General features: G+C 72.8%; 219 protein-coding genes, 2 tRNA genes and 5 pseudogenes (2 of these 226 running past the window's edge). 125 read left to right on the top strand and 101 right to left on the bottom strand.

The window, feature by feature from the left end:
* From EV384_RS02505 to EV384_RS02490, 5 genes are all read left to right on the top strand, one after another.
* Window positions 1-139 carry the end of an RNA polymerase sigma factor gene (locus EV384_RS02505; protein ID WP_130329748.1) on the top strand. The gene continues 1106 nt to the left of window position 1, outside the view, so the window shows 139 of its 1245 coding nt (coding positions 1107-1245); its start codon lies beyond the left edge, outside the window; the stop codon is at window positions 137-139.
* A 190-nt stretch (window positions 140-329) separates the two neighbouring features.
* Entirely contained in the window at window positions 330-755 is a 426-nt protein-coding gene (locus tag EV384_RS02500; protein WP_130329746.1) for a hypothetical protein, read from the top strand.
* A gap of 204 nt (window positions 756-959) precedes the next feature.
* A complete protein-coding gene (locus EV384_RS34620) occupies window positions 960-1106 on the top strand; it encodes a hypothetical protein (protein ID WP_165439856.1) in 147 nt (48 codons plus the stop codon).
* A 190-nt stretch (window positions 1107-1296) separates the two neighbouring features.
* Entirely contained in the window at window positions 1297-1677 is a 381-nt protein-coding gene (locus tag EV384_RS02495) for a YciI family protein (protein WP_130329744.1), read from the top strand.
* Window positions 1677-2891, top strand: a complete 1215-nt coding sequence (locus tag EV384_RS02490; protein ID WP_130329742.1) for an RNA polymerase sigma factor — start codon at window positions 1677-1679, stop codon at window positions 2889-2891. Before EV384_RS02495 ends, EV384_RS02490 begins: the two co-directional genes overlap by 1 nt.
* Before the next feature lie 261 nt (window positions 2892-3152).
* Here the strand turns inward: EV384_RS02490 and EV384_RS35715 are convergent, their stop codons facing one another.
* Window positions 3153-3296, bottom strand: coding sequence for an SDR family NAD(P)-dependent oxidoreductase (locus tag EV384_RS35715; RefSeq protein ID WP_242623906.1), 144 nt, complete (start codon window positions 3294-3296; stop codon window positions 3153-3155).
* 64 nt (window positions 3297-3360) lie between these two features.
* Between EV384_RS35715 and EV384_RS02480 the strand changes: the two genes are divergently transcribed.
* Window positions 3361-3552, top strand: coding sequence for a hypothetical protein (locus EV384_RS02480; RefSeq protein ID WP_130329740.1), 192 nt, complete (start codon window positions 3361-3363; stop codon window positions 3550-3552).
* An 88-nt stretch (window positions 3553-3640) separates the two neighbouring features.
* Window positions 3641-3844: a hypothetical protein gene (locus tag EV384_RS34615; RefSeq protein ID WP_165439855.1), complete on the top strand. Its 204-nt coding sequence runs from the start codon at window positions 3641-3643 to the stop codon at window positions 3842-3844.
* Here EV384_RS34615 and EV384_RS02470 read toward each other — a convergent pair.
* Window positions 3814-4482, bottom strand: coding sequence for an HIT family protein (locus tag EV384_RS02470; protein WP_130329736.1), 669 nt, complete (start codon window positions 4480-4482; stop codon window positions 3814-3816). The genes EV384_RS34615 and EV384_RS02470 overlap by 31 nt on opposite strands.
* Window positions 4483-4890: 408 nt before the next feature.
* On the opposite strand from EV384_RS02470, the gene EV384_RS02465 reads away from it, so the two are divergent.
* Complete coding sequence (locus EV384_RS02465; protein ID WP_130329734.1) at window positions 4891-6054, top strand: IS110 family RNA-guided transposase; 1164 nt, start codon at window positions 4891-4893, stop codon at window positions 6052-6054.
* A 155-nt stretch (window positions 6055-6209) separates the two neighbouring features.
* Here EV384_RS02465 and EV384_RS02460 read toward each other — a convergent pair whose 3' ends face one another.
* Window positions 6210-6497 (bottom strand): hypothetical protein, encoded by a 288-nt coding sequence (locus EV384_RS02460; RefSeq protein WP_074310625.1) that lies wholly within the window; start codon window positions 6495-6497, stop codon window positions 6210-6212.
* 107 nt (window positions 6498-6604) lie between these two features.
* On the opposite strand from EV384_RS02460, the pseudogene EV384_RS02455 reads away from it, so the two are divergent.
* Window positions 6605-6937, top strand: a pseudogene (locus EV384_RS02455) (tyrosine-type recombinase/integrase); the annotation flags it as partial.
* A gap of 102 nt (window positions 6938-7039) precedes the next feature.
* Here EV384_RS02455 and EV384_RS02450 read toward each other — a convergent pair.
* Together EV384_RS02450 and EV384_RS02445 are read right to left on the bottom strand one after the other, a co-directional pair.
* Window positions 7040-7116 (bottom strand) — tRNA-Pro (locus EV384_RS02450).
* A gap of 83 nt (window positions 7117-7199) precedes the next feature.
* Window positions 7200-8093 (bottom strand): metallophosphoesterase, encoded by an 894-nt coding sequence (locus EV384_RS02445; RefSeq protein WP_130329730.1) that lies wholly within the window; start codon window positions 8091-8093, stop codon window positions 7200-7202.
* Between the two features lie 25 nt (window positions 8094-8118).
* Between EV384_RS02445 and EV384_RS02440 the strand changes: the two genes are divergently transcribed.
* Complete coding sequence (locus EV384_RS02440; RefSeq protein ID WP_130329728.1) at window positions 8119-8574, top strand: GatB/YqeY domain-containing protein; 456 nt, start codon at window positions 8119-8121, stop codon at window positions 8572-8574.
* 77 nt (window positions 8575-8651) lie between these two features.
* Here EV384_RS02440 and EV384_RS02435 read toward each other — a convergent pair whose 3' ends face one another.
* On the bottom strand, window positions 8652-11078 hold the full coding sequence (locus EV384_RS02435) for a penicillin-binding protein (RefSeq protein WP_130329726.1): 2427 nt from the start codon (window positions 11076-11078) through the stop codon (window positions 8652-8654).
* A gap of 402 nt (window positions 11079-11480) precedes the next feature.
* Here EV384_RS02435 and EV384_RS02430 point away from each other — a divergent pair, with 402 nt between their 5' ends.
* A complete protein-coding gene (locus EV384_RS02430; protein WP_130329724.1) occupies window positions 11481-11801 on the top strand; it encodes a WhiB family transcriptional regulator in 321 nt (106 codons plus the stop codon).
* 10 nt (window positions 11802-11811) lie between these two features.
* Here EV384_RS02430 and bagB read toward each other — a convergent pair whose 3' ends face one another.
* The 3 genes from bagB to EV384_RS02415 are packed head-to-tail and all read right to left on the bottom strand — an operon-like array spanning window position 11812 to window position 14609.
* The gene (bagB, locus tag EV384_RS02425; protein WP_207232220.1) at window positions 11812-12963 is read right to left on the bottom strand and encodes an ArsA family ATPase; all 1152 of its coding nucleotides are present in this window, start codon (window positions 12961-12963) and stop codon (window positions 11812-11814) included.
* A 54-nt stretch (window positions 12964-13017) separates the two neighbouring features.
* Complete coding sequence (bagA, locus tag EV384_RS02420) at window positions 13018-13983, bottom strand: ATPase BagA (RefSeq protein ID WP_130329720.1); 966 nt, start codon at window positions 13981-13983, stop codon at window positions 13018-13020.
* Window positions 13984-14009: 26 nt separating this feature from the next.
* Window positions 14010-14609, bottom strand: a complete 600-nt coding sequence (locus EV384_RS02415) for an Rv0361 family membrane protein (protein WP_130329718.1) — start codon at window positions 14607-14609, stop codon at window positions 14010-14012.
* A 189-nt stretch (window positions 14610-14798) separates the two neighbouring features.
* Between EV384_RS02415 and EV384_RS02410 the strand changes: the two genes are divergently transcribed.
* The 7 genes from EV384_RS02410 to EV384_RS02380 all read left to right on the top strand — a co-directional run bounded on the left by EV384_RS02410 (window position 14799) and on the right by EV384_RS02380 (window position 22698).
* Window positions 14799-15266: a hypothetical protein gene (locus EV384_RS02410; RefSeq protein WP_130329716.1), complete on the top strand. Its 468-nt coding sequence runs from the start codon at window positions 14799-14801 to the stop codon at window positions 15264-15266.
* Between the two features lie 45 nt (window positions 15267-15311).
* A complete protein-coding gene (gene sp36 / locus EV384_RS02405; protein ID WP_013289021.1) occupies window positions 15312-15467 on the top strand; it encodes a Sp36 family protein in 156 nt (51 codons plus the stop codon).
* A 5-nt stretch (window positions 15468-15472) separates the two neighbouring features.
* Window positions 15473-15934: a RidA family protein gene (locus tag EV384_RS02400; RefSeq protein WP_130329714.1), complete on the top strand. Its 462-nt coding sequence runs from the start codon at window positions 15473-15475 to the stop codon at window positions 15932-15934.
* A 118-nt stretch (window positions 15935-16052) separates the two neighbouring features.
* Window positions 16053-16889 carry an MBL fold metallo-hydrolase gene (locus EV384_RS02395; RefSeq protein WP_130329712.1) on the top strand — a complete coding sequence of 279 codons (837 nt, stop codon included), beginning with the start codon at window positions 16053-16055 and terminating at the stop codon, window positions 16887-16889.
* Window positions 16886-20458 (top strand): adenylate/guanylate cyclase domain-containing protein, encoded by a 3573-nt coding sequence (locus EV384_RS02390; protein WP_130329710.1) that lies wholly within the window; start codon window positions 16886-16888, stop codon window positions 20456-20458. Before EV384_RS02395 ends, EV384_RS02390 begins: the two co-directional genes overlap by 4 nt.
* A gap of 158 nt (window positions 20459-20616) precedes the next feature.
* Window positions 20617-21141, top strand: a complete 525-nt coding sequence (locus EV384_RS02385) for a hypothetical protein (RefSeq protein WP_130329708.1) — start codon at window positions 20617-20619, stop codon at window positions 21139-21141.
* A gap of 30 nt (window positions 21142-21171) precedes the next feature.
* The gene (locus EV384_RS02380; protein WP_130329706.1) at window positions 21172-22698 is read left to right on the top strand and encodes a serine/threonine-protein kinase; all 1527 of its coding nucleotides are present in this window, start codon (window positions 21172-21174) and stop codon (window positions 22696-22698) included.
* Here the strand turns inward: EV384_RS02380 and EV384_RS02375 are convergent.
* Window positions 22685-23068, bottom strand: a complete 384-nt coding sequence (locus EV384_RS02375; RefSeq protein WP_130329704.1) for a hypothetical protein — start codon at window positions 23066-23068, stop codon at window positions 22685-22687. The genes EV384_RS02380 and EV384_RS02375 overlap by 14 nt on opposite strands.
* A 301-nt stretch (window positions 23069-23369) precedes the next feature.
* Here EV384_RS02375 and EV384_RS02365 point away from each other — a divergent pair, with 301 nt between their 5' ends.
* The gene (locus EV384_RS02365; protein WP_130329699.1) at window positions 23370-23618 is read left to right on the top strand and encodes a hypothetical protein; all 249 of its coding nucleotides are present in this window, start codon (window positions 23370-23372) and stop codon (window positions 23616-23618) included.
* 8 nt (window positions 23619-23626) lie between these two features.
* A complete protein-coding gene (locus tag EV384_RS02360) occupies window positions 23627-24397 on the top strand; it encodes a tetratricopeptide repeat protein (RefSeq protein ID WP_130329697.1) in 771 nt (256 codons plus the stop codon).
* A gap of 18 nt (window positions 24398-24415) precedes the next feature.
* Here the strand turns inward: EV384_RS02360 and EV384_RS02355 are convergent, their stop codons facing one another.
* Window positions 24416-25378, bottom strand: a complete 963-nt coding sequence (locus EV384_RS02355) for a hypothetical protein (protein ID WP_130329695.1) — start codon at window positions 25376-25378, stop codon at window positions 24416-24418.
* Entirely contained in the window at window positions 25375-25755 is a 381-nt protein-coding gene (locus EV384_RS02350; RefSeq protein ID WP_130329693.1) for a hypothetical protein, read from the bottom strand. Before EV384_RS02350 ends, EV384_RS02355 begins: the two co-directional genes overlap by 4 nt.
* Before the next feature lie 181 nt (window positions 25756-25936).
* Between EV384_RS02350 and EV384_RS02345 the strand changes: the two genes are divergently transcribed.
* Entirely contained in the window at window positions 25937-29704 is a 3768-nt protein-coding gene (locus tag EV384_RS02345) for a CHAT domain-containing protein (RefSeq protein ID WP_130329691.1), read from the top strand.
* A 6-nt stretch (window positions 29705-29710) separates the two neighbouring features.
* On the opposite strand, the gene EV384_RS02340 is transcribed toward EV384_RS02345, so the two are convergent.
* The 9 genes from EV384_RS02340 to EV384_RS02300 form a co-directional block, all read right to left on the bottom strand.
* The gene (locus EV384_RS02340) at window positions 29711-30901 is read right to left on the bottom strand and encodes an acyl-CoA dehydrogenase family protein (protein WP_130329689.1); all 1191 of its coding nucleotides are present in this window, start codon (window positions 30899-30901) and stop codon (window positions 29711-29713) included.
* On the bottom strand, window positions 30898-33003 hold the full coding sequence (locus tag EV384_RS02335; RefSeq protein WP_130329687.1) for an acetyl/propionyl/methylcrotonyl-CoA carboxylase subunit alpha: 2106 nt from the start codon (window positions 33001-33003) through the stop codon (window positions 30898-30900). The genes EV384_RS02340 and EV384_RS02335 overlap by 4 nt, the downstream gene beginning before the upstream one ends.
* A gap of 67 nt (window positions 33004-33070) precedes the next feature.
* Window positions 33071-34672 (bottom strand): acyl-CoA carboxylase subunit beta, encoded by a 1602-nt coding sequence (locus EV384_RS02330; protein ID WP_130329685.1) that lies wholly within the window; start codon window positions 34670-34672, stop codon window positions 33071-33073.
* A complete protein-coding gene (locus EV384_RS02325; protein WP_130329683.1) occupies window positions 34669-35808 on the bottom strand; it encodes an acyl-CoA dehydrogenase family protein in 1140 nt (379 codons plus the stop codon). Before EV384_RS02325 ends, EV384_RS02330 begins: the two co-directional genes overlap by 4 nt.
* Window positions 35805-37514 carry an acyclic terpene utilization AtuA family protein gene (locus EV384_RS02320; RefSeq protein ID WP_130329682.1) on the bottom strand — a complete coding sequence of 570 codons (1710 nt, stop codon included), beginning with the start codon at window positions 37512-37514 and terminating at the stop codon, window positions 35805-35807. Before EV384_RS02320 ends, EV384_RS02325 begins: the two co-directional genes overlap by 4 nt.
* A complete protein-coding gene (locus tag EV384_RS02315) occupies window positions 37511-38356 on the bottom strand; it encodes a TIGR03084 family metal-binding protein (RefSeq protein WP_130329680.1) in 846 nt (281 codons plus the stop codon). Before EV384_RS02315 ends, EV384_RS02320 begins: the two co-directional genes overlap by 4 nt.
* A 40-nt stretch (window positions 38357-38396) precedes the next feature.
* Window positions 38397-39062 carry a TetR/AcrR family transcriptional regulator gene (locus EV384_RS02310; protein ID WP_242623905.1) on the bottom strand — a complete coding sequence of 222 codons (666 nt, stop codon included), beginning with the start codon at window positions 39060-39062 and terminating at the stop codon, window positions 38397-38399.
* Window positions 39063-39442: 380 nt separating this feature from the next.
* Window positions 39443-40186, bottom strand: a complete 744-nt coding sequence (locus tag EV384_RS02305) for a metallophosphoesterase family protein (protein ID WP_130329678.1) — start codon at window positions 40184-40186, stop codon at window positions 39443-39445.
* 111 nt (window positions 40187-40297) lie between these two features.
* Window positions 40298-40975, bottom strand: coding sequence for a Crp/Fnr family transcriptional regulator (locus EV384_RS02300; RefSeq protein ID WP_007466162.1), 678 nt, complete (start codon window positions 40973-40975; stop codon window positions 40298-40300).
* Window positions 40976-41194: 219 nt separating this feature from the next.
* On the opposite strand from EV384_RS02300, the gene EV384_RS02295 reads away from it, so the two are divergent.
* The 6 genes from EV384_RS02295 (at window position 41195) to EV384_RS02270 (ending at window position 46570) form a co-directional block, all read left to right on the top strand.
* The gene (locus tag EV384_RS02295; protein WP_130329676.1) at window positions 41195-41857 is read left to right on the top strand and encodes an adenosylcobinamide amidohydrolase; all 663 of its coding nucleotides are present in this window, start codon (window positions 41195-41197) and stop codon (window positions 41855-41857) included.
* 89 nt (window positions 41858-41946) lie between these two features.
* A complete protein-coding gene (locus EV384_RS02290) occupies window positions 41947-43125 on the top strand; it encodes a CapA family protein (protein ID WP_130329674.1) in 1179 nt (392 codons plus the stop codon).
* A gap of 70 nt (window positions 43126-43195) precedes the next feature.
* Window positions 43196-43975, top strand: coding sequence for an endonuclease III (gene nth / locus EV384_RS02285; protein ID WP_130329672.1), 780 nt, complete (start codon window positions 43196-43198; stop codon window positions 43973-43975).
* Window positions 43972-44580 (top strand): TlpA family protein disulfide reductase, encoded by a 609-nt coding sequence (locus EV384_RS02280; protein WP_130329670.1) that lies wholly within the window; start codon window positions 43972-43974, stop codon window positions 44578-44580. Before nth ends, EV384_RS02280 begins: the two co-directional genes overlap by 4 nt.
* A 55-nt stretch (window positions 44581-44635) precedes the next feature.
* Window positions 44636-45328: an NUDIX hydrolase gene (locus EV384_RS02275; RefSeq protein ID WP_130329668.1), complete on the top strand. Its 693-nt coding sequence runs from the start codon at window positions 44636-44638 to the stop codon at window positions 45326-45328.
* A 63-nt stretch (window positions 45329-45391) separates the two neighbouring features.
* Window positions 45392-46570, top strand: a complete 1179-nt coding sequence (locus EV384_RS02270) for a MarP family serine protease (RefSeq protein ID WP_130329666.1) — start codon at window positions 45392-45394, stop codon at window positions 46568-46570.
* 36 nt (window positions 46571-46606) lie between these two features.
* Here EV384_RS02270 and EV384_RS02265 read toward each other — a convergent pair whose 3' ends face one another.
* From EV384_RS02265 to EV384_RS34610, 6 genes are all read right to left on the bottom strand, one after another.
* Window positions 46607-47332 carry a phosphatase PAP2 family protein gene (locus EV384_RS02265; protein ID WP_130329664.1) on the bottom strand — a complete coding sequence of 242 codons (726 nt, stop codon included), beginning with the start codon at window positions 47330-47332 and terminating at the stop codon, window positions 46607-46609.
* Between the two features lie 30 nt (window positions 47333-47362).
* Window positions 47363-48175 carry a phosphatase PAP2 family protein gene (locus EV384_RS02260; RefSeq protein WP_130329662.1) on the bottom strand — a complete coding sequence of 271 codons (813 nt, stop codon included), beginning with the start codon at window positions 48173-48175 and terminating at the stop codon, window positions 47363-47365.
* Window positions 48176-48224: 49 nt separating this feature from the next.
* Entirely contained in the window at window positions 48225-49592 is a 1368-nt protein-coding gene (gene mycP / locus EV384_RS02255; protein ID WP_423202880.1) for a type VII secretion-associated serine protease mycosin, read from the bottom strand.
* Between the two features lie 87 nt (window positions 49593-49679).
* Entirely contained in the window at window positions 49680-53642 is a 3963-nt protein-coding gene (gene eccCa, locus EV384_RS02250) for a type VII secretion protein EccCa (protein ID WP_130329658.1), read from the bottom strand.
* Window positions 53643-53654: 12 nt separating this feature from the next.
* On the bottom strand, window positions 53655-55073 hold the full coding sequence (locus EV384_RS02245) for an RNA-guided endonuclease TnpB family protein (protein ID WP_130329656.1): 1419 nt from the start codon (window positions 55071-55073) through the stop codon (window positions 53655-53657).
* Window positions 55070-55210, bottom strand: a complete 141-nt coding sequence (locus tag EV384_RS34610; RefSeq protein ID WP_165439854.1) for a hypothetical protein — start codon at window positions 55208-55210, stop codon at window positions 55070-55072. Before EV384_RS34610 ends, EV384_RS02245 begins: the two co-directional genes overlap by 4 nt.
* A gap of 135 nt (window positions 55211-55345) precedes the next feature.
* Between EV384_RS34610 and eccD the strand changes: the two genes are divergently transcribed.
* Window positions 55346-56749, top strand: coding sequence for a type VII secretion integral membrane protein EccD (eccD, locus tag EV384_RS02240; RefSeq protein WP_130329654.1), 1404 nt, complete (start codon window positions 55346-55348; stop codon window positions 56747-56749).
* 55 nt (window positions 56750-56804) lie between these two features.
* On the opposite strand, the gene EV384_RS02235 is transcribed toward eccD, so the two are convergent.
* Window positions 56805-57308 carry an inorganic diphosphatase gene (locus tag EV384_RS02235; RefSeq protein ID WP_130329652.1) on the bottom strand — a complete coding sequence of 168 codons (504 nt, stop codon included), beginning with the start codon at window positions 57306-57308 and terminating at the stop codon, window positions 56805-56807.
* A gap of 698 nt (window positions 57309-58006) precedes the next feature.
* Between EV384_RS02235 and dacB the strand changes: the two genes are divergently transcribed.
* The 4 genes from dacB to EV384_RS02215 all read left to right on the top strand — a co-directional run bounded on the left by dacB (window position 58007) and on the right by EV384_RS02215 (window position 63449).
* Window positions 58007-59431: a D-alanyl-D-alanine carboxypeptidase/D-alanyl-D-alanine endopeptidase gene (dacB, locus tag EV384_RS02230; RefSeq protein WP_130340163.1), complete on the top strand. Its 1425-nt coding sequence runs from the start codon at window positions 58007-58009 to the stop codon at window positions 59429-59431.
* 79 nt (window positions 59432-59510) lie between these two features.
* Complete coding sequence (locus EV384_RS02225; RefSeq protein WP_130329650.1) at window positions 59511-60578, top strand: zinc-dependent metalloprotease; 1068 nt, start codon at window positions 59511-59513, stop codon at window positions 60576-60578.
* 10 nt (window positions 60579-60588) lie between these two features.
* Window positions 60589-61581, top strand: coding sequence for a tRNA lysidine(34) synthetase TilS (gene tilS / locus EV384_RS02220; protein ID WP_130329648.1), 993 nt, complete (start codon window positions 60589-60591; stop codon window positions 61579-61581).
* Window positions 61582-61817: 236 nt separating this feature from the next.
* Window positions 61818-63449 (top strand): gamma-glutamyltransferase family protein, encoded by a 1632-nt coding sequence (locus EV384_RS02215; protein ID WP_130329646.1) that lies wholly within the window; start codon window positions 61818-61820, stop codon window positions 63447-63449.
* On the opposite strand, the gene EV384_RS02210 is transcribed toward EV384_RS02215, so the two are convergent.
* The gene (locus tag EV384_RS02210) at window positions 63450-64409 is read right to left on the bottom strand and encodes a GlxA family transcriptional regulator (RefSeq protein ID WP_130329644.1); all 960 of its coding nucleotides are present in this window, start codon (window positions 64407-64409) and stop codon (window positions 63450-63452) included.
* Window positions 64410-64559: 150 nt separating this feature from the next.
* On the opposite strand from EV384_RS02210, the gene EV384_RS34605 reads away from it, so the two are divergent.
* From EV384_RS34605 to folE, 4 genes are all read left to right on the top strand, one after another.
* Window positions 64560-64697 (top strand): hypothetical protein, encoded by a 138-nt coding sequence (locus EV384_RS34605; RefSeq protein ID WP_165439853.1) that lies wholly within the window; start codon window positions 64560-64562, stop codon window positions 64695-64697.
* A 99-nt stretch (window positions 64698-64796) separates the two neighbouring features.
* Entirely contained in the window at window positions 64797-65372 is a 576-nt protein-coding gene (gene hpt, locus EV384_RS02205) for a hypoxanthine phosphoribosyltransferase (RefSeq protein ID WP_130329642.1), read from the top strand.
* A 335-nt stretch (window positions 65373-65707) separates the two neighbouring features.
* On the top strand, window positions 65708-67714 hold the full coding sequence (gene ftsH, locus EV384_RS02200; RefSeq protein ID WP_130329640.1) for an ATP-dependent zinc metalloprotease FtsH: 2007 nt from the start codon (window positions 65708-65710) through the stop codon (window positions 67712-67714).
* A gap of 32 nt (window positions 67715-67746) precedes the next feature.
* A complete protein-coding gene (gene folE / locus EV384_RS02195; RefSeq protein WP_130329638.1) occupies window positions 67747-68412 on the top strand; it encodes a GTP cyclohydrolase I FolE in 666 nt (221 codons plus the stop codon).
* Window positions 68413-68437: 25 nt separating this feature from the next.
* Here folE and EV384_RS02190 read toward each other — a convergent pair whose 3' ends face one another.
* Window positions 68438-69142, bottom strand: coding sequence for a hypothetical protein (locus EV384_RS02190; RefSeq protein ID WP_130329636.1), 705 nt, complete (start codon window positions 69140-69142; stop codon window positions 68438-68440).
* A complete protein-coding gene (locus EV384_RS02185) occupies window positions 69139-71676 on the bottom strand; it encodes an FtsK/SpoIIIE domain-containing protein (RefSeq protein WP_165439852.1) in 2538 nt (845 codons plus the stop codon). The genes EV384_RS02190 and EV384_RS02185 overlap by 4 nt, the downstream gene beginning before the upstream one ends.
* A 208-nt stretch (window positions 71677-71884) precedes the next feature.
* Here EV384_RS02185 and EV384_RS02180 point away from each other — a divergent pair, with 208 nt between their 5' ends.
* On the top strand, window positions 71885-72445 hold the full coding sequence (locus tag EV384_RS02180; protein ID WP_423202878.1) for an Rv0361 family membrane protein: 561 nt from the start codon (window positions 71885-71887) through the stop codon (window positions 72443-72445).
* A 4-nt stretch (window positions 72446-72449) separates the two neighbouring features.
* Here EV384_RS02180 and EV384_RS02175 read toward each other — a convergent pair whose 3' ends face one another.
* Genes EV384_RS02175 through EV384_RS02145 form a run of 7 tightly spaced genes read right to left on the bottom strand, consistent with a single transcriptional unit; the run spans window position 72450 to window position 80889 of the window.
* Window positions 72450-73052, bottom strand: a complete 603-nt coding sequence (locus EV384_RS02175; protein WP_130329632.1) for a hypothetical protein — start codon at window positions 73050-73052, stop codon at window positions 72450-72452.
* Window positions 73053-73065: 13 nt separating this feature from the next.
* Window positions 73066-74253 carry a M23 family metallopeptidase gene (locus tag EV384_RS02170; RefSeq protein WP_130329630.1) on the bottom strand — a complete coding sequence of 396 codons (1188 nt, stop codon included), beginning with the start codon at window positions 74251-74253 and terminating at the stop codon, window positions 73066-73068.
* The gene (locus EV384_RS02165) at window positions 74250-74807 is read right to left on the bottom strand and encodes a hypothetical protein (protein ID WP_130329628.1); all 558 of its coding nucleotides are present in this window, start codon (window positions 74805-74807) and stop codon (window positions 74250-74252) included. The genes EV384_RS02170 and EV384_RS02165 overlap by 4 nt, the downstream gene beginning before the upstream one ends.
* Window positions 74804-76732 (bottom strand): MraY family glycosyltransferase, encoded by a 1929-nt coding sequence (locus EV384_RS02160; RefSeq protein WP_130329626.1) that lies wholly within the window; start codon window positions 76730-76732, stop codon window positions 74804-74806. Before EV384_RS02160 ends, EV384_RS02165 begins: the two co-directional genes overlap by 4 nt.
* A gap of 1 nt (window position 76733) precedes the next feature.
* Window positions 76734-80150: an ATP-binding protein gene (locus EV384_RS02155; RefSeq protein WP_130329624.1), complete on the bottom strand. Its 3417-nt coding sequence runs from the start codon at window positions 80148-80150 to the stop codon at window positions 76734-76736.
* A 49-nt stretch (window positions 80151-80199) separates the two neighbouring features.
* Window positions 80200-80562, bottom strand: coding sequence for a hypothetical protein (locus EV384_RS02150; protein WP_130329622.1), 363 nt, complete (start codon window positions 80560-80562; stop codon window positions 80200-80202).
* 12 nt (window positions 80563-80574) lie between these two features.
* The gene (locus EV384_RS02145) at window positions 80575-80889 is read right to left on the bottom strand and encodes a hypothetical protein (RefSeq protein WP_130329620.1); all 315 of its coding nucleotides are present in this window, start codon (window positions 80887-80889) and stop codon (window positions 80575-80577) included.
* A gap of 357 nt (window positions 80890-81246) precedes the next feature.
* On the opposite strand from EV384_RS02145, the gene folP reads away from it, so the two are divergent.
* The 7 genes from folP (at window position 81247) to EV384_RS02110 (ending at window position 85942) form a co-directional block, all read left to right on the top strand.
* Window positions 81247-82230, top strand: coding sequence for a dihydropteroate synthase (gene folP, locus EV384_RS02140; RefSeq protein WP_130329618.1), 984 nt, complete (start codon window positions 81247-81249; stop codon window positions 82228-82230).
* On the top strand, window positions 82227-82586 hold the full coding sequence (gene folB / locus EV384_RS02135) for a dihydroneopterin aldolase (protein WP_130329615.1): 360 nt from the start codon (window positions 82227-82229) through the stop codon (window positions 82584-82586). The genes folP and folB overlap by 4 nt, the downstream gene beginning before the upstream one ends.
* Window positions 82583-83110, top strand: a complete 528-nt coding sequence (gene folK, locus EV384_RS02130; RefSeq protein WP_130329613.1) for a 2-amino-4-hydroxy-6-hydroxymethyldihydropteridine diphosphokinase — start codon at window positions 82583-82585, stop codon at window positions 83108-83110. The genes folB and folK overlap by 4 nt, the downstream gene beginning before the upstream one ends.
* A 61-nt stretch (window positions 83111-83171) precedes the next feature.
* Window positions 83172-83663 carry a DUF3180 domain-containing protein gene (locus tag EV384_RS02125; RefSeq protein WP_423202941.1) on the top strand — a complete coding sequence of 164 codons (492 nt, stop codon included), beginning with the start codon at window positions 83172-83174 and terminating at the stop codon, window positions 83661-83663.
* 118 nt (window positions 83664-83781) lie between these two features.
* Window positions 83782-85002, top strand: a complete 1221-nt coding sequence (locus EV384_RS02120) for an ABC transporter permease (protein ID WP_130329609.1) — start codon at window positions 83782-83784, stop codon at window positions 85000-85002.
* 52 nt (window positions 85003-85054) lie between these two features.
* On the top strand, window positions 85055-85357 hold the full coding sequence (locus EV384_RS02115) for a hypothetical protein (protein WP_130329607.1): 303 nt from the start codon (window positions 85055-85057) through the stop codon (window positions 85355-85357).
* An 84-nt stretch (window positions 85358-85441) separates the two neighbouring features.
* Window positions 85442-85942 carry a hypothetical protein gene (locus EV384_RS02110; protein WP_130329605.1) on the top strand — a complete coding sequence of 167 codons (501 nt, stop codon included), beginning with the start codon at window positions 85442-85444 and terminating at the stop codon, window positions 85940-85942.
* Window positions 85943-85978: 36 nt separating this feature from the next.
* Here EV384_RS02110 and EV384_RS02105 read toward each other — a convergent pair whose 3' ends face one another.
* On the bottom strand, window positions 85979-86980 hold the full coding sequence (locus EV384_RS02105; protein WP_130329603.1) for an ABC transporter ATP-binding protein: 1002 nt from the start codon (window positions 86978-86980) through the stop codon (window positions 85979-85981).
* A 2-nt stretch (window positions 86981-86982) separates the two neighbouring features.
* Between EV384_RS02105 and EV384_RS02100 the strand changes: the two genes are divergently transcribed.
* From EV384_RS02100 to EV384_RS02085, 4 genes are all read left to right on the top strand, one after another.
* Window positions 86983-87669 carry an ABC transporter permease gene (locus tag EV384_RS02100; protein WP_130329601.1) on the top strand — a complete coding sequence of 229 codons (687 nt, stop codon included), beginning with the start codon at window positions 86983-86985 and terminating at the stop codon, window positions 87667-87669.
* A 115-nt stretch (window positions 87670-87784) separates the two neighbouring features.
* Window positions 87785-88510, top strand: a complete 726-nt coding sequence (locus EV384_RS02095; protein ID WP_130329599.1) for an ABC transporter permease — start codon at window positions 87785-87787, stop codon at window positions 88508-88510.
* Window positions 88511-88698: 188 nt separating this feature from the next.
* Entirely contained in the window at window positions 88699-89703 is a 1005-nt protein-coding gene (locus EV384_RS02090; protein ID WP_130329597.1) for a glycine betaine ABC transporter substrate-binding protein, read from the top strand.
* 135 nt (window positions 89704-89838) lie between these two features.
* The gene (locus EV384_RS02085) at window positions 89839-91605 is read left to right on the top strand and encodes a hypothetical protein (RefSeq protein ID WP_207232219.1); all 1767 of its coding nucleotides are present in this window, start codon (window positions 89839-89841) and stop codon (window positions 91603-91605) included.
* A 13-nt stretch (window positions 91606-91618) separates the two neighbouring features.
* Here the strand turns inward: EV384_RS02085 and EV384_RS02080 are convergent, their stop codons facing one another.
* Both EV384_RS02080 and EV384_RS02075 read right to left on the bottom strand, forming a co-directional pair.
* Window positions 91619-92788, bottom strand: a complete 1170-nt coding sequence (locus EV384_RS02080; RefSeq protein WP_207232218.1) for an NADH-quinone oxidoreductase subunit D — start codon at window positions 92786-92788, stop codon at window positions 91619-91621.
* Window positions 92785-93777, bottom strand: a complete 993-nt coding sequence (locus EV384_RS02075; RefSeq protein ID WP_130340159.1) for an SAM-dependent methyltransferase — start codon at window positions 93775-93777, stop codon at window positions 92785-92787. The genes EV384_RS02080 and EV384_RS02075 overlap by 4 nt, the downstream gene beginning before the upstream one ends.
* Window positions 93778-93955: 178 nt before the next feature.
* On the opposite strand from EV384_RS02075, the gene EV384_RS02070 reads away from it, so the two are divergent.
* From EV384_RS02070 to EV384_RS02040, 7 genes are all read left to right on the top strand, one after another.
* Complete coding sequence (locus EV384_RS02070; RefSeq protein WP_130329593.1) at window positions 93956-94936, top strand: Rossmann-like and DUF2520 domain-containing protein; 981 nt, start codon at window positions 93956-93958, stop codon at window positions 94934-94936.
* Between the two features lie 47 nt (window positions 94937-94983).
* The gene (gene panC / locus EV384_RS02065; protein ID WP_130329591.1) at window positions 94984-95835 is read left to right on the top strand and encodes a pantoate--beta-alanine ligase; all 852 of its coding nucleotides are present in this window, start codon (window positions 94984-94986) and stop codon (window positions 95833-95835) included.
* A gap of 32 nt (window positions 95836-95867) precedes the next feature.
* A complete protein-coding gene (gene panD / locus EV384_RS02060) occupies window positions 95868-96296 on the top strand; it encodes an aspartate 1-decarboxylase (protein ID WP_130329589.1) in 429 nt (142 codons plus the stop codon).
* 185 nt (window positions 96297-96481) lie between these two features.
* Entirely contained in the window at window positions 96482-97375 is an 894-nt protein-coding gene (locus EV384_RS02055; RefSeq protein ID WP_130329587.1) for a septum formation family protein, read from the top strand.
* A 62-nt stretch (window positions 97376-97437) separates the two neighbouring features.
* The gene (locus tag EV384_RS02050) at window positions 97438-99132 is read left to right on the top strand and encodes an L-aspartate oxidase (RefSeq protein ID WP_130329585.1); all 1695 of its coding nucleotides are present in this window, start codon (window positions 97438-97440) and stop codon (window positions 99130-99132) included.
* A 55-nt stretch (window positions 99133-99187) separates the two neighbouring features.
* Entirely contained in the window at window positions 99188-100084 is an 897-nt protein-coding gene (gene nadC / locus EV384_RS02045; protein ID WP_130329583.1) for a carboxylating nicotinate-nucleotide diphosphorylase, read from the top strand.
* 214 nt (window positions 100085-100298) lie between these two features.
* Complete coding sequence (locus EV384_RS02040; protein ID WP_130329581.1) at window positions 100299-101057, top strand: type III pantothenate kinase; 759 nt, start codon at window positions 100299-100301, stop codon at window positions 101055-101057.
* A gap of 38 nt (window positions 101058-101095) precedes the next feature.
* Here EV384_RS02040 and EV384_RS02035 read toward each other — a convergent pair whose 3' ends face one another.
* A complete protein-coding gene (locus EV384_RS02035; protein ID WP_130329579.1) occupies window positions 101096-101836 on the bottom strand; it encodes a class I SAM-dependent methyltransferase in 741 nt (246 codons plus the stop codon).
* A 91-nt stretch (window positions 101837-101927) separates the two neighbouring features.
* On the opposite strand from EV384_RS02035, the gene lysS reads away from it, so the two are divergent.
* The 3 genes from lysS (at window position 101928) to EV384_RS02020 (ending at window position 106936) form a co-directional block, all read left to right on the top strand.
* The gene (lysS, locus tag EV384_RS02030) at window positions 101928-103436 is read left to right on the top strand and encodes a lysine--tRNA ligase (RefSeq protein ID WP_130329577.1); all 1509 of its coding nucleotides are present in this window, start codon (window positions 101928-101930) and stop codon (window positions 103434-103436) included.
* Window positions 103437-103550: 114 nt separating this feature from the next.
* A complete protein-coding gene (locus tag EV384_RS02025) occupies window positions 103551-103901 on the top strand; it encodes a histone-like nucleoid-structuring protein Lsr2 (protein ID WP_165439851.1) in 351 nt (116 codons plus the stop codon).
* A 503-nt stretch (window positions 103902-104404) separates the two neighbouring features.
* The gene (locus EV384_RS02020) at window positions 104405-106936 is read left to right on the top strand and encodes an ATP-dependent Clp protease ATP-binding subunit (RefSeq protein ID WP_130329573.1); all 2532 of its coding nucleotides are present in this window, start codon (window positions 104405-104407) and stop codon (window positions 106934-106936) included.
* A gap of 168 nt (window positions 106937-107104) precedes the next feature.
* Here EV384_RS02020 and EV384_RS02015 read toward each other — a convergent pair whose 3' ends face one another.
* Window positions 107105-108007, bottom strand: a complete 903-nt coding sequence (locus EV384_RS02015) for an HhH-GPD family protein (protein WP_130329571.1) — start codon at window positions 108005-108007, stop codon at window positions 107105-107107.
* 96 nt (window positions 108008-108103) lie between these two features.
* Between EV384_RS02015 and EV384_RS02010 the strand changes: the two genes are divergently transcribed.
* The 3 genes from EV384_RS02010 (at window position 108104) to EV384_RS02000 (ending at window position 110165) form a co-directional block, all read left to right on the top strand.
* Window positions 108104-108616, top strand: a complete 513-nt coding sequence (locus tag EV384_RS02010; RefSeq protein ID WP_130329569.1) for a glycine cleavage system transcriptional repressor — start codon at window positions 108104-108106, stop codon at window positions 108614-108616.
* Window positions 108613-109173, top strand: a complete 561-nt coding sequence (locus EV384_RS02005) for a peptide deformylase (protein WP_130329567.1) — start codon at window positions 108613-108615, stop codon at window positions 109171-109173. The genes EV384_RS02010 and EV384_RS02005 overlap by 4 nt, the downstream gene beginning before the upstream one ends.
* A gap of 263 nt (window positions 109174-109436) precedes the next feature.
* A complete protein-coding gene (locus EV384_RS02000) occupies window positions 109437-110165 on the top strand; it encodes a hypothetical protein (RefSeq protein ID WP_130329565.1) in 729 nt (242 codons plus the stop codon).
* 15 nt (window positions 110166-110180) lie between these two features.
* Here EV384_RS02000 and disA read toward each other — a convergent pair whose 3' ends face one another.
* From disA to EV384_RS34600, 5 genes are all read right to left on the bottom strand, one after another.
* Window positions 110181-111365 (bottom strand): DNA integrity scanning diadenylate cyclase DisA, encoded by a 1185-nt coding sequence (gene disA / locus EV384_RS01995; protein WP_130329563.1) that lies wholly within the window; start codon window positions 111363-111365, stop codon window positions 110181-110183.
* 142 nt (window positions 111366-111507) lie between these two features.
* A complete protein-coding gene (radA, locus tag EV384_RS01990) occupies window positions 111508-112962 on the bottom strand; it encodes a DNA repair protein RadA (RefSeq protein WP_130329561.1) in 1455 nt (484 codons plus the stop codon).
* A 106-nt stretch (window positions 112963-113068) separates the two neighbouring features.
* Window positions 113069-113833 carry a hypothetical protein gene (locus EV384_RS01985; RefSeq protein ID WP_130329559.1) on the bottom strand — a complete coding sequence of 255 codons (765 nt, stop codon included), beginning with the start codon at window positions 113831-113833 and terminating at the stop codon, window positions 113069-113071.
* Window positions 113834-113972: 139 nt separating this feature from the next.
* Window positions 113973-114809: a UbiA family prenyltransferase gene (locus tag EV384_RS01980; protein ID WP_130329557.1), complete on the bottom strand. Its 837-nt coding sequence runs from the start codon at window positions 114807-114809 to the stop codon at window positions 113973-113975.
* A complete protein-coding gene (locus EV384_RS34600) occupies window positions 114809-114958 on the bottom strand; it encodes a hypothetical protein (protein WP_165439850.1) in 150 nt (49 codons plus the stop codon). Before EV384_RS34600 ends, EV384_RS01980 begins: the two co-directional genes overlap by 1 nt.
* 204 nt (window positions 114959-115162) lie before the next feature.
* Here EV384_RS34600 and EV384_RS01975 point away from each other — a divergent pair, with 204 nt between their 5' ends.
* The 4 genes from EV384_RS01975 to EV384_RS01960 all read left to right on the top strand — a co-directional run bounded on the left by EV384_RS01975 (window position 115163) and on the right by EV384_RS01960 (window position 119040).
* Window positions 115163-115936 (top strand): methyltransferase domain-containing protein, encoded by a 774-nt coding sequence (locus tag EV384_RS01975; protein ID WP_130329555.1) that lies wholly within the window; start codon window positions 115163-115165, stop codon window positions 115934-115936.
* Window positions 115937-115979: 43 nt separating this feature from the next.
* Entirely contained in the window at window positions 115980-117146 is a 1167-nt protein-coding gene (locus tag EV384_RS01970; protein WP_130329553.1) for an acyl-CoA dehydrogenase family protein, read from the top strand.
* Between the two features lie 207 nt (window positions 117147-117353).
* On the top strand, window positions 117354-118412 hold the full coding sequence (locus EV384_RS01965) for a type III polyketide synthase (protein WP_130329551.1): 1059 nt from the start codon (window positions 117354-117356) through the stop codon (window positions 118410-118412).
* A gap of 52 nt (window positions 118413-118464) precedes the next feature.
* A complete protein-coding gene (locus tag EV384_RS01960) occupies window positions 118465-119040 on the top strand; it encodes a hypothetical protein (protein WP_130329549.1) in 576 nt (191 codons plus the stop codon).
* A gap of 15 nt (window positions 119041-119055) precedes the next feature.
* Here the strand turns inward: EV384_RS01960 and EV384_RS01955 are convergent, their stop codons facing one another.
* Window positions 119056-119784: a hypothetical protein gene (locus tag EV384_RS01955; RefSeq protein WP_130329547.1), complete on the bottom strand. Its 729-nt coding sequence runs from the start codon at window positions 119782-119784 to the stop codon at window positions 119056-119058.
* Window positions 119785-120111: 327 nt separating this feature from the next.
* Here EV384_RS01955 and EV384_RS01950 point away from each other — a divergent pair, with 327 nt between their 5' ends.
* Genes EV384_RS01950 through ispF form a run of 3 tightly spaced genes read left to right on the top strand, consistent with a single transcriptional unit; the run spans window position 120112 to window position 121846 of the window.
* Window positions 120112-120597, top strand: coding sequence for a CarD family transcriptional regulator (locus EV384_RS01950; protein ID WP_089012187.1), 486 nt, complete (start codon window positions 120112-120114; stop codon window positions 120595-120597).
* Between the two features lie 54 nt (window positions 120598-120651).
* Window positions 120652-121347, top strand: a complete 696-nt coding sequence (gene ispD, locus EV384_RS01945) for a 2-C-methyl-D-erythritol 4-phosphate cytidylyltransferase (protein WP_130329545.1) — start codon at window positions 120652-120654, stop codon at window positions 121345-121347.
* Window positions 121348-121363: 16 nt separating this feature from the next.
* Window positions 121364-121846 carry a 2-C-methyl-D-erythritol 2,4-cyclodiphosphate synthase gene (ispF, locus tag EV384_RS01940; RefSeq protein WP_130329543.1) on the top strand — a complete coding sequence of 161 codons (483 nt, stop codon included), beginning with the start codon at window positions 121364-121366 and terminating at the stop codon, window positions 121844-121846.
* Window positions 121847-121887: 41 nt separating this feature from the next.
* On the opposite strand, the gene EV384_RS01935 is transcribed toward ispF, so the two are convergent.
* On the bottom strand, window positions 121888-122415 hold the full coding sequence (locus tag EV384_RS01935) for a hypothetical protein (RefSeq protein ID WP_130329541.1): 528 nt from the start codon (window positions 122413-122415) through the stop codon (window positions 121888-121890).
* Between the two features lie 186 nt (window positions 122416-122601).
* Between EV384_RS01935 and EV384_RS01930 the strand changes: the two genes are divergently transcribed.
* Window positions 122602-123957, top strand: a complete 1356-nt coding sequence (locus tag EV384_RS01930; RefSeq protein WP_130329539.1) for an AfsR/SARP family transcriptional regulator — start codon at window positions 122602-122604, stop codon at window positions 123955-123957.
* Between the two features lie 101 nt (window positions 123958-124058).
* Window positions 124059-125084 (top strand): tetratricopeptide repeat protein, encoded by a 1026-nt coding sequence (locus tag EV384_RS01925; RefSeq protein ID WP_130329537.1) that lies wholly within the window; start codon window positions 124059-124061, stop codon window positions 125082-125084.
* 33 nt (window positions 125085-125117) lie between these two features.
* Here the strand turns inward: EV384_RS01925 and EV384_RS01920 are convergent, their stop codons facing one another.
* Window positions 125118-126284, bottom strand: coding sequence for a homogentisate 1,2-dioxygenase (locus tag EV384_RS01920; RefSeq protein ID WP_130329535.1), 1167 nt, complete (start codon window positions 126282-126284; stop codon window positions 125118-125120).
* Window positions 126285-126378: 94 nt separating this feature from the next.
* On the opposite strand from EV384_RS01920, the gene EV384_RS01915 reads away from it, so the two are divergent.
* The 4 genes from EV384_RS01915 to EV384_RS01900 all read left to right on the top strand — a co-directional run bounded on the left by EV384_RS01915 (window position 126379) and on the right by EV384_RS01900 (window position 130440).
* Window positions 126379-127236: a hypothetical protein gene (locus EV384_RS01915; RefSeq protein ID WP_130329533.1), complete on the top strand. Its 858-nt coding sequence runs from the start codon at window positions 126379-126381 to the stop codon at window positions 127234-127236.
* Window positions 127233-128432, top strand: a complete 1200-nt coding sequence (fahA, locus tag EV384_RS01910) for a fumarylacetoacetase (protein WP_130329531.1) — start codon at window positions 127233-127235, stop codon at window positions 128430-128432. The genes EV384_RS01915 and fahA overlap by 4 nt, the downstream gene beginning before the upstream one ends.
* A gap of 150 nt (window positions 128433-128582) precedes the next feature.
* Window positions 128583-129065 carry an SRPBCC family protein gene (locus EV384_RS01905; RefSeq protein ID WP_130329529.1) on the top strand — a complete coding sequence of 161 codons (483 nt, stop codon included), beginning with the start codon at window positions 128583-128585 and terminating at the stop codon, window positions 129063-129065.
* A 121-nt stretch (window positions 129066-129186) separates the two neighbouring features.
* Complete coding sequence (locus EV384_RS01900; RefSeq protein ID WP_130329527.1) at window positions 129187-130440, top strand: outer membrane protein assembly factor BamB family protein; 1254 nt, start codon at window positions 129187-129189, stop codon at window positions 130438-130440.
* 28 nt (window positions 130441-130468) lie between these two features.
* On the opposite strand, the gene hisC is transcribed toward EV384_RS01900, so the two are convergent.
* The 4 genes from hisC to hppD are packed head-to-tail and all read right to left on the bottom strand — an operon-like array spanning window position 130469 to window position 134457.
* Window positions 130469-131572, bottom strand: coding sequence for a histidinol-phosphate transaminase (gene hisC, locus EV384_RS01895; RefSeq protein ID WP_130329525.1), 1104 nt, complete (start codon window positions 131570-131572; stop codon window positions 130469-130471).
* Entirely contained in the window at window positions 131569-132507 is a 939-nt protein-coding gene (locus tag EV384_RS01890; protein ID WP_130329523.1) for an RDD family protein, read from the bottom strand. Before EV384_RS01890 ends, hisC begins: the two co-directional genes overlap by 4 nt.
* Window positions 132504-133247, bottom strand: coding sequence for an RDD family protein (locus EV384_RS01885; RefSeq protein ID WP_130329521.1), 744 nt, complete (start codon window positions 133245-133247; stop codon window positions 132504-132506). Before EV384_RS01885 ends, EV384_RS01890 begins: the two co-directional genes overlap by 4 nt.
* A 10-nt stretch (window positions 133248-133257) precedes the next feature.
* Window positions 133258-134457 carry a 4-hydroxyphenylpyruvate dioxygenase gene (hppD, locus tag EV384_RS01880; protein WP_130329519.1) on the bottom strand — a complete coding sequence of 400 codons (1200 nt, stop codon included), beginning with the start codon at window positions 134455-134457 and terminating at the stop codon, window positions 133258-133260.
* Between the two features lie 139 nt (window positions 134458-134596).
* On the opposite strand from hppD, the gene EV384_RS01875 reads away from it, so the two are divergent.
* The 6 genes from EV384_RS01875 to EV384_RS01850 all read left to right on the top strand — a co-directional run bounded on the left by EV384_RS01875 (window position 134597) and on the right by EV384_RS01850 (window position 143746).
* On the top strand, window positions 134597-135082 hold the full coding sequence (locus EV384_RS01875; protein ID WP_130329517.1) for an Lrp/AsnC family transcriptional regulator: 486 nt from the start codon (window positions 134597-134599) through the stop codon (window positions 135080-135082).
* 150 nt (window positions 135083-135232) lie between these two features.
* Window positions 135233-136606, top strand: coding sequence for a PQQ-binding-like beta-propeller repeat protein (locus EV384_RS01870; protein ID WP_130340157.1), 1374 nt, complete (start codon window positions 135233-135235; stop codon window positions 136604-136606).
* An 85-nt stretch (window positions 136607-136691) separates the two neighbouring features.
* The gene (locus EV384_RS01865) at window positions 136692-138359 is read left to right on the top strand and encodes a fumarate hydratase (protein ID WP_130329515.1); all 1668 of its coding nucleotides are present in this window, start codon (window positions 136692-136694) and stop codon (window positions 138357-138359) included.
* A gap of 259 nt (window positions 138360-138618) precedes the next feature.
* Window positions 138619-141600, top strand: a complete 2982-nt coding sequence (locus EV384_RS01860) for an AfsR/SARP family transcriptional regulator (RefSeq protein WP_130329513.1) — start codon at window positions 138619-138621, stop codon at window positions 141598-141600.
* A gap of 35 nt (window positions 141601-141635) precedes the next feature.
* A complete protein-coding gene (locus EV384_RS01855) occupies window positions 141636-143045 on the top strand; it encodes a class II fumarate hydratase (RefSeq protein ID WP_207232217.1) in 1410 nt (469 codons plus the stop codon).
* A 104-nt stretch (window positions 143046-143149) separates the two neighbouring features.
* Entirely contained in the window at window positions 143150-143746 is a 597-nt protein-coding gene (locus tag EV384_RS01850; RefSeq protein ID WP_130329509.1) for a GNAT family N-acetyltransferase, read from the top strand.
* Here the strand turns inward: EV384_RS01850 and EV384_RS01845 are convergent.
* Window positions 143713-144258 (bottom strand): CGNR zinc finger domain-containing protein, encoded by a 546-nt coding sequence (locus EV384_RS01845; protein WP_130329507.1) that lies wholly within the window; start codon window positions 144256-144258, stop codon window positions 143713-143715. The two genes, EV384_RS01850 and EV384_RS01845, sit on opposite strands and share 34 nt — an antisense overlap.
* 86 nt (window positions 144259-144344) lie before the next feature.
* Between EV384_RS01845 and EV384_RS01840 the strand changes: the two genes are divergently transcribed.
* The 3 genes from EV384_RS01840 (at window position 144345) to EV384_RS01830 (ending at window position 147814) form a co-directional block, all read left to right on the top strand.
* Entirely contained in the window at window positions 144345-145310 is a 966-nt protein-coding gene (locus EV384_RS01840; RefSeq protein WP_130329505.1) for an EamA family transporter, read from the top strand.
* Window positions 145307-146047 (top strand): HAD family hydrolase, encoded by a 741-nt coding sequence (locus tag EV384_RS01835; protein WP_130329503.1) that lies wholly within the window; start codon window positions 145307-145309, stop codon window positions 146045-146047. Before EV384_RS01840 ends, EV384_RS01835 begins: the two co-directional genes overlap by 4 nt.
* 90 nt (window positions 146048-146137) lie before the next feature.
* Window positions 146138-147814 carry a S8 family serine peptidase gene (locus EV384_RS01830; protein WP_130329501.1) on the top strand — a complete coding sequence of 559 codons (1677 nt, stop codon included), beginning with the start codon at window positions 146138-146140 and terminating at the stop codon, window positions 147812-147814.
* 81 nt (window positions 147815-147895) lie between these two features.
* Here EV384_RS01830 and EV384_RS01825 read toward each other — a convergent pair whose 3' ends face one another.
* Window positions 147896-148567, bottom strand: a complete 672-nt coding sequence (locus tag EV384_RS01825; protein ID WP_130340155.1) for an IclR family transcriptional regulator — start codon at window positions 148565-148567, stop codon at window positions 147896-147898.
* Window positions 148568-148660: 93 nt separating this feature from the next.
* Here EV384_RS01825 and cysS point away from each other — a divergent pair, with 93 nt between their 5' ends.
* Together cysS and rlmB are read left to right on the top strand one after the other, a co-directional pair.
* A complete protein-coding gene (cysS, locus tag EV384_RS01820) occupies window positions 148661-150076 on the top strand; it encodes a cysteine--tRNA ligase (RefSeq protein ID WP_130329499.1) in 1416 nt (471 codons plus the stop codon).
* On the top strand, window positions 150076-151203 hold the full coding sequence (gene rlmB / locus EV384_RS01815) for a 23S rRNA (guanosine(2251)-2'-O)-methyltransferase RlmB (RefSeq protein ID WP_130329497.1): 1128 nt from the start codon (window positions 150076-150078) through the stop codon (window positions 151201-151203). Before cysS ends, rlmB begins: the two co-directional genes overlap by 1 nt.
* Before the next feature lie 62 nt (window positions 151204-151265).
* Here rlmB and EV384_RS01810 read toward each other — a convergent pair whose 3' ends face one another.
* Window positions 151266-151862: a hypothetical protein gene (locus tag EV384_RS01810; RefSeq protein ID WP_130329495.1), complete on the bottom strand. Its 597-nt coding sequence runs from the start codon at window positions 151860-151862 to the stop codon at window positions 151266-151268.
* Between the two features lie 178 nt (window positions 151863-152040).
* A complete protein-coding gene (locus EV384_RS01805) occupies window positions 152041-153132 on the bottom strand; it encodes an ABC transporter ATP-binding protein (protein ID WP_130329493.1) in 1092 nt (363 codons plus the stop codon).
* 365 nt (window positions 153133-153497) lie between these two features.
* On the opposite strand from EV384_RS01805, the gene EV384_RS01800 reads away from it, so the two are divergent.
* Window positions 153498-153574, top strand: a tRNA-Thr gene (locus EV384_RS01800).
* Between the two features lie 73 nt (window positions 153575-153647).
* Here the strand turns inward: EV384_RS01800 and EV384_RS01795 are convergent.
* The 13 genes from EV384_RS01795 to EV384_RS01735 form a co-directional block, all read right to left on the bottom strand.
* Window positions 153648-154889, bottom strand: coding sequence for a tyrosine-type recombinase/integrase (locus EV384_RS01795; protein ID WP_130329491.1), 1242 nt, complete (start codon window positions 154887-154889; stop codon window positions 153648-153650).
* The gene (locus EV384_RS01790; protein WP_242623904.1) at window positions 154889-155056 is read right to left on the bottom strand and encodes a helix-turn-helix domain-containing protein; all 168 of its coding nucleotides are present in this window, start codon (window positions 155054-155056) and stop codon (window positions 154889-154891) included. Before EV384_RS01790 ends, EV384_RS01795 begins: the two co-directional genes overlap by 1 nt.
* Before the next feature lie 61 nt (window positions 155057-155117).
* On the bottom strand, window positions 155118-156914 hold the full coding sequence (locus EV384_RS01785) for a replication initiator (protein ID WP_130329487.1): 1797 nt from the start codon (window positions 156912-156914) through the stop codon (window positions 155118-155120).
* Window positions 156914-157183 carry a hypothetical protein gene (locus EV384_RS01780; protein WP_130329485.1) on the bottom strand — a complete coding sequence of 90 codons (270 nt, stop codon included), beginning with the start codon at window positions 157181-157183 and terminating at the stop codon, window positions 156914-156916. Before EV384_RS01780 ends, EV384_RS01785 begins: the two co-directional genes overlap by 1 nt.
* Complete coding sequence (locus EV384_RS01775; protein WP_130329483.1) at window positions 157180-157866, bottom strand: hypothetical protein; 687 nt, start codon at window positions 157864-157866, stop codon at window positions 157180-157182. The genes EV384_RS01780 and EV384_RS01775 overlap by 4 nt, the downstream gene beginning before the upstream one ends.
* On the bottom strand, window positions 157853-158155 hold the full coding sequence (locus tag EV384_RS01770; RefSeq protein WP_130329481.1) for a hypothetical protein: 303 nt from the start codon (window positions 158153-158155) through the stop codon (window positions 157853-157855). The genes EV384_RS01775 and EV384_RS01770 overlap by 14 nt, the downstream gene beginning before the upstream one ends.
* Entirely contained in the window at window positions 158152-158562 is a 411-nt protein-coding gene (locus EV384_RS01765) for an RRQRL motif-containing zinc-binding protein (RefSeq protein ID WP_130329479.1), read from the bottom strand. The genes EV384_RS01770 and EV384_RS01765 overlap by 4 nt, the downstream gene beginning before the upstream one ends.
* Window positions 158559-158858, bottom strand: coding sequence for a hypothetical protein (locus EV384_RS01760; RefSeq protein WP_130329477.1), 300 nt, complete (start codon window positions 158856-158858; stop codon window positions 158559-158561). The genes EV384_RS01765 and EV384_RS01760 overlap by 4 nt, the downstream gene beginning before the upstream one ends.
* Window positions 158855-159301: a DUF6197 family protein gene (locus EV384_RS01755; protein ID WP_130329475.1), complete on the bottom strand. Its 447-nt coding sequence runs from the start codon at window positions 159299-159301 to the stop codon at window positions 158855-158857. Before EV384_RS01755 ends, EV384_RS01760 begins: the two co-directional genes overlap by 4 nt.
* Window positions 159302-159401: 100 nt before the next feature.
* Complete coding sequence (locus EV384_RS01750) at window positions 159402-159866, bottom strand: hypothetical protein (RefSeq protein WP_130329473.1); 465 nt, start codon at window positions 159864-159866, stop codon at window positions 159402-159404.
* Window positions 159863-160738, bottom strand: a complete 876-nt coding sequence (locus EV384_RS01745) for an FtsK/SpoIIIE domain-containing protein (RefSeq protein WP_130329471.1) — start codon at window positions 160736-160738, stop codon at window positions 159863-159865. The genes EV384_RS01750 and EV384_RS01745 overlap by 4 nt, the downstream gene beginning before the upstream one ends.
* An 85-nt stretch (window positions 160739-160823) precedes the next feature.
* Window positions 160824-161750 carry a hypothetical protein gene (locus tag EV384_RS01740; RefSeq protein ID WP_242623903.1) on the bottom strand — a complete coding sequence of 309 codons (927 nt, stop codon included), beginning with the start codon at window positions 161748-161750 and terminating at the stop codon, window positions 160824-160826.
* Window positions 161751-161995: 245 nt separating this feature from the next.
* Window positions 161996-162316 carry a hypothetical protein gene (locus EV384_RS01735; protein WP_130329469.1) on the bottom strand — a complete coding sequence of 107 codons (321 nt, stop codon included), beginning with the start codon at window positions 162314-162316 and terminating at the stop codon, window positions 161996-161998.
* A gap of 220 nt (window positions 162317-162536) precedes the next feature.
* Here EV384_RS01735 and EV384_RS01730 point away from each other — a divergent pair, with 220 nt between their 5' ends.
* Window positions 162537-163781, top strand: coding sequence for an NsdA family TPR-like regulatory protein (locus tag EV384_RS01730; RefSeq protein WP_242623902.1), 1245 nt, complete (start codon window positions 162537-162539; stop codon window positions 163779-163781).
* On the opposite strand, the gene EV384_RS37175 is transcribed toward EV384_RS01730, so the two are convergent.
* On the bottom strand, window positions 163768-164028 hold the full coding sequence (locus EV384_RS37175; RefSeq protein WP_130329467.1) for a helix-turn-helix transcriptional regulator: 261 nt from the start codon (window positions 164026-164028) through the stop codon (window positions 163768-163770). The two genes, EV384_RS01730 and EV384_RS37175, sit on opposite strands and share 14 nt — an antisense overlap.
* Before the next feature lie 201 nt (window positions 164029-164229).
* Between EV384_RS37175 and EV384_RS01720 the strand changes: the two genes are divergently transcribed.
* On the top strand, window positions 164230-164685 hold the full coding sequence (locus EV384_RS01720) for a hypothetical protein (protein ID WP_130329465.1): 456 nt from the start codon (window positions 164230-164232) through the stop codon (window positions 164683-164685).
* A 26-nt stretch (window positions 164686-164711) separates the two neighbouring features.
* On the opposite strand, the gene EV384_RS01715 is transcribed toward EV384_RS01720, so the two are convergent.
* Window positions 164712-165308 carry a hypothetical protein gene (locus tag EV384_RS01715; protein WP_130329463.1) on the bottom strand — a complete coding sequence of 199 codons (597 nt, stop codon included), beginning with the start codon at window positions 165306-165308 and terminating at the stop codon, window positions 164712-164714.
* Window positions 165309-166010: 702 nt separating this feature from the next.
* Between EV384_RS01715 and EV384_RS01710 the strand changes: the two genes are divergently transcribed.
* Entirely contained in the window at window positions 166011-167237 is a 1227-nt protein-coding gene (locus EV384_RS01710; protein ID WP_207232216.1) for an alpha/beta fold hydrolase, read from the top strand.
* Between the two features lie 908 nt (window positions 167238-168145).
* Here EV384_RS01710 and EV384_RS01705 read toward each other — a convergent pair.
* The 4 genes from EV384_RS01705 to EV384_RS01690 all read right to left on the bottom strand — a co-directional run bounded on the left by EV384_RS01705 (window position 168146) and on the right by EV384_RS01690 (window position 173884).
* Window positions 168146-168829, bottom strand: a complete 684-nt coding sequence (locus EV384_RS01705; protein ID WP_130329458.1) for an HNH endonuclease — start codon at window positions 168827-168829, stop codon at window positions 168146-168148.
* Window positions 168830-169001: 172 nt separating this feature from the next.
* Window positions 169002-170570, bottom strand: a complete 1569-nt coding sequence (locus EV384_RS01700; RefSeq protein WP_130329456.1) for an AAA family ATPase — start codon at window positions 170568-170570, stop codon at window positions 169002-169004.
* Between the two features lie 203 nt (window positions 170571-170773).
* Window positions 170774-171205: a hypothetical protein gene (locus EV384_RS01695; protein ID WP_130329454.1), complete on the bottom strand. Its 432-nt coding sequence runs from the start codon at window positions 171203-171205 to the stop codon at window positions 170774-170776.
* Between the two features lie 1155 nt (window positions 171206-172360).
* On the bottom strand, window positions 172361-173884 hold the full coding sequence (locus tag EV384_RS01690; protein ID WP_165439849.1) for an exonuclease domain-containing protein: 1524 nt from the start codon (window positions 173882-173884) through the stop codon (window positions 172361-172363).
* A gap of 491 nt (window positions 173885-174375) precedes the next feature.
* Here EV384_RS01690 and EV384_RS01685 point away from each other — a divergent pair, with 491 nt between their 5' ends.
* From EV384_RS01685 to EV384_RS01675, 3 genes are all read left to right on the top strand, one after another.
* Window positions 174376-175860, top strand: coding sequence for a restriction endonuclease (locus EV384_RS01685; RefSeq protein WP_207232215.1), 1485 nt, complete (start codon window positions 174376-174378; stop codon window positions 175858-175860).
* A gap of 408 nt (window positions 175861-176268) precedes the next feature.
* On the top strand, window positions 176269-176508 hold the full coding sequence (locus EV384_RS01680) for a hypothetical protein (protein WP_130329450.1): 240 nt from the start codon (window positions 176269-176271) through the stop codon (window positions 176506-176508).
* Window positions 176509-177940: 1432 nt separating this feature from the next.
* Window positions 177941-178324 (top strand): hypothetical protein, encoded by a 384-nt coding sequence (locus EV384_RS01675; RefSeq protein WP_130329448.1) that lies wholly within the window; start codon window positions 177941-177943, stop codon window positions 178322-178324.
* Window positions 178325-178482: 158 nt separating this feature from the next.
* Here the strand turns inward: EV384_RS01675 and EV384_RS01670 are convergent, their stop codons facing one another.
* The gene (locus EV384_RS01670; protein ID WP_242624421.1) at window positions 178483-178977 is read right to left on the bottom strand and encodes a RusA family crossover junction endodeoxyribonuclease; all 495 of its coding nucleotides are present in this window, start codon (window positions 178975-178977) and stop codon (window positions 178483-178485) included.
* Between the two features lie 364 nt (window positions 178978-179341).
* Here EV384_RS01670 and istA point away from each other — a divergent pair, with 364 nt between their 5' ends.
* Window positions 179342-180568, top strand: a complete 1227-nt coding sequence (gene istA / locus EV384_RS01665; RefSeq protein WP_130329446.1) for an IS21 family transposase — start codon at window positions 179342-179344, stop codon at window positions 180566-180568.
* Window positions 180568-181359 carry an IS21-like element helper ATPase IstB gene (gene istB / locus EV384_RS01660; protein WP_130329444.1) on the top strand — a complete coding sequence of 264 codons (792 nt, stop codon included), beginning with the start codon at window positions 180568-180570 and terminating at the stop codon, window positions 181357-181359. The genes istA and istB overlap by 1 nt, the downstream gene beginning before the upstream one ends.
* Window positions 181360-181511: 152 nt before the next feature.
* Here istB and EV384_RS01655 read toward each other — a convergent pair whose 3' ends face one another.
* The 4 genes from EV384_RS01655 to EV384_RS01640 all read right to left on the bottom strand — a co-directional run bounded on the left by EV384_RS01655 (window position 181512) and on the right by EV384_RS01640 (window position 185592).
* Window positions 181512-182507, bottom strand: coding sequence for a hypothetical protein (locus EV384_RS01655; protein WP_130329442.1), 996 nt, complete (start codon window positions 182505-182507; stop codon window positions 181512-181514).
* 430 nt (window positions 182508-182937) lie between these two features.
* On the bottom strand, window positions 182938-183480 hold the full coding sequence (locus EV384_RS01650; protein ID WP_165439848.1) for a DJ-1/PfpI family protein: 543 nt from the start codon (window positions 183478-183480) through the stop codon (window positions 182938-182940).
* A 414-nt stretch (window positions 183481-183894) separates the two neighbouring features.
* Window positions 183895-185124 carry an IS110 family RNA-guided transposase gene (locus tag EV384_RS01645; RefSeq protein WP_130329438.1) on the bottom strand — a complete coding sequence of 410 codons (1230 nt, stop codon included), beginning with the start codon at window positions 185122-185124 and terminating at the stop codon, window positions 183895-183897.
* A gap of 258 nt (window positions 185125-185382) precedes the next feature.
* Window positions 185383-185592, bottom strand: a complete 210-nt coding sequence (locus EV384_RS01640) for a tyrosine-type recombinase/integrase (RefSeq protein WP_242623901.1) — start codon at window positions 185590-185592, stop codon at window positions 185383-185385.
* A gap of 167 nt (window positions 185593-185759) precedes the next feature.
* Between EV384_RS01640 and EV384_RS01635 the strand changes: the two genes are divergently transcribed.
* Entirely contained in the window at window positions 185760-186206 is a 447-nt protein-coding gene (locus tag EV384_RS01635; RefSeq protein ID WP_130329436.1) for a PH domain-containing protein, read from the top strand.
* 182 nt (window positions 186207-186388) lie between these two features.
* Here the strand turns inward: EV384_RS01635 and EV384_RS37170 are convergent.
* Window positions 186389-186649: pseudogene (locus EV384_RS37170) on the bottom strand (immunity protein Imm33 domain-containing protein); the annotation flags it as partial.
* A 56-nt stretch (window positions 186650-186705) separates the two neighbouring features.
* Window positions 186706-187077 (bottom strand): annotated as a pseudogene (locus EV384_RS37165) (DUF4259 domain-containing protein); the annotation flags it as partial.
* A gap of 222 nt (window positions 187078-187299) precedes the next feature.
* On the opposite strand from EV384_RS37165, the gene EV384_RS01620 reads away from it, so the two are divergent.
* The 4 genes from EV384_RS01620 (at window position 187300) to EV384_RS01615 (ending at window position 188983) form a co-directional block, all read left to right on the top strand.
* Window positions 187300-187830, top strand: coding sequence for a GNAT family N-acetyltransferase (locus tag EV384_RS01620; RefSeq protein WP_130329434.1), 531 nt, complete (start codon window positions 187300-187302; stop codon window positions 187828-187830).
* A gap of 56 nt (window positions 187831-187886) precedes the next feature.
* Entirely contained in the window at window positions 187887-188189 is a 303-nt protein-coding gene (locus EV384_RS37520; protein ID WP_479724754.1) for an SRA domain-containing endonuclease, read from the top strand.
* 218 nt (window positions 188190-188407) lie between these two features.
* Entirely contained in the window at window positions 188408-188545 is a 138-nt protein-coding gene (locus tag EV384_RS34590; RefSeq protein WP_165439846.1) for a hypothetical protein, read from the top strand.
* A gap of 36 nt (window positions 188546-188581) precedes the next feature.
* Window positions 188582-188983, top strand: coding sequence for a helix-turn-helix domain-containing protein (locus tag EV384_RS01615; protein ID WP_207232214.1), 402 nt, complete (start codon window positions 188582-188584; stop codon window positions 188981-188983).
* Window positions 188984-188987: 4 nt separating this feature from the next.
* Here the strand turns inward: EV384_RS01615 and EV384_RS01610 are convergent, their stop codons facing one another.
* Entirely contained in the window at window positions 188988-190871 is a 1884-nt protein-coding gene (locus EV384_RS01610) for an asparagine synthetase B family protein (protein WP_130329430.1), read from the bottom strand.
* A gap of 194 nt (window positions 190872-191065) precedes the next feature.
* On the opposite strand from EV384_RS01610, the gene EV384_RS01605 reads away from it, so the two are divergent.
* From EV384_RS01605 to EV384_RS01580, 6 genes and pseudogenes are all read left to right on the top strand, one after another.
* Complete coding sequence (locus tag EV384_RS01605; protein WP_130329428.1) at window positions 191066-191485, top strand: VOC family protein; 420 nt, start codon at window positions 191066-191068, stop codon at window positions 191483-191485.
* A gap of 12 nt (window positions 191486-191497) precedes the next feature.
* A complete protein-coding gene (locus tag EV384_RS01600; protein WP_130329426.1) occupies window positions 191498-192157 on the top strand; it encodes a DUF998 domain-containing protein in 660 nt (219 codons plus the stop codon).
* 62 nt (window positions 192158-192219) lie between these two features.
* Window positions 192220-192384, top strand: a pseudogene (locus EV384_RS35710) (histidine phosphatase family protein); the annotation flags it as partial.
* A complete protein-coding gene (locus EV384_RS01595) occupies window positions 192371-192835 on the top strand; it encodes a histidine phosphatase family protein (protein WP_242623900.1) in 465 nt (154 codons plus the stop codon). The pseudogene EV384_RS35710 and the gene EV384_RS01595, both read left to right, overlap by 14 nt.
* A gap of 195 nt (window positions 192836-193030) precedes the next feature.
* Window positions 193031-193078, top strand: a pseudogene (locus EV384_RS37160) (hypothetical protein); the annotation flags it as partial.
* Between the two features lie 64 nt (window positions 193079-193142).
* Window positions 193143-193493, top strand: a complete 351-nt coding sequence (locus EV384_RS01580) for a LysR substrate-binding domain-containing protein (RefSeq protein ID WP_207232213.1) — start codon at window positions 193143-193145, stop codon at window positions 193491-193493.
* 24 nt (window positions 193494-193517) lie between these two features.
* On the opposite strand, the gene EV384_RS01575 is transcribed toward EV384_RS01580, so the two are convergent.
* Entirely contained in the window at window positions 193518-193988 is a 471-nt protein-coding gene (locus EV384_RS01575) for a protealysin inhibitor emfourin (RefSeq protein WP_130329422.1), read from the bottom strand.
* A 171-nt stretch (window positions 193989-194159) separates the two neighbouring features.
* Between EV384_RS01575 and EV384_RS01570 the strand changes: the two genes are divergently transcribed.
* Together EV384_RS01570 and EV384_RS01565 are read left to right on the top strand one after the other, a co-directional pair.
* Window positions 194160-196562, top strand: coding sequence for a M4 family metallopeptidase (locus EV384_RS01570; RefSeq protein WP_130329420.1), 2403 nt, complete (start codon window positions 194160-194162; stop codon window positions 196560-196562).
* A 131-nt stretch (window positions 196563-196693) separates the two neighbouring features.
* Window positions 196694-197461, top strand: coding sequence for an enoyl-CoA hydratase/isomerase family protein (locus EV384_RS01565; protein ID WP_130329418.1), 768 nt, complete (start codon window positions 196694-196696; stop codon window positions 197459-197461).
* 191 nt (window positions 197462-197652) lie between these two features.
* Here the strand turns inward: EV384_RS01565 and EV384_RS01560 are convergent, their stop codons facing one another.
* The 3 genes from EV384_RS01560 to EV384_RS01550 form a co-directional block, all read right to left on the bottom strand.
* Window positions 197653-198096: an HNH endonuclease gene (locus tag EV384_RS01560; protein WP_130329416.1), complete on the bottom strand. Its 444-nt coding sequence runs from the start codon at window positions 198094-198096 to the stop codon at window positions 197653-197655.
* Between the two features lie 302 nt (window positions 198097-198398).
* Window positions 198399-199928: an FAD-dependent oxidoreductase gene (locus EV384_RS01555; RefSeq protein ID WP_130329414.1), complete on the bottom strand. Its 1530-nt coding sequence runs from the start codon at window positions 199926-199928 to the stop codon at window positions 198399-198401.
* A gap of 37 nt (window positions 199929-199965) precedes the next feature.
* A complete protein-coding gene (locus EV384_RS01550; RefSeq protein WP_130329412.1) occupies window positions 199966-200457 on the bottom strand; it encodes an MSMEG_6728 family protein in 492 nt (163 codons plus the stop codon).
* 86 nt (window positions 200458-200543) lie between these two features.
* Between EV384_RS01550 and EV384_RS01545 the strand changes: the two genes are divergently transcribed.
* On the top strand, window positions 200544-202331 hold the full coding sequence (locus EV384_RS01545) for an NAD-binding protein (protein ID WP_423202877.1): 1788 nt from the start codon (window positions 200544-200546) through the stop codon (window positions 202329-202331).
* A 7-nt stretch (window positions 202332-202338) separates the two neighbouring features.
* Here the strand turns inward: EV384_RS01545 and EV384_RS01540 are convergent, their stop codons facing one another.
* Window positions 202339-203577, bottom strand: coding sequence for an APC family permease (locus EV384_RS01540; RefSeq protein WP_130329410.1), 1239 nt, complete (start codon window positions 203575-203577; stop codon window positions 202339-202341).
* A gap of 9 nt (window positions 203578-203586) precedes the next feature.
* Entirely contained in the window at window positions 203587-204348 is a 762-nt protein-coding gene (locus tag EV384_RS01535; RefSeq protein ID WP_130329408.1) for a phosphatase PAP2 family protein, read from the bottom strand.
* Between the two features lie 110 nt (window positions 204349-204458).
* On the opposite strand from EV384_RS01535, the gene EV384_RS01530 reads away from it, so the two are divergent.
* A complete protein-coding gene (locus EV384_RS01530; protein WP_130329406.1) occupies window positions 204459-205670 on the top strand; it encodes a DUF4032 domain-containing protein in 1212 nt (403 codons plus the stop codon).
* A 42-nt stretch (window positions 205671-205712) separates the two neighbouring features.
* Here the strand turns inward: EV384_RS01530 and nagA are convergent, their stop codons facing one another.
* Genes nagA through EV384_RS01515 form a run of 3 tightly spaced genes read right to left on the bottom strand, consistent with a single transcriptional unit; the run spans window position 205713 to window position 208702 of the window.
* On the bottom strand, window positions 205713-206822 hold the full coding sequence (gene nagA / locus EV384_RS01525) for an N-acetylglucosamine-6-phosphate deacetylase (protein ID WP_130329404.1): 1110 nt from the start codon (window positions 206820-206822) through the stop codon (window positions 205713-205715).
* 27 nt (window positions 206823-206849) lie between these two features.
* Window positions 206850-207776, bottom strand: a complete 927-nt coding sequence (locus EV384_RS01520; protein ID WP_130329402.1) for an ROK family protein — start codon at window positions 207774-207776, stop codon at window positions 206850-206852.
* Entirely contained in the window at window positions 207773-208702 is a 930-nt protein-coding gene (locus EV384_RS01515; protein ID WP_130329400.1) for an SIS domain-containing protein, read from the bottom strand. The genes EV384_RS01520 and EV384_RS01515 overlap by 4 nt, the downstream gene beginning before the upstream one ends.
* A 199-nt stretch (window positions 208703-208901) precedes the next feature.
* Between EV384_RS01515 and EV384_RS01510 the strand changes: the two genes are divergently transcribed.
* The 16 genes from EV384_RS01510 to EV384_RS01435 all read left to right on the top strand — a co-directional run bounded on the left by EV384_RS01510 (window position 208902) and on the right by EV384_RS01435 (window position 219693).
* Window positions 208902-209687 (top strand): DeoR/GlpR family DNA-binding transcription regulator, encoded by a 786-nt coding sequence (locus EV384_RS01510; RefSeq protein WP_130329398.1) that lies wholly within the window; start codon window positions 208902-208904, stop codon window positions 209685-209687.
* A gap of 99 nt (window positions 209688-209786) precedes the next feature.
* The gene (locus EV384_RS01505) at window positions 209787-210794 is read left to right on the top strand and encodes an ATP-binding cassette domain-containing protein (RefSeq protein WP_130329396.1); all 1008 of its coding nucleotides are present in this window, start codon (window positions 209787-209789) and stop codon (window positions 210792-210794) included.
* Entirely contained in the window at window positions 210791-211804 is a 1014-nt protein-coding gene (locus EV384_RS01500; protein ID WP_130329394.1) for an ABC transporter permease subunit, read from the top strand. Before EV384_RS01505 ends, EV384_RS01500 begins: the two co-directional genes overlap by 4 nt.
* 110 nt (window positions 211805-211914) lie before the next feature.
* A complete protein-coding gene (locus EV384_RS01495; RefSeq protein ID WP_130329392.1) occupies window positions 211915-212358 on the top strand; it encodes a DUF3263 domain-containing protein in 444 nt (147 codons plus the stop codon).
* A 134-nt stretch (window positions 212359-212492) separates the two neighbouring features.
* Entirely contained in the window at window positions 212493-213395 is a 903-nt protein-coding gene (locus EV384_RS01490; RefSeq protein WP_130329390.1) for a hypothetical protein, read from the top strand.
* Window positions 213396-213525: 130 nt separating this feature from the next.
* The gene (locus EV384_RS01485) at window positions 213526-214035 is read left to right on the top strand and encodes a GNAT family N-acetyltransferase (protein ID WP_130329388.1); all 510 of its coding nucleotides are present in this window, start codon (window positions 213526-213528) and stop codon (window positions 214033-214035) included.
* A 288-nt stretch (window positions 214036-214323) separates the two neighbouring features.
* Entirely contained in the window at window positions 214324-214779 is a 456-nt protein-coding gene (locus EV384_RS01480) for a hypothetical protein (protein WP_130329386.1), read from the top strand.
* Between the two features lie 2 nt (window positions 214780-214781).
* Window positions 214782-215975: an SRPBCC family protein gene (locus EV384_RS01475; RefSeq protein ID WP_130329384.1), complete on the top strand. Its 1194-nt coding sequence runs from the start codon at window positions 214782-214784 to the stop codon at window positions 215973-215975.
* Window positions 215972-216421, top strand: coding sequence for a gas vesicle protein GvpJ (gene gvpJ, locus EV384_RS37515; RefSeq protein WP_130329382.1), 450 nt, complete (start codon window positions 215972-215974; stop codon window positions 216419-216421). Before EV384_RS01475 ends, gvpJ begins: the two co-directional genes overlap by 4 nt.
* A gap of 1 nt (window position 216422) precedes the next feature.
* Window positions 216423-217178 (top strand): GvpL/GvpF family gas vesicle protein, encoded by a 756-nt coding sequence (locus EV384_RS01465; protein WP_130329380.1) that lies wholly within the window; start codon window positions 216423-216425, stop codon window positions 217176-217178.
* Window positions 217179-217182: 4 nt separating this feature from the next.
* Window positions 217183-217527, top strand: a complete 345-nt coding sequence (locus EV384_RS01460; protein ID WP_130329379.1) for a gas vesicle protein GvpG — start codon at window positions 217183-217185, stop codon at window positions 217525-217527.
* Window position 217528: 1 nt separating this feature from the next.
* A complete protein-coding gene (locus EV384_RS01455) occupies window positions 217529-217885 on the top strand; it encodes a gas vesicle protein GvpO (protein WP_130329377.1) in 357 nt (118 codons plus the stop codon).
* Between the two features lies 1 nt (window position 217886).
* Window positions 217887-218255, top strand: a complete 369-nt coding sequence (locus EV384_RS37510; RefSeq protein ID WP_242623899.1) for a gas vesicle protein — start codon at window positions 217887-217889, stop codon at window positions 218253-218255.
* Complete coding sequence (locus EV384_RS01445) at window positions 218239-219075, top strand: GvpL/GvpF family gas vesicle protein (RefSeq protein WP_130329375.1); 837 nt, start codon at window positions 218239-218241, stop codon at window positions 219073-219075. Before EV384_RS37510 ends, EV384_RS01445 begins: the two co-directional genes overlap by 17 nt.
* 19 nt (window positions 219076-219094) lie before the next feature.
* Window positions 219095-219343 (top strand): gas vesicle protein, encoded by a 249-nt coding sequence (locus EV384_RS01440; RefSeq protein ID WP_207232212.1) that lies wholly within the window; start codon window positions 219095-219097, stop codon window positions 219341-219343.
* Window positions 219340-219693: a gas vesicle protein K gene (locus tag EV384_RS01435; RefSeq protein WP_242623898.1), complete on the top strand. Its 354-nt coding sequence runs from the start codon at window positions 219340-219342 to the stop codon at window positions 219691-219693. The genes EV384_RS01440 and EV384_RS01435 overlap by 4 nt, the downstream gene beginning before the upstream one ends.
* A gap of 146 nt (window positions 219694-219839) precedes the next feature.
* Here the strand turns inward: EV384_RS01435 and EV384_RS01430 are convergent, their stop codons facing one another.
* The 6 genes in view from EV384_RS01430 to EV384_RS01405 are tightly spaced (at most 58 nt apart) and all read right to left on the bottom strand, a layout consistent with a single transcriptional unit that may run on beyond the window.
* Complete coding sequence (locus EV384_RS01430; RefSeq protein WP_130329373.1) at window positions 219840-222104, bottom strand: AAA family ATPase; 2265 nt, start codon at window positions 222102-222104, stop codon at window positions 219840-219842.
* A 58-nt stretch (window positions 222105-222162) separates the two neighbouring features.
* A complete protein-coding gene (locus EV384_RS01425) occupies window positions 222163-222636 on the bottom strand; it encodes a hypothetical protein (RefSeq protein ID WP_130329371.1) in 474 nt (157 codons plus the stop codon).
* A 44-nt stretch (window positions 222637-222680) separates the two neighbouring features.
* Window positions 222681-223442: a GTP-binding protein gene (locus EV384_RS01420; RefSeq protein WP_207232211.1), complete on the bottom strand. Its 762-nt coding sequence runs from the start codon at window positions 223440-223442 to the stop codon at window positions 222681-222683.
* Complete coding sequence (locus EV384_RS01415; RefSeq protein WP_130329369.1) at window positions 223420-223905, bottom strand: DUF742 domain-containing protein; 486 nt, start codon at window positions 223903-223905, stop codon at window positions 223420-223422. The genes EV384_RS01420 and EV384_RS01415 overlap by 23 nt, the downstream gene beginning before the upstream one ends.
* Entirely contained in the window at window positions 223902-224366 is a 465-nt protein-coding gene (locus tag EV384_RS01410; protein WP_130329367.1) for a roadblock/LC7 domain-containing protein, read from the bottom strand. The genes EV384_RS01415 and EV384_RS01410 overlap by 4 nt, the downstream gene beginning before the upstream one ends.
* A protein-coding gene (locus tag EV384_RS01405) for a sensor histidine kinase (protein WP_130329365.1) crosses the window boundary here: on the bottom strand, window positions 224363-226498 show its 3' portion. It continues 468 nt past the right edge of the window; only the last 2136 of its 2604 coding nucleotides appear in the window; its start codon lies off the right edge, out of view; the stop codon is at window positions 224363-224365. Before EV384_RS01405 ends, EV384_RS01410 begins: the two co-directional genes overlap by 4 nt.

The raw sequence follows: 226498 nt of genomic DNA, 5'->3' as shown, positions 1-226498 counted from the left end.
CGCCGCGCGCGCCGACCTGCTGCGGCGACTCGGGCGCGGCGGCGAGTCGCGGGCGGCGTACGACCGGGCCATCGGTCTCGCCGGCAACCCCGCGGAGCGGGCCTACCTCACCCGCCGCCGCGACCAGCTCGCCGGCTGACCGACACGTGGAACCGGCCCGTTCCAGCACCGTTCGCGGCAGATGAGTGCATCCGGTCGCTGCGGAAGTTCGGCCTGAAATCGCCGCCACGACCAACTTACGCCGCGTTCAGTCCGCAGCGGATTTCGGCTCGAAGACTAGGTAGCGGGTCGGCCAGAAGCTCGGCGGCGAGGACGACATCACCGACTGGTTGCGGCGCCGCCTGACGGACCATCTCGGTCGGGACCGCGTCATCCTCGCCCGGGAGCCCCAGGTCGAACGCATCGCGGTCAAGGGCTCCGGCACGCGCATCGACCTGACCGCAGGCACCCCGACCCACACCGCGCCCATCGGAGTCGCCGAAGCGATTATTGAGGCGAAGCTGGTCAACAACGACGAGGTGCCCACCGCACTGCGGGATCAGCTCGTGCAGCGATACCTCGCAGCGACCAACCAGCGGCACGGCATCTACCTCGTGTACTGGCTTCCGCCCGAACAACGGACCTCCAGCTCGCGGAAGTACGCCGACAAGCAGGAGCTCCTCGACGACATGCGGCGCTGGGCCACGGAGGTGGCACCGCAATTCGACGTGAGCGTCTACGTGCTCGACGTCAGTTGGCCGAAGCGTCAGAGATGACGAGGCACGGCGGACCTGGAGGTCCTGACAGCGGGCACGAGCACACCCTCGCCGTGCTCGCCGCGCTCCCGAGGCGAGACGGACAAGACCTGAGACCGAGCGACGACCCCACCTGCAAGGCATAGACCGCAGTGGACCAGATCAGTGCCGCCACGCGGATCGCGGCAGATCCGGATGCTGTGGGTCGTTGCCCATACTTGCATCGTGACCAACCAGAGCGATGCCCTCCCCGTGCTCGTCATCGACGGAGCCTCGTTCGCCGACTTCACGGGGTTCGTACGCGAGACGCGTACCGAATGGTTTCCGCAGATCCGTGTGAGCGTCGCCGCCTTTCTAAAGCTGCGACGATAAGCTTTTTGATCAGCAGGGCGTCCGCGTCAGCCATCGCTCAGGGCCAGGTCTGACGGGCGAAACGCGGGTCGGACGGATTCGGCTGCGTCGCGGCGAGAGATTTCTCCGGGGCCGTGTCGATCCGCGGGCCGCTCGTTCGACGTGTGGGTGCGAGGGCTGAGAGGCGGCCCCGCCGGATGAGGAGAACGCGATGCCGAAGTACATGCTGATCATGCGGGGCACCGATGAGTCGAACGCCGCCATGATGGCCTCGATCGAGGAGGGGATTGCCAGGACCCGCCTCTTCATCGAGGAGATGATGAAGGCCGGCGTTCTCCTCGGGGCCGAAGGGCTGGACGATCCGGGCCAGGGCGCCGTGGTCGACTTCAGCGGCGAGGCCCCGGTGGTCACGGACGGGCCGTACGGAGAGACCAAGGAACTGTTCGGGGGCTTCTTCCTGCTCGACGTCGCCTCGAAACAGGAGGCGGTCGAGTGGGCCAAGCGGGTCCCGGCGGCCCCCGGGTCCAAGATCGAAATCCGGCGGGTGCCCGAGGAGGACGAGGTCCCGCAGGACAGCACCGTCCAGCGCTGATGGGTACGGCCGACGTCGAGGCCGTCTGGCGGATCGAGTCGGCGCGGATCGTCGCCGCGCTGACCCGGTTCACCGGCGATTTCGGGCTGGCCGAGGACGCGGCCCAGGAGGCCGTGGCCGAGGCGCTGGTGTCGTGGCCGCTCGCCTCTCCGGCCAATCCGGCCGGCTGGCTGATGGCCACGGCCCGGCGGCGGGCGATCGACGCGATCCGCCGCCGGACCGCCCTGCAGGACCGATACGCCCTGCTGGCGACCGACCCGGCGGTCGACGAGGAAATCGACCCCGACAGGATCGACGACGACGTCCTGGCGCTGATGTTCGTCAGCTGCCACCCGGTGCTCTCCCCCGAGGCCCGGGTGGCGCTGACCCTGCGCGTGGTCGGCGGCCTGTCCAGCGAGGAGATCGCCCGCGCGTTCCTCGTACCCGTGCCGACCGTGCAGGCCCGCATCACCCGGGCCAAGAAGACGATCGCGGCGGCCGGGGTGCCGTTCGAGCTGCCGCCGGCCGGCGAGCGCCGGGGGCGGCTGGGCGGCGTGCTCAGCGTCCTCTACGTGATCTTCACCGAGGGGTCGACGGCCACGTCGGGCGACCGGCTACTGCGCCCCGACGTCGCGTACGAGGCGATCCGGCTGACCCGCACGCTGGCCGCGCTGCAGCCGGACGAGCCGGAGGTGCACGGCCTGCTCGCGCTGTGCGAGCTGACGGCCGCGCGCTTCCCGGCCCGGACCGGCCCGGACGGTTCGCCGGTCCTGCTCGAGGACCAGGACCGGCGGCGGTGGGACTTCTCGGCGATCCGCCGTGGGCGGGCCGCGCTGGCCAAGGCATCGACTCGCGGCCTCGGCCCCTACGGCCTGCAGGCCGCGATCGCCGCCGCCCACGCGTCGGCGCCCTCGGTCGAGGCGACCGACTGGGACCGGATCGTGGTGCTCTACGAGGCGCTCGGCCGGGTCGCGCCCTCGCCGGTGGTCGAGCTCAACCGGGCCGTCGCCGTGGCCATGGCCTCGGGGCCGGCGCAAGCCCTGGCCATCGTGGACGAGCTGATCGCCTTGGACCGGCTCCCCGGTTCGCATCTGGTGCCGACCGTACGCGGGGAGCTGCTGGCCCGCCTCGGCCGGCGACCGGAGGCACGCGCCGAGCTGGAGCTGGCGGCCCGGCTGTGCGCCAACCAGCGCGAACGCTCAGTGCTGCTGCGCAAGGCGGCCGCGCTGGGCTAACTTTCTCCGGCGCGGCCGGCCGGGATTCGAGTGCGGCCCGGATGCCGTCGATCGCGTCGGCCCCGTCGGCCAGGCGCAGCGGCGGCTCCGCCATGCCGGCGATCGCGACGATCGCGTCCGCCGAATCCCCGAACGCGGACGGCGGGAGCGCGGAGAACCCGGTGAGAAACTCGCCCACGGTCGGCGCGTAGACCTCGTCGGGCGTGACGACGTGGGCGGTGCTGGCGAAGTCGGTCGCGAACGTGCCGGGTTCGACGACCGTCACCCGCACGCCGGCCGGGCCACTTCCGCGGCGAGCGCCTCGCTGAGCAGCTCGACGGCCGCCTTCGAGGCCGAGTAGAGCCCGGACGACGCCCACGCGAACTGCCCGGTCAGCGAGCTGACCTGCACGATCCGGCCGTGCAAGGCCGCAGGGCGGGCAGGGTGGCCCGCAGTACCTCCTCGGCCTCGGGCGCGGTGAAAAGACCACGTGCATCGATCGCAGGCCTTGAGCGTCCTGGGCCAGACGCCCTGGCTCGGCCAGCAGCACGTCGAAACGCTGCCGTGGCCGGCCCCGACGGCCGGCAATAGGCGGGTAGCCGTCGAGCAGCTCGAGCAGGATCTGGTGGAGTTGGTCGAGCACGCCGGCATCAATCCAGCGGTTCAACCGCGGCACCCGTGAGCTGGTTACCTTACGTGACGAGCGCTACGCGGCATGAGCGTGCATTCGATCAACCTTCGAACCGAGTATGAGGCCCGTGTGATCACCAATGGGCGACGATCCGTGTGACGGGGCGGCCGAGAAGGACGGCCACGTCAGCGAGTTCCTGATCGTCGAGGTCGTACTTCGCGCGAGTCGCATTCATGGCGCTCACCTGTCGGCCGCGCGGGTCCACGACACCCCGCGGCTCTGGGTGCAGGACGCCGAGGTTGTCGGCATCGGTCACCTCGGCTCGTGGGTCATCGCCGTTTGATCCAGTCGCCCAGGATCGGCTGGCGATTCGCTGGTGGCCGACCGGCGGCCTCCGTAAGAGGCGACCAACGCGTCCGCCACGATCGCAGCGTCTGCCTCCGCCACGTCCGCCGGGTACTCCGGCAAGAGGTCGTCCCAGACGACCAGCCACGACCCGTACAGCTGGGCCTGTCCCTCGGGCCGGGCGAAGAACCAGATGTGCAGGTGTGCAGCACCGTCTCCGATGCGGTAGACGTGGGCCCGCGAGACGTGCGGCAGTGCCTGCATGTGGCGGACGATCCGTGTGCTTAACAGTCCCAGCTCGGCGGCCAGCTCATCGGGCAGGTCCGCCATGTCGTAGTGATCGCGCGGATATAGCATGAGCACCAGCGGCACGCCGACTCCCGTGATCTGGGCCAGCCGCCAGTGGTCGTCGAACCAGATTCCTTCGTCCCGGTTGCGACAGACGTTGCAGTCCGATGGGTCCTCGCCGTGCCGCGCTGCCTCGGGCAGAACCGGCGGGCGCAGCGGCGCGACGCGCAGCCCGTCCGGCTCGAACGGACTGATCTCCCACCCCGTCATACGTGCCAGCGGGAGCCGGCGCGCGCTATCCGCAGCGGCGACTGCGTGGTCATAGAACTCATCCGGTTGCAAGGCCATGATCCGCAGACTAGTACGACAGAGACTCTTCATATCTAGAAGCTCAGTGTGCCGGCCGGGCGCCGTCCGGAGCAGGCCCGGCACCCCACGCTCGGTGGCCCGGGTGAGCCCGAACATCCGCTCTTCGGCAGTCCCGGACACCGATCGGCAGTCTCCGACGTCACCTTATGTAACGCACGGATCGCGGCTACCTGTTGACTGGTGGTACGACCGCAGCCCGGCCAGGCTTGGTCGAGGTGACCGGTGGGGTCGCTCTCATCGCGGCTGCCCACCGCTGTTTGGTGTGGCTCTCATCTGGCGTGCGCCCCGCCGGTCACCGCGGCGGAGAGAGGCTCAAGAGGGGACTGCCCGGCTCAAGGTAGCGCTGCCCTCCCGTCGACGAACACCGTCGGATCGAGGGAGGACAGGATGGCTCAGGTCATCATCGGCGTGGACCCGCACAAGCGTTCCGCCACCATCGAAATCATCAACGCGCGGGAGAAGACGGTCGGGCAGGGCCGGTTCGGCACCGACCGCGACGGCTACCAGGCCATGCTCGCCGCCGGCCGCAAGCACAAAGACCGCCTTTGGGCGGTCGAGGGCTGCAACGGCATCGGGCGGCACGTCGCTCAACGCCTGGTCGCCGACGGCGAAACCGTCGTGGACGTTCCCGCGAAGCTGTCCGCCCGGGCCCGCGTGTTCGCCACCGGCCAGGGCCGCAAGACCGACCCGGTCGATGCCCGCAGCGTCGCCGTGGTCGCCCTGCGCACCGAAGGTCTGCGGCAGGTCGTCACCGACGACACCACGGTCGCGTTACGGCTGCTGGTCGACCGGCGTGACCAGCTCGGCCGGGCCCGCACCGAAGTGGTCTCCCGGCTGCATCACCTGCTACTCGAGTTGGTGCCCGGCGGCGCGAAGAAGGACCTGTCCGCCCAGCAGGCCCGCGCCCTGCTGGGCACTGTTCGCCCGCGCGACGTGGTCGGCAAGACCCGTCGCCGGCTGGCCTCCGAGCTGATCGGCGAGCTCGTCGTCATCGACAAGAAGATCAAAATCGCGAAACAGGAGCTCACCGACCTGGTCAACAGCACCGGAAGCCGGCTGATGGACCTGACCGGCATCGGACCGTCCGGCGCGGCCCGCCTGCTCGGCGACATCGCAGACATTGCCCGGTTCACCAGCCGCGCCCACTTTGCCTCGTGGAACGGCACCGCACCGATCGACGCCTCGTCCGGCGAGCAGAACCGGCACCGGCTCTCCAGAGCCGGGAACCGGCGCATCAACCGGGCGCTTCACATCATGGCCATCGTCCAGCTGCGCCGTGACACCGCAGGGCGCCGCTACCACCGGCGCAGACTGGCCGAGGGCAAGACCTCGATGGAGGCCCTACGGGCACTGAAGCGGCGCCTGTCCGACATCGTCTACCGGCAGATGGTCGCCGACACGAAGCTGGTCAGGACGGGCCCGGGAGGACACGCGGGGGCGACTCTGCAATCCAGCGCGGCCGATCTGAACCCCGAGATCGACACTTCGGAAAAGTCACTTCCCGGACCCGCCGAACCCCAGCCTAGAACACCCCTCTTGATCATCACTTGACACAGAGGGGTGCCAGATCAGTACACCTGACCTTCGTCGACGCCCAGCCACGGGTGAGGCAATGCGCCCGGCAGCTGTCCGAACGCATTGACATCGGCAGGGTCAAAATACCGGCCGTCTCCAGCCGGTGGCGTCGGCGGCGATCAGTTTCCTGATCAGAAGGGGGGTGCGTCCTCGCCCATCAACGCCAGCACGACGCCTCCCTTCCCGCTCTTGAGGCTCTGGACCACGACCTTGCCGGTGCTGCCGTCGGGCAGCTCCAACGTAAAGGTCTTCCCGACGGCGTTCTTGGGGCCATTGCCGGCGCTGTTGGCGGGTCGGAAGTCGCCTGCCCACGGCGGGGTCCCACCCTTGCGGGCGGGCTCGGCGAAGAGCGCGGCGGTGCCGGGGGTCCTGGTGCCGTCCGAGGAGAGAAGCACTGAGGCGCTGCGATAGGTAGCCATATACGCCAAGGCTATCCCGGACTGCGCTCGATCGCGCCACGACAACTGCCCCGTAACGCGAACGGCCACGAGGAGCGACCTTGATCTGCTCTCACCCCTTGGGTTGACCGTGCGTGGGCCGGGACGCCCAAGCGCGGGCGGATGCGTGCTGGGTGCCGGTCGCTCCGGGCCCGACGCCGCACGGGCTGCGGCATACCCACAAGAACCTCATGGAGGAGTTGGGCACGCCTCCCAAGCTGATGGATGAGCGGATGGGGCACGAGGACGGGTCGGTGCAGGCCCGATACTCGCACGTGACGGCGGAGATGCGCCGACGGCTGTTGGACGGGCTGACGGAGCTGTGGGCGGCGGCGTTGGACGGGCGGCGGGCGCTGGCTCCGGGGTCGCCGGTGGCGGCGCTGGATCAACTGCTGGCGGCGCGGGGAGAGGTGGGAGAGTGAAGGCTCAAGATCTTCTCCCAGATTTCTCCCCGAGTGGTCCCGAGATGCAAATCAGGGCCGGTCTCCCTCAATGGAAAACCGGCCCTGAACTGCTGTTACCTCTGGTCGGGGTGGCCGGATTCGAACCGACGACCTCTTCGTCCCGAACGAAGCGCGCTACCAAGCTGCGCCACACCCCGAGGCGTGCCGACAAATAGTAGCCCACCCGGTCCGATGGTCAAACTCGGTACCCCCCGCCCCTGGGCCGGACCGGCCCCGGACCTCAGCGGGGGATCAGGGTGAGGATGCTCGCCTCCGGCGGGCAGGCGAAGCGCACCGGCGCGGTCGGGTGCGTGCCGAGCCCGGCGGAGACGTGCAGCCACGAGTCCGAGCCGGGCCAGCGGTGCAGGCCGCGGGCCATCGAGCGGGGCAGCCCGCAGTTGGTCACCAGCGCGCCGTAGCCCGGCACGCAGACCTGGCCGCCGTGGGTGTGCCCGGCGAGCAGCAGCCCGAAGCCGTCCGCGGCCATCTGGTCGAGGACGGCCGGCTCGGGGGAGTGGGCCAGGGCGATCGCGAGCTCGGCCGAGCCGGACGCCGGGCCGGCCACCGCGGCGTAGTCGTCCCGCTCGATGTGCGGGTCGTCGACGCCGACCAGCTCGACCTCCCGGCCGCCGGCCTTCACCGTGGTCCGGGCGTTGTTCAGGTCGGCCCAGCCGGCGCCGGTGAAGACGTCCCGGAGCTCCTCGTACGGCAGCGCCGCGCCCTCGGTGTACTCCCGGTCGGGCAGGAAGTAGGTGAACGGGTTCTTCCAGACCGGCCCGGTGTAGTCGTTCGAGCCGAAGACGAACGCGCCCGGGAAGTCGAGCAGCGGTTGCAGGGCCCGCAGCACGCCGGGGACGGCGTCGGGGTGGGCCATGTTGTCCCCGGTCACCACGACCAGGTCGGGGTCGAGGGCGGCCAGCGAGGCCACCCAGTCCTGCTTGCGCCGCTGGCCGGGCATCATGTGCAGGTCCGACAGGTGCAGCACGCGCAGCGGCTCGGCGTCGGCCGGGAGCACCGGCACGTCGTACCGGCGGAGGGTGAACATGTTGCGTTCGACGAGCGACGCGTACGCCAGGGTGGCCACGCCCGCGGCGACGGTGCCGGCGGCAAGCCGGAATAGTGTGCGCTTTCGCATGGCGTTCAGGGTAGTTTGACCGTCCATGAGCACGCTGAAGGACCGCCTCACCGCAGACATGCGCGCCGCTCTCAAGGCGCGCGACGAGCTGACCACCTCCACGCTGCGGATGGCCCTCGCGGCCGTCGGCAACGCCGAGGTCGCCGGCAAGGCCAAGCGCGAGCTCACCGACGACGAGGTGCTCGCGGTGCTGACCAAGGAGGCGAAGAAGCGGCGCGAGGCCGCCACCGCCTTCGCCGACGCCGGCCGCGCCGAGCAGGCCACGAAGGAGACCTCCGAGGGTGAGGTGCTGGAGCGCTACCTGCCGAAGCAGCTCTCCGACGACGAGCTGGCCGAGCTGGTCGCGGGGGCGCTCGCCGCGGGCGGCTTCACCGGCAAGGCGCAGATGGGCCCGGCCATGAAGGCGGCCCAGACCGCGGTGGCCGGCCGGGCCGAGGGCGGTCGCGTCGCCGCCGAGGTACGCCGACAGCTCGGCCTCTGACCCGACCGGCTGCCGCCGGACGTACGCGAAACGGGCGGGCACCCCCTCGTGGGGTGCCCGCCCGTCCGTGTCACGGATCAGCCGCGTGGTCGCCCCGGGCGGGTCGGCGGTGTGCCGGGCGGAGTGGCGTCGCCGCCGGGGGTGGCCCCGCCACCGGCGCTCACCTCGATGGTGACCACGCCGCCCTTGATGGTGCGGCCGTCCGGGCTGGTGCCGGCGGCGGTGTCCTTCGGGCAGCTCGACGCGACCTTGCTGGTGGAGACGACGGGGTCGAACCCGGCGCCGCGCAGCCGCGACTTGGCGGCGTCGATCGGCTGGCACTTGACGTCGGGGATGGAGCGCTGGTCACCCAGGATGATCTTCCCGCTGGGCGGGGTGAACTCGATCCGCTCCTTGTTCTTCATCGCGTCGCGCAGCGTCTCGTACACCGCCGGGTTGATGCCGTTCGGGACGTCGTGGCCCATCTTCTGGTTGGTCTGCGGCCAGTCCGGGTCGGCCATGATGCCGGCGACCGCGTACTGCTTGGTCATCGCGACCAGGGCGGAGGTCTTGTCCGAGTCGGTGGTGCCGGACTTGCCGGCCACCGGCGCCTTGACGATGCCGCGGACGTTGCCGGCGGTGGCGCCGGTGCACTTCGAGGTCGACGACCTGTCACCGACCGGGCAGCGGGCCGCGTCCACGGCGGCCCGGGCCACCTCGGTGCTGATCCGCTGCTCGCAGTGCGGGTTGGCGATGTCCAGCTTGTCGCCGTCCGGGCCGCGGATCTCCTGGACCGGGATCGGCTCGCAGTACTTGCCGTCCGCGGCCAGCGTCGCGTACGCGTTGGCCAGCTCGAGCGGGGTGGTCTGGGAGACGCCGAGGCTGAACGCGCCCCACTGGTGCGCGTAGTCCTTGGTCGAGGCGAATCTGGCGTCCGAGGGTGCGCGGAAGGTGATGCCGAGCTTCTGGGCGACCTTCACCACGTTCTCCGCGCCGACCTGCTGCTGGAGCGGGATGAAGTAGGTGTTCACCGACTTGCCGAACGCGCTCCACATGTTGTGCACGCCGGTCATGCTGGCGCTGGCGTTCTTCGGGCAGTAGAAGTGCGTGCCCTTGCAGGCCGCCGGGTTGCTCGAATCGATGATGTATTCCGACTTGAACTGCGGCTGCGCGTTGATGGTGTAGCTGAGCGGGATGCCCTTCTCCAGCGCCGCCACCAGCGCGAACATCTTGAAGGTCGAGCCGGCCTGGTACCCGGTGATGCCGGGCCCGCCGGTGACCAGCGGGTTGACCGTGTTCGGGTAGTTGCCCAGGATCTTCTTCTTGGCCTTCTTCGGGTCGCTGGAGATCTTGTTCTTCGGGTTGTCCGGATTGTCGATCTCGAAGTTCCGGTTCACCGAGATCGCCCGCACCCGGCCGCTGCCCGGCTCGATGACCGCGACCATCCGGGCCGCCTTGCTGTTCTCGCCCAGGTGGTTGCGGACCGCCTTGTCGGCGCCCTTCTGCGCCTGCACGTCGAGCGTGGTGGTGATGGTGTAGCCGCCGCTCTTCAGCCGGCGCTCCCGGTCGTACGAGGTCGAGCCGAACGTCTCCTGCTGCAGCCACCAGCGGTAGAAGTAGTCGCAGAAGAAGCCCCAGGTCCGCTGGTTGGTGTCGACGCAGCCGTTCGGGGTGCGCTTGTTGTTGACCTTCAGTTTGATCTTCTTGGCCTGGTCGGCCTCCGCCTGGGTGATCGCCCCGATGTCGGCCATGTTCTGGATGACGTAGTCCCGCCGGGCCACCGCCTCCGGGTAACCGGCCCTGGTGGTCGGGTCGAACGCGGTCGGCGCCTTGACCATGCCGGCGAGCATGGCCGACTCCTGGATGTCGAGCTTGCTCGGCGGCTTGCCGAAGTAGACCTGGCTGGCCGCGAAGATGCCGTACGCGCCGTTGCCGAAGGCCGCGATGTTCAGGTAGCGCTCCAGGATCTCGTCCTTGGTGAGCTCCTTGTCGATCTGGAGCGCGTAGCGCATCTCGCGCAGCTTCCGGGCGCTGGTGTCCTCGGTCGCCGCGACCACGTCGGCCGGGTGCGTCGCCGAGTACGCGATGGCGAGCCGGACGTACTGCATGGTCAGCGTCGACGCGCCCTGGCGGGAGTTGGCACCGGACTGGTTGTTGACGAACGCCCGGGCGACACCGTTGAGGTCGACGCCGTTGTGCTTGTAGAAGTCGTGGTCCTCGGCCGCGATGATCGCCTTCTGCATCAAGGGTGAGATGTCCTTGAGCTTGACGTCCTTGCGGTTCTCGTCGTACATCGTGGCGAGCGGGGTCTTGCCGTCCGAGGCGAGCAGATAGGTGATCTGCGGCGCCCGGGCCACGGTCAACTCGTTGGGCAGCGCGCCGAAGGTTTCGGCGCCGGCCTTGGCGGCCAGCCCGGACATCGCCACCGCGGGGAAGGCCGCCGCCGCGACCACCACGCCGGCCAACAGGCCACAGATGAGTAGCGATGCGGCGTTGGTCAGCACATTGTGGTCACGTTTCCGCATCCAGGTCACCTCGACAGGGTACGCGAGTAGGGAACGAGGGGCGCTGGGGCGTTCTTTCCCCATTTCCTGCGCGCGCCGACCTCGTTGTGCTAAACGCACGAACCCCGGTGCGTGGTTGCGTGAACCCGCCGACGAGTCTCCTCCGAACGGGGGAGCCGCGCAGCGTTTTCACGGACCTCGGCCGGGTAGACGGCGGGTGAAGGCCCGGGAAGCCGGGAGTGTCCGGAATGATGGATTTCGCCGACAACGTTGCGTAATCAGGTGACTACAGAGCATGATGGTGGCGGCGACAGAGCCACACGTCGTCCGTGCCTCCTTGGGGAAGGACGGGCCGGACGACCGGGGGGAATCGACGGCTGGTCGCGCGAAGTCGGTAGGTACTGCAAGGGGGGACGTGTACACATGGGCATGATCACTGACTGGCCGTCGCTGGCGGCATGTCAGAACGGGGACCCGGACGCGTTGTTCGTACAGGGCGCCGAACAGAACGTGGCGAAGAGGATCTGCCGGAGCTGCCCAGTTCGGTACGAGTGCCTGGCCGATGCGCTCGACAACCGGATCGAGTTCGGGGTGTGGGGCGGCATGACCGAACGCGAACGCCGGGCGCTGCTGCGCCGTCACCCGCAGGTGACGAGCTGGCGCAAGATGTTCGAGGCCGCCATGAAGAAGAACGCCAAGGAGAAGGCCGGCAAGGACAAGGTCCTGGTGACCGCCGCGAACTGACCGCCGCGCCTCAGGCCCGGCTGATCGCCGCGCCGATCGTCCGCAGCCCGTCGACGTCGTGCACGTCGGCGGGCTGCGCCGCCACCGACACCGCCGGCACCGCCGGGAACGCCTCCGTGAACTGGGCCGCCACCCGCTGCTCGCGTACCGCCTGCTGGGCCAGCGCGGCGTGGGCCCGCAGCACGTCGGCGGTGCCCTCGTGGCCACTCAGCTCGGCCAGCCGCTCCGCGGCGGCCAGGCTCTCCGCCGCGTCGAGCGACGTGACGGCCGGACGGTGGACCCGGTTGAGCACCAGGCCGGCCAGCGGCATCCGCTCCTCCCGCAGCCGCCCGGCGAAGTAGGCGGCCTCCCGGACCGCGTCCGGCTCGGGCGCCGCCACCAGCAGGAACGCCGTCTCCCGCGCCTGCAGGATTCGGTACGTCTGCTCGGCCCGCTGCCGGAAGCCGCCGAACATGGAATCCAGCGCGGCGACGAAGCCGGACAGGTCGGTGAGCAGTTGCGCGCCGATCACCTTCTGCACGACCTTCGAGAACATCCCGAAGCTGGCGGTCACGAGGCTGAACATGCTCCGCCCCCCGCTGCGCGCCGGGGCCAGCAGCAGCCGCAGCATCCGCCCGTCCAAGAAGCGGGAGAGCCGGGCGGGGGCGTCGAGGAAGTCCAGCGCCGAGCGGGACGGCGGGGTGTCCACCACGATCAGGTCCCACTCGCCCCGGGCGTGCAGCTGCCCGAGCTTCTCCATCGCCATGTACTCCTGCGTGCCGGCGAAGGTCGAGCTCATCGCCTGGTAGAAGGGGTTGGCGAAGATCTCCGCCGCCTTCGCCGGGTCGGTGTGCTGGAGCACCACGTCGTCGAAGGTGCGCTTCATGTCCAGCATCATGGCGTGCAGCTCACCGCCGCTGACCTCGACGTCGATGCCCTTGACCTGGCGCGGGGTGTTGTCCAGCTCGGTCAGGCCGAGGGACTGGGCCAGCCGGCGGGCCGGGTCGATGGTGAGCACAACCGTCCGCCGGCCGTGCCGCTCGGCGGCGCGCAGCGCCAGCGCGGCGGCCGTGGTCGTCTTGCCCACTCCGCCCGCCCCGCAGCAGACCACTATCCGTACGCCGGGGTCGGCGAGGATCTGGTCGACGTCCAGCGGTGGCGCCGCGTCTTCGGAAGGCACCAATCGAGCGTATCGGGCTGAGGGGTGTCTCTGCTCCGTGCCGGCCGCAGGTGTGAGTCAATCCGCCCGGACGAGCACCCTGGCCAGCGTCTCCAGCCCGGCCCGGTCGACCCCGTCGGGCAGCAGCGGCAGCTCGGTCAACGGCACGCCCAGCTCCACCAGTTCGGCGCGGAGCGAATCCTCCAGCTCCCGGCGGACGAGCTGGTCCCGGGCCTCCCCGGCCAGCCCGGCCACGGTGTCGCGGTCGGCGGGCAGGCCGGCGGCGAGCAGGCCCCGCTTCAGCTCGGCCTGGCTCAACGCCCGCCCCGCCGGCACCGGTGGCCGGGCGCCGTTGACGATCACGCGACCGACCGGGAAGCCGAGCTGGGTCAGCTCGGTGATCGCGTCCACCGTCTCCTGGACCGGCATCTCCTCCAGCAACGTCACCACGTGCACCGCGGTCATCGGGGAGCGCAGCAGCGCGGAGACCCCGTCGCTCTGGGTCTTGATCGGACCCATCTTCGCCAGCCGGGCGGTCTCCGCGGTGACGTTGAGGAACCGGCCGATCCGCCCGGTCGGCGGCGCGTCCAGGACCACGGCGTCGTACGTCCGGCGCTGACCGCTGGTGCGGGTGGTCGCCTCCTTCACCTTGCCGGTGAGCAGCACGTCCCGCAGGCCCGGCGCGATGGTGGTGGCGAAGTCGATCGCGCCGAGCTTGCGCAGCGCCCGGCCGGCCGCGCCGAGCTTGTAGAACATGTCCAGGTACTCGAGCAGGGCCTCCTCGGCGTCCACCGCCAGGGCCCGCACCTCGCCGCCGCCGGGGGCGTCGGCCAGGTGCCGTTCCTCGTACGGCAGCGGGTCGGTGCCGAAGAGCTGGGCGATGCCCTGCCGCCCCTCCACCTCGACCAGCAGCGTGCGCCGGCCGCCGGCGGCCAGGCCGAGGGCCAGCGCCGCGGCCACGCTGGTCTTGCCCGTGCCGCCCTTGCCGGTCACCACGTGAAGGCGGGCCGGCCAGGTGTCGCCCCGCTGCTCAGCTGCTCGCACCCGTCGAGCCTATCCAGCCGCCGGGTTCAGGCGACCTCGCAGACCCACCAACCTGTCTTCCGCACCACGGTGAAGCGCAGCTCCTGGTCGGCCACCTTCTCGTCGGAAGTGGTCATGGTGACCTTGGTGGTGACGGTGGCCCGGTCGCCGGTCTGGTTGTCGACCTTCGGGGTGGTCCAGCGGAAGCGCGGGTTCTGGTACTCGGCCGCGTACTTCTGCACCTCGGCGACCTTGCCGGTGATCTTCTTGTCGTCCCGGGAGGCGGAGCAGACGAAGGTGGCCGCCTTCCTGGCGTCCCGGTCCTTGTAGACGGCGGTGAGGAAGCCGTCCACGGCGACCGCCGGCTCCTTGGCGCCCTGGCCGTCCTCGGTGTCGCGCAGGGTGAGGAACGCGGCCGTGCCGCCGCCGCCGCAGAGCAGGATGGCGGCGGCCAGCACGATCGAGGCGATCAGCAGGCCGCGCCGCTTCTTCGGCGGCGCCGGGCTCTGGTACGGCGGGAAGCCCGCGGCCGGCGGCGGGAACGCGCCGGGGGCCGGTGCGGTGGCCGGCACGGCCCCGGCCGGCGGCTCCGCGCGGAACGGGCCGTCGGGCGAGCCGGTGGCGCCACCGATGGGCGGTTGGGTCATGTCTTCCCCCGGGGGTGCGGCGCCGTCGCCGCCCCAGGCGGCGAACGCGTGATCGAGCGTGGCGGGCGAGCGTGGTCGCCCGTCCGACGGGAAGGGTAGCGGTCGATGGGCGACTTGCCAGCCCCGCGTGGGTCCGCGGCGCCCTCACCAGCCGTGGACGTGAAGCGGCCGCCGTCTTCCAAACGGGTCATGTGCCGCGCGGAGAACATTCCTCGAGCCCAGTTCCCGCCCGGTGACCGGGCCCGCCGGCCCGGCGACGCCGAGCTCCCCGGCCTGCCGTTCAACGAGCGGTCGTACCGCCGATGCGTCGAGCCGGCCGAGGTGATCCGCGCGCTGGTCCGCCCCGGCGAGCGGGGGCGTGACGAGGAGGAGCCCGGGTACGTCATCCACCTGCCGGTCCGGGTCGCCGACCTGGCGGCGGCCACCGCGCTGGCCGGCACCGTCGCCACCTCGCTGGGCTTCCTCAGCGAGCTGGACGCCGGCGAGACGACGGTCTCCGCCGCCGACGACCAGAACAACCGGCACCGGGTCTTCTGCGACCTGCTGCTGCCAGACCGCGGCCGGTGCCCGCAGCGCTACGACCACGCTGGCCCCTGCGGTGAGCTGCCCGTGGCGCCCGAGCAGCGTCCCGCACCCAGGCCGCCGTCCGGACCGTAGTCTGTGCCTGGAAGTGTCCATGCCAGGCAAGGGAGCCTTCACCCGATGCAGAAGTGGGAATACGCCACGGTCCCGCTGCTGGTCCACGCGACCAAGCAGATCCTCGACAACTGGGGCGAGGACGGCTGGGAGCTGGTCTCCGTGGTTCCCGGCCCGAACCCGGAGCAGCTCGTCGCCTACCTGAAGCGCCCGAAGGGTTGAGCGGCATGAGCAACGGACCGCACGCGAAGCTCGCGGAACTCGGCCTGAGCCTGCCCGAGGTGGTGCCGCCGGTGGCCAGCTACGTGCCGGCCGTCCAGTCCGGGCAGCACGTCTACGTCTCCGGCCAGCTGCCGATGGCGGAGGGCAAGCTGCTCGCCACCGGCAAGGTCGGCGCCGGGGTCTCCGCCGAGCAGGCGAAGGACCTGGCCCAGCGGTGCGCGCTGAACGCCCTGGCCGCGATCGACTCGCTGGTCGGCCTGGAGAACGTCGTCAAGATCGTCAAGCTTACCGGCTTCGTCGCCAGCGCGCCCGGCTTCACCGGCCAGCCGGGCGTCATCAACGGCGCCTCCGACCTCTTCGGCGCGGTCTTCGGCGAGGCCGGCCGGCACGCCCGCTCCGCGGTCGGTGTCGCCGAACTCCCCCTGGACGCCCCCGTCGAGGTAGAGGTCATCGTCGAGGTCGCCTGACGCTCCGTACCCGCGATCTTGCAGATGTCGCCCCGACGAAAGCCCTGAACGGGCACGAATCAGGGGCCGGAACTGCAAGATCGCGGGGACTGGCGGGCGGGGTCGTACGATCGCTGGCATGGGCGGGCATGTGACCGGGGCGGCGGGGGCGCTGGCCGACGAGTTACCCGGGTGGGTGACGCTGCTGCGGGCACCGAACCCGGGGCCGATGACGCTCGACGGCACCAACACCTGGGTGCTCCGGGCGGCCCCCGGTGAGCCGGCCGTGGTGGTCGACCCCGGGCCGGCCGACGAGGACCACCTGGCCCGGATCGTGGCGCACGGACCGGTCGGGCTCGTGCTGATCACCCACGGGCACCCGGACCACACCGAGGCCTCCGCCCGCCTGCACGAACTGCTCGGCGGTGCCCACGTGCTCGCCGCCGACCCGGCGCACACCATCGGCGGCGAGCCACTGACCGCGCCCGGTGGGCACCTCGGCGGCTTCGGGGTGGCGATCCACCTGCTCCCCACCCCCGGACACACCGCCGACTCCGTCTGCTTCCTGGTCGAGCACGAGGACGAGCGGGTGGTGCTGACCGGCGACACCATCCTGGGGCGCGGCACCACCGTGGTCGCCCACCCGGACGGTCACCTCGGTGACTACCTGGCCAGCCTGGAACTGCTCTCGACGTACCGGGGGATCCCGGCGCTGCCCGGCCACGGCCCGGCGCTGGCCGACTGCGGCGCCGCCGCCGAGTTCTACCTCGCCCACCGCCGGGCCCGGCTCGACCAGGTCCGGGCGGCGGTCGACGCGGGCGCCACCACCGCGCCGGAGGTGGTCGAGCGGGTCTACGCGGACGTCGACCGGTCGCTCTGGTGGGCCGCCGAATGGTCGGTCCGGGCCCAGTTGGAGTACCTCGGGGTCGAGCCGCGGGAATCCGGCGCCGGGGGTGCGGAGTTGAAGCAGCCGTGACCTGCCCGGTGTGTGGAACCGTCGCCGTACCCGGCGCGCGGTTCTGCCACAACTGCGGCGCGGCGCTGCCGGCCGCCGCCACGCTCCCCGCCGCCGAGCGGCGGGTGGTCACCGTGCTCTTCGGCGACCTCTCCGACTTCACCTCCTGGTCCGAGGACCTGGACCCCGAGCGGGTCGGCGCGGTCACCGACCGGGTGCTCGCCGCGCTCGCCGGCGCGGTGAAGACCTTCGGCGGGCACGTCGACAAGCTCACCGGCGACGGGATCATGGCGGTCTTCGGCGCGCCGGTCGCCCACGAGGACGACGCCGAACGCGCGGTCCGGGCCGCCCTGTCGATGCAGCGGGCGGTCCGCCGGGTGCTCGACGACGAGCGCGGCGGCGGCGCGCCGCTCGGCCTGCGGGTCGGCCTCAACACCGGCGACGTGATCGCCGGTATCCAGGCCGCGATCGAGTACACGGTCATCGGCGACACGGTGAACACCGCCGCCCGGCTCGCCGACGCCGCCGCCGTCGGCGCGGTCTACGCCGGCGCCCGCACCTCCGCCGCCACCCGGCACGTCGCCTCCTGGCGGGCGCTGCGCCCGCTGCGGCTCAAGGGCAAGCGCGAGCCGGTCGAGGCGTACGAGCTGCTGGGGCTGCTCGACGCGCCGGGCACCCGGTCCGGCCTCGGCGACGAGGCGCCCTTCGTGGGCCGGGAGACCGAGATCGGCCGGGTCGCCGGCCGGCTCGCCGAGGTGATCGACCGGGGCGACCCGAGGGTGCTGCTGATGACCGCCGAGGCGGGGATCGGCAAGTCCCGGTTCGCCGCCGAGGTGGAACGCCTCGCCGCCGGCTACGACGTCGGCGCCGGCCGGTACGCCGCGCACACCGGCGCCCGGGTGCTCTCCGTCCGCTGCGCCGCGTTCGGCGAACGCCGCCGGCTCGCCCCGCTCGCCGACCTGGTCCGGGCGGCCGTCGGCCTGCCCAATGACGCGGCCACCGCGCTCACCCGGCCGGCCGTGGAGGAGCGGCTACGCCGGCTCGGCCAGCGGCTCGGCCGGCTCCCCGGCGACCCGCCCCCGATCGCCACCGACCAGCTCCTGGCCCTGCTCGGGTACGCCGAACTCCCCGCCGCCGCCGAGAACGGCGAGTGGAACGCCGCCGCCCCGCCGCCGGACGCCGAGGCGGTGCCGAACGCGGTCGCCGGGCTGCTCAGCGGGCTCGCCGTCGAGGCGCCGCTGGTGATCGTGGTGGACGACCTGCACGACGCCACCGCCGAGACCATCAAGGCGCTCGCGCTGACCCTCAACCGGCTCAGCGGCCCGGTGCTGGTGCTGCTGCTCGGCCGCCCCGAGCTGGTGCGTACCGCCGGGGCGCTGACCCGGGTCGCGGACGCCGAGGTGCACGCGCTGCCCGCGCTGCGCGGCGCCGACGCCGCCCGGCTGCTGACCAGCTACCTCAACGGCGGGAAGCTGCCGCCGGCCGACGCGGACCGGCTGCTCGCCACCGCCCAGGGCAACCCGTTCTACCTGGCCGAGCTGGTCACCCTGCTCCGCGAGCGCGGCGCCCTGACCGCGGGCGCGGACGCCGGCTGGCGGCTGGTCCCCGGCTCGCTGGGCAGCCGGCTGCTCTCCCGGGACCTGGCCGCCGTGCTCGCGGCCCGCATCGACGCGCTGCCGGTGGACGCCCGCTCGGTGCTGCGGGACGCGGCGGTGGTCGGCGACACCGTGCCGGCCGGCACCCTGGAGGCGCTCCGCGAGCAGCGCGCCGGGCGGGACGGCCGACCGGCGGCGGTCGTCGCGGTCGAGCTGGACCGGGCCGTGGAGGAGCTGCTGCAACGCCGCATGCTGCACCGCACCCGCACCGGGTACGCGTTCGCGACGCCGCTGATGCGGGAGGCCGCGTACGCCGGGGTGAGCAAGGCGGAGCTGGCCGAGCGGCACGCCGCGCTGGTCCGCTGGGCCGCGGCCGAGACCTCCGGCGCCGACCCGACGGGCGGCACGCCCGGCGGCTTCACCGGGACCGCCCGGGACGACTTCGTCGCCGAGCACGTCGAGCGGGCCGCCACGCTCGCCGACGCGGTGAAGCTCCGCCCGGACGCGCCGGCCCGCGCGGTCGTCCCGCTCGGGGTCGCCGCGCTGGGCCGGGCCGCCCGCCGGTCGCTGCGCGCCGGGGAGCCGGCCCTCGCCGTCGAGTACGCGGAACGCGCCGCCGAGCTGGCCCGCGACGGTGTCCCGCTGGCCGACCGGGTGGTGCACGCCCGGGCGCTGCTCCAGATCGGCCGCCCGGCCGACGCGCTCGCCTTCGCCGAGAAGATCGCCGCCAACGCCGGCGACGCGGCGACCCGGGCCAGCGCGCTGCTGCTCGCCGGGCAGGCCCACCAGACCCTCGGTGACCAGGGCCGGGCGGAGTGCTGTTGGCAGGAGGCGTTGCAGGTGGCCACGGCGGGTGAGCTGCCGACGCTGCGCGCCTCGGCGATGCGCCGGCTCGGGATGGCCGACTTCATCGCCGGCCGGCTGGGTCAGGCGAGCAGCCGGCTCGCCGCCTCCTACCAGGTCAGCCTCTCCGCGAAGGACCCGCGCGGGCAGGCCTGGTCGTTGCAGAACCTGGCCTGGGTGACCACCACGCGGGGCGACTTCGCCGGCACCGACGCGGTGCTCGGCCGGGCCGCCCGGCTCTTCGCCGGGCTGAAGGACCCGTACGGCCGGGCCTGGCTGCGTGGCACCACCGCGTTCGCCCGGCTGCTCGCCGGCCGGCTGCGGGAGGCCTGCCGGCTGGCGCAGGTCTTCCTCCCGTTCGGGGAGCGGGTCGGCGAGGCGTGGGCGGTCGGCACGCTGCGCGCGGTCGAGGCGTACGCCACCGCCGAGCTGGGTGAGCTGGCCGAGGCGGACCGGGCGGCGCGGCGGGCGTACCGGGAGTTCGCCGAGGTCTCCGACGACTGGGGGCAGGGCTTCGCCCTGGTCGTCCGGGGTGTGGTGGCGCGCGGGCTGGGCGAGCCGGAGCACGCGGCCGACCTGCTCACCGACGCGCTCGTGTACGCCGAGCGGACGTCGCACCCGCTGCTCACCGGGATGGCCGGCACGCTGCGCGGCTTCGTGGCGCTGGACCTGGGCGACTGCGACACCGCCGAGCGGAGCGCCCGCGCGGTGCTGACCAGCGTCGAGCCGCACAACCCGCAGGCCCCCGCGCAGGTGGGCCCGCGGGTGCTGCTCGCGATGGCCCGGCTCGCGGCGGGTGACTCGGCGACCGCGGTGGGGCTGCTCGCCCCGGTCGCCACCGCCGCCGCGAACAGCCCGTCGCTGCTCTTCTCCCGCCGGCAGACGATGGCCCGGTACGCCTCCGCGCTGCTCGCCCACGGCCAGCGGGAGCAGGCGCTGGACTGGGCGCAACGGGCGGTGGTCGCCCCGGCGGAGGACGTCCGCAGCCAGGTCGTCGCCGCGATGGTGCTGGCCCAGGCGCTGGCCGCCTGCGGTCGCCCGGTCGAGGCCCTGGCCAGCGCCGACGATGCGGTACGCCTGGCGTACGCCACCGAGCAGCGCAGCGAACGCTCCGCCGCCGACGCCCTCCGCGCCCGCCTCGCCCTCCTCTGACGCGCGCCCCACACCCGCGACCCTGGTGGGAACTGAGCGCCCGGCCGGGGCGGCCGGAGGTTTGGCGGTTCCGGGGATGTGGGCGTCGGGGGTGGCGGCTAGCGTGTGTCTGATCGAGACGGCCGTCCACGGTGGTGGTCGCGGGTTGGGGAGGACAGATGAGGCTGCCGCGCTCCGGCGCCGGCTGGACGATGGCCGTCTTCGGCGTCCTCGCGTTGCTGCTGGGTGCGCTCGGGTTGATCTGGCCGGAGGCGCAGCTGCGGCTGCTCGGCTTCGAGGTGCCGGCCACCCGCGCGGCCGGTGACTACACCGGCACGTTCCTCACCGCGTCCTCGATGGCCGCGTTCAACATGGGCGTCTACTACCTGCTCGCCACCGCGACCGAGTGGCGGCCCTTCTACCGCTTCACGGTGGTCTTCCGGCTGGTCACGTTCACCGTCTTCACCATCGCGGTGCTCTCCGACGTCGCCCCGGGCCGGTTCTTCGGGGTCGCCGCCTGGGAGGGGCTGGGCGCGGTCGCCACCGCGGTGGGCCTCTGGTGGGACGCCCGTCGTGCCGCGCCGGCGGTGGACGGCATCGATCCGGCTGAGCAGGCCGGCGCGGCCGACGGCGACGCCCCGGCCGGGTCCGCGGCGGCGGACGACGCCGCAGGTAGCGCGCCGGCGGCTGGTCCGGTCCACTGAGCCGACGGTGGAGACAGGTATTTTCGAGCCGTGACCGACACCCCGCCCGGCGCCCGTCGGCTCCCCATCGTGCCCGGTCTGACCGATCTGGAGGTCTTCGCCCGGGGCGGCTACGCCACCGTCTACCGGGCCACGCAGATCTCGGTGGGGCGCGAGGTCGCGGTCAAGGTGGAGAACCGCACCCTGGACAGCGAGCGGGACCAGGCGCGCTTCCTGCGTGAGGCGCGGGCCGCCGGGAAGATGTCGTCCCACCCGCACGTGGTCGACCTCTTCGACGTCGGTGTCACCGTCGACCAGCACCCCTACCTGATCATGGAGCTCTGCGACGGGTCGTACGCGGAGCGGATGCGGACCTCGCCGCTGGGCCCGGCGGAGGCCCGTGACCTCGGCGTCAAGATCGCCGACGCGCTCGCCCACTCGCACGCGGCCGGAGTGCTGCACCGGGACGTCAAGCCCGCCAACATCCTCTACTCGCACTTCAACCCGGCGGTGCTGGCCGACTTCGGGCTGGCGGTGCTGGCCGAGGTGCGGGACGCCTCGGTCACCCTGGAGGTGCTCACCCCGGCGTACGCGCCGCCGGAGATGTTCAGCCACAGCCCGCCCTCACCGGCGGTCGACGTGTATGCGCTCTGCGCGACCCTCTATGCGGTGATGCACGGCCGGCCACCGCGCTGGCAGTCCGAGCGCAACCCGAGCCTGGTCACCGTGCTGGAGATGTTCCAGCAGCCGGTTCCCGGGCTGCCCGGCGTGCCGGAGGAGCTGGTCGACGTGCTGCGGGCCGGGATGGAGAACGACCCCGGCTCGCGGCCGTCCGCCGTCGAGCTGCGCGGGCTGCTCGCCGGGCTCCCGCTCGACCCGGGCGCCGCGCCGGTCTCCGGTGCCCCGGTCTCCGGCATCCCGGTCAGCGGCGGCGCCACCGGTCCGCACACCGTCGGCCGGACGGGGCAGCCGGCCCAGCGCCCGCCGACGGAGGACGCGCACCCGACGGTGCCGACGCCGGTGCGGCGGTGGCGGCGGCGGTGGTTCCTGGGCGGCGCCGGGGTCCTCGCGCTGGGCGCCTCCGCCAGCGTCGGCGCGTGGCTCGCCGGGGGCGCGCCGGCCGTGGTGTCGCCGACGCCCGTGGCCACCGGGGTCAGCGTGTCGGGCGGCGGAGCGGACGTGCTGCCGGGCTGCCGGGTCGGCTCGTCCGGCGTCAACCTGCCGGCGGGCGCCCGCTGTGCGTCCGGGTTGGAGTGTTTCGGGCCGGTCCGGCTGCGCGGTGCCCGGGCGGAGGCGGCCCGGATTCCCTGCGACGGCCGGCACACCTGGGAGACCTACGCCGAGGGGGAGCTGCCGGATGCGCTGGTCGGGGCGGGGCACGCGGCGGTCAGCGCCGACCCCTTGATCCGCGGCGTCTGCAACGCCCGCACGTTCCGGCTCACCAGCGGCATCCGGTACCAGGCCGGCTGGAACCTGGAGGTGCTGCCACCGGCCGGGTCGGACGGCGACCGGACCTACCGCTGTCTGGCCGGGCGCGGCGTGGACGCGCTGGCCGCGCCGACGCTCACCGGTCGCTGATCCCGTTCACCGACCGGCTGTCCCGCACTGCGCGTGGGTCCAGCGCCTCCAAGGTGTCCGCGTCCAGTCCCCGGCGGTCCCGCACCGCGCGCGGGTCCAGCGCCTCCAGCGTGTCGGCGTCCACTCCGTAGCCGCCGGGCAGCGGCTGCCCGGGCGGTGGGTGGGCGGCGGTCGGCGTGGCGTCTCGGCTCTCCCGCGCCGCGGTCACGGCCACGCCCGCCGTCATCGCGAGCAGCACGAGGACCAGCGCCAGCACCACGGCCAGGATGCCGTCCGGGCGCCAGATCAGCATGGTCACCAGCAGGGCGACCGCGGCCAGCGTCGCGGCGGCGGCCCGGAAGCGCGCGTCGGGCTTGGGGAACAACCTCACCCGACAAGCATGGCTCAGGTCATCCGGCTGTCAACCGCGGGACCGGTTCCGCGGTCGATGCGTACCTGCTGAAGGTGGCGCTGCCGGCGAAGGGGACCCGCTGCGTCGGTGACTCCCAGCCGCTCGTGGGGGGGTGCCGGAGGCCGCGCGGGCGGCGGCGAAGAGCGAGCTGGCCCGCGTCGGCGAGCCGGACCGGGGCGAGCCGAAGCGGCGCCCGCCGTACCCCGGGCCGTGCCGTCCGGGGCGGGCCCGGCGACCTGGGAACGTTTTCAGCCCCGCTCCGGGATGGAACGATAACGGGATGTCAGCGCTGTCGATACCCGACGTGACCTACCTCGGTGGGCATCCACACCGGACGGCCGAGACGCGGGCGCTCACCGCCGCCGTCGACCGCTCCGGCATCGTCCTCCGCCGGCGGCTACGCCGGTTCCTGACCTTCCGCTGGCCCGACCTGCGCGGGCTGGAGGTGCGCCGGCCCAACCTGTTCGCCATCATGCTGAGTTCCGTCCCCCGGGGACCGGCGACGGGGCGACCCTGCACCTGCATCTAGACCACGGGGTGTGCCGGTTCCACATCGGCGGCACCGGCGCGGCGGCGCTGCGGGAGCTGCTCACGTCCTGGGCGGTACGGGAGGCGGGCCCACCCGAACCGCTGCCGGCCATGCCGCCGCCACCCGCGCGGGAGCTCGCCGATCCGCTCGACGTGGCCCGGACGTCCCTCGACGTCTGGCGCGCGGCCGGCCTCGGTCGCGAGTCGCTGCACAGCCGCAGCACCCTGGCGTACCGGCTGGACGTCGCCGAGGACCACCGTCGGTGCGGACGCTTCATCGAGGCGATCGCCCTGCTCCATCCCCTCGCGGAGGCCGCGGCGCAGGCGTTCGGCCCGGTCGACGAGGACACGCTGAAGGTCCGGAACGCGCTGGGGCAGGCGTACCTCGCCGCCGGGGACGTCGACGACGGGCTGGACGTGCTGCGCGAGGTCGTGGTCACGGCCGAACACCTGCACGGCTCCGACGGCGACCTCACCCTGGTCCTCCGCAACAACCTGGCGGTGGGCTACCAGCAGGCCGGCCAGTACGCGCAGGCCATCGCACTGCACGAACAGAACGTCCGGCACAGCGAGCAGAACCACGGGCGCGACGACCTCCGGACGGTCGGCCGGCGGAACAACCTGGCCGCGACCCTGGCGTTCGCCGGGTACCGGGAGCGGGCGATCGGCCTGTACTGGGAGATCCTCGATGCGATGCCGGACGTCGGCAGCGACCACAGCCTGGCGGTGACCGCGCGGCAGAACCTGGCCATCCTGCACAACCCGTCCTGGAAGCCGTGACGGCCCGAGGGCCGGGCGTCACGGGTGCGGCATCGACCGCGGCGGGTGCGCCGTCGCGGCGGACACCGCCCGCCGGGAGCGCGGCACCAGGTCGTCCTTGCGGACGATCGCGGTGATCTGCTCCCCGAGCTCCGCGGTGAGCGGGCCCGGGCAGGGCAGCCCCAGCTGGACCGCCAGGTCCCGGCCGTGCAGGTCCACGGCGGCTTCGACCAGGTCGGTGTAGACGCCGACGGCCAGGCGCGCCCGGTACCGGGCGGTGAGCAGGGTCGCGAGGCCGATGACCAGGGCAGGCCACCAGAAAGCCCCGAGGGCGGCGTACAGCACGCCCCACCCGGCCAGCCGGGCCGCCGACGCACACCGATCCTGGACGGCCGCCAGCTCGCCGCGCACCTCGTCGGGGAGGACCAGCCACAGTCGCGGCCACACGGTCACCAGGTCGACCCGGTAGCTCCGGTGCACCCGGACGTCAGCCGCGTGCAGCCGGTCGCCGATCCAGGTGGGGCGTTCCGGCTCGACGAGGCAGACCGCCGCGCGGCGGGCGATGGCCCGCCGGGCCCGGGCGCGCAGCGCGGGGTCGGCGGTGTCCACCAGCAGCGCGCGTTCCGCCTCCGCCACCCCGGCGTCCGCCTGCTCCCACCGGCGGCGGCGCCGGTCGACGAGCCGGCGCAGCACCGGCACGGATCCGCCCAGGCTCCAGGTCCACGCGACGAAGACGCCCACCGCCTGGGCGGTGAGCCCGGCCGCCGCCGCGCCGAGCAGGAACGCGGCCACGGCGATCAGCAGCGCGGTGCCGCGCCCACCGGCCGGGGTGGCGGTCAGCCCGTCCAGCCCGACCGGCAGGGCCCGGAGGTCGACGGCCTGCTGGTGGCCGAGGACGTGGGCCAGGACCACCGCACCGGCGAACAGCGCCCCCGGCACCATCAGCGCGACGGTCCACCGGGTCACCAACTGCTTGCCCAGCTCGGCGAGGAACGCGTTCACAACGGGATCCGGGTCTCCACGAACGGTGCGCCGGTCAGCGCGCACCCGGGCCGCTCTCCGTCGCCGACCGGCACTGCCCGGGGACACGGCCGCGGGCTCGGGCAGGTCCACGCGGTGATCGTCGGATGCCCGCCCCCGCCGGGCCACGGTTCGAACCCACGGACGCCGGTGGTGAGCCCGTCGACGCCGTTGCGGGCGAACGCGGCGTCGAGACGGTCGAGGTCCTCCGCCAGGTGCGAATCGACCCGTCCCTGCCGGACGGCGGCGACGATCCGGTCCAGCACCTCGACGACGCCGTACCGCTCGGCATGTTCCCGTAGCTGCCCGCCGACAGCCTGGCCGCACAGCCTTCCGACGCGGTGCGCAACGAGTTCCACTGCCGCTCCCCGTGCCTCGGTCGGCCTCTCCCGCTGCCACAGTAGCGACCCGGGCAAGCCGCCGGCGTCCTGTCTGGACGGCGCCGTCCCGCTTCCGCCCGCCGTCGTCGGCCGGCAGGATCAGGGGGAGCCGAGGCGATCGCCGCCTCCGCACCGGCCGCAGCGACGGAATGGACAAGCGATGTCGCGATGGACCATCGGCACTGCCCTGCACCGGACCACCGCCGTGATCGCCGAGTACGAACGCACCGGGAATTCGGGGGTCCTGTGGCACACCGACCTCTCCGCGGAGCAGCAGAGCCTCGCCGCTGCGGTCGGTGACCGTGGAACGGGACGGCAGGCGGCGCAGGCGCTGGCGCGACTGCACTGGTGCCGCTATCTGGACCTGCCCGGGGTCGACGGTCTGCGGGAGCGCCGCGCGGCGGTCGACCTGTTCCGCCGGCTGTACCGCCGGGATCCGGACCTGGTGCCCGAACCGCTCCGGGACGAGTGCCGGGAGACTGATCGGCCCGGCGCACCGGTGCTGTCGGACGTCCTGTTGAGTCAGCAGCAGGCCGATCGGGTCGCGCGTCTCCGGCAGCGGCACCGGGCCGGCTCGGAGAAGGCCCTCCGGATGCTCGTGACGCTGTACCAGGAGTGGCTTCCCCACCTGGCACAGGAACGCGACGGGGCAGCTCGACTGCTCCGCGCCGCGCTGCTCACCGATCTCGCCGAGGCGCTCGCCACGCTCGCCGAGGAGACCGGCGACGCGCTGACGCTCGACGATGCGTTGGACACCGCCACGAGGGCGCTAGAGGCCACGTCGGCGCAGGACCCGCACCGGGTCCACCGTCTCGGCCGCCGCGGTCGCCTCCTGGAGCACTACTTCGACCGGGGCGCCGGCCCCCGGGCCTTGGAGCTGGCCGTCGGCGAGTACCGGCGGGCGGCGCAACTCGGCTGGCAGCGGCACCCCACCGACCCGACCGTGGTGGCGCGGCTCGGCGCGGCGTTGTGCCGGCTGCACGAGATCCCGGAGCTGGCCTCGGTCGAGATCCTGCTCGAGGCGACCGCCGCCTGGCGCGATGCGGTCCACGCCGCCGCCGCGGACCAGCCCGCGATGGCGTCGGCTCTCCAGCGGCTCAACGCGGTCGCCAACCAGTTGGCGGACGCCGTCGGCCCCGACCCGGTACTCGCGATCGTCACCGCGGCCGACCAGCCCGACGTACTCGACCAGCTGCTGCATCGTGCCGAGGAACGGGCCGCACGGATCACGGTCGACGCCTCACCACCGGCGCTGTCCGCGCGGTACGAGTCGGCCGCCGTGCTGTTCGCGGCGGTGCCCGCCTTCCACCCGGCCCGGCCGCAGGCCCTGCTGCTGCTCGGCGGGGCCGAGCGTGATCGCTGGGAGCACGGCGGCGAGCTGAGCGGGGCCGGGCGGGCGGCGACCTGGGCACAGTTGGCCCTGGACGCCGCCGGACCGCGGCACCCGTTGCGGCGGGAGGCACTGAACCTGCTGGCCGGCACCGCCGCCGACGCGGGACTGCACGGCGGGGCCGAACAGCTGGTCGAGGTCGCCCTGTCCGCCGCCCGCGCGGCCCTGGAGCTGACCGACGAGCAGCCGGACGAGCGCCCGCACCAGCTCGTCGTCCTGGCCGGTACGTTGTCCGACGCCGGCTGGCTGACCCGCGATCCCGACACCCTGGACGAGGCGCTGCTGCACCAGCGGGAGGCGCTGCGGCTCACGCCCCCGCAGCACGAGTCGTACGCGTTGCGGCTGATGGGCCTGTCCAGTCTTCTGGTGCGCCGTGACGCGCTGGCACCCGACGACGGGCTCCTCGCCGAGGCCGTGGCGGCCGGCCGACGCGCGGTCGCCGCCCTGCCCGACGACGATTCCCGCCGCGTCGGCTTCCTCTACAACCATGCGAGCAGCGTGACCCGGCACGCCGTGCGGCGGGAGGACCAGGCCGCCCTGCTGGAGGCCGAGCGCACCCTCCGGGAGGCCCTCGCCCTGCTGCCGCCGGACCACCCGGACCAGCCGCGGATCCGCAGCACGGTCGCCGACGTGTTGTACCAGCGATACCGGCTCGGCGGCGACCTCGACGTCCTGTCCAACGCCGTGGACCTGGCCAGGGAGGCGGTCGAGGAGACTCCGACCGACCACCACTGGTGGCCGCTGCGGGCCGGGCTCCTGGCCCGGTCGGCAGCCGATCTGGCGCGATCGGGAGGACCGGACGCCGACCGGGCCCGCGCCGAAGCCATCGCCACGTACGCCGCGCTCGCCGCCTCGCCGCTGGCCGATGCGCAGCAACGGATCGAGGCCGAACGCCAGCAGGCGGCGCTGGCCCGCGAAGCAGCGGACCCGGCCGCCCGGCTGGCCGCGCTGGAGCGGGCGGTACAGCGGATGCCGTCCTCGGTAAGCCGGTCGTTGGCCGGCCGCCGGCGGCTCGGCGCCATCGCTGAACTGGGCGGGCTGGCCGCGGAGGCCGCCGCGGTGGCGATCGCGGCGGGGGACACCGACGGCGCCGTCGAGCTGCTGGAGCGCGGGCGGGGGCTCCTGTTCCACGAGGCCCTGGGCATCCGCAGCGGCTGGGCGGAGCTGCGGACCACCAGTCCGCAGCTCGCCGCGGAACTCGACCGGGTCGACCGCGAACTGTCCGAGGCGGACGCCTACACGCACGTCCGGAAGTTCACCGTCGAGGTCGAGCGCCGGGCGGAGTCCGGCGAGGTCCTGGACTCCGCCACGACGGAATGGGATCCCCGACCCGCCTGGGGGGCCCGGACCCGGGAGCTGGCGGTGGAACGGGACCGGTTGGTCGAGCGCATCCGCCGGCTGCCCGAGTTCGCCGACTTCCTGCGGCCACCGTCGCTGCCCCTGCTGCGCCAGCGGCTCGCGGGAATGCCGGTCGTCGTCCTCACCACGCACGGCGACCGGGGCGACGCCCTGATCATCCCGCCGGAACCGGACCGAGGCGTGCAGCTGGTCCGGTTGCCCGACCTGCGCGAGACCGTCGTCCGGCAGCACGTCTTCCGGTTGTCCGCGGCGGTGTCCGACGCGATCGACCCGGCGGTGCCGTTCGACCGGCGCGCCGCCGCCCAGGAAGACCTGCTGGGCATCCTGACCTGGCTGTGGGACGCCGTCACCGGGCCGGTGCTGGACCGGATCGCTCCCGTGTCTGGTCCGGCTCCCCGGATCTGGTGGTCGCCGGCCGGCACGCTGGCCCGCCTTCCGCTGCACGCGGCCGGGCACCATCGCGAGCCCGGCCGCCCGCGTACCGTCTTCGACCGGGCCGTGTCGTCCTACACACCGACCCTCACCGCGCTCGCGCACGCCGTGGCGGAGCGTCCGCGCCCACCGACCACCGCCACGGCCGCCGTCGTCGGCGTACCGACGGCGGGAGACCTGCCCGCACTGTCGCAGGTCCACGCCGAGGTCGAGCACGTCGCGCGACTGATTCCGGGTTCGACCGTGCTCGCCGGCACGGCGGTGGAACCGGTCGCGGTCGAAGACGCGTTGCGGGCGCACCCGATCGCGCACTTCGCCTGCCACGGCGAGGCCGACGCCAGTCTCGACGCCACGCTGAGGGGTGGCCTGCGCCTCGGCGGAGGCGGCATGCTCAGCCCACGCATGGTGGGCTCCTATCACTTGGAGCGGGCCGAGCTGGCCTTCCTCTCCGCATGCAGCACCGCCGAGACGCACCCGACGTTCACCGACGAGCCGCTGCACCTGGCCGCCGCGTTCCAGCTCGCGGGCTTTCGCGGTGTCATCGGTACGACGTGGCGGACCACGGACAGCGCCCGGATCGCCGAGGCGTTCTACGCCGGGCTGACGAACGGTGGCACGGAGCCGCCCGACCCGGCCGCCGCGGCGTGGGTGCTCAACGACACGGTGCGAGCCGTCCGTGACGAGTTCCCCTCGACCCCGACCCGGTGGGCCGGGCACCTTCACGTCGGGCTGAACCGACCGCTGTGAGAGCCCTCAGTACGACTTGTCCTGGCCGAGGACGTGCTGGGCGACGAAGTTGAGGATCATCTCCCGGCTGACCGGGGCGATCCGGCCGGCGCGGACCGCGCCGAGCAGGGTGGCCACCCCGTACTCGGTGGTCATGCCGGCCCCGCCGAGCGCCTGCACGGCGGTGTCGACGGCGAGCGCGGCGGCCTCCCCGGCCGCGTACTTGGCCATGTTGCCGGAGACGCCGGCCTCCAGGTCCCGCCCGGCGTCGTAGAGGGTGGCCGCCTTGTGGATCATCAGGCGGGCCAGCTCCACCTGCACCGCCGCGTGCGCGAGCGGGTGCGCCACCCCCTGGTGGGAGCCGATGCTCCGGCCGCCCCAGACCTTCCGGGTGGCGGTGTACTCCGACGCCCGCTCGATGGCGTACCGGCCGGTGCCGGCGCCCATCGCGGCGACCGTGATCCGTTCCGGGTTCAGCCCGGAGAAGAGCGCCGGCAGGCCGGCGTCGAGGGACTCGCCGACCAGCGCGTCGGCGGGCACCCGCACGTCGTCGAGGTAGAGCAGGAACTGGTTCTCCGGGCTGACGATCTCCATCTCCAGCTTGGAGCGGGTCAGCCCGGGCGCGTCGGTGGGCACGATGAACAGCGCCGGCTTCAGTTTCTGCGGAGCCGCGTCCGCTGAACCGGCGTTGCCGTCTCCGACGGCGACCCGCGCGACGACCAGTACGTACCGCGCCTCGTCGACGCCGGAGATGTAGCACTTGCGGCCCGACAGCAGCCAGTCGTCGCCGTCGCGGCGGGCCACTGTGCCGAGCCGGTGGAAGTTCGAGCCGGCCTCCGGCTCGGTGATCGCGAAGACCACCTTGAGCGAGCCGTCGGCGAAGCCGGGCAGGTAGCGCTTCCGCTGCTCGTCCGTGCCGTGCTTGGCGATCACCGTGGCGGCGATCGCCGGGGAGACCACCAGCAGCAGCAGCGGGCAGCCCGCCGCGGCCAGCTCCTCGCAGACGATGGCGAGTTCCGTGATGCCACCGCCCCCGCCGCCGTACTCGGTGGGGATGTTGACGCCGAGGTAGCCGAGCCGGCCGGCCTCGTTCCACAGCTCGGTGGTGTGCTCGCCGGCCTTGGCCTTCGCCACGAAGTAGCCGTGACCGTACTTGCGGCCCAGCGCCCGGACGGCGTCGCGGAGCTGGTCCTGCTCGGGGGTGAGGTCGAAGTTCATCGCGGGTCCTCCTCGGGGTTCGACGGCTCCGGGTCGCGGCGCGGCGTAAGACGCGCCGAGCTGGAGTTGTCGATAACGGCCAGCACGGCACCGGTCTCCACCTGGCCGCCGGCCGGCACCGGCAGCTCGGCGACCACACCGTCGGTCGGGGCGAGCACGGGATGTTCGAGCTTCATCGCTTCCAGGGTCAGCAGCAGCTCACCGGCGGCGACCCGCTGGCCGACCTGGACGTGCACCCGGGTCACCGCGCCGGGCAGCGGCGCGAGCAGCGACCCGGCGGCCAGCTCCGCGATGGGCAGCGGGAAACGGGGCAGCTCGACCAGGCTCGCCGCCCCGTCCGAGCCGTCCACGAAGATCTCCGACCCCACCCGGTGTACGCGGACCACCCACCGCACCCCGTCGACGTCCAGCGCCACCCGGCCCTGGGTGACCGTCACCAGCGCGATGGTCGACGGCTCTCCGGCGGTCCGGAGGTCGGCCGCGTCCGGGTCGGCCGCCTCGCCGGGCCCGCCGTTCCCGGCAGCCGCACCGGAGGTGACGAGCGGTGGGACGGTGGCCCACTCCGCCAGCCCGCCCGTCCGGTCCAGCCGGTAGCGGACCTCGATCTCGCCGTTCGGTCCGGCGAAGCGGGCGACCTGCGGGAACGCCGGCACGTTCCGCCAGCCCGACGGGAGTCCGGCGAGCACGGTCGCCTCCGCGCGCCGGCCGGCGGCCGAGGCCAGCGCGGCGGCGAGGGCGGCCAACGGGACCTGCTCGGCCGGCAGCAGCGGGGCGAAGACCTCCTCGTGCCGGTCCAGGAAGCCGGTGTCGATCTCCACGGCCCCGAATTCGGGGCTGCGCAGGACCCGGACCAGGAGGTCGCGGTTGGTGGTGACGCCGTGGAGTTCGGCCCCGGCCAGCGCGCCGGCGAGGGCCCGGGCCGCCTCGGCGCGGGTCGGCGCCCAGGCGATCACCTTGGCCAGCATCGAGTCGTAGTGCACGCCCACCACCGAGCCGTCCACCACGCCCGAGTCCAGTCGCAGCCCCTTCGTCGGGGCGAAGGCGCCGGTCACCCGGGGGACGGCGAAGCGGTGCAGGGTGCCGGTGGCCGGGCGGAAGTCCTGGCCGGGGTCCTCGGCGCAGAGGCGTACCTCGATCGCGTGGCCGTCGGTCGGCGGGGTGGCCGCCGACGGCAGCGGCTCGCCCTCGGCGACCAGCAGTTGCAGCCGGACCAGGTCCAGCCCGGTGACCGCCTCGGTGACCGGGTGCTCCACCTGGAGCCGGGTGTTCATCTCCAGGAAGAAGAACTCCCCGGTCGGGGCGAGCAGGAACTCCACCGTGCCCGCGCCGACGTAGTCGACGGCCCGGCCGGCGGCCACCGCGGCCTCGTGCAGCCGTTGCCGCAGCTCCGGCGCGACAACGGCGGGGGCCTCCTCGACGACCTTCTGGTGCCGGCGCTGGACGGAGCAGTCCCGCTCGCCGAGCGCCACCACCGTGCCGAGGGTGTCGCCGAAGATCTGCACCTCGACGTGGCGCCCGCGCTCGACGTACCGCTCGACGAAGACCGTGCCGTCGCCGAACGCGCCGGCCGCCTCGCGCCGCGCGGAGGCCACGGCCTCGGCCAGCCCGGCGGGGTCGCGGACGATGCGCATCCCGCGGCCGCCGCCCCCGGCGGACGCCTTGACCAGCACCGGGAAGTCGGTGATCTCGTCCGCGTCGGTCCAGGTCGGCAGCATCGGCACGCCCGCCTCGGCGAGCAGCGCCTTCGCCTCCATCTTGTCGCCCATCGCGGCGATCGCCTTGGCCGGCGGCCCCACCCAGGTCAGCCCCGCGTCGGTCACCGCCGCCGCGAACTCGGCGTTCTCGGCGAGGAAGCCGTAGCCCGGGTGGACGGCGCCCGCGCCGGTCCTGCGGGCCGCGTTCAGGATCAGGTCGATCCGCAGGTACGTCTCGGCCGGCGTGTTCCCCGGCAGGCGGACCGCCTGGTCGGCCTCGGCGACGAAGGGCGCGTCGGCGTCGGCGTCGGAGTGCACGGCGACGGTCGCGATGCCGAGCGCCCGGCAGGTGGCGAAGACCCGGCGGGCGATCTCGCCCCGGTTCGCGACCAGCAGTTTGGTGATCATGCGCGCTGAGCCTGCCTTTCGTTCGCGACCGCGGGACTCCGCTTCGCTGCGTTCCTCGCGCTCACGGCTACATCCGGAAGACGCCGAAGCCGTCGGCGCCCTTCACCGGTCCGCTGTGGATCGCCGACAGGCAGAGCCCGAGGATGGTACGGGTGTCCCGGGGGTCGATCACCCCGTCGTCGTAGAGCCGGCCGGAGAGGAACAGTGCCCCGGACTGGGACTCGATCTGCTGCTCGACCATCATCCGCATCGCGGCGTCGGAGTCCTCGTCGTACTCGCGTCCCCGGGCGGCGGCGGCCTGCCGGGCCACGATGGACAGCACCCCGGCGAGCTGCGCCGGGCCCATCACCGCCGACCTGGCGTTCGGCCAGGTGAAGAGGAACCTCGGCTCGTACGCCCGGCCGCACATGCCGTAGTTGCCGGCGCCGTAGGAGGCGCCCAGGTTGACCGTCAGGTGCGGCACGGTCGAGTTCGACACCGCGTTGATCATCAGGGCGCCGTGCTTGATGATGCCGCGCTGCTCGTACTCGGTGCCGACCATGTAGCCGGTGGTGTTCTGCAGGAAGATCAACGGGGTGTCGGCGGCGTTGGCCAGTTGGATGAAGTGGGTCGCCTTCTGCGCCTCCTCGCTGAACAGCACGCCCCGGGCGTTGGCCAGCACGCCCACCGGGTATCCGTGCAGCTCGCCCCAGCCGGTGACCAGCGCGGTGCCGTAGCCCGGCTTGAACTCGTCGAACTCGCTGCCGTCCAACACCCGGGCCAGCACCTCGCGCGGGTCGAACGGCACCTTCAGGTCGGCGCTGGCGATCCCGAGCAGCTCCTCCGGGTCGTACTTCGGTGGCTGCGGGACGGGGTTGCGGGGCGGCGGGCCCTGCTTGCGCCAGTTCAGCCGGCGGACGCACTGCCGGGCCAGCCGGATGCCGTCCCGCTCGTCCTCCGCCAGGAAGTCCGCGAGGCCGGACTTCGTGGCGTGCATGGCCGCGCCGCCCAGCGACTCGTCGTCGGTGACCTCACCGGTGGCCATCTTCACCAGCGGCGGCCCGGCCAGGTACACCTGGGACCGCTCGCGGATCATGATGGTGAAGTCGGACATGCCGGGGATGTATGCGCCGCCGGCGGTGGCGTTGCCGAAGACCACGCTGACCGTCGGGATCTTCGCCGCGGAGAGCCGGGTCAGGTCGCGGAACACCCGGCCGCCGGGGATGAAGATCTCCGCCTGGGTGGGCAGGTCCGCCCCGGCCGACTCGACCAGGTTGATCATCGGCAGCCGGTTGGCCAGGGCGATCTCGCCGGCCCGTCGGGTCTTGGCTAGCGACCAGGGGTTGACCGCGCCGCCGCGTACCGTCGGGTCGTTGGCGATGACCAGGCACTCGACGCCCTCGACCACGCCGATGCCGGTGACCACGCTCGCGCCCACCGGGAAGTCGGTGCCGTACGCGGCCACCGGCGACAGCTCCAGGAACGGGCTGTCCCGGTCGAGCAGCAGCTCGATCCGCTCCCGAGGGAGCAGCTTGCCGCGCTTGTGGTGCCGGGTCACGTACTTCTCACCCCCGCCGGAGCGGGCCCGGTCGAGCGCGGCGTCCAGCTCGGCGAGGCGTTCCAGCAGGGCCTCGCGGTTGGCCGTGGCGGCCGGCGAGGACGGGTCGAGCGCGCTCTCCAGTGTGGTCACAGGCCCATGCCCTTCGCGATGATCTCGTTCATGATCTCGGTGGTGCCGCCGCCGATGCCGAGGATCCGGGCGTCCCGGTAGTGCCGTTCCACCTCGGCGTCGCGCAGGTAGCCGAAGCCGCCGTGCAGCTGCAGCGCCTGGTCGACCACGTGGTCGCAGGCGGCCACCGCGACGTTCTTCGCCATCGCCACCTCGGTCACCACCGGCTCACCGGCCGCGACCCGGGCGGCCACCTCGTGCACGTACGTCCGGGCGGCCTCGGCCCGGGTGTACATCTCGGCCAGCCGGTGCCGGATCAGCTGCCGGCTGGCCAGCGTCCGCCCGAACGTGGACCGGTCCCGGCACCAGCGCGTGGCCAGCTCCACGCAGCGCTGCGCGGTCGCGTACGCCTGGGTGGCCAGCGAGAGCCGCTCGGCGGCGAAGTGCTGCATGATCGCCAGGAAGCCGGTGTCCTCCGCGCCGATCAGGTTCGCCACGGGGACCCGGACGTCCACGAAGGAGAGCTCGGCGGTGTCCGAGCAGTGCCAGCCCAGCTTCTCCAGCCGCCGCCCGACGGTGAAGCCGGGCGTGCCCTTCTCGATCACCAGCAGGCTGAGCTGGCCGCTGCCGGGGAAGTCGGTGCAGACCGCGGTGGTGACGAAGTCGGCCCGGATCCCGCTGGTGATGTAGGTCTTCGAACCGTTCACCACGTAGTGGTCGCCGTCCCGGCGAGCGGTGGTGCGGATCGAGGCGACGTCCGAACCGCCGTCCGGCTCGGTGATCGCCAGCGCGCCGATCATTGTCCCGGCCAGGGTCGGCCGCACATACCGCTCGATGAGGTCGGCGTCACCCGAGGCCACCATGTGCGGGAGCGCGATGCCGTGGGTGAACAGGGCCGCGACCAGCCCGGACGAGCCGCCCGAGCGGATGATCTCCTCGGTGACGATGATCGAGTCGAGCAGGTCACCGCCGCTGCCGCCGACCGACTCGGCGAAGCCGACGCCGAGCAGTCCGATCTTCGCCGCCGTCTCGTGCAGCGACCGGGGCACCTCGCCGGCCCGCTCCCAGTCGGCCAGGTGCGGCAGCACCTCCCGGGTCACGAAGGCCCGGGTCAGCTCGCGGAGCTGCCGCCGCTCGGGGGTGTCCATAATGGTCACGCGCCCACCTCCCCGGGCTGGGCCGCCGGTGCGGGCGGCAGATCGGCGGGCAGGTCGACGACCTGGGAGCGGAGCAGCTCGCCGAGCGCCTTGGCCTGCGGGTCGAACCGGGTGGAGGCGGCCACCCCCTGGCCGAGCAGCCCCCGGACCACGAAGTTGACCGCCCGCAGGTTCGGCAGCTCGTACCGCTCGACGGTCAGCGCGGCGGTCTCCGGCAACAGCCAGGCCAGCCGCTCGACGGTGAGCCAGCCGCGGAGCCAGGCCCAGGTCGCGTCGGTGCGCGCCCAGACGCCCAGGTTCGCGTCGCCGCCCTTGTCCCCGGACCGCGCCCCGACCAGCTCACCGAGCGGCCCCCGCCGGGTCGGCCCGGCCACCGGCAGCGGATCGGGGGCCGGGGGCGGAACTTCCTCGACGGCGTGCGCGGTGCGGACCGGCGGGGCGATCGGCACCCGCTCGCCGCCGGGCAGCACGGCGACGTGCGCGACCGCGTCCTGCGGCACGAAATCAGCGGTGAAGACGCCGTAGGGGGTGGCGTCGCCGGGCAGGGTGGTCAGCGTGCAGCCCGGGTAGGAGGCCAGCGCCAGCTCCACCGCGGCCGCCGAGAAGGCCCGCCCGGTCCGTGCCTTGTCACCGTCACGCAGGTGTACGTGCAGCAGCGCGCTCGCCGCCTCGGTCTCCGTGGCGTCCGGGTGGTCGGTGCGGGCCAGGGTGAACTCCAGCCCCTCCTTGCCGACCGCCTCCTCGAGCTGCCCCCGGACCAGGGCCGCCTTGGCCGGGATGTCCAGCCCGCAGAGCACGAAGGTCATCGAGTTGCGGAAGCCGCCCAGGTTGTTGACGCCCACCTTCAGGGTGTCCGGCGGCGGCGTGCCCCGGACGCCGGAGACGCGGACCCGGTCGGGCCCGTCGGCGGTCAGGCTGACCGTGTCCAGCCGGGTCACCACGTCCGGCCCCAGGTACGCCGGCCCGCCCACCTCGTAGAGCAGCTGGGCGATGACCGTCTCCACGGTGACCGCGCCGCCGGTGCCGGGATGCTTGGTGAGCACCGAGGAGCCGTCCGGGTGCAGCTCCGCGATCGGGAAGCCGGGCCGGTGCCCGCCGTCGGGCAGCTCGGTGAAGAAGCTGAAGTTGCCGCCGGTGACCTGCGCCCCGCACTCGATCAGGTGCCCGGCGACAGTCGCCCCGGCCAGCGCGTCGAGGTCGTCGCGGCCCCAGCCGAAGCGGGCGATCGCCGGCCCGACCGCCAGCGAGGCGTCGGTGACCCGGCCGGTGACCACCACGTCCGCCCCGGCGTCCAGGCAGGCGGCGATGCCGAACGCGCCGAGGTAGGCGTTGGCGGTGAGCGCGTCCGGACGTTGCAGGGCGTCGCCCTCGACGTACCCGATCCGCACGGTGAGACCGAGCCGGTCGGCGAGCGAGCCGAGCGCGGCGGCCAGGCCGGCCGGGTTGAGGCCGCCGGCGTTGGTCACGATCCGCACGCCCCGGTCGAGCGCGGTGCCGAGGCAGCCTTCGAGCTGGCGGAGGAGGGTCCTCGCGTACCCGAGGGCGGGGTCGCGCAGCCGGTCCCGGCCGAGGATCAGCATGGTCAGCTCGGCCAGGTAGTCCCCGGTCAGCACGTCCAGCTCGCCACCGTCGAGCATCTCCCGCCAGGCGGTGAACCGGTCGCCGTAGAAGCCGGAGGCGTTGCCGATCCGCAGCACGCCGCTCACGGCGTCGCCCCGGCGCGCGCGTCCCCGTCCGGTAGGGCGGTCGCCCGGCCGCCGTCGGGCGGTGCGGTCGTCGGCTCGCGGCCGGCCCCGGGTGGGCCGGCGAAGGCCTGGGCCACGTCCAGCCACTCGTCGGCGATCGGACCGGTGGCGACCAGGGACAGGTCGGCGCGGTGGCGGCGCTGGGTGACCAGCAGGCAGAAGTCCAGCGCGGGCCCGGTGACCCGGTCGGCGGCGTCCGCCGGCCCGAAGGTCCAGGTGTCGCCGTGGGGTGCGGTCAGCTCGACCCGCACCGGCGCGGTCGGCGCCGGCCGGCCGTGGGCGGCGAAGCCGTGTCCGAGGGTACGGAAGCCGAGGTGGGCGATGTGGCGCAGGCGGGCGGTGGCCGGGCGGGTGACGCCGAGCGTGTCGGCGACGTCCTCGGCGTGCGCCCAGGTCTCCATGATCCGGGCGGTGACCATCGAGGCGGGCGACATCCGGGTGCCGTACCAGGGCACCTTCTCCCCGGGCGGCACGGCGGCGAGGGCCGACGCGAGCGCCGCCCGGCCGTCCCGCCAGCGGGCCAGCAGCTCGGCGGGCGGGGCGAGGAACGACTCGGCCCCGTCGTCGACCAGCCGGGCCGGGTCGGGCGCCGAGAGGACCGAGGCGTAGAAGGCCTCGGCGTCGGTGGCGGCGAGCCGGGCCACGTGGTCGGTCCAGGCCAGGTGGGCGATCTGGTGGGCGATCGTCCACCCGGGGGCGGGTGTCGGCCGCGCCCAGCCCTCGGGTGGCAGCCCGGCGACGAGGGCGTCGAGCTGGTCGGATTCGGCGGCGAGATCCGCGAGCAGTGCGAGCAGGTCGACCATGGTGCCTCCGGGCGGGGGTGTGCCGGTCAGGGCGTTCGGGTCAGGGCCCCGCGCGTCCCGGGCCGCCGGTCGCCGGTGGCACCGCGTCCGGCGATCCGGGGTTCGGGGCGAGCAGGACGGCGAGCTGGCGTTTCCAGGTGTGCAGGAGGGCGGTGCGGCGGGGCGAGTCGTCGCTGAGCAGGTTGGCCACGCCCAGCCCGCGGAGCAGGTCGAGGGTGGCCTGCACGGCCTCCCGGACGCCGGGGCGGCGCTCGTCCACCCCGAGCAGCTCGACGGTCAGCCGGTGCATCTCGCGGCCCACCCGGGCCTCCAGCGGCACCAGGGCGGCGCGCAGCTCGGCGTCGGTGCGGGCGGCCACCCAGAGTTCGAGGGCGGCGACGAAGAGCGGCCCGGTGAAGGCCGCGCCGAGCAGGTCGATCACCCGGTCCAGCCGCTGCGGGCCGGCGGGCAGGGCGTCCGCCTCGGTGCGCAGCTCCGCCGCCCGGCGTTCGGTGAGGTGGGCGACGGCGGCGGTGACCAGGGCGGCCTTGGTGGGGTAGTGGTGCAGCTGGGCGCCGCGGGAGACGCCGGCCCGGGCGGCCACCACGGTGGTCGTGGTGCCGGACCAGCCGTGCTCGACCAGGCACTCGACGGTCGCCTCCAGCAGCCGGGCCTGGGTGGCGCGGCTGCGCTCCTGTTGGGGGACGCGGGTCGATGCGGCGGGCACGGGGACAGCGTGCCGCCCTCGAAACAAACAGTCAAGACTGACTTTTTCAGTCGACTCAGCGGTGACGCCCGGTGCCGGGCGGATGGCTGTCCGGGCGGCGATGGTGCTGGGGCCTTCCTTTGGAGCTGATGTCGTAGACGATTCACCGGCCTGGCGGGCGGGGGCGCCCTCGACGGTGCCGCCGCGATGTCGCAGACGATTCAGCTCCAAAGGACGCTGACAGCGGAAGTTCGGGTGCCGGTCGGCGAGGGAGCGGCCTGGCTGCCAGGTCCCTGGACCTGCCCGCACGGCCGGCACCCGCACACCGGCCGGCACCCGCGCGGCAGGAGTCCGCGCTGCGGCGGCCGCCCCGGCGATCCGAGGGCCGGCCCCGGCGTCGTTCAGCGGCCGTCGCCGGGGCCGAAGACGGCGAGCGCGTCGGCGTCGCTGTGTTGGGAGCGGAGGTACTCGCCGGCCCACTCGGCGGCGTCCGGGTAGGTCGACTCGGCCGCCACCCGGGCGCAGGCCGCGTCCACGTCGTACCTGGTCCGGCGGAGGTGCACCCCGGGGCCGAGCAGCGCCCACCAGGCGCCCGCCCCGCCGTACGGCATGCCGACGCTGCCCGGGTTGACCACCAGGCGCCGGTCGACGAGCCGGCTGAACGGCATGTGGGTGTGTCCGCAGACCACCGTGCCGACCTCGGCGGGCAGCCCGGCGAAGACCTCCGCCCAGCGTTCCAGCCGGGAGTCGACCAGCACCATCTCCTCGTCGTCCCGCGGCGTCGCGTGGCAGAAGAGCACCTCGCCCAGTCCGGCGACCGGCAGGGTGACGGTCAGCGGCAGCGCGGCCAGCCGGGCGACCTGGTCGTCGCGGAGCTGCGCCGCCGCCCAGTTCGAGACGTCGTGCGGGGAGGGCCGGCCGGCCCGCGCCTCGACCAGTTCCCGGTCGGCGTTGCCGCCCACCCAGCAGGCGCGCTCACCCAGCGCGGCGAGCAGGTCCAGCACCTCGACCGGCTGCGGGCCGGCGGCGATGTCCCCGGTGAGCACGATCAGGTCGGCGGCGGCGACGTCCGGCTCGGCCAGTACGGCCTCCAGCGCCGGCAGCGCGCCGTGGATGTCGGAGAGGACGGCGACACGTTCGAGCATCAGCCCACCGTGCCCGTCCGGCCGCCGGACGTCGAGGGGGTTCTGCGCCGGGCAGAACGAGGACAGGGACCGCCCCGGAGGGCGGTCCCTGTCGATGCTGTCCTGACTCGGTCAGACCCGCGCGCGGCGGGCCAGGCGCTCCGGGTCGAGGATGATGATGCTCTTGCCGTCCAGCCGCAGCCAGCCGCGCGAGGCGAAGTCGGCGAGCGCCTTGTTGACGGTCTCCCGGGAGGCGCCGACGAGCTGGGCGATCTCCTCCTGGGTCAGGTCGTGGGTCACCCGCAGCACGCCGCCGTCCCGGGTGCCGAACCGGCCGGCCATCTGGAGCAGGTTCTTGGCGACCCGCCCCGGCACGTCCGTGAAGATCAGGTCGGCCAGCGAGTCGTTCGTCCGGCGCAGCCTGCGGGCCAGCACCCGCAGCAGCTGCTCGGCGATCTCCGGCCGGTTGTTCAGCCACGGCCGCAGCGCCTGCTTGCGCAGCCGCACCAGCCGGGTGTCGGTCACCGCGGTGGCCGTCGCCGTACGCGGGCCCGGGTCGAAGAGCGACAGCTCACCGACCATGTCCGACGGGCCCATCACCGCGATCAGGTTCTGCCGGCCGTCCGCCGCGCGGCGGCCGACCTTGATCTTGCCGGACAGCAGGATGTAGAGACTGTCGCCGGGCTCGCCCTCGTTGAAGACGATCTCGCCCTTGCGAACCTCGATCGTCTCCATCTCCTTGGCGAGCGCCTCGGCAGCCTCCGGGTCGACACCCTGGAAGATCCCGCTGCGGGCCAGTACCTCGTCCATCGCGCACCTCCGCCAGCGCGTGCCGTCCGTCGGCCGGGTCCGCCGTCCGCTGATCCCCTCGCGCGCCGCCAGTCTAGGCGCACGTCAGCATGAATCAGAGGTGCACCCCTGGAATCTTGATCGTTGGACGTAACCTACCCGACCTGATCAACGACTACCATCCCGCGCCCGGTGCGGGTGGTCACCGCCGGTCCCCACCTCGATCGTAGGGTCGGTGCCGTGCTGAACGAGCCCTTCCTGACCACCCGTCACGAGGACGGGTGGGACATCCCAATGCTGGTCTGGCGGGCCGCCGAGCCGCTGTTGGCCGCCGGCACCAGCCCGCTCGGCGGCGGGATCGGCGTACGGCGGTGGGTGGTCAACGCGACCGTGCCGATGTCGTACCACCGGGACGACCCGGCCGCCCACCTGGCCGAGCTGGCCGACGGCCTCGGCCTGGACGGGCCCGGGGTCGGGCTGCTGACCGGGGTCGACGTCGCCGAGGTGGTGGCCCGGGCCGACACCGGCGTGCGGGTCTGGGCGACGGTCGGGCTCGGCACCCCGGTCTGGGCCGCCGCGCCGGCCCCGGCGACACCCGCGCAGCGGGTCGGCACGGTCAACATCATCGTGTCCGTCCCGGCCCGGCTCGGGGACGCGGCGCTGGTCAACGCCGTGGCCACCGCCACCGAGGCGAAGGCACAGGCGATCTGGGAGCTGGGGCTGCCCGCCACCGGCACGCCCACCGACGCGGTCACCGTCCTCTGCCCCGCCGACGGCGAGCCGGCCCCGTACGGCGGCCCCCGGTCGACCTGGGGCGGCCCGCTGGCCCGGGCCGTGCACGCGGCCGTGCTCGCCGGCGGCGCCGGCACCGTCGTGCCCTGGTCCGACCGCTGGACCGGCTGACCCGGCCGGCGGGCGGCCCTTCGGTGGGCCCGGTTTTCCGACCGATCGGCCCTCGTCGGAGCGTTTGCCGCGCGGTAGCGTCGCGCACGATGTACTCTGCCGTCCGCTCCGCGTCCCGCCCGCGCCGTCGCCGCCTCACCGGCGCCCTCGGCGCGCTGCTCGTCGCGCTCCTCGCCGCCGGCTGCGCCAACGACGACGCCGGCGGGGCGCCGGTCTGGCAGCCGGGCGCGGGCGGCGGGTCGACCGGCTCGCCGGTCCCGCTCGACCCGGCCGGGTCGGCGGACCCCGGGCCGGCGGAGGTGGCCGGGCAGGCCATCTCACTCGCCGCGACCGGCGACGTCATCATGGGCAACGCCCCGTCCCGGCTGCCGCCCAACGACGGCAAGGGCTTCTTCGACCAGGTCAAGGCGGCGCTCAAGGGCGACCTGGTGATGGGGAACCTGGAGGAGCCGCTCACCGAGGACACCGGCGCCGGCAAGTGCGGACCGAATCCGCAGAACTGCTACCAGTTCCGGGCGCCCCCGGAGTACGCGGCGCACCTCCGCGACGCCGGCTTCGAGCTGCTCAACCAGGCCAACAACCACGGCTACGACTACGGCCCCAAGGGCTACCGGAACACCCAGCGGGCGCTGGAGGAGCACGGCCTCGAGCACACCGGCGCGCCCGACCAGATCACCGTGGTCGAGGTCGAGGGCGTGAAGGTCGCGGTGGCCGGCTTCTCGTCGTACGTCTGGTCCAACAGCCTGGTCGACATCGAGTCGGCGAAGCGGGTGGTGGCGAAGGCGGCCACCATGGCCGACCTGGTCGTGGTGCAGGTGCACATGGGCGCCGAGGGCGCCGACCGGAGCCACGTGAAGCCGGGCACCGAGCTGTTCTTCGGCGAGAACCGGGGCGACCCGGTCCGCTTCTCCCACGCCGTCATCGACGCCGGGGCGGACCTGGTCGTCGGGCACGGTCCGCACGTGCTGCGCGGGATGGAGTTCTACCGGGGCCGCCTGATCGCGTACAGCCTGGGCAACTTCGCCGGCGGCGGCAAGTCGCTGAACAGCTCCGGCCGGCTCGGCTGGGGCGGCGTGCTGAAGGTCTCCCTGAAGCCGGACGGCACCTTCACCGGCGGGACGTTCACCTCGACCGTCATGAGCAGCGTGGGCCGGCCGTCGATCGACTCCGGCCACCGGGGTCTCGGGCTGGTCCGGGAGATGAGCCGGGCCGACTTCCCGAGGACCGGGGCGCGGCTCGACACGGCGGGCCGGATCACCGCGCCGTAGGCCGGGCCGGGGCGGTCCACGCCCGCGTCGGCCCGCCGGGACGTCGCCCGCGCGACGTAGGCTGGCCGGCGTGACCATCAGTTCCCCCGAGACCGACCTCGGGCGTACGCGCCGCGCCCGGCGGATCGGTCGGGTGCTGACCGAGACGCACCCCGACGCGCACTGTGAACTCGACCACTCCAACGCGTTGGAGCTCGCCGTCGCCACGATCCTCTCCGCGCAGTGCACCGACAAGAAGGTCAACGAGGTCACCCCTAAGCTCTTCGCCCGCTACCGCAGCGCCGCCGACTACGCCGGGGCGGACCGGGCCGAGCTGGAGGAGCTGATCCGGCCGACCGGCTTCTACCGGAACAAGACCAGCTCCCTGATCAACCTCGGCCGGGCCCTCCTGGAGCGGTACGACGGCGAGGTCCCCGGCCGGCTGGCCGACCTGGTGACCCTCCCCGGGATCGGGCGCAAGACCGCCAACGTGATCCTCGGCAACGCCTTCGGCGTCCCCGGCATCACCGTCGACACCCACTTTCAGCGGCTGGTGCAGCGGTGGAAGCTGACCGCCGAGACCGACCCGGTCAAGATCGAGCACGCGATTGGGGCGCTCTACCCGAAGCGTGACTGGACCATGCTGTCGCACCGGATCATCTTCCACGGCCGGCGGGTCTGCCACGCCCGCAAGCCCGCCTGCGGCGCCTGCACGCTGGCGAAGCTCTGCCCGTCGTACGGGACCGGGCCGACCGATCCGGCGGCGGCCGCCAAGCTGCTCAAGGGCCCCCGCGCCCGGGACCTCGCGGCGGCCGTCGGGATCGACCCGGAGCTGGTGCCGCAGCAGGCCGTCGCCGCGGAGGTGCCGTGAACCGCCGACTCGCGGCCCTGCTCGTCCCGGCGCTGCTGGCGGTCGCCGGCTGCACCGCCACCGACCAGGGGGCGGCCCCGCCGGCCGCCACCCGCGCCGAGCGCCCCTCGCCGTTCGCCGACTGCGCCGCGCTGACCGCCGCGCCGGCCTCGGCCGCCCCCGCGCCCACCACCGGGCCGGGTGAGCCGCTGCCCGAGCTGACCCTCTCCTGCTTCACCGGGGGAGCCCCGGTGAACCTGCGGCAGGTGAAGGGCCCGGCGGTGGTCAACGTCTGGGCGTCCTGGTGCCCGCCCTGCCGCAAGGAGCTGCCCGCCTTCCAGCGGCTCAGCGAACGCGCCGCCGGTCGGTTCCAGGTGATCGGAGTGAACAGCCGGGACAGCCGCGGCGGCGCCCAGTCCATCGGCGAGGACTTCGGCGTCCGCTTCCCGATGCTGGTCGACCAGGGGGACGCGTTCGAGCGGGCGCTCAACCGCAACGCCTTCCCGCTCACCCTCTTCGTCGGCGCGGACGGCCGGGTCCGGCACACCGACGCCACCGGCGCGCTCGACGACGCCACGCTCACCGAGCTGGTCCGTACGCACCTCGGCGTGGGGGTGGACGCGTGAGCGCGCGGACCGGGCCGCTCCGGCGGGCCCCTCAGTCGGGAACGGAGGTCACCCCGTGAACCGGCAACCGCCGCCGTGGCTCGATCCGCTGCTCGGTCGGCTCGGCACCGCCCGCGCCGAGGACTTCACCCGGCTCGCCACCCCGGAGAGCGGCGGTCGGGAGAGCGCGGTGCTCGTGCTGCTCGGGGAGGAGCCCGGCGGCGGCCCGGACGTGCTGGTCCTCCAGCGCGCCGCCACCCTGCGCAACCACGCCGGCCAGCCGGCCTTTCCGGGCGGCGCGGCCGACCCGGAGGACGCCGACGCCAGCGCGACCGCGCTGCGGGAGGCGAACGAGGAGGTCGGGCTCGACCCGGCCAGCGTCACCGTCCTGGCCGAGCTGCCGAAGCTCTGGATCCCGGTCAGCGACTTCGTGGTCACCCCGGTGCTCGCCTGGTGGCACGCGCCGCACCCGGTGCACCCGCGGGAACCGGCCGAGGTCGCGCACGTCGCCCGGCTGCCGATCGCCGAGCTGGTCGACCCGGAGAACCGGATGCGGGTACGCCACCCGAGCGGCTGGATCGGTCCGGCCTTCTCCGCCCGGGGCATGCTGGTCTGGGGGTTCACCGCCGGAGTGCTGGCCACGCTGCTGGAGATGGGTGGCTGGGCCCGCCCGTGGCCGCCCGGCCGGGTGGTGGAGCTGCCGCCGACCGCCGCCGCCCCGGCGCCCTCGGCCGGCACCGACGAGGTCGACGAGAGCCCCGTCCGCTGACCTGACTGTCACGTTGAGCGAGCGGTGGGCCGCTTCCGTGCCGGCTGCCCGTACCCTGGACGCGTGTCCGTCGTGGATCTCGTCCTGCTCCTGCTCATGCTCGTGTTCGCGATCAGCGGATACCGCCAGGGCTTCGCCATCGGGGCGCTGTCGCTCTCCGGCTTCTTCCTGGGCGCGCTGGTCGGCCTCCAGATCGGCCCGCTGTTCGCCCGGCAGTTCGCCGACAGCGGGATGCGGGTGCTGATCTCCCTGGTCGCGATCTTCGGGCTCGCCGTGCTCGGGCAGGCCCTCGCGGGGTGGCTCGGCTCGCACCTGCGCAAGACGATCACCAACGACGTGGCCAAGCGGCTTGACGACATCGGCGGGGCGATCGTGTCGCTCGTCGCCGTCATGCTGGTGGCCTGGCTGGTCGCCGTGCCGCTGGGCTCCTCCGCGGTGCCCGCGGTGGCCTCCTCGATCCGGAACAGCGCGCTGCTCACCGTGATCGACCGGATCCTGCCCGACAAGGCCCAGGAGCTCTCCACCGCGCTGCGGGACACGGTCGACACCAACGGCTTCCCGGACGTCTTCGGCGACCTCGCGCCGACCCGGGCCCGGCAGGTCTCCCCGCCCGACCCGGCGCTCGCCGGCTCCACGGTGGTGGCCAACAGCCAGCGGGCGGTGGTCAAGGTGCTCGGCTCCGCGCCGAGCTGCGCCCGCCGCATCGAGGGCTCCGGCTTCGTGTACGCGGACGACCGGGTGATGACCAACGCGCACGTGGTGGCCGGCACCCGCTCGGTCGCGGTCGAGTTGCGCGGCGAGCGGTACGACGGCGAGGTGGTCGTCTACGACCCGGCGCGGGACCTGGCCGTGCTGCACGTGCCCGGGCTGCCCGGCCCCTCCATGCGCTTCGCCGCCGGGCAGGCCGGCAGCGGCGCGGACGCGATCGTGCTGGGCTTCCCCCTCGACGGCCCGTACGACGCCCGGCCGGCCCGGGTGCGGGACGTGGACCGGATCACCGGTCCGGACATCTACTCCTCCGCGGACGTGACCCGGGAGATCTACACCATCCGGGCGCTGGTGCGCAGCGGGAACTCGGGCGGCCCGCTGGTCTCGGCGAACGGGCTGGTGCTCGGGGTGATCTTCGCGGCGGCGGCCGACGACCCGAACACCGGCTTCGCGGTGACCGCCGCGGAGGCCCGGCCGGTGGCGCTGGCCGGCGCGGAGCGTACCCGGGCGGTCGGCACCGGCGAGTGCACCTGAGCCGGCGGACGGCGTCGGCCCTCGGCGGACGCCCGGTCAGCCTCCCGTGGACGCGCGGGCGGTGGCCACGTCCTCGCCCGAGCGGCCGAGCGGCAGCTTCGCCCGACCCCAGTTGAGACTCCGGTCGAGCACCGCGCGGGCCATGATCGCTACGCAGATACCGCCGTTGAGGAACGAGGCCACCACGTCGCTGGGGTGGTGCATGCCCCGGTACATCCGGGTGACCGCGACTCCGATCGGGACCACGATCAGCAGCGTCCACCAGGTGATCTTCGCCGGGGTGCTCCTCGCCCGCAGCGCCAGCAGCACCGCGATGCCGACATAGAGCGCCACCGAGGCCGAGGTGTGCCCGGACGGGAAGCTGGAGGTGGGCGGCGAGACGTCCATGTGCTCGACGGCCGGCCGGCGGCGGTCGATGGCCATCGTGGTGAAGAGGAAGATCAGCGCCTGGGCGGTGACCGCGGCGCAGAGGAAGAGCGGCTCCCGCCAGCGGTGCAGCACCAGCCGCAGCACCAGGGCCACCAGCACCGTCACCACCACGATCAGCTGGGTGCTGGCCAGCGTGCTGAAGACCAGCGAGACGTTGTTCCAGCCCTCGGTGCGGTCGGCCGCCAGCTCGCGGTTGACCGTGTCCTCCACGGTGAACGGCCAGGTCCGCGCGAGGACCCGGGTGACCAGGAGGCCCAGGGCCACCATGACGGAGAAGAGCAGGACCAGCGGCAGCAGGACCCGCCTGGTCACCTGGACCGCGACATCGGACATGGGCCGCCCATTACCCCACCGGGCGCGGAACTACGCGTGCTCCCCGCGCGCCGCGTCGGGTTCCGGCCCGGCCAGCTCCGGCTCCACCCCCTCCCGGGCGGTACGCGCCGGCCGCCGACCGGTCCGGGTGCGCCAGGTGCGGAAGGCGGCCGAGGTCGCCGCGACCACCGCGACGCCGAGCAGCCAACCGCCCAGCACGTCGCTGGTCCAGTGCACGCCGAGGGCGATCCGGCTGACGCCGGTGACCACCGCGAGCACGATCGCGGCGGACCAGAGCGCCCAGCGCAGCGGCCGCCGGTCGTGGGTGAACGGCAGGAGGACCAGCAGCAGCACCCCGGCGGTCAGGGTGGCGTTCAGCGCGTGCCCGGACGGGAAGGAGAAGCCGGCCGCCCGGGCCACCGGGTCGAGCAGGTCCGGCCGGTGCCGGCCGACCAGCAGCTTGAGCAGCGCGCCGAGCAGCCCGCCCACCACCATCGTGGTGACCGCCCAGAGGGCCAGCCGCCGCGCCCGGCGGAACAGCAGCCAGGCGACGACGACGGCGGTGGCGGCCCGCAGCGGGCCGGGCGCGAAGACGTCGGTCCAGACGCTCATCACCCGCACCCAGGCCGGATGGGCGATGGCGTACCCGTGCAGCGCGTCGGTCACCGAGGCGTCCAGCCGGAACAGCGGCGGCCAGGCCCCCAGCACCAGCAGGGCCAGCAGGGCGAACGGCACCAGCACCAGGAACGCCGCGGCGGCGGCCACGGTGAGCCGGAGGCCCAGCGAATGGTCCGGGTCCAGGCGGCGGGTCCGCCAGGACCGCTCGACCGTGGATATCCGACTCTGCTCACCCGACCCGCTCATGCCCCAGCACTACCCAGCCGTCGGCCCGGTCAGACCGGTCGTGCCGGGGTCACCGCTGTGACTGGCGGAACCGGCGGACCACCAGCGCGGCGCCGGTGACCAGGGCGACGAAGAGAGCGAGGCCGCTCCAGAGCCGTTCCGGCGCGGAGTCGTCCGACTGGCCCGCCGGGTGGGCCGTCCACCGGGCCTGCTGCTTCGGGGCGGTGAAGCTGAACGGGTCGGTGCCCTGCCCGGCCGCCCGGTCACCCTGCCCCGACCCGGGGGCCGAGCCGAAGCCCACCACGCCGGGGGAGTCGTTGTCGTCGAGCGGGTTGTACCCCACCGCCGGCACGTCGGCGGTCAGCGCGGCGACCGGATCCACCATGCCGTAGCCGAAGCGGTCGTCGCGGCCGGTGGGTCCCAGGTCCTTCGCGGTGGTGATCAGCCGGTTGACCACGTCCCCGGCGGACATCTGCGGGTAGCGGGCCCGGACCAGGGCGGCGGTCGCGGCGACCAGCGGGGACGCGAAGCTGGTGCCCTGCACCGGCCAGTACCCGCCGGGGCGGGCCCCGATGAGCGCCGTCGCGGGGGCGGTGAGAATGGCCGCGCGGCCGGTGATCGAGCCGGACCAGAGGTTCTCGCTGTTCCGTTCCAGGCCGGCGACGGCGAGCACGCCGGGCTCGCGGGCCGGGTACCAGACCTTCGGGCTGGTCGACGTGGCGAGGTTGCCGGTGCAGGCGACCACCACGACGTCCCGGGCGAAGGCGTAGTCGAGGGCCGCGGCGAGGGCCGGGCTGTCGCCGCTGCCGCCCAGGGACAGATTGATCACGCGGGCGCCGTTGTCGACCGCCCAGCGCACCCCCTTGGCGACGATCATCGCGTCGTCGTACCGGTTCTCCTCGTCGAGCACCCGGACCGGGAGGATCCTGGCGTCCGGGGCCAGCCCGACCACGCCCCGGTCGTCGTCGTTGCGGCCGGCGATCAGGCCGGCGACCGTCGTGCCGTGCCCCACCGGGTCGGGCCCGTCGGCGCCGTCCGGGGTGACCAGGTCGGTGCCGGGCAGCACCTGGCCGGCCAGGTCGGGGTGGGAACCGTCCACTCCGGAGTCGATCACCGCGACGATCACGCCGCGGCCGGTCGAGCTGCGCCACGCGGTCCTGGCCTGCAACTCGTCGAGCTGCCACTGCTCCTCGCGGACCTGGTCGACCCGGCTCGGGGTGTCCACCGGGGCGAGCCACCCCGGTTGCCAGCCGGCCGCCGGCAGGGCGCCGACCTGCCGTGACGTCGCGACCGTCGAGGTGGCCGCACGGGCCGGGGCGGCATGCGCCGGCGGGGCGAGCGGGCCGGCGACCGCAGCGGTGGCGGCCGCCACACCGAGCAGCGTGCGTCCCACCAGATGTCGGGTCGCGGTCGGAGCTCCGTGCCGATCCCTGGTCACATTCCCCAGCCATTCATCGCGACAGAAACATGCTGCTCGGAGATTACCGGGTTTCCCGTGCGTCACGGTGCAGGACGGTGACTCCGGTCACGGCGGCGGCAGGTGGGCCAGCTGCACCAACCGGACCCCCTCCCGGCGGGTCACCAGCCGGCCCCGGCCCGGGGGCAGCGGGCCCGCCTTCACCTGCCCCACGAGCGCCCCCTCCTCCGGGCCGCCCGACATCACCAGACCGGTCGTGGAGAGCTCCCGCAGCCGCTGGATGATCGGCTCGAACTGGGTCCGGCCGGCGCCGCCGGACCGGCGGGCCAGCACCAGGTGCAGCCCGACGTCGCGGGCGTGCGGCAGGTGCTCCTCCAGGGCGCGCAGCGGGTTGGTCGGCCCACCGGCCACCAGGTCGTAGTCGTCCACCAGCACGAACAGCTCCGGCCCCGACCACCACGACCGGCCGCGCAGCTGGGCCGGGGTCACCTCGGGGCCGGGGAGCCGGCCCTGCAGGTAGCCGGCCGCCGACTCGATCAGCTCGGCGGCGTGCGGGGCGGCGGTGCCGTACCCGATCAGGTGCGGCGTCTCGATCGTGCCCATCAGGCTGCGCCGGTAGTCCACCAGGATCACCCGGGCCTGCTCCGGGGCGAACCGGGTGATGATCGAGGTGGCCAGCGCCCGCAGGAACGACGACTTGCCGCACTCGGCGTCGCCGAAGACCACGAAGTGCGGCTCGGTCGCCAAGTCCAGCACCACCGGGCGCAGGTCCGCCTCGGCCACCCCGACCGGGAAGGCCAGGCCGGTGGTCGCCGAGAGGTCCAGGTCGGCGTACGGCAGCACCGGCGGGAGCAGCCGGACCCGGGGCGCGGCCGGCCCGGCCCAGGCGCCGACGACTGCCTTTACCAGGTCGACCGTCTCCCCGCCCAGCCCGGCGACCCGGGGCAGTGCACCGAGGAGGTGCAGCCCCTCCGCGGTGATCCCCCGACCGGCCTGCTCCGGCACGTTCGCCGCCACCGCCCGCTTCACCACCACCGAGTCCGACGGGTCGCCGAGGCGCAGTTCGAGCCGGGAACCGAACAGGTCGCGGATCGCCGGCCGGAAGTCGGTCCAGCGCACGGAGGCGGCCACCACGTGGACGCCGTACGACAGGCCGCGGGTGGCCAGGTCGGTGACGAGCGGCTCCAGGTCCTCATAGTCGTTGCGCAGGGTGCCCCAGCCGTCCACCACCAGGAACACGTCGCCGAACGGGTCCGTCCCCGGCTGCCCGTTGGCCAGCGCCGCCGCCCGCCGCCGTCGCCACGCCGCCATCGACTCCACGCCCAGTTCGGCGAAGCGGCGTTCCCGCTCGGCCAGCAGGGCGGCGATCTCCCCGACGGTGCGGCGCACCGCGGTCGGGTCGGAGCGGCCGGCGACCCCGCCGACGTGCGGCAGGTCGCGCAGCACGCCGAGCGCCCCGCCGCCGAAGTCGAGGCAGTAGACCTGCGCCTCGGTCGGGGTGTGGGTGAGCGCCAGCGCGCAGATCAGCGTGCGCAGCAGGCTCGACTTGCCGCTCTGCGGCTGCCCGACCACCGCGACGTGCCCGGCCGCGCCGTCCAGCGCCAGCCAGAACAGGTCCCGGCGCTGCTCGTACGGCTTGTCGACCACCGCCACCGGCACCTGGAGGGCCCCGTGCAGCTCGGGATTGCCGACGGTGAGCCCGCGTACCGGGTCGGCGGCGACCGGGCCGAGCAGCTCGTCGAGGGTGGGGGAGGAGTCCAGCGGCGGCAGCCACACCTGGTGGGCCGGGGGCCCCTGCCCGGCCAGCCGGCCGACCAGGAGGTCGAGCAGGGTCTGGGTGGGGGCGTCCTCCTCGGCGGCGGGCAGCGCGGCCGGGGTGGCCGGCTCCGGCTCCGGCACCAGGTGGGTGGAGAAGGTGAGCAGCCGGGGCGCGCCCGCGCCGGCCGCGCCCGCCGGGCCGCCCCGGCGGCGGACCGCGCCGGAGACGTACGCGGCCTTGAAGCGGACCAGCGGGTCGGTGCCGGCGCGCAGGTAGCCGTGACCCGGGGAGCGGGGCAGCTCGTGCGCATCGGGCACCCCGAGCACCGTCCGGGACTCCAGCGCCGAGAAGGTCCGCAACCCGATCCGGTACGACAGGTGGGTGTCGAGCCCCCGCAGCCGCCCCTCTTCCAGCCGCTGGCTGGCGAGCAGCAGGTGCACGCCGAGGGACCGGCCCAGCCGGCCGATCTGGACGAAGAGGTCGATGAAGTCGGGCTTGGCGGAGAGCAGCTCGGAGAACTCGTCGCAGATCAGCAGCAGCGACGGCAGCGGGGCGAGCGGGGTGCCGGCCGCGCGGGCCCGTTCGTAGTCGCGGAGGCTGGCGAAGTTGCCGGCCCGGCGCAGCAGCTCCTGCCGGCGGACCAGCTCCCCGTTGATCGCGTCCACCATTCGGTCGACCAGCGGCAGCGCGTCGGCCAGGTTGGTGATCACCGCGGCGGTGTGCGGCAGCCGGTCGAACGAGGCGAAGGTCGCGCCGCCCTTGAAGTCGACCAGCACGAAGTTGAGCTGCTCGGAGCTGTGCGTGGCGGCCAGCCCGAGCACCAGCGTGCGGAGCAGCTCGGACTTGCCGGAGCCGGTGGCCCCGATGAGCAGGCCGTGCGGGCCCATGCCGTCCTGCGCGGACTCCTTGAGATCCAGCTCGATGGCGCCGCCGTCGGCGCCGACCCCGATCGGCACCCGCAGCCGGTCCCGGGCCGGTCGGGGCGCCCAGCCCTGCTCGGCGGTGAAGCCCTCCGGGTCGCCGAGGCCGAGCAGCTCGGGCAGGCCCGGCTCGGCGCCGGGCGGGGCGTCCGGTCCGCGTACGGTGCCGGCGAGCCGCAGCGGGGCGAGCCGGCGGGCGACCGCCTCCGCGTCGGCGAGCTCCAGCGCGTCGGCGGCGCCGACCTCGGCGTGCCCCGCCGCGGAGTGCGAGTGCAGCCGGCTGTCGGCCAGGTCGAGCAGGAGGGCGTACCGGTCGAGCAGCCGGGGCGGCGGGGTGTCCAGGTCGACGACGGTGACCGCGTCGATGCCACCGTCCCCGGCCAGGTCGGTGGCGCCGGTCAGGTCGCCCCCGTCGAGCACCACCACCACGTGCGGCCCGTCGGTGGCCGGGCCGGCCGGGCTGAACCGGGACCGGCTGGCCAGCACCTCGTCGAGGAGCCGTTCCAGCTCGGCGGCGGAGCTGCTGACCAGGCGGACCGGGCCGAGGGCGTCGGCGCGGGTCGGGTGCTGGGCGTGTGGCAGCCACTTGACCCAGTCCCAGCGCGCCCGCCGTTCCGGCCCGGCGCAGACCGCGATCAGCAGCTCGTCCGGGGCGTGGAAGACGGCGAGCTGGGCGAGCACGGCCCGGGTCAGGGCCTGCGCGGCCGGCGAGCCGGCCCCCCGCGGGCCGGCGGGACCGCGGACGAAGACCCGGGCGAAGCTGCGCAGCGAGAGCGCCACCGGCAAATCCGGCACCACCGAGTACGCGTCGAGGAAGCGCCGGAGCGCGCCCGCGGTCATCGGCTCCAGCTCCTCCAGCGGCCGGGTGACCGGCGGGACGAGCGGGGTGGCCAGGGTCTGCGGGCCGACGCCCACCCGGACCACCGCGAAGTCGGGGTCCCCCGGCCGGCGTTCCCAGACCCGGTGGCTGTCGACGGTGGACCAGAGCCGGCCCGGGTCGGGGTGCCGGTAGTAGAGCCCGGCGCGCTGCGCCCCGGCGGTCTGCCGGACCCGGCGGCGCAGCGCGGTCAGGTGTCGCAGGTACTCCCGCCGGGCGGCCATCATCTCCGACTTCTTCGGGGTGCCGGCGGCGCTGCCCCATGAGGTGACCAGCATGGCCACCGAGGAGAGCCCGAACATGCCGCCCACCACATAGGAGTAGGCCCCGCCGCCCCGGCCGAACATCATCGCCATCGCCACCGTGCCGCCGAGCATGGGCAGCACCATCAGCGCCTGCTGCCAGCGTCCGCCGGCGGCGACGGGGATCTCCGGCGGCGCCTCCACGGGCAGCTCACCGATCGGTATCTCCGGCGCGGGACGCCGCGGTGGGCGCTTGATGACGACAGTGGACACTGAGCCTGCTTCCTACTTCTTGCTCGTTGTTGAGCGGTTCGGATGGTTCGCTCTCCGCTCGGCGATGGCCGGGCTGGAGTCCTGGACCGGCAGTCTGGTCCGGTGGCGATCGGTCCGGTCCCGCAGGATCTGCTTCACCGTGTGGTGTGGGGTGTGAAGGGCGATGTCGGGGTCGCCGGCTCGGTGCAGGATGTTGATCGCGGCGTTCACGTCGGCCTGCCACACCACCCCGCACCAGGTGCAGTGAAACCGGTCCCCGCTGCGTCGGCCGAGCCGGCCGCAGCGGTGACAGGTTTGTGAGGTGTAGGCGGCGTTGACGTGTACGAGCGCAGAACCTCTGCGCTCCGACACGTTTGTTAGGGCCTCGGCGGTGACTCCTTTGGTCCACCCGGCGAGGCGCCGGTTGATGTTCTTGCCGAGCGTCTTGCGTCCGGCGAAGCGTTTGGTGAGGTCTTCGGCGACGAGCGTGGCGGCCTTGTCGACGACCCGGTGCACGGCGGTGAAGATCTTCGTACAGACCTGGGCGCGGTGGCGGGCGGCCTGCCGGTCCCGCTTGACGATGCCGAGGTTGTTGGCGGTGATTCGCTGCGCTTTCGCGTGATCTCCGCGGGCGGCGGCGGTGTTCGCTATCGACCGCAGCTTCGCCCGCCGCCGGTTGCGTTCCTTCAGCCGGTCTGACTCGGCGGTCAGCAGTTCGCCGAGACCGGTGCCGTGGTGGGTACCGTCGGAGTCGGTCAGGGCTTCGGTGTAGCCCTTGTCCACACCAACCGTTCGCCCGCCGCAGGGCCGCTGCGACGACCGCATCCGCGACGCGTCGATCTGGTAGTGCACCTCGACCCGACCCCGGCGCAGGATCAGCCGCAACGTGCCCGTCGGGGCGACGGCCGTGGACAGCGGGATCCTGACCATCTGGCGGCGCTCGAGGCCCGGGACGGCCAGCCACAACCGGCCCCGCCCGTCGGTGACGGTGCTGTACTTGTCGGCGCGCACCACGATCTGATGATCTGTGCGATTGCGGCCACGCTTCCAGTGCTTACGCATCTGTCGAGCCAGGAAGGGGTCGCCAGCCCACCGGTCAGCCGCCAGCGCGGCCAGCATTCGCTTGCGCTCGCCAGGATCGCTCGTGCACCGGAAGACCGCCCGGCGGACCTGCACCTTGGCCGAGGCCAGGTTCGCCGCGATGTCGGCCATAGCATCGCGGACGGTTTCCTTCCACGCATTCGCCAGCACACCGAACCGCGTGTGCGTGCGGTCGGCCAACCACCGGTCCCGCACCTGCCGATCCCTCAACCCCGAACCGACACCCGCGACCGAGCCGTAACGCTGCCAGACCTCGCTGCGCACCCGGCCCAACCGGCGGGCCTGTTCTCGCAACGCCGCGTACTTACCCGCGTTCAGGCCCGTCGAGTAAGCGATGCGGGTGACCTTCACCGGTGACCAGTCCCGGTCAGGTCCGCTCCGTCGAGTTCCTCGGCGCGCACGACCGCCGGCGGGTCCTCCACCAGTTCCTGCCGCGGGGACAACGTCACCTGCTCGGCAAGCTCACCGATCCGGTAGACGCTACGCACAACAAGCAACCATAGATAGACATGCAGAGAAAATCGACACCTCTCCGTGGCTCTCGGTAACCCGAGCCTGGCTCATCGTGGGTAAAGTCCTCTCGTCCGTCAGCCACTGTTCCCGCTCGATATGGAGAAACGTCGATGACAACCGGGCTGGCCCGGGTCACGATCAACACCCCCCAGCGGCGGGTGGACGTGGCCCTGCCGGAGCAGGTCCCCCTGGCCGAGCTGCTGCCGGAGGTGCTGCGGCACGCCGGCGAGGGGCTGGCCGACGACGGGGAGCGGCACGGCGGCTGGGTGCTCCGGCGTACCGACGGGGCGGTGCTGGCGACCGCGCAGGCGCTGCTGCCGCAGGGGGTGCGCGACGGCGAGGTGCTGCACCTGGTGCCGGCCCGCGCGCAGTGGCCCGAGCTGGAGTACGACGACGTGGTCGAGGCGATCGCCGACGGCGCCCGCCGCCGGGGCGGTGCCTGGTCGCCGGCCGCCACCCGGGCCGCCACCCTGGCCGGGGCAGCCGTGCCGCTCGCCGTCGGGCTGCTCGCCGTGCTGGCCGGCGGCCCCGGGCAGCGGACCGGCTGGCCGGTCGCCGCCGCCGTGGCGCTGCTGCTCGTCGTCGCCGGCACCGCCGCGTCCCGGGCGTACGGGGACGGCCCGGCCGCCGCCACCCTCGGCGGGTACGCGCTGCCGTACGCCGCCGCGGCCGGCACGCTCGCGGTCAGCTCGGGTGACCCGGTCGGCCCGTTCGCGCCGCTGCGCTGGCTGGGCGCCCCCGAGTTGCTGGCCGGCTCGGTGGCGCTGCTGCTGCTGTCGGTGCTCGGCCTGCTCGGCGTGGCCACCCGGTCCCGGGTCTTCGTGGCCGGCGCGACCGTCGGCTCGGTCGGCGGGCTCGCCGCCGTCGGCGGGCTCTTCCTCGACCCGGCGGCCACCGCGGCGGTGCTGCTCTGCGCGCTCGTCTTCACGCTCGGCGCGCTGCCGCTGCTGGCCATCCGGCTGGGCAAGATGCCGCTGCCGCCGATCACCCTGCCGGCCGCCGGGCCGGGCGGGGAGGCATCCGCGGTCCGGGACCTGCCCGACCGGGGCCGGGTCCACGCGGCGGTGGCCCGGACCGAGGAGATGCTGACCGGGATGCTGCTCGGGCACGCCGTCCTCGCGGTCACCGCCGCGGCGGTGCTCGCCTCGGCGGGCGGGGTCGCCGGGCGGGTGCTGGTCGCGGTCGGGTCGGCCGTGCTGCTGCTGCGGTCCCGGCTCTTCGTCGCGCTCCGGCACCGGGTGCCCGCCGTGACCGCCGGGCTGGCCGGGTCCGCCGTGCTCGGCGGGGTGCTCGCCGGCCGGGCCGGCTCCGCCGGCCTGCTCGCGCTGACCGTCGCCGGGCTCGTCCTGGCCCTGGTCGCGGTGGTGGCCGGCACCACGTACGCCCGGCGGCCGGTCTCCCCGTACCTCGGTCGGCTGGCGGATCTCACCGACACCGCGCTGGTGGTCTCCGTGGTGCCGGTGGCCTGCGCCGTGCTGGACCTCTACGACCGGGCCCGTGGCCTGCTCGGCTGAGCGGACGGGAAGGCCCGGACCGCCGAGCGGCCCGGGCCTGTCACACGTCCGAAGATCAGTGCGCGTCGCCGTGCTCGGCGGCGTCCTTGGCGCGCTGGTACGAGGCGCGGATCTCGGCCTCCGCCTCGGTACGCCCCACCCAGGTGGCGCCCTCGACCGACTTGCCGGGCTCGAGGTCCTTGTACACCTCGAAGAAGTGCTGGATCTCCAGCCGGTCGAACTCGCCGAGGTGGTGGATGTCGCGCAGGTGCTCCTGGCGCGGATCCTCGTAGGGCACGCAGAGGACCTTGTCGTCGCCGCCCTTCTCGTCCGTCATCCGGAACATGCCGATGGTGCGGCAGCGGATCAGGCAGCCCGGGAAGGTGGGCTCGGGGACCAGCACGAGGGCGTCCAGCGGGTCGCCGTCCTCGCCCAGGGTGCCCTCGATGAAGCCGTAGTCGGCCGGGTACTGCGTGGACGTGAAGAGGGTGCGGTCCAGCCGGATCCGGCCGGTCGCGTGGTCCACCTCGTACTTGTTTCGGTGACCCTTCGGGATCTCAACCGTGACGTCGAAATCCATCTCCCACGCTCCCTCGTTTGCCCACGCTGGCTAACGGAAACCAGCGGCGCCGCCCCCGGACAGGTGAATGCCCACCCGCCGGCTCCGGCCGCCGCATAGTGTTCGGACCGAAGTAGTGTCACCCAAGGTGCTTTTCGACGGGGGAGGAGGGGGTCGTGGGGAGGGAAGATTCACATTACCGCCCGGAGGGGGTTGACGGGCGGAAGTTCGGCGGTCCCGGTTCCGGCGGTGCCACCGGGCGCGTCCCGGTCCCCGACGCCCAGCTTCCCCGTGCCCCCGGCGACCCCGGCCGCCGCCCCGACGCCGGCTCCGCGCCGGTCGGCCGGGCGAACCCCCAGCAGTACGGCCCCGACCCCGTGGGCCGGCCCAACCCCCAGCGGTACGGCCCCGAGCCGGTCGGCCGGGCGCACCCGCAGTCGTACGGCCCCGAGCCGGTGGGCCGGCCCAACCCCCAGCAGTACGGTCCCGGGCACCCCCCGCAGTACGGCCCCGGGCACCCCCCGCAGTTCGGTCCCGAGCCGGTCGGCCGGGCGCGCCCCGAGCAGTTCGCCGGTCGGGCCGAGCCGCAGCCGTACGGCGGTGGCCAGGTGAGCTGGCCGGACCAGGACGGCCGGGGCGGCGGGCCGGTCGGCCGGGCGGCCCCGCCGGCCGCTCCCGAGCCCCCGCCGGCCCGTCGCCGGCGGCGGCTGCCGCTGGCCGTGCTCGCCAGCGTGCTGATCGTCGTGCTGGCCGCGGTCGGGCTGGCCGTGGTGCGGCCCGGGCCGGTGGCCGGCTGGCTGGGCAGCGAGGCCGTCGCGCCGGCAGCCAGCGCGCAGGCGCCCGAGCCCGACCCGCCGGCGGTGCTCGCCGGTCCGGACCCCAACGCCCCGGTCCCGTCCGCCGACGGGGTCCGCGCCGCGCTCGACCCGCTGGTCCGCGCGGCGGCCCTCGGCGACCGGGTGAACGTGTCGGTGGCCGACGTGACCACCGGCAAGGCGCTCTACGGCAGCGGCCAGGACGCGCCCACGGTGCCCGCCTCGGTGACCAAGCTGGCGACCGCGGTGACGGTGCTGGCCGCCCGGGGGCCCGCGTACCGGATCCCGACCCGCGCGGTGGCCGGCGCGACCCCCGGCGAGGTGGTCATCGTCGGTGGCGGTGACCCGACCCTGGCCGTGGACAAGAACGGCTTCTACCCGGGCGCGGCCCGGCTGGACGACCTGGCCGCCCAGGTACGCAAGGCGCTCGGCGGCACCGCGCCGACCCGGGTCATCGTCGACTCGTCCCTGTTCAGCGGCCCGGTGTACGAGCCGGGCTGGGACGACGACATCCCGACCGGCGGCTTCGGCGCGCCGATCACCGCCCTGATGACCGACGGCGCCCGCCGGGACGCGGAGGCGGCCCGGAAGAACTTCGACGACACGCACGGCGCCGCCGAGCGGGTCTCCCAGCCGGACCTGACCGCCGGCCGGCAGTTCGCCCGGCTGCTCGGGCTCTCCGGCGACGCCGCCGAGGTGAAGCGCGGCAGCGCGCCCGCCGCCTCCGGGGCCAGCGCGGCGGCCGGGGCGCCGGGGACCGAGCTGGGCAAGGTCCAGTCGCTGCCGATGGTCCGGCTGGTCGACATCATGATCAGCGACAGTGACAACGTGATCGCCGAGACGCTGGCCCGGCAGGTGGCGCTGGCCCGGAACAAGCCGGCCTCCTTCGTTGGCGGTGCCGCGGCCACCGACGCGGTGATCGGCGAGCTGGGGCTGCCCGCCGACGAGATCAGCCTCGCCGACGGCAGCGGCCTGTCCCGGACCAACCGGATCAGCCCGTCGCTGCTGACCGACCTGATCACCCTCGCCGGCAACGGCAGCCACCCCGAGCTCGCGGCGATCTTCGGGGGCCTGCCGGTGGGCGGCTGGTCCGGCACCCTCGACGACCGCTACCAGGCGGCGGTGACGAAGGCCGGGGCCGGCGTGGTCCGCGCCAAGACCGGGACGCTGAGCCGGGTCAACGCCATCGCCGGGCTGGTCACCACGGCCGACGGCCGGCTGCTGACGTTCGCGGTGCTCACCGACCAGGCTCCGGAGGGCACCCTGGACGCGACCCGGCAGGCCCTCGACCGGATCACCTCGGCGCTGGCCGGCTGCGGCTGTCGCTGACCCGCGCGCCGGTGCGATCGCCGTCGATCGGCCGGCGCGAGCCCGGGCCGGGGTGTTCCGGCGCGGGTACGGTGGGTGCATGGCGCAGTTCGTGGACTGGGATCTGGCCGCCGCGACCGCGGGGGCGCTGGGCAAGTCGGGCCCCCGGGTGTCGTACGCCGAGGCCACCGACGTGGTCGGCGAGCTGCGGCGGCTGACCGGGGAGGCGGCCGGGCACGTCGCCGACTACACCGGGCTGCGCTCGCAGGTTGCTCACCCGCCGGTGAAGGTGGTGGACCGCCGGGACTGGGCGGCCGCCAACATCGCCGGGCTGCGTGAGGTGATCACCCCGCTGGTGAACCGGCTCTCCGGGGACAAGCGGCCCGGGCCGCTCACCGAGGCGATCGGCTCCCGGCTGACCGGGGTGCAGGCCGGCACCGTGCTGGCCTACCTCTCCGGCCGGGTCCTCGGCCAGTACGAGGTCTTCTCCGGCGACCCCGGCCAACTGCTGCTGGTGGCGCCGAACATCGTCGAGGTGGAGCGGAAGCTTGGCTGCGACCCGCGTGACTTCCGGCTCTGGGTCTGCCTGCACGAGGTGACCCACCGGACCCAGTTCACCGCCGTGCCGTGGATGCGCGCGTACTTCCTCGGCGAGGTGCAGGCGTTCGTCGACGCCTCGCAGGGCGGCGAGCACCTGCTGGAGCGGCTGCGGCGCGGTGTGGCCACCCTCTCCGACGCGGTGAAGGACCCGGAGAGCCGGGCCAGCGTGCTGGACATCGTGCAGACCCCCGCGCAGCGGGCGGTGCTCGACCGGCTCACCGCGCTGATGACCCTGCTTGAAGGGCACGCCGAGTTCGTGATGGACGGCGTCGGCCCGCAGGTGATCCCGAGCGTCGAGTCGATCCGGGCCGCGTTCAACCGGCGGCGGGAGTCCGGCAACCCGCTGGAGAAGGCGATCCGCCGGCTGCTCGGCATCGAGGTCAAGATGCGCCAGTACGCCGAGGGCCGCAAGTTCGTCCACGGCGTGGTCGACCGGGTCGGCATGGAGGGCTTCAACAAGATCTTCGGCTCGCCGCTGACCCTGCCCCGGCTCGAGGAGTTGGGCGACCCGGACGCCTGGGTGGCCCGGGTGCACGGGCCGGCCGCCGCGACCCCGACCGCCGGCTGAGCCGCCCGCCGTGGCCGCGCTCGCCCCGCCGGTCGCCGCGGTCCGGGTCGCGGTCCGCCGGATGCTGGCCGGGCTGACCGGGGACGGGCCGGTGCTGGTCGCCTGCTCCGGCGGCGCCGACTCGCTCGCCCTGGCGGCGGCCACCGCCTTCGTCGCCCCTCGGCTGGGTCGACGGGCCGGCCTGGTGACCGTGGACCACGGCCTGCAACCGGGCTCGGCCGAACGGGCCGCCGCGGTGGCCCGGTGGGCCGCAGGGATCGGTTTCGACCCGGTCGACGCGGTCCCGGTGACCGTCGCCGGCCGGCCGGGCGGCCCCGAGGCGGCCGCCCGGGAGGCGCGCTACCAGGCCCTCGTCGCCACCGCCCGCCGGCACGACGCCGCCGCGCTGCTGCTCGGCCACACCCGCGACGACCAGGCCGAGACCGTGCTGCTCGCGCTGGCCCGGGGCGGCGGCCCGCGGGGCCTCGCCGGGATGCCGGCGCGTCGGGAGCTGGACGGGGTGCCGCTGCTCCGTCCGCTGCTGGACGTCGGCCGGGACGACACCCGTAAGGCCTGCGCCGCGCTGGGGCTCACCCCGTGGGAGGACCCGCACAACGCCGACCCGGCGTACGCCCGGTCCCGGGTCCGCGCCGACGTGCTGCCGGCGCTGGCCCGGGCGCTCGGCCCGGCGGTGCTGGACAACCTGGCCCGGACCGCCCGGCTCGTGGCCGCGGACACCGCCGCCCTGGACGAGCTCGCCGCCGCCGCGCTCGCCGCCGCCCGGTCCCCCCGGGGCGGGCTCGCGGTCGACGCGTTGGCCGCGCTGCTCCCGGCGGTACGCACCCGCGTGCTGCACGCCTGGGCCCGGGAGCTGGGCGCGTCGCCCGCCGCGCTGTCGCACCGGCACGTCACGGCGCTGGACGCCCTGGTGACGGGGTGGCACGGGCAGGGCGCGGTCCACCTGCCCGGCGGGCTGCGCGTGGCCCGCCACGAGGGCCGGCTCGTCCTCGCCGAACCCCGCTGACCCGCGCCGGTCCGCTGCGCTTCCCCGCGCCGGACAGCGCCCGGTCGCTCGCCGGAGACACACCTCGGGCACGTCCTTTGCTCTGCTGCAGCGGAGGCAACACCTGCCCGTCCACCTGTTGCGTGGGCTGCAGCAGAGCAAGGGGAGTGAGGTGGTACCTGTCGGCCGGCGGCCTGCTGCGCGCCGGAGCGCCGGTGATCCTCGCCGGGAGCCGCCGCAGGCGGTAGACATGGCGGATGGCGTACCCCCGACAGCCGCTCTTCGCCCCGAACGGTGCCGTCGCGACCAGCCAGCCGCTCGCGGCGGCCGCGGGCCTGGCCGTGCTGCGGCGCGGCGGCAACGCCGTCGACGCCGCGCTGGCCACCGCGATCACGCTGACCGTCGTGCAGCCGCCCTCGAACGACATCGGCGGCGACCTCTTCGCCATCGTCTGGGACGGCGAGCGGCTGCACGGGTTGAACGCCTCCGGCCGCTCGCCGGCGGCGCTGACCCGCGAGATGGTGCTGGCCGCGACCGACCGGCGGGGTGCGACGCCGGTCGACGCCCTCGGCGGCGCCCAGGCGGAGGGGCCGGCCATGCCGGCCCGGGGCTGGCTGCCGGTGACCGTGCCGGGCGCGCCGGCCGGCTGGCGGGACCTGCACGAACGGTTCGGCTCGCTGCCCTTCGCCGAGCTCTTCACCGAGGCGATCGGCTACGCCGAGCGGGGCTACCCGGTCGCCGCCGGCACCGCCGCGACCTGGGCCCGAGCGGTCGCCGCAGGCGGTCCGACGGGACCGGAGTACGCCGAGTTCGACCGGGTGTTCACGGTGGACGGGCGGGCGCCCCGCCCGGGTGAGCGGTGGCGCAATCCGGACGCGGCCGGAACGCTGCGGCGGATCGCCGAGTCCGGCGCGGCCGACTTCTACCGGGGGAGCATCGCCGCGGCGATCGACACGCACGCCGCCCGGACCGGCGGGCTGATCACCGGGGATGACCTGGCCCGGCACACCTCCACCTGGGTGGACCCGGTGAGCGTCCGGTACCGGGGGCACGAGGTGTGGGAGCTGCCCCCGAACGGGCAGGGGGTGGCGGCGCTGCTGGCGCTCAACATCCTCGACGAGGTGGACCTGGCCGCGTTACCGCTCGAGGAGCGGCTGCACTGGCAGATCGAGGCGGTGAAGCTCGGCTTCGCCGACGCGCACGCGTACGTCGCCGATCCCGAGCGGGTGCCGGTGCCGACGGCGGCGCTGCTCGACCCCGGGTACGCGGCGGCCCGGCGGGCCCTGGTCACGGACCGGGCCGGCGACCCGGTGGCCGGCGACCCGGAGCGGGGCGGCACCGTCTACCTCTGCACCGCCGACCCGGGCGGCATGATGGTCAGCCTGATCCAGTCGACCTACCTGGCCTTCGGCTCGCGGGTGGTGCTGCCCGGCCACGGCTTCGCGCTGCAGAACCGGGGCACCGGGTTCCGCCTCGACCCGACGCACCCGAACGTGGTGGGCCCGGCGAGGCGTCCGTTCCACACCATCATCCCGGGGTTCCTGACCCGGGACGGCGAGCCGGTCGGGCCGTTCGGGGTGATGGGCGGGCACATGCAGCCGCAGGGGCACGTGCAGCTGGTCTCGGCCACCCTGGACGCCGGGCGGGACCCGCAGGCCGCCCTGGACACCCCCCGCTGGTACTGGCACGCCGGGCGTTCGGTGCTCGTCGAGCCGGCGCTGGCGGCGGAGCAGGACCTGGTCGCCGGCCTGCGGGCCCGGGGGCACGAGGTCACCGTCGCGGCGGAGCCGGCCGTCTTCGGGTACGGGCAGGCGATCTGGCGGCACTCGGCCGGCGGGTACGTCGCCGGCTCGGAGTCCCGGGTGGACGGGGCGATGCTGGGCTGGTGATCAGACCTCGGCGCGTTCGCGGAAGGTCGTCCGGTACGCGTGCGGGGTGGTGCCGACCCGACGGGTGAAGTGGTGCCGCAGCGCCGCCGCGTCGCCGAAGCCGGCCTCGTCGGCCACGGTCTCCACGCTCAGCCGGGTCTCCTCCAGCAGCCGCCGGGCCAGCAGCACCCGCTGGTTGGTCAGCCAGTCGTGCGGGGTGGTGCCGGTCTCGGCCCGGAACCGGCGGGCGAAGGTACGCGGCGCCATGCCGGCCCGCGCGGCCAGCTCCTCCACGGTCACCGTCCGGTCCAGGTGGCCCATCAGCCATTCCAGCACCGGCTCGAGGGTGGGCGCCTCCGGCGCCTTCGGGATCGGCGCCTCGACGTACTGGGACTGGCCGCCGTCGCGATGCGGCGGGACGACCATCCGTCGGGCCAGCCGGGTGGCCGTCGCCGAGCCGTGCTCCTGGCGGACCAGGTGCAGGCAGGCGTCGATCCCGGCGGCGGTGCCGGCGCTGGTGAGCAGCTTGCCGTCCTGCACGTAGAGCGAGTTGCACCGGACCCGGGCGGCCGGGTGCCGGCGTTGCAGCTCGTCGACGTACAGCCAGTGGGTGGTGCAGTCCCGCCCGTCGAGCAGCCCCGCCTCGCCCAGCACGAACGCGCCGGAGCAGACGCTGAGCAGCCATGCCCCCCGGTCGGCGGCCCGGCGCAGCGCGTCGAGCACCGGGGCGGGGACGTTCGTCTTCCCCGCGTGCGCCGGCACCGCGACCAGGTCGGCCTCGTCGACCGGGCTGAGGTCGGCGTGCGGGGTGAGCAGGAAACCGGAGCCGCTGCGCACCGGGCCCCCGTCGGCGGTGCAGACGGTGAAGCGGTAGCCCGGGAAGCCGTCGGCGGTCCGGTCGGTGCCGAAGACCTCCGACAGGACGCCGAGTTCGAAGGGGGCGACCTGTTCCAGCGCGATGACGGCGACCGAACGAAGCATGTGACGAGGGTAACCGGAGAGGTGGCAGGAAATCGATGCCCACTGGCATTCCTGCCACTTTTCGGCCGGCCCGGATGGTCGCAGACTGGTCTCAGTCCGGTGCGCACCGGCGGCGAAACCCACATCAATCACGCGAAAGCGAGCGCCGCCATGGAGTTCCTGCTGCTCTTCCTCTTCCTCGTCGTCCTGGCCGTCGCCTCGGCCGCCGGCCTGGGCGCCGACACCCGCGACTCGGCCGACTGGAAGCCCACCGCCGACGGTCGTCGCTGGCGCTCCAGCACCTGCTGAGGTGATTTGCACCTTCCGCGCCGAAAATCCCCGGCGGGACCGCGGCGAAACGCGCGGCCCCGCCGACGGAGGCCATCGGGCGTACGGCAGGCTAGATGCATGGCTGACGGCTCCTGGTACGACGCCGACATCGACCACGTGATCATTTCCGAGGCGCAGATCCGCGAGAAGACCGCGGAGCTGGCCAAGCAGATATCGGCGGACTACGCGCACGTCGAGGACGGACTCCTGCTGGTCTGCGTGCTCAAGGGCGCGGTCATGTTCATGGCCGACTTCGCCCGGGCGCTCGGCCGCCAGGGTCCCCCCGCCGAGCTGGAGTTCATGGCCGTCTCCTCGTACGGTCAGGGCACCACCTCCTCCGGCGTCGTCCGGATCCTCAAGGACCTGGACCGCGACATCGCCGGCCGGCACGTGGTGGTCGTCGAGGACATCGTCGACTCCGGCCTGACCCTCTCCTGGCTGCTGCGCTACCTGGAGTCCCGCTCGGCGGCGAGCGTCGAGGTGGTCGCCCTGTTCCGCAAGCCGGACGCGGTCAAGGTGCAGGTCCCGGTCAAGTACGTCGGCTTCGACATCCCGACCGAGTTCGTCGTCGGCTACGGCCTCGACTTCGGTGAGCGGTACCGGGAGCTGCCCTACGTCGGCGTGCTCAAGCCCGAGGTCTACGCCCGCGCCTGAGTCGCCCCGCCGACCTGCGCGTATCGGCGTTCGTCGAGCGGACGTTCAGCGGACTCTCAGCTCACCGGACTACGGTAGGGGTCGGTGACGTGGAGGCACCCTCCGCGGCACGCCGGCCCAAACCCCGGTTCGCCGTCCGCGTAAGTGCTGGGCTCGCAAGCTCACATCTGGCACGAACGGTGTACCGTCGAATGACCGCGGCGCGGCAATTCGCGCGCTTCGGGGTCGAGGCCGGCCCGCACGGCGGCTCCGGCCGCCGCCCGAGGCGGCGACACCATTCAGACGGTCAGGACGTCGATCAGGAGGATGCGGGCGTCTCGGCGCCCGACAACAGTATGGAACGTACGCGTTTCTTCCGCCGACCGGTGGTCTGGATCATCCTGGTCATCCTCGGCGCCGTTGTGCTCAGTCAGCTGTTCACCGCTGGTCCCAGCTACCACCGGGTGGACACTTCCGTTGCGCTCGACCAGCTCCACACTGCCAAGATCAACAAGGCGGTCTTCCAGGACAAGGAGCAGACGCTCCAGCTCGACCTGGCCCAGAAGACCAAGTTCGGTGAGACCACCACCGACAGGATCGAGGCGCAGTTCCCGTACCAGGCCGGCGACCAGGTCTGGAACGAGGTCCTCGACGCCAAGGCCGCGAACCGGGTCACCGGCCCGGCCGACACCAAGGTCTCCTCGGACAGCGTCTGGGTGAGCCTGCTGGTCAACCTGCTCCCCATCGCCCTGCTCGTGCTCCTGCTGCTGTTCTTCATGTCGCAGATGCAGGGCGGCGGCTCGCGGGTGCTCAACTTCGGCAAGTCCAAGGCGAAGATGATCACCAAGGACACGCCGAAGACCACCTTCGCGGACGTGGCCGGGGCCGACGAGGCCGTCGAGGAGCTGCACGAGATCAAGGACTTCCTGCAGAACCCGGCGAAGTACCAGGCCCTCGGCGCCAAGATCCCGAAGGGCGTGCTGCTCTTCGGCCCGCCCGGTACCGGTAAGACCCTGCTCGCCCGGGCGGTCGCCGGCGAGGCCGGCGTGCCGTTCTACTCGATCTCCGGCTCGGACTTCGTCGAGATGTTCGTCGGTGTCGGCGCCAGCCGGGTCCGCGACCTCTTCGAGCAGGCCAAGTCGAACGCACCGGCGATCGTCTTCGTCGACGAGATCGACGCCGTCGGCCGGCACCGTGGCGCCGGCATGGGCGGCGGCCACGACGAGCGCGAGCAGACCCTCAACCAGCTCCTCGTCGAGATGGACGGCTTCGACGTCAAGGGCGGCGTCATCCTGATCGCCGCCACCAACCGGCCGGACATCCTCGACCCGGCGCTGCTGCGCCCGGGCCGCTTCGACCGGCAGATCCCGGTGGACGCCCCCGACATGGAGGGCCGCAAGGCGATCCTGCGGGTGCACGCCAAGGGCAAGCCGTTCACGCCCGACGTCGACCTCGACGCGGTCGCCCGGCGTACCCCGGGCTTCAGCGGCGCCGACCTGGCCAACGTGATCAACGAGTCCGCCCTGCTCACCGCGCGCAAGGAACAGCGGGCGATCTCCAACGACTCCCTGGAGGAGTCGATCGACCGGGTGATCGCCGGTCCGCAGCGCCGGACCCGGGTGATGAGCGACCAGGAGAAGAAGATCACCGCGTACCACGAGGGTGGGCACGCGCTGGTCGCCTGGGCGCTGCCGCACGCCGCGCCGGTGCACAAGGTGACGATCCTGTCCCGCGGTCGCTCGCTGGGCCACACCCTGGTCCTGCCGACCGAGGACAAGTACACCCAGACCCGCGCCGAGATGATCGACACCCTGGCGTACGCGCTGGGCGGCCGGGCCGCGGAGGAACTGGTCTTCCACGAGCCCACCACCGGTGCCGGCAACGACATCGAGAAGGCCACCCAGCTGGCCCGCGCGATGATCACCCAGTACGGCATGAGCTCCAAGCTCGGTGCGATCAAGTACGGCACCAGCGGCGACGAGCCGTTCCTCGGCCGCAACATGGGCCACGAGCGGGACTACTCCGACTCGGTGGCCGCCGAGATCGACGGCGAGATGCGGGCGCTGATCGAGCTGGCCCACGACGAGGCCTGGGAGATCCTGGTGGAGTACCGGGACGTGCTGGACAACATGGTCCTGGAGCTGATCGAGAAGGAGACCCTCTCGACCGCCGACATGGCCCGGATCTGCGCCCGGGTGGTGAAGCGCCCGCCGATGGCCCCGTACCACGGCTTCGGCAAGCGCCAGCCCTCCACCGAGCCGCCGGTGCTCACCCCGGCCGAGAAGGACAAGCTCAAGGCTCAGGCCGAGGCCGACGGCGCGTCGGTCGGCGGGTCCTCGAACAACTCGGACGGTACCCACTGAACACGGACGCTGCGGCCAGCCCCGACAAGGGGCTGGCCGCCTCGTCGACCGAGCCCGACGGTGACGAGGCCCTCGACTACGTCGCCGCCCGACTGATCAGCGGCAAGCTCACCGGCCGCCCGGTCGAGGAGACCATGGACCTGGCCCGGATCGAGAAGGCCGTCCGCGAGATCCTCATCGCCGTCGGCGAGGACCCGGACCGGGACGGCCTCCAGCAGACGCCGGCCCGGGTCGCCCGCGCGTACGCCGAACTCTTCGCCGGTCTCCGGGTCGACCCGGCCCAGGTGCTCAGCACCACCTTCGAGGCCAACCACGAGGAGCTGGTGATCGTCCGGGACATCGATCTGATGAGCCTCTGCGAGCACCACCTGCTGCCGTTCCGGGGCAGCGCGCACATCGGCTACATCCCGGGGCCGGACGGCCGGATCACCGGCCTGTCCAAGCTGGCTCGGCTGGTCGAGGTCTTCGCCCGCCGCCCGCAGGTGCAGGAGCGGCTCACCTCGCAGATCGCCGACCTGCTGATGAGCAAGCTGGAACCGCGCGGCGTCATCGTCGTCCTCGAGTGCGAGCACATGTGCATGGCGATGCGCGGCATCCAGAAGAGCGGCGCCAAGACGATCACCTCGGCCGTCCGCGGCGTGCTCCAGCGCGACGCGAAGTCCCGCGCCGAGGCGATGTCGCTGATCATCCCCCGCTGACCCGGCGCGCGGCCGACGGAGCCCGTCAGCCGGCCAGCATCGCCAGCACGATCCCGGCGGTGGTCGCCACCGCCGGGACCAGGCAGACCAGCGCCCCGAACCGGGGCGTCCGGTCCACCCGGTCCTCCGGCCGGGGCCGGAACAGCCGACCGACCGCCAGCCAGCCCGCCATGAAGGCCACCGCCGGCATCGGCAGCCCGACCACCAGCGCCACGATGCTCGCCGGGCCGGTGCCGGTGCCGAACAGGACCAGCAGCTGGATCAGCGGGAAGACCAGCGCCAGCGGCCCGTACACCAGCAGGTTGCGGGGCCGGGACGGCCAACGCGCCAGCCGGGGCAGCCCCCGCGCGGCCAGCGTGTCGTCCGCGGCGTCGGCCCACCGGCGGGCGGCCTGCAGCGAGGTCAGCACCGCCGCCGGCCCGGCCGCCATCGACCGGGCCGCCTCGGTCAGCTCCGGCGGAGTCGGCTGCAACGAGATCGCCGGCACCCCGAGCTCCCGCAGTTGCGCCTGCTGCGGGGCCAATCGGGCCCGGACGACGGTCAGCTCCTCCCGGGCGGCCTGCACCGAGCGGGCCTGCTCGCCCGCGGCGGTCGTCGCGGCCCGGCGTACCCCGTCGAGCTGGCGGGCCGCCGCGACGTAGTCCGCCCAGGCCGCCGCGGCCGGATCCGGGGTGTCGGCCGGCGGGCGCCCCGGCCGGGGGGCGGGCACGGCGGTTCCGGTCTCGCTCACGTCGCCGGCTCCTCCCCGAACGGCACCAGCACCGTCCCCAGCTCGCCCGGGCCGTCCCACAGCACCGCCCGGCCCGGACGCGGACGCCACAGCACCGGCCGGTCGAAGAGCGACTCCAACCGGGCACCCGGCACGTCCGTGACCACCACGGCGGTCAGCTTGTCGATCTCGCCCTCGGGGCCGAGCAGCCCGGCCAGCGGCCCCACCGAACGCCACCAGCCGAGCAGGTGCAGCCCGGCCGGCGGCCCCTCCAGCAGCAGCGACCGCAGCCGCTCGCCCGGCAGCTCCACCGCGTCGGGCACGTCCAGCCCGAACACCACCAGGTAGCCCGGCTCACCCGCCTCCATGGCGGCCCGCAGCCCGGCCACGTCGACCGTCTCCACCCGGTGCCGCTCGGCCAGCTCGGCGGCCAGCTCCGCGGCCGGCTCGTCCGACCCGTTCGCCAGTGGGGCCAGCACGAACCGGGTGGCCGCGTGGTGCGCCGCGATGCTCCGCGCGGCGGTCACCAGCAGCCGGGCCGCCTCCTCGTCGCGGCCCAGCACGGCGAGGTTCCGCCCGGCGGCCGGGCCGAGCGGCACCGTCACCGTGGAGCGGTGAACGTCCACCGCACGACCGAGCAGCGCCGCCGGCGCGTGCGCCCGTCCGGCCAGCGCCGCCCGGTGCCGCGGGTCGTTGCCGAGCAGCGGGCGCGCGTACCCGGCGAAGACCACCGGCGGGCCGGAGCCCTCCGGCCGGGCCGCCCACAGCCGGTGCCGCAGCTCGGCCAGGGTCTCCGGATCCTCGTGCGGATCGGGAAAGCGGATCATCCGCTCGTGCCCCCGGGTGGCGCCGCGCGGCCCGCCCAGGCCGCCGGCGGTGTTCACCACCGCGCTGCCCACCGGCAGTCCGGCCGCGGCGTCGTTCGTCGGTTCCAGCACCGCCGACCCGCCGGGCAGCGCGACCCGCACCGGGAACTGGCCCAGCAGCGGATCGCGCGGGCCGCCGACGCCGAGGTCACCCTCACCCGCCAGGACCAGATGGATGCCGTACGCCCGGGCGGCGCGGGCCAGCACGTCCAGCCGGGCCAGCAGGTCCGTGGCGAGGCGGTCGCGCTCCCGCAGCAGCAGGGGGAAGTTGTCGATGACGCAGACGATCCGCGGCAGCGCCTGGTGCTCGCGCAGCTCCGCGTAGCGCTGCCCGCCGGCCCGCCGGCCGGCCTCCTCCCGGCGGTGCAGCTCCGCCTCGAGCTGGCCGACGAGGTCCGCCATGTACTCCCGGTCGGCGGCCATCCCGGCGGCCCGGACCTGCGGCACCCACGAGCGGTCCCGCTCGGTCTGCAGGAACTCCACGAAGGACTCGCCCTCGTTCAGATCGGCCAGGTAGAGCACCAGCTCGTCCGGGCCGTACCGGGCGGTCAGCCCGAACAGCACGTTGGTCAGGAACGCCGACCGCCCGGCACCCGACCGGCCGCTGACCAGCCAGTGCGGGGTGAGCTCGGTGAAGCCGAGGCTGACCGGCCGCCCGGCGGCGTCGCCCACCACGGTCGAGAGCCCGTCCACGGAACCGGACTCCCACAGCTCCCCGCCGGGCAGCAGGTCGGTCAGGGAGAGCCGCGAGCCGTCCTCGATCTGCCGGGCGAGCCGGCGGCAGACCCCGGTCACCAGCTCGTCGGGCGGGTCCTCCTCCACGAAGACGGGCGAGTTGAGCCCGCCGGCCGTCTCCGTGCCCGGACTGCTCAGCGCCTGCCCCGGCGGATCACCGACCAGCGCGTACGCGTTGCGTACCGCGACGGGGGTGGCCTGGGGCAGCGGAGTGTCGGGCGACCAGCCGGCGACGACCAGGTGCAGGCCCGCCCGGTGCCCCCGCGCGGCCAGCTCCTCGATCCGACCCCGGTCGGTCGCACCGGCGCCGGCGGGGAGCGCGGCCACCACCAGGAGCAGCGTGCGGTCGTGCCCGCGCTGCCGGGCCGTGCCGGCGGCCACCCACTGCTCCGCCTCGGTGAGCACGGTCCGCAGCCCCGCCACGTCCACGGCCGACGGCGGCAGCAACCCCGCGTCGGACAACACCGCGAACCCCGCGAAGGCGCCGCCGGTCGGGTCCTGGCCGGCGGTGGCGTCCACCGCGCGGACCAGCAGCGAGCCCGCCGGCGCGGCGGCGAGCAGCCGGAGCAGGAGGGCCCGGAGCAGCCCGGCCACCCGGGGGTCGGTGGCGTCGGTGTCGACGCTCAGGTGACCGCTGCCGAGCAGCGGCACCAGCGCCGGGAACCGAGCGTCGTCCAGCGGCGCGGCGGTGCCGACCCGGACAAAGGGCGGCGGGTGGTCGCCGGGCGGGGTGGCCGCGGACAGCGTCTCCAGGGCGGCGCCGGCCCAACCCGGGGCGGCGAGCGCCGCGGCCGTGCGCAGCCGCTCCGCCAGCTCGTACTGCCGGTGGTGGTCGGCCGGGGCGGGCCGGATCTCGTCCAGAATGCCGGCGGCGGCGGTCGCGGTGGCCGCGGCCCGCCGGTGCAGGGCGGCGGCCCGGCCGGCTCGCGCCTTCGGACTGGCCACCGCGTCCACCTCTCTTCCCGAGGCCGACTCTTCTCCCCGAGCAGTGACGGTATCCCAGCCGACGGCCCCGCTCCGGGATGTCGATCGGCGCTGCGCGGTCTTTGCGAGCCAGCCCACCGCGCTCGGCCGGGCATTGTCCCGCCTCCGGCCAGCGGGCGGACGCGATCGGTGAATCTGGGGCATTGGGTACGAGGCGTGCAGCCGATAGCCTCAGGGGGTGGAATCAGTGCAGCCCCCCGCCGGTTCCCAGGTCTCCCGCGTACCGGCGCAGCGGACCCCGCCCGAGCAGCTGGCGCCCCCGGCGCCGGCTCCGGTGCCGGAGCGCCCCCGGCGGCGGCTGCGCACGGTGCTCTCGGTGGTCGCCGGGCTGCTCGCGCTGCTCTGCGTCGGCGGCGGCGTCACCGGATTCATCCTGTACGACCGCGCCACCGCCCCGGACCGCAGCGCCCCCGACGTGGTCGTGGTCAACTATCTCCAGGCCTTGCTCGTGGCCCGTGACGACAACAAGGCCGCCCTGTTCACCTGCGACGGCTCGATTCCGTCGGTCGATGGTTTCCGCGATCAGATCGTCCGTCGTGAGCAGGAGCTTGGAGTCTCGTTCTCGATCAACGTCGAGAACGTCGCCGCGTCGAAGACCGATTCGTCGAATGCCACGGTGACCGCGGTGATCCGGAGAAGCGCCTCGGTCGACGGCGTCCAGCAGAGTCTCACCGACAGCTGGCGCTTCGCAGTACGACAGCAGGACGGCTGGCACGTCTGCTCGGCCCTGCCCTTGTGAAGGGCTACTCGATCCAGAGCAGGTGGACCGGAACCTCCAGGGTGGTCGGTGCCTGGCCGCGCCAGGCCCAGCGGTACCACTCCAGCTCCGAGGTGACCCGGACGCAGATGTCCCCCTCGGCACCGGAGTAGGTCTCTGTCACCGCCCGCAGATCACGGTGCTCGGTCGGCCCGACGACGTGCACGACCCGCCGGCCGGCCACCGCGTCGGCCTCGAAGACCGGGGTCGGCACCCGGTGTGCCGGCGCGTCGAGGGAGACCAGCCGGATCCCGGATTCGCGGGGCGCGGCGCCGATGCCCTTCCGGTCGCCCACCGTCTCCACCCAGACCCGCTCCACCGGTACCAGCGGCGCGAAGACCTCCACCTGCTCGGATTCGGCGCGGTACCACTCGTGTTCGGCGATGACGGGCACGTAGGTCCGGCTGCCCTGCACCACCTGCTCGTCGGCGCGCAGGTCACCCCGCCAGCCCAGGCCGGGCAGCCCGACCAGCACCCGACGACCGCGCAGCTCCACCCGGCCGGTGGCGGGGACGATCTCGACCGGTCGGGGCGGCAGCGGCGCCCAGTCGGGCTGGTCCGCGAAGGGGTCGGGCAGCGGGCCGGTCATCCGTCGGCCGGCCTCACGTGTTGCCGTCCAGCGGCGCGCCGCGTTCCCGCATGAACGGCACCGGGTTGATCGCGCCCCGGCTGGACCGGTCGCCCTCCACGTGCACCTCGAAGTGCAGGTGCGGCCCGGAGGAGTTGCCGCTGGTGCCGACGAGGCCGATCACCTCACCGGCCTCCACCAGCTGACCGGGGACCACTCGGGGGCGCTCGACCATGTGGCAGTAGCGGGTGATGTAGCCCCCGGCGTGCAGGATGTCCACGAACCAGCCGCAGCCGCCCTTGCCCGGCCAGCCGTCGCGGTCGCAGTCGCGTCGCCCGGAGCGGTCCGGGTCGCAGCGGGCGACCAGCACCCGGCCGGTCGACGCGGCGTGGATCTCGGTGACCCGCTTGGGCGCGGCGATGTCCACTCCGTTGTGGCTCGGCCGGTCGGCGGTGCGGAAGCCGGAGCCCACACCGCCCGGGATCGGCGCCGTCCAGCCCGAGGCGGCGATCCGGGCACCGGCGGCCGCGTCACACACCGCCCTGCCGGCGATCTGCACCGTCCGCGCGGCGCCGCCGGCCAGCGCGTCGACGATCCGGCCGGCCAGCTCCTCGTGCTTCGCGTAGGCGTCGGGGAACGCGCTGACCTGCACCCGCTGCGCCACCACGGTCAACGGTCGGTCCTCCCACCTGGGCACCCGGACCAGCTTCTCGTAGAACTTGCGGGCGGTGTAGGAGGGGGTCATGCGCTGCTGGACGTTGCCCCAGCCGGGCCGCTGCTGGAACAGGCCCAGCGAGTCGTGGTCGGACCCGACGCCTTCGTGCGGCAGCGCCAGCGACGCCGGCACGGTGCTGTTCGCCAGGTTGCGTAGTGCGGACTCCTGCATCGCGGTGGCCAGGGCGATGACCCAGCCGCGGGCCGGCACCTTCATGTCCTGACCGACCTTGATGATGACGGCCGCGTTGCGCAGCTGACCCTCGCCGTACTCGGCGAAGCGGGGCATGTCCCCGGTGATGCTGACCCGGTGGGCCGCGTCGCAGGCCAGTCCGGCCACCGTCGCGTCGTCCTGCTCCTCGCCGCCCAGCTCGGTGAGGAAGAAGGCGGCGGCGCCGCCCACGCAGCAGAGCAGAGTGAGGGCCGCCGTCAAGGCGGCGGCCACGACGCCGACCCGCAGCTTCCGGCGTCGGGGCGGAGGTCCGGCGTCCCCCCACTGTTCGGTCATTGGCGCTCCCAGTCCACCGCGTCCACCAGCCACCGGCCGTCGGGGGCCACCAGTTCCAGTCGGAGCCGACCGTTGTCCAGCGGGACGAGGACCTCCACGAAGGACTCCGTCCGGGGGCGGAGCGTGACCTGGCCGGTGACCCGCCGGGCCGGGACGCTCTCCGGGTCCGCGCCGGTCAGCTTCTCCGTCAGCGCGGGGGTCGACATCGGGCGCAGGCGCGCCTGCCAGTCGTCCCCGCTGCTGCCCGGGCCGGCCAGCCACGCGGTGGTGAACCGGCTGGCGGCCTGCTCGGGGCTAAGCTCGCCCGGCCGGGTCTTCGGCCTGGGGGGCGCCGGGCTCGACAACACCCCGTCATCACCGGCCTCCGGGTCCACGGTGCTGATCGGCTCCCGCGGCCGGTTGCTGAGGCCGGTGGACGGGTCGACGGGGCCGGAGACCAGGCGGGCCGCCCCGATAACGCCGAAGACCAGGACGGCGATCACCACCGCGACGCCCAGCCGGGACCGCAGTGCCCGGGTGAACAGGAATTCCAGCGCCCGTCGCATCGTGCTCACCGCGCCTCTGAGCGCACCCGCGGACTCGGGTTGGCCGGCGCGCGTTCGGCGGAGCCCGGACGGTAGATGGCGAAGGAGGGCGATTCCTCGGGCACGTCCGGTTCCGTCCAGGTGGCTGGCTGCCGACGTCGGGGACGCGGTGCGGTGGTCCGGCCGCCGCCCGGCTGCTCCGGTGTCGGCGCCTCGTCCGTCCGCTCCCGCCCGTCCGGCCGCTGCCGGTCGGCGGCGGCGTGCGACGGGTCCTCGTGCCGGGCCTCCGGCCGGAGGCTGCCCTGGCCGAGCGCAACGCCGCGGCGCCGGCCGAGCGCCGGCTCGGCCGTGCCGCCCGGCTCGACCACGTCCAACCGGGCGGCCACCCGCACGTCCCGGAAGAACCGGCGGTGCCACGACCCGGCGGAGCTGATCGCCTCGCTGCTGTCCTTGCCGCCGAGCTGGGTGATCCGCCGGTACGGGCGCAGCAGCAGCCAGCCGACCACGCCGCAGAGCCAGACCAGCACCACCTGGAGCCAGCCGGGCAGGGTGGGCGTGTTCATGATGAGGTCGACGGCGAAGAGGTAGATGGCCGCGCCGGTGCCGAAGATGGCGATGTTGAAGACCGCGGCGACCACGGCGTTCGCCAGCCGGCGCAGCCCGGCGCTGGCCGGGCGCATCAGACCGACCGTGCCGAGGATCGGCGCGGCGATCACCGCCCACCGGAAGATCAGGAAGCCCAGCAGTACCAGCAGCGAGGCGGTCAGGTCGAACATCGCGAAGAGCAGCGAGGCCAGCACCGCGATGAAGCCGGCCCCGATCCGGTCCATGTCCCGGACGCCCTGGAGGTATTCGTAGGCCTCCGGGTCCTCCGTCTTGATCTGCTCCGCCACCTTCATCCACTGCTGCTGCTTGGCCTTGATCACGGCCTCGCGCGTCGCCGGGTTGGCGCGGATCGACTGTGCCTCTCCCCAGGTGAGTGAGCGGGCGTCGTAGAGGGCCGGGCCGTACTTCTTGGCGGTCTCGCTGTCCGCAGAGCCCAGGATGCCGCGCAGCCAGTTCCGGTAGAGCATGGTCTCGGTGGCGGTGTCACTCGCCCGGACCGCGGGCGAACGTAGATCCTTGCACCGGTCCGGGTTGGGATCGATGCAGCGGCCGGGAGCGGGATCCTTGGCCTGCGGCCCGACGGCATCGTGCACGACGCTCAGGGTGGTGATCAGGGTGTTGTCGGCGATGTTCGCCGACTTCACCGGCCATGCGGCCAGGGCGGTGACCGCCACCATCACCAGCAGCGCCCAGCCGGCCGTGGTCATGGCGTTGCTCATGTCCGACTGACGGGAGCGCCAGAGCAGGTAGAGGCCGACCACGCAGAGCGTGATGATGCCGAAGACGCTGAACACCTTCTGGTAGACGGCCTTGGTGGCCTGGTCCACCAGCGGATCTGCCCAGCCCCACATCGAGCGTGGATCCCAGGCCCGCTCCCGCAGCGCGTTCGAGGCGCCGATCACCGCCGTGGCGATCATGAACTCGCCGTTCGCGACGGTGGTAGTGAACTTGTAGTCGGGGTGAAGGACGGTGGAGGCGCACCCGCCGTCGACGTCGTACGTGGTGTAGTTGTAACCGGCGTACCCGTAGAGGCTGTAGCGGCCGGTCACCCCGCCTGCGGACTCGGGCGGAGCACTGGCGAACCAGCCGGCGAGACCGGAGTCTGGCGCTCCCGGTGTTGGCGGTTCGAGGCATTCCGCTCGCGCCGACGAGACTTCCTTGAGCTTCGCGACGCAGGCGCGGAAGTCGGCCTGCCACTCCTTGGTGCTGCACAGCTCGGCCCGGGCCTGGGCGGCCGGCTCGGCGGCGTACGCGGGTGTCGCCCCGATCACCGGCCAGGCGATGGTGGCCACGGCGAGTACGCCGAGCGCGAGGAGGAGCGCCGCGATCCGTGCCCGGGCCCTCGCCATGTCACGCCTCCAGATCAGCCAGGACGGTCGGCAGCTGCCCGGCCGCCTGGGCGACGGCGGGAGTGGTGTCCAGGTGCTCCAGCAGCCCGTCGACGTACGACACGTCGACCCGGACCTTCTGCACCCGGCCGTCGACGTCGCGCATCACGAACTCGCGGAAGCCGAGCCGCGCGGCCGAGCCGGCGTCCGCCGTGGACAGCGAGGCGAGCGTTGCCTCGTAGCCGTCGTTGACCGGCACCCGGAGCAGCCGGAGCGCCTCGGAGGCGATCTCGGCGTCCTCGGCGATCCGGCCGACGAAGACGGTGGAGACCAGGTTCTGCACGTCGAGGCCGAGGATGTCCTTCGGGTTCTGCGAGGCGACCAGGGCGGCGAGGTTCCACTTGCGGGAGTCCCGGGCGAGGCGGACCAGGAACGAGCGCCCCGAGCGCCAGCCCTCCATGAAGTGCGCCTCGTCCAGGCCGACCAGCTTCCGCGACGACATCGAGCCGCCGTAGCAGCGGCGGACCGCGAGCCGATGTGCGGTGTGCAGCATCGGCAGGGCGAGCGACTCCTCGGCCGACCAGTACTCGCGCTCGATCTTGAGGTCGGGTAGCCGCAGGCCGGCCATCGTGATCACGGTGAGCGCCGCGTCGGCGCCGAGCAGCCCCTCCGGCGGGCGGCCGAAGAAGAGCATCGCGAGCGGCATTTCGGCGGTGTCCAGCAGCAGGTTGGCCAGCTCCCGGCCGGCGTCGTCGTCGAGCCCCTGGAGGCAGGCGACCACGTCGTCCAGGGTGGAGGTCTCCTCCGCCGGCACCTGGCGTACGGCGTGCCGGAACAGGGTGGCGGTGGAGGCCTCGCGGGCGACCTGCGGCGGCACCAGCATCATGCAGATGTCCTGCACCAGCATCCGGCGCTCGGCGCGGGCGTTGGAGACCGCGATCTCGAACTCCCGGTCGCCGGCCGAGCCCGGGCCGAACTCGCTGCGCAGCGGCGTCGGGATCAGCGCGTACGGCGCCAGCGTCCCCTGCTCCGAGCCGGTCAGGTTGAGCACGCGGGAGTACGGCCGCAGCTCGGGCATGGCGCAGAGCCGGGCCAGCGGGCCGGACGGGTCGAGCAGGGTGACCTGCACCCCGCGCCGGGCGGCCAGGTAGCCGAGCGCGCCGAGCAGGGTGGACTTGCCACCGCCCGGCTCCGCGACGAAGACCGCGAGCCCGGAGCGTTCCCGGACCTCCATCGGGAAGTGCAGGTCGAGGAAGACCGGGCGGCGGCAGGTGCCGGCGGTCCGCCCGATCAGGTCGCCCCGCCGGTCGCCGACCGTCGAGGCGGCCTGCGGCAGCGCGGCGGCGAGCAGCGGGACCGGCATCCGCCGGACGTAGCCGGTGTTGGCGATCGGCTCGCCGGGAATGAACTCGCGGGCCAGCCAGTCCTGGTTCTTCGGGTGCTGCAGCGAGATGCGCAGCTCGCGCGAGTAGAGCTGGATGAGCCGGCGGGCCCGCTCCAGGCACTCCTCCCGGGTTCGGCCGCCGACCGCGATCCGGTGCCAGCCGTGCGCCCGGGCCGAGTCCACCGGCAGCCCGGTGGTCATCTCGTCGCCGATCACCAGCGCCCGCTTGGCCAGTCGTTCCAGCTCGGGCGGGGCGTCGATGCCGTGCTCGGCGTAGTCGAGCTGCTGGGACCGGATCATCCGGAGCCGGTGCTCGAGGTTGCGGAAGGAGTCACCCGAACCGAGGATGTCGACCCGGGTGGAGATCTCCATCGGCCAGGGCAGCCGCTCGTGGAAGTGCAGCCAGGGTTCGTGCCGCTCGGGGATCTCCAGCGGCTCCATCCGGCCGACGGCGAGCACGGCGACATGCCGTTCCTCGCCGGTCATCCGGTTCACCAGCTTCACCGTCGAGCCGTACGGGGTGCGGTAGCGCTCCACCTGCTCGGTGAGGGCGAGCAGGTCGCCGCGCTCCCACCGGCCGTTGGTCACCGGGGAGAGGGTGCCCGGGGGCGACATGCAGAGCGCGACGGAGCGGTAGAGCAGCCACTCCAGCTCCTGCGCGGTGACCCGGCGACCCCGCATGCCGAACGCGCCGAGCACCTCGTCGAACTGCTCGACCGTCCGGCCCAGCTTGCGGCGCTCGCCGTCGGCGGTGCCCCGGCCGAAGGTGCGCAGCAGCCGCTCGGTGAGCGAGTCGCCGAGCGACCGGCGGGCGAAGGTGACGCCCAGGTAGGTCTGCCCCTCGGCGTGGTTGACCGCCATCAGGTGCCGCTGGGCGGCGACCAGGTGGTCGGCCCAGCCGGCCGTGCCGGGCACGTCGGGCAGCGGGGACGCGGTGTGCGCGTCGATGGTGCGGGCCCACTCGTCGGCGGGGAACGGCCGGGTGGTGCGACGCAGGTGCAGCCGGAAGCCGGCCAGGCCGGCGTACTGCTCCGAGATGGCGGAGAGCAGCGCCTCCCGCTCGGCGTCCGGGCGGAACGCCCAGCGCACCTCGGGCAGCCAGTACCAGGCGGTGACGGTGTTCGGGGTGAAGGTCAGGTGACCGGCGATTTCGGTGATCGCCAGCTCGACCGACGGGTCGCGGTCGCCGAACTTGATCTTCGGGGGGCGGACCCGGACCGGCTTGGCGGGCCGGCCGCTCCGCTCGGCGGCGGAGCGCTGCCGGGGCGTGGCCACTTCGCGGGCGGGTGGCGCCGCCACCTCCCGGCTGGTCGGCGCGGCGATCTCGCGGACGCCCGGCGCGGCGAGCCGCGCCGCGTCGGCGCGGCGCTCGGCCCGCTCGGCGGCCTCCGGTTCGCGGCGCGCCAGACGCTCCGGCGAAGGCTCGGCGCCGGGGTCGGTCAGCTCCGGTTCGGCGGTCGGCCGCAGCGCCGGGAGCCGGTCGCCGGGTTGGTGCGGCACCCGGTTGCGGCCGGTCGTCGCGGGCGCCGGGTCGAGGGCGGGCACCCGGTCGGACGGGTCGTCCGGCAGCTCGGGAACGCGCGGCGTCGACCGCGGGACGTCCATGGTGTCGCCGGGGCGGCCGACGTGCTGGTGCGGGATCGGCAGCGCCTCCCGCCCGACGCCGCGGCGGGGCGGTGCGACCACCGGGGCCGGCTCGGCGGCCGGCGGCGCCGGGGGCCGGTTCAACGCGGGCGGCGCCGCCGGGCGTCGGCCACCGGGCTGCGTACCGCCGAAGAGGTCGAGGAACGGCGAGTCGATGTCGCCGCTGTCGCCGACCGTCGGCGCGGGCTGCTCGCCCGCCGACTGCTCGCCCGCCGACTGGCCGCGCGGCCCGGCGGGCCGGGGCGGCTGGAAGACGCCGACCCCGCCGTGCCCGGGGCTGGTCACCAGGGCCGGGTCGAGGGCGACCTCGTCCAGCTCCTCGGCCTCAGGGTAGTCGAACGATCGCGCACGGTTACCGTGCGGACCGGCGTGCCGCCCGGCCGGGGAGCCCGGCGTGGAAGAGCGATTCATGCGACCGCCTCACCCGCGTCGTTCGTCTGCCCGATCGGCGTACGCCCGGTCATGCCAGTTCCTCCCGGATCCTGATCCGGCTCGCCACCAGGCGCGGGTCGCGCAGCTCGGCGGCCGGCTCCCGGGTGCGTCGCCAGTCGGTCAGCGCGGTGCGGATGACCATGCGCGCCGGCCGGTCCGGGTCGACGTACCGGAAGATGAACGAGGTGGTCACGATGGCGAGCGAGATCTCCCACGCGGGGAACAGCTCGACCTTCAGCGTGAACAGCCAGTGGATGAACATGTAGAGGGGTACGAGCAGCATGAACAGGCCGTACTGGGCGTACGGCAGGTGCACGGGAAGGGTGTAGCCGGGCGGCCCGAGATAGACGAGACGTGCCCGGTAGATGTCGTCGTCGGTGCGCAGCCGCATGGTCGCCCGCGCCTATTCGAAGATCAGGTTGATCAGGTAGTCGCCGATGAAGAAGAGGGTGGCGGCACCGGCGATGAAGGCCAGGCCGACGATGGCGATGGCGGAGCTGGTCAGCACCTTCGAGATCTCGCCCCGGCTGGCGCGGCCGATGAAGATGACGCCGAGGACGGCGAGCAGGATCGGCGCGATCTTGCTGGCGAAGAAGGTGACGACACCCTCGGTGTCGATCCCCTTGGGCGCCGGCTCGGCGAGTGGAGTCGACGCCAGGGTGTGGAGCGCGTGGTCGACGGCGGACGACGCCGTCCCCAGGAGCTCGATGGCGATCACTGGAAACCTCCCCATATCGCGGCCGGCGACGCCGCGGTGGTGCAGTAGTCAAGCCTGGCGGGATCGGTGCTCACTGTGCGCAGCGTCGGCGACACTGCGTTCGTTACTCACCACGGAGAGTGGTGAGCTTTGGGGGAATTTCTCCCGCTTCGGCCCTCCCTCCAGGCTTCGCCATCTCGATGCTGGGCAATTCCAAAGCGTACGGCCCGGCCACCTTTGCGACAACCCGCGAAGAGTCGACCCGCTTCGCCCCGGACGACCGATCGTACACCTGTTCCAATCGGCATGTCAGGGCCGTCGCGGACGGTCCTGGGCCGGGTCGCCGGAGGCCCTGCTGGCGACCGGTACGGTCTAGTCGTGACCGATCTGGAACGGGCGCAGGCCCCGGTGGTGATGGGCGTTCTCAACGTCACGCCCGACTCCTTTTCCGACGGCGGCAGGTACGCCGATCTCGACGCCGCCGTCGGACACGGAGTGCGACTGCGCGCGGCCGGCGCGGACCTGGTGGACGTGGGCGGGGAGTCGACCCGTCCCGGCGCCGACCGGGTCGACCCGGAGACCGAGACGGCCCGGGTGCTGCCGGTGATCCGCGAACTCGCCGCCGCCGGCATCCCGGTCAGCATCGACACCAGCCGGGCCCGGGTGGCCGAGGCGGCCCTCGCCGCCGGCGCCGACGTGGTCAACGACGTCTCCGGCGGCCTCGCCGACCCGGACATGGCCCGGGTGGTCCGCGACGCCGGCTGCCCCTGGGTGCTGATGCACTGGCGCGGGCACTCCCGCGGGATGCGCGACCTGGCCAGCTACACCGACGTGGTCGCCGACGTCCGGGCCGAGCTGAGTCAGCGGGTGGACGAGGCGCTGGCCGCCGGGGTGGCCGCCGACCGGATCATCATCGACCCCGGGCTCGGCTTCGCCAAGACCGCCGCGCACAACTGGGAGCTCAGCGCCCGCCTGCCCGAGCTGCTCGAACTCGGCTTCCCGCTGCTCTTCGGGGCGAGCCGCAAGTCGTACCTGGGCCGGCTGCTGGCCGCCCCGGACGGCACGCCCCGCCCGACCGCGGACCGGGAGGCGGCCACCGTCGCCACCAGCCTGCTCGCTGTCGCCGCCGGCGCCTGGGGGGTCCGCGTGCACGACGTCCGCGCCACCGCCGACGCGCTCGCCGTCTGGGCCGCCACCGGCCGCCCCCGCCTGGTCGCCGGGCCTGCCGACCGGCCCGCCGGCAACGGCGGAGAGCCGCCCGGCCGGAGCGGGAGCGACGCTGCCGGCGGGGGCGGCCAGCCGCCGCCCGGCGAGGAAGAGGCCCGGCCGGCGGGTGCGGCGCGGGGAGAGGGAGCACGATGACCGACCGGATCGAGCTGACCGGGCTGCGGGCGCGCGGCCGGCACGGCGTCTACGACTTCGAGCGCGCCCAGGGGCAGGAGTTCGTGGTCGACGCGGTGCTCGAACTCGACCTGGCCCCGGCCGCCCGCTCCGACGAGGTGACCGACACGGTGCACTACGGCGAGCTGGCCGAGCGGCTGGTCGCGGTGATCACCGGGGAGCCGGTGAACCTGATCGAGACGCTCGCCGAGCGGCTGCTCGCGGTCTGCCTCGCCGAACCGCTGGTCGGCGCCGCCACGGTCACCGTGCACAAGCCCGAGGCCCCGATCCCGCACGCCTTCCGGGACGTGGCCGTCACGATGCGGCGTACCCGGTGACCCGGGCCGTGCTGTCGATCGGCAGCAACCTCGGCGACCGCCTCGACCACCTGCGCTCGGCGGTGGCCGCGCTCGGCGACGCGGTGCGGGTGGTCTCCGGCGTGTACGAGACTCCACCGTGGGGGGACGCCGAGCAGCCGGCGTACCTGAACGCGGTGGTGCTGGCCGTGGACCCGGCGGCGATCGCGCGGGACTGGCTGGAGCGGGCCCGGGCCGCCGAGGCGGCCGCCGGCCGGGTCCGCGACCCGGAACGCCGGTTCGGACCGCGCACCCTGGACGTCGACGTCGTCGCGGTCTGGGACGACGCGGGTGAGCCGGTGCTCAGCGACGACCCGGAGCTGACCCTGCCGCACCCCCGCGCCCACCTGCGGGCCTTCGTGCTGCGGCCGTGGATCGACATCGAGCCGCACGGGCGGCTGCCCGGCCACGGCTGGCTGACGGACGTGCTCAACGCCGAGCCGTTGGCCGGGGACGCCCTGGAACTGAGTCCCCGACCGGATCTGGCGTTAGAGTCGGACGCATGACCCACTGGAGCCGGACGGCATGAGCCAGGCGCAGTCCCCGCGCGACCCCGACCGCTTCCGGATGGGTCCGACCCGAATCTCCACGCTGGTGGTGGCCGCCCTCGCCGCCGCCGCGGTGGCCTGGCTGCTGATCAGCATCTTCTACTACGACGTCGCGCCGAGGCTGCCCTGGCTGCCGGTGGTCACGCTGGCCGGCCTCGCGGTGCTGGAGGCGTACGCGGCGGTGAACACCCGCGGCCGGATCGAGGGGCTCAGGCCGGGCCGGGAGCCGGTCAACCCGCTGCTGGTCGCCCGGTTCGTGGTGCTCGCCAAGGCGTCCGCGCTGGCCGGGGCGATCTTCGCCGGCTTCTACGCGGGGATGACCGCGTGGCTCTTCCTCGAGCGGACCAACGCCGCCGTCGACGACCGACCCGCCGCGGGCGCCGGGCTGCTCGCCTCGCTCGCCCTGGTCGGCGCCGCGCTCTGGCTGGAGCGGGCCTGCCGGGTGCCGGAGCAGGAGGACGACGAGGACCGCGAGCCCGGCGACCGGGAGAGCCGTCCCGGCCAGCGTTGATCAGGGGCTTCCCCCCACCCCTGCCCGCAGGTACCGTCCCTGGCGACCGGAAGCAACGGCCGCCGCCGGTCCGCCCGTGCGTCGGGCCGGACGGCCGGCGACGTGGGAGGCGCGGGTCATGGCGTACGACGAAACGGGCCGGGATGCACCGGCGGAGCCGTCGTCGGGTGTGCCCGCCGCCGTGCTGGAGAACGTCTTCGACGATCCCCTGCACGGCGAGCCGGGGCGGGACCGGATCGCGGTCCACGTGGTCTGGGAGTTCGTGCTGCTGGCCGGGCTGGGCGGCATGGCGTACCTGCTCTGGCGGGAGAACGCGGACGCGTTGCGCGGCGACGGCCTGAAGTCGCTGCTGGTCGACGCGGTCGCGCTGGGCCTGCTGGCCCTCGCCGCCGGGCTGAGCCTGCGCGCCGCCGCGGTCAACCTGGCGGTCGGCCCGGTCGCGGTGGCCGCCGCGCTGCACGTCGCCGAGCAGGGCGACCGGGGCCTGCGGGAGGCGCTCCTCCCGGCGCTGGTGGTGGCCGCCCTGGGCGGCGCGGCTCTCGCCCTGGCGGTGGTGGTGCTGCACGTGCCCGGCTGGGCGGCCAGCCTCGCGGGCGCGGCCGGGGTGATCGTGTACATCGAGCGGCGGGCCAGCCCGGTCGTGGTCCAGGGCACGTACGACCCCCGGGGCATGGCCGTCAACCTCTTCGCCGGCTTCGCCGCGGTGGCCGTCCTCGGCGGCCTGTTCGGCGCGGTCAAGGCGATCCGGCGGCTGGTGGGCCGGTTCCGGCCGGTCACCGACCCGGCCCGGCGCCGGGGCGTCGTCGCCGCGATGGTGACCGTCCTGGCGCTGGTCGGCTCCACCGTGCTCGCCATGCTCGCCGGGGTGCTGATCGCGACCAACGGGACTGGGCCGGTGGCGCCCACCTCCGGGCTGGACTGGTCGATCCTGGCCGTCGGCACGGCGATGCTCGCCGGCACCAGCGCGTACGGCCGGCGCGGCGGGATCCTCGGCACCCTGATCGCGGTCAGCCTGGTCGTGGTCTTCCTCGCCTGGGCGCAGGCCCGCGGCTGGACGGTCAGCCGGTGGGCCGTCGGCGGGGCGGTGCTCGGCGGCGGGCTGCTGGTCACCCGGCTGGTCGAGGCGCTCGGTCGACCGCGAACGGCCACCGGCGAGGCGCCCGAGCTGGCCCCGGCGGGGGACGGCACGATCAGCACGGGCTGGGCGCTGACCCGGTCCGGCCCGGTTGACACCTGGCCGTCGGTGCTGCCCGTGCAGGCCGAGGAGACCACGGCCGACCCGTGGGAGGCGCACCGCTGGGAGACCGGCCCGCAGCGCTGGGACGCCGACGACCGCTGACCGGGTCGCGTCCGGTGCGCCGAGCCTGATCTCGCCGGTTAGGCTCGGCGGCATGACCGAATCTCCTGCCACCGGCGGCCGTACCTTCGACCAGCTCGACCAGCTCTCCACCGAGGAGTTGCGCGAGCAGGCGTTCGCCCTGGCCCGGGAGCGCCGCGACGTGGCCTTCTTCTGGTCGGTGCTGCGGCACCTGCCGAACGCGGACGAGGCCGCCGCGCTGGACGGCGCGCCCAACTCGGTCGGGCCGATCATCGACGAGGCCAACGCCCTCTGGCGGGAGCTGACCGGCCACGGTTACGAGGAGTCCGAGTCGTTGCTGCGGGCCGCCTTCATCGACTACCTGCTGAAGCACTGACGTCCGATGGCTCTCCGCCGGCCCGCGGCGGTCGCGCGTACGCGCAGGTTTGCCCGGCGGCGCGAGCCGGGAACTGAGCGCACCATGGCCCTCACCAACCGCCCCCGGACCGCCAGCGGGTACGGCACCGCCGCGGGCACCGGCACCCTGGCCGCGCTGCTCCTGGTCGGAGTCGGCGGCAGCCCCGCGTACGTGGGATGGGTCCAGGACCACACGGACCCGAACGGCGCGGGCGGCTGGTTCCTGCGGCTGCTGGCCTGGCCGGCCTGGCGGCTGCACTCCGACGACCCGGCGCAGGGGGTGTTCGCCACCGACCTGCGGGCCGTGCTGATGGTGATCCTGGCCGCGGTCCTCCTCTACCTGCTGCCCGCCTCGCAGGTGGCCCGGGTGCAGGGCTCGGTCAGCCAGTTCTTCTCCGGTTGGGCGGCGTACGCCCTGGCCGGCGGCTTCACCGGGCTGCTCGCCACGTTGCTCGGGCCGGACGGGTCGCTGCTCACGGCCTTCCAGGCGGCGAGCACCGGCGCCACGTACGGCCTCTTCGCCGGCTGGGTCGTCGGCACCGCCAGCCTCGGCGGCCGCGCCTGACACCGCCCGGCCTCGACGCGGCCCGGCGGACCGTAGTCAGCTCGCCACCGCCCCCAGGCCCAGCACCCGGTCCCGGCTGAGCAGCCCGACCGGGTGGCCGTCCTCGGTGACCAGGGCGTGCTCGGCGGCCGAGGTGAGCAGCACGCCCAACGCGTCGTACGCGGACCCGCCCAGCGGCACCGCGGGCAGGTCCGCCCCGCCACCCACCGGGAGCGGATCGAGCACCGCCCGGGTGACCGGGGTGACCGCCAGCCGGCGGATGCCCCGGTCGGCGCCGACGAACTCGCGGACGAACGGCGAGGCGGGCGAGCCGAGGATGGCGGCCGGGGTGTCGTACTGCTCCAACCGGCCGCCCTCGGAGAGCACCGCGATCCGGTCGCCCAGCCGGACCGCCTCGTCCAGGTCGTGGGTGACCAGCACGATGGTCTTGCGGACCTCGGCCTGGAGCCGGAGGAACTCCTCCTGCAGCCGGGTCCGGACGATCGGGTCGACGGCGGAGAAGGGCTCGTCCATCAGCAGCACCACCGGGTCGGCCGCGAGGGCCCGGGCCACCCCGACCCGCTGCCGCTGACCGCCGGAGAGCTCGTGCGGGTAGCGGCGGCCGAACTGGGCCGGGTCGAGGCCGACCAGGTCCAGCAGCTCGTCGACCCGCCGGCGGGTCCGCTCCCGCGGCCAGCCGAGCAGGGCGGGCACGGTCGCCACGTTCGCGCTGACCGTCTGGTGCGGGAAGAGGCCGACGTTCTGGATCACGTACCCGATGCGGCGGCGCAGCTTGACCGGGTCGACCCGGGTGACGTCGTCGTCGCCGAGCAGGATCCGGCCGTCGGTCGGCTCGATCAGCCGGTTGATCATCCGCAGCACGGTGGACTTGCCGCAGCCCGACGGTCCGATCAGCACCGCCAGCTCGCCGGCCTTCACCTCCAGGCTCAGCTTCCGCACCGCCTCGGTCCCGTCCGGGTAGCGCTTGCGGATGCCCTCCAGCGTGATGGAGGCAGCGCCGTGTCCGGCGTCGCCGGTGGTCCCCGGGGTAACGTCCACCTGTGTCCCTCCACCTGAGCTACCGGGCCGAGCCGGAGAACCCGTGGTTCTCGTGGCAGTACGTGCGGGACAACTCTGACACGATCCTCGCCGCGCTGCGCGAGCACGCCTCGCTGACCGCCCGGGCGGTGCTGATCGCCGCGGTGGTGGCGCTGCCGCTGGCGGTGGCGGCGTACTGGTTCCGGTCGCTCGCCGGGCCGATCCTGGCCCTCACCGGCGTGCTCTACACGGTCCCCTCGCTGGCGCTCTTCGCCTTCCTCGCGCCCTACCTGGGCATCGGCGTGGTGACCGTGCTCAGCGTGGTGGTGCTCTACGCCCTGCTGGTGATCGTCCGCAACGCGATGGCCGGGTTGAACCAGGTGCCCCCCGAGGTCCGCGAGGCCGCCGAGGGGATGGGGTACGGCCGCTGGCGCCGGCTGTTCCGAATCGACCTGCCGCTGGCCCTGCCCGGCATCCTCACCGGGCTGCGGCTGGCCACCGTCTCCACGGTGGCGCTGGTCACGGTCGGGGTGGTCGTCGGTCGCGGCGGGCTGGGGCAGCTCATCTTCGCCGGCTTCCAGAACAACTTCTACAAGGCGCAGATCATGACCGGCACGCTCCTCTGCGTCCTGCTCGCGCTGGTGCTGGACCTGGTCCTGGCCGGGGTCGGCCGGCTGCTCACCCCATGGCTGCGCGGGCGCGTCTCGTGAGCGCGAGGAGTGCAGCGCAGCGGAGCCCCCGCAGTCGCGAACGGAAGGCCGGCACGGTGAGCGCGAGGAGTGCAGCGGAGCGGAGCCCCGCAGTCGCGAACGGAAGGCCGGCACGGTGAACGCGATCGAACAGGCCGTGCGCTGGCTGAACGACCCGCTGAACTGGACGAACCCGGGCGGCATCCTGGACCGGCTCGGCGAGCACCTGAGCATGTCCGCTGCGGCGGTGCTGCTGGGCTGCCTGGTGGCCTGGCCGATCGGGCTCTGGCTCGGGCACACCGGCCGGGGCGGCGGCGCGGTGCTGCTGGTCTCGAACGTCAGCCTGGCGATCCCGACCCTGGCCCTGCTGACCATCCTGCCGCTGACCTTCCTCGGGTTCGGCCGGCCGTCGGTGGTGGCCGCGCTGGCCGTCTTCGCGGTGCCCCCGCTGCTGGCGAACGCGTACACCGGGGTGCGGCAGGCCGACCCGGAGGCCCGGGACGCGGCGCGCGGGATGGGACTCTCCGGCGGGCAGCTGCTGCGCCGGGTGGAGCTGCCGCTCGCCGTGCCGTACCTGGCCGCCGGCTTCCGGACCGCCGCCGTGCAGGTGGTCGCCACCGCGGCGCTGGCCTCCTTCGTCAACGGCGGCGGGCTGGGCCAGATCATCCGGGCCGGCTTCGGGCTCGACATCGCGGCCGGCGGTGGCCAGATCATCGCCGGCGGCGTGCTGGTGGCCGGGCTCGCCGTGCTGGTGGAGCTGCTCCTCGCGCTGGTCGAGCGGGTGGTCACCCCCCGACCGCTGCGCCGCGCCCGGCGCGGGGCGGACCGCCGGGCGGCGGACGCCGTCGCCGGGGGCGGCTGATCCGCCGGTACGCCCCGAACCGCTCGTGCCGGAGGTGACGGTGACGATCCGGTGACGAAGGTCGCCACATGTTGTCGGTGCCTCCGGGAAAGATGTTGGGTGGACTTCGCGGGCGTTCACAGACCGATCGCCCGTCGGACACGCGGCCGGCCCGAAGGGGCCGCGCCGGGACACGGAAGGCGGGCATGATGCGCGCACGTACACGCCTGGCTGTCGGGGCGGTCGGCGCCCTCACCGCGGCCGGGCTCCTGACCGGTTGTGGTGGCGCCGGGTCCTCCGGCACCGACGCGCCCGAGAAGGGCGCCTCCGGAGCCGGTTGCGCCCCGGTCAAGGGTGACCAGCTGGTCGTCCTCACCGACGACAAGAAGCTCCAGAACACCGACAACGTCATCCCGGCCATCAACGCGAAGGCGGCCAGCCCGCAGCTCGTCGCCGCGCTGGACAAGGTCTCCGAGAAGCTGGACACGCCGAAGCTGATCGAGCTGAACAAGTCCGTCGACGTGGAGCGCCAGACCCCGCAGGTCGCGGCGAAGGAGTTCGCCGACTCCAACGACCTGACCGAGGGCATCGAGCAGGGGCCGGGCGGCTCGATCACGGTCGGCGCGGGCAACTTCAGCGAGAGTCAGACCATCGCCGAGCTCTACAAGATCGCGCTGACCGCGGCCGGTTACCAGGTCAAGGTGCAGACGATCGGCAACCGCGAGCTCTACGAGCCCGCCCTGGCCAAGGGCGAGATCCAGGTCGTCCCGGAGTACGCGGCCACCATGGCCGAGTTCCTCAACACCAAGGCCAACGGCAAGGACGCCCAGCCGGTCTCCGCGCCCGAGCTGGACAAGACGGTCAGCGCGCTGAAGGCGGAGGGCGACAAGGCCGGGATCACCTTCGGCAAGCCGTCCGCCGCGCAGGACCAGAACGCGTTCGCCGTCACCAAGGCGTTCGCGGACAAGTACAAGGTGGCCACGCTCTCCGACCTGGCGAGCAAGTGCTCCGGCCAGGCGACCGTGCTGGCCGGCCCGCCGGAGTGCCCGCAGCGGCCGAAGTGCCAGGCCGGCCTGGTCGAGGTCTACAACTTCAAGGCCGGCTCGTTCAGCTCGCTGGACGCCGGCGGTCCGCAGACCAAGAACGCCCTGAAGACCGGCCAGGCGAGCGTGGGCCTGGTCTTCTCCTCGGACGGGGCGCTCGCCGCCAGCTGACCCGACCGGTCGCCGACGGGCCCGGGTGGCCCGTCGGCGACCGTCCGCGGTCGGGGTGACGGGTGCGGCGTCCCTGCTGAATCGGTGCGTTCGGCCCGTTCCCTGCCAGGGGAACTCTCGGTACTCTGCACAGCCATGCCCGCCCCCGTTGCGCCCGCCGAGAAGCGCACTTCGCCGCTGCTCACCGTCCTGTTCTGGATCGGTGTGGCGTTCGCGCCCATGGCGGCGCTGATCCTCCTCGTCGCCGACGGCAACGGCCCGCTGCGCTTCGGCGCCGTGCTGGCCATCCTGGCCGTCGTGCTGATCGGTCTCTCCATCGCGCTGCGCGGCGAGGGCGGCGAGTCGCCGGGCTCCGAGCACCTGCTCGACGAGATCGAGCAGCTGCGCCGGGAGTTGCGCGGCGAGATCGTGGCCGCCGCGCAGCGCGGCAACCAGGCGCTCGACCAGGCCCAGCGCGCCCAGGAGTCGGTGACCGCGCTGCGGCGCCGGCTGGACGTCGCGGCCGCCGGCATCGCCGCCGCCGCGGGCATCTCCGCCGCGGCCGCCGAGGAGCAGGCCGGCGGCCGCGCCCGGGTGCCGGCCGCCGAGACGTACGACGACGCGCCGGGCCGGGGCCGCTACGCCGCCCAGGACGAGGCCCCGACCGGCTGGGGACAATCCGCCGGCGACCGCCGTGACGAGGAGGAGGCGGTCCGCCGCCCCCAGCCCGCCGGCCGGTACGCCGCCGAACGCCCCGCCGGCTACGCCGCCGAACGCCCCCAGGCCGGCGTGTACGGCGCCCCGCGCGCCGCCGAGCCGGAGGCCCGCCCGGAGCCGGCCCCGCGCCAGGTCGGGGTGGTGCACCACACCGAGACCGTGCACGTCACCACCCGGCACACCATCGTGGACGGCGCCGACCCGGTGGCCGGCAACCGCTACGGCGGCGGGTACGCCGGCCGGCGGTCCCCGGCCCCGGAGGAGCGGCCCTGGGGCGGTGCGGAGCCGGAGGAGCGCTCGTGGGCCGGTCACCGGGAGCCGGAGGAGGACCGGGCCTGGTCGGCCGACGACCGGTCGCGGGCCGCTCAGGCCGGTGCCCGCGAGGACCGTGCCTGGTCCGGGCCGGGAGCCGCCCGGGACGACCGGTCGTGGCCCGGTGCCCCGGCCGACGAGCATCGCTGGGCCGGGGCGGCCCAGGACGACCGGACGGGAGCGGGCACGCCGCGCGACGACCGGGGCTGGGGAGCGGGCGCGCCGCGCGACGACCGGGGCTGGGGAGCGGGCCAGGACGCGCCGCGTGACGACCGGTCGTGGGCGGGTCAGGGCGGGGCGCGTGACGACCGGTCGTGGGCCGGCCAGGGCGCCTCGGGTGACGACCGGTCCTGGGCCGGTGCGGATGAGCCGTACGCCGCCCCGGAGGCCCGCGCCTGGGGCGCGTCCGAGCAGCCCGGCCGGGCCACCGTCCCGGCGTCGGACGACCCGGACGGCGACTACTGGTCGGAGCTGCGCGCCGGGGACCGCTGGGCCTCGGTCCGCGACGACGAGCACGGCCGCGAGGTGCGGGTCGGTGAGCGGCGCGCGGCGGTGCACGCCGACGGCGTCGGCACGGAGTTCCGGGTCGAGGACCGTTGGGCGTCGGTACGCCGTGGCGAGCCGCGCCGCGACCAGGACCGGGACGCCGAGCCCGGCTGGGGTGGCGGCTGGTCCGAGGAGAGCCGCCCGGCGCTCCCGGCCGGCGGGGTGCCCGTACCCGACGAGTGGCGTCCCCCGGCGCAGCGCTCCGCGCAGTCGGCGGGCGACTGGCGGGCGGCCGAGCCCGAGCCGGTGCGGTACGGCCGGCCGCGCGGCGAGGAGCGGTACGGCTACCCGCCGCAGGACGACGTGCCGCGCGCCGGTGGGGCGCGGTCCGCCGACCGCTGGCGCTGACCGCCCCCCGCGGCTACTTGTCGATGTCGCCGACCACGAAGAACATCGAGCCGAGGATGGCGATCAGGTCCGGCACCAGGCAGCCGGGGAGCAGGGTGGCCAGCGCCTGCACGTTGGCGTACGAGGCGGTGCGCAGCTTGAGCCGCCACGGGGTCTTCTCGCCCCGGGAGACCAGGTAGTAGCCGTTGATGCCGAGCGGGTTCTCGGTCCAGGCGTAGGTGTGCCCCTCGGGCGCCTTGACCACCTTGGGCAGCCGGGTGTTCACCGGCCCGGTGAGCCGGTCCACCCGGTCCAGGCACTGCTCGGCGAGGTCCAGCGAGACGTACACCTGGTCGAGCAGCACCTCGAAGCGGGCGTGGCAGTCCCCGGCGGTCTTGGTGACCACGGGCACGTCGAGCTGGTCGTACGCCAGGTAGGGCTCGTCCCGGCGCAGGTCCAGGTCGAGGCCGGAGGCCCGGGCGACCGGCCCGGACGCGCCGAACGCGGCGGCGTCGGCGGCCGACAGCACCCCCACCCCGACGGTGCGGGCCAGGAAGATCTCGTTGCGTCGGATGAGGTGGTCCAGGTCGGGCAGCCGGCGGCGTACCTCGCCGATCGCGGCGCGGGCCCGGCCGGTCCAGCCGGCCGGCACCTCCTCCTTGAGGCCGCCGACCCGGTTGAACATGTAGTGGATCCGGCCCCCGGAGACCTCCTCCATCACCGCCTGGATCGTCTCCCGCTCGCGGAACGCGTAGAAGACGGGGGTGATCGCGCCGATCTCCAGTGGGTACGAGCCGAGGAACATCAGATGGTTGAGCACCCGGTTCAGCTCGGCGAGCGCCATCCGCAGCCAGACCGCCCGCTCCGGCACCTCCATGCCCATCAGCCGTTCGACGGCGAGCACCACGCCCAGCTCGTTGGAGAAGGCGGAGAGCCAGTCGTGCCGGTTGGCCAGCACGATGATCTGCCGGTAGTCGCGGACCTCGAAGAGCTTCTCCGCCCCCCGGTGCATGTAGCCGACGATCGGGTCGGCGGAGACCACCCGCTCGCCGTCGAGCACCAGCTTCAGCCGGAGCACGCCGTGCGTGGACGGGTGCTGCGGGCCGATGTTGAGCACCATGTCGGTGCCGAGCTGCTCGCCGCCCGCGCCGGTGCCGACGGTCAGTTCGCGGAGGTCGCCGGCGTCCGTGGTCATGTCCGTCATCGTGCCATGAAGGGATCGAGGGCGACGCCGACCGGTTGCAGCAGCCACCAGTGCCCGCCGAGCCCGGCCGGGTCGGTCAGCTCGGCCGCCGTCGAGGCGGCGGCGAGCGCCCGCACGTAGCCGGCCGGGTCGCTGGCGGCCAGGCTCAGCGGTGGTCGCCCGCCGTCGGCCCCGAGCGCCCGCAGCGCCTCCCGCTGCGGGACCAGGGTGTACGCGCACCGGGCGACCCGCGCACCGGCGGAGGCGACCGAGTCCACGGCGACGTGCGCGGTGACGTCGCACGACCCGTCCGGCACCGGCACCACCTGCCGCCCGCCGCGGTACCCGGTGAGGCTCCCGGCCACCGGCCGGTCGTCGCGCTGGTGCCCGTAGTCGACGGCCACGGCCAGTCCCCGGTCGACGCTGCCGACCGCGCCGGCCCACGCCACGTCCCGGCTGCGCCCGATCTCGGCCAGGCTGTCCGCCCCGGCGGCGGGCCACCACCGGTCGAGCCAGTCGGCGTCGGCCGGGTCCACCCGCTCACCCGGCGCCTCCACCCCGGTTGTCGGGTCGACCAGCAGGTACCGCCAGCCGTCCCGGGCCCGTACGGCGAGGTCCAGCGGCACGTTGTCCAGCCACTCCGTCGCGACCGACAGCCCCACGGTCCCGTTCGGGATCTCGCTCACCCAGGCGATGTCGTCCGGCAGGCCGTCCGGCCGTCCCGCCCGCTCGACCGCCGTCAGCCGCAGCCGGTCCCGCAGCGGCGGCGTCCCGGCACCCGGCTCGGCGGCGGCCAGCGTCAGCAGCGCACCCAGGAGCTCACCCCGCCCCGCGCCCACGTCCACGACGTCGAGACGGCACGGGTGGCCGAGCGCGGCGTCGACCCGGCCGAGGAGGCGGAACAGGGCGGCGGCGAAGATCGGGGAGGCGTGCACGCTGGTGCGGAAGTGGGCGGCCGGGCCAGGCCCGGAGACGAAGAAGCCGCCCGGCCCGTAGAGCGCCTGCTCCATCGCCACCCGCCAGGGCAGCAGCTCCGCGGAAGAGGTCACCCGCCGACCGTAGCGGTGCCCCGAAATTCCGCCTTCCACACGCCCGGTGAAGGTTTTCACACATGCTTGTTTTCGTTCCGTAACCCCGGCGCATACTTGCGGTCGACCGGTACCCACTCGCAGGACTGGATCGATTGCCATGAGCGCACCGCTGCGCCCGCGTACGGCCGCCCCGCACGGGCCCGCCGTACCGTCGGGCGGCGCCTCTTCCGGCGCCCCGCTGGTCTTTCCCCGCACCCTCACCGTCGGCGTGATCGGCGCCGGTCGGGTGGGCGCCGTGCTCGGCGCGGCCCTCGCCGCCGCCGGCCACCGGATGGTCGCCGCCTCCGGCATCTCCGGCGCCGTGAAGGCCCGGATGGCGCTGCTGCTCCCCGAGACCCCGAACCGGTCCGCGACCTCGGTCGCCCGCGCCGCCACCGACCTGCTGATCGTGGCGGTGCCGGACGACGCCCTGGCGGGCGTGGTCGCCGGCCTGGCCGAGACCGGGGCGCTGCGCCCCGGCCAGGTGGTCGCGCACACCTCCGGCGCGCACGGGCTGGCGGTCCTCGCCCCGGCCGCCGCCGTCGGCGCCCGGCCGCTCGCGCTGCACCCGGCGATGACCTTCACCGGTACGCCGGACGACCTGACCCGCCTCGCCGGCATCTCGTACGGGGTGACCGCGCCGGCGGAGCTGCGCCCGTTCGCCGCCCGGCTGGTGGCGGACCTCGGCGGCGTGCCGGAGTGGGTGGCGGAGGCGGACCGGCCGCTGTACCACGCGGCCCTGGCGCACGGCGCGAACCACCTGGTCACCCTGGTCAACGAGGCGGCCGACCGGCTGCGCGACGCCGGGGTGGACCGGCCGGAGAAGGTGCTCGCCCCGCTGCTCCGGGCGGCGCTGGAGAACGCCCTGCGGCTCGGCGACGACGCGCTGACCGGCCCGGTCTCCCGGGGCGACGCGGGCACCGTGCGCCGGCACCTGGAACGGCTGGCGGCGACGGCGCCGGAATCCGTGGCGCCCTACCTGGCGTTGGCACGACGGACCGCGGACCGTGCAATTGCCGCGGGCCGGCTGCGCCCGGCGGACGCCGAGTCGCTGCTGGACGTGCTGAGCGGGGGGACCTACCGGGAGGTGGCGGCGTGAGCGTGGGGAGTGAGCCGATCTTGCGAGCCCCGCAGTCGCGAAGTGAGGTGACGGCGGAGTTGGTGCACACGCGCACGGAGCTGGCGGCGGCGCGGGACGGGCTGACCGGCACGGTCGGCGTGGTGATGACCATGGGCGCGCTGCACTCCGGGCACGAGACCCTGCTGCGGGCCGCCCGGGAGCGGGCCGACCACGTCATCGTCACGATCTTCGTGAACCCGCTCCAGTTCGGCCCGAACGAGGACTTCGACCGGTACCCGCGCACCCTCGACGCGGACCTGGAGGTCTGCCGGCGGGCCGGCGCGGACGTGGTCTTCGCCCCCTCGGTGGCGGACATGTACCCGGACGGCGAGCCGAAGGTGCGGCTCAACCCGGGCCCGCTCGGCGAGGACCTGGAGGGGCTGAGCCGGCCCGGCTTCTTCCACGGCGTGCTGACCGTGGTCATGAAGCTGCTCCAGCTCACCCGCCCGGACCTGGCGTTCTTCGGCGAGAAGGACTACCAGCAGCTGACCCTGGTCCGGCGGATGGTCCGCGACCTGGACGTGCCGGTCGAGGTGGTCGGCGTGCCGACCGTGCGGGAGCCGGACGGGCTGGCCCTGTCCAGCCGCAACCGCTACCTCTCCGCGCCCGAGCGGGCGGCGGCGCTGAGCCTCTCCGCCGCGCTGCGGGCCGGGGTCGCGGCCGCCGAAGAGGGCGGGGACGCCGGCGCGGTGCTGGCCGCGGCCCACCGGGCCTTCGACTCCGGTACGCCCGGCGCCCGGCTCGACTACCTGGTGCTCACCGACGCCGACCTGGAGCCGGGGCCGGTGTCCGGTCCGGCGCGGCTGCTGGTCGCGGCCTGGGTCGGCGCCACTCGGCTGATCGACAACACGGCGATCCACCTCGCCCCGCAGTCCTGACACCCACCACCACACCTGTTGAAAGGCGCCCGATGCTTCGCACCATGCTCAAGTCGAAGATCCACCGGGCCACGGTGACGCAGGCTGACCTGCACTACGTCGGCTCGGTGACCGTGGACGAGGATCTGCTCGACGCGGCCGACCTGATCCCCGGGGAGCAGGTGGCGATCGTGGACATCACCAACGGGGCCCGGCTGGAGACGTACGTCATCCCGGGTGAGCGGGGCAGCGGCGTGATCGGCATCAACGGCGCCGCCGCGCACCTGGTGCACCCTGGTGACCTGGTCATCCTCATCTCGTACGGCCAGATGGACGACGCCGAGGCCCGCGCCTACCAGCCCCGGGTGGTCCACGTAGACGCCGCCAACAAGATCGTCGACCTCACGGCCGACCCCACCACCGCCGCCCCCGGCACCGCCGGCAACCCCGTCCCCAACCCCCTGGCCGCCACCCCCGCCTAACCCCCACCCCCACCCCCCCGGATCTTGCAGTTGGGGCCCGCGCTCTGGGGCTTTTGTCGCGTTCGGCGGGGCGACAAGTGCAAGATCGCGGGGGTGTGGCGGGTGTGCGGTCTGTCACGGGAACGTCATTTCTGGTTACCCTGATCGCGCCGTCGGTGTGACGGTCGTCGGCTGGGGAGGCCGCGATGCGCCGTGCGATGACGATCCTGGTCGCCGCGTTCGCGGGGGGTCTGCTGGCCGGCTGCGCCTCCACCGCCGGGCTGGACGGCGACCTCACCGACGACTGGGCCGCCCCGCCGGGGGCCGGCGCGTTCACCCCGGTGGCCGGGGTCTGCCAGCTGGCCGACCCGGGCGGCACGCTGACCCTCGCCGCCTACGAGCCGGTGGGGTGCGACCTGCCGCACCGGGTGGAGACCGTGCACGTGGGCGTCTTCCGGGGCGGGCCGGAAGCCCCGCCGGCCGTCGGCTCGGTCGAGCTGCGGGGCGCCTTCGCCGACTGCGACACCCGGGCCACCGGGTACGTCGGCGACGACTGGCGGGCCGGCCGGCTGCGGCTGGCCGTCGCGGTGCCCTCGGCGCCCGGCTGGACGGCCGGCTCCCGCTGGTACCGCTGCGACCTGGCCGAGCTGAGCACGGTGGAGGCGAAGGCCGAGGTGGTCACCCGGACCGGCAGCCTGCGGGACGCGCTGACGGGGGCGTCCGCGCTGCGGCTGGGGTGCCAGCGGACCGGGACCACCGACGGCCGGGGGGTGCGCACGCTGACCCCGGTGGCCTGCGGCACCCGCCACGACGCCGAGTTCGTCGGGGTGTGGAAGGCGCCGGACCGCCCGTACCCGCGGAAGGACGCCGACTGGGCGCCCTTCTACACGGGCTGCGGCCGGGTCCTCGCGCGGTACGCCGGGGTGCCCGACGACCCGACCCTGCGCTTCCGCAGCGGCGTGGTGGTGCGCCCGCCCGCCCGAGGGCGCTGGACCGTGGGCGACCGCGGCGTCCGCTGCTACCTGTGGCTCAGTGACCGTACGGTGAGCGCCTCCCTGAAGGGCGCCGGCCCGGCCGGCCTGCCGGTCCGGACGCGGTAGCCGAAACCACTCGTCCCGCCCCCCGCCGCCCGGGATGAGGGGCGTTCGGGTTGACTGTGCTCATGGACCTTCCGACCGTCGACCTGCCGGCCCTGCCCAGGCTGCTGGCCGCGCCCGCACCCGGCTGGGTGGAGACCACCGACGTGATCGTCGTCGGCTCCGGGGTCGCCGGCCTGACCGCCGCGCTGCACCTGCGCGAGGCGGGGCTGCACGTCACCGTGGTCACCAAGGTCAACATCGACGACGGTTCGACCCGCTGGGCGCAGGGCGGCATCGCCGCCGTACTCGACCCGGCGGACACCCCGGCGGCCCACGCCTCGGACACCGAGATCGCCGGGGTCGGCCTCTGCGACCCGGCCGCGGTGCGGGTCCTGGTCGAGGAGGGCCCGACCCGGCTGCGGGAGCTGATGCGGATCGGCGCCGAGTTCGACCGGAACCCGGACGGCTCGCTGATGCTCACCCGGGAGGGCGGCCACCGGGCCGACCGGATCGTGCACGCCGGCGGCGACGCCACGGGCGCCGAGGTGCAGCGGGCGCTGCACGCGGCGGTCCGGCGGGACCCGTGGATCCGGTTGGTCGAGCACGCCCTGGTGCTCGACCTGCTGCGCGCCCCGGGCGACGGTCCCGGCGGGCTCGGCCCGGCGTGCGGGATCACCCTGCACGTGCTCGGCGAGGGCAGCGAGGACGGCGTCGGGGCGCTTCTGGCCCGGGCGGTGGTGCTGGCCACCGGCGGCATGGGGCAGATCTTCGCGGCCACCACCAACCCGGCGGTCTCCACCGGCGACGGGGTCGCCCTCGCGGTGCGGGCCGGCGCGGCGGTCACCGACGTGGAGTTCGTCCAGTTCCACCCGACCGCGCTGATCACCCCGGCGGGGGCGGGCGTGCCCGGCGTCACCCGGGCCCAGCAGCCGCTGGTCTCCGAGGCGCTGCGCGGTGAGGGCGCCCACCTGGTCGACGCCGACGGCAAGCGGTTCATGGTCGGCCAGCACGAGCTGGCCGAGCTGGCCCCCCGCGACGTCGTCGCCAAGGGCATCCACCGGGTGCTGCTGGCCACCGGCGCGGACCACGTGTACCTGGACGCCCGGCACCTCGGCGGGGACTTCCTCGCCGGCCGCTTCCCGACCATCGTCGCGTCCTGCCTGGCCATCGGCGTCGACCCGGCCACCGACCTGATCCCGGTCGCCCCGGCCGCCCACTACGCCTCCGGCGGCGTCCGCACCGACCTGCACGGCCGCACCTCCATCCCCGGCCTGTACGCCTGCGGCGAGGTCGCCTGCACGGGCGTGCACGGCGCGAACCGGCTGGCCAGCAACTCGCTGCTGGAGGGGCTGGTCTTCTCCCGCCGGATCGCCGAGGACATCGCGGCCGGCCTGCCCGAGCAGGCCCGGCCGGCGGAGACCGGCGCCTGGGTGGGCGGGGCGGGCTGGGTGGTGCCCGCCGAGGGCACGCCGGCCCTGCAACGGGCGATGACCCGGGGCGCGGGGGTGCTCCGCTCGGCGGAGACCCTCGCCGGGACGGCCGGCACGCTGATCGAGCTCGGCGGGGGACGCGGCGTGCCGCGTACCGCCGACTGGGAGGCGACGAACCTGATCACCGTGGCGTCGACGCTGGTCGCCGCCGCGTACGTCCGTCAGGAGACCCGGGGTTGCCACTGGCGGGAGGACTTCCCGACGGCCGACGAGCGGTGGCTGGGCCACCTCGTCGCGGCCGTCGGCGCGGAGGGCAGGTTGACGCAGCAGTGGGAGGAGTCGGCGTGAGCGCGAGGAGTGAGCCGATCTTGCGAGCCCCGCAGTCGCGAACTGAGGAGAAGTGGTGAGGGAGTCGACGGAGCAGGCGTTGCGGGCGGCGAGCCTGGACCCGGTGTGGGTGCAGCGGGTGATCGTCGACGCGCTCACCGAGGACCTCGGCCCGGACTTCCTCGACGTGACCAGCGTGGCCACCATCCCGGACGCGCAGAACGACACCGCCGACCTGGTCGCCCGCGCCGACGGCGTGGTGGCCGGGCTGGCCGTGGCCGCCGCCGTGTTCGAGCTGGTCGGCGAGGTGACCGGGTCGGACCGTACGGTCGAGGTGTCGTTGGTGGCCCACGACGGGCAGCGGGTGGCGCGCGGCGACGTGCTGGCCACGGTGACCGGCCCGACCCGGCTGCTGCTCACCGCCGAGCGGACGGCGCTGAACCTGCTCTGCCGGATGTCCGGGGTGGCCACCCACACCCGCGCCTGGGCGGACGCCCTGGCCGGCACGAAGGCGATGGTGCTGGACACCCGGAAGACCACGCCGGGCCTGCGGGCCCTGGAGAAGTACGCGGTCCGCGCCGGCGGCGGCACCAACAAGCGGATGGGCCTGCACGACGTCGCGATGATCAAGGACAACCACAAGGTCGCCGCCGGCGGCATCGGCGCGGCCTACCGACGGGTCCGGGAGGCCTTCCCGGACGTGCCGGTGCAGGTGGAGGTGGACACCCTCGCGGAGGCGGTGGAGGCCGTCGAGGCCGGGGCCGGCTTTCTGCTGCTGGACAACATGACCCCGGCACAGCTGCGCGAGGTGGTCGCCGCGGTGGGGGACCGGGCGGAGCTGGAGGCGACCGGCGGGCTGACCCTGCCGGTGGCCGCCGAGTACGGCGCGACCGGCGTGGACTTCATCTCGGTGGGCGCGCTGACCCATTCCTCGCCGATCCTGGACATCGCCCTGGACCTGCGGGAGGAATGAGCGGCTGAGCCCCCTTTCGTTCGCGACTGCGGGGCTCGCAACCCCGGCTCACTCCTCGCGCTCACCGTGCCGCCTTTTCGTTCGCGACTGCGGGGCTCGCAGCCCCGGCTCACTCCTCGCGCTCACCGTGCCGCCTTTCGTTCGCGACTGCGGGGCTCGCAACCCCGGCTCACTCCTCGCGCTCACCATCCAGGGCGCCGTCTAGGCTTCGTGCGTGCTGCTCTGCATCGACATCGGAAACACCAACACCGTGCTGGCGACCTTTGACGGCGACAAGCTGGTGCACTCCTGGCGGATCAAGACCGACGCCCGCTCGACGGCGGACGAGCTGGGTCTGATGTTCCGGGGGCTGCTGGCCGGTGACGCCGTGGAGATCACCGGGGTGGCCGCCTGCTCGACGGTGCCGGCCGCGCTGCGTTCGTTGCGGACCATGCTGGGCCGCTACTACGCCGACCTGCCCAGTGTGATCGTCGAGCCCGGGGTGCGGACCGGGGTGCAGCTCGCGATCGACAACCCCAAGGAGGTCGGCGCGGACCGGGTGGTCAACACCCTGGCCGCGTACACCCTCTACGGCGGACCGTCGATCGTGGTGGACTTCGGCACCACCACCAACTTCGACGTGATCAGCGGCCGGGGCGAGTTCCTCGGCGGCGCGTTCGCGCCGGGCATCGAGATCTCCTTCGACGCGCTGGCCGCCCGGGCGGCGCAGCTGCGCAAGGTGGAGGCCACCATGCCCCGCTCGGTGATCGGCAAGAACACCGTGGAGTGCCTCCAGTCCGGCCTGTACTTCGGCTTCGCGGGCCAGGTGGACCGGATCGTCGAGCGGATGGTCGAGGAGTTGGGCGAGGTGAGGGCCGTCATCGCGACCGGCGGGCTGGCCTCGGTGGTGATCGGCGAGTGCCGGACCATCACCCACCACGAGCCGATGATCACGCTGATCGGCCTGCGAATGGTCTACGAGCGCAACACCTGACCCCGGCCGCCGCCGGGGTCCGGGCACCGCGCGGGCGATCAGTGCCGCCGGGCCCGGAACACCAGCGTCCGGTACGGCAGCTCGACGGTCTCCCGCCCGGCCAGGTCCGGATGGGTGGCGAAGAGCTCCCGCACCTCCCGGTCGACCCGCTCCCGCCCCTCGGGCGCGGCCGTCAGCCAGTACGAGCGGGTGTGCAGCATGCCGAGCACCTCCGCGGGCGTGAGCGTGGTCCGGTGGGTGAACTCGGCCAGCTCCACCGGCCCGAAGGCCGGGCCGAAGTCGGTGATCTTCTCGACCAGGTTGCCGGCGTGGTCGCGCAGGTCGGCGATCCGGCCCAGCTCGGCCACCCACTCCACGGTGTCGTCCCGGGTGTTCCAGATCGGGGCGAACGTCCCGCCCGCCCGAAGCACCTGGGCGATCTCGACGTGCGCCCGCTCCTTGTCGAACCAGTGGTACGCCTGGCCCACCAGCACCGCGTCGACCGTGCCGTCCGGCAGCGACATCGACTCGGCGCTGCCCGCCAGCGCGGTCACGCCGGGGGTGGCGGCGTCCAGCTGGGCCCGCATCCCCGGGTCGGGCTCCACCGGGAGCACCTCGTGGCCGAGGGCGAGCACCCCGCGGGTGAGGATGCCGGTGCCGGCGCCCAGGTCGACGACCCGGGACGAGGTGTCCAGCCCGTCGAGCGCCCAGCGCAGCGCCTCCTGCGGATAGCGGGGTCGGAACCGGTCGTAGTCGGCCGCCGCCGCGCCGAACGACAGTGCCTGAGTGGGGTCGGTCATGGCGGGCAGGTTATCCGGTAACGCCTCCCTGGGGGCTTGAGTACGCTCGGGGCCTGACCCCGCCGATATCTCCTTTCCGAGGAAGCGTGCCGTGACCGAGCAGAACGCCGTGCCAGTCGACCCCGCCGACGACCTTCCCGAGCAGATGAAGGTCCGCCGGGAGAAGCGGGACCGGATGCTCGCCGAGGGCGTCGAGCCGTATCCCGTTGGTTTCCCCCGGACCAGCACCCTCGCGGAGGTCCGCGCGAAGTACGCCGAGCTGCCCACCGACACCGCCACCGGGGACAAGGTCTCGGTCACCGGCCGGGTGATCTTCGTACGGAACACCGGCAAGCTCTGCTTCGCCACCCTGCGGGACGGGGACGGCACCGAACTCCAGGCGATGCTCTCCCTGGACCGGGTCGGCGCGGAGCGGCTGGACGACTGGAAGCGCCTGGTCGACCTCGGTGACCACGTCGGCGTGACCGGCGAGGTGATCACCAGCCGCCGGGGCGAGCTGTCGGTGCTGGCCGACGAGTGGGCGGTCACCGCCAAGGCGCTGCGCCCGCTGCCGGTGGCGCACAAGCCGCTGAGCGAGGAGGCCCGGGTCCGGCAGCGCTACGTGGACCTGATCGTCCGCCCGCAGGCGCGGCAGATGGTGCGTACCCGGGCGGCCGCGGTGCGCAGCCTCCGCGATTCCCTGCACGGGGAGGGCTTCATCGAGGTCGAGACCCCGATGCTCCAGTTGCTGCACGGCGGCGCGGCGGCCCGCCCATTCGTGACCCACAGCAATGCGTTGAGCACCGATCTGTATCTGCGAATCGCGCCGGAACTGTTTCTCAAGCGCGCCGTGGTCGGCGGCGTCGACCGGGTCTTCGAGATCAACCGTAACTTCCGGAATGAGGGAGTCGACTCCTCGCACTCGCCCGAGTTCGCGATGCTCGAGGTGTACCAGGCGTACGGCGACTACGACACGATGGCGGAGTTGACCCGAAATCTGGTGCAGCGGGCGGCGATCGCGGTGAGCGGCTCGACGGTGGTGACCCACGCCGACGGCAGCGAGTTCGACCTGGGCGGCGAGTGGCGTTCGGTGACCCTCTTCGGGGCCCTTTCCGAGGCGCTCGGCGAGGAGGTCACCGTGCGCACCGACCGGTCCCGGCTGGTCGAGTACGCGGACAAGGTCGGCCTCGCCGTCGACCCGAAGTGGGGGCCGGGGAAGCTGACCGAGGAGCTCTTCGAGGAGCTCGTCGTTCCGTCGCTCCAGGCGCCGACCTTCGTCCGGGACTACCCGGAGGAGACCAGCCCGCTGACCCGGGCGCACCGCAGCGAGCCGGGCCTGACCGAGAAGTGGGACCTCTACGTCCTCGGTTTCGAGCTGGGCACCGCGTACTCGGAGCTGGTCGACCCGGTGGTGCAGCGGGAGCGGCTGGTGGCCCAGGCGCAGCTCGCCGCCCGCGGCGACGACGAGGCCATGCGACTGGACGAGGACTTTCTCCGGGCGATGGAGTACGGAATGCCGCCGGCCGGTGGTATGGGAATGGGAATCGACCGGCTCTTGATGGCGTTGACCGGGCTGGGAATTCGGGAAACCATCCTCTTCCCGTTGGTCCGCCCGGAGTAGCCCGCAACCGTCTCCGGGTCGTTACCGCATCCTATTGACGCGGCAAGCAGCGCGCGGGTTATTGTGCTTCTGTATTGTCGCAGGAGCACACCCTGCTCGAAAGGAATGTGGGACGTGGCCAAGCAGATCATTCACAAGCTGGTCGATGACCTGGACGGCGGGGACGCTGACGAGACCGTCAAGTTCGCGCTGGACGGCGTGCAGTACGAGATCGACCTCTCGACTTCGAACGCGGAGAAATTGCGCGACGTATTCGCCCCGTACGTGGCGGCGGGCACGAAGGTCGGCCGGGGCGGCGTCGTCGTCGGCGGGCGGGCCGCGCGCGGGCGGGGCGGCGCCACCGCCGACCGTGAGCAGAACAAGGCCATCCGCGCCTGGGCCAAGAAGTCCGGCAAGGACATCTCGGACCGGGGCCGGATCCCGCAGGAGATCGTCGACGAGTACCACTCGAAGGCGGGCCACTGAGGCTTGACCCGTCACCGGGCGACACCGACGCCGGACCGGAGTGCCACTCCGGGCCGGCGTCGCCGTTTCCGCCCGGTCGCGCCGAATGTCCGGTTCGCGCCAGCTGGCCCGCCGCGCCCGTCGCGCCGGCTGCGAACCCCGCCGCCGGATGGGAAGAACCCGGGGTGGGTGGGCGTTGTCCACAGGCGGTGGAGATTGCATCCACAGGCTGTGGAGAGACGTTCCGGGGTGACCCCGGGTTCGAGCGGGCCGGTTTCATCCGTGCCTCGCGGCTCCACGAATTTCGCTCTGCGCGTACAGGTAGGGGTACCGGAACACCTCCTGAGCGCGGACGGTTGTCAGAAACGACGCGTACACGGCATTCCACGGGGACACACGACCTCAGCGGAGTCGGTCCGCGGCGATAGAGTAAGGAGGCACGGACGCCCGTCCCGGACGTCCGCGCACCGGCCCCGCCAAGATCTAGACCATCAAGGCGCACGGCACGTGAGGAGCACGAGGGCATGTTCGAGCGGTTCACCGACCGAGCGCGACGGGTTGTCGTCCTGGCCCAAGAAGAGGCCCGGATGCTCAACCACAACTACATCGGTACGGAGCACATCCTGCTGGGCCTGATCCACGAGGGTGAGGGCGTCGCCGCCAAGGCTCTGGAGAGCCTCGGCATCTCCCTGGAGGGCGTCCGCCAGCAGGTCGAAGAGATCATCGGCCAGGGCCAGCAGGCGCCGAGCGGGCACATCCCGTTCACGCCGCGGGCCAAGAAGGTGCTGGAGCTGTCCCTGCGCGAGGCGCTGCAGCTCGGCCACAACTACATCGGCACGGAGCACATCCTGCTCGGTCTGATCCGCGAGGGTGAGGGCGTTGCCGCCCAGGTGCTGGTCAAGCTCGGCGCCGACCTCAACCGGGTCCGCCAGCAGGTGATCCAGCTGCTCTCCGGCTACCAGGGCAAGGAGCCGGCCGCGGCGGGCGCCGCGCCGGGCGAGGCCGCGCCGTCGACCAGCCTCGTGCTGGACCAGTTCGGCCGCAACCTGACCCAGGCCGCCCGCGAGGGCAAGCTCGACCCGGTCATCGGGCGCGAGAAGGAAATCGAGCGGGTCATGCAGGTGCTCTCCCGCCGTACCAAGAACAACCCGGTCCTGATCGGTGAGCCCGGCGTCGGTAAGACCGCCGTGGTGGAGGGGCTGTCCCAGAAGATCATCAAGGGCGAGGTGCCCGAGACCCTCAAGGACAAGCAGCTCTACACGCTCGACCTCGGTGCCCTGGTTGCCGGTTCCCGCTACCGCGGTGACTTCGAGGAGCGCCTGAAGAAGGTGCTCAAGGAGATCCGCACCCGCGGCGACATCATCCTGTTCATCGACGAGATCCACACCCTGGTGGGTGCGGGTGCCGCCGAGGGCGCGATCGACGCGGCGAGCATCCTCAAGCCGATGCTGGCCCGTGGCGAGCTGCAGACCATCGGCGCGACCACGCTCGACGAGTACCGCAAGCACCTGGAGAAGGACGCCGCTCTCGAGCGCCGGTTCCAGCCGATCCAGGTGGGTGAGCCCTCGCTGGCGCACACCATCGAGATCCTCAAGGGCCTGCGTGACCGGTACGAGGCGCACCACCGGGTGAGCATCACCGACGCCGCGCTGGTGGCGGCGGCGACGCTCGCCGACCGGTACATCTCCGACCGCTTCCTGCCGGACAAGGCGATCGATCTGATCGACGAGGCCGGTGCCCGGATGCGCATCCGCCGGATGACCGCGCCGCCAGACCTGCGCGACTTCGACGAGCGGATCGCCCAGGTCCGTCGCGACAAGGAGTCCGCGATCGACGCGCAGGACTTCGAGCGGGCGGCGCAGCTCCGGGACAAGGAGAAGCAGCTGCTCGGCCAGAAGGCCCAGCGGGAGAAGGAGTGGAAGGCCGGTGACCTGGACGTCGTCAGCGAGGTTGACGACGAGCAGATCGCCGAGGTGCTCGGCAACTGGACCGGCATCCCGGTCTACAAGCTGACCGAGGAGGAGACCTCGCGCCTGCTGCGCATGGAGGACGAGCTGCACAAGCGCGTCATCGGCCAGGAGGACGCGGTCAAGGCGGTCTCGAAGGCGATCCGGCGTACCCGGGCCGGCCTGAAGGACCCGAAGCGCCCGTCGGGCTCGTTCATCTTCGCCGGCCCGTCCGGCGTCGGTAAGACCGAGCTCTCCAAGGCGCTCGCCGAGTTCCTCTTCGGCAGCGAGGACGCCCTCATCCAGCTGGACATGTCCGAGTTCCACGACCGGTACACGGTGTCCCGGCTGGTGGGTGCCCCTCCCGGCTACGTCGGCTACGACGAGGGCGGGCAGCTGACCGAGAAGGTGCGGCGTCGGCCGTTCTCGGTGGTCCTCTTCGACGAGATCGAGAAGGCTCACCCGGACGTGTTCAACACGCTGCTCCAGATCCTGGAGGACGGGCGGCTCACCGACGGTCAGGGTCGGATCGTGGACTTCAAGAACACGGTCATCATCCTGACCACCAACCTGGGCACCCGGGACGTCGCCAAGGCGGTCTCCCTGGGCTTCCAGGCGTCGGAGGACTCCGAGTCCAACTACGACCGGATGAAGCAGAAGGTCAACGACGAGCTCAAGCAGCACTTCCGGCCTGAGTTCCTGAACCGGATCGACGACACCATCGTCTTCCACCAGCTGCGCCAGTCGGAGATCCTCTCGATCGTCGACATCATGATCCAGCGGATCGAGACGCAGCTGCGCAACAAGGACATGGGCCTGGAGCTGACCGACAACGCCAAGAAGTACCTGGCGAAGAAGGGCTTCGACCCGGTGCTGGGCGCGCGTCCGCTGCGTCGCACGATCCAGCGCGACATCGAGGACAACCTCTCGGAGCGGATCCTCTTCAACGAGCTGACCCCGGGTCAGATCGTGGTGGTGGACTGCGAGGGCGACCCGGAGAACATCGACAAGTCCAAGCTCGTCTTCCGGGGCGCGGAGAAGCCGGTGGAAGTGCCGGACGCCGTCCCGGCCGACCTCGGTGGCGCCGCCACCGCGGGCGCGGACGAGTAAGCAACACCTGACAGGGCGACGGCCCCGGTTGGCGAAAGCCACCGGGGCCGTCGCCTTTTCACGCCCACCCCGCCCGGCTCGCTGGGCCGGATCGGCTGATCAACTACAGGTCGGCGATGTGGCGGTGGGCAAGGGGTTGATGCCGCCAGGTCGGCGACCTGGAGTCGATCAACCGGGGAGGGGGACCGCGGGGCCGTCGCCGGCCAGGCGGAAGGACGCCTCGCCGACCGGCTCGACCAGGCCGTCGGTGACCAGCCCGGCGAGCGCCCGGGAACGCTGCACGTCGTCGGTCCAGACCTGATCGATGCGCTGCCGCGGCACCGGTCCGGTGGCCTCCCGCAGCACCGCCAGGAGCAGGCCGCGTACCTGCCGGTCGGTGCCGGCGTACCGCTGGGGGCGGCGGGTCGGGCCGGTGGGGGCGGCCTGGCCGGAGGCCCGCCAGGCGCAGACCGGTTCCACCGGGCACACCGCACAGCGGGGCGAGCGGGCGGTGCAGACCACCGCGCCGAGCTCCATGAAGGCCGCGCTGGCCAGCGCCGCGGCGGCCGGCTCGACGGGCAGCAGCTCCTCGGTGGCGACCAGGTCGGCGGGGCGGGTGGCGGGACCGGCGTCCGGTTCCCCGGCGACGGCCCGGCAGACCACCCGGCGGACGTTCGTGTCCACCACGGGGTGCCGCTGCCCGTACGCGAACGCCGCGACCGCCCGGGCCGTGTACGTCCCGACTCCGGGCAGCGCGAGCAACTGGTCCAACCGGTCCGGCACCTCGCCGCCGTGCCGCTCCACGATCGCCACCGCGCAGTCGCGCAGCCGTACCGCCCGGCGGGGGTAGCCGAGCCGCCCCCACATCCGGATCGCCTCGGCCGGGCTGTCCTCGGCCAGCGCGGCCGGCACCGGCCAGCGGGCCAGCCACGCCTCCCAGGCGGGGAGCACCCGGACCACCGGCGTCTGCTGGAGCATGACCTCGCTGACCAGGATGGCCCAGGCGCTGGTGCCGGGCTTGCGCCACGGCAGGTCGCGGGCGTTCTCCTCGTACCACCGGCTGACCAGGTTGGCGAATGTTGGCTCAGTCATCGCGCAGCCGATGATGTCACGGGTCGGATTCCCGCAGGATGGGCGGGCGGGCCGGGGTGCGGCGGCGGCCCCGGGCGGGCGGGGCAGAATGTCCGGATGAACGAGCTCGCGATCACCGTCATCGGCCGGGACCGGCCGGGCATCGTGGCCGACGTCGCCGAGGCGCTCGCCCGGCTCGGCGCGAACCTCACCGACTCCACGATGACCCGGTTGCGGGGGCACTTCGCGATGACGCTGATCTGCGTGGGCCCGGCCGCCGCCGACGTCGAGGCCGCGTTGGCCCCGCTCGCCGCCGACGGCCAGCTGCTGGCCACCGTACGCGCGGTCACCCCCGACGGCGAGACCACGCCGACCGGCGAGCCGTACGTGCTGGCGGTGCACGGCGCCGACCGAATGGGCATCGTCGCGGCGATGACCCGGGTGCTGGCCGACGCCGGTGGCAACGTCACCGACCTGAGCACCCGGCTGACCGGATCCCTCTACGTGGTGGTCGCCGAGGTGGAGCTGCCGCCCGGCAGCTCCGACGAGGTGGCCGGCCGACTCGCGCGTACCGCCGCCGAGCTGGGCGTCGGGGTCAGCCTCCGCCCGGCGGACACGGACCTGCTGTGACGGCGGAGTACGTCGGCCTCGACGGCTGGACCCCGGAGGCGCTCGCCGTGCCGGGCGAGGTGCGCCCGGTGGTCTCCGCCCCCGACCCGGTGCTCAGCCGGCCGGGGCCGGCGGTCGACCCGACCTCCGACGAGGTGGTTCGCCTCGCCGCCGACCTGGTCGCCACCATGCGCGTCTCGCCCGGCTGCGTTGGCCTCGCCGCGCCGCAGGTGGGGGTGAGCGCACAGATGTTCGCGGTGGACGTCACCGGCCACCCGAAGGCGGTCACCCTGCACGGGACGTTCGTGCTGTGCAACGCCCGGGTGGTGGAGGCCAGCCGGTGGAAGGCCGGGCGGGAGGGCTGCATGTCGGTGCCGGATCTGACCGGTGACGTGAAGCGGGCCAGCCGGCTGGTGGTCGAGGGCGTACTGCCCGGCACGGGCCGGCCGCTCCGGCTGGTCACCGACGGTTTCGAGGCGCGGGCGCTCCAGCACGAGATCGACCACTGCGCGGGCCTGCTCTTCCTCGACCGGGTCGCCGGCGCGCACGCCATCTACCAGCGCAAGGTCTACCTCTGACCGCCGCCGCAACGTGGCGGCGGTAGCCGCGCCCTCCGCTCCCATGGTCGACGCCGGACGAGGGACGTGGCGCGTCGGCGGTGCCGGGGCATGCCGGGGTCGGCGTCGTGGGGTGGCCACGCCGGTGGCGCTGCGCGCGCGGGTCCGGTCGGTGACCGGCCGGCCCGGTCCGGCTGTCGCCTGTGGAACGCCGACCGGGTGCCGTGCTCGCCCCGGCGCGTCGCACCCCGCCCCGTGCGGTACGCCGCTACGGTGAACGCATCATGCGTCTGACGGTCGGCCCCCTGCCATCCGCTGTCTACTGGCGGCGTCGCGCCGTCGTACTCGGAGCGGGGCTTCTCTTCCTGATTGTCCTGGTCTATTCCTGCAGCAGTCCGGACCCCAACACGGGCGCGACCCCGGCGTCGACGTCCTCAGCGACGGGCGCCGCCCCGTCGGTGGGCCCGGAGCCGTCCGGACCGGTGCTGACCCCGCGGTCGGGTGATCCGTCCGCCGCGCCGGGCGACTCCGGTGGCGGCTCGGACGGCGGGCCAGCGGGTGGCGGCACCGCGACGACCGACGCCCCGGCCGCGCCCGCGGCCCCGGTGGCCGACGACGGGACCTGCACGGACGCGGAGCTCCTGGTGACCCCGGTGGCGCAGCCGGCGACCGCCCGGCAGGGCACCGTGGTGGATCTCCAGCTCAAGATCAAAAACAAGTCCCAGCGCACCTGCAGCCGGGACGTCGGGGCGGACCTCCAGGAGCTGTTCATCAAGTCGGGCGCGGAGAAGGTCTGGTCCTCGGACACCTGCGGCACCGGCAAGGGCTCCGACGTGCAGTCGTTCACGCCCGGCTTCGAGCGCCTCTATGAGCTGGGCTGGAACGGGCGGGACACCAGCCGCTGCAACGCCGGTCTCGCCGCCGGCCCGTACGCGCCGGCCGGCACGTACCAGCTCTTCGCCCGGGTGGGCACGAAGCTCAGCGAGCCGGTGAAGCTGACCGTCACGAGCTGAGCCGGCCGGGCCGGCTCAGACGTACCGCTCCAGGATGGACGCCTCGGCGAGCCGGGAAAGGCCCTCCCGGACGCCCCGGGCGCGGGCGTCGCCCACCCCCTCGACCGCCTGGAGGTCTTCCACGGTCGCGCCGAGCAGCCGCTGGAGGCTGCCGAAGTGCACCACCAGCCGGTCGACCACCGCGACCGGGAGCCGGGGCACCTTGGCCAGCAGCCGGAAACCGCGCGGGCTGACCGCCGCGTCGAGCGCGTCGGAGGCGGACGGGTAGCCGATCGCCTTGGCGACCGCCACCAGGTCGATCAGCTCGGTGGCGCCGAGCAGGTCCAGTTCGACCAGCCCCTCGTCGAGGGTCCGCGACTTGCGGCCCACCGGGAGGTAGTCCCGGATGACCAGGGTGCGGTCGGCGTCCACGCCGGCCATCAGCTCGTCCAGCTGGAGGGCGAGCAGCCGGCCGTCGGTGCCCAGCTCGACGACGTAGCCGGCGATCTCGTCGGCGATCCGGCGGACCATCTCCAGCCGCTGCACCACGGCCACCGCGTCCCGCACGGTGACCAGGTCCTCGATCTCCAAGGCGGAGAGGGTGCCGGAGACCTCGTCGAGGCGGAGCTTGTACCGCTCGAGGGTGGCCAGCGCCTGGTTGGCGCGGGAGAGGATCGCCGCCGAGTCGTCCAGCACGTGCCGCTGGCCGTTGACGTAGAGGCTGATGATCCGCATCGACTGGCTGACGGAGATGACCGGGTAGCCGGTCTGCCGGGCCACCCGCTCGGCGGTGCGGTGCCGGGTGCCGGACTCCTCCGTCGGGATGGACGGGTCGGGCATCAGGTGCACGCCCGCCTGCACGATCCGGGTGCCGTCGCTGGAGAGCACCACCGCGCCGTCCATCTTGCACAGCTCGCGGACCCGGGTCGCGGAGAACTCCACGTCCATCGGGAAGCCGCCGGTGCAGATCTGGTCGACCACCTTGTCGTAGCCGAGGACGATGAGCGCGCCCGTACGGCCGCGCAGGATCCGCTCGAGCCCGTCGCGAAGCGCGGTACCCGGCGCCATGAGAGCGAGATTTGCCCGCAGCGGGTCGCCGCCGGCCCCGCCGACGCTCCCGGTCACGCTGACGCTGATCGGACGGGCGGGCGAGCCCACCGCCGTGCGGGCGTGCGGCGTCGCCGCCGCGGCGGGCTTGGTGGCATCGCGGTCGATCGGCACGGGCACAGTCTACGGACTGTCGTGCGTTGGGTGCTCTCGTGGTTACTGTGATGTGTCACGATGTCCGGCTTCCGCCGCCGCCGACGGGTCGGGTCAGCTGTCCGATATCGCCCAGCCGGTCCCGTCGCGCGGTCACCCTGGGTCACTCGGCCGACGCGCGGGCGGCAGCCTGGAGCGCCGCCCGCACGTCCGTGACCTCGATCACCCGCATGTTCTCCGGAGCGACCCCGCTGCTGCCCGGGCCGCAACCGGTCGGCACCAGGGCCAGCCGGAACCCGAGCCGGGCTGCCTCGGCGAGCCGGCGGGGCACCGCGCCGACCCGGCGCACCTCGCCGGTGAGGCCGACCTCGCCGATCGCCACCAGGTGCGGGGCGATGGCGAGGTTGAGACCGCCGGACGCCACCGCGAGGGCGACGGCCAGATCCGCCGCCGGCTCCACCACCCGGATGCCGCCGACCGTCGCGGCGAAGACCTCCCGGTCGTGCAGGGTCAGCCGCTCCGTACGCCGCTGGAGCACCGCCAGCACCATCGCCAGCCGGGCCCCGTCCAGCCCGGAGACCGTGCGCCGGGGGGAGCCGGCCACGGTCGCGCCGATCAGCGCCTGCACCTCGGTCACCAGGGCCCGCCGCCCCTCCATCGCCACCGTGACGCAGGTGCCGGGCACCGGCTCGGAGTAGCGGGTGAGGAAGAGACCGGACGGGTCGGCCAGGCTGCTGATGCCGCCCTCGTGCATCTCGAAGCAGCCCACCTCGTCGGCGGCGCCGAACCGGTTCTTGACGCCCCGGACCATCCGCAGCGAGGAGTGCTTGTCGCCCTCGAAGTGCAGCACCACGTCGACCAGGTGCTCCAGCACCCGGGGACCCGCCACCTGGCCGTCCTTGGTGACGTGGCCGACCAGCACGGTGGCGATGCCGCGCTCCTTGGCGACCGCGACCAGGGCGGCGGTGACGGCGCGGACCTGAGTCACCCCGCCCGGGACGCCCTCGGTGCCGGTGGTGGAGATGGTCTGCACCGAGTCGAGCACCAGCAGCCCGGGCTTGACCGCGTCGAGGTGGCCGAGCACCGCCGACAGGTCGCTCTCGGCGGCCAGGTAGAGCTGGTCGTGCAGGGTGCCCATCCGCTCGGCGCGCAGCCGCACCTGGCTGACCGACTCCTCGCCGCTGACCACCAGCGACGGGCTGCCCGCGTTGGTCGCCCACTGCTGGGCGACGTCGAGCAGCAGCGTCGACTTGCCCACCCCGGGCTCGCCGGCGAGCAGCACCACCGCGCCGGGGACGAGGCCGCCGCCGAGCACCCGGTCCAGCTCGGTGACGCCGGTCGGCCGGGCGCGGGCCGGGGCGGCGCTGATGGTGGCGATCGGCCGGGCCGGCTCGGCGGGCATCCGGGAGCTGACCACCCGGCCGGAGACCAGCGGGCCGGTGACCGTGCACTCGACCACCGAGCCCCACTCGCCGCACTCCGGGCAGCGCCCGACCCACTTGGGCGGCTGGTGGCCGCAGGCGTCGCACTCGTAGGCCGGTCGCGGCTCGCGGGCCGAGGCCCGGCTCCGGCCGGCGGTGGACGCGCCGCGGGGGGAGGTCGAACGGGACGTGGTCACCCCAGGACGCTAACCGGGCGGTACGACGAAACCCAGCCGGAGACGAAGACACCGCCGGCGTGGCGGTCACCACGCCGACGGTGCCGTCGACAGTTCGTCCGGCGGATCAGCCGTGGCCGCCCTCGGTGCCGCCCTCCTCGCCACCCTCGCGGGTGATGATCGGGGAGGCCGGCGCGGCCGGGGTCAGCGGGACGCCGATCGGGGCCGCGGTCTTGATCGTCCTGCCGTTGCCGAAGTCGAAGACCAGGTTGACCTGCTGGCCGGCGAGCAGCTTGTCGTTCAGCCCGACGAGCTGGAAGTGCTGGCCGCTGGCGCCGGCGAGCTGGGCGTAGCCGAGGGCCGGGATCTCGATCCGGGCCGGCTGGCCGGCCGGGGCCGACTCGCTCGCCGGGGCGGACGGGCTGGCCGGGGCGGACGGGCTGGCCGAGGCGGACTCGCTGGCCCCGATCGAGCGGCTCGGCGACGCGCTGGGGTCGCTCGGCGTCGGCGACTCGGAGGCCGGCTCGGTCGGCGACCCGCTCGGGCTCGCCTCGGCGCCGCCCGGTGTCGGGCCGGCGAGGACGATCTCGCGGGCGCTGTCCGTGGTGACGGTGACGGTGACCGGGGTCTTGCTGTCGTTGTAGATCACGACGTTCAGCGGGGCGTTCGCGCCCGCCCGGTAGCCCTCGACGCCCGGGTACTGCACGTAGAGGCCGCGGACCTTGTACAGGTTGTCGGAAGTCTGGACGTTCACGCCCTGGACCGACGGGATCTTGTTGGCGGTCTCGGCCACCTGGCCGGCGCCACACCCGGACAGCAGCAGGCTCGCCGCCGCCGCCGTACCGGCCAGCAGCAGGGCCGCCCGTCCGGAACCCCTGATCGAGCGCGTCACGTCGGTCCTCCTCGTCACGATCCCCACCCGGCCGTACCCCGGGCACGGTGGCCATACCCGCGCAGACCGCGCTCCAGGGTAGTTGGGGCTGATCGACGGTCGCACGCCGACCCGGTAATGCCACCTTCCCGGGAGGCGGTCAGACCACCCGACCGCTCGCCACCAGCAGGACCACGTCGATCAGCGCCACCACCATCACCGCCCGGAAGGCGGCCACCGGCCGGCCGCCGGCCCGGGTCGCGCCGCGTCCGCCGTACCCAGCGACGGCCGGCACCAGCACGGCGGCGGCGACCGCCGACAGCCCGGCCCACGACGGCGGCCCGGGCGGCCCGAAGACCAGCGTGACGGTCGCCGCGAGGAGCAGCCCGGCCGCGGCCGCCCGGCTGCCCGCCGCGCCGAGCCGGTGCGGCAGGCCGCGCACCCCGGTCCGGGCGTCGTCGGCCAGGTCGGGCAGCACGTTGGCGAAGTGCGCCCCGGCGCCGAGGCAGGCCGCGGCGGTCACCAGCCAGACCGGCGGCGCCGGCGCGCCGGGCAGCGCCAGCACCACGAAGGCGGGCAGCGACCCGAAGGAGACCGCGTACGGCAGCACCGAGACCGGGGTCGACTTCAGCGGCCAGTCGTAGAGCAGGGCGGAGAGCAGGCCGACGGTGGCCCAGACCGCCGCCACCGGGTTCGTGGTCAGCGCCAGCACCGGGGTGGCCACCGCGGCCAGCACCGCGGCGAGGCCCGCGGTGCGCCGCCGGAGCGCGCCGGCGGCGACCGGCTTGTCGGTACGCCCCACCGTGGCGTCCCGGTCGGCGTCGAGCGCGTCGTTGCTCCAGCCGACGGCGAGCTGGCTGGCGAGCACCGTGCCCACCACGGCGGCGATGCCGGCCGGCCGGTGCCCGACCCCCCACGCCAGCAGCCCGGCCACCGTGGTGACCGTCGCGGCCGGCTCCGGGTGACTCGCCCTGACCAGCCCTAGTGCGGTGCCCACTAACGTTCGCCGAGTTTGCGGTGGGCGTTGTGGATCCTCGCCTTGGGGGCGGGCGACTCCCGGGTGGCGATGCTGGCGGCCGCGACCAGGTCACGGTGACCGGAGAAGCGCAGCAGCCCGAAACAACGGCGCCGCTGCCCGGCTGTCACGCGCAACGCGACACGCGCCGTGCGATGCACGACCCGCAGCGCTGCGGGATCCCGACGACGAGGCACGAACCGAAGCCAACACCACCGGTACGACATTTTCCCAACCCCGACCAACCCGGCCAACGTTTGTGGACACGGCCCTAGCACCGTTGACGACATGAGGGAAGTCTGGTCGTTACCGGGGAGTCGTGCCACGCTCGGTCCATGCGAGACGCGGCCCCGGTGTCCACCCCGCCCCGGGTGCTGCCGCGCAACGACCCCCGCCAGTACGACGACCTGGCCGGCGAGTGGTGGCGGCCGGACGGCGCGTTCGCGATGCTGCACTGGCTGGCCCGGGCCCGGGCCGCGCTGGTGCCGCCGGCGTTCCGGCCGGGCGCCCTCCTGGTCGACCTGGGCTGCGGCGCCGGGCTGCTCGCGCCGCACCTGGTCGGTAAGGGCTACCGGCACGTCGGGCTGGACCTCACCCGCTCCGCCCTGGCGCAGGCCGCCGCGCACGGGGTGACGGTGGTCAACGCCGACGCCACCGCCGTTCCGCTCGCCGACGGCTGCGCCGACGTGGTCTCCGCGGGCGAGCTGCTGGAGCACGTGCCGGACTGGCGGCGCGTGGTCGCCGAGGCGTGCCGGCTGCTCCGCCCGGGTGGCCTGCTGGTGCTGGACACCCTCAACGACACGGCGCTGGCCCGGCTCGTCGCGGTGGAGATCGGTGAGCGGCTGCCCACCGTGCCGCGCGGCATCCACGACCCACGGTTGTTCGTGGACGCCCGGGAGCTGGTGGCCGAGTGCGCCCGGCACGGGGTCGAGCTGCGGCTGCGTGGCATCCGCCCGGAGCTGCTCGGCACGCTGGGCTGGCTGCTGCGGCGGATGCGCGGCGCGTCCGCCCGCCGTCCGGTGGGGACGGAGGCGGGCGGCGGACCCCGGATCGTGCCGACCCGGTCCACCGCGGTGTTGTACCAGGGTCGTGGGCTCCGGGGCGGGTAGCGGGGGCCGCCCGGGGTAAAGGGGACGCCGAGAAGGGGGCGACATGACTGTGGACGCGCTGGAGGCAGCCCGCCGGTTGGCGCCGCGACTGGCCGCCCGCGCGGCGGAGCACGACCGGCAGGGCTCCTTCCCGGTCGACGACTTCGCCGACCTGCGGGAGGCCGGGCTCTTCGGGCTGATGGTGCCCCGGGAGCTGGGCGGAGCGGGGGCCACCTTCGCCGAGTACGCCGCCGTCGCCACCGAGCTGGCCCGGGGCAATGGCGCGACCGCCCTGGTGTTCAACATGCACGCCTCGGTCACCGGCGCGCTCGGCGCGGTCACCGAGGAACTGGCCGAGGCGCTGGGCGTGCCGCAGGAGGCGCTGGCCGCCCGGGACCGGCTGCTCCGCGCGGCGGCCGAGGGCTCCTGGTACGCGGTTGCGATGAGCGAACGCGGCGCGGGCGCCCGGTTGTCCCAGCTCAGCACGGTGTACGAGCCGGTGGACGAGGGCTGGCACATCAAGGGCAGCAAGACGTTCTGCTCCGGTGCCGGGCACCCCGACGGTTACCTGGTGGCCGCCCGCAGCGCCACCGACCAGTCCGTGGTCTCCCAGTTCCTCGTCCCGGCGGGTGCGGGGCTGACCGTCGAGCCCACCTGGGACTCCCTCGGCATGCGCGCCACCTCCTCGCACGACCTGCACCTGGACGTCAGCGTCCCGGCCGACCGGCTGCTCGGCGGGGTCGAGGGGCTGGCTCTGGTGGTCGCCCAGCTGATGCCGCACTGGCTGGTGGCCAGCTACGCCGCCGTCTACGTCGGGCTGGCCCGGGCGGCGATCGACGCGGCCGCGGAGCACCTGAACGCCCGCAACCTCGCCGGCCTGCCGGCGGTCCGGGCCCGGCTGGGCCGGGCGGACGCGGCGGTGGCGGCGGCCGGACTGGTGGTCGCCGAGGCGGCCCGTCGGGTCGACGAGGCGCCCGGCGACCCGGAGACGAACCGCTGGGTGTGGCGGGCCAAGCTGCTCGCCGGCACCACCGCCGCCGAGGTGGCGGCGTCCATGCTGGAGGCGGCGGGCACCTCGGCGACCCGCCGGGGACACCCCCTGGAGCGGCTCTACCGGGACGCCCGGTGCGGCTCGCTGCACCCGGCCACCTCGGACGTCTGCGCGGACTGGCTCGGCATCGCGGCGCTGGGCGGCGACCCGGACCGCGACGGATCGGCCCCTCGTTGGTGAGCGCGAGGAGTGAGCCGGGGTTGCGAGCCCCGCAGTCGCGAACGACGGCCGGTCCGGTGAGCGCGAGGAGTGAGCCGGGGTTGCGAGCCCCGCAGTCGCGAACGAAGGCCGGTCCGGTGAGCGCGAGGAGTGAGCCGGGGTTGCGAGCCCCGCAGTCGCGAACGAAGGCCGGTCGTTGGTGAGGGTGCAGGGGGAGCACGACGAGAGGTGGGGGAGATGTCCGTGCCGGTGATCGCGGGCCTGGGCACGGCGCAGCCGCCGGCCGCCGCCCAGGACGAGCTCTGGGAGGGCTTCTTCGCGAAGCACTTCTCCGGCACCACCCGGGCGCTGGCCGAGCGGATCTTCGCCAACTCCGGGGTGTCCCGCCGGCAGGCGGCGGTCAACCCGCTGCTGGAGGACGTCTCGGAGTGGCCGACCGAGCGTCGGATGCGGCGGTACCAGGTGGAGGCCCTGCCGCTGGGCAAGGAGGCGGTGGGTCGGGCGCTCACCGCGGCCGGCCTGGACGCCGGGGATGTCGGGCTCTTCGTGGTCTGCTCCTGCACCGGGTACGCCACCCCGGGGCTGGACATCCTGCTCGCCCGGGACCTGGGCATGGCCCCGGACACCCAGCGGATGTTCGTCGGGCACATGGGCTGCTACGCCGCCCTGCCGGGGCTCGGCGCGGCGAGCGACTTCGTCACCGCCCGGGGGCGGCCGGCGCTGCTGCTCTGCGCCGAGCTGACCAGCCTGCACATCCAGCCCGCCGGCGCGCGGGTGGACACCCAGCAGATCGTCTCGCACGCCCTCTTCTCGGACGCCGCGGTCGCCGCCGTGGTCGTCCCCGGCGGCCGGGGGTATGCGCTGCGCGAGGTCGCCTCGGTCACCGACACCTCGACCGCCGATCACATGACCTGGGACGTGACGGACACCGGCTTCCGGATGGGGTTGTCGCCGAAGGTCCCGCAGGTGCTCTCCCGCCACGTCCGGGGTCTGGTCGACGGCCTGCTCGCCCGGCACGGCCGGACGTCGTCCGAGGTGGACGGCTGGGCGGTGCATCCGGGCGGCCCCCGCATCCTGACCGTGGTGGAACGGGAGCTGGCGCTGCCGCCGGAGGCGCTGGCGGCGTCGCGGGCCGTCCTGGACGAGCACGGCAACTGCTCCTCGCCGACGGTGCTGCTGATCCTGGACCGGCTGCTCCGGGCGCCGACGCCGCCGGACCGGCTCGTGATGCTGGCGTTCGGCCCCGGCCTGACCCTGTACGCCGCTCTCCTCGAGCGCGGCGACTGACCGCCGCCGTTCGGGGCCGGACGGTGGGGCGGCCGGGCGCTACGCTCGCCGCATGGGCGCGAGGGCGGGCGACCGGTTGCGCGGTGGGCTGCTGGCCGGGTTGGCCGTGGGTGCCCTGGTCGCCGGGGGATGGTGGTGGCGGCACGCCGCACCGGCCACCGGCCCGGTCCCGTCGGCGCTCAGCTCCGCGCCGGCCACGCCGGTCCCGCCGTCGGGGGCCCGGCGGGTCCTCATCGACCCCGAGGACGGGCACATCATCCAGGGGCCGGAGGCCGATCTGGATGATGTGCTGGTGTTCCACCAGGAGTCCGGCGCCCCGAACGCGACGCTCGTCTCGCACACCGTCTGGGAGGACACCTCGCACCTCACCAAGAGTGATCGGCCGCTGATCCGGCAGACGTCCCCGTCGGCGGGGGAACGCTACCTGCTCGTGGTCGGCTGCGCGGGTGCCGGGAAGTTGACCGTCGCGTTCTCCGGTTCGGGGGACGAGGGGCCGGGTCAGCGGGTCACCTGTGCAGAGCTGCCGCTCACCGTCACGCTGACCGCAGCCGGGGGGCCGTTGCAGGTGCGGTTCACGGTGGCCGATGGCGAAGTCGACCTCGACGCCCGGCTGTCGGCCCTGTTCTGAGCCGACCGGCCGTCGTCAGCCGGCGAGGCCCGCCAGGTCGGCGCGGTAGTCCTCGACGGTCTCCAGCTCCGGCACCACCCGGACCAGGGTGCCCGCCCGGTCCACCAGCAGCGCGGTGGCGGCGCCGGCGTGGGGCGGGAGGTGGAGGTAGGCGCGCAGGCCGCCGGCCGGGTCGGCCAGGGCGCGTACCGGCGCTCCCGCCGACGACGGGGCGGGGCGTACGTCCCGGTCGCCGGTCACGGTGACCACGGTGATTCCCGGCGGCGCGGCGGTGGCCGCCTCCGCCACCTGGTCGGCGCAGGCGCAGGCGTCGACGAGGAGGATCACCGCCGGCAGCAGGGCGCGCAGCGGCACCGGGGAGTCGTCGGCGTCGACCAGGTCCAGCGCGGGGAGCGGCCCGACCGGGTTCGGCGTCGCCGGGTACGGGATGACCGTCGGGCTCCCGTCGGAGCGGGGCGACCGGGGCCAGGTGACCGCCGCCAGCCCGCCGAGGGTGGTCAGCACCGCGACCAGGAGGATCAGCACCGGCAGCGCGAGCGAGGGGCGGCCGTCGGGGCGGTGGGTTCGGCCCAGCCGGCGGCGCCAGGCGGCCCGCCGCCGTGACCGGCGCAGCTCGCGGCGGAGCTGGCGGGCCTCCTCGGCGAGCGCGGAGGCGTCGTCCGGTACGACCACCCGGCCCCACTCCGGGGGCAGGTCGGGCAGCCCGTCCGGTGGCCCGTGGCCTTCTGCGTCAGGCATGCCCATCGGACCCCCAGGAACCGTCGCGCTGAGCGGGCGTCGCGTCCACCTCAAGCGTCCCGCACCGATCGGCGTACCGCTACACCTGGGCGCACCTCCAATCGGCGGGATACCATGGAGGAGCGCATTGCCCTAGATATCGACGCTCCGATCACCCGTACCGGGTTGTCATCCGTTGGTCACGGAGCGTGTTGAAACCATCGGTTTGACCGCCTGTCAAGCTGAAGAAATACCTCTCACAGGGCCCCTGAGCTGCGCCAACGGTCAGGACAGCGGTGAGACATCGGTGCCTGAGCGTGTTACCCTAGACACAGCGAAAGGGGTTTCGAACCTATGGTTTTCAGTGTCGGCGAGACCGTTGTTTACCCCCACCACGGGGCCGCACTCATCGAGGCAATCGAGACTCGGGTCATCAAGGGCGAGCCTAAGCAGTACCTCGTCCTGAGGGTCGCGCAGGGTGACCTGACGGTCCGGGTGCCCGCCGAGAACGCCGAGATCGTGGGTGTGCGCGAGGTGGTCGGCGAAGAGGGCCTGGGCAAGGTCTTCGACGTGCTCCGTGCACCGCACACCGAGGAGCCGACCAACTGGTCGCGGCGTTACAAGGCGAATCTGGAGAAGCTGGCCTCCGGTAACCCGCTGAAGGTCGCCGAGGTCGTCCGCGACCTGTGGCGTCGGGAGCGGGAGCGGGGCCTGTCGGCGGGCGAGAAGCGCATGCTCGCCAAGGCCCGCGACATTCTCGTCGGCGAGGTCGCGCTGGCCGAGAAGAGTACCAAGGACGAGGCGGAGTCGCTGCTCGACAAGGTGCTGGGCGAGGCCTAGTCCCCACAGCATCGTCGTACCCACCCCGTAGCAAAGAAATCCGAGGACCGCGACGTGACCGCGCAGCTCAATCCGCGCGGTGACGTCGCGGTCCTCGTTCCTGCGGCGGGAGCCGGCGTGCGCCTCGGCCCGGGAGCGCCCAAGGCGCTCCGGCCGCTCGCCGGCGAGCCGCTCCTGGTGCACGCGGTACGCCGCATCGCCGCCGCCCCGTCGGTGCACACCATCGTGGTGGCCGCCCCGGCCGCCGACGTCGCGTCGGTCCGGTCGATGCTGGCCCCGGTGGCGCCGGTGACCGTGGTGCCCGGCGGCGCGGAGCGGCAGGCTTCGGTGGCGGCCGCGCTGGCCGCCGTCCCGGCCGGCCCGGAGATCGTCCTGGTGCACGACGCCGCCCGCGCCCTCACCCCGCCCGAACTGGTCGAGTCGGTGGCCGAGGCGGTCCGCTCCGGCCACGACGCGGTGATCCCGGTCCTTGCGGTGGTCGACACGATCAAGGAGGTCGACGCCGGTGAGCGGGTCCTCGGCACGGTCGACCGGTCCGCGCTGCGGGCCGTGCAGACGCCTCAGGGCTTCCGCCGGTCCGTGCTGGCCGCCGCGCACGCCGCGGCGGGTGACCCGCTGACCGACGACGCCGGCCTGGTCGAGAAGCAGGGCGTCGCGGTGGTCTGCGTGCCCGGCTCCGAGCACGCCCTCAAGATCACCCGGCCGTTCGACCTGGCCCTCGCCGAGCACCTGCTGGCGGCCGGCGCCTGACGCGTACCCTCGGCTCATGATCGTTCCTCGGGTGGCCATCGGCACGGACGTGCACGCCTTCGAAGCCGGCCGGCCCTGCTGGGTCGCCGGCCTGCACTGGCCGGACCAGGACGGCCTGGCCGGCCATTCCGACGCCGACGTGGCCGCGCACGCCGCCTGCAACGCGCTGCTCTCCGCGGCCGGCCTCGGCGACCTGGGCGCCAACTTCGGCGTCGACCAGCCCGAGTGGGCCGGCGCGCCCGGGGTGGCGCTGCTCACCGAGAGCGCCCGGCGGGTCCGCGCCGCCGGCTTCCGGATCGGCAACGTCTCGGTGCAGGTGATCGGCAACCGGCCGAAGATCGGTCCGCGCCGCGAGGAGGCGCAGCGGGTGCTCTCCGAGGCAGTCGGCGCCCCGGTCACCGTCTCCGCCGCCACCACCGACGGGCTCGGCTTCACCGGCCGCGGCGAGGGGCTCACCGGCATCGCGGTGGCCCTGGTGTACGAGGCCCCGGCCGCCTAGCGCGGCGACCGGGTCGCCCGGGTCCCGTTCGCTCCTCCGGCTCAGTCCACGTCGGTGCAGACGTTGTGCGTCGTGCCGTGGACCATCGTGATGGTCTTCTCGTAGGTCGGGCTGAACTCCACCACGAACTGGCCGTCGACGATCCACAGGCCCTTCGGCAGCGAGCCGGCGTTCTCCCGGAAGCCGAGCAGCACCGGTCCGGTCACGTACCAGGTCATCGAGCCGTCGGTGCGGTAGTCGACCAGCGCGCTGCCGCTCGCGTCCGCTGTGGAGGTGGCCCCGGTCTCCAGGTTCGTCACCCGATCGATCAGGGCGCCCCGGTACAGCTCCCGCTTCGGGGAGCCGTCCTCGTACGTCGCCAGCGTCAGCTTTCGGACCTCGTCCACGATCGGCTCCACCCGTACGGCGAAGTCGCACCGCGCTCCGGCCGGCAGCTCGAACGCCGCCTGCGGGGCCGGCTCCCAGGCACCCGGGGCGATGTCGTCGCTCGCGGCGGACGCCGAGCTGGGAACGGCCGCGACGAAGGAGGCTACTGCCGAGGCCACTGCCACGCTCATCCTGAACCGCATGATCACTCCATCCGTGCTTCCGAATCAGGGCCGGACCAGGATCACCAGCTCCGCTCACCACCCGCTCACCGCGCGCCGCGGGGTACACGCCGAACCGGGCCGGGCACCGTGCCTGTCGCCGCGGCACCCACCATTCGCGCACCGGCCGTGACAACCGCCGGCGCGGGCCAGCCTGTCCTGTTCGGTATGGAATTTCGACTGCTCGGACCCTTCGAGACCCGCCACGAGGGCGACCTCGTCGAGGTCGGATGCCGACGCCAGGAGCGCTGCCTCCTCGGTATCCTGCTGCTCGACGCGGGACGTGTGGTCACCACCGACCGCCTCGTCGACCTGCTGTGGAACGGCCGCCCGCCGGTTTCGGCGCGCGGCGCCCTGCAGACGTACATCGGGCGGTTGCGGGGGTCGCTGACGCCGTACGGGGTGCGGATCAGCACCCGGGGCGACGGGTATCTCGTCGAGGCGGACGGGCACCGGATCGACGTCGACGAGTTCGGCTGGCTCGTCCGGCAGGCCAGCGGCGCCGCCGATCCCGCCGAGCGGGTGCGCCTGCTCGACCGTGGGCTGGCGCTCTGGCGGGGACCGCTGCTCGCCGACGCGGCCGACGACGAGCTGCGGGACCGGCTCCACGGGACGGTCGAGGAGCTCCGGCTGGTCGGGTTCGAGCTGCGCGCCGAGGCGCAGCTCGCGCTGGGCCAGCACGCCCGCGCGATCGCCGAGCTGGTCCCGCTGGCCGCGCGGTACCCGAGCCGGGAGCAGCTCGTCGCCACCCTGATGACCGCGCTGTACCGGGGCGGCCGGCAGGCCGACGCGCTGCGGCTGTACCGGACCACCCGGGAGATGCTCGTGGACGAGCTCGGGATCGAGCCGGGGCCGAGACTGCGTGAGGTGCACCGCCGGATCCTCCGCGGCGACGACCGACTCGATCGGCCCGGGCGCCCGGTGTACGAGGTGCGGGTACGGGACGAGAGCCTGCCGTGGAGCGTGGGGGGCCATCCGGCGCTGGAGTTCTGCAACACCTTCGCCGGTTGGGGGCACGAACCGCCGCTGCCCGGCTCGGAGTGGCTGCGCGGCTACCCCACCCTGGCCGTGTGGGCCGGTCACGTCGGTCTGATCGATGACGTCTCGGTGAGCCGGCTCCTGCAGCTGGCCGGGCGGGACCCCGACCAGGCGGACGAGGTGCTCACCGAGGCCCGGCACCTCCGGGCCGAGCTGTACGCCTGCCTGACCGACCCGGACGACCGGCGGGCGTTCGACGTGGTCGCCCGGTACGCGGAGGCCGCCGCGAAGCAGTTGGTGTTCCGGCGCGACACCGACGGGCGCGGGCGCTGGTGGCCCGACCTCGCCGCCGGGCTCCGGTTGCCCCTGCACGCCGCCGCGTGGAGCGCCGCCCAACTGCTGGCCGATCCACGCCGGTTCACCGTCCGGACCTGTCCCGACGAGCGCTGCGGCTGGCTCTTCCTGGACGAAGCCGGGCTGCGACGCTGGTGCAGCCTGGGGACGTGCGGTCGCCCGGTCGCCCAGTCGCCCTGCCGCAGCGCCTGACCGGCCTTCCGCCGATCGGCTGGACGGTCGGATCGGCGGTGGCGGCTGTTCCGGGCGGCGGCGATCGGCGTTCCCGGGGGAGGGCGACTAGGCTCGCCGGGATGTCGAGTGACGCCGCCCCCGACCAGTCCGCCGCTGACGGCTACCTTCAGCGCGCGCAGCTCCTCGCCGAGCTGGGCCGCTACGAGGAGGCCGCCGGTGAGCTGGGCTTCGCCGTCGCCCTGGACCCGGCGAACGCCGAGGCGTTGACCATGCTGGCCCGGGTGCACCTCGCCGCCGACCGGTCGACCGAGGCGCTCACCGCCGCCGAGGCCGCGGTCGCCGCCGCCCCGGGCGCCGTACCGCCGCTGGTGGCGCGGGGGTTCGCGCTGGTCGACCTGGGCGAGTTCAAGGCCGCCGCGGGGACCGCCGACGAGATCCTGGCGCTCGGCCCGACCGACGCGTACGCCCAGCGCAGCGCCGCCGCGATCCTGGCCGGCTCGCGCAACGGGCAGCAGGCCCTCAACGCCGCCTGGCGGGGCGTCGAGCTGGCCCCGGAGGAGCCGCAGGCGCACCTGGTGCTCGGTCTGGTGTCGGCCCGGCTGGAGGTGTACGACCTCGCCGAACGGGCCTACCGGGAGGCGCTGCGGCTGGACCCGGAGCTGGCCGTGGCCCGGCACGACATGGGCGTGATCCGGCTGGAGCAGCGCCGCTACGCCGAAGCGCTGGAGCACCTGGTCGAGGCGGCCGCGATCGACCCGGCGGGGACCGACACTCGTCGTACCATCTCGGACGGTCTGCGCCGGCTGGTGCTCTACGGCGCCGGCTGGTCGCTGATCGCGACCGTGCTGGTCGCCTTCCTGGCTCCGGCCGGGCCGGGCTTCTCCCGGGTCTTCGCCGCGCTGGCCGCGCTCGGCGGGGCGCTGGTGGTGTGGCGCCACTCGACCCGGGTGCCGGGGCTGCTCCGCATGATCCTGCCCGGCCTGCTCCGCTCCGACCGGAGCCTGGCGCTGGCGGTCTACGCGGTGGCCGCCGGGCCGGTGCTGCTCCTGCTCTACGCGCTGGTCGGAACGCCGTGGCCGCTGGTCGCCGCGATCGTCGCCGCCGCGTTGGCCGAGCTCGCGGTCTTCGCCCGTTCCCTGCGCTGACCGGTGGTCGGGGTTTCGCGACCCCGATCGTGGCTACGGACGCCGCGCCCAGGTCCAGGCGTAGCCGGAGTCCTCGCAGGCCGATGCCGCGTCGCAGAGGTCGAGGGGCCGGAAGGTGTCGACCATGACGGCCAGTTCGTCGAAGAAGTCGACGCCGATGGAGCGCTCGGCGGCGCCCGGCTGGGGGCCGTGGGTGAAGCCGGACGGGTGCAGCGAGATCGAGCCCTGCTCGATGCCGGAGCCGCGCCGGGCCTCGTAGTTGCCGCCGGTGTAGAAGAGCATCTCGTCGGAGTCGACGTTGTGGTGGTTGTACGGCACCGGGATGGCGTCCGGGTGGTAGTCCACCTTGCGGGGCACGAACGAGCAGATCACGAAGTTCGGGCCCTGGAAGGTCTGGTGCACCGGCGGCGGCTGGTGGATGCGCCCGGTGATCGGCTCGAAGTCGTGGATGGAGAACGCCCACGGGTACATGTGCCCGTCCCAGCCGACCACGTCGAACGGGTGGTGGGCGTAGCCGTACTTCGTCCAACCGCGCCGGTGCCGGACCAGCACCTCGACGTCGGTCTCGTCGACCAGCAGCGGGGTGTCCGGCCCCCGGACGTCCCGCTCGCAGTACGGCGCGTGCTCCAGGAACTGGCCGCGGACCGAGAGGTAGCGCTTGGGCGGGCCGATGTGGCCGGCGGCCTCGACGGCGAGCAGCCGGGCGGGTTCGTCGCCGGTGGGCACCAGCCGGTGGATGGTTGAGGTGGGGATGATGACGTAGTCGCCGGCCACCGCGTCGAGCACGCCGAACGGGGACTCCACCCGCAGCGAGCCGGACTCCAGGTAGAGGCAGTGGTCGCCGGTGGCGTCGCGGAACAGCGGGGACGGCCGGTCGGCCAGCACGTACGCGATCCGGACGTCGTCGTTGGCGAGCAGGTACTGCCGGCCGAGCACCGGGTCCGCGCCGGCCCCGTCGAGCTTGTGGGTGCGCAGGTGGCGCGGCTTGAGCGGCAGGTTGGGCACCCGGGTGAAGCCGGGCGGGGTGAACTCCTCGGCGGCGACGATCGCGGTCGGCGCGTGCCGGTGGTAGAGCAGGGACGAGTCGGAGGAGAAGCCCTCCTGGCCGACCAGCTCCTCGGCGTAGAGGCTGCCGTCGGGCTGGCGGAACTGGGTGTGGCGCTTGCGGGGCACCTCGCCGACGCTACGGTAGTACGGCATCTCGCCTCCCGATATGTCGCGTTCTCCGGCCGGTGACGTCCGATAATCGGACGCTGTTGTCCGTTCCTTGTAGCGTCCCGTAAATTCTTGTCTCGTGTCAACGCAGGTGCCCCGCCTCTTCGCCGGTCTCGTCGACGACGCCGCCGTCTTCCCGCCCGGCAGCGCCGCGCTGCCCGACGCGGTGGTCGCCCACCGGCGGCACCGCAGCGCCTGGTACGCCGACCTGGTCGGCCCGCTGCTGCTGCCCGCCTCGACGCTGCCGGAGCTGCCCGACCTGCTCGACCCGGACGAGCCGGTGGCGGTCGGCGTCATCGGCGACGTGCCGATCGGCCAGCTCGACGCGGTGCTCGCCGAGGCCGACCCCCGGATCACCGCCCGGCAGGTCGAGGCGGCCGTCGCCAAGCGCGGCGAGGACCCGCAGCCGGGCCTGGCCGAGCTGGTCAAGCTCGCCGAGCGGCTGGGCGGCATCCCCGTGCACGCCGAGATCCCGCTGGCCTTCGGGCTGATGGGGGCGCTGGACGCGGTCGCCGAGGCGCGGGCCGGCGGGCTGCCGGTGGCGGCGAAGTTCCGCACCGGCGGCCTGGCCGCCGAGCTCTTCCCGACGCCGGTCGAGCTGGCCGCGGTGATCTCCGCCTGCCGCGACCGGGAGCTGCCGTTCAAGCTGACCGCCGGGCTGCACCACGCGGTGCGACACCGGGACCCGGAGACCGGCTTCACCCACCACGGCTTCGTCAACGTGCTCGCCGCCGCGCTCGCCGCCACCGACGGCGCCGAGGTGGACGCGGTGGCCGAGCTGCTCGCCGCCACGGACCCGGTCCGGCTGGTCGAGCGGGCGCGGGCCGACCGCGACGCGGAGCGTCCGCTCTGGATCGGGTACGGCTCGTGCAGCATTGAGGAACCACTGACCGATCTGATCCGGCTGGGGCTGGTGAACGGGGGCTACGAGCAATGACCTGGGTGACGGAAGCCAACGGTTCGCCGTACGGGGTGCGGAACCTGCCGTACGGGGTGTTCCGGCGCGGCGGGCAGGAGCCGCGGATCGGCGTACGGATCGGGGACTTCGTGCTGGACCTGGCCGGCGCGGAGGCGGCCGACCTGGTGCTGGCCGCAGGGGCGCTCGGCCGGCCCACGCTGAACGACTTCATGGCGCTGGGCCGCCCGCAGTGGATTGCCGTCCGGCAGCGGGTCACCGAGCTGCTCACCGACACCACCCACCGGCCGGCGGTGGAGCCGCTGCTGGTGCCGCTGCGCGCGGTGGAGCTGCTGCTCCCGTTCGAGGTCGCCGACTACGTCGACTTCTACTCGTCCGAGCACCACGCCGGCAACGTCGGGCAGATCTTCCGCCCCGGCCAGCCGCCGCTGCTGCCGAACTGGAAGCACGTGCCGATCGGCTACCACGGCCGGGCCGGGACGGTGGTGGTCTCCGGCACCCCGGTGGTCCGCCCCTGCGGGCAGCGGGCCAGCGCGCAGGGCCCGACCACCGGCCCCTCCCTACGCCTGGACATCGAGGCCGAGGTCGGCTTCGTGGTCGGCGTGCCGAGCGTGCTCGGCGACCGGGTCGCGGTGGCCGACTTCGCCGACCACGTCTTCGGCGTGGTGCTGGTCAACGACTGGTCCGCCCGGGACATCCAGGCCTGGGAGTACCAGCCGCTCGGGCCGTTCCTCGGCAAGTCCTTCGCCACCTCGGTCTCGGCCTGGGTGACGCCGCTGGACGCGCTGGCCGACGCCTTCGTGCCCGCCCCGGACCAGGACCCGCCGGTGCAGGAGTACCTGCACGACATCCCGCGCCTCGGGCTGGACCTCAGGCTGACGGTCGAGTGGAACGGCGAGCGGGTCAGCGAGCCGCCCTTCGCCACCATGTACTGGACGCCGGCCCAGCAGCTCGCCCACCTCACCGTCAACGGCGCGTCGCTGCGTACCGGCGACCTCTACGCCTCCGGCACCGTCTCCGGCCCGGACCGGAGCCAGGTCGGCTCGTTCCTGGAGCTGACCTGGGGCGGCGCCGAGCCGGTCAAGTTCGCCGACGGTGGCACCCGGACGTTCCTGGAGGACGGCGACACGGTCACCATCACGGCCACCGCGCCCGGCCCGGACGGCACCACGATCGCCCTGGGCGAGGTCACCGGGAGCATCCTCCCCGCCCGCTGAACCGGCCCCACCGCGATCCGCGCCGGGGCGATCCGGCGCTGAACCGACCCGTCCTCCGGTGCCCCGCCCGGGGCGCCGGTGGCGGAAATGTCACCGAGGGCTCCCCGTTTCCCGTTCACGCGCCGTACCGTGGACGACACGGGAGGTGTCATGTCGACGGTGACGGTTACCGCATTCATCGAAGCGCAGGACGTCGACGTCTGGCGGCTCCTCACCGACCTCGCCGGCCGGGCCGGCTGGCTCTCCGGCGTCGGCGCGGTGGAGGTGCTCACCACCGGGGGCTTCGCCGCCGGCACCGCCTGGCGGGAGACCCGGGTCCGCCCGGGCGGCGACGAGGAGTCCGAGGAGTTCCTCGTGGTGGAGGCCGTCGCGCCGCACCGGCTGGTGCTCAGCTCCCGGGGTGCCGGCGTGGACTACCGGATCACCTGGACGCTGCGGACGGTCGAGCGGCGCCGGCGCGGCTGCACCCAGGTCACCGTCGAGCAGGAGGCGGTGCCGACCGCCCCGTACGGCCGGGTGCTGGCCCTGATCCTCGGCGGCCTCGCCGCCCGCGCGGTCGAGGGCGCCCTCCGGCGCGACCTGGCCGACCTGGCCCGCGCCGTCGCCCCCGCCTCCTCCGCCGAGGCCGCCTGACCCGACCCGCCTCCACCTGACAGGGGGATGCGGGGTTCTCGGGCAACTCCAGCTCGGCGCGTCTGGCGCCGCGCTGCGACCTGGAGCCGCCGCTGGGTAGGGTGCCGGGCGGAGGTGCGGCATGGGGTTCCCCACGGGACGACGGCGGGTCGTGACGGCGCTCGCGGCGGTACTCGCCGTCGGCGCGGTCGCCGCGGTCGTCTACCGGGTCCTCGCCCCTGCCGAGGTGAGCACGGTCGCCCGGGGCGCCTACCCGCCCGCGGCCACCCCCGAGGTCGGGGTGATCGGCCGGCTGCCGGTGGCCCCGCTGATCGTGGACGGCCGGCTCCGGGTCTACGCCGGCACCCGCCAGGTGTACGCCGACCAGCCGGTCGACGGGAAGCACCGGGTCACCCCGTTCTGGTCGTACCGGCGCTGGCCGGCGAAGCTCGTCGGCGTGCTGGCCAGCGGCACCACGGTGGTCAGCCGCTGGTCCGACGGGACCCTCGTGGCGCTGGACGCCCGGACCGGGCGGGTCGCCTGGCGGGCGGACGGGCCGGAGCCGGAGCCGGTGCCGAAGCCCCGGCGTACCTTCGCGTCGACGGTCTGGGACCAGGCGGGGCTGCACGTCACCCGTACCGCCGACGGCCGCGCGGTGCTGGTGGCCGCCGGCCGGCGGCAGGTGGGCGGGTTCGCGCTGGCCGACGGCCGGCAGCTCTGGCGGGCCGACCTCCAGGGTGGCTGCCGTACCGACGTGGGGACCACCGCGACCGGCGAGCTGATCGCCGTGGACGGCTGCGCCGGCCCGGCGACGGTCGAGTTCCGGGACGCGGCGACCGGGGCGGTACGCACCCGCTGGCGCCCCCCGGGCGGCGCGAACGAGCTGGTGGTGACCCCGGTGGGCTGCGTCGACGGGCACTCGGAGTGCCGGGGGCTGCGGACCGCCGGGCCCGGCGACGACGCCGGCCGGGGCTGGCTGGTCGGGGTCGGCGAGCCGGTCGCCGCGCCCGGCCTGGACGGGCCGGACGCCGAACTCGCCGGCGAACGGGCCGTCGGCAGCACCGGTGGGGTGCTGACCGGGCGGTCGGCGCGGACCGGCGAGGAGCTGTGGCGGCGGGCCGACCTCGGGCCGGTGCGGATCATCGCCGCGCAGCCCGGTCGGGTGCACCTGCTGACCGAGCGGAACGACCTGGTCACCCTCGACCCGAGCACCGGCGCCGGGCGGTCCCGCTTCGCGATGGACATCGGCCGAGACGGGGTGGGCTGGGTGCCCGGGCGGGCGTACGCGGCGGACGGCTACCTCGCCGTGGAACGGGTCCGGGAGCAGGCCACCCCGGACTCGGACGACCAGGCGTACTTCCTGATGTCGGAGCCGGTGCTGCTCACCGCGACCTGACCGGGTCGGGTCGCGGCGAGCAGCCCGGTCAGGCCAGCGCCGACTCGGCGGCGGCGAGGAAGGCGTCGTTCTCGGCCGGGGTGCCGATGGTGACCCGCACCCCGTCGCCGGCGAACGGCCGGACGATCACGCCGCGGGCCTCGCACGCCTTGCCGAACTCGACGGCCCGGTCGCCCAACGGCAGCCAGACGAAGTTGGCCTGGCTGGCCGGCACGTCCGGGACGAACTTGCGCACCGCCTCGGTGACCCGGTCCCGCTCGGCGACGACCAGCGCGCACCGGCGCTCCACCTCGTCGGCCTGGGCCAGCGCGGCCAGCGCGCCGGCCTGGGCGGCCATGCTGGTGGAGAAGGGCGTGACCACCTTGCGGACGGCGGCGGCCACCTCCGGGGCGGCGACGAGGAAGCCGATCCGCAGGCCGGCCAGGCCCCACGCCTTGGACAGGGTGCGCAGCACGACGACGTTCGGCCGGTCCAGGTAGGTCAGGCCGTCCGGCACCTCGGGGTCGGTGACGAACTCCCGGTACGCCTCGTCGATCACCACCAGCACGTCCTCCGGCACCGCGTCGAGGAAGCGGTCCAGCTCCGCCTTGCGCACGGCGGTGCCGGTCGGGTTGTTCGGGTTGCAGACCAGGATCATCCGGGTCCGGTCGGTCACCGCCGCGGCCATCGAGGCGAGGTCGTGGCCGTGCCCGGCGTCGTTGGGCACCCGCACGCTGGTCGCGCCGCTGGTCGCGGCGATGATCGGGTACGCCTCGAAGGACCGCCACGAGTAGAGCAGCTCGTCGCCGGGGAGGCAGGTGGCCCGGACCAGGTGCTCGGCCAGCGCCACCGAGCCGCAGCCGGTGGCGATCCGCTCGGCGTCCACGCCGTACCGCTCGGCCAGGGCCTGGCGCAGCGCCACCACGCCCATGTCCGGGTAGCGGTGCGAGCCGGCGGCCGCCTCGGCGACCGCCTCCACCACGCCGGGCAGCGGGCCGTACGGCACCTCGTTGCTGGCCAGCTTGATCGCCTCGGGCAGGCCCAGCTCGCGGGCCAGGTCGGCCGGGCTCCGGCCGGGCACGTAGTTGGGGAGCGCGTCGAGGTCGGCGCGGGTCAGCCGCAGCGGCGGCTGGTGACGTCCGGTGTCGGTCATGGGGTGTCTCCCGGTGGGTTGGCGCGGTCGCGCGGGGCGGTACGGGTGTCGGGCTTGCCGCGGGGGACCTGGACCACCACGGTCTGGGCGCGCTTGTCGTGCAGCGCCTGGCGCAGCGGATGGTCGAAGAGCGGGGAGACCGCGTCGATGAACTGGAGCAGCAGCCCGAAGCCGGCGCAGTACCAGAGCAGGGTGGGCAGGCCCAGGGTGCTCCACCGCCGGGTCGCCCGCCCGAAGCCGAGTGGCTGGTCGGCCTCGATCGGCACCGCCCGGACCCGCATCACCCGCTTGCCGAAGGTCTGCCCGCTGGCGGCCATCGCCGGCACCTCGTAGGCGAACCACAGCGCGGCGGCGATCAGCACGATGGCGAGCCACAGCGCGTCGGTCTGCGCGCCGGCGGGCGGTGGCGGCGCGGTGGTGGTGTCACCCGTCTCGGCCCGCCGCCAGAGCTCCTGCCAGAACGGAGCGACCTCAGCGATGAGGCGCCAGACGAACCAGCCGTTCACGGCGACGTTGAGCAGGAGCAGGATGCCGAAGTCGATCAGGCGGGCGACCAGTCGGACGCCGTACGAGGCGAGCGGCAGCCCGTGCGGGCGCGGCTCGGGCGGCCGTCCCGGCCAGGTCGGGTACGGCCAGCCGGGCGGCGGTCCCTGCGGGTGCCCCGGTCCGGGGGCGTACCCCGGTCCCGGCCAGGGCCCCGGGCCGGGCTGCGCCGCGCCCGGGTGACCGGGGTGCGGTCCGGGGCCGGGGCCGGCGGAGACGGGGGCCGGGGACGGCGGGGCGGCCGGGGGCGCCGGGGTCGGTTCGGCCGGCGGCGGGCCCTCGGGTGGGGTGGCGTCGACCGGGATCGGCGCGCCGATCCACCCCTCGCCGTCCCAGTACCGTCTGGTCTCGGGCTCGGCGGGGTCGACGTACCAACCAGGTTGCACTGTCACGGAGCAACCTTAACTACGACGGTGCCCGCGAACTTGTCGTGCAGGCATTGCTGCCAGGGCTTGTCCCAGACCTGCCAGAGCCCGTCGACGTAGTTGAGGAAGGGAACCAGCGAGCCGGCCACGAACTCGATCAGGTACCGCTTGCCCGCCATGCCCCGGGTCAGGGTCCGCGCCGGGTCGACCGGCACGATCCGGATCTTCATCGCCTTCTTGCCGAGCGTCTGCCCGGTCCGGTGGGCGTACTCGACGTGGTAGAGCCAGTAGAAGACGAAGAGCACCAGGATCAGTCCGGCCTCGGCGAGCAGCAGCGGGACGACGAAGTCGCTCATCATCCGCGCCGGGTCGGGCTCGGTCATCGTCCCGTCCGGGTTGACCTTCAGCATCTCGGTGAACATGCGGTACCAGATCCAGCCGAAGAACGGTACGAAGAGCACGATCGCCAGCAGGCTCGCCACGGCGGTGTCGATCAGCCAGGCGAGCAGCCGGTCGGTGAAGCTGGCCAGCGGCTGGCCGTTCGGGGCCAGCGGCGGGGGCGGATAGCCCGGGTGCTGGTAGCCCGGGTGCGGCGCCCAGCCGGGCCCGGGCCCGGGGTAGGCCGGCAGTCCGGCGTACGTGGGCGGGGTGTGCTGCCCCGGCACGGCGTACCGCAGGGGGGCGGCGCCGGTGGGCGGCGCGAAGCCGCCGCCCGCGGGCGGGGGCCCGGCGGGCGGCGGCGTGCTGTTCGGGGGAGGCTGCGTCACGCGGACAGTGTTACAGGTTGCCGCGCGCTTCCTGCTCCCGCTCGATGGCCTCGAACAGGGCCTTGAAGTTGCCCTTGCCGAAGCCGAGCGAGCCGTGCCGCTCGATCAGCTCGAAGAAGACCGTCGGCCGGTCCTGCACCGGCTTGGTGAAGATCTGGAGCAGGTAGCCGTCCTCGTCCCGGTCGACCAGGATCTTGCGGGCCTTCAGCTCCTCGATCGGCACCCGGACCTGGCCGATCCGGGCGCGCAGCTCCGGGTCGTCGTAGTACGAGTCCGGGGTGTCCAGGAACTCGACGCCCGCGGCGCGCATCGCGTCGACGCTGGCCAGGATGTCGTTGGTGGCCACGGCGATGTGCTGGGCGCCCGGGCCCTGGTAGAACTCCAGGTACTCGTCGATCTGCGACTTCTTGCGGGCCACGGCCGGCTCGTTGAGCGGGAACTTCACCTTGCGGGTGCCGCTGGCCACGACCTTGCTCATCAGCGCCGAGTAGTCGGTGGCGATGTCGTCGCCGATGAACTCCGCCATGTTGCTGAAGCCCATGACGCGCTTGTAGAACTCCACCCACTCGTCCATCTTGCCGAGCTCGACGTTGCCGACCACGTGGTCGATCGCCTGGAAGAAGCGCTTCGGCTGGATGCCGGCGTCGATCATCGGCTGCCGGTCCACGATCGGGCCGCGGGCCACGAAGCCGGGCAGGAACGGGCCGGTGTAGCGGGACCGGTCGATCAGGGTGTGCCGGGTGTCGCCGTACGCGGCGATCGCGGCCGTCCGGACCGTGCCGTGCTCGTCGCTCACGTCGTGCGGCTCGACCAGGCCGGTCGCGCCCTGCGCGACGGCGTGCGCGTACGCGGCGTCGACGTCCGGCACCTCCAGCGCGATGTCGGAGACGCCGTCGCTGTGCTTGGCGACGTGCTCGGCGCCCTCGGCGTCGGGGCGGACCGCGCCGGTCAGCACGAACCGGGCCGAGCCGCTGGTCAACACGTACTGGGCGTGGTCCCGGTAGCCCTGCTCCGGACCCCGGTACGCCACGCAGGTCATGCCGAACGCGGTGGAGTAGTAGTGCGCGGCCTGCTTGGCGTTGCCGACCAGGAAGTGCACGTGGTCGAGGCCCTTGACCGGGAACGGGTCGCGGCTGATGTCGTGGTCGACGGCGCCGACGAGCGCGTCGACGTCGACCTCGTCCGTCGGTCGGTCGATCGCCTGGGTCATGGTGGCCTCCCTTGCGTACCGGCCGGCCTCGTGGGCCGCCGTTGTTTGCTCGTGTGGCGAGGATCGCTGGGTCCCGCCGGGTTGGGCAACCCTTCGCCGAAATGCTGGTCAGGTTGCGCATTCGGTAGGGTGTTACCCCATGAACGCTGGTCAGGATGTACAGCTCGACGAGCTGGACGTGCGGTTGGTCGAACTGCTCGCGGCGGAGCCGCGGATCGGGGTGCTGGAGTGCTCCCGGCGGCTCGGGGTGGCCCGGGGCACCGTCCAGGCCCGGCTGGACAAGCTGGTCGACCGGGGCGTGATCGCCGGCTTCGGGCCGGAGATCTCACCGGCCGCGATCGGCTTCGGGGTGACCAGCTTCGTCACCCTGGAGATCAGCCAGCGGCACGGGCACGACCCGGTCACCGCGCACCTGGCGGCCATCCCCGAGGTGCTGGAGGCGCACACCATCACCGGCTCCAGCGACCTGCTCTGCCGCATCGTGGCCCGCTCCAACACGGACCTCCAACGCGTGATCGACCAGATCGTCTCCTCGGAGGGCATCACCCGCGCCTCCACGATCATCGCCCTCGCCGAGCAGATCCCCTACCGCACCCTCCCCCTGGTCCGCTCGGCCGTGCGCTGAGGCCCGTTCGGTGCAAAACGCCCAGATCGGCGAAGAAAGCTCGGCGACACGGCCACTCGGGGGCTCGGGGAGACGGTGATCGTCGCTACCGTGTCCGATGTGGCGAAGGGGAACGGCCCGTGCGTGAGGTGCTACCTGTTCCTCGCGCTGATCGCGGTCGTCCTGCTCGCCGCGACCGGGGTGTGGAATCCGTTCCCGACCGTGTGGGACTGGGTCGACCGGAGCCAGCCGATCTCCGAGCCGGACGTGGTCTGGCAGCAGCGGGTCGGCGGCACCCCGAAGAGCGTCACCATCGCCGGCGACACCGTCATCGTCGAGCAGCGCACCCGGGTGGAGGCGCGCAGCCTGGCCACCGGCACCCAGCTCTGGGAGCGCAAGGCGGACTGGTCGGCGGTGGCCGGCGGCGACCGGGACCCGGTCGTCGCCGTGGGCAAGCTGCTGGTCAAGGGGTACGAGCTGCTCGACCCCACCACCGGGGCGGTACGCCGCCGGGACGGCGACGCGGTGGCGGTCTGGACGTACCGCAACGCGATCCTCGACGTCCGCTGCGTCGAGGCCACCGATTGCACCCTGAGCGCCTGGGAGCCGCGCGGTACCCGGCCACTGTGGACCGCCTTCCTGCCCGGCGTGCACAGCGGCCTGCTCGCCGACAACCCGGACCTGCTCGGCACCCGCCGGTTCACCGCGCCGCGCATCGACGGCGGGGTGGCCGGCCCGGAGTCCGTCCCGCCGCTGCTCGGCTTCCCGGTCGACGGGCGGGTGCACGTGGTGGACACCGCCACCGGCCGGGTGCTGCAGAACGTCCAGCCCGGCCGGGAGGAACGGCTGGCGGTCATCGGTGGCCGGCTGCTCCGGATCACCGCCACCTCCCGCGACGGCACCTGCTACTTCACCGTCTCCGGCCAGGACCCGGCCACCGGGCAGGAGGTGTGGCGGCGTACCGGGCTGAACCTGCGGACCTCCGACTACGCCGGGTGCGTGCAGCGGGAGGACCCGCAGGGTGCCCGCAACGTGCTGATCGGGGTCGGCCCGGACGGCCGCGAGGCGGTGATCGACGGGTACGACGGCCGGCTGCTCCAGGTCGGCGGCGACGGGGCGAAGCTGCTCGCCGTCGACGACCGGTACGCGCTGGTGCGCAGCGCCGACAAGCGGTCCATCCTCGGCCGGGAGCTGTCGGTGGACCGGACCCGCTGGACCCGGGCCGCCGGCGGGAAGAGCGGCGCGGCGCTCACCCCGTACGCGGCGGTGATCGCCGAGGAGAAGCCGTCCCGGCTGATCGCGGTCGCCCCGCGTACCGGCGGCGAGCTGGCGGTCCTGCGGACCTCGGCCAACGTCCTGGCGGTCGGCCGCAACGGCATGATCATCGGGGAGGGCCGGGAGATCGGGTACGTCCGCTGGGGCGCCGGCAGCTCCGTGCCGGCTCCGCCCGAGGAGGGCGGCATTCCCGGCCCGAACCCCGGCAGCACCTGGCAACCCCCCTCCGACGAGGGCAGCTGCGGCCCGAAGCGGGAACTCTGCGACTGAGCCGACGGTGCCGGGTGAGAGCGGCGTCCCAGCACCCACCCGGCGGGTGCCAACGATCGACCGGCCTGCCCTAGGCTTTTCGTCCATGAGCAGTGCCGCCGCGTTCTCGTACGCCCCCTTGCTGCCGACCGGTCCCGATCAGACGGAGTACCGCCTGGTCACCGACGAGGGCGTCGATGTCGTCAACGGCCCGGGTGGCCGTCGGTTCCTCACCGTGGAGCCGTCCGCGCTGACCGCGCTGACCGCCGAGGCGATGCACGACATCGCCCACTTCCTCCGTCCGGCGCACCTGGCCCAGCTCCGGTCGATCATCGACGACCCGGCGGCCTCGCCGAACGACCGGTTCGTCGCGCTGGACCTGCTGCGCAACGCCAACATCGCCGCCGGCGGGGTGCTGCCGATGTGCCAGGACACCGGCACCGCGATCGTGATGGGCAAGCGGGGCCGGCACGTGCTCACCGACGGCGCCGACGCGGAGGCCATCTCCCGCGGCGTCTACCAGGCGTACACGAAGCTGAACCTGCGCTACTCCCAGCTCGCCCCGCTGACCATGTGGGACGAGCGGAACACCGGCAGCAACCTGCCCGCCCAGGTGGAGCTCTACGCCGAGGACCCGGACGGGCACCCCGACGCGTACAAGTTCCTCTTCATGGCCAAGGGGGGCGGCTCGGCCAACAAGTCGTACCTCTACCAGGAGACCAAGGCGCTGTTGAATCCCACCCGGATGATGCAGTTCCTGGAGGAGAAGCTGCGGCTGATCGGCACCGCGGCCTGCCCGCCGTACCACCTGGCCATCGTCATCGGCGGCACCTCCGCCGAGTACGCGCTGAAGACCGCCAAGTACGCCTCCGCCAAGTACCTCGACGCGCTGCCCACCGCCGGCTCGATGAGCGCGCACGGCTTCCGCGACCTGGAGCTGGAGGCCGAGGTGCTGGAGCTGACCCGCAACTTCGGCATCGGCGCGCAGTTCGGCGGCCGGTACTTCTGCCACGACGTGCGGGTGGTCCGGCTGCCCCGACACGGCGCCTCCTGCCCGGTGGCGATCGCCGTCTCCTGCTCGGCGGACCGGCAGGCCGTCGCCAAGATCACCCCGTCGGGCGTCTGGCTGGAGCGCCTGGAGACCGACCCGGCGCGCTTCCTGCCCGACGTCACCGACGAGACGCTGGACACCGAGGAGGTCGTCCGCGTCGACCTGAACCGGCCGATGGACGAGATCCGTGCCGAGCTGTCCAAGTACCCGGTGAAGACCCGGCTGTCGCTGACCGGCCCGCTCGTCGTGGCCCGGGACATCGCCCACGCCAAGATCGCCGAGCGGCTGGACGCGGGCGAGCCGATGCCGCAGTACCTGCGCGACCACGCGGTCTACTACGCCGGCCCGGCCAAGACTCCAGAGGGGTACGCCTCCGGCTCGTTCGGCCCGACCACCGCCGGCCGGATGGACGCGTACGTGGAGAAGTTCCAGGCTGCCGGCGGCTCCCAGGTGATGCTGGCCAAGGGCAACCGGTCCGCCCAGGTGACCCGCTCCTGCCACCAGCACGGCGGCTTCTACCTCGGCTCGATCGGCGGCCCCGCCGCCCGGCTGGCCCAGGACTGCATCAAGCACGTAGAGGTCCTGGAGTACCCGGAGTTGGGCATGGAGGCGGTCTGGAAGATCGAGGTGGAGGATTTCCCGGCCTTCATCGTCGTCGACGACAAGGGCAACGACTTCTTCGCCGAGGTCACCAAGCCGGTGCTGACGGTCGGCCGCCGCTGACCGACGGGGAGCTGGGAGGGGCGCCGGGCCGTAGGCCCGACGCCCCTCCGTCGTCCGGTGCTCATTCGACATCGGTGCGCCCGGCCGGGCGATGCCGGTCGGGCGCACCGCCCCCGTCGGATGCCGTCACCGACAACCCGGCACGAGTGTCGACTCCACCGCTGTCGATCCGCTATCACATCGCTATCGCCTGCTCGGGGCGATTGGTTACCGGCGGGTTACTCTGCTGGAAGTTCCACAGACGGCGTGCGGGGGGCAGATGCGGTTCGGGATCCTGGGACCCCTGCGGGTCGGTGGCGGCGAAGCCACCGTCACGGCGGGTCGGGACCGGGTCGTGCTCGCCATGCTGCTGCTCCGCGTCGGTCGGGTGGTGCCCCTCGAGGAGCTGGTCGACGCGGTCTGGGAGGAGCGACCGCCGGCCACCGCCCGCGCCCAGCTCCAGATCTGCGTGTCGCGACTGCGACAGCGCCTCGCCGCACTCGGAGTGCCGCCGGAGATCATCGTCACCGACCCGGTCGGGTACGGGATCCGGATCGAGCCGGCCGACCTGGACGCGGAGGTCTTCGCCCGGGGCGTCGAGGCCGCCCGGGCGGCCGTCGTCGCCGGGCAGCCGACCGAGGCGCGCCAGCACTACCGGACCGCGCTCGCCCTCTGGCACGGCCCGGCGCTGAGCGGCATCCCGAGCCGGAGCGTGCGCCGCCGCGCCCAGCTGCTCGACGAGCAGCGGCTCTCCGTGCTGGAGGAGTGCGTCGACGTCGAGCTGCGGCTGCGACAGGCGGCCGACCTGATTGACGAGCTGACCGAGAGCGTCGACCAGAGCCCGCTGCGGGAGCGGCTGCGGGGACAGTTGATGCTCGCTCTCTCCGCGGTCGGTCGGCAGGCCGACGCCCTCGGCGTCTACCGGGAGGGTCGCCGGACCTACGCCCAGGAACTGGGGATCGAGCCTGGCGGGGCGTTGCAGGAGCTGCACCAGCGGGTGCTCGCCGGCGATCTGGCCCTGACGGGCTCCGAGGAGGCGCCCCTCGCGCCGGTCCGCTCCCTGCCCCGGGCGATCAGCGACTTCACCGGCCGGCAGCAGACGGTGGCGCGGCTGGTGAAGGAGATCGAGGACGACGCGGTCCGGATCCAGCTGATCGACGGCATGGCGGGCAGCGGCAAGACCACCCTCGCGGTGCACCTGGCCACCGCCCTGGCGCCGCGCTACCCCGACGCGCAGCTCTTCATCGACCTGCACGGCCACAGCGACCGCGAGCCGGTGTCGCCGGCCGCCGCCCTGGCCGGCCTGCTCCGCCAGCTCGGCGTGTCCGGCGAGCGCATCCCCGCCGACTCCGACGAGCGCGCGGCCCTGTGGCGCAGCGAGCTCTCCGGGCGACGGGCGATCGTCGTCCTCGACAACGCAGCCAGGGCCGCCCAGGTCGCGCCGCTGCTCCCCAACGGCCGGGACTGCCTCACCCTGATCACGAGCCGCCGCCGGCTCACCGGGCTGGACGGCGGCAAGCCGTCGTCACTGGCCGTGCTGGATCCGGAAGAGGCCGTCGAGTTGCTCGGCAGGGTGGTGGGGGCCGACCGGGTGGCCGCCGAGCCGGAGGCGGCCGCCGAGGTGGTCCGTCGCTGCGGTCACCTGCCGCTGGCGATCCGGGTGGCCGGCGCCCGGCTCGCCCACCGGCCACGATGGCGGGTCCGGGACCTGGCGGACCGCCTCGTCGCCGGCCGCGATGCGCTCACCGAGTTGTCGGCCGGCGAACGCTCCGTCGGTCAGGCCTTCGCCCTCTCGTACGCGCAGATCGGTCCGGCCATGCAGCGGATGTTCCGGTTGCTGGCGCTGCATCCAGGGGGCTTCTTCGACAACCGGGTGGCGGCGGCGCTCGCCGACCTGCCGCTGCCCGAGGCGCAGGACCTGGTGGACGGCCTGGTCGACGCGCACCTCGCCGACGAGCCGGAACCGGGCCGGTTCCGCTTCCACGACCTGGTCCGGGACTTCGCCCGGCACCGGCTGGCGGAGCCCGACGCCGCGGTGGAGCGGCCGGCGGCGGTGGAGCGGCTGCTCAACTTCCACCTGCACGCCGGCGCCGAACTCGCCCGTCTGGTCGACCGCTCGGCCAGCGCGGCGGCGTTGCCCCTTTCCCCGGTGGCCCGCCCCGACCTGATCGAGGTGTGTCGGTCGCAGGGCCTCGACTGGCTCGACGAGAACCGCACCACGCTGGTCGCGTTGGCACGACTGGCCGAGGAGGAGGGTCAGCTCCGGTACTGCTGGCAGTTGGCGCGGGCCTGCTGGAGCTACTGGTTCGCCGCTGGCCACCTCGACGAGCTGATCGAGGCCCACACCATCGGTCTGCGCGCCGCCGAGCGCTCGGGCGACGACGACGCGGTGGCGACGATGCACAACTATCTCGCGTCCGGCTATTACCGCCTCGCCCGTTACCGGGAGGCGCTCACCTCGATGGAGACCGCCCTGCGGCTCCGGGAGCGGCTGGGAGACCGAATCGCCCAGGCCGGCACCCACAAGAACGCCGCGATCGTCTGCGCCATCAGTGGCGACATGGCGAGCGCCCTCAGCCACCTGGACCGGGCGCTGGTGTTGCTGCGCGCTGCCGGCCACGCCCGGGGGACCGTGGCGCTCTTCACCAACAAGGCGGCGATCCTGCTGATGGCCGGGCGTCCCGAGGAGGCGCTGCTGGTGTCCCGCCGACAGCTCGCGCTGTCCCGCGACGTCGGCACGCTGCACGACGTGGCCAACGGGATCGGGCATGTCGGGATGGCCCGGGCGCGGCTCGGGCACGCCGGGGCCGCCGTGCGCCGCCTGGAGGTGGCGCTGCGCTGGAAGCGCCGGATCGGCAACCACTACGGGGTGGGCGAGCTGCTCAACGAGCTGGGGGCGATCGAGCGCTCGCTGGGCCGGCCGGACGCGGCGGCGGCCCGGCACCGCGAGGCGCTGGTCGAGATGACCGAGGTGGGGGACCGGATCGGCCAGTGCGCGTCCCGCAACCTGCTGGCCCGGGCGATGCGCGACCAGGGGGACGCGGCCAGCGCGCTGGACCTGCACCGCCGGGTGCTCACCGATGCCACCCGGCTGGGTGCCCGCTACGAGCTGGCCCGGGCGTTGGACGGGATCGCCCGGTGCCTGCGGGACACCGACCCGGCGGCGGCCCGGTCGCACTGGACCCGGGCGCTGGAGCTGTTCCGTCAGGTGAGGTCGTCGGACGGCGAGGAGGTCGTCCGGCTCCTCGCCGAGCTGGACTGAGCGATCATCTGCGAGTCGGCGGCGGGCGCGGCAGGATGGTACGCGTGACGACTCCAGAGGCGACCGGCTACCGGATCGAACGCGACTCGATGGGCGAGGTCGAGGTGCCCGCCGAGGCGCTGTGGCGGGCGCAGACCCAGCGCGCGGTGCAGAACTTCCCGATCTCCGGGCGGGGCCTGGAACCGGCCCAGATCAAGGCGCTGGCCCAGATCAAGGGCGCCGCCGCCCAGGTGAACGGCGAGCTGGGCGTGATCGGCGCGGACGTGGCCGAGGCGATCGCCACCGCCGCCGCGCATGTGGCCGACGGCGGCTACGACGACCAGTTCCCGGTCGACGTCTTCCAGACCGGCTCGGGCACCTCGTCCAACATGAACACCAACGAGGTGATCGCCACCCTGGCCAGCCGGGAGCTGGGTCGTCCCGTGCACCCGAACGACGACGTCAACGCCTCGCAGTCCAGCAACGACGTCTTCCCGTCCTCGATCCACCTGGCCGCCACCCAGTTCGTGGTGGAGGATCTGATCCCCTCGCTCCGGCACCTGGCCGGGGCGCTCGAGGAGAAGGCGGCCGAGTTCGAGACCGTGGTCAAGGCCGGGCGTACCCACCTGATGGACGCCACTCCGGTCACCCTGGGCCAGGAGTTCGGCGGCTACGCCGCCCAGGTCCGCTACGGGATGGAGCGGCTGGAGTCCGCGCTGCCCCGGCTGGCCGAGCTGCCGCTCGGCGGCACCGCCGTGGGCACCGGCATCAACACCCCGTTCGGCTTCGCGGCGAAGGTGATCGAGAAGCTGCGCGGCTCGACCGGCCTGCCGTTGACCGAGGCGCGCAACCACTTCGAGGCGCAGGGCGCCCGGGACGCGCTGGTGGAGACCTCCGGGCAGCTGCGCACCATCGCCGTGGGGCTCTACAAGATGGCCAACGACATCCGCTGGATGGGCTCCGGTCCCCGCGCCGGCCTGCGCGAGCTGCGCATCCCCGACCTCCAGCCCGGCTCGTCGATCATGCCCGGCAAGGTGAACCCGGTGGTCGCGGAGGCGATGCGGCAGGTCTGCGCCCAGGTGATCGGCAACGACGCCGCGGTGGCCTTCGCCGGCAGCCAGGGCGACTTCGAGCTGAACGTGATGCTCCCGGTGATGGGCCGGAACCTGCTCGAATCGATCCGGCTGCTGGCCGCGTCGAGCCGGCTCTTCGCCGACCGACTGGTGGTCGGCCTGGTCGCGGACGCCGAGGTCTGTCTCGCGTACGCGGAGGGCTCGCCGTCGATCGTCACCCCGCTCAACCGTCACCTCGGGTACGACGAGGCCGCCTCGATCGCCAAGGAGGCGCTGGCGAAGCAGATCTCCATCCGCGAGGTGGTCATCGCCCGCGGCCACGTCGACTCCGGCAAGCTCTCCGAGAGCCAGCTCGACGAGGCCCTCGACCTGCTCCGGATGACCCACCCCTGACCGGGCCCCGGCCGGCCGGACGACGCCACGTTGCCGAGGTGGCGGTGCGACGGAGTGACGGATATTCCCTCGCCGGGCCGGCGTCGGCGCGGCATCATCCGGCCATGCTCGGAGACGACGACCGCGTGCTGCTGGAGACCGGGCGGCTGCGGCTGCGCCGGTTGACCGTGGACGACGTGGGCCACCTGGTCGAGCTGGACAGCGACCCGGAGGTCATGCGCTTCCTGACCAACGGCCGGCCGACCCCGGTCGAGACCATCCGGGAGCAGCTGACCCGGACCCTCGCGCAGTACGACCGCCATCCTGACCTCGGCCGCTGGGCGGCGCTCGACCGGGTCACCGGGCAATTTCTGGGCTGGTTCGCGCTCACCCCCTCCGACGACGGCACGGAGGCCGAGCTGGGTTACCGGCTACGCCGGTCGGCCTGGGGGTCGGGCCTGGCCACCGAGGGTTCGCGGGCGTTGGTCCGGCACGCCCTCGGGACCGCGGGAGTACGGCGGGTCTGGGCGGAGACGATGGCGGTCAACGTGGCGTCGCGGCGGGTGATGGCGAAGGCGGGCCTGCGGTACGTCCGCACCTTCCACCTGACCTGGGACGACCCGATCCCGGGGACGGAGCACGGTGAGGTGGAGTACGAGCTGCGCCGGGAGGACTGGCGTCCCGGCGGTCACGAGCGGCCGGCCGCCTTGCGGGCCCGGTAGGCGGTGACGGCGGCGCGGTTGCCGCAGCCGGCGTCGCAGAACCGGCGGGACCGGTTCTTCGACAGGTCGACCAGGACGTTGTCGCAGTCCGGGTGGTCGCAGATCCGCAGCCGGCTCAGCTCGCCGCTGCGGACCAGGTCGGCCAGCGCCATCGCCGCCTCGACCGCCATCCGGGTCGCCAGCGGCGCGTCGCGCGGCACGGCGTGCAGGTGGTACGGCTGGTCGTCGTGCCGGATGAGCTGCGGCAGGGCGCTCGACTCGCGGAGCAGCCCGTTGACGATCGCCACCACCTCGTCGGTCTCCGCGTGCCAGAGCCGGCGCAGCCGGGGCCGGAGGGCGCGGACCGAGCTCAGCTCCGCCTCGGTGTGCTCGTGCCGGCCGGTCCAGGAGTGCGCGGTGAAGAACTCGTCCAGGGCGGCCACGTCGGGCAGCCCCTCCAGGTCGGGGCCGACGGTGTTGACCAGCGCCGCCGTGGCGGTCAGGGCGCTTTCGGTGTCATGGGCGAAGAGCAACTTGACTCCTGTCAGGGTGCCGGCCTAGCGTCATGAGCGTAACCCCATTTGACTCATGACCGGCCGGCGGGCCAAGGAGCGTACCGATGCGTGAACGGCCCGGAGTCGGCCTCGGCCTGGCGTTGCTCTCCGCTCTCACCTTCGCCACCTCGGGCACCTTCGCCCGCCCACTGATCACCGGGGACTGGTCGGCCGAGGCGGTGGTGGTGGCCCGGGTCGGCATCGCCGCGCTGGTCCTCGCCGTGCCGGCCCTCCTGGCCCTGCGCGGCCGGTGGGACGTGCTTCGCCGCAACGCCGGCACCGTCGTCGTGTTCGGACTGCTCGGCGTGGCCCTCGCCCAGGCGTGCTTCTTCAACGCGGTCCGCTACCTGCCGGTCGGCGTCGCGCTGCTGCTGGAGTACCTGGGCATCGTCCTCGTGGTCGGCTGGATGTGGCTGGTCCACGGCCAGCGACCCCGGGCGCTGACCGTGGCGGGATCGGTGACCGCCCTGTGCGGGCTGGTGTTCGTGCTGGATCTGACCGGCGCCAGCCGGCTCGATCCGGTCGGCGTGCTCTGGGGACTGGGCGCCGGGGTCGGGCTGGCCGGCTACTTCGTGATTGCCGGCCGGGTCGACGACCGACTGCCGTCGGTGGTGATGGCCAGCGGTGGCATGGCCGTCGGCGCCCTGGTCCTGCTCCTGCTCGGCGCGGTCGGGGTGCTGCCGCTGCGGGCCGGCCTCGCCGACGTCAGCTTCGCCGGGCACCGGATGAGCTGGCTGGTGCCCATCGCCGGCCTGTCGCTGATCGCCGCGGTCGTCGCGTACCTCACCGGGATCGCCGGGGCGCGGCTGCTCGGGGCGCGGCTGTCGTCGTTCGTCGGGTTGACCGAGGTGATGTTCGCGGTGCTCATCGCCTGGCTGGTGCTGAACGAACTGCCGACCGTCGTCCAGCTCGCCGGTGGCGCGCTGATCGTTGCCGGCGTCGCCCTGGTCCGCGTCGACGAGCTGCGCGCGACGCCCGAGCCGGCGCGACCCGGGCACCCGGCCGAGCCGGCCCTGGCCACCGAGCGGTGAGCACGCCACCACCCGGGCCGGCGGAAGGCGGCGAGCGCCCCACCGGCCCGCCGACCGCCGTCGTCTTCGACGCCGACGAGACCCTGCTCGACCTGCGCCCGGCGGTCACCGGCGCGCTGGTCGCCGTACTGGCGGAGATGCGGCGCCGGACCCCGGCGGCGGCCGCGGTCCGCCTCGCGGACCTGGAGGCCGACTGGGGTGCCGTCTTCGGCGCGCTCAGCGCCGCGCCCGTGCAGGAGATCCGGCGGACCGCGCTGGCCCGGTCGCTCGCCCGGGCCGGGCTCGACGAGCACCTGGACGAGATGGCCGCCCTCTTCTTCGCCCGGCGCTTCGCGCTGACCCGACCGTTCCCCGACGCGCTGCCGGCGCTCGCCGCGTTGCGGCGGCGCCACCTGCTCGGCTTCGCCACCAACGGCAACAGCCGCGCCGAACGCTGCGGGCTCGCCGGCGAGTTCGCCTTCGAGCTGTACGCGCACGAGAACGGTCTGCCGAAGAAGCCGGCGCCCGAGTTCTACGCCGCGGTGGTGGCGGCGGCCGGGGTGCCCGCCGAGCGGATCGTGTACGTGGGTGACTCGCCGGAGCACGACGTGGTCGCGCCGCAACGGGCCGGACTGCGGGCGGTCTGGCTCAACCGGCTCGGACTGCCCCGTCCGGCCGGTCTCTCGCCGGACGCCGAGGTGTCCACCCTGGCCGAACTGTCGGACGCGCTGGTCAAGCTGGAACCGACGAATGCCTGATTGAGGTCTATTCCGGACGGTTGTCTGGCGTAAATCAGCTCTGGTGTTATGTGATGGCTGCCACGTCCCTCAACGAGAGGATCTGATGTGGTGAGCAAGCGCTTCACCGCCGGCGGGGTCGCGATCGCGGCCGCGCTGGCACTCACGGTGACCGGTCTGGTCGCACCGGCCAACGCCGGGCCGACCAGCACCCGGACCTTCACCGTGGTGGCGAAGGACGGTGTCTCCGCCAGCACGGCGATCGCCGCCATCAAGGCCGCAGGCGGAACGGTGGTCTCCAGCACGAACAGCGTCGGCATGTTCCGCGTGGTCAGCAACCGTGCCGACTTCGCCAGCAGGGTCGCCGGCAGCGGCTCTCTGGTCGGCGCGGCGCAGCGGAAAGCCGTCGGCTACGCACCGCGGGCCGACCTCGACAAGGTCGAGCGCGAAAACCTGGCGACCGCCGCGAAGACCAAGGGCAGTATCGAACTGGCGAAGGGTCCCACCGGCCTCGACCCGCTCGACGACAAGCTGTGGGGCCTGTCGATGATCCACGCCGACCGGGCCCGCGCCGTCGAGGACGGCAGGTCGACCGTCAAGGTTGGCATCCTCGACACTGGTATCGACGCCAGCAACCCGGACATCGCGCCCAACTTCGGCTGGTCGCTGTCGAAGAACTTCGCGCCGGACATGACTGACATCGACGGTGCGTGCGAGGTCGCGAGCTGTCTCGACCCGGTCGGCACCGACGACGGCGGGCACGGCACGCACGTCGCCGGCACCGTCGGCGCGGCCGCCAACGGCTTCGGGGTCTCCGGCGTCGCGCCGGGCGTCACCCTGGTCGAGCTCAAGGGTGGCCAGGACTCGGGGTACTTCTTCCTCGACCCGGTCGTCAACGCGCTGGTCCACGCCGGCGACAAGGGCCTCGACGTCGTCAACATGTCGTTCTACGTCGACCCGTGGCTCTACAACTGCACCAACAACCCGACCGACTCGCCGGAGGCCCGGGCGGAGCAGCGGGCCATCATCACGGCGATGAAGCGGGCGCTCAACTACGCGCACGACCACGGCGTCACGCTCGTCGGTGCCCTCGGCAACAACCACGAGGACCTCGGCAAGCCCCGCGTCGACACCAGCAGCCCGGACTACGGCCCCGCGCCGTACCACCGGCCGATCGACAACGACACCTGCCTCGACCTGCCGGCGGAAGGGCCGCACGTGATCGGCGTCTCGTCGGTCGGCCCGTCGGGCCGTAAGGCCGACTACTCCAACTACGGCACCGAGCAGATCTCGGTCGCTGCGCCGGGCGGCTGGTTCCGCGACGGCTACGGGACCGACGCCTACCGCACCGACGCCAACATGATCCTCTCCAGCTACCCCAAGAAGGTGCTGCAGGAGGAGGGCTCGGTCGACGAGAACGGCAACGTCGTGCCGGACGCCCAGACCTTCGTCTTCAAGCAGTGCACCGCCACCGGTACGTGCGGTTACTACACCTACCTGCAGGGCACGTCGATGGCGTCGCCGCACGCCGCCGGCGTCGCATCGCTGATCGTCAGCCGGTTCGGCAGCGCGACCCAGGGCGGGTTCGGGCTCGCGCCGGACGCGGTGGAGAGCCACCTCTACGCCACCGCCGACGAGCACGCCTGCCCGCAGCCGCGGACGCAGACGTACCAGCGCGAGGACCGCAGTGGCCAGTTCAACGCCTACTGCGAGGGGGGCGAGGAGTTCAACGGCTTCTACGGGTACGGGATCGTCGACGCGTACGCCGCGGTGACCACCCCCATGTGACAGCCGGCACCACCGTGCGGGCCCGGGTGACCGTCGGTCGCCCGGGCCCTCGCGTGTGCGCTGCTCGGCTCGGCCGGCCCGTCAGGAGAGGGCGGCGGCGATGGCCGTGGCGGCGGCGGCCACCTGGGCGCCCACCACGTCGACGTCCAGCGGGGCCAACGACACCACCCCGACGCTCGCCTCCAGCCCGGGCACCCCGAGCACCGGCGCGGCCACCCCGTACGCCCCGGACTGCAGCTCCCCGCTGGTGCTCAGCGGGCCGGCGGCGCCCGACCGCCCGGCCAGGATGGCCCGCCCCGCCGCCCCGCGTTCCAGCGGATGGCGGGACCCGGCCCGGTATGCCACATGGAACGACGTCCAGCTCGGCTCCACCACCGCCAGGGCGACCCCCTCGCCGCCCTCGACCACGGTGAGGTGCGCGGTCGCACCGGCCTGCTCGGCCAGTCGGCGCAGCGCGGGCAGCGCCCCCTCGGCGAGCAGTGGCTGCGCCCGCCGGGCCAGGTGCAGCACCCCGGCGCCGAGGCGTAGCCGGCCGTCGCCGTCCCGGCGCAGCATGCCGTGCCCGGTCAGCGCGCCGACCAGCCGGTAGACGGCGGCCCGGCCGATGCCCAGCCGGTTCGCCGCCTCGGTGACGGTCAGCCCGCCGGGGGCGTCGGCGACCAGGTGCAGCAGGCGCAGCCCCCGGTCCAGCGTCTGCGCCGTCTCACCGCCGCGCGCGGCGGGACCGGCCGCCGTTTCCCCGGGCCGGGTCAGCGGCTCACCCGCGCGTGCCGACGTGTCCACAGCACGCAGCGTACGACCCGGCTCCCGCCAACCTCGAAATGCACGGACGGCTACCCTTGCATGGTGACGCTACGCCTGTATGACACCGCCACCCGATCGGTGCGGGACTTCGTCCCGCGGGAAGCCGGCAAGGTGGGGGTCTACCTGTGTGGTCTCACCCTCCAGTCCCCACCGCACATCGGTCACCTTCGCTCCGGCGTCAACTACGACGTGCTGCGCCGCTGGCTGCTGGCCGCCGGCTTCGAGGTCACCTTCATCCGCAACGTGACCGACATCGACGACAAGATCCTGGTCAAGGCGATCGAACAGGGCCGCCCGTTCTGGTCGATCGCGTACGCGAACGAGCTGATCCTCGCCGAGTCGTACCGGGCGCTCAACGTGCTGCCGCCGACCTACGAGCCGCGCGCCACCGGGCACATCCCCGAGATGCACCAGCTGATCAGCCGGCTGATCGAGACCGGGCACGCCTACCCGGCCACCGACGGCTCCGGCGACGTCTACTTCGACGTGGCCTCCTGGCCGGCGTACGGGTCGCTGTCCGGGCAGTCCCCGGAGGACATGCAGTCCGCCGGGGACGCCCCCGAACGGGGCAAGCGCGACCCGCGCGACTTCGCCCTCTGGAAGGGTGCCAAACCGGACGAGCCGGCCGACGCCTACTGGCCTTCGCCGTGGGGCCGGGGCCGCCCCGGCTGGCACATCGAGTGCTCGGCGATGTGCTGGCGCTACCTGGGGGCGGAGTTCGACATCCACGGCGGCGGGCTGGACCTGACCTTCCCGCACCACGAGAACGAGATCGCCCAGTCGCAGGCGGCCGACCTGCCCTTCGCCCGGTACTGGGTGCACCACGGGCTGCTCAGCATCGGCGGCGCCAAGATGGGCAAGTCGCTCGGCAACGCCCTCGACCTGGCGTACGTGGACTCGCTCGGGGTGCGCCCGGTCGATCTGCGCTACTACTACGCCGCCGCGCACTACCGGTCGGTCATCGACTACTCGGAGGACGCGCTGCGCGAGGCCGCCGTCACGTACCGGCGGATCGAGGGCTTCGTGGTGCGGGCCGCCGAGCGGGTCGGCGGCGGCCAGCCCGGCGAGCTGCCGGCCGCGTTCGTCGCGGCGATGGACGACGACCTCAACACCTCGGCCGCCCTCGCTGTGCTCCAGCGCACACTACGGGACGGTAACAACGCGCTCACCATCGGCGACGATGTGACCGTCCGCACGACCCTGGCCGCCGCACGGGCGATGCTGGATATCCTCGGCGTCGACCCCCTGGACCCGGCCTGGACCGGCGGCGGCGGCACGGAGGACCTGCGCGGCGTGGTGGACTCGCTGATCGCGCTCGCCCTCGAGCAGCGCGCTCAGGCCCGCAGCCGCAAGGACTGGGCCGCCGCGGACGCCGTACGTGACCAGCTCAAGCAGGCCGGCGTGGTGGTCGAGGACACCCCCCAGGGCCCGCGTTGGACTATTGGAGAGCAGGACTGATGGCCGGCAACTCGCAGCGCCGTGGCCGGCGACTGAGCCCGAAGGCAGGCGCCCCGAAGGGCTCCGGCGGCAAGAACAAGGACTCCCTCGCCGGCCGGGGCAAGACCCTGCCCGCCGACGAGCGACCCTGGCACAAGGCGTACTCGGGCACCGAGAAGCTGCCCCAGCGCACCGCCTGGAAGCAGGACAAGGAGCGCCGCGCGGCGGCCGAGGAGGGGCGGGCCCCCAAGATCGGCCAGCCGGGCAGCAAGGACACCACCTGGGGCAAGGGCGGCGGTCGGGGCGTCCCGGCGGCCCGGGGCGCCGGCGGCCGGGGCGGCAAGCCCACCGGCCGCTCCGGCCCGCGGGTCGCGCCGGGCCGCAAGTCCAACCCCGCCAAGGACAGCCCGGAGCTGCTGGTCGGTCGCAACCCGGTGCTGGAGGCGCTGCGCGCCCAGGTGCCGGCGACCGCCCTCTACACGGCTCAGGGCATCGACATGGACGACCGGATCAACGAGATCATCCGGACGGCCGCCGACCGGGGCATCGCGATCCTGGAGATCAGCCGCGCCGAGCTGGACCGGATGACCGGAGGCGTGCTGCACCAGGGCGTCGGCCTGCAGGTGCCGCCGTTCGCGTACGAGCCGTTCGAGGACATGATGGCGGCCGCGCTGGAGCAGCCCGCCCCGCTGCTCGTCGCGCTGGACGGGGTCACCGACCCGCGCAACCTCGGCGCGGTGATCCGGTCCGCCGCCGCGTTCGGCGCGCAGGGTGTCTTCGTACCCGAGCGGCGGGCCGCCGGGATCACCGCGACCGCCTGGCGGACCAGCGCCGGCGCGGCCGCGCGGGTGCCGGTCGGCCAGGTCACCAACCTGACCCGGGCGCTCAAGGCCTGCAAGGACGCCGGCTTCATGGTGGTCGGCCTGGACGCCGACGGCGACACCGACCTCTACGACCTTGAGGCCGCGGTCGGGCCGCTGGTGGTGGTGGTCGGCTCCGAGGGGCGCGGGCTGTCCCGGCTGGTCGGGGAGACCTGCGACCTGACCGTCAGCATCCCGATGATCTCCGAGGTCGAGTCGCTCAACGCCAGCGTCGCCGCCGCGGTCACCCTCGCCGAGGTCGCCCGCCGCCGCGCCCAGGAACTCTGAGCACGTAGGAGAGGCCCCTGCCCTGCCGCGTCGGCGGTGGTGGCAGGGGCCTCTCCGCGTTCCTAGATCTGGTGGGTCCAGGCGACGAAGAGCAGCGCCCCGGCCAGCGCGATCAGCAGCGTGACCGGGATCAGCCAGGGCGCGGGCCGCGCCCCGTCCAGGCCCCGGGTCAGGCGCTGGTGCACGGCGGCGATCCCGACCAGCGCGGCCAGGCCGGCGGCGGCCAGCGGCAGGCCGACGAGGAAGTGCGCCAGCCACGCGCCGGCCCGGGTCGGGCCGCCCCACGAGTTCGTGTACGGACCGGGGTCGACGATGCCGTACAGGACGCCACGCAGCACCATCAGCAGTTCGACGCCGAGCGGCACCAGGGCCGCGACGCCGAGCAGCAGGCTCAGCACTCCGTGGCCGGCGACGGCGACCGGGCCCGGTCGCCGTCCGGGGCCGGCGACCGGTGGCGCCCCGAGCAGCCCGGTGCGCAGAGCCCGCCACCGTGCGGCGGCGGTGTCGGACCGGCCCAGCGGGGCGGCCACCAACGCGACGAAGGCGACCGGGGCCAGCGCCGCGCAGTAGGCCAGGCTGCGGCCGGCGAGGCGGGCCGTCCGGTACGCCCGGGAGCGCGGTGACGGCTGGCGGGTGGCGGGGTCGGACATGGTGGTCATGGCATCTCCTCGGGTCGGGAAGCTGCCGTGACGCTATGAGCGGAGTGGGCCGTACCGGATCAACCCGAGGAGCCACTTCTCCCGTGGCTCCCAGGTAGCAGGAGCGCCGCCGGCGGCACCCCGGTACGACGAGAGGGGCGGTCCGCCGAAGCGGACCGCCCCTCTCTTGTCGCGTACGTCAGATCCGGGTGCCGGTGGCGGCGTGGAAGACGTGGCTCTGGCCGGCGCGCGGCTTGACGAACACGGTGTCGCCCATGTTCGGCATGTGGCGCCGGTCGGTGCGGACGACGAAGCGCTCGTTGAGGCCCTCGAGCGCGGCGTGGCCGTAGACGTTGGCGTCGGAGCCCAGGTCCTCGACCAGCTCGACCACGACCGGCATGCCGCCCTCGGTCGGGCTGACCATGTCGCAGTCCTCCGGGCGGAAGCCGACGGTCACCTTGCCGTCGCCGCCCTCGGCGCGGGCGGCCTCGACCTGCTCCCGGGTCAGCGGGATGTGCATCTCGGCGAAGGCGGCGCCCTGCTCGGTCAGCGGCACGGTCTTGATGTTCATCGCGGGGGAGCCGATGAAGCCGGCGACGAAGACGTTGGCCGGGGTGTCGTAGAGCGCCCGCGGGGTGTCCACCTGCTGGAGCACGCCGTCGAGCATGACCGCGACCCGGTGACCCATGGTCATGGCCTCGACCTGGTCGTGGGTGACGTAGACCGTGGTGATGCCCAGCTTGGCCTGCAGCGAGGCGATCTGGGTACGGGTCTGGACGCGGAGCTTGGCGTCGAGGTTCGACAGCGGCTCGTCCATGAGGAAGACCTGCGGCTCGCGGACGATGGCGCGGCCCATGGCGACCCGCTGACGCTGACCACCGGAGAGCGCCTTCGGCTTGCGGTTGAGGTACTCCTCCAGCTGGAGAAGCGCGGCCGCCTCCTTGACCCGCCGGTCGATCTCCGACTTCGAGGTCTTGCGCAGCTTGAGCGCGAACGCCATGTTCTCGTACACCGTCATGTGCGGGTAGAGGGCGTAGTTCTGGAAGACCATCGCGATGTCGCGGGCCTTCGGCGGCAGGTGGGTGACGTCGCGGTCGTCGATGTAGATCGCGCCGTCGTCGACGTCCTCGAGGCCGGCGAGCATCCGCAGGCTGGTGGACTTGCCGCAGCCCGACGGGCCGACCAGGACGAGGAACTCCCCGTCGCCGATCTGGAGGTCGAGCTGGTTGACCGCGGGGCGTTCGGTGCCCGGGTAGATCCGGGACGCCTTCGCGTAGGTGACCGTAGCCATGGTGAAGCGCTTCCTTTCACCGGCAGGAACGTGCCGGACGATCCGAGTGAAGGAGCGACCGGCGCCGTACGGTGCCGGCCAGCGGGCGTTGCCCGGGCAGCCGAGGCCAGCCGGACCGTCGTCCGTGCACTGCACGGTAAACGGGTTTTCCGACCCTGCCAAGACGAGGGGCAGCCGTTGGGACGGACGGCATTGCGCATTCCGGTCACGCGGGCACTCCCGGGCATCAACCTCACCGGTACTGGGCGGCTTCCGGCGTCGATCCGTCGGTGTCGGGGGTCGGGAAGTTGACGTTTCCCATGCTCGGGAGGCCTGCCGAGCGGGAAATTCGGACGCCAGTCGCTATGCTGACGACGGCACCGCTCGCCCCTGTAGCTCAGCTGGCCAGAGCACTCGCCTTGTAAGCGAGATGTCGCCGGTTCGACCCCGGCCGGGGGCTCCAATTCCATCAGGCGTTTCGTGGCGGTGGCCGCCGCGAGAAGGCCGGATGACAGCAACGCTGACAGCAACGCGCTTCATGACAGCCGCCCGTCGAGCTTGCCGAGCGCCTGGCGCATCGCGTCAAGGTTGGCGTGAGCGTAGACCTTGAGCGTGATCTTCACGTCGGCGTGCCGGGCGATGGCCTGGACGACGTGCGGCGGGACGCCCAGCTCCATCAACAGGGACACGACTGTGTGCCGCAGGTCGTGCAGGCGGACACCGGGTAGGCCGGCGGTCTCCCGGAGCCGGGCGAACGAGCGGCTGAGGTTGGTCGGCTCCATCGGGGTGCCCCGCTCGGAGGGGAACACCAAGCCGTGGTCTTTCCAGACCTCGGCGAGCGTGGCTCGCTCGGCTTGCTGGCGCTCCTGGTGCTCAAGCAGAGCGAGCCAGGTGATCTCGGGCAGCGGCAACACCGCCTCGGAGTCCTCGGTTTTGGCGTCCTGGACGTGGAGCAGTCCCGCCACCCGCTGGACGGTCTGCTGAACCCGCAGGGTGCCTTCGTCCAGGTCGACGTCCGACCAGCGGAGCCCGACCAGTTCACCGCGCCGAAGGCCCATCGTGGCGGCCACGACGTAGAGGGCGTGGAGGCGATGTCCGGCGGAGGCGGCGAGGATCTTGCGCACCTGGTCGACCGACAGCCCCTTGCCGACCTTGTAGCGGGGCGAGGGAATCCGGACGAGCTTGGCGACGTTGCGGGACACCAGCTCTTCGCGCATGGCGTGTTGGAGCGCGTTGCGCAGCACCGCGTGCACGAACTGAATCTGTCGAGAACTGGGGTAGTGCTGGCAGCAGCGGCCAACGGAGCAGCACCGCCGGTCAGCAGGGCGGATCTTGTCGAGGCCGTTAGTGCAGCAGAGGCACTTGCGCCGGAAGTCGTCCATGAACGCTTTGACGTGCTGGACCTGCAAGCTGTCGAGGCCTTTGGTGCCGAGTGCCGGGATCAGGTGCAGCCGGACGGCGCTCTCGTAGCCACGGGCGGTGGTGGGCTTGAGATCGGTGACGTACGCGGCTAGCCAATAGGGCAGGTAGTCGGCGAGCTTCCAGGCCCGGTCGGGTACGGGTATGCCGCGCTGGGATCTGGATTTCAGCTCGACGAGCTTGGCGTGTGCTTCCTCCCAGGTGGCCCCGTAAACGAACGTGCGTTTACGGGTGCCGTCGGTGGCGAGGACGTATGCCTGTCCGACCCAGCGACCGTCGCTGGACCGCTGGTAGATGGAGCCTTCGCCGTTGGGGTTCCGGCGGGCGTTGGTCTGACTGGGCTTGGGCTGTCTGGGCATCAGGCGGCTTCTTCCGTGAGCGTGGTGATGACTTCGTCGATGGCGGCGGCGGGGATGAGGCGGCGGCTGCCGACCTTGAAGGAGCGCAGTTGGCCGGAACGGATCAGGTCGTAGGTGAGTGAGCGGCCGATGCCGAGCGCTCGGGCGGCTTCCTCGACGCGCAGCACGCGAGGAGTGATCAGAGGGGCTTTGTCCAACGGTTGGCCTTCCTCGTGTGGCGGGACAGGGTCAGGCAGCAGCCGGCGCAGCATCGGCCGGGGCGGTGCCGAGTTCGTGGGCGAGTTCTTCGCGGCCGGTGGTTCGTCGCTCTCTGGCCATGGCGGCGGCGGTGTTGGCGAGGAGGGCGTCTCCGGTGGTGTGCCAGCCGACGCCGGCGAAGGTGAGGGTGCCGACGATGAGCGCCGTGTCCTCGTCGAGATGGGCGGTGGGTGGGCCGCCGGCGGCCGGGTGCTCGTGGGCCCGGTCCTCGTGCCGTCGGTACGCGATGCGGGTATCGCGCAGGAGTTGGAAGGTCACCGAGTAGCGGCGGCCCTTGGTGAGGAAGTGGCCGCCGAAGCCGAGCATGTGCGCCCAGCGCCGCAGCCGGGCGTACGGACTGGCCGTCGGTCTGCTGGCCGGTTGGGCGTCAAGGGTGGCTTGACGGTGGGCGATGCAGACGGGGCAGGCGGCGTAGCGGGTGTGGGTGCCGCAGTCGGGGCACTCCCAGCGGTCGACGAAGCCGGGCGCGGGCCGACGGTCGCGGGGCCGCTCGGACAAGGGCCGTGGCGTGCTGGTGGGTCGGCCGAGTCGCCAACACGCGTCGATGAGGCGGGCGGTGTGATCGCCGTCGGGGTCGGCGTAGTCCCCGATCGAGTCGGCGTCGAGCCTGACGGAACGGTGCCCGGTTACCTCGGTGCTCTTGGTGGCGTACTTGGCAAGGTATCCGGCGACCATGCCGTCGGTGACCTCACCGCTGCCGCTGGTGCTGATCGGCCGGACGTCGACCTGCTCGCCCCACCTGATGAGCCAGCCCTCGAGGCGGTCCGGGTGGGGCGGGGTGTGGAAGGCGATCTGGGCGGCGGCGTGCCGGAGCGCGTCGACGAGGTCGGCGACGGTGAACCCAGCCGGCGGTGGGACGACCGCATCGGGGTCGGAGGGGTCGACGCCGTCGAGGCGGGCGATGGCGTGGAAGTGCACCGCTCCCCGCGCTTGCAGTTCGGCGACCTTCCCGGGCGAGAGCCGGACCGGGGGGACCTTCCGCGTGTTCCCGGAGGCGGTGACAACTTCGACACGGGGGATGCCCCGGCGGCGGGCGAGCTTGGCCAGCCACCGTTCCGCGGCTTGCTTGGTGCGGTGCCACAACTCGCCGGAGAACAGGTTCCAGGCGACCTGGTGGTCGTGGTCGTAGCAGTCCAGGCACAGCGGCTGTCCGAGCACGGCGTCGCCGGGCTCGTGGCGTGCCCAGCAGACGGCGGGCCGGCCGTGGGGGCAGAGGCCGGCGGCCGGGTCGATGGCGCGGCGAGCGTGACACGGGTCAGGCCGGCAGTCGCACCGCTTCCGGTTGCCGCACGTGTGCCTGCGGACGACCCGGACGTGGACCGGCCCGAACGATGGAGCGGTGAAGGTCGCGAACACCGCCGGATGCGAAGCGACCGTCTCCGGGACGCCCTTGCCCCCGACCAGGCCGGCGCGCAGGAGCTGGAACGCGTCCCGCTGGTAGGTCTGCGCGCAGGACGGACAGACCGTTGCCCGACGGTTGCCGCAGGCGGTGTAGATCACCGAGTCGGGCATCCCGTCGGTGTGCCGCTGCTCCAAAATCCGGCCGGTCGAGGGATCGACGGTGAGCAGTTGGCCGGCGAGGCGGACGGGGCGGGTGCAGCCGGCGGCGGCGCGGACGTGTTCCAGCCAGCCGAAGTAGTCGGGTCGGGTGGCGCGTTGGAAGGCGGAGCCGGCGGCGGTGTAGTCGAAGACCGGGGGGATGGTGTCGGCGTTCGAGCCCACACCCCGGGCCGAGGCGCGGGGTGTGGGGTCCAGCGTCGACGCCATCAGGCCGCTACCTCGGTTGCGAGGGTGCGGGTGGTGATGGTGCGTTCGGTGACGATGACCCGGCAGGCGCCGCACTGGCGCTTGGCCGGCTCGTGCCGGTGACAGGGGATCTGGGTGACGGTGTCGCCGCAGCGGATGGTGACCGGTGCGCGGCAGGGTCCGCCGGGGGTGACGTCGACGAGCGTGCGGCGGATGTCGAACGGGTGCGTCTCGGTGTGAGCCGGGCAGGAGTGCATGACCTGCTCGATGTCGACGAGGTAGATGGTCATCGGGCACCACCGGCGATGGTGGTGAGGAGCTGCCCGGCCATGGCCGGGGCGACGTCGAGTCGGTCGGCCAGCTCGGCGGCGGTGATGGGTTGCCCGGTGGACTGTTCGTGTTGCACGGCAGCGAAGCGGGCGGTGGGCAGCAGGTGCGTCGGGACGGTGATGGGTTCCGGCTTGGGGGCCGGGGTGATGGCGGCCGGCGGTGCTGGCTCGGTGGTCTGCTTGGCCATCTGAACGCGGATCGGCTCAGCCGGCGCAGAGGCCGGCGGGGTGTCCTGCGGCCCGGCCGGTGCCGGGGCGAGGACGAGCTTGACCAAGGCCATGAACGCCAAAGCCGGGACGGCGGACAGGAGCCACCCGGAAGGGCCGGCCTTGGCGACCGCGAGTTGCGCGGCCAGGGAGAGGCTGGCGGCGGCGATGAGCAGGAACAGCGGGTAGCCGATCGGAGCGCCGGCCCGGCGGCGTCGGCGGATGGTCAACAGGGAGGCGATGGGAACGAGTTCGGAGATGACCGCGTTGGCCCAGCCGAACCATGCCCCGGTCCCGTCCGGGGAGTTGGCGAGCGTCCAGTCCTTGACGTGGGTGAACGAGGCCGCGCCAGCGAAGCCGGCGACAAGAAGAAGGATGAGGACCAGGGCGAAGCCCTCGATGCGAGGACCGGCTGCGTTCCGGTCAGTGCCGGTCATGGCCGGTCACCCCCTCAGGCGTGGAGGTGACGGCGCGCTGCTCGGCGAGCAGACCCACGAGGCCGACCCGGATGCTGTCGCAGGTGGCGCAGTGCTCGCCGTCGCCGGCGGTGCAGTCGGTGAGGTGGGCTTCCTGGATGAGCCGGATTGATTCGGCGTAGTAGCCGGACAGGAACCGTTCGAAGGACAGGGGGCCGCAGTCGGCGAAGTAGCCGGCGAGGGCCGTCACGGCGTAGTCGTCGGGAGTCATCCGCTCTTCGGCGGCAAGGTTTGCGGTGGTGGCGGTCATTGGGCACCTCCCGGGGTGCAGTCGAGGCAGGAGCCGGTCCGGCGCGGGATGTAGTAGGGCTTCACCCGCTGGCAGGTGCGGCAGGTGCGGCGGGCGCGAAGGGCCTTGGCGATGGCCTCCCGCTGGGCCGGCGTGGCGGTCCGCTTCGGGGCGGCGAGGTCGAGCCGGTAGAGGTAGGCGACGCGGCGTTGCGCCCGGTGCCGCCAGAGGATCTGAGCGACCGGGTCATGACCGCCGGGTCGAAGACCAGCGGCGCGCAGTTGCCGGCGGGCGGCCAGGCCGGCGGGCGCAGTCAGGTAGGGGAAGGTGGGGAACCCGTAGCGGGTGCCGGCCGGGTCGTAGAACTCGACCCGGATGCCGGTGCGCCCGGTCAGGGCGTCGAGGTCGTGGCTGCGAAGGTCGGTCATGACTGGCCTCCCCAGCGTTGCTGGGCGGCCTGCTTCGAGATGCCGAGGCGGGAGCCGATTTCGGCCCAGGAGTAGCCGAAGGCGTGGAGGCCGATGACGGCTTCGCCGATCGCGTCGTCGAGGTTGGCCGACAGGGCGACGAGGTCGCGGAGGGCTTCCACGTCTCCGGTGGCGACGCGGCGGCCGTGGGCGCGGACGATGCGGCGGGCGAAGGCCGCGAAGGCGTCGTTCTCGACGACATCCCGACGCCGCCGGGATCGCGGGAGGTGCGTCAAGGCGTGCTTGACGGTGCTCATCGGTTCTCGCCTCCCTGCTGGTGGAGGCGGTCCCATTCCTCAGCGGCTCCCTTAAGAGCCGTGATGACCTGCTCGGCGGTGCAGAGCGGGTCGTCGTTCCAGGAGTAGGGGGAGGTGTGTTCGTCGATGCAGTAGCCGTCGTCGTCGAACAGGTGGATGGGGTAGTGGTCGTCGAGGTAGTCGACCAGGACGGCGATGGCGTCGAGGTAGGGGTGCCGGTCGTCGGGGTCGAGGTCGGAGAAATGGTTGACCCGGTGTCCGGCGCAGGCGATGCCGATCGCACCGACGGCGCAGGCCGGCGGCGTGGGGTGCTCGGCGGGGACGTCGGTGGCGTAGTAGGTGCCCTGGGTCCAGCCGTGCCGGCGCAGGTAGAGGGCAGCCATCCGCAGCAGGTCAGCAGAGGTGACCTGCCCGGTGGTGGGTGGGTTTTGGGTAGCCTTCATGGCAGCCACGTCCTTTCAGTGGGCTGTGGTGGGTGGTCGGCGGAACCGGGTTTGCTTTCCAGGGCTTGTGCCGGTTCCGTCGGCCGTTTCTTGATGCGGGTCAGCAGCCGGGGCAGTGCCGTTTGCCGCTGCCGGTGGTGCCGCGCAGGGCGGCGAGGATGAGCGCCGCGATGGCCAGGAGGCCGGCGATGAGAGCGGCGTTGTCGACGAGGAACGCCACCAGGTGGCCGACGAGGTAGACGAGCGCTACGGCCAGGCCGATGACGACGACGGCGGCCGTGACGGTGGCCGCGATGACGATGCGGCGGCGGGTGCGTCGCCGTTGCGTGTGCTGGACGCGGTTGGTGATGTGCGTGCGCAGCGAGGTGACCCGCACCGGCGGGGTGGCCGTGGTGGTGTCGTCGACGAGTCGGACGACGACGCGGACGCGCGGGTCGGTGGGCGAGACGGACCGGGGTGCGGTCACCGCGACCAGGGTTCCGGCGGTGTGGTGGTTGCGGATGACGTTGGCGACCTGCTCAGGCAGGCCGATCAGGGTCGTGTCGCGGTAGCCGATGGTGCTCATGCGGCGATCTCCCAATCCGTGCGGCTGCCGGTCGCGTCGGCAGGCTTGGTGAGGTTGGCGGGTCGGCGGATCCAGGTGGCGTAGTCGGCGATGCCGGCGATCTGCGCGTCGGTGAGGTAGGCGACCTTGATGCGGCGGGGGATGCCGCCTTCGGCGATGAGGTAGGCCGCGCCCTGGTTGGTGGGCTGGATGTCGGTTGCCGTGTAGCCCTGCTCGGCCCAGCCGTGACCCAGCACGATGTTCGAGCTGTTCGGAGTGGTGCAGCGGAAGGCGGCGCGGTAGCCGAACAGGTCCCGCAGCGAGGTCGGGATGATGTCGAACGACGGCCGCTGAGTCGCGGCCACCACGGGGATGCCGGCGGCCCGACCCCGGGCCACGAGGTCACGCAGGAGGGCGACGAACTCCTCTTGCTCCTGCTTCGAACCGACGGTGGCGGAGTAGAAGGCGATCTCGTCGACCAGCACGGTGATGACGGACAGCCCGTCAAGGGCAGTCACCTTGCGGCGGCCGTGGGCGCGGAGCCAGGCGTAGCGGTTGTTCATCACGACCTGCAGCCGTCGCAGGACGGTCAGGGCGTCGGTGATGTTGGGGCCGATGAACGCGTCGGCACAGTCTTCCCACTGGCCGAGTTCGACGAGCTTGCCGTCCAGCAGGACCAGGCGGGAGTCGACGCTGAGGGCGGCGTGGGCGGCGATGGTGTTGAGCAGGCCGGATTTGCCTCCGCCGGGTTCTCCGCCTGCGAGGAGGTTGCGGTAGGCGAGGGTGATGTAGACGGGCTGACCGAACTCGTCGATGCCGACGAAGATGGGGTCGAACATCGACAGGCCAGGCCCCACCGGCACCCCCGCAGCAGGGGCAGTGGTGGCGGTCATGGAAGCCCTCCTTCGGGCGATGGGTGGACGCGAGGAACCACACGAACGAGCCGAAGCAGCCCCTCGCATCCGGGTTGGGTGTGGGTCAGATCCAGTCGGAGATGTCGTCGTCCGGCACGGACGACGAGGTCGCCGCGGGCTTGCTGCCGTTGGCGGTGGCCGGCGGCTTCTTCTGCGTCGGCAGGGTGACGGTGGGGACGTCGACGTCGGGCAGGTCCAGGGCGGTCGGCACGGTGGCCGCGATCCGCTCGGCTGCCGGGATCTCGGGGTCGATGACGTCGACCAGCGGCGAGGCGACCGTGGCGGTGAGGACCTCGCGGCGTTTGATGTCGAACCGCAGATAGGCGGCGTTGCCGTCCGAGGCCCGCTCGACCAGAACGGTGGAGGCGTGGCAGGCGACCGCGATGCGGTCGAGACGGCCTTCCAGGTCCGCCATGGCCAGGCCGGGGCGCAGGTAGACCCAGACCCGCTCACCGACCGGGGTGGGTTTGGCCCACAGGATGAGCGGCAGGCTGCCGGACTGGTTGGCGATGATGAACTGCGCGAAGCACACGCGCAGCCGGTGCCTGACGACGAAGCACCAGGTCCAGGCCACCAGTTGGTGGCGGGTGGCCGGGATGGCGGCGGGGACGCCGACGACCAGGGCGACAACCGCGAGAGTCACCAGCATCGGCGTGCGGTTGACGATCTGCACCCAGCCGAAGCCGAAGACGGTGGTGATGCCGACTTCCGGGGTCCACCACCACAGCAGCCGCAGCACCGGCCAGATCCGCACCAGCACCCAGACCAGACCGCCCAGCGGTGCGCCGATGAGGGCGCCGGCGAACAGGGCGAGGATCGGGTGGATGTAGGAAGCGGCCACCACGGCCGCGAGCAGGCCGACGATGACCGCCGTCAGGATGAACGCCAGCCGGGCGTTCCGCGCCGAGGAACGGTGAACCTTGGCCTCGATGACCGTCACCGTCCCGCTGGACTTCCGCCCGAAGGGACGGCGAGGGCTAGACTTGGACACGACGAGTCCTCCCTTGCACGAGGGTGGATGAGTTGGAGGGCACGGGGTCGGCAGATGTAGGAGTCGGACCGACCCCGCGCCAGCTCTTGCAGGGTGTGAGTGTGACCACCGGTCGTGGTCACCAGGCCGGGAGCGTAGGAGTCGGAACCACTCCCGGACTGCGTGTTCAGTTGGATGGGTCAGCGGACCTCAGCCGCTTCGGATGCTGTTGACACCAGTGGCAGGCACAGCACTGCGAGCGGGACCTACTTGGCCGCCGAGGTACCCGTCTTCGGCTTCAGCGTGGTGGCACGGAACGCGACGCCGTTGCGCCCGTTGGTCGCCCACGGAATGGCCTCCAACTGCTCGACAGCGACGAGCTGACCCACCGTCACGTCCGGCTTCTCACCCGCCGTGGTGATGGTGATGATCTCGCCGCCAGTGTTGTCGAGAACGAAGACCTGGGTTGACCACATGGGCCGGCCCGTTCCCTTCTCCGACTTCTGGATGCCGTTCGGGTCGTTCTTCGGCGCGGGGTCCTTCGTCGCCTGGAACTGCTTGCCCTCGGTGTTCACGAACAGCTTCACAACAGACCTCCTGTGTCTAGGCGCATCCCTTGTTGGATGACTGCCTTGCGGTCAAAGTACCAACTCAGTTGGTACTACGCCAGGCCTTCGCCGGAATTCCTCCGGTGTTTCACTGACACCCACAACGATCGCCTTGACTGTCCTATAGCGACAGGTGTCACTGCGGTGACAGGTCTAAGTCCCCTCGCCATGTCCCCTCGGCCGGGGTGATACTGGCTGCATGGCTGACATCGCTGCCGACCTTGACCGACCGGTCTGGGCAACCAGGCTGAGGGCCGAGCGCACAGCCCGGGGGTGGTCTCAGGGAGAGGCCGTGCGCGCGATGCGGGCACATGCCACCGAGCAGCTTCCCGCCGATAGCACCCTGCTCCGGAACTGGAAGAGGTGGGAGGCAGGCAGCTCCGAGCCCGACGGCTTTTACAAGGCGCTCATCGCGAAGACGTTCGGCACAGTTACCGCAGCATTCTTCCCACCCGCGACACCCAGGGAAGCTGATGCGGAACTGATCGCGGGCACTGGCATGGAGACGGTTGAGATCCTCGCCCGTCTGCGCAGCTCCGACGTCTCAAGCGCCACGCTTGAAGCGCTACGGATAACTGCTGACCGCCTGTGCTGCGAGTACCCCTACATGACGTCAGAACAGCTACGGGTAGAGGGCCGAGCGTGGCTGCGTCGGATCACCGCCCTGATGGATCGCCGGCTAACGCTCGTCCAGCACCAGGAGGTGCTAACCCTCGCAGGCTGGGTCGCGTTGCTCGTCGGCTGCGTCGAGTACGACATGGGGCTCAAGCGCATCGCCGAAGGCACCCGCAAGGCTGCATTGACGCTTGGCGAAGAAGCGGGTAACGCCGCCATCTCGGGCTGGGCCTACGAGATGCGGGCCTGGTACGCACTGACGCAGGGCGACTATCGAGGCGTTATCGCGGCCGCCGAGGCTGGCGAGGCAGTCGCGGCCAATGACGGGGCGGCCGTGCAACTGACAGCACAGCGCGCCAAGGCATGGGCGCGGCTTGGCGACAGGCGACAGGTAGAAACGGCGCTGGACAAGGGCCGAACACTGCTTGAATCTTTGCCGTATCCCGAGGACACCGACCACCACTTCGTGGTCGACCCAGCCAAGTTCGACTTCTACGCCATGGACTGCTACCGCCTTGCAGGAGAGGACCGCCTCGCGGAGATGTACGCCCGCGAGGTCATCCGCTCCTCGACAGCGCCGGACGGGACCGAGCGGAAGCCGATGCGCAACGCCGAAGCCCGGATCACCCTCGGCGTGGTGGCGGCCAGGGCGGGAGACCTTGAGCGCGCAGTTTCCTACGGCCGGCGGGCACTAGAAGGAGACCGCAAGTCGCTGCCGTCACTTCTGATGTGTTCGAAGGAGTTGGCGACCCTGCTGCGGGAGCGGTACCCGAGGGAACCGGAGGCCGTCTCGTACCTCGACGAGGTTCGAGCCCTCAGCGCGAGCTGACCCCGTCGTCGCTCCCGCCTTCGGTTGTTTGGCTTGGGCGACCGCCGACGCCAGGGCGGGGACGGCTCTCATGCCACGACACGACCCGGCTCGGGCGCCACATGTGAGTGCGCCCGACCGTCGCATCCGGCTCCGGCATCTGACCCCGCTTCCGGTAGTTCGTCACGGTCGCGACCTTGACGCCGAGGTACGCGGCGACGTCGGATGTTGTCCACCACTCCGCAGTTGTGTCCGGGCCAGCTCCCACGGCTTCATTCTGGCATCAAGGGCCGCATGGGAGTCGACGCCGGCTGACGGCGATAGCTACGAAGCCCGTAGAGGCATATGTTGGCCGTGTATGGGACCAGGGGAGGGACCAGCTCTGCCAGGTCGTCGAGCGGCGGCTAGCAAGTCGGCATTGGTCCGTTCGCCGCGTCATTGGCCGTGGGTGGTTCTCTCGCTCGTAGCCGTGCTGTGTACCGGGATCGTGGCGGTGCCGGTGTCGTGGGCTGTTCTTCGGCAGGCCGAGGCAGAGCGCGGGGAGGCGACGCCGGACGCGGCGGTGAACGTGTACGTGCTCCAGATGCGCAGCGGAGAGGAAATCGGCCTGTCGCGGGTGCTGGTCGCCGGGCGTCATGACGAGCTGCTACGGCAGTGGCGTCAGTACCGCGGCGAGATGGAACGCGGCAACCTGCCGTCGAAGCTGGAGACGGTCGGACCGATCGAGGTCGAGGACCAGGACGACGACCGCGCGACGGTGACCGTCCAGGTCCACGCAATCTGGTGGAACGAACAGGCCAACCTCAGCGGCGAAGCCCACCCGTGGCGGTTCGAGACCCGCCGAGACGCCGGCGGCTGGCGGGTGTGGGCGGCCGAGCTGCCGCCGTGGTGCGGTGTGCACGTCCGGGCAGACGCGTGCCGTTGAGCGCTGCCGGCCGGCGGCCGGAATAGCTAGTGAGCCCGCCGGCGGTTGGCCTCCTGTTGGACAGCCTCCGTGAGATCACGCCAGGTGCCAGCCGATGTCTTCATCATCCGGTCGACCATCTTCCGAGCGGATCCTTCGTCGGTGAAGTCGTAGGAGACCTGCAGCCCGCCGTCACCACCATGGCGGCCACGCACCTTCCAGAGCCGGCCGTCCGAGAGCAGCCAGATGTCCCGCCGGGCCATGCGGCCCCAGCTCCCGTTCCACCAGCGACCACGTACCTCCACCCGCAGGAGCCTACTCGAACACGCGTTCGATTCCGGTCGATTGCTGGTTTGTCTGGTCCTCGTGACGGGACGGACGGGAAGCCATACCGCCGCTATGTGGAGCTTGGCTACGTCGGCCCGCAGGCCGCCCGCTAGCGGTACACCGTCTTCTCCTCCCTCATCACCGGCCGCATCGCCGTGGTGGAGATCGACCGCATCGAGGACTTCGGCGGCGGCCAGCGCGCCATCGTCGGCCGCGTCCTCGCCCCGGGCCACCCGGTGCACGACGCGCTCATCGACCAGCCCGGCCTGGGCCACTACCGCAACCCGATGACCTACCCCGACCACCCGGCCGACCACCAGCGCACCTGTGCCTGCGGCTGTGGCGAGGGGTCGCCGGCAGCCGGATCTTCCTACCCGGCCACGACCAGCGCGCCATCCACACAAGGATCTCCGCCAAGTGGGGCGACACCCTCGCCTTCATCAACTGGTTCGATGAGACCTACGGCGCGCCGCACGACGGAGCCGGCTCCATCCCGACCAGGCGCACGGAGGCGCACTGACCTGACCGTCAGCGACACTCGCGGCACAGCAGTTCCGCCCTGGCCACCCCCGTACTCGACGCTGCCGAAGGCGGTCCGGCGCGGCATGCCGGTCACGTGGACGGATCCGGCCAGGCGAGTGACACGATGCCGGCACCGTCGCGGATACGGGACTGGGCTGCAACCTGGACCGGCGGGTCTGTTGTAGGCCGGAGGTGCCCGCCGCGGGTTGCGGCGCCTTAGCTCCTCCAAGGCGCATACGACCGACGTTAGGGGGTAGTCGGCTGCGTTCGTGAGACATCGCCGGGATCAAGGGGGACCCGACATGGTGGCGACCCACACTGACGGCTTCGTACAGGTTCCCAATTCGACGAATCGAGGCAACCTCGCCGGGGGGCGCGCGTACCCGCTGCTCTCGGTGCCCAAAATCGCGATACGGCGGATTAGGCCTCAGCTTCCTCCAGGCGTAACCCCGGGCTTGCAGATTGTCATGGTGGCTGGCAGGACGGTTCCGGCGCGCGTGTCGTTCGACCTGCAGAGCAATGCTGCAGGAGGACATTACAGCTGGGCGCGGGAGATCGCCGACAGGTGCCAGGCCGATGTTTGGATCATGGAAGTGCAGGGCCACGGCGCGTCCAGCCGGCCAGGCCCGATGTCCGACCCATGCAACATCCTAAAGGTTGACCAGCAAAGTGCGTTCGGGCAGGTGTTATGCGAGCCGCCGAGCTGGACTGGGAATTGCGGCAGCTCGGATTCCGAGTGGCAGGAACTCGACGCCGTTGTCGACCACGTCCGAAGCGAGACCCTCCGGGACGACCCGTCCTGGGCCTCTCGGTTCACCGGGCGGGTCGTTCTGATCGGCTACTCGGCTGGAGCCAATGTCGTTGGCCCATACGCCATGCAGCATCCGGAGAAGGTGTGGGGTCTTCTGCTGCTCGCACCGATCTTCCCGCCCGACGGCCCCTCAGACAGGCCAGGCCCGCCAGCAGACCCAGTAGTTGCGCCGGATCCCACCTGTACGGAGAAGTTCTACGGCGCCCCGATGGGAGTCCTGACCAACCAACCAAAGGGCGCTTTTTGGCCGACGCTGGGACCGAACGCTTCCTGCCCGGAGCCGCCGCGCAACGAAGCCGTCATTGACGATATATGGAACGCAATGATGCAGGACGAGCCCGGCTCTGGCTTGGTCCCAGGGCACCAAATTTACCGGTGGCCGACTCGGTACTGGTGGGGCTGGAACCAGTCCCTCGTGAGCGCAGATCCGCGTCTCGGAAAAGAACCGGTGGGTGGTGCCCTCGTCACCGATGTCGGCATCCCCGTACTCATCATCGCCGGGCTGCGGGACGGGACCATTCGTGCGAAGAAGGATCTCACTGACGGCCGAGGGGCATTTTCGGTCGACAGCCTCTACGAAGCCATTGCCGGACGAGGCAAAGCAATGATGTACGACATCGAATGTGGCTCGCACCTTATCATGTGGCAAGAGCCATATCGCCACAAACTTCACGACCTGTCCATCGAGTGGCTGACCGGCTTCGCCAACTATGTCGGTCCCGCACGGCTCGCCCCCACGCCTAGCAACCCCGGCGCTAGCAACCCCGCCTTTAGGCCGGTAAGTCTTCCCCATGGCGGGTCGGGACGATACTTCGTCCCCCGGAATGGTGGCCGGCCCCGAGAATGGAATGGACACGTTCTCGTAGACAGCCGGCCTCGAAGAGATCCAATCATTGTTCGGCCAAACGGATGATCACGCTAAACCGCGGCTGTCGGCACCCGCGGGCGAAGGATGAGCCCGTCGTCACCGGCGGTTTCCTGTCGGCCCGGCGGGTCCGCGACGGCAGAGACCCGGACACGCCATGGAGTGAGCGGAACTCCTGACGCCGGTGGTGCAGGTTCCTCGCCGGCCTGCCGAAGTTGCTGCACGGCGGCCGTTCAGCCTGACAATCGGTGCAACATTGCGCACTGGCCACCTCCGTGACCGCAAGCCCGGCCTGAACCTCCAACACGGCCCGATACCGCTGTTCGGTCACGCTCATCTCCACCAGCACTCGGCGGAGTGTCACGCAGGTCCTGATACCGATGTGTCACGCAGGTCCCGAGACCGGACACGCTGGCTGCCGCCGGCTGCCGGCGGTTGGTTCAAAGTTTCTGTACGTCTTCAAGGCGGCCCGCAACGGGCCGCACGCGCCGCCGCCTGGGCGCGCGGCCTGCACTCCGCTGGCGCTCCGCTCCGGCCACGGCAGGACGGCCCGCGGCTGGCGCGGAAGCGGGGAAGCCCGGGTGGGCCGCCGCAGACCGACAGGCTGTTGAGTGGCGTCGGTGGGCGGGCAGCCGGCCGGGGCGCGGCCGCCATGCACCGCCGCGCCGTAGCGCGAGTCACCGCCGGCCGTGGTGGGGATGCGGCGCGGAGGATGCGGGGCCGCCCCTCCAGCGTCAAGGGCGCTTCGCATCGCTACGCGACGGCCCTGCCGGGCCGCCCTTGACCCCGGAGCCTCTGCGACCCCTCGGGCGGCTATTGCCGGCAGGCCAGGGGCCTGCCCGGGGTACACGCGCCGCATCCCCACCACGGCCTTGTGGCCTCGCTCGGACCCACAGCAACGTCAAGTTCTCGTTGACCCCGGCAAGGCGCTAGCAAGACCTGCGGCCGCGACATGGTCAGAAGTCCCAGTCCCCTCTGGACAGAAGCCGGAAGCCGCTATTACAGAAGTCACGGCTGCGCGAGAGTGCGTTGTAAAGCGCAACCTTCCAGCTGTTTACCCCGGCCTTGCTTCGTTCACTGACTGCTTCGACGCGTAACATTGTCGCCAGGCCCTGCTCGCCGCCGTTGTACTCGTATTGGTAGTGGAAGGCACCAGCTCGGCCGGTAAGCTCATCGAAAGCCTCGCTCTCAAAGCATTCGTTAAGTTTCAGGGCCGTAAAGTGGTATTCCAAGTTGTCAACCACGGGATCTACCAAGCCATTCGGCCGGTCGATCCGATACTTGACGAACACCGACGAGTCAATCACGACGTCAGCAACGAGGAGTTCGATGTCAGGCAGCAGATCATAGTATGCATGAATAAACCTTCTGCCCAACTCGTCGCCGAGTTTGTCGGCCTTCTCGTGATTGCAGTATGGGCATACCGGGACCAGGTTTCGTGACAGTGCACTGAACTCCGGGTACACCGCCTTGGGAAGATAGTGATCTAACGTGGCCACATCACGGTGGCCGCACATCGGGCACTTCTTGTTCGGGGCTGCCGCCAGCAACTGGGCGCGCAGTGGGTGAAAAGGGCGGCCAGAGTCGAGAAGGTCGTAGTTGCCTTTTAGTGCTAGCCTCTCCTCCTTGGTTACCTTCAAAGCGGAGTCCTTGGAGGGTTTCTGGTAGTGGCGGTCATAATCAGAGTATGCGGCAAGCACTCTCGCAGATATTGCCGCCAGTATCGATCGCGCTTGAGGAGACCGACGCGTGCACATGGTCCGGAAGTCTTTCCAGTCATCGCGTGCGGGAGGGGCGAGAGAGTGCATAAACCTACCCGATCGACCGGCGGACGTTTTCTATGTAAGCCCTAGCGGGCAGACTCAAGGGATTGCCGAAAAGCTCCTCTATTTCAGTCAGCGTGTGGCTCTGCGCCAACTCCCGCAGTATTGAGTGATGGTCAGTGGCAGAAGTGTTTAGATTGAAGACGTTCTTCGTAAGGAAGCCGACGTTCTCGCCGAAGGTCTCCTCCGTCGGCCGTTCAACAACTGTGACTGAGTCGAACCGCCGCATGATAGTCACGTACCGGCGTGGAACCTCTTGCAGTACTACTGGCGAATGAGTAGCGATCACTCCGTATGAGTCGTAGATATCGAGGGCAGTGTTGATACCGCGGAGCAATGCAGCCAAGAGTGGCGGATGCAGATGAGACTCCGGTTCGTCAATCAGAACAAGCGAACGGAGGCCCAGGTGAGCCACAAGCTGAACAGCGATGTTGAGAACGATCTTGTGACCCGTGCTCAGGCGCGTGAATACGTCTGGCACGAAGTTTGGATCATGTATCGAGTGCAGATCAACCCCGAGCCGAAGGAACGAGGACTCATTTAGGACGTTTGCGAGAACATCTTTGAGCGGCTCTCCACGAGAAGGATGTCGTGTTGCGGCGAGTGCGGCCTCAAAGTCCTCGGTGATCTCTTGGATGGACTTCAAACGGTCAGGTTTGTCGCCCTCCGGACTACCATCATCGCTCTCGTCGTTGTCAGCATCATCTTCCGCAAAGCTACGTAGGCCGGCGTATACATAGCCAAAGATTTCACCACGACGCCCCAGCTGCTCACGTTCCTCTTCGTGGCCGCCTGGCACATCGAAAGTATCAAAGGCGCTATAAGAGACGGCGATTACGGAACTAAACCGGAAGTCATGTGATTCGACGAAGGCCCCGTTCTCGCTGACGAAATCAGCCTCACCCCTAGTCTTCAAACCAGCATGAGCCACTTGGGCCAGATTTGCCAGAAGTCGTGTCTTGCCGCTCCCGTTGTACCCGATTAAGGCGTTGATTCGGCCGGGTATCTCAGGCACTTCGTTGAATACAAGAGGCACCTGAAACTGGTTTCCGCCTACTGAGGTTTGGAACCGGATAGATACAGCTTCGCCGGCGGTGCTGGTGGTCGTCGCGCGAAAGAGTGGGGCAGCATCACTAATTGCTCGAACAGAACTGCCGAAGCGTTCCAGCGAATCCTTGAAGCCTCGGTGGGCAAGGAATGGCTCGGCTATTCCAGGCTCATACACGATATCACGCAAGCCAGTGAGGATTGCTGGGTAATACCGGTCGCCTAATTGCTTGAGAGTCTGGTAGTAGGACAGCGACTGGCCAAGAGAGCAGTACGAGTCGCCGAGCTCGTTGAAGGGCGAAGCGGGCATTGGCGTAGCACCCGAAGTCTGGCTGTCCTTCAGGATCTTTACGGCACCGATCTCAGTTAACCGGTTTCGATCTAGAGCTATTAGCAATGTGTAGGTCGTCTTGAAGCCGTAGTCGTCCCAGTTGTCCCAGTAAAGGAGGCCGGCAGGGTACTCCAGGGCTGATGGTGTGCTCCGGTAGTCTTCGATGACGTAGAACTTCAAAGGACTTCACCGCTCGGAGGCTGTGGCGCGGTGCCAATAGGTCTAGCCGCGCTTGCAGTTTGTTTGAAGGGACGCTCTGCCGTGGGCGCAGGCATCTAGAGCATCCTTGGGAAAGGCCGATAACTATGCTGATTCGCATACGCAGAGGCCGAAGCTAGCTTCACGCCGCCTCGGCCTCTGCTCATCAAGTTGTAGTAGCAGTCTCAGCAACCCGCCCCGGCTAGCTGAACCTTGAACCTAGCCGGGCGCCAATCATTCGGCACCGTCAGGTGCGTCTTGGGACGCGTTTGCGCGTCCATCGTGTCATACAGCATGCCGATGCTGGCCGATGCGCCGACATTGGAATCGTCATCAGTTGGGTTGGACGAAGGAGGGTAATCGACCTGGCCTATCTCCATAAAGACAAAGCCGTACGGCTTTGCGGATGGCCGATGTACTGCAACGATGACGGGTGGTTTCGTCTCATTAACTATTCGTGAAAAGACTTCGGTAACGGGCTCGTCGTCGTAGGCGACGACCACCGTTGTGCCCGATACGTACCCGTTTCGAACCATGTAAGAGCGAAAGTCGGGATCACGCAGCCGCTGAGCTAGATCGAATGCGGCGCTACGTTCGTCGATGCTACGCGCTGTCATCGTTCCACCTCCGCAAATTCTCTTCCCAGTTATCTTGCATCATTGCTACCGCTTCGGCATAGCTCCTATCGACCACGTCCCAGGCTCCATCCGTAGGAATCACTTGCAGTTCAAGATCTTCTGCGGCCTCTGACTGTGACGATCTCGTGTACTGACGGAGCCTCACCGACCCACCCTCCTGGAGGATCTGAGCCACCTTCATCCACTGGCCATCAGCCCGGATGCTCTGTGTAACGCTGAAGTCGACGATATGGTCTCGATAGGTACGACACGCGACATACAGCTCTTGACCGGGCTTTGGCAGCCGGAAGGGGAGGGTGTGTACCTGGCATGCCTTGGCGGGTGGGGGGCTGTATCGGCGCTGTAGCGGCACTACTGACATCTCAGCCTCCCCCTCCCCATGATGGCCTTGAGCCCCGGTCACCATGCACCTCCAAGGTAGGCCGACCCCCCGACAGTCGTAGCTGTGAGGATACTGACCGCTGCTCTCAGTTAGAAGGCCTGGACCGTCCAAGATGGCTGGTCAGAGGTCCACTCACCATGCCGGACAGTGGTCGACTACGCCACATCTGTCGGCTACCCGACAGTAGAGAACCGAGTTTGCCCTTCATGTGCACGCACGACGGGGCCATTAGCGGGGACCAGGGCCGGCTCGCCCTCTCTAGCTGGTTCGGGCGGATCCGGAACTGGGTGGTTCCGTCCTCCACTTCCACGTGGTCGGGAGCAGTGCTAACGACAAGGATCTGGTCCTCCTGCTGACCGACGACATTGCACCTCACGAACGCCGGCCGGGGCAGAGAATCGCCAGGAAGGATGTGGTCATCCACGAAGAAGACTGGCATCTTGTCGACGAAGAACCAGGTTCGTCCGTCGGCGTCGACCAGGCGCACACGGACCCACCCCGGCCAGTCTTCGTCGACCCATGCAATCGCCTCGCAGCGCAGCAACCCGGCGGACCTCATCACCAGGCTGATCCTGCGAGGTCGGTCACCTGTGTGGCGGCGCGCGGCTGTCTGGGGCACACAGGGGGCACGAGACACTGTCGAACATTGTCGATCAGTGAGTAGCCCTGGCAGCCTGCGACGCCGTGTGAGCAGATGTCGAGCACCGTCCCGCTGGTGAACCGATCACGGCTCGCAGTTCCGCTTCAGCTCATCAACTTGTAGGCAGCTGTGTGCTGCCAGCTGGCATGACCTCCAGGCCGTGGGCAATGGCGTACGCGGTCACGATCTCGGCGGCGAGTCGGCCACGCACTCCGACCGGCAGCCCTTGCTCTCGGGCCCAAGCGCGGATGGCTGGGCCGGAAGCTGGCAGCGGTGAGCTGGTCGTGTTGTCGACTTTCGCTCTGGGGCTCGGCTGAGCGGGCACGGGGGCAGTTGTTGTTTGGGCACGGATCCCCGCCTCGGTCTCTGCCGCCTGGATGTAGAGGACCAGCTCGGCGAAGACATGCGGTGTGACAATTCGGGTCTTGAACTGACGGGCTGCCTCGGCCTTGGTCGTGTAGGGGTCGGCTCCGTCGGTGACGAGGACGGCGGTCCTGCGGGACACGGTGCCGGTCACGCGGAGGCCGGCGGCTTGGGCTCGGCCTTCCAGGCGGGCGCGTAGAAGTTCGTCGCATCCGGTGAAGGCGACGCCATCGCCGATGCGTAGGGGTTGGCCGTGAGGCCATGAGTTCGGCAGGGGCCTGCAATCTTTGCCGCGCTCCTCGGCGAGGGCGACGCGTGCTTCGTCGAGGACTGCCTTGACGATCCCGTCGGTGAATCCGAGGGTGGCCGCGGTGGCAAGGAGCTCTTGGCGTTCGTCTCGCGTGACCTTGCCGTCCTCGATGACTTTGTGCGCGAGCGCCAGCAGGAACCCGCGGTGTGCCGCGTCGACCTGGTCCCGGGATAGTGAGTAGGTCTTGGCGAGGCTCGCGAGGGACGCTGCTTCATCGTCAGTCAGCACGCCGTCTTCTAGCACCTCAGCGAGCAGTTCGAGGTAGGCGGTCGCGCTGGCCGGTGCGCCTTCCTCGACAGCGGCGGACAGGGAAAGGTCGTCGAGGAGGGCGGAGAGCGCGCCTGCCTGCGCCGGCACAGGGGCAGGGCCCGTCGTGCTTCTCGGCGCCACGTCAACGGGGTGGCGCGGAACCGGAGGCCACACGACTCGCGTGGCGTGGGCGGGTAGGTGCAAGTGGTCAGGCTGCGGACGACATCCGGAGTTCGGGTCGAGGTACGACGACAGCAGAGTTGCAGTTGCACGAGCGTCGCCCAGTGCCGAGTGGGCGTTGTCGAGACGGATGCCAGTGGCCCAGCAGCAGTCAGATAGGCGCCGGCGACCCAGCGTTGGCAGGTAGGTCCAGCTGGCGTCCAGCGTGCACAGGTGCGGGCACGCGGGCATGGTCCATCCTGCTCGCTCATACTCCGTTTGTAGGAACCCGAGGTCGAAGCGTGCGTTGTGGGCAACTAGCGCCCGACCGGCGAGGCGGGCGTTCATTTCGCCGATGAGATCCGTGAAACGGGGTGCTCGCCTGACGTCGGCGGCGGTGATGCCATGGATCTTGGTTGCGCCGACCGGACCGTCTGGGTTCACCAGCGTCGTCCACTCATCGACGATCCGGCCGACTGGGTCGGTCGAGATCACAGCAATTTCGACTACGCGGTCTCTGGAGGTGACCAAGCCGGTGGTCTCGACATCGATCACGGCGAACCCGCCCAACGGCGGGGACCAGGAGGTTGCGGGCTCGGCGGAGCTCGGCCGCTGTGCTTGACCATGGTGTGGTCCGCCGGGCAGGCGCCGACGAATCGCATCCAAGATTCCCACTGCAAACCCCCGTCTTCGCGAAGCCGTATGGTCCGGCACGCGTCCACAACCTGCAAGGGCCGACCGGCCCACGGTCGGATTCCGGACAGCTCATGGGGCGCCGGCAGGGGCACGGACACGCGAAGGTTGGCATGCGGAGCGGGAGCCTACCGCGGAACTCTTGCCGAGAGACTGGTCCGCCCACTTTGACTTCAACGTCTGACGTGGCCGTTGCTACGAAGCCACGCACCGGAGGATCGCGCCGCAGCGCGGACGCATCCGCAGCCAGAGCCAAGGCGTTGGATGAACGCTTTTCATCTACTACCTTGAGTCGCAACCGTTGTGCTCTCTGCAACGACGCGCCGTGGTCTTCGTCTGATGGGGGATCGCTCGTGGCCAAACGAAAGTCGTTGTTCGCCCAGATGTATGCAGCTCGCAAGAAGGCCAAGCTAGACGAGGAGCGGGCGCGTCGGCAGTACGAGGTAGAGGAGCGAAGGCTCGCCGCGCAGTTGGAGAGGGAAGCTGAGCACCAGCGCCGAGCAGAGGAGCGCGCCGAGCAGGAGAGATTGAAGCGGAAGCAACTGGCGCAGCGGGAACGGGAACAGGCGGCCGCGAAGGCGAAGCGGTTGGCTGACCAGCAGGAGAAGGCTCGCCAACGGCAGGCAGCTAACGATGTGCGGGAGCTGCAGCGCCAGCAGGCGGAGGAGCGGCGCCTGATGGGACAGCGCCAGGTGGCTGAGGCTGAACACAGGACCGAGGCCGTCCGACAGCAGCTCACCGCGCTCGAACGCCTCCTTGAGAGCCGCAGTCGAGAGCTGGCGAGAAAAAGTCGTCGGGCAGAGGAGGTGTTCAACGCCCAAGGCCCGGCCGCTTTCGTCGCAGCGGTACAGCGAGCACTGGCAACGTCGGACTACCCCGAAGGCTTACACGGGTCCTGTGCGGCCATGTACCGACCCGAGGCCCGAGAGCTGTTGATTGAGTACGAGCTGCCGCGGCAGGATGTCGTCCCTGCGGTGGTGGGCTACCGATACATGAAGTCGAAGAGCCTCGTCCAGCCTGAACCCCGCAAGGAAGCCGAGATCAAGAAGCTGTACGGCGATCTGATCGCGCGGGTGACCCTGCGAACTTTGGCCGAAGCGTTCGACGCCACGCCGGTCACTCTGGTCGACGGCATCGTCTTCAACGGCTACGTCTCGGCCAAGGACCGAGCAACCGGCAAGCCGATCAGGCGCTTGCTGATCAGCATCCACGCGACCCGCGACTCCTTCGCCGAGATCGTGCTCGACGAGCGCGAACTCGACCCGGTGGTGTGCCTACGCGGCTACCTCAACGCGGTGGTCTCGCCGCACCCATACGACTTGGAGGCGGTCCGCCCAGTCGTGCAGTTCGACCTTTCCAAGTACAAGTTCGTCGAAGAGATGGACGTAGTGGCCGGCTTGGACAGCCGGCCGGACCTCTTGGCACTCAAGCCCGTGGAGTTCGAGCACCTCATCCGCCAACTCTTCGAGAACATCGGCATGAAGTCATGGGTGACGCAGGCATCTCGCGACGAAGGCGTAGACGCGGTCGCCTACAACGACGATCCCATCGTTGGCGGGCTCTGCATCGTCCAAGCGAAGCGCTACAGCAAGATCGTCGGCCTGGAGGCGGTCCATGCATTAGCCGGGGTGATGGAGGACAAGCACGCCGCCAAGGGAGTACTAGTGACGACCTCCTGGGTCGGCAAGGCAAGCCGCGACTTCGCCGCCCGCAACGGAAGGATCGAGATCATCGAGGGACGACACCTCAAGCACATGCTCCTGGAACACCTCGGACTAGACACACTGATAAGCCTGCCCAAGCTGCCGCCCGACTGGGAGCAAGCAGATATCGCCTAGCAGCCGAGCAGCCAACGGAGCAGCCAACCCGGCGAGCATTGACGGACGGTCGCGGACACGAACAGCAGTTGGCACGGAGCGAGCATCCGCGTGAGGGCTCCTTCACGCGGCGGGGTCGACTTGGGGCAGGAGTGGAACGGCTGTCGACAACAACGCATTAGCAACGCCGCCGGACGGCAGCGCGCTGACGAGTGCTGGCATGGCTAAGGCTCTTGGCGTGCAGCCGTTGCCGCACGTGTGCGGACGCGACGCACAGAGCTTGCAAGCGAGAGGTTGGCGCAACCCGCTGGACGGGGATCAGCGGAGCACCGACACTCGGCACTCGTCGCGCCGCCGCCGACTCTCGTCCGTGATGATCGTCCGGTTTCGGGATGGCGCAGGCTAAGAGGCAGACACGAAGCTGTGGAGGTGGCGACCTTCATCCTTACGTGGGACGGCAGCGAGTCGGTCTATCCGCCGAAGGAGTACCAAGGCCATGTGGCGGCGACCAGACGGGGCCGCGCCGTGCCGTTGACCTGGAGCGTGGGGTCGCGCCGAGGCGGGATGAGCGTCGGCGACCGGGTCTTCCTCCTGCGCCAGGACAGCGACCGCGCCATCGTGGGCAGCGGTTGGTTCTGTGTTCCGCCGGGCCACGGCTCGGTCGCATGATCAAGCTCGGCCCAACTGGCTCATTGGCGGAAGACGCATGACGCAATATCGCCGACGTGGTCATTGGCGTCGGGGAAGGGCCGGCGGGCTCCACTGGGTCTCGGATCACACCGTGAATCGGGGCCGGAAGTCCTCAGGCTGGGCATGGTGGTCCTCCCCACAGCCCACTCGCACCAAGTCGGTGAAGCCGTCGGCCACCGTGTCGCGCCCTTGGTACCCGACCGCCTCGGCGAGCTACTCGCCCTTGGCGAAGCCGAATGCGAAATGCCCAGTTTGCGACGCCGCCGTGTACTACTACGCCAACGAATTCGGGAGCAAAGTCTACTTTGACGCAGTAGGAAAACCCTGGCCGAAGCACCCATGCACGGACAATCAAGAGGACTCCTCGAACCCGTTCGGAAGCAGTTCCACGTGGGCAAGTCCCAGCCGGCGAGCCCCCCCGCCGCATCGCGAGGCAGCTGGACCTCCCAACAGGACCAGCTACGGCGCCCAGTGGAAGCCCGTGACGCCTGGGCTTCCTGCCGCGTCAACGGTCCCGAGCGGCGTGGTGGCAATAGACCTCTCGAATAGGCCGCCCCGTCGACGCTGGTTACGCTGGAAATGGTTGGCAGTTTTTGCGCTCTTTGTCCTGCTCGTCCTGTTGTCTCAGGGCGTGATACCTAACGACATCTATCGGGAGGTGGAATGCACTAGGCAAGCAGTGGTCGCAGGGAGGGGTACCTATGACAGGGCAGCCGCAGAGGTGGGTACCTATAACGCGGAAAAAAAGCAGTGCGAGGATTGGGTGTACAACCGTGGCCCGAAGCCGTCTGGTGTCACAGTGGAGTGATCCGGCCGTCGATGGGGCAGCCGGTGGCGATGGCGGATGTGGCGGATCAGCCCGTCGCGTCGGTGCTCCAACGGTTTCTGCCCCTTGATCCCCTAATGCCAACGGGCTAGGGGCCACAACGTCGTAAGCCGCCATCCTCACTGTCTGCAGCCGACCCACACTCCGTGGATCGGGCCTGCCCCGGGGTGACAAGGTGGAGCGCCCTACCGGACTGAACAACCTTGGCAACCCGGGGCAGGTCTGCGACCTGTACTGGCGATTTGGCTAGGACATCGGGAAGGTCTTCGGCAAGCGACGGCATCGCCGCAGTCTCCCGCAAGGCGGTGGTCGGGACACTCCGGGGACCGGTGCGACCAGCCGTCCTCGGCTCCCGGAAGCGGAGCCAAGGGCGAGCCAGAATCACGACGCCACACCGTAGGTAGCAGAGAGGCAGCAAAATCGCCGATACGCGAGAGCAAGGGACACGATAGGACCGTAAACGACCCGTACGACCGCACAGCGGAGAGCGACAGACCGCAACGGTTGCCAGGCCGTCACGGCGTTCACACGAGGTGCTTCTCTTCATACCGTTGCAAGGCGCGTACCAACCAGGAGGAGCTAGAGATGATCGAGATCGTTGCCCGCGATGGTCAGCCACAAGCTCTGCTGTGTCCTGCCCTGGTGTGCGACGTCTGCCGGCTGCAGGTGGCAGGCCCAGGCAACATCGTCTGGTACGCGCGTACCGAGCCAGAGCGTCAGTCGAGCCCGATGTTCGTGGCACACAAGCCTTGCAACCGGCGTTTGGAGGCCATGTTGGAACCGGTCTACCCACGTGACAAGGGCTGGATGGGGCTCTGGGAAGAGGCCGATAGGTTCATTGCGCAACTAGCCCACAACAGCAGGCATCCGTTTGCCGAGGACCCAGACGGCACCTACCTAGACCAGGTGGTGGTGCAACCGGGGGGCCTCATCCTGCCGAACATCCATCGCAACGCGCAGGCCCTGTGAGCGGCCTTCGCAACCGCTTGACATCCCCAGCTGACATCAACGGAGCCAGCCCTCGGCGGGTATCACCGGACGGACCAGGCGCAGGCCCCGGACGTCACGGACGGCGACGGACGCCACGACCATGGCCGAGCGCGCCTTGTAAACGAGACGTAGGCGGTTCAGTTGAGGGGATGGGGTGCCGAACTCGATGATTGTCCGGCTGCCGGCCCGGGAGCCGCGCCGACCGCTAACGGATGTATTCGTACTGTGTAAGACGGCTGCTCGGCCCATTCCTCCGTGTACCGGATCTGCCTGACCTGGCGGTCATCGAGATAGAGGGCCACCTGCCTGAGGGCGCCCAGATGGGCCAAGTCGAGGTTGCCGGTGGCCTTGACTTGCAGCACGTCGCCAACACCGCCGAGGTAGTTCGTCGCATCCGAGGGTGCTTGATTAGGCCCGCGTACCACCAGGTCAAGCGCGATCTGGCAGGCCAACGGGGGCCACCCCAGTCGTGCCGCTGCTTGCCCGGCGGCGTTCAGCAGCGCGCGGACCCGCGCGGCGTGGCTGTGACCCGCCGACAGCAGCGAAGTGGCCTCGTTCTTGGTTGGCGGCCATCCCGGCACGTCAAACGCGATCTCCGCGGTTCCCTCGGTGCCATCGGGGAGGTCAGTCATGTCCTCGACTGAACCATGGTGCATCGGAATTTCCTGGCCGCGTGGATAGCCGTACTTGGACGGCGAGCGATGGACTGGATAGATCATCTGGCACAAGCCGGGCACAATTGACGGCGACAAGGGCCGTCAAACGCTGGAAGGCAACGCGCGACCTCGCGCAGGTCAGCAGGCCGATCCACCCGATTGCGGATGATCACCTGACTACCAGAGGGGCTCAGGGTTCGAGTCCCTAGCGGCCCACTGGTAGGTCGGGAGCTGCAGTGAACATAGCTCCGAACCAGCTTTCAAGACTTGTGTCGGCTCCGCCTGAAAACTGACCCCGTGGTTCCGGGCGAATTTTGACCCCTTCCGGAAGCATCGGGAGGTGCTGAGCGTGGAGGACTGGGCGGAGATCCGCCGGTTGCACCGGGCGGAGGGGATGGCGATCAAGGCCATCTGTCGCCGGCTGGGGGTCTCGCGGAACACGGTGCGCAAGGCCTTGGCCAGTCATGAGCCGCCCCGCTATCAGCGGGCGGCGAAGGGGTCGATCGTGGATGCGGTCGAGCCGCAGATTCGGGCGTTGTTGGCGGAGTTCCCGGACATGCCCTCGACGGTGATCATGGAACGGGTCGGGTGGACCCGAGGGAAGACGGTGTTCTGCGACCGGGTGCAGCAGTTGCGGCCGTTGTTCCGCCGCCCTGACCCGGCCCAGCGCACTGACTATCTGCCGGGTGAGCTGGCGCAGTGTGATCTGTGGTTCCCGCCGGCGGACGTGCCGTTGGGCTTCGGTCAGGTTGGCCGTCCGCCGGTGCTGGTGATGGTGTCGGGGTATTCGCGGTGGTTGTCGGCGGTGATGATCCCGAGCAGGCAGTCGGCGGATCTGCTGGTCGGGCACTGGACGCTGATCTCCAGCTGGGGTCAGGTGCCGAAGGCTCTGGTGTGGGACAACGAGTCCGCGGTCGGGCAGTGGCGGGCCGGGCGGCCGCAGTTGACCGAGGCGATGAATGCCTTCCGCGGCACCCTGGGCATCAAGGTGATCCAGTGCCGGCCGGCGGACCCGGAGGCCAAGGGCCTGGTCGAGCGGGCCAACGGCTATCTCGAGACATCGTTCCTGCCCGGCCGCCGGTTCGGCTCACCAGCTGACTTCAACGCTCAGCTCACCGAGTGGCTGGTGCGGGCGAACCACCGCCGGCACCGGACGCTGGGCTGCCGGCCGGTGGATCGGTGGGACGCCGACCGGCAGGCGATGCTGCCGCTGCCGCCGGTCCCGCCGGTGGTCGGCTGGCGGCAGACCACACGGCTGCCCCGTGACCATTACGTGCGTCTGGACAGCAACGACTACTCGGTGCACCCGTCGGTGGTCGGCCGGCGGGTCGAGGTCACCGCCGACTGCGACCAGGTGACGGTGCTCTGCGACGGTCGACCGGTGGCCAGGCATGACCGCTGCTGGGCCAAGCATCAGAGCATCACCGACCCTGCCCACCGCCAGGCCGCCGCTGACCTGCGCATCGCCGCCCAACGCACTCCGGCAACCGCCGTCGACGCCCAGGTCGAACGCCGGCCGTTGAGCGACTACGACCGCCTGTTCGGCTTGGATGAGGTGGCTGCGTGATGGCCGGCAAGACCAGCAACCGCAACGTGGCATCGGAGATCGCGTTCCTCACCCGCGCACTGAAGGCGCCGTCCCTGGCCGCGTCGGTGGAACGTCTGGCGGAGCGGGCCAGGGCCGAGTCGTGGACGCACGAGGAGTTCCTTGCCGCCTGCCTGCAACGCGAGGTCGCCGCACGGGAAGCCCACGGCGGTGAGGGACGCATCCGGGCAGCGAGGTTCCCGGCCCGCAAGAGCCTGGAGGAGTTCGACTTCGACCACCAACGCTCCTTGAAGCGGGAGACGATCGCTCACCTGGGCACGCTCGACTTCATCACCGGCCGGGAGAACGTGGTGTTCCTGGGCCCGCCCGGCACCGGCAAAACCCACCTGTCCATCGGGCTTGGGATCCGGGCCTGCCAAGCCGGACACCGGGTCGCGTTCGCCACCGCCGCCCAGTGGGTATCCCGCCTCGCCGACGCCCACCACGCCGGGCGCCTGCAGGACGAGCTGGTCAAGCTCGGCCGGATCCCGCTGCTGATCGTCGACGAGGTCGGCTACATCCCCTTCGAAGCCGAAGCCGCGAACCTGTTCTTCCAGCTTGTCTCCAACCGCTACGAACGAGCTTCGCTGATCGTCACCAGCAACAAGCCCTTCGGCCGTTGGGGCGAGGTCTTCGGCGACGACGTCGTCGCCGCAGCCATGATCGACCGCCTCGTCCACCACGCCGAGGTCATCTCGATGAAGGGCGACAGCTACCGCCTCAAAGACCGCGACCTCGGCCGCGTCCCCGCGGCCACCAAGACCAACGACTGAACATCAACAACCAACGAGGGGGTCAAAGTTCGGACGGACCACAGGGGTCACGTTTCAGCCGGCGTTGACAACTTGGCGCTCCGCTGCCGGCCGGATCCCACCTCGTGAGCCAGCCGTACACGTGGGCTCGGGCTCGGTCGGCCCTGGGTCTGTCAACGGCGACGAAGCCTGTCCAACAGCGACCTTTGCCGCGGCGGTGGCGCGGGTGGTCCGCCAAGCGAGACGCTTCCATTGCCTGGCCACTCCTGGGATGCAGCGGTCAGATCCACTGCATGGTTAAGGGTTTCGTTTGGCATGCCTGGGGTTATGTAAACCAGCTGCGCCACGGAAACGCCAATTGTGAGTGGTCTGGTCTCGGCCGCTTCACGCATCATCAGGTATCTGGTCTCGACCAACCCGGCGACGTCTGAGCGGCATGCTGGGTCCACCCAAGCCGCGGTGATTAGCGCATAGAGCGCGGCTTCGGTAATCCAGTCCTCGACACCGTAGGCCAGCTCGATCAACATTTGTCGCCTGGTCGATGTCGGCCACGGTTGCTCCGGTCGATGATGCAGCAGGCCCAGGCAGCACCACGCCTGGATGTAGCGCTCCCACAAGCCTGGCAGGCGATCCCATCGGCCTGCCGGCATCTGCGGCGGATGAACCATGCTGGCCAGCAGGTCCTCTGCCTCAATGTCTGCAAGCGGACCGGCCGCGTCATACATCATCGGCGGTGGCGCCCACGGCAGGCCGGCAAAGTGAGCTGCGATAGCGGCAGAACCAGCGGTGCTCGGCGGGCTCAACGCCGGCGACGCGTTGACACCGTCGAAACGCCACTGCACGATGCCGGGCTTCAACGGTTTCCGCGGATCGGGCTGCCCGGGATCTCCCATAGCGATGACCGCCTTTGGCCACCAACGGCGGAAGGTGGTCAGGGCACTGGGCACCTCCATCGAGGAGATACCGAGCTCGCAAGGCATCGAGCGGGTCTTCGGGTCAGTCTGGGCGAGAATCTTGATGCACGACTCGGTGGCAGCCGGGACACGGCCGAGCCACGGCAAACCTTCGCAGCTGGTGACCAGCTCGAGACGTTCATGGCTTTGCGCTGGTTTGGCTCGTAGGCGATCAGCCAGAGCGATCAGGCTTGCCGCATTGATGTCTTCAGGCATGTCGCCTCCCCCGTGAACGCGCAAGGCAACATCTCAGGCCGCAGGCGGCCGGAGTGATCGACGTACAGCACAGAAGTACAGCAACGCGAGCGACCGCAGGAGCCGCGACGGGCCCGAACCGCGCCTTCCGATGTCGCACGGCACCGCACGAGACTGCGCCGCCGTGACCTACGGACCAGAAGGTGCCGCGTCAGCATAAAGTCAGCGAACGCTGTGCTGCGCGACCGACTCCAATGGTCACAGCCGGCATGACACCGAAGGCAGGACCACAGGGAACGACACCCGCTGACACTGGCCGACAACGCCGACCAGGCTCCCCCCGACGGGGGTCGTCCCATTCTGAGCTGAACACCCCGCAGCAGCTCACAGGGTCGTCTCCGTCCTCGTCGAGGCAGTGACTACGGGGACTACCTGCGACCTGGTGCAGCTGTCATGCCAAGGTGACCTCGCGAAAGTAGGTCAGCGGCGTGATTGTCGACGCGCCGTCCAGGTGTCGTAGGACTTCCTCGGCGAACCCCAAGTAGTTGGAACCAGTGGCGGTGATGATGTTGCCGTCGACAACCAGCGGCTGGGCGAGTTGCGTACCGCGCCCGACGATCCCGGCATAGGCGTCGTCGTCGGGGCCTAGCGAAGCGGTGTAGCGGACGCCGTCGAGTGCGCCGGCGGCGCCGAGCAGGGCCGGGCCGCCGCAGATCGCGGCGAGCAGTGAATCCCTGGCCCCCATGGTCCTGATCAGGTCCGCGAGCAGAGGATTCTCCAGCAGCGGGGTCGGAACGCCCCCTGGGATGATCAGAGCGTCGTAGTCCGCTGCGTCGATGTCGGCAAGCCCCGCGTCGGGCTGAACGGACAGCCGCCCGATCGACGTGACGGTCGCGCGGGTCGGTCCGACGGTGGTCAAGCTGTGCTTGGTCGCTCGCATCGCGGTGACCAGGATGGCGACCTCGAACTCGGCGAAGTCGTTGTAGACGAACATGAGGAGCTTCTTAGGCATGGTCAGCGCAGCTTAGTCGAATGCACCGCGAGCCGGCGCCGCGATCAGCCGCAGCGTCGACCGGCGACCGAGACGCGAATTGGCAGCCTGCGCCCGGCTCCCCCCAGTTGGGCTCAGGCCCGGCTGGATTCGACCCCCGGTCGCAACGCTGTCGACAGCAGTGCTGACAGCAACGGCCATGGACGGCGGCGCGCCCGGGAGTGCGGAGATGGACGAGTCTCCGAGCTGACGACCGTTGCCGGACGGGCGCAGACGCGATGCACAGAGCTTGTAAGCGAGATGTCGCCGGTTCGATCCCGGCCGGGGGCTCCAATTCCACGAGGCAATTCTCGGCGGACACTGACGCGAGTCGGCCGGTTGACAGCAACGCTGACAGACATCCCATGAGCGCTGCGGTCAAGCAGCGGCGTCTTGGTGGTGCTGTTCGCGGTGGTGCCAGGCGGTGGCTTCGTCGTAGTGGGTGCCGGTTTTGAGGCAGCCGTGGAGGATGCCGACGAGGCGGTTGCCGAGTTGGCGTAGTGCGGCGTGGTGGCCGAGGCCGCGGTGGCGTTGCTGGTCGTAGTAGGCGCGGGCGCCGGGGGAGGCTTTCAGGGCGGCGAAGGCCTGCCGGCCGAGGGCGTCGATGAGTCGGTCGTTGTGCACGTAGCGGGCCAGCACGATCTTCTTCTTGCCGGACTGGCGGGTGATCGGGCTGGTTCCGGCGTAGTTGCGGCGGGCTTTGGCGTCGGCGTATCGGGTGGTGTCGTCGCCGAACTCGGCTAGCACCCGGGCGCCGAGGATTCGGCCCAGGCCGGGCTGGCTGAGGTAGATCTCAGCGTCCGGGTGCTGCCCAAAATGCGCCTCGACCTGCTCTTCCATTGCCTTGATCTGGGTGTGCAGCGTGGTCAGGATCGCTACCTGGGCGCGGACGGTGGCTGCGTAAGCCGCGGTGACCACTGGCGGCTGGCCCAGCTGCTGGGTGCGCAGCGCGGCCTGCACCTTCTCGGCCTTGGCCGGCACGTCGCGACGGCGGGCCCGTCTCAGCGCGGCGGTGATCTGCGCAGTGGTCAGCCGGGCCGCCGACGCCGGGTCGGGAGCCTTGCCCAGTAGCTGCAGGGCGTCGACGGCGGTCAGGTCGTCGAACGCGACCAGGGCGGCGGGGAAGAACTCCCGCAGCGTCTGCCGCAGCCGCAACGTGTGACGGGTGCGTTCCCAGATCAGCGTCTTGTGCGCCCGGGCCACGACCTTGACCGCCTCGGCTGCAGCGCTGTCGCCGGCGACCGGGCGTAGCTGATGCCGGTCGGTACGCACCATGTCGGCCAGGGCGTGGGCGTCACCAGCGTCGCTTTTCGCACCTGAGACGGCGTGCCGTTCCCGATACCGGGCCACCTGCAGCGGGTTGATCGCATACACCTGATAGCCGGCCGCGATCAGCGCCTGCACCCACGGACCCCGGTCGGTTTCGATGCCGACCACCACCTGGACCGGGTCGCCGTCCTCGCCCAACTGCTGGCCGATCAGCGCGTGCAGGCCGGCGATCCCCGCGATCCCTTCCTCGAGTTTCGCCTTGCCCAGCCGTCGGCCCGCCTCGTCCTGTATCTCGACATCGTGGTGGTCCTCGGCCCAGTCGTCTCCCACGAACAGCACGTCGTCCTCCCGCAGGTCCACAGTCGCGCGAGCTGTCTGGCAGCCTCCGGGAGACCTTCCGCAAGCTAATGATCAAGTGCTCACGCACCTGCGGCGGGCACGACATCCCATCAGCGATTCCGTCTCCCGACCACCGGCAGGGGCACGATCTGTCAATAGGACTGCAACGCGTCCTGCAACCGGGAGTGCTCACCCGCCAGCGGCTACCGGTGCCGAGTCTGCCGCAACCGACCCGGCAAGTCTCATTAGCAACCGGGTTCACGAAAGCCGCCCGTCGAGCTTGCCGAGTGCCTCACGCATCGCGTCGAGGTTGGCGTGAGCGTAGACCTTGAGCGTGATCTTCACGTCGGCGTGCCGGGCGATGGCCTGGACGACGTGCGGCGGCACCCCCAGCTCCATCAGCAGGGAAACCACGGTGTGCCGCAGATCGTGCAGGCGGACCCCGCCCAGCACCTTAGTCGAACACACGTTCGATCCGGCCGGCCGCGGCGTGCCGGGCACACAAGGTGACCGGAGCCTTACCCGCAAAGGCTCAATGTCCACTTCTCCCGCATGATGTGGACCGATCGTCGGATCTAGATCAGCCTCCCAGGCATTAGCGTCAGCACGATTCGCGGCCAGGGAACGGAGACGCAGTGCAACAGAAGCTTCAGACCCGTGCGTTCGAGCATGTGACGCCGATCCTGCAGGCCGGTGAGCAGCCGGTCGTGGCGACGCGGGCCATGGTCGGGAAGTTCTCGTCCAGTCGAGTCGGGACGGTCGTCAGCCAGGCGATCAGGCTTGAGGGTGGCGGAGCGTTGTTGGGGGCGGCGCTAGCCTCGACCCGTAAGCAGTTCGTCGTGCTCACCAACCGTCGACTGATCTTCCTGCCGCAGACGTTTCTAGGGGGCCCCGGAAAGAAGGTCCTCGGTGAGCTGCCCCGCGAACAGGTCTCGCTGGCCGAGGCCAAGATGGGCGTCGTGAGCCTGCTGCGCCTCGCGTTCGGTACTCCGGGCGACGGCGTGGCTCTCACCTTCCCCCGGGTGGACAAGAAGAACGCCGAGGCGCTCGCGGAAGCCCTGCGGCAGGCTCCGGCCGCCTGATCACCGGGCCCGCTGCCGGCGTGTCGGGCTCCACTTGATGCGTGACGGATTTGTGCCGGATGATGCGTTACATGACCGGCTAGGACTCGCCTACCTGCCCGGCCGGGTCCCGGCACGCCGAGGTCAGATGTCGAGGAGGCCCTCGTCGTACCAAACGTCCTCGTAGCCGGGGCCAGTACCACGCCCCAACCTGGTGGAAGAGCGAGATACGGCCCGAGCTCGGGGGCGTAGTCGTCCAGGTGCTCAACATGTAGTGGGGCGAAGAACTTCTCGTCGTCCCCGGGGATCGCTGGGCCGCGCCACACGAACCAGCCGTTGCTGCTGCCGGCGACCGGATGCCGCAGAGCGTTAAGCGGCTCCAGGTGGCGTGGGCGTGAAATTGCGAAGCCGACCATCGTCCGCTGTCCGGGCGGCGATGGCTCGACCGCGAAGCGTCGGCACATGTCGCGTTGGCCAGGATGGCAGCAAGACTGTCAATGGTGCGCTGGGCATCGTTGGCATCCGTCTCGTTCACCCAGCCCTGTAGCCAGGGGCCGTCGGGGCCGGCGATCGCAAGCAGCGCTTGATGAGCGAGCGGGACGAGGCCGACTGCTGGCTCCGGTAGCGCTGCGGCGGCTGGATGGCGGAGGTGCTGGCCGTTGGGGAGGCTGGCTGCCACGAGTGCAGCGCACGCGACGACTTCGTCTGGGAAGACGTCGCGCATGAGGGCTGCCGGCTCCCGCAACACCAGGGAGAGCATGCGCCCGACTTCATCGGCCCGTGAGTTGGCCGGCTGGTCGGCCAGCTGGTCGACCAGGTCTTGAGCCCCGTCGCTATCGAATGGACCGGTGCCGAAGGTGCCCGTGCGCTGTCCCTGCTGCGAGTCTTTCACCAAGTTCGGCTGTGATCATGTCAAGCATCTGGTGGGACGCAAGTGTCAAGCATCAGCCGGGACACGACCCATGCCGGCTGCCGGCGTGTCGGGTCTCAGGACCTGCGTGACAAATCAGTCTCGGGACGTGGGTGACACCTCCGGCTAGACGATCATGGCGTGCCCCCGCCTCCGGTCCATCCTGGCGAGGAAGGGGACCTGCCCGCCTGAGACGATGGGTGGGTGAACATCACCCGACTCGTTACCTCGGAGGATGCGCCGGCCCTGGCCGAGTTGCTCCACGTCAACCGTGAGTTTCTCGCGCCGTGGGACCCGATCCGGAGCGGGGACTACTTCACGGCAGACGGCCAGCACGCCGTCATCGAAGCCGATCTCCAGCAGCACGAGCAGGGATCGAAGCTGCCCCACGTCATCCTCGACGACTCCGGTCGCGTGATCGGCCGCATCAACCTGAACGGCATAGTGCGCGGCCCGTTCCAGTCATGCGCCATGGGCTACTGGGTAAGCGCCAGCCACAATGGCCGAGGGTTCGCGACCAAGGCGGTGCGCGAGATCGTGCGGGTGGCCTTCGAGGACTTGGGGCTGCACCGGGTGCAGGCAGAGACCCTGCTGCACAACGTCAGATCGCAGCGCGTGCTGGAACGCAACGGATTCGTGCAGTTCGGCATGGCGCCGGAGTACCTCAACATCGCCGGCCGGTGGCAGGATCACGCCATGTACCAGGTGGTGAAGCCGTCGTCGGCAACCGGCTGAACGTCATCGCCCCACCACGGGTGCGCTGAAGCCGCGCCTTGCGATCACGGTGCCCGGTGTTCGCTGACACCTACCGCGCCAGCCCTCGGCACAGTGTCACGCAGGTCCTGATACCAATCTGTCACGCAGGTCCCGAGACCGGACATGCCGGCTGCCGGCGTAGTCGGGAGCACCGCATGGCGCGCTACGGGGGCGGCAAGTATGGCGGGATCGAGCCCTCGCGGAGCACGCACAACGTTTTCCTCTACTCAGATCCCCAAGCGGGCAGTCTTTACGGCTACAACTACGACGGTTGGAGCGCCGACGGGTCGGTGTTTCTCTACACCGGCGAGGGACGACGCGGCCACGCCCATACATGACCGGCGGAGCGCAGCAGCCCGAAACAACGGCGCCGCTGCCCGGGAATCACCCGCAACGCGACGCGCGCGGTGCGATGCACGACCCGCGGGGCGGCGGGATCCCGACGACGAGGCACGAACCGAAGCCAACACCACACCTACGACATTTCCTCAGCCCCGATCAACCCGGCCAACGTTTGTGGAGACGGCACTAGCTGCCGGCCAACCCCGCCGCCGCGGTGCACGGGTCGTCCGTCGTGGTCGTCGACGGGCGTACCCGCATCGCGATCAGCTTCACCGTCACCAACCGCGCCATCGGCATCGAGGTGGTGGCCAGCCCGGACCAGCTTCGCGCTCTCGACGTGGTCGTGGGCTGACCGGCGTCGCCCAGCCCGAGCGGTAACCTGACGGCGATGAGCCGCGCCGTGGAGGAGTCCAACCGGGCGATGCTGCGCGCCCGGGACGCCATGGACCGGTCGTACGCCGAGCCGCTCGACGTGCCGGCGCTGGCCCGGATCGCGCACGTCTCCGCGGCGCACTTCATCCGGACCTTCCGCGCCACCTTCGGCGAGACCCCGCACCGCTACCTGCAACGCCGTCGGGTCGAGCGGGCGATGTACCTGCTGGTGCAGACCGACCAGCCGGTCACCGAGATCTGCTACGCGGTCGGGTTCGGCAGCCTGGGCACCTTCAGCCGCACCTTCCGCGACATCGTCGGCGAGTCGCCCTCGGACTACCGGCGGCGGAAGGCCCCTGCCCCGGCCGTGCCGAGCTGCTTCGCCAAGGCCTGGATGCGGCCGAGCAGCGTCCGCTGACCGGTCAGCGGCCTACCCGCCTGCGCACCTCGCCCCAGATCCGGTTGCCGAGCCGGGTCCGCTTGATCCAGCGCAGCCGGGTGACCAGCGGGTGCGTCGGCGTACGCGGGCGCGGGGGTGCGGTGATCCGGGCGTACGTGGCGGTGGTGGTGGTGGGCCGGGTGGCGCCAGGTTCGAGCTGGTGGGAGGCGAGCGCCAACCAGGTGAACTGCTGCAACGTCCGGGCGTCGGCGCGACCGCCGTTGACGGCCGCCCGCAGCACCTTCACCACCGCCGGCCGGTGGATCACCTCGGTGATCGGGCCGTGCGCCGTGTCGAGCAGATCGGCGATCACCTCGATGCCGTCGCCCTCCCACACCCGGGTGGCGGTGGACCCGCCGGTGCTGACGCTGACGAATGGGACCTCCGCCCACTCCGGGACCAGCCGTTCGATCAGTCCGGTGTGCAGCAGCCGGCCGCGCTTCTGCTCGGGGGTCAGGCCGAACGTGGCGGCGACGAAGCCGGGGGCGAGGAACGGGGTGACCATGCCGGTGGCGTTGGCGGAGGTGCACCAGCGGCGCATCCGTTCCACCAGGTAGAGGTGATCGAGGAGGTGCAGGTCGCGCAGGCCGATGTCGCGGGCGTGGCGGAGCACCGCGGCGATCCGGTCCTGCTCGGCGGCGACCGCCGGCTCGGTGGCTGCCGCTCTCGGCACCGCCGCCAGGAGTTTCGCCAGCCCGGCCTGCTCAGGTGACGCCGTCTCCGCGTCCGCGGGTGGATACCAGTAGCCGGTGGCGAGCTCGCCGGCGGCGCCGGTGAAGGTGGCCGGGCGGACCCGCTCGTCGAGGCGGGTGGCGGCGGCCGGGCGGACCACGTAGCTCGAGGGGAACTGGTAGTCGTGCAGCCGCTGCAGCCGCCTGGTGCGCTCCCGCAGGCCGGTGCCGAGCACCCGGGCCGGCGCCCCGGCGAGCCGGAACTCGTGCTCCGGGTGCAGCCCGCGCTTGTTCCGCAGGATCTGCACGAGCTGCCGGGCCACCTCGCCCTCCGCCCCGGTGTCCTCGTTGGTCACGAACCTGGGGGTGCCGCCGGCGGCGAGCAGCGACGCCGCGATGAGCCGGGAGTCCTTGCCGCCGGACAACCCGAGCGGGATCTCGTCGGCGTAGAGCCGGTGGACGCTGGCCGCGGTTCTGGTGAGGGCGTCGGCCGCCCGGTCCAGCAGGTCGTCGAGCGACCCGCCCCGGCCGGTGAACCCGCTGGTCACCACGTCGTCGGTGGCGTACCGGGTCGAGGTGGTGAGGTCCCAGCCGCCGTCGGCGCGGCGGCGGCCGGTCACCCGCTCGCCGGGCCGGAGCAGCCGGGTGCCGGCCACCGGCGAGAGGTCGCCGCCGAAGTGCCCGCAGAGCGCGTAGGACCGCCACCCGTCGGGGTCGGGGCGGACGTCGCCGTGCAGGAAGGCGGCGAGCGGGCTGGGCCGGGTGCAGAACGCCGTCACCCCGCCCGACGTGCCGGTGAATACCCGGCACATCCCGAGCCAGTCCTGCTGCAGGGCGAAGCGACCGGCGGCCTGGAGAGCGAGCAGCCCGAACGGCGGCACCACCTCCCGGTGCACGTCCTCGCCGGCCAACAGCCGGTCGGCCAGCGCGGTCGGGCCGCCGGTCACGTCGAGGCCCACCGGGAGCCCCAGCGAGACCGCGGTGACCGGACCGGTCACGTCCACGGTCGACCATCGGTACGCCCCAGGTTCGTGCGGGTGGAGAACGGTGACGCCCCAGTCCTCGCCGCCGAACTCGTGCCGACGGAAGCTCGCCGGGATCACCTCGGCGAGGCTCGCCTCGAAGCGGTCCCGGGCGGCCCGTCGGGTCTGTTCGGGCAGCGTCCGGTCGGCGAACCAAGCCAGCATGATGTGCATCGGCGATCCTCCGGACCCGCGGGGCGGCAACCCCGTGACGCAAGTAAACACAGCGCACACCTGCCGCGGTGTCCCGCAAGAACAAACGAGGAACATCAGGCAAATGTCGTACCGGTACCGTCGGCCGACGCTTTCGCCGAGGCGAGCAGTTTTGGAGAAGCCTGAGATGAAGGCCCCCGTCTAGCGTCGTTGGCATGACGATGAACTCGATTTCCCGCTCCCAGATCTACGTCCTCGACCAGGACGAGGCCCTCGACTTCTACGTCGGCAAGCTCGGCATGGAGGTCAACACCGACCAGGACCTCGGCTTCATGCGCTGGCTGACGGTCAACCTCCCGGACGACCCGGACCGGGAGATCCTGCTGGAGAAGCCCGGTCCGCCGGCCCTCGACCCGGCCACCGCCGAGCAGGTCCGGGAGTTGCTCACCAAGGGGGCGCTGGGCGGCTACCTCTTCATGACCACCGACGACGCCCGCAAGACGTACGAGGACCTGGTGGCCAAGGGTGTGGACATCACCGACGAGCCGACCGAGCGTCCGTACGGCATCGACTTCGGCATCCGGGACCCGTTCGGCAACCGGATCCGCATCGGCCAGATGCACCCGAAGGCCTGAGGGGGCGGCCAGATGACCCAGGCGATTCCTCTTCGGGTGCGGCCGGCCGCGGTCGGCCGGGACCGGGCGTTGCTGGCCGGCGGCGTCCTCGCTGGCCCGCTCTTCGTCGGCTCCGTGCTGGTCCAGGGCTTCAGCCGGGACGGCTTCGACTTCCGCCGGCATCCGGCGAGTGTGCTGAGCAACGGCGAGCTGGGGTGGGTACAGATCGCCACCTTCCTCGCCAGCGGGCTGCTGGTGCTCGGCGCCGCCGCCGCGCTGGGCCGCCGGGACACCGGCGCCCGGTGGCTGCCGAGGCTGCTCGGCCTCTACGGGGTCGGGCTGGTGCTCGCCGGGATCTTCCGGGCCGATCCGGCCGACGGCTTCCCGGTCGGTACGCCGAGCGGCCCCGGCCAGGTGAGCTGGCACGGCGGGCTGCACTTCCTCGGGGCGACGGTCGGCTTCGTGGCGCTGATCGTCGCCGCGGTGGCCGCCGCCCGCCGGGGCGCCCGGCGGGGCGAGCGCGGCTGGGCCGCGTACAGCCTGGCCAGCGGGGTCTGCTTCGGGACCGCCTGGGTGGCCCTGATCGTCCGGCCGGTGCCGCTGACCATGGTCGGCTTCGGCCTCGCCGTGGCGGTCGCCTGGGCCTGGGTCAGCGGGACGCTGTGGCGCATCGACCACGGTCGGAACGTCTGAGGTCGGCACGATCGGGAGGCGCGGGCTAGGCTCGCGTCTCCCGATCATGGGTGAGGTGACGGATGGCGAGCCGGTTGCTCTACCTGGCCCGGCACGGTGAGCAGCACCGGGCGGAGGACGAGGCGCCGGAGACGGGGCTCGCCGACCGCGGCCGGCGGCAGGCGACCCTGCTGGGGGAGCGGCTGCGTGGGCTGCCGTTCGCGACCATCCACCATGGACCGCTGCGCCGGGCCGCCGAGACCGCCGAGCTGGTCGCCGCAGCGCTGCCGGGCGTACCCGTGCACGCCGCGGAGATGGTCGGGGACCACCTGCCGCACGACACGGACCCGGCCGGCCTGCCCCCGGCGTACGCGAGCTTCCTGGCCGGCTTCGACGAGCGCGAGCGGACGGACGGGCCGCGCCGGACGGCGGAGGCCGTGGCCCGGTTCGCGACGCCCCCGGCCGACGGGGGACGTCCGCGAACTGGTGATCACGCACAACTTCCTGATCGCCTGGTTCGTCCGGCACGCCTTGGACGCCCCAGAGCGGCGCTGGCTGGGCCTGAACCACCACAACTGCGGGCTGACCGTGATCCGCTACAGCTCGGGCGGGCCGCCGAACCTGATCGCCGTCAACGACGTGGCCCACCTGCCGCCCGAACTGCGCGGCACCGGCCTGCCACCGGACTACGTCGTCTAGTCAGGTCGTACCCGGACGGGTCGACCTCGGTGGCCTTCGGGGTCTGCTCCACACCGGCGGTGGCGAGGAAGTCGTTCTGGGTCTTGTCGTTCTCGTCCCGGCCGTCCAGCGGCGGCTGCCCGCCGGCCACCGAGACGAGGTCCACCTCGCATCGTTGGACCTGCTCCGGAGCTTCCTCGCCGTGCACCGGGGTCGGTGACCGGGGCGGCCGAGCTGCTCGGGCTGGCCCAGCCGACCGTCACCGCCCAGCTCCGAGCGCTGGAGGAGATCGTCGGCCGGCCGCTCTTCGGAGCGGCTGCCGGAGCCGGTGACCCCGCAGGCGCTGCGCGACGTGCCACTCGTCGCGTACGCCGAGGAGGCCCCGATCGTGCGCCGGTACTGGCGGACCGTCTTCGACACCCGGCTCACCCGCACGCCGAGCCTGGTCGTGGCCGACCTGCGGGCGGTCCGGGCGGCGGTGCTCGCCGGCGCCGGGGCGAGCGTGCTGCCGACGTACCTCTGCCGGGGCGAGCTGGCCTCCGGCGCGCTGCGCGAGCTGCTCGCGCCGCCGGTGCCGCCGCTCAACACGCTCTTCCTCGCGGCCCGGCCGGCGGCGGCGGGCCGACGGGAGATCCAGACCGTCCGCCGCGCCCTGCTGGCCGCCGCCGACGGCTGGTGAGGTCGCCGGGGTCGCCCCCGCGGGTCAGGTGGTGGCGCGGGTGAGCAGCTCCACCACGGCGGCGGTGGCCGCCGGGCGGTCGGGATCGGTGGGGCAGTCCACGTAGCCGGTCGTCCGGTCGCCCACGGTGAGCTGGTAGGTGAACGCGTCGGCGCAGCTGCTCGGGGCGGTGGTGGCGGCCGTCTCGCCGGCCAGCCGGGAGTCGGCGGTGAGCTGGCGCAGCCGGTCGAGGTCCGCCGGGCCGAGCTGCCCGGAACGGGTGGCGCCGGTCTTGTCGGCCACGGTCCACCGGCCGTCGGGCTCGACGGTGACCGTGTCCCGCAGCCCGGCGATGCCGCCGGATTTCGCCAGCACCACCCGAGCGGCAAGGGTGGCGGACGCCGAACCGGAGGCGGGGGCGCCGGGGGTGGCCACGGTCGGGTCGGTCGTCGCGCAGCCGGCCAGGGCGACGAGAAGTGCGGCGAGGAGGGCCGCCGCGCGGGGGTTCGATCTCATGCCGATCGGACGCGCGGCCGTGCCGCCCGGTTCCCGTCACCTGGACCGCCTCATCCGAACGGCCAGTGTCCCCGGCAGGAAAGCGCTCGCCCTCTTCCCCTTTCTTCGATGTATCGCTATATCTACATGCGTGACTACCCCCGTCACAACTTTCCCCCGTCAGGAGGGCCCGTGAAAAGACCCCTCGCCGCAGTCGGCGCAGCTCTGCTCACCAGTGGCGTGCTGACCTGCGTCGCCACCACGGCGCACGCGGCAACCCCCAGCGCCCCCGCTCCGGAATCCACCGCCGCAGCCCGCGCGGACAACCTGCTCCGCACCAACCCCGGCGCCGTGCAGGGCGCCGGCGGTGAGGCGTACCAGGCGGTCCGCACGAAGGTGGATGCCAGCGGCGCCGCGCACACCCGGTACACCCGGACGTACCACGGCCTGCGCGTGTACGGCGGTGACTTCGTCATCCACACCGCCCCCAACGGCAGCTACGCCGGCACGTCCGTCGGCCTGGCCGCACCGCTGACCCTGGGCACCACCGCCAAGGTCGACGCGGCGGCCGCCAAGGCGAGCGCACGCCAGGCCTTCTCCGGCTCGCTCACCTCCGTCGGTGCGCCGGAGCTCTTCGTCGACGCCAGCTCCGGCCGGGGCCGGCTGGCCTGGGAGACCGTCGCCTCCGGCATGAAGGCCGACAAGCAGACCCCGTCGAAGCTGCACGTCATCACCGACGCCACCAGCGGCAAGGTGATCGGGTCGTACGACGACATCGAGACGGTTGCCGGCACCGGCAACAGCATCTACTCCGGCACGGTCAGCATCGACACCACGCTCTCCGGCAGCACCTACCAGATGGTGGACCCGTCGCACGGCAACGGCCGTACCTGCGACATGAACAACGGCACGTCGACCTGCACCACCTTCACCGACGCCGACAACACCTGGGGCAACGGCGCGAACTCCAACCGGCAGTCCGCCGGGGTCGACGCCCACTTCGGCGCCGCCAAGACCTTCGACTACTACAAGAACGTGCACGGCCGCAACGGCATCTTCGGCAACGGCACCGGCGTGCCGAGCCGGGTCCACTACGGCAACAACTACGTCAACGCCTTCTGGGACGGCTCCCAGATGACCTACGGCGACGGCTCGAGCAACTCCCGTCCGCTGGTGGCGCTCGACGTGGCCGGCCACGAGATGAGCCACGGCGTGACCGAGAACGTGGTCCCCGGCGGCCTGACCTACTCCGGCGAGTCCGGCGGCCTCAACGAGGCCACCAGCGACATCTTCGGCACGATGGTGGAGTTCTACGCCAACACCACCGCCGACCCGGGTGACTACCAGATCGGCGAGAAGATCAACATCAACGGCAACGGCACGCCGCTGCGGTACATGTACAACCCGTCGCTGGACGGCTCGTCCGACAGCTGCTGGACCACCAACACCAAGAACAAGGACGTGCACTACTCGTCCGGTCCGGCCAACCACTTCTTCTTCAACTTGGCCGAGGGCACCGGCGCCACCGCGTACGGCACCTCGCCGGTCTGCGGCTCCGCCCCCGCGGTGACCGGCGTCGGTCGCGCCAAGGCGGAGAAGATCTGGTTCCGGGCGCTCGACGTCTACTTCACCTCGAACACCGCGTACGTCAACAACACCACCCCGTCGAACACCGCCCGGGCGTACACCCTGCGGGCGGCGACCGACCTGTACGGCAGCTGCTCCACCGAGTACAAGACCGTCCAGGCGGCGTGGACCGCGGTGGCCGTCTCCGGCAACGACGCGCCCTGCTCGACCGGTAACGACTTCTCGGTCTCGCTCTCGCCGACCTCCGGCTCGGTGACTGCGGGCGGCTCGGTCTCCACCACCGTCTCGACCGCGACCACCTCCGGCACCGCGCAGACCGTGACGTTCTCCGCGTCCGGCCTGCCGAGCGGCGCGACCGCGTCGTTCAGCCCGTCCTCGGTGACGTCCGGCGGGTCGTCCACCCTCACCATCAGCACCACGTCGAGCACCGCGGCCGGCACCTACCCGGTCACGGTCACCGGCACCGGCACGTCGGTGACGCACACGGCGACCTACACGCTGACCGTGAACGGCACCGGCGGCGGCTGCACCGGCGCCGGCCAGAAGCTCGGCAACCCCGGCTTCGAGTCCGGCAACACCGTCTGGGCGTCCACCTCCGGCGTCATCGGCCAGTACGGCTCGTCCGGTCAGCCGCCCCGCTCCGGCACCTGGAACGCCTGGCTGGACGGCTACGGCACCAGCCACACCGACACGCTCTCCCAGGCGGTGAGCCTGCCGGCCGGCTGCACGTCGTACAACTTCAGCTTCTGGCTGCACATCGACACGTCCGAGACCACCACCAGCATCGCGTACGACACGCTCCGGGTGCAGGTGCTCAACTCGTCCGGGACGGTGCTGGCGACCCTGGCCACGTACTCGAACCTGAACAAGGCCGCCGGGTACACCCAGCGGTCGTTCTCGCTGGCCTCGTACGCCGGCCAGACCGTCACCCTGAAGTTCACCGGTGTGGAGGACATCTCGCTGCAGACCTCCTTCGTGGTGGACGACACCGCGGTCAACGTCTCCTGACGTAGCCGTACCGTCGGCGGGCCCGGCGGCCACCCCACGCGGGTGGTCGCCGGGCCTCCGCCGTTATGGTCGGCCGGCGGTCTGCACGCTGGTGTCGGCCCTGGTCGCCGTCGGCTCTGAAGGGGGAGAACATGTCGGACGCGGAGCTGACCGTCGAGGTGGCCGGGCCGGTGGCCACGGTGGTGATCCGGAACCCAGGGCGACGCAACGCGATGACCCCGGGGATGTGGCGGCAGCTGCCGGTGCTCCTCGACGGGCTGGAGGCCGATCCGGCGGTGCACGCGCTGGTGCTGACCGGTGCGGACGGCACGTTCTGCGCCGGTGCGGACCTCGGCGACCTGGACGAGCTGCTGGAGGCCGGCGACGGGAGCATCGCGGTCGCCGCGGAGGAGCGGCTGGCCGCCTTCGCCAAGCCCACGGTGGCCGCCATCCAGGGCGCATGCGTCGGCGGGGGATGCCAGCTCGCGGTCGCCTGCGACCTGCGGATCGCTGCTGCGGACGCCCGGTTCGGCGTACCGCCGGCGCGGCTCGGGCTCGTCTACCCCGCCCCGACCACCCGGCGGTTGGCGCGGCTGATCGGGCCGTCCGCCGCGAAGCACCTCCTCTTCACCAGTGAGCTGATCGACGCCGAGCGGGCGCTGCGGGTCGGTCTGGTCGACGAGGTGCTGCCGGCCGACGTGGTGACCGTCCGGGTGGAGGCGATCACCTCCGCGATCGCCCAGCGCTCCCGGCTGACCGTCGCGGCGGCGAAGGAGATCATCGACGACCGGGCCGACGAGGCGAGGATCGCCTGGTGGCACGGGCAGGTGCGGGACAGCGGCGAGGCCCGGGAGGGGGTGGCGGCGGCCAACGAGCGCCGGCCGCCGCGCTTCGGCTGGGCGCCGCCCGGCCGTCCCTGACCGCGGTTTGACCGACTCTCGTCGATGGGTACGGAGGAATCCCCGGTCGGGAGAGGCCGACCTCGCCAAGTCCTGACAATCCATCGGGCCTGTCGGCGCTGCGCCGCCGCCGTGGAGGAAGAACAGGACCGGCGGGCGCCGCGCCGGAGGCGTACCCCCGACGCGGCCCCCTGTGCCCGCCGGCCGGTCCGTCACCGCCCGGCGAGCGCCGCCCAGCTCGGCGTGGCCGGCTCCCGCCGCAGCGGCATGCCCGCCTCGGCCGGGGTCCGGTCGCCCTTGCGCTGGTTGCACTCGTAGCAGGCGGCGGTGGTGTTCTTCCAGGTGTTCCGGCCGCCGCGTGAGCGGGGCAGGATGTGGTCGATGGTGCTGGCCGGGGCGTCGCAGTAGGCGCAGCGCCGGCCGTCGCGGCGCAGCACTCCGGCCCGGGACCAGGCCGGCCCGGCGCTGAACCGCCAGCGGGTCACCACGTACCGGACGAGGCGGACCACCCGGGGCAGCGGGAAGACCCCGATCACCTGGTCCGGCTCTGCCTCGTGGATCTCGGCGACCCGCCGGCAGAGCATCCGGATCGCGTGCTGGACGGTGACCCGGTGCAGCGGGCCGAGGTCGGCGTTGACGACGAGGACGGCGTCCACCGGGCACTCCCTTCTCACGAACGACGGTGGTAAGCGGTCCGGACAGCGAAAGGCCGCCCGGTCCGGCGATCGGACGGGCGGCGGGACCGCGTGCGGGCACGCGTCAGTCGGGCCACCCGATGATGGGACCTTCGGCTCGGCAACCGTCGCTGAGCAGCCACGACGTCGCGGTGGTGACGTGCGGCTTCGACATCGACGGCTCCCGGAGCGGTGGTTGACCTTGCCCGGTCACGGTAGATCCACGCTGGCGAGGCGGGCAACGCATTTCGATCCGTTCCGCGCCGGGTGGTGTGGAATCGGGATCATCGCCGGCCGGCGAGCAGGCCGCGGGGGCGGATCGAGCGGACCGGCTCGGCCGCCGCGCCCTCGGCGCGCAGGATGTGGTTCGCCGCGAGGATCCCGGTGGCCGCCGAGCGCTCCATCAGCGCGCTCGGGAACCCCGTGGCGATGCCGTCCCCGGCCAGGTAGAGGCCGTCGGCGTCGGTGCGTACCCCCGGCCGCCAGGCGTTGCTGCCCGGGGTGAACGCGGGGGCCTGCGCCGCCACCCGGGCACGCAGCTCCCGGACCCGCAGCCCGGCCGCCTCAGGCCAGAGCCGGGTCAGCTCCGCCCGCATCCGCTCGGCCAGCTCGTCGGCCGGCACGTCCGGCTCGCAGGCGTACGCGTGCAGCTCCACCACCGAGCCGCCGGTGCGCTCCGCCCAGCGGCGCGGCTCGTTCTCCAGCCGGTGGTAGAGGGTCACCGAGTCGAGGGTGGGCTGCCGGGACACCCCGCTGAACACCGCCCGTTCGGCGCGGACGTCCCCGTCCATCCAGTACCGCGCCACCGCGTACGGCGGACCGGGCCGGCCGAACGCGGGCATCCGCGCCACCAGCTCCGGCGCCACCGCGGCCAGGCCGGGCGAGGCCGCGACCAGCGCGGCCAGCGCGGGCGGGTCGACGGCGAGCACGACGTGCCCGGCGGCGTACGACGAGCCGTCCGTGGCGGTCACCCGCCAGCCCGCCGGCTCCCGGTCCAGCCGGGCGGCGGCGACGCCGGTGACCACCCGCCCGGCGTGCTTCTCGACGTGCCGGGTCAGCGGCTCCCAGATCGCCGTGGCGTAGTCCTCGTCCGGGCAGTCGAAGGCCAGCCCCTCCGGGTTGCCGAGCAGGTAGAAATGGAACTGGGCGATCAGCTCGGCGGCCGACATCTCCGCCTCGTGGTTGAAGAACGAGTGCGAGAAGACCTCGAAGAGCATCGCCCGGGCCCGGTCCGGCAGCCGCAGCGAGCTGAGCAGCTCGTCCGAGGTCATCCGGTCGAACTCGGCGTAGGTGCGCACCGGGTCGTAGGTGAGCAGCGGCAGCGCCGCGTCCCGGTCCATCCCGCTCAGGTCGGCCAGGCGCAGGCTCGGGCTGCGCAGCAGCAGGGCGAGCAGGTTCGCCGGCGGGGCCGGCGGCAGCTTGCCGAACTCCTCGGTGGGCCACTGCTCGCTCAGAATCGGGTAGCCGGGGACCGGCTTGAGGAAGCCCAGGTCCGGGTCGACCCGGCGGAGGATCGACCGCCAGTTGTAGTACTGCCGGAAGAACGCGTGGAAGCCGTGCTCGTTGCGCTGCGCCCCGTCCGTCAGCGCCTCCGGCCAGGCGCCCAGCCGGCCGCCCAGGGTGGGCGCGGCCTCCAGCACCGTCACGTCCACCCCGCGCTCGGCCAGCACCACCGCCGCCGACATGCCGGCGATCCCGCCGCCGACCACCACCGCCGCGGCCGCACGCGGCACGCGGGGAGCGCCGCCACCGCCGGGGTCCACCACGTGCTGCCGTACGCCGATGAGCCGACCGACCACTCGCGACAACGCCATGGGCACCTCTCCGACGGCGGGCCTCCAGTCTGCCCGGTCACGCCTCCGGTGGCAGCAGGCAGCGCCGCTCGCGGTCCGAGGCGGGCCAGACGTACTCCAGGTCGGGCGGGATCCCGCCGAACCACGGGCCGTAGTGCGCGGGGTCCTTGCGCAGCAGCGACGAGCGGTGGCTCAGGTGCAGGTCGTCGCGGCCCAGCCAGGGCGGCAGCTCACCGGCCCCGGCCAGCTCGGCCTGCGTACGGACGGTGGTGATGCCGCAGGCGGTGGCGAGGTCGGTGACCATGGTGGCGGCGCAGGTGTCCGCCCGACCCGGCTCGCACCAGACCGCGCAGACGTCCAGCCCGTACCGGGTGAGCGCCTCCTCGTAGCCGGCCCACATCTTCACCGCCGGGTGGTTGCGCCAGCCGTAGTCCGGGCGGGTCAGCCCGCGCAGCACCTGGATCGTCTCCACCCGCTGCTTGCCCAGCCGCTTCTGGTCCAGGGTCCGGGCGCTCGCCAGGAAGTCCGGGTACGGGAGGAACGTCTGCATGCCGCTGCTCTACCCGTCCCGGTGTACGGCATGCCTTCATGATCGCGGGGCTGCGCGCGCTGCGAGCGGTTCACTACGATCCGGGCATGGCCGAGCCCCTGCGCGACCGCGCCCGCCGCGCGACCGGCTGGCGGCTCCGGATGAACGGTGACACCCGCCCGCACTTCGTGGTCTGCGGCTCCGACCCGCTCGCCTACTGGGTGGTCCGGTCGCTGCTCGCCACCGAGTCGGCCGCCGGCCGGGTCCGGGTCACCCTGGTGGTGCCCGAGCGTCGCCGCTCAGACGGGCCGGACGGCCGCGACATCGAGGGCGTCCAGGTGATCCGGGCCGACCGGCTGGACGAGACGGCGTTCCGCCGGGCCGGGCTGGCCGGCGCGGACGGGCTGGCCCTGCTGCGCCAGGACGACGTCGGCAACATGCAGGCCGCGCTCTGCGCCCAGGAGGTCGAGCCGCGGCTGCGCCTGGTGGTGCGGATGTTCAACACCAGCCTCGCCAACGGCCTACGGCAGCTCTTCCCCGACTCGGCGGTGCTCTCCGACGCCTCGATGGCCGCCCCGGCCTTCGTGGCCGCCGCACTCGGCGAGCTGGCCCCCACCCACTTCCGGCACGCCGGACGCACCCTCTACGTGGCCCGGCGCGCCGACGTACGCCCCGAGGACGTGCTCTGCGGCCTGGCCGTCACCACCGACCCCGACCTGATCCGGGTCCTCCCGGCGGACGAGCCGGCGGCCGACGTGGTGCTGGCCGAGGCGACCGGGCAGCCGCCCGGCACCGAGCTCGCCGCCCGCCGGCTGGTCCGGGCCCGGCGCCGGCGCCAGCCCGTCGCGGTGCTGCTCCGCGCGGTCCGCAGCTTCGCCACCCGCAAGATCGGCATCGCGGTGATGCTGCTACTGGCGGTGATCGCCCTGCTCGGCTGGCTCAACGGTCGCGCGGTGGACGTGAGCTGGGCGGAGGCGCTCTACCTGACGTTGGTCACCACGCTCAGCGGGCAGGACCCGGACGTCACCAAGCCGGCCGCCGCGCAGATCATGCAGGTGGTGCTCAACCTCGCCGGGCTGGCGCTGATCCCGTTGATCACCGCGGTGGTGGTGGACGGCATCGTCAACGCCCGGCTGGCGCTGCACGCCGGGCGGATCCAGCCGGACCGCTCCGGGCACGTGGTGGTGGTCGGGCTCGGCAACATCGGCACCCGCGTGATGGCCCAACTGCAGGACTTCGGGGTCGAGGTGGTGGCCATCGACAAGGACCCGGACGCCCGGGGCGCGGCGCTGGCCCATCGGCTGGGCGTACCGCTGATCGTGGGGGACGCCGGGCTCGAGGAGACGCTGCGGGCCGCGTCGGTCGACACCTGCCAGGCGCTGGTGGTGGTCTCCACCGACGACGGCACCAACCTGCGGGCGGCGCTGAACGCCCGCTCGCTCGACGCCGACCTGCGGGTGGTGCTGCGCCTCTTCGACGGCGACTTCGCCAAACGGATCCAAGAGGCGTTCGGCATCGGCATCTCGCGCAGCGTTTCGTACCTGGCCGCGCCCGCGTTCGCGGTGGCGCTGCTGGATCGCGCGGTGATCGCCACCATCCCGATCGGCCGGCACGCGCTGCTGGTCACCGAGGTCCCGGTGGTCGCCGGCTCCCCGCTGGACGGCCGCCCGCTCGCCGCGGTGGCCCGCCCCGGCGAGGTACGCCTGCTCGCGCACACCCGGGCCGGGCAGAAGACCGACTGGACCGCCGATCCCCGGATGGTGATCTCGGCGGGGGACCGGTTGACCGTGGTCGCCCGGCGGGCCGGGCTGAGCGCCCTGCTCCGCGAGACCACCCCGCCCGCGGAGCCGGCCCCGGCCGGCGTGCCGGTCCCGAGGCAGCCCGAGGAGGAGTGAGCCTGGTTCAGCCGCGTCCGGTGTGGCGCAGGGCGTACCAGGCGGCGCCGAGGGCGAGGACGCCGAAGCCGGCCAGCACACTCGCCGCCGGCAGGTTCACCGCCAGCACCAGGCAGCCGACCAGCCCGAGGGCGGCGAGGAGCTGCACCGGAAGCTTCCGCTCCGGGTCCCGGCCGAGGGTGAGCGCGGAGGCGTTGGTGATCGCGTAGTAGACCAGCACCGTGCAGCTGGAGAAGCCGATCGCGCCGCGGATGTCGCCGAGGGCCACCACGACGATCACCACGGCGGCCACGGCCAGCTCGGCGCGGTACGGGACCCGGTAGCGGGGGTGCACGGCGGCCAGCGCGCCGGGCAGGTCGCGGCGGCGGGCCATCGCCAGCGTCGTCCGGCCCACCCCGGCGAGCAGGGAGAGCAGCACCCCGGTGACCGCCACGGTCGCGCCGGCCCGGACCAGCCAGGCCAGGCCGGGCAGCCCGGCGGCGGTCACCACCTCGGCCAGCGGGGCGGCGGAGGCGGCCAGCCGCTCCTCGCCGAGCACGCCGAGCGCGACGACGGCCAGCACCAGGTAGATCGCCAGCACGACACCGAGCGCCAGCGGCACCGCGCGGGGGATGGTCCGCTCCGGTTCGCGTACCTCCTCGCCGAGGGTGGCGATCCGGGCGTACCCGGCGAAGGCGAAGAAGAGCAGGCCGGCGGCGGTCAGCACGCCCCGGATCCCAATGTCGGCGAGGCCGTCCAGCCGATCCGGCGCGACGTGCGGTGCGCCGGTCACCGCGACCAGGGCGAGCACCGCCAGCACGAGGCCGACCAGCGCGCGGGTCGCCGCCGCGGTCTTGCCGATGCCGCGTACGTTCACCGCGGTCACCGCCACCACCGCGGCGACCGCGACGAGCCGCGCCCGCCCCGGCCAGAGGTACGCCCCGATGGTCAGCGCCATCGCCGCGCAGCTCGCCGTCTTGCCGACCACGAACCCCCAGCCGGCCACGAAACCGGCGAACGGGTGCAGCCGTTCCCGGCCGTAGACGTACGTCCCGCCGGACTCCGGGTAGCGGGCGGCGAGCCGGGCCGAGCTGGTCGCGTTGCACCAGGCGATGAAGCCGGCCAGCGCCAGCGCGATGATCAGCCCCGCACCGCCGGCCGCCGCGGCGGCCGGCGCGAAGACCACGAAGACGCCCGCGCCGAGCATCGACCCCAGACCGATGACCACCGCATCGGGTACGCTCAGCCGCCGCCTCAGTTGATCCACGAGCGCAGGCTAGGGGACCGAGGTGAACGGGCGGTCCCAGTTCCGTAACCGGCCGGGCAGCGGCAGGTCGTCCCAGGGCACCCGGTGCAGCAGCCGGTCCAGCAGCAGCCCGAGCAGCAGCCCGGCGACCGAGTCGGTCAGCCAGTGCCAACCCAGGTAGGTGGTGGTGCAGAACACGATCACCGGCGGCAGCACGCGGACCGCGGTGATCAGGTGGTCCGGCACCGGGCGGTGCAGGGTGCGCAGCAGCGCGGGCAGCAGCAGCGCAAGGATCCCGTACCAGACGATCGAGTTGGCCACGTGCCCCGACGGGTAGGACACCCCGTACGGGCCGTCGGTGTGGAAGATCTGGACGGTGTCCGGTTCCGGCAGGTAGGGCGGCTTGACGCTGGCGGTGGGCGCGGCCCGGTCGGACCAGAGCTTCAGCGGCCCGATGGTCAGGACCGTCAGCACGAACGCGACCACCGGCGGTAGCACCGGCCGGATCGACCGGGACCGGACGGCCACCAGCACGCCGAGCCCCGCCGCGAGCAGGGTCAGCGGCGTCCCCTGGCCGAGATAGTTGAGCACCCGCGCCACCCAGTACGCCGCCGCCGGCCGGTGCGCGTCCGCCCAGTCGGCGACCGCACGGTCGAGGCCGAGGAAGTGGCCGCTGGCGAGCGCCACGGTCAGCCCGACCAGGGCGGCGAGCAGCAGCGCGTCGTACCACCACCCGGCCGGTCGGACCGGTCGGAGCCGGACGGTGCCGCGTACTCCCGTGGTCTCCCGCACGCGACCACGCTACCGGCCGCCCACGATGCCGGGCCGGCGCGGGCGTCGGTGGCTGTGGGCCCAGCCACGAAGGGAAGCGCTCCGGCGGGGCAGCCGTCACACTTGTCCCCGTGCGGATCACCTCGGCCCTCGTCGACCCGGCGCTGCTCGACCTTCCCTGGTCGACCCCGCTGGAGGAGTGGCCTGCGCGCCACCTGGTGGCGCTGCCCCAGGGCATCTCCCGGCACATCGTGCGCTTCGTCCGTCTCGGCGAGTACGTCTACGCGGTGAAGGAGACCGGCGAGCGGGTCGCCGAGCGGGAGTACGACCTGCTCCGGGCGTTGGAGCGGATCGACTTCCCGTCGGTGGAGGCGATCGCGATCGTGGCCGACCGGCAGACCGACGACGGCGAGCCGCTCGATCCGGTGCTGATCACCCGGCACCTGCAGTTCTCGCTGCCCTACCGGGCGCTCTTCTCCAACACGCTCCGCCCGGAGACGATGAACCGGCTGCTGGACGCGTTGGCCGCGCTGCTGGTGCGGATGCACCTGACCGGCTTCTTCTGGGGCGACTGCTCGCTGTCGAACACGCTGTTCCGCCGGGACGCCGGGGCGTTCGCCGCGTACCTGGTGGACGCCGAGACCGGGGCCCTGCACAGCTCGCTCTCCAACGGCCAGCGGGGCGAGGACCTGGAGATCGCCCGGGTGAACATCTTCGGCGAGGCGCTGGACCTCCAGGCCGCCGGGCTGCTGCACGAGTCGATCGACCCGGAGATGGTCTGCGAGGAGGTCGTGCAACGCTACGAGCGGCTCTGGCACGAGATCACCTACGAGCAGCAGGTCGAGCGGGAGGCCCGGCACGACATCGAGGGGCGGATTCGCCGCCTCAACGAGCTGGGCTTCGACGTCGCCGAGGTGGCCCTGTCGACGGTCGACAACGGGCGTTACCTGGTCCGCCCCAAGGTGGTCGACGCCGGCTACCACACCCGCCGGCTGCTCCGGCTGACCGGCCTGGACGCCGAGGAGAACCAGGCCCGCAAGCTGCTCAACGACCTGGACGCGTACCGGGTGGAGAGCGACCTGACCGACGAGCAGCAGGCGGCGCACCGCTGGCTGACCGAGGTCTTCGAGCCGGTGGTCCGGGCGGTGCCCGCGCACCTGCGCCGCAAGCTGGAGCCGCAGGAGCTCTTCGCGCAGATCATCGAGCACAAGTGGCTGCTCTCCGAGCGGGCCGGCCGGGACGTGGGGATGGGTCCGGCGGTGCAGTCGTACCTGGCCGACGTGCTGGTGCACCGCCCCGACGAGCAGGCCGTCCTCGGCGTCGAGGTCCCCGCCGCCGGCTGACACCCGGCCCCGGCGCCGGCCCCGGAGCCGGGCTCCGCCCGGTCAGTCCACCCAGGAGCCGGCGCGCATCACCCGTACCACGTTGAGGTCGTCGTCGAGGAGCACCAGGTCCGCCCGGAGGCCGGGCTGGAGCGCGCCGACCCGGTCGCCGAGGCCGATGGCCCGGGCCGGGGTGGTGGCCACCATCCGGCAGGCGTCCGGCAGGGCGACGCCGGCCGCCACGGCGTGCCGCAGGGCGGCGTCCATGGTCAGGGTGCTGCCGGCGATCGCGCCGCCCCGGGCCAGCCGGGCCACCCCGTCGGCCACGGTGACCTGCTGACCGCCCAGCTCGTACTCGCCGTCGGGCATGCCGGCGGCGGCCATCGCGTCGGTGATCAGGGCGGCCCGCTCCGGGCCGGCGACCGAGGTGGCGAAGCCGAGCATGCCGTCGTGCAGGTGGACGCCGTCGGCGACCAGCTCGCAGACCACGTTCGGCGCGTCGAGCAGGGCCACCACCGGCCCCGGCTCCCGGTGGTGCACCGGGCGCATGCCGTTGAACAGGTGGGTGCCCACGCTGGCGCCGGCCGCCACGGCGGCCCGGGTCTGCTCCCAGGTGGCGTCCGTGTGGCCGACGGCGGCGACCACGCCGTGCGCGGTGAGCAGCTTGATCGCGTCCAGCGCCCCGTCCCGCTCCGGGGCCAGGGTGACCATCCGGACCGCGCCCGCGCCCACCCCGATCAGCTCGGCCAGCTCCTCGGTGGACGGGTCGCGGAGGAACTCCGGGTTCTGCGCGCCGCAGCGGTCCGCCGACAGGTACGGCCCCTCGAAGTGGATGCCGGCCAGCACGCCGGCGTCGACCAGCGGGCGGTAGGCGGCGGTGGCGTCCCGCATCAGCGCGAAGGGGGAACTGACCAGGCTGGCCAGCAGGGTCGTGGTGCCGTGCCGCAGGTGGAACGCGGCGGCCTCGCGGGCCGAGTCGGCGTCGCCGGTGGTGAAGGTGTGCCCGCCGCCGCCGTGGGTGTGCATGTCCACGAAGCCCGGCACGATCCAGTGCCCGTCGCGCACCGACGGGTACTCGGCGACCGCCCGGATCCGGTCGCCGGCGATCTCCACGCAGCCCTGCCGGATCACGCCGGTCGGGGTCACCACCTTGCCGTTCACCCGCAGGGTCATCAGCTCTCTCCTCCAGAGTCCGGGGGGTCAGGGCCGGGGCCGGGCGTCCAGGGCCAGCAGCGCGGCGCCGAGGCAGCCGGCCTCGTCGCCCAGCGCCGCCGCGACCAGGCGCGGCTCCCGGTGGAACGTCAGCCGCTCGCGCAGCGCCCCGCGCAGCGGGTCCAGCAGCCGGGGACCGGCCTGGGCCAGCCCGCCGCCGATCACGATGGTCGCCACGTCGAAGAGGGCCTGGCCGGTGGCGAGCCCGTCGGCGAGCGCCTCGACGGCCTCGCGCCAGACCCGACCGGCCAGCGGCTCACCGGCCGCCGCCCGGTCCGCCACCTCGGCGGCGGTCGCCGGGGCGTCGGCCAGCTCCGCGTACCGGCGGCCGATCGCGGCGGCCGACGCCACCGCCTCCAGGCAGCCGGGGCGACCGCAGCCGCAGCGCGGGCCGTCGGGGCGTACCAGGATGTGGCCGATCTCCCCGGCGGCGCCGTGCGCGCCGACGGCGGCCGACCCGTCGACCACGTGGGCGGCGGCGATGCCGGTGCCGATCGCGACGAAGAGCACGTGGCCGGCGCCGCGCCCGGCACCGAGCCGGGCCTCCGCCAGGCCGCCCGCGCGCACGTCGTGGCCGAGGGCCGTGGGCAGGCCGAGCCGCGCCTCCGCCAGCTCCCGCAGCGGTACGTCCCGGAAGCCCACGTTGGCCGACCAGACCGCCACCCCGCGAGCCTCGTCCACCACCCCCGGTACGGCGATGCCGCAGGCCACCGGCGTCAGCCCGTCGGCGCGGGCCTTGCCGGCCAGCCCCTCGGCGACCGCCAGGACCGTGTCGACCACGGCGTCCGGGCCGCGCCCGGCGTCGGTGGGGTGCCGTTCGGCGTGCACCACCACGCCGTCCGGGCGGACCAGGGCGCACTTCATCCCGGTGCCGCCCACGTCCAGCGCGACGACGACCTGGGTGACTGCGGTCACGCCAGGACCACGGAGCGGGTCAGGTGGCGGGGCGCGTCGGGGTCGAGGCCGCGGCTGGTGGCGAGCGCGACGGCGAGCCGCTGGGCGAGGATCAGGTCGGCCATCGGGTCGACCGGGGTACGCCCGGCCGCCCAGCTGGTCAGCACGGTGCGGCAGCCGTGGGTGCGGCTGTGCACGAACGTGGCCCCGGTGGCGGCGACGTCCTCGGGCAGCCCGTCGGGGATCCCGCCGAACGCCCAGACCAGCCGGCCCGGCGCGGCCACCGAGATCGGGCCGTGCCGGTAGTCCATCGCCGGGTACGCCTCGGCCCAGAAGGTGGCCGCCTCGCGGCACTTCAGCGCGGCCTCCTGGGCCAGCCCGACCGTCCAGCCGCGACCGAGGAAGGTGACCTGCTCGATCCCGGCCGGGTCGATCGGCAGCGGGGCCCGGACGGCCACCTCGGCGTCGGCGACCAGCCGGCCCAGGTCGTCGCCGAGGTGGGCGCGGAGCAGCGCCAGGGCGGTGGTGGCGAAGCGGGTCTGGACCACCGACCGCTCGTCGGCGAAGGGCATGGTCACCGCCGCGTCGGCCAGCGCGACCGCCGGGGAGCCGGGGTCGCCGACGAGCACCGTGGTGGGCACCTGGCCGCGCAGCGCGGCCAGCAGCTCCAGCACCTCGGTGGTGGTGCCGGAGCGGGTGATCGCGATGAGCCGGTCGTAGCGGCGGCCGGCGGGGAACTCGGAGGCCTGAAAGGCGTCGGTCTCGCCCTGTCCGGCGTGCTCGCGCAGCCCGGCGTACGCCATCGCCATGAACCACGACGTGCCGCAGCCCACGACGGCGACCCGCTCGCCGGGGCGCGGCAGGCGGTCGGCGACGGTCGGGGCGAGCTGCGCCGCCTCCCGCCAGCAGTCGGGCTGGCTCGCGATCTCCGCGTGCACGTACGCCATGACAACTCCTCGCAGGGGAGACCGTTGCGCAATACGGCTCATTATGGCCGTCTTTCGCGCGTTATTCTGCGCGAGCCCGGGTGGCCGTGGCAACCAGCTCCCAGATCGCGCAGCTCAAGGTTTTGCGTACCGGTAGTTTCGCGCACTACTGTGCACGCAATCAATCACCGTCCGTGCAGAGTCTCTGGAGGCCCCCGCGGTGGACCGCTACGCCCGATGGAACGCGCTGCTCGAGATGCTGACCGACACCGGTCGGGTCAGCGTCGAGGAGGCAGCCGAGCGCCTGGACGTCTCCCAGGCGACCATCCGGCGTGACTTCGACCAGCTCGCCCAGCAGCAGATGATCACCCGGACCCGGGGCGGCGCGGTGGCCAACGGCGTCTCCTACGACCTGCCGCTGCGCTACAAGACCGCCAAGCACTCGGCCGAGAAGCAGCGGATCGGGGCGGCCGCCGCGGCGCTGGTGACCCCCGGGACCGTGGTCGGCCTCAACGGCGGCACCACCAGCACCGAGGTGGCCCGGGCCCTGGCCGTCCGGCCGGATCTGAACACCAACGCGGAGGGCGCCCAGCTCACCGTGGTCACCAACGCCCTGAACATCGCCAACGAGCTGCTGGTCCGCTCGCGGATGAAGGTGGTGGTGGCCGGCGGCGTGGTCCGGCCCAAGTCGTTCGAGCTGGTCGGCCCGCTGGGCGGGGCGCTGCTGCGCGAGGTGACCCTGGACGTCGCCCTGCTCGGCGTGGACGCGATCGACCCGCAGCTCGGCGCCGCCGCCCACCACGAGGGCGAGGCGGCGATGAACAACCTGATGGTGGCCCGGGCCAAGCGGGTGGTGATCATCGCGGACTCGTCCAAGTTGGGCGGTCACGCGTTCGCCCGGATCTGCTCGGTGGACCGGGTGGAGACGCTGGTCACCGACTCCGGCGCCGCGCCGGCCGTGGTGCAGGCCTTCCGCGACGCGGGCGTGCACGTCATCTGCGCCTGAGGCGAAATCGGGGAAACCCCGATGCATACCCGGTACTGTCTCCCGCTGCATACCGCGTATGGTGTCCGCTGTCACCATTACTCATCGGGGGAGGTCAGCTTGTCGGCTGTCCTGGAGATAGCAGGTCTCCGCAAGACGTATCGGAGTCGTCGACGCGGGGTACGGCACGCGCTCGACGGCTTCGACATGCGGGTCGAGGCGGGCCAGGTGCACGGCTTCCTCGGCCCCAACGGCTCCGGCAAGACCACCACGCTGCGGACACTGCTCGGCCTGATCCGGCCGAACGGCGGCCGGATGGCGATCCTCGGCCACGAGGTGCCGCAGGCGCTGCCGGTCGTCGCCGGCCAGATCGGGGCGATCGTGGAGAGCCCGCAGTTCTTCCCGCACTTCTCCGCGCGGGACACCCTCGGGCTGCTCGCCGGTGCGGGGCAGCTGCCCCGGCAGCGGGTCGACGAGGTGCTGGAGCTGGTCGGGCTCCGCGACCGGGCCGGCGAGCGGGTGAAGACCTACTCGCTCGGCATGAAGCAGCGGCTGGCGGTCGCCTCCGCGCTGCTCAAGAACCCGAAGCTGCTGATCCTCGACGAGCCCGCAAACGGCCTCGACCCAGGCGGCATCCGCGAGATGCGCACCCTGATGCGGGACCTCGCCGCCGCCGGCATGACCGTGGTGCTCTCCAGCCACATTCTCGGCGAGATCCAGCTCATCTGCGACTCGGTCACCATCATCTCGCTGGGCCGCCGGGTCGCCTTCGGTCCGGTCGAGCAGGTGCTCGCGGAGCACTCGCAGGGCGCGGTCCGGGTCCGCCTGGAGGCGGTCACCGACCTGCCGCGGGCCGCCGACGTGCTCACCCGGGCCGGGGTGCGGGTCGCCGCCGAGCCCGACCACCTGATGCTCGCCGGCGTCGACAAGCCGGCCACGGTCAGCCGCCTCCTCGCCGAGCAGGGCCTGTACGTCAGCGAGCTGGCCCCGGTCGCCGTCGACCTGGAGAGCGTCTTCCTCGAACTGACCGCCACCGCGCCGGTACCCGGCCAGCACCGGCAGGTCGACCAGTCCACGAAGGTCGGTGAGCCGGGGGCCGGCGGCACCGGGGGAGGTTGGGGCGCATGAGCCTGTACGTCACCGAGCTGCGCCGGCTGGCCAAGCGCCGGCTCACCCGGCTGCTGCTGGTCCTGCTCGTCCTCGGGCTGGCCGGCATCGCCACCGCCTTCAGCTTCTCCAGCCACAAGCTCTCCCCGGCCGTGGTCGCGCAGGCGCAGGCGAAGTCCGACACCGACTACCGGCAGGCGGTGAAGGACTGGGAGCGGTCGGTCGCCGAGTGCGACGCCGCCACCGCGCGCGGCGAGAAGACCGAGGACCGGTACGGCCCCGACTGCGGCCGGCAGTGGCAGCCGCAGCCGGAGATGTTCGATCCGAAGTGGAACCTGCCGTACCAGTTCGACTTCCGCGGCGAGTTCGCCACCTTCATCGCCGTCTTCGCGGGCGCGGTCGCGCTCTTCGCGTTCCTGGTCGGGGCGTCGTTCGTCGGGGCCGAGTGGAGCACCGGCGGGATGATGAACCTGCTGCTCTGGCGCCCGAAACGGCTCGCCGTGCTCGGCGCCAAGCTGGCCGCCGTGCTGACCGCGCTGCTCGGGGTGACCCTCGTGCTCGGGGCACTCTGGACGCTGGCCTTCTGGCTGATCGGCACCTACCGGGGCAGCGCCGCGAAGGTGACCTCCGGGGTCTGGCAGTCCACGGCGATCAGCGGCGTCCGGGCGCTGGCCCTGGTGCTGGCGGTGGGGGCGGTGGCCTTCGCGCTCGCCTCGCTCGGCCGGCACACCGCGATGGCGCTCGGCGCCGCGGTCGGCGTCGGCGTGATCAGCGAGGTCGGCATCCGGATCGCCGTCACGATGGCGGGGGTGCGCTTCGGGGACCGCTACGTCCTCTCCACCTACGCCCTGGCGTGGTTCCAGAAGCAGTGGAAGCTGATCGACTACCGGTCCTGCGAGTTCGCCCAGGGGCAGTGCAATCCGAAGGAGATGCTGATCACCTGGCAGGACTCCGCGCTGGTGCTCGGCCTGGGCGGGGCGCTGGTGCTGGTGGCCGCCTTCTGGGCGATGCGGCGCCGGGACATCTCCTGACGGTGACCGCCGCGGACACCGCGTCCGATGCGACCGGGGCGGACCCTGGTTAGGCTGGGGTCCCCCCGGTCGGTGCCACCGCGCCGGCCCCCGCCCTCCCGAGGAGCGCCATGTCCGCCGACGCCTCCGCGGCCGCCACCGACCGGCCCGAGCCGTCCGGGCGCGTCGACGTCGAGCGTCGGCAGGGCGGCGGGGTGGTCCCCCCACCGCGTTCCGCCCCCGCCGTCGAGGCCGATCCGGCAGCGGCGACGGAGCCCGCGGATCGGGTCGGGTCGGCCGAGGACGTCCCCGCCGACGGACCGGCGGCGGAGGCCGGGCCGGCGGACGGGCTCACCGAGCGGGAACGGCGGATCCTCGCCTTCGAGCAGCAGTGGTGGAAGCACGCCGGGGCCAAGGAGCAGGCCATCCGGGACACCTTCGGGCTCTCCGCGACCCGCTACTACCAGCTGCTCAATGCGCTGCTCGACCATCCGGCCGCGCTGGCCGCCGAGCCGGTGCTGATCGGCCGGCTGCGCCGGCTTCGCTCCTCACGCGCGCGCAACCGGCGTCGCTGACCGGTTCACTTCTCGTACGTGCGCAGCCCGTTGCCGACGGCGAAGAAGGTCGGCGCCCACTCCAGGGGGTCGGTGGTTGCCCGCATGGCCCCGGCCGAGCCGGGTAGGCGGGCGGCGACGGAGGGAGCGAACGGATGGGGGCACCAGACCGCCGGTACCCGATCGGGAGCCGGCCGGCGCGGCCGGTCGGGGTGGCGCCGATGATGCGGGTACGTTCCGCCTCCGCCGCCGCGCCGGGCCGGCTGGAGAACGAGGACGTGGTCTTCCGCCTCGGCCCGCTGGTCGGGGTGCTCGACGGGGCGACCGTGCCGGAGGGCTTCGACACCGGGTGCGTGCACGGGCCCGCCTGGTACGTCCGGCACCTGGCCGCCCGGATCGGTCTGGCGCTCGCGGCCCGCCCGGCGGCGACCCTGATGAGCAACCTCGCGGCGGCCATCCTGGCGGTCCGCGCCGACCACGGCGGCGACTGCGACCTCGGCCACCCGGGCACGCCGTCCGCCACCGTGTGCCTGCTCCGCGAGGGCGGCGACCAGGTGGACTACCTGGTGCTCTGCGACAGCCCGCTGGTGCTGGACGCCGGCGCCGAGGTGAGCGTCGTCTCCGACGAGCGGCTGGACACCGCGATGGCGGAGCTGCGCCGCACCGCCGCCGACCTGCCCGGCGGCGAGGTCGATCCGCTGACCCGGTTCCGGCAGGCGGTCATGGTGCAGCGGGAGCGGATGAACCGGACGCACGGCTACTGGGCGGCCGCCGCCGACCCGGACGCCGCGTACCACGCGGTGACCGGGACGCTGCCGCTGCGCGGACCCGGGGCGTTGCGCCGGGCGGCGCTGCTCAGCGACGGGGCGTCCTGCGCGGTCGAGCAGTTCGGCCTCTTCGACTGGGCGGGGTTGCTGGACGTGACCGCCGCCGAGGGGCCGGAGGGCTTGATCGCGCGGGTCCGGGCCGCCGAGCGCGACCACCCGGACCGGCTGCGCCGGCACAAGCGGACCGACGACGCTTCGGTGGTGTTCTGCGAGTTCGACCCGGCGGACTGACGCGGGCGCGTGACAACTGAGCGTGAGGCAGGACACGGAGGCGGTCCGACCGGCCGGTACCTTCCGCCGGACCGGCAGTCCCCGCCCGAAGGGCTGGACTCGGGCCGGTGCGGGCGGCAGACTGCGGCACGTGGCGGGTGCGGTACGGCTTGAGCCGGTGGACGAGCAGAACCTGGAGCCGTTGCTCTCCGTAGCGGCCGCCGAGGCGGAGCCCGAGGACGTGATGCCCCCGGTGGACGCCCCGGCCGGCTGGTCGCTCGCCCGCCGGGAGGCGTTCCGCGACTTCCACCGAGCCAGCTTCGCGGGCCTGGACGGCCCCACCCGCACCCGGATGTACGCCATCCTGGCCGCCGGCGAGGTGGTGGGGATGGTCCGGATGACCCGCTGTGATCAGCCCGGCACCGTGGAGACGGGGATGTGGCTGGGGCGGTCGGCCCGGGGGCAGGGGCTCGGCGCGGCGGCGCTGCGCGAGCTGCTGAACGCGGCCGCCGCGGCCGGCATGCGCACCGTCGTCGCCGAGACGACGCCGGACAACGCCGGTGCGATATCGGTGTTGCGGAAATGCGGCGCGCGATTGCGGGAGGATGCCGGCAAGGTGCGCGCGGAAATGTGTCTGGATTCGGCCCTGCCGGCTCTCTGAGTACTTTGCTTGCCTTGCGTCGGCTATCGGCTTGTAGCTGGTCAGAGCGGTTCGTCTGACCGATTTGCGAAGATCATCCGCCACCGTGACGGCCCATCCGAATACCCGGTGACGGGCCCTGCAGGAATTGCGGGGAATGTTTCGCGGATGGGCCCTGGGGTACTGCCGGCCGGGTCCGCTAATACGGGATGCCCGGTCGCAGGCCCATTTCGCGCTATTCCCCGGAGCTGTCTTCCGGCCTGCCCCAACATAGCGGTGTCCGCGTCCCCGGGGAGCGAAGGAGAACCGATGAAGAGCGGAACACGGGTCGCGCTGGCGGTGGGGTTCGGGTATCTCCTGGGCCGCCGCAGGAAGCTGCGTACCGCCCTCACGCTGGCCGCCGCGGTGGCCGCGGGCCGGGCCAGCCAGAACCCTGGCGGGCTGCTGAAGTACGGCACGGACCTGCTGAACTCGTCCACCCAGCTGGGCAACCTCTCCAAGCTGGGCGCCCCCCTGGCCACAGCCGGCAAGGCCGCGGCGACCGCCGCCGCCGGCAGCGGCATCGATGCCCTCAGCGGGAAGCTGCGCGGCAGCGCGGACGCGCTGCGCCGGAAGTCCGGCGGGGGCCAGCCGGAGGAGGACGCCGCCGTCGAGGAGCGGTCGGCGCCCGACGAGGAGCAGGAGCTCGCCGAGCAGCCCGAGGCCGGGGACGACTACGACCGCGACGAGCGGCCGGTCGTGGCGCGTCGGCAGCGGGGGCGATGACCATGGCGGCCAATCCCAACCTCGCGGACCGGGCGCGCGACCAGCTCGGCGGGGAACTGCGCAACCTCGCGAGCGCGATCGGCGAGCGGGCGGTCCAGGTGGTGACCGAGCGGCTCACCGGCGCCACCGGCCGGCTCAGCGAGTACGCGAAGGCCGGCGGCGGGCCCGGCCTGATCGCCGCCGCCACCGGCGCGCAGAAGCTCGCCGAGGGGCACTCCCCGATGAAGGCCATGTTCCATGCCGGCCTGGCCGGCGGTAAGGAGAAGTTGATGTCGACGTTCGGTGGTGGCGGCGGCAAGGGTGGCAAGGGCAAGAAGAAGCTCAAGGTCACCAACATCGTCGAGGCCATCGAGGTCGGCGTGCCGGTCCGGGTCGCGTACAACCAGTGGACGACGTTCGGCGACTTCCCGAGCTTCATGAAGAAGGTCGAGCAGGCCGACAACGAGTCCGACGAGAAGATGACCTGGAAGGCACAGGTCTTCTGGTCGCACCGGAGCTGGGAGTCGACCATCGTCCGGCAGATCCCGGACCAGCTGGTCCACTGGCGCTCGAAGGGCGAGAAGGGCTCGGTCGACGGCACGGTCAGCTTCCACGAGGTCGGCCCGAACCTCACCCGGATCCTGGTCGTGCTGGAGTACCACCCGCAGGGGCTGTTCGAGCACACCGGCAACCTGTGGCGGGCCCAGGGCCGACGGGTGCGGCTGGAGCTGAAGCACTTCGTCCGGCACGTGATGACCCAGACCGTCCTGGACCCGGACTCGGTCGAGGGCTGGCGCGGTGAGATCAAGGACTCCCAGGTGGTCAAGGACCACGAGACCGCGCTGCGCGAGGAGCAGGAGCAGCGCGAGCAGGAGGAGGCGGGCCGGGCGGAGGAGCCCGAGGAGGAGCGCGAGGAGCGCCGGCCGGCCGAGCGCCGCCGCCGCCCGCCGCAGCGGCGTCGTCCCCCCGAGGAGGAAGAGGAGTACGAGGCCTACGAAGAGGGCGAGGACTACGACGAGGGGTACGAGGGGGAGGAGCCCGAGGAGGAGCAGCCGCCGCCGCGTCGCCGGCAGCCCGAGCGGGCCCGCCGCCAGCCGCCGCGGGAGGCGCGGGAGCCGCGCGAGGAGCCGCAGCGCCCCCGCCCGGCGGCCCGACGTGCCCCGGAGCCCCCGCGTCGTCCGGTGGTCCGCCGCCGGCGTGAGGAGCGTGGCGAATGACGATCGCGACGAGCGGCGGCGAGGCCGGGGGCGCCCTGGAACGCGGGGGCGCCGCCTCGGGTCTCGCCGACGTGGTGGAGACCGTGCTGGACAAGGGCGTGGTGATCGACGCCCAGGTCACCATCGGCGTGGTCGGCATTCCGTTGGTGGAGATCAACGCGCGGGTCGTGGTGGCGAGCATCGAGACGTACATGAAGTTCGCCGAGATGACCGACCGGCTCGACATCTCCCCGAAGGAGGGTGCCGGTCTCTCCGGTCTGGTCGGCGATGTCACGGGCGCGGCCCGGCAGGTCACCGCCGGCCTTAGCGACACCGTCGGCGAGGCCGGCGGAGCCGTCCGGGAGTTGGGCGGCACGACAGGCGAGCTGGGCCGGACCGTGACCGGCGAGGTCCTGGACGCGACCGGACGCGAGCGGCCCCGCCGACGACGGAACGAGGAGCGCTGAGATGGCAGACGAGACCGGGTTGTTCATCTACGGCATCGTGCCGTCCGACGTGGAGCCGACCTCGGACGCGGCCGGGGTCGGCGACCCGCCGGGCGAGGTGACGGCGGTCCAGCACGGCGAACTCGCCGCCCTGGTGAGCGAGGTGGGGCTGGAAGAGGCGTTGGGCCGCCCGGCGGACCTCACCGCGTACCAGACGCTGCTGGACGGCACCGCCGCGGTGGCCCCGGTGCTGCCGGTGCGGTTCGGCACGGTGGTGACGGGGGAGGACGCGGTGATCGACCTGCTCGAGGCGCACCACGACCGGTTTGCCGACGCCCTGGCCGAGTTCGACGGGAAGCTCCAGTACATCCTGCACGGTCGCTACGACGAGCAGGCCCTGATCAGCAGGGTGCTCGCTGACAACCCGGGCGCCGCCGAGCTGGCCGGACAGGTGCGGGGCCAGCCGGTGGAGGTCACCCGGGAGCAGCGGATCCGGCTCGGCGAGATCATCGCCCAGGCGGTGGAGCTGCGCCGGGAGGCGGAGAACGCCCAGCTGATCGACGCGCTCACCGGAGTGTCGGTGGCGAATGTGGCCCGGCCGCCGAGCAGCGAGCTGGACGCCGTGCACGTCGCCTTCCTGGTCGAGGCGGACCGAGAGGCCGAGTTCATCGACGCCGCCGAGGAGTTCGCCGAGCAGCGCCGGGACCTCGTGCGGATGCGGCTGCTCGGCCCGCTCGCCCCGTACGACTTCGTCAGCGCGCACCAGTTGGCGGAGTGAGCAGATGGACATCCTCTGGGGGCTGCTGACCCTGCCGTACGCCCCGGTGCGGGGGCTGACCGCGGTGGTCAAGGTGATCGCCCGGGAGGGGGAGTCGCAGCAGCACAACCCGGTGAACATCCGGCGCGAGCTGGAGGACCTGGACCAGGCGGCGGCGGCCGGCGACATCACGCCGGAGGAGCGGGACCGGGGACAGCAGCAGGTCCTGGACCGGCTGACCACGCCGGCCGGCGGCGCGGGGCATACCCGTCCCGAGGCCGCCGGCCGACGGCAGCCGCCGGCCGGCCGGGAGACCGGACGGCGACGGACCGCCGGTCGACGGGCTGACCAGCGCGGGCGAGGGGAGTGAGATGACGGCAGCACGCATCCGGGGCGACGGCGACCGGGAGCGCTGGCGCGACCGGGGCGCCGGCGACGACGGCGGCCGGTACGCCGACGAGGAGTACGAGGAGGTGTCGGCCGCCGAGGCGGCCCGGGAGGGGTTGCGCCAGATCGTCGGGCTGACCGGCAAGGACCCGCTCGGCATCACCTCGATCCAGCCCACCGACGACGGCTGGCTGGTCGGGGTGGAGGTGGTCGAGGACCACCGGATCCCGGCCTCGACCGACCTGCTCGGCCTCTACGAGGTCGAGCTGGACATGACGGGCAGCCTGCTCGGCTACCGACGGTCCCGCCGGTACCAGCGCGGCAAGGGCGACGGGGGCTGAGATGACGATGCCGCGGACACCCTCGGTGGTGCAGAACTCGGCCCAGGTCCTGCCGGCCGGGAACGAGCCGGCGAACCTGGGCGACATCCTCGAACGGGTGCTCGACCGGGGCATCGTCATCGCCGGTGACATCCGGGTCAGCCTGCTCGACATCGAGCTGCTGACGCTGAAGCTGCGGCTGGTCATCGCCTCGGTGGACACCGCGCGGCAGATCGGCATCGACTGGTGGGAGCACGACCCGTGGCTCAGCTCGCGGGCCCGCCCGCCTGTCGAGCCGGGGCCGCGCGACCCGGAGGAGGTGGAGGCCTCACGGCGGCCCCGGGTGGCCGCCCGCGCCGAGCTGGAGGAGCCGAATGCGTACGACCGCTGAAACCACGCCGACGGCTGACGCGCCGGAGACCGGCACGGGCGTCTGGCTGCACGTCGTGACCGCCGACGTCGACCCGGCCACCCTCTCCGGGATCACCGGGATGGACGGCGCCCCGGTCCGCCCGGTCCGGGCCGCCGGCCTGACCGCCGTGGTCAGCGCCGCCCCGCTCGCCGAGTACGGCGAGGCGGCGCTGCGCCGCAACCTGGAGGACCTGGCCTGGCTGGAGCGGGCGGCGCGGACCCACCACACGGTGGTGGACGCCCTGTCGCGGGCCGGCGCGGTGGTGCCGGCCCGGCTCGCCACGGTGCACCGCGACGACGACCGGGTGGCCCGGGTGCTCACCGAGCGGCGCGACGAGCTGACCGGCACGCTGGCCCGGCTCACCGGCCGCGAGGAGTGGGGCGTCAAGGGGTACGTGGTCCCCGGCGCGGTGCCGCGTGGCGCGGAGCCCGAGGCTGGGGGCGGGGCCGGTGCGGCGTACCTGCGGCGGCGCAAGGCCCAGCTCACCGCCCGGGAGGAGGGGCAGCGGGTCGCCGCCGACGCGGCCGCCTCCGTGCACACCGCGCTGACCGGATACGCGGTCGCCGCCCGCCGGCACGCCCCGCAGGACCGGCGCCTCTCCGGCGCGGCCACTGCGATGGTGCTCAACGGGGCGTACCTGGTCGACCGGGCCGCTTTCGACGGCTTCTCCGAGCTGGTCGGGGCCCTCGCCGACCGGCACCCGGAGCTCCGGCTGGAGCTGACCGGGCCCTGGCCGCCGTACTCCTTCGTGGCCGAGCCGCCGGCCGAGCCGGCGCATACCGGGCGGGAGCCGGCGTGACCGCCGCACGGAGGCCGGCATGGCGCTGACCTCGCTCGCGCCCAGCAGCGCCGACGACCCGCTGGCCTACCGGCCGGTGGCGCTGGTCGACCTGCTCGACCGGGTGCTCGCCACCGGGGTGGTGATCACCGGGGACATCACCCTGGCGATCGCGGACATCGACCTGGTCCGGATCTCGCTGCGCGCGCTGATCGCCTCGGTCGGGGCGCTGGCCCCGCCGGAGCTGCCCGACGCGACCTCGGGGCCCGTCCTGGAGGTCGAGCCGTGACCGAGCGGGACGAGGCGGCGGACCTGGCGGCGGCGCTGGGGGAGCCGCGGTGGGAGGCCCCGCGGGTCCGCCCACTGGACCGCCGGCTCGCGGTGGACTCCGACTCGGTCGAGCGCGGCCTGGCCAGCCTGGTGCTCACCGTCATCGAGCTGCTGCGCCAGCTCATGGAGCGGCAGGCGCTGCGCCGGGTCGACCTCGGCGACCTCACCGAGGAGCAGATCGAGCGGGTCGGCGCCACGCTGATGGCCCTGGAACAGCAGATGGCCCAGCTCCGCGAGTACTTCGGCCTGTCGCCCGAGGACCTCAACCTCGACCTCGGCCCGCTGGGCCCCCTGCTACCCACGGACTGACGGCGGGGCAGCCGCAGCGGAAACCGCTGCCTACCCTGCCGCCGTGACCGTCGGACCCGTCCCTGACGCGTGCGGCACCGCAGGAGGCCGGCAGGCGAACAGGTCTCCTGAGGGCGACGCGCGGGACGCCCTCTCGGAGCGATCCGTCAGCGCCGCTGCTTGGCGTACGCGGCGAGCCAGGCGACCTGGGCGGGATCCAGGGAGGGGCGGACGCGCCGGCGGGCGGCCTCGACGTGGGCGGCGGTGACCGTGGCGGCGGTCAGCGACTCACGCATCGCGGCCAGGGCAGCCTCCCGGACCAGGGCGGCGCAGTCGGCCGCCGAGAAGCCGGCCAGCTCCTCGCCCAGCGCGGCCAGGTCCACGTCCGGGGCGAGCGGCACGTTCCGGGACGCGGCCCGGAGGATCTCCCCCCGGGCCGGTCCGTCCGGCGGCGGCACGTAGACCAGCCGTTCCAGTCGGCCGGGGCGGAGCAGCGCCGGGTCGACCAGGTCCGGTCGGTTCGTCGCGCCGACCACCACCACGTTGCGCAGCGCCTCCACCCCGTCCAGCTCGGTGAGCAGGGCGGCGACCACCCGGTCCGTCGTACCGCCGTCGGTGGCCTGACCGCGGACCGGGGCGAGCGCGTCCACCTCGTCCAGGAAGATCAGCGTCGGCGCCGCCTCGCGGGCCCGGCGGAACAGCTCCCGGACCGCGCGTTCGCTCTCGCCGACCCACTTGGAGAGCAGCTCCGCGCCCTTCACCGAGAGCACGTTCGCCCGGCCCGAGCCGGCCAGCGCGGTGACCAGGTATGTCTTGCCGCAGCCCGGCGGGCCGTAGAGCAGCACGCCCCGGGGTGGCTGCACACCCAGCCGGGCGAAGGTGTCCGGGTAGGTCAGCGGCCAGAGCACCGACTCGGTCAGCGTCTCCTTCACCTCGACCAGGTCGCCGACGTCGTCGAGAGTGACCGAGGCCAGCTCCAGGGTGGACGCGGCCATCGTGGTCGGCCGGACCACCTCCAGCGCGGCGGCGAAGTCGTCCATCGCCACCGTCGGCGTCTCGGCCGTCTTCTGCCGCAGCGCGGCGCGCACCCCGGCCTCGCGGACCAGCGCCGCCAGGTCGGCCGCGACGAACCCGGGGGTACGCCCCGCCACCTCGTCCAGCCGGACGTCCTCGGCGAGCGGCACCTGCCGGGTCAGCACGGTGAGCTGCTCCCGGCGCAGCGCCTGGTCCGGCAGGGGAACGGTGATCCGCAGGGAGAGCAGGTCCGGGGCGCGCAGCGCCGGGTCCACCGCCTCCGGCCGGCTGGTGGTGCAGACCACGGCCCCGCCGGCCCGGACGGTCTCGGCGAGCACCTGCCGGAACACCGTCGCCACCGGCCCGGGGCCGTCGGCCGGGGCGAGCGCCTCCACGTCGGTGACCAGCAGGACGGCGGGGCCGTCCCGGCGTACCGCGGCGGCGGCCTCGCGCAGCCGGCGGGCCGCCGCCTCGTTGCTCAGCGCGGCCACCTCCGGCGCCCAGACCGGGCAGACCCGGGCGCGGACCCGGGCGGCGACCGCGCGGACCAGCGCCGCCTTGCCGGACCCGGCCGGCCCGCTGACCAGGACGCCGAGTGAGACGGTGGTGCCGAGCCGGCCGAGCACCTCGCGGTGGTGGAAGCCCAGGTCGAGCAGCTCGGTCAGCTCCTCGGCCTGCGCCCGCAGCCCGGGCAGTTCGTCGACGCTCGGCGCCTCCTCCGCCCCGACCAGCTCCGGCGCCCCGGCCGGACCCGACGACGGCGCGCCGCCGGCCCGGTCACCTGGCGGTGGGCCGGTGAGCCGGCCGGTGGGGTCCTGGCCGACCGGGCCGGAGCCGCGGGTGGCCGGGCCGTGCTCCCAGCCGACCACGCTGTCCATGGTGACCAGCGCGCCGGCGTCCGGCTCGACGGCGGTGACGGTGAGCAGGGTGCTGGTCCAGGCGTAGCCGACGGTGTTGGCCAGGCTGCGCCGGGCCGCCTCGACCAGGCTGCGGACCGAGGCGTCGGGGAGCACGTCCTGCGGCAGCAGCGAGACGTCGTCCCCGGCGGTCACCACCTTGCCGAGCAGGGCGAGGCGCAGCATCTCGGGGGAGACCGCGGCGACGATCTCCACCGGGCCGGTCAGGGTGACCCGACGGGCGGGGGTCACCGGCAGCGGGCTGACCGTCACCTGCCCGCCGTCCCGGACGCCGAGGTTGCCCAGCAGCAGGTCGTCGGCGTACAGCAGGGCGGTGCTCGCGGTCGGCCCGGCCGGCGCGGCGATCCCGGCGGTGACCCGCCGGCCGGCCAGCCGGACCGGGTCCCCGGGGCGCAGCGCCAGCGCGGTCAGCACCTCGGGGTGCAGGCGGACGACGCCACGGCGGGCGTCCAGTGCCGCCGGCCGCAGGCTCGCGGTCAGGGTCAGGTCGGGTTCCGCCACCCGCCCGACAGTAGCCGCCGGCGCCACGCCGTGCCGGGCGGTGCCCGCCCGGCGGGCGTCAGAGCGGCCCGGTGTCCTCCAGCAGCGACGGATCGCGTCGGATCATCTCGGCCAGCCGGGCCGCCGGGTCCGCGCTCAGCCCGTCCTGCCCGGGGGCCGGCACGGTCTTCACCGACATCGGCCAGACCGGCGGCGGGGCGACCGTCGCCTCCGCGCCGACCGTCACGTCCGGCCCGGCCCAGGAGACCCGCAGCGGGTACGCCTGCCCGTCGTGCTCCACGCGCAGGGTGACGACCAGTCCGGGGTGCTCGGCGACGACCTGGCGGACCGCCTCGGCCACCTCCTCCACCGGGTCCCGGTCGACCGGGCGGGTCCCGCCCCGCAACCGGTACGCGCCGTGCCCGTCCCGGGGTGACCCGGCCGCCGCGGGCTCCTCCTCGGCGGCCTCCTCGCCCGGGCCGCCCGCGCGGCGGCGCAGCGCCTCCTCGCGGCGGGCCAGCCGGGCCAGTGTCTCGTCCAGATCACCTCTCATCACGTCCACCCCTTTCCATGAAACGGGTCGAACCGACGGTCGGTTCAGGCACCCCTCTCCCGGGTCGCCCGGTCCAGCGCGCGGTCCAGGACGACCAGCAGGGCATCCCGGACCGAGAGCCGGTCCCGGGCGTCGAACTGCACCAGCGGAACGTGGTCGCCGATCGCCAGCGCCCACCGGATCGCGGCCAGGTCGTGCGCGAGCCGCCCGTCGAAGGCGTTCACCCCGACCACGAAGGTCAGCCCAGCGCGCTCGAAGAAGTCGACCGCGGGGTAGCAGTCGTCCAGCCGGGCGCTGTCCACCACCACCAGCGCGCCGAGCGCGCCCCGGGCCAGGTCGTCCCACATGAAGCCGAACCGCGCCTGCCCCGGCGTGCCGAAGAGGTAGAGCTTGAGGCTGCGGTCGATGGTCATGCAGCCGAAGTCCATCGCCACCGTGGTGGTGGTCTTGGTGCAGCGTACGCCGGGGTCGTCGACGCCGATGCCGGCGCTGGTCATCTCCGCCTCGGTGGTCAGCGGGGCGATCTCGGAGATCGCGCCCACCGTGGTGGTCTTGCCCACGCCGAACCCGCCGGCGATCAGGATCTTCACCGGGATCGGCGGCCTGGTGGCCGGGGCGCCCGCGGTCGCCGGGGCCGGCGCCGCCGGTGGCCGGTACGGCGGCGGCGCGGGCTGTGGGGCCGGCGGTACGGCCCGGCCGGCGGCCGCGCCGGGTCCCGCCGGCACCCCGTACCGGACGGCGGCGCTGTTGGCGGCGAGCCCGCCGGTCGCGGCGGCGGGCCATTCAGGAGATCGCACGGAGTCCATCAATCACTCGCAGGACGATGTCGGGGTCAAGGGCTTCGGCGGCGCCCGCGTGCACGTCGAGGTGGCCGGCGGCCCGCAGGTCACCGACCAGCACCCGGGTCACGCCGAAGTGCATCCGCGTCCGGGCGGAGATCTCCGCGACCGAGATCGGGTCGGCGCAGAGCGCCACGATGGCCTGGAGTTCCGGGGCGAGCCGAGACGACACCGCCCACGACCCGCTCTCCGGCCGGGCGGTCACCTGGGTCTCCAGCCCGATCGCCGGGTCGGCGCCGGCCACCCGCCCGGCGGTCAGCACGAACGGACGCGGGCCGCTCGGCTGTCCGGGGTCCCGTTCGGCCTCGTCGGCGGGGTGGGGCGGGGCCGCGGGCGCCGGCTCGCCGGCCGGGGAGGGCGACCGCAGGTAGGGACGGATCCAGACGCCAGGTTCCGGGTCCGGTTCCTCGCCGGCCACCTCCAGGGTCATTGCTGTACGGCGTTCTTCAGCTCGGCGATGAGTCGCGGGCTCAGGGCGCCGCCGGCCCGGCCGGCGAAGAGGGTCATCTCGTACGCCACCGTGCCGAGGTTGGCCGACCGGTCGGCGACCACGCCGAGCACCGAGCCGCTGCTGATCGCGCTGATCAGCAGGTAGCCCTCGGCCATGTCGACGATCACCCGGTTCAAGCCGCCGAGCGCGTACCAGCTGGCCGCGCCCCCGGCCAGGCTGGTCATCCCGGAGACCACGGCGGCGAGTCGCTCGGCGTTGGATCGGTCCTTGATGGAGGACATCGCCATCAGCAGCCCGTCCGAGGAGACCGCGATCGCCTCCATCACGCCGGCCGTGCTGGAGGTGAACGAGTCGAGGAGCCAGTTGAAGGTGCGGGCCTCCGGGCTGAGTTCCCCGGTGTGCTGGTGGTCGACGTTGTCGTGCAGGAAGGGACTGGTCACCGTGATGATCCCTCTTCGTGGCGGTGGTGGTCTGGACCGACTTCGCGCAGCGCGCGGGCGACGCCCGCCTCGAACTCGGTGATGAGGTTGCGGACCTCGGCCGGGTCTCCGGGGTGCTGGCTGGTGACCGGCGCCTGGGGCGGGGCGACGGCCAGGTTCGCCCCGGGCACCCGTCGGCTCAGCCGGGGCCGGTCAGGGGTGGGCTCGACCGGGGCGGCGGTCCGCTCGGCGCGGCGTACCCCGGCCTGGAAGTCCTCCACCAGGGCGCGGACGGCGGACGGGTCGGCGCGGGAGGCGTCGACCGGCCCGGCCACCGGGACGGTCCGCGGCAGGCTGGCGCCGGGCACCCGCTGGCGGATCACCGGCCGGCCGCCGGACGCCGCGCCGGCGACCGGGGCGTCCACCGGGTAGGCCGGCGGCGGCACGGCCGGAACCGGCCCGGCGGGCGGCGTCGCGACGGGCGGCGTCGCGACGGGTGGCGTCGCGACGGGGGCCGGGCCGGCGGGGGTGGGCGGCGCGGCCGGCGCTCCGGCGGCCACCTCGGGGGCGGCGCCGAAGGCGTTCCACGACTCCGCGGTCTCCAGGCTGCGGGTGGCCCGGCTGAGCAGCACCGAATCGAAGCCCGGCTGGTCCTCGACGGCCGGCGGGACCGGGGCGGCGATGAGCGCGCGACCCGGGCGGGTGAGCGCGCCGAGCCCCCGCCGGTCCCGGGACGGAACGGTGGCGCGGGCCACCGTGACGCCGGCCCGCTCGGGCCGCCGGACCACCAGCAGCGCGGCGGGGATCTCCAGCCGGGCGGTCACCCCGCCCCCCGCGGTCGGGGCGAGGTCCACCGTCCAGCCGTGCCGGCGGGCCAGCCGGCCGACCACGAAGAGCCCGAGCACCTCGGTCGGGGCCAGGTCGAGCCGTTCCCGCCGGGTGAGCCGGGCGTTCTCCTCGGCGAGCCGCTCCTCGGTCAAGCCAATGCCCCGGTCCACCACGGTCAGCCGCGCCCCGCCGTCGGTCAGCTCGCCGCCCACCATCACCCGGGTGTGCGGCGGGGAGAAGGCGGTGGCGTTCTCCATCAGCTCGGCCAGCGCGAGCACCAGGTCGCCGACGGTGGCGGGCGCCGCCGACACCCCCGGCGGGACCTGCACGTCGACCCGGGTGTAGTCCTCGATCTCGCCGAGCGCCAGGCGGACCACGTCGGCGAGCTGCACCGGCGCCACGTGCCCGTCGGTGCCGCCCGCGCCGGAGAGCACGACCAGGCTGCCGGCGTTGCGGCGCAGCCGGCTGGAGATGTGGTCGAGCCGGTACAGGTGCTCCAGCCGCCCCGGGTCGGTCTCCTGCCGTTCCAACCGGTCGATCAGCGCGATCTGCCGGCCGACCAGGTTCTGCGTACGCCGGCCGACGTGGCCGAACATCTGCGCCACGTTGCGCCGGCCGGCGACCTGCCGTTCGACCAGCCGGGCGGCGGTGCTCTGCACCCGTTCGAAGGCGCGGGCCAGGTCGCCGATCTCGTCCCGGCCCCGGACCTCGATCGGGTCGAGCCGGACCGGTTGGCCGGCCTCGGACTCGTCGTCGACCACCCGGACCAGCTCGGCCTCGGCGACCCGGGCAACCCGGTCGGCGGAGCGGGTGAGGCGGGTCAACGGCCGGGCCACGGTCCGCGCGACGGCCATGCTGAGCAGCACCACGATCAGCAGGATCAGGGTGGCCGCCGCGCCGACCAGCCAGGCCGCGGTGAGCGCGTCCCGCTGGTCGGTGGTGGTCTCGGCGATGACGTCCGCGACGATCTTCTTCTCCACGAACTGGCCGAGGGTGATCATCGAGCGGACCGACGGGAAGAGGGCGTCCAGCGGCACCGCGGCGATCGCCGCCACCGGGTCCTTGACGCTGTCGACGAGGAAGGTGGGGGTGGTCCGGGCCGTCACCGCCGCGTCGTCCAGCATGGCCAGCTGGTACTGCTCGGCGGTGATCAGGCTGCGGAACCGCAGGTTGTCCACCTGGAGCGCGGCCATGCAGGCGATGTAGGCGGCGGCCGCCGTCGGGTCGCCGGTCGCCTTCACCAGCACGATCAGGGTGGCGCAGGCGCCCAGCCCCTCGTCGGCGCGGAGCAGCCCGTCCAGCGCGAGCACCTGCCGCCCGGCCGA

Origin of the sequence: Micromonospora kangleipakensis, assembly GCF_004217615.1 — a bacterium.
In the GTDB taxonomy this organism is placed as follows: Bacteria; Actinomycetota; Actinomycetes; order Mycobacteriales; family Micromonosporaceae; genus Micromonospora; species Micromonospora kangleipakensis.
The sequence above is the reverse complement of the archived record's forward strand: the minus strand, read 5'-3'. Positions and strand labels throughout refer to the sequence as shown.

Excerpts from the sequence above, each read along its gene's own strand:
- EV384_RS02495 (WP_130329744.1), top strand. The coding sequence starts at position 1,297 with ATGCCGAAGTACATGCTGATCATGCGGGGCACCGATGAGTCGAACGCC.
- EV384_RS02490 (WP_130329742.1), top strand. The coding sequence starts at position 1,677 with ATGGGTACGGCCGACGTCGAGGCCGTCTGGCGGATCGAGTCGGCGCGG.
- EV384_RS34615 (WP_165439855.1), top strand. The coding sequence starts at position 3,641 with ATGGGCGACGATCCGTGTGACGGGGCGGCCGAGAAGGACGGCCACGTC.
- EV384_RS02470 (WP_130329736.1), bottom strand. The coding sequence starts at position 4,482 with ATGGCCTTGCAACCGGATGAGTTCTATGACCACGCAGTCGCCGCTGCG.
- EV384_RS02465 (WP_130329734.1), top strand. The coding sequence starts at position 4,891 with ATGGCTCAGGTCATCATCGGCGTGGACCCGCACAAGCGTTCCGCCACC.
- EV384_RS02460 (WP_074310625.1), bottom strand. The coding sequence starts at position 6,497 with ATGGCTACCTATCGCAGCGCCTCAGTGCTTCTCTCCTCGGACGGCACC.
- EV384_RS02445 (WP_130329730.1), bottom strand. The coding sequence starts at position 8,093 with ATGCGAAAGCGCACACTATTCCGGCTTGCCGCCGGCACCGTCGCCGCG.
- EV384_RS02440 (WP_130329728.1), top strand. The coding sequence starts at position 8,119 with ATGAGCACGCTGAAGGACCGCCTCACCGCAGACATGCGCGCCGCTCTC.
- EV384_RS02435 (WP_130329726.1), bottom strand. The coding sequence starts at position 11,078 with ATGCGGAAACGTGACCACAATGTGCTGACCAACGCCGCATCGCTACTC.
- EV384_RS02430 (WP_130329724.1), top strand. The coding sequence starts at position 11,481 with ATGGGCATGATCACTGACTGGCCGTCGCTGGCGGCATGTCAGAACGGG.
- EV384_RS02415 (WP_130329718.1), bottom strand. The coding sequence starts at position 14,609 with ATGACCCAACCGCCCATCGGTGGCGCCACCGGCTCGCCCGACGGCCCG.
- EV384_RS02410 (WP_130329716.1), top strand. The coding sequence starts at position 14,799 with ATGTGCCGCGCGGAGAACATTCCTCGAGCCCAGTTCCCGCCCGGTGAC.
- sp36 (WP_013289021.1), top strand. The coding sequence starts at position 15,312 with ATGCAGAAGTGGGAATACGCCACGGTCCCGCTGCTGGTCCACGCGACC.
- EV384_RS02400 (WP_130329714.1), top strand. The coding sequence starts at position 15,473 with ATGAGCAACGGACCGCACGCGAAGCTCGCGGAACTCGGCCTGAGCCTG.
- EV384_RS02395 (WP_130329712.1), top strand. The coding sequence starts at position 16,053 with ATGGGCGGGCATGTGACCGGGGCGGCGGGGGCGCTGGCCGACGAGTTA.
- EV384_RS02385 (WP_130329708.1), top strand. The coding sequence starts at position 20,617 with ATGAGGCTGCCGCGCTCCGGCGCCGGCTGGACGATGGCCGTCTTCGGC.
- EV384_RS02365 (WP_130329699.1), top strand. The coding sequence starts at position 23,370 with ATGTCAGCGCTGTCGATACCCGACGTGACCTACCTCGGTGGGCATCCA.
- EV384_RS02345 (WP_130329691.1), top strand. The coding sequence starts at position 25,937 with ATGTCGCGATGGACCATCGGCACTGCCCTGCACCGGACCACCGCCGTG.
- EV384_RS02340 (WP_130329689.1), bottom strand. The coding sequence starts at position 30,901 with ATGAACTTCGACCTCACCCCCGAGCAGGACCAGCTCCGCGACGCCGTC.
- EV384_RS02335 (WP_130329687.1), bottom strand. The coding sequence starts at position 33,003 with ATGATCACCAAACTGCTGGTCGCGAACCGGGGCGAGATCGCCCGCCGG.
- EV384_RS02315 (WP_130329680.1), bottom strand. The coding sequence starts at position 38,356 with ATGGTCGACCTGCTCGCACTGCTCGCGGATCTCGCCGCCGAATCCGAC.
- EV384_RS02305 (WP_130329678.1), bottom strand. The coding sequence starts at position 40,186 with ATGCTCGAACGTGTCGCCGTCCTCTCCGACATCCACGGCGCGCTGCCG.
- EV384_RS02300 (WP_007466162.1), bottom strand. The coding sequence starts at position 40,975 with ATGGACGAGGTACTGGCCCGCAGCGGGATCTTCCAGGGTGTCGACCCG.
- EV384_RS02290 (WP_130329674.1), top strand. The coding sequence starts at position 41,947 with ATGTACTCTGCCGTCCGCTCCGCGTCCCGCCCGCGCCGTCGCCGCCTC.
- EV384_RS02265 (WP_130329664.1), bottom strand. The coding sequence starts at position 47,332 with ATGTCCGATGTCGCGGTCCAGGTGACCAGGCGGGTCCTGCTGCCGCTG.
- EV384_RS02260 (WP_130329662.1), bottom strand. The coding sequence starts at position 48,175 with ATGAGCGGGTCGGGTGAGCAGAGTCGGATATCCACGGTCGAGCGGTCC.
- eccD (WP_130329654.1), top strand. The coding sequence starts at position 55,346 with ATGACAACCGGGCTGGCCCGGGTCACGATCAACACCCCCCAGCGGCGG.
- EV384_RS02235 (WP_130329652.1), bottom strand. The coding sequence starts at position 57,308 with ATGGATTTCGACGTCACGGTTGAGATCCCGAAGGGTCACCGAAACAAG.
- EV384_RS02225 (WP_130329650.1), top strand. The coding sequence starts at position 59,511 with ATGGCGCAGTTCGTGGACTGGGATCTGGCCGCCGCGACCGCGGGGGCG.
- EV384_RS02215 (WP_130329646.1), top strand. The coding sequence starts at position 61,818 with ATGGCGTACCCCCGACAGCCGCTCTTCGCCCCGAACGGTGCCGTCGCG.
- EV384_RS02210 (WP_130329644.1), bottom strand. The coding sequence starts at position 64,409 with ATGCTTCGTTCGGTCGCCGTCATCGCGCTGGAACAGGTCGCCCCCTTC.
- EV384_RS34605 (WP_165439853.1), top strand. The coding sequence starts at position 64,560 with ATGGAGTTCCTGCTGCTCTTCCTCTTCCTCGTCGTCCTGGCCGTCGCC.
- hpt (WP_130329642.1), top strand. The coding sequence starts at position 64,797 with ATGGCTGACGGCTCCTGGTACGACGCCGACATCGACCACGTGATCATT.
- ftsH (WP_130329640.1), top strand. The coding sequence starts at position 65,708 with ATGGAACGTACGCGTTTCTTCCGCCGACCGGTGGTCTGGATCATCCTG.
- EV384_RS02175 (WP_130329632.1), bottom strand. The coding sequence starts at position 73,052 with ATGACCGGCCCGCTGCCCGACCCCTTCGCGGACCAGCCCGACTGGGCG.
- EV384_RS02170 (WP_130329630.1), bottom strand. The coding sequence starts at position 74,253 with ATGACCGAACAGTGGGGGGACGCCGGACCTCCGCCCCGACGCCGGAAG.
- EV384_RS02160 (WP_130329626.1), bottom strand. The coding sequence starts at position 76,732 with ATGGCGAGGGCCCGGGCACGGATCGCGGCGCTCCTCCTCGCGCTCGGC.
- EV384_RS02155 (WP_130329624.1), bottom strand. The coding sequence starts at position 80,150 with ATGAATCGCTCTTCCACGCCGGGCTCCCCGGCCGGGCGGCACGCCGGT.
- EV384_RS02150 (WP_130329622.1), bottom strand. The coding sequence starts at position 80,562 with ATGCGGCTGCGCACCGACGACGACATCTACCGGGCACGTCTCGTCTAT.
- folB (WP_130329615.1), top strand. The coding sequence starts at position 82,227 with ATGACCGACCGGATCGAGCTGACCGGGCTGCGGGCGCGCGGCCGGCAC.
- EV384_RS02125 (WP_423202941.1), top strand. The coding sequence starts at position 83,172 with ATGGGTCCGACCCGAATCTCCACGCTGGTGGTGGCCGCCCTCGCCGCC.
- EV384_RS02120 (WP_130329609.1), top strand. The coding sequence starts at position 83,782 with ATGGCGTACGACGAAACGGGCCGGGATGCACCGGCGGAGCCGTCGTCG.
- EV384_RS02115 (WP_130329607.1), top strand. The coding sequence starts at position 85,055 with ATGACCGAATCTCCTGCCACCGGCGGCCGTACCTTCGACCAGCTCGAC.
- EV384_RS02110 (WP_130329605.1), top strand. The coding sequence starts at position 85,442 with ATGGCCCTCACCAACCGCCCCCGGACCGCCAGCGGGTACGGCACCGCC.
- EV384_RS02090 (WP_130329597.1), top strand. The coding sequence starts at position 88,699 with ATGCGCGCACGTACACGCCTGGCTGTCGGGGCGGTCGGCGCCCTCACC.
- EV384_RS02085 (WP_207232219.1), top strand. The coding sequence starts at position 89,839 with ATGCCCGCCCCCGTTGCGCCCGCCGAGAAGCGCACTTCGCCGCTGCTC.
- EV384_RS02080 (WP_207232218.1), bottom strand. The coding sequence starts at position 92,788 with ATGACGGACATGACCACGGACGCCGGCGACCTCCGCGAACTGACCGTC.
- EV384_RS02075 (WP_130340159.1), bottom strand. The coding sequence starts at position 93,777 with ATGGAGCAGGCGCTCTACGGGCCGGGCGGCTTCTTCGTCTCCGGGCCT.
- EV384_RS02070 (WP_130329593.1), top strand. The coding sequence starts at position 93,956 with ATGAGCGCACCGCTGCGCCCGCGTACGGCCGCCCCGCACGGGCCCGCC.
- panD (WP_130329589.1), top strand. The coding sequence starts at position 95,868 with ATGCTTCGCACCATGCTCAAGTCGAAGATCCACCGGGCCACGGTGACG.
- EV384_RS02055 (WP_130329587.1), top strand. The coding sequence starts at position 96,482 with ATGCGCCGTGCGATGACGATCCTGGTCGCCGCGTTCGCGGGGGGTCTG.
- EV384_RS02050 (WP_130329585.1), top strand. The coding sequence starts at position 97,438 with ATGGACCTTCCGACCGTCGACCTGCCGGCCCTGCCCAGGCTGCTGGCC.
- EV384_RS02035 (WP_130329579.1), bottom strand. The coding sequence starts at position 101,836 with ATGACCGACCCCACTCAGGCACTGTCGTTCGGCGCGGCGGCGGCCGAC.
- EV384_RS02020 (WP_130329573.1), top strand. The coding sequence starts at position 104,405 with ATGTTCGAGCGGTTCACCGACCGAGCGCGACGGGTTGTCGTCCTGGCC.
- EV384_RS02015 (WP_130329571.1), bottom strand. The coding sequence starts at position 108,007 with ATGACTGAGCCAACATTCGCCAACCTGGTCAGCCGGTGGTACGAGGAG.
- EV384_RS02010 (WP_130329569.1), top strand. The coding sequence starts at position 108,104 with ATGAACGAGCTCGCGATCACCGTCATCGGCCGGGACCGGCCGGGCATC.
- EV384_RS02000 (WP_130329565.1), top strand. The coding sequence starts at position 109,437 with ATGCGTCTGACGGTCGGCCCCCTGCCATCCGCTGTCTACTGGCGGCGT.
- EV384_RS01975 (WP_130329555.1), top strand. The coding sequence starts at position 115,163 with ATGCGAGACGCGGCCCCGGTGTCCACCCCGCCCCGGGTGCTGCCGCGC.
- EV384_RS01970 (WP_130329553.1), top strand. The coding sequence starts at position 115,980 with ATGACTGTGGACGCGCTGGAGGCAGCCCGCCGGTTGGCGCCGCGACTG.
- EV384_RS01960 (WP_130329549.1), top strand. The coding sequence starts at position 118,465 with ATGGGCGCGAGGGCGGGCGACCGGTTGCGCGGTGGGCTGCTGGCCGGG.
- EV384_RS01955 (WP_130329547.1), bottom strand. The coding sequence starts at position 119,784 with ATGGGCATGCCTGACGCAGAAGGCCACGGGCCACCGGACGGGCTGCCC.
- EV384_RS01950 (WP_089012187.1), top strand. The coding sequence starts at position 120,112 with ATGGTTTTCAGTGTCGGCGAGACCGTTGTTTACCCCCACCACGGGGCC.
- ispF (WP_130329543.1), top strand. The coding sequence starts at position 121,364 with ATGATCGTTCCTCGGGTGGCCATCGGCACGGACGTGCACGCCTTCGAA.
- EV384_RS01935 (WP_130329541.1), bottom strand. The coding sequence starts at position 122,415 with ATGCGGTTCAGGATGAGCGTGGCAGTGGCCTCGGCAGTAGCCTCCTTC.
- EV384_RS01930 (WP_130329539.1), top strand. The coding sequence starts at position 122,602 with ATGGAATTTCGACTGCTCGGACCCTTCGAGACCCGCCACGAGGGCGAC.
- EV384_RS01925 (WP_130329537.1), top strand. The coding sequence starts at position 124,059 with ATGTCGAGTGACGCCGCCCCCGACCAGTCCGCCGCTGACGGCTACCTT.
- EV384_RS01920 (WP_130329535.1), bottom strand. The coding sequence starts at position 126,284 with ATGCCGTACTACCGTAGCGTCGGCGAGGTGCCCCGCAAGCGCCACACC.
- fahA (WP_130329531.1), top strand. The coding sequence starts at position 127,233 with ATGACCTGGGTGACGGAAGCCAACGGTTCGCCGTACGGGGTGCGGAAC.
- EV384_RS01905 (WP_130329529.1), top strand. The coding sequence starts at position 128,583 with ATGTCGACGGTGACGGTTACCGCATTCATCGAAGCGCAGGACGTCGAC.
- EV384_RS01900 (WP_130329527.1), top strand. The coding sequence starts at position 129,187 with ATGGGGTTCCCCACGGGACGACGGCGGGTCGTGACGGCGCTCGCGGCG.
- hisC (WP_130329525.1), bottom strand. The coding sequence starts at position 131,572 with ATGACCGACACCGGACGTCACCAGCCGCCGCTGCGGCTGACCCGCGCC.
- hppD (WP_130329519.1), bottom strand. The coding sequence starts at position 134,457 with ATGACCCAGGCGATCGACCGACCGACGGACGAGGTCGACGTCGACGCG.
- EV384_RS01875 (WP_130329517.1), top strand. The coding sequence starts at position 134,597 with ATGAACGCTGGTCAGGATGTACAGCTCGACGAGCTGGACGTGCGGTTG.
- EV384_RS01865 (WP_130329515.1), top strand. The coding sequence starts at position 136,692 with ATGAGCAGTGCCGCCGCGTTCTCGTACGCCCCCTTGCTGCCGACCGGT.
- EV384_RS01860 (WP_130329513.1), top strand. The coding sequence starts at position 138,619 with ATGCGGTTCGGGATCCTGGGACCCCTGCGGGTCGGTGGCGGCGAAGCC.
- EV384_RS01855 (WP_207232217.1), top strand. The coding sequence starts at position 141,636 with ATGGTACGCGTGACGACTCCAGAGGCGACCGGCTACCGGATCGAACGC.
- EV384_RS01850 (WP_130329509.1), top strand. The coding sequence starts at position 143,150 with ATGCTCGGAGACGACGACCGCGTGCTGCTGGAGACCGGGCGGCTGCGG.
- EV384_RS01840 (WP_130329505.1), top strand. The coding sequence starts at position 144,345 with ATGCGTGAACGGCCCGGAGTCGGCCTCGGCCTGGCGTTGCTCTCCGCT.
- rlmB (WP_130329497.1), top strand. The coding sequence starts at position 150,076 with ATGGCCGGCAACTCGCAGCGCCGTGGCCGGCGACTGAGCCCGAAGGCA.
- EV384_RS01810 (WP_130329495.1), bottom strand. The coding sequence starts at position 151,862 with ATGACCACCATGTCCGACCCCGCCACCCGCCAGCCGTCACCGCGCTCC.
- EV384_RS01805 (WP_130329493.1), bottom strand. The coding sequence starts at position 153,132 with ATGGCTACGGTCACCTACGCGAAGGCGTCCCGGATCTACCCGGGCACC.
- EV384_RS01795 (WP_130329491.1), bottom strand. The coding sequence starts at position 154,889 with ATGCCCAGACAGCCCAAGCCCAGTCAGACCAACGCCCGCCGGAACCCC.
- EV384_RS01785 (WP_130329487.1), bottom strand. The coding sequence starts at position 156,914 with ATGGCGTCGACGCTGGACCCCACACCCCGCGCCTCGGCCCGGGGTGTG.
- EV384_RS01780 (WP_130329485.1), bottom strand. The coding sequence starts at position 157,183 with ATGACCATCTACCTCGTCGACATCGAGCAGGTCATGCACTCCTGCCCG.
- EV384_RS01775 (WP_130329483.1), bottom strand. The coding sequence starts at position 157,866 with ATGACCGGCACTGACCGGAACGCAGCCGGTCCTCGCATCGAGGGCTTC.
- EV384_RS01770 (WP_130329481.1), bottom strand. The coding sequence starts at position 158,155 with ATGACCGCCACCACCGCAAACCTTGCCGCCGAAGAGCGGATGACTCCC.
- EV384_RS01765 (WP_130329479.1), bottom strand. The coding sequence starts at position 158,562 with ATGACCGACCTTCGCAGCCACGACCTCGACGCCCTGACCGGGCGCACC.
- EV384_RS01760 (WP_130329477.1), bottom strand. The coding sequence starts at position 158,858 with ATGAGCACCGTCAAGCACGCCTTGACGCACCTCCCGCGATCCCGGCGG.
- EV384_RS01755 (WP_130329475.1), bottom strand. The coding sequence starts at position 159,301 with ATGAAGGCTACCCAAAACCCACCCACCACCGGGCAGGTCACCTCTGCT.
- EV384_RS01750 (WP_130329473.1), bottom strand. The coding sequence starts at position 159,866 with ATGAGCACCATCGGCTACCGCGACACGACCCTGATCGGCCTGCCTGAG.
- EV384_RS01745 (WP_130329471.1), bottom strand. The coding sequence starts at position 160,738 with ATGACCGCCACCACTGCCCCTGCTGCGGGGGTGCCGGTGGGGCCTGGC.
- EV384_RS01730 (WP_242623902.1), top strand. The coding sequence starts at position 162,537 with ATGGCTGACATCGCTGCCGACCTTGACCGACCGGTCTGGGCAACCAGG.
- EV384_RS01695 (WP_130329454.1), bottom strand. The coding sequence starts at position 171,205 with ATGACAGCGCGTAGCATCGACGAACGTAGCGCCGCATTCGATCTAGCT.
- EV384_RS01675 (WP_130329448.1), top strand. The coding sequence starts at position 177,941 with ATGATCGAGATCGTTGCCCGCGATGGTCAGCCACAAGCTCTGCTGTGT.
- EV384_RS01670 (WP_242624421.1), bottom strand. The coding sequence starts at position 178,977 with ATGACTGACCTCCCCGATGGCACCGAGGGAACCGCGGAGATCGCGTTT.
- istB (WP_130329444.1), top strand. The coding sequence starts at position 180,568 with ATGGCCGGCAAGACCAGCAACCGCAACGTGGCATCGGAGATCGCGTTC.
- EV384_RS01655 (WP_130329442.1), bottom strand. The coding sequence starts at position 182,507 with ATGCCTGAAGACATCAATGCGGCAAGCCTGATCGCTCTGGCTGATCGC.
- EV384_RS01650 (WP_165439848.1), bottom strand. The coding sequence starts at position 183,480 with ATGTTCGTCTACAACGACTTCGCCGAGTTCGAGGTCGCCATCCTGGTC.
- EV384_RS01615 (WP_207232214.1), top strand. The coding sequence starts at position 188,582 with ATGAGCCGCGCCGTGGAGGAGTCCAACCGGGCGATGCTGCGCGCCCGG.
- EV384_RS01610 (WP_130329430.1), bottom strand. The coding sequence starts at position 190,871 with ATGCACATCATGCTGGCTTGGTTCGCCGACCGGACGCTGCCCGAACAG.
- EV384_RS01605 (WP_130329428.1), top strand. The coding sequence starts at position 191,066 with ATGACGATGAACTCGATTTCCCGCTCCCAGATCTACGTCCTCGACCAG.
- EV384_RS01600 (WP_130329426.1), top strand. The coding sequence starts at position 191,498 with ATGACCCAGGCGATTCCTCTTCGGGTGCGGCCGGCCGCGGTCGGCCGG.
- EV384_RS01595 (WP_242623900.1), top strand. The coding sequence starts at position 192,371 with ATGGACCGCTGCGCCGGGCCGCCGAGACCGCCGAGCTGGTCGCCGCAG.
- EV384_RS01575 (WP_130329422.1), bottom strand. The coding sequence starts at position 193,988 with ATGAGATCGAACCCCCGCGCGGCGGCCCTCCTCGCCGCACTTCTCGTC.
- EV384_RS01565 (WP_130329418.1), top strand. The coding sequence starts at position 196,694 with ATGTCGGACGCGGAGCTGACCGTCGAGGTGGCCGGGCCGGTGGCCACG.
- EV384_RS01555 (WP_130329414.1), bottom strand. The coding sequence starts at position 199,928 with ATGGCGTTGTCGCGAGTGGTCGGTCGGCTCATCGGCGTACGGCAGCAC.
- EV384_RS01550 (WP_130329412.1), bottom strand. The coding sequence starts at position 200,457 with ATGCAGACGTTCCTCCCGTACCCGGACTTCCTGGCGAGCGCCCGGACC.
- EV384_RS01545 (WP_423202877.1), top strand. The coding sequence starts at position 200,544 with ATGGCCGAGCCCCTGCGCGACCGCGCCCGCCGCGCGACCGGCTGGCGG.
- nagA (WP_130329404.1), bottom strand. The coding sequence starts at position 206,822 with ATGACCCTGCGGGTGAACGGCAAGGTGGTGACCCCGACCGGCGTGATC.
- EV384_RS01515 (WP_130329400.1), bottom strand. The coding sequence starts at position 208,702 with ATGGCGTACGTGCACGCGGAGATCGCGAGCCAGCCCGACTGCTGGCGG.
- EV384_RS01500 (WP_130329394.1), top strand. The coding sequence starts at position 210,791 with ATGAGCCTGTACGTCACCGAGCTGCGCCGGCTGGCCAAGCGCCGGCTC.
- EV384_RS01495 (WP_130329392.1), top strand. The coding sequence starts at position 211,915 with ATGTCCGCCGACGCCTCCGCGGCCGCCACCGACCGGCCCGAGCCGTCC.
- EV384_RS01490 (WP_130329390.1), top strand. The coding sequence starts at position 212,493 with ATGGGGGCACCAGACCGCCGGTACCCGATCGGGAGCCGGCCGGCGCGG.
- EV384_RS01480 (WP_130329386.1), top strand. The coding sequence starts at position 214,324 with ATGAAGAGCGGAACACGGGTCGCGCTGGCGGTGGGGTTCGGGTATCTC.
- EV384_RS01475 (WP_130329384.1), top strand. The coding sequence starts at position 214,782 with ATGGCGGCCAATCCCAACCTCGCGGACCGGGCGCGCGACCAGCTCGGC.
- gvpJ (WP_130329382.1), top strand. The coding sequence starts at position 215,972 with ATGACGATCGCGACGAGCGGCGGCGAGGCCGGGGGCGCCCTGGAACGC.
- EV384_RS01465 (WP_130329380.1), top strand. The coding sequence starts at position 216,423 with ATGGCAGACGAGACCGGGTTGTTCATCTACGGCATCGTGCCGTCCGAC.
- EV384_RS01460 (WP_130329379.1), top strand. The coding sequence starts at position 217,183 with ATGGACATCCTCTGGGGGCTGCTGACCCTGCCGTACGCCCCGGTGCGG.
- EV384_RS01455 (WP_130329377.1), top strand. The coding sequence starts at position 217,529 with ATGACGGCAGCACGCATCCGGGGCGACGGCGACCGGGAGCGCTGGCGC.
- EV384_RS37510 (WP_242623899.1), top strand. The coding sequence starts at position 217,887 with ATGACGATGCCGCGGACACCCTCGGTGGTGCAGAACTCGGCCCAGGTC.
- EV384_RS01445 (WP_130329375.1), top strand. The coding sequence starts at position 218,239 with ATGCGTACGACCGCTGAAACCACGCCGACGGCTGACGCGCCGGAGACC.
- EV384_RS01440 (WP_207232212.1), top strand. The coding sequence starts at position 219,095 with ATGGCGCTGACCTCGCTCGCGCCCAGCAGCGCCGACGACCCGCTGGCC.
- EV384_RS01425 (WP_130329371.1), bottom strand. The coding sequence starts at position 222,636 with ATGAGAGGTGATCTGGACGAGACACTGGCCCGGCTGGCCCGCCGCGAG.
- EV384_RS01420 (WP_207232211.1), bottom strand. The coding sequence starts at position 223,442 with ATGGACTCCGTGCGATCTCCTGAATGGCCCGCCGCCGCGACCGGCGGG.
- EV384_RS01415 (WP_130329369.1), bottom strand. The coding sequence starts at position 223,905 with ATGACCCTGGAGGTGGCCGGCGAGGAACCGGACCCGGAACCTGGCGTC.